Raw genomic sequence first — 226204 nt, forward strand, 5'->3', positions numbered from 1 at the left:
CCGACATTCAGATGCAGCTCGACGAGTGCATTGCGCTGCCCGCCGAACGCAAGGAAATCGAGCGCGCCATGGAAATGTCGCTGCGCTGGGCCGAGCGCTGCCGCGTCGCCTTTGGCGAGCAGCCTGGCAAGGCCATGTTCGGCATCGTGCAGGGCGGCGACCAGCCGGACCTGCGCATTCGTTCCGCAGAGGGACTGAAGCAGCTCGATCTCAAGGGGTATGCGGTGGGCGGCCTTGCCGTCGGCGAGCCGCAGGATGTGATGCTCGGCATGCTCGATATCACTCTGCCGGTGCTGCCCACCGAAAAGCCGCGTTACCTGATGGGTGTCGGCACGCCTGACGATATCCTGAAATCGGTGGCCCGCGGCATCGACATGTTCGACTGCGTGATGCCGACCCGCTCCGGCCGCCATGGTCTCGCCTTTACCCGCCGTGGCAGGGTTAACATCCGCAATGCCCGCCACGCCGAAGATATGCGCCCGCTGGACGAGCAGTCCAACTGCCCGGCCTCGCGCGACTATTCCCGCGCCTATCTGCATCACCTCACTCGCTCCAACGAGGCGCTGGGCGGCATGCTGCTCTCCTGGCATAATCTTGCCTATTATCAGGAGCTGATGCAGGGTATCCGCAAGTCTATCGAGGAAGGCCGTTTCGCCGATTTTTATGCGGAAACCATCGAAATGTGGGCGCGGGGCGACATAGACCCGGTTTAGGTTGCAGAGCCTCCCCGACACTCGACGTCATCCTCGGGCTTGATCCGGGGACCGAGGATGACGGAGGAGAGGTTTCTATTCGCCGCTTTAAACGCCCCAAACTTTCCTTCTACGGATTTTTTCCTTGGCACATGCGCCTTACGTTCTTTTCCGGGATGATACGACCGGCACGGTGACAGCCTTCACCGAGCCGGAAGAGATCATCGTCGCGGATGAACCGGCGGCGTTTTTTGCCGCGCTGGAGCGTATGGAGGCGTTGCGGCGCGGCGGGAAATACCTTGCCGGCTATATGTCCTACGAGGCTGGTTTGCTGTTCGAGCCGAAGCTTGCGCCTTTTGCCGCCGAGCCCCGCAACGTGCCGTTTCTGAACTTCGGCGTCTTCTCCGGCCCGCAGCCGGATGAAGGCCGCTTTGTGCGGCCCGACGCGGTGCCGGATGCGGACGCCTTTCTGACCGACCCGGTAGCGGCCTGGACGCTTCCCGAATATCGGCAGCGTTTCGAGAAGCTGCACGAGCATCTGCGCCGCGGTGATTGTTACCAGGGCAATCTGACCATGCCCGTGCATGCCCGCTGGAGCGGCGATCCGCTGACGGCCTTCTGGTCGTTGATCGAACGGCAGCCGGTGAAATACGGCGCGCTGGTCGATCTCGGCGGCCCGGTCATCCTGTCACGCTCGCCGGAACTGTTTTTCTCGGTGAATAGTGAGGGTTTCATCGAAACCCATCCGATGAAGGGAACGACGCCGCGCGGGGCGGATGCGGAAGCGGACCGGGTGATCATCGCGGCAATGCTTGGCGACGAAAAAACACTCGCCGAAAACCGCATGATCGTCGATCTCCTGCGCAACGACATTTCCCGCATCACCGAGGTTGGCAGCCTCGATGTGCCGCGGCTGTTCGATATCGAGACCTATCCGACCGTGCACCAGATGGTCAGCCATGTCAGGGCGAAACTTCTGCCCGAGGTGACCGTGGAGGAGATTTTTTCGGCCCTGTTTCCCTGCGGCTCCGTTACCGGCGCACCGAAAATGTGGGCGATGAAAATCCTGCGCGAGCTGGAGGCGACCCCGCGCGACGCCTATTGCGGCGCAATTGGCTTCATGTCTCCAGATGGTGAGATGCGGTTCTCCGTGGCGATCCGCACGCTCAGCCTGTTTGACGACGGCCGTGCGGTCTTCAATGTCGGCGGCGGCATCGTGTTCGATTCCGTCGGCGAAGCGGAGTATGACGAGTGTCTGCTGAAATCGAAATTCGCGGTGGGTGACAGGTTGCTGCGGGGGTGATTATCGCCCGATCACCTCAAACGTCCCATCCTCAACCAGCACTTCCTTCGCCGCCGGGTGGCTGAGAAAGCCCACGGGGCTGGCGCTGGCGCCATAGGCGCCCGATTGCAGGATGGCGATGAGGTCGCCGGCTTTCAGCTTCGGCAGGGCCGCATTGCGGGCAAGCGTATCGAGCGGCGTGCAGAGCGGGCCGACGATGGTTGCCGTTTCCTCATGCTCCGCCTGCATCATGGCAGGTGCGACAATGGGATAGTTGCGCTTGACGATCTGGCCGAGATTGCCGGAGGCGGCGAGGTGGTGGTGCATGCCGCCATCCACCACCACGAAGGTGGTGCCGCGCGAGGTCTTTACGGAATTGACTTCCGCCACATAGATGCCGCCGGGACCGGCGAGGAAGCGGCCGGGTTCGATGATGATATGGGCGTCGGCGATCAGCGGGTGCTCTTTAAGAAGCGCCTTGAGATCGGGAATGGCAGCGGCCACCTTCGCGAGATCAAGCGGTGTCTCCCCGGCGAAATAGGGGATGCCGAGACCGCCGCCGAGATCGATGGTTTCGAGCGGTTTGCCGAGCATGTCAGCCATGCGAGCTGCAAGAGCGATGGCGTGTCGCCATTGGGAGACAAGCATGTCGGCATCAAGGATCTGCGTGCCGCCGTAAATATGGATACCGACGAGATCGATGTGCTGAACGTTCGCAAAGAGCGGCAGGACATTTTCCAGCTCTTCCTCGTCGAAACCGAAGGCAGTGGCCTTGCCGCCCATGCGCATGGCGCCCGCCTGCGCATCCGGCACCGGGTTGATGCGGATCGACGCCTTGACCGGCCTGCCAATCGCCTCGATGCGGGCAATTTCTTCGGCGCTCTCGATGTGGATTTCGCCGATACCGCCCTCGATCACTTCGCGCAGTTCGGCCATGCCTTTGCCGGGGCCGGCGAAGATGATGTTTTCCGTTGCGACACCAGCCTTAATGGCGGCGCGATATTCACCGACAGAGGCGATTTCCGCACCCGCACCTTCCTGCCGGAAAAGCGAGACGATGGCGGGCAGGGGATTGGCCTTCACCGAATAATAGATATCGGCAAAACCGCCCAGCGCGGTTTCGAGATCGCGATAGGCGCGACGCATGGCGGCGGCGTCATAAAGGAAGCACGGCGTTCCGGTCCCGGCGACAATATCGTGCACGGAAAGTCCGCCGATCATCAGATCGTTCTCGCTTATGTCGAATGACGCGGCTGCAAAGGCCGGGCCGTGGGTCTGGGGTTTATCCGTGGGCGCCATTGTCCGTCCGTTCGCGCACCAGCGCGCGGTAATCCACCTTGCCATTGGCCGTGACCGGCAGTCGTTCCACCAGTTCGATGGCGCGCGGGATCATGAAGGGGGCGAGCATTTCGGCGGCCTTCTTCAGCGCTGCCGAAACGTCGATATTCTGGTTGGCGGCAGTCGCCACGGCATGGACCTTTTCGCCAGCGAAGGGGTCCGGCAGGCCGATGACGGCGACCTCAAGGAAAAGGCCTGTCGACATCAGGCTTTCCTCGACTTCGGTCGGGCTGATGCGATAGCCCGACGATTTGATCATCGCATCGTTGCGGGCGACGAAGCTGAAGAAACCGTCCTCGTCCTCCACCGCCAGATCGCCGGAATAACACACGGTCTCGCCGCCCAGCGCCGCCGGAATGAAGGGGTGAGGGCGCAGCACCTTTGCCGTATCCTCCGGCCGGTTCCAGTAACCCAGCGAGACGGTTGGGCCGCGATGCACGAGAATGCCGGGTTCACCCGGCTTCGCCCTCTGTCCCTTATCGGTGACGATGAAGATTTCACATTCGGGAATGGCCTTGCCGATGGAAGTTGGGCGGCGGTCGATTTCATCGGGCGGCAGGAAGGTGGAGCGGAAGGCTTCCGTGAGGCCATACATCAGGTAGATTTTCGTATCCGGCAACTTCTCGCGCAAGGCCTTGACGGTTTCCTGCGGCACGCGTCCGCCGGAATTGGTGATGTAGCGCAGATGCGGCAGAGGCGTCTTTGTCAGCGACGGGGCGGCTTTCGTCAGGATCGCCCAGATCGTCGGCACGCCGGCGAGACCCGTGATGGCATGGTCGCGCAGATCGCGGATAATCTCGTCGCCCAGCCGGAAGGTGGAGATGATCGTGGCCGCGCCCTGTTCCACCGCCGTGAGCAGCTGGTTCAGGCCATAATCGAAGCTGAAGGGCAGAAGGGACAAAATGCGGTCCTTGCCGGTGATTGCCAGATAGGTGCGCACGATGCGCGCGCCGGCCAGAAGATTGCGGTGAGACAGCATCACGCCCTTGGGCGAGCCGGTGGAGCCGGATGTATAAAGAATGGCGGCCAGGTCTTCGCCGATTGCCGCTGAGGGGCGGGCGAGTGTGTCGGCGCGTGCCTCAATTTCTTCCGCCAGCAGGACCGTGACCTCGGGAAGGTCTTCCAGTGCCGCTTTCAGCTCTTCCATCATCGCGGTGTCGCTGATGACGATTTTTGCGCCGCAATCCTTGACGATATGGCGAATCTGCTGCGCTTTCAGCAATGCGTTCACCGGCACGAAGACGCCGGACGCCATGCTCACACCGAAGATCGACCAGCATTCCGCGATGCCGCGCGGCAGATAGATAACGACGCGGTCACCGCGTTGCGCGCCGGCTTCCTGCAATGCCGCTGCGCAACGGGCCGCCGCTGTGGCAAAGTCGCGATAATTCAGCGATCGGTCCTTGTGGACTAGTGCCTGGTCGTCGCTTGCCGCGCGGGCGGTAAGCAGGTGGTGCAGCAGGAAATGGGGTGTCATCTCCTCCGTTCCCTGAGGACGAAGGCGACGAGATCGGCCGGCGTGCCGAGATTTTCGGGCTGGAAATGCTCGTCATCGAGAATGATGCCGAAACTCTCGCCGAGGAAGACCATCAACTCGAGAAAGCCGAGCGAATCGATCGCGCCGCCTTCGAGAAGCAGCGTATCGGCGGAAAAGGGGGCATAGGCGGGAAAACGGTCAGCCAGGTAGGAATAAATCGTGTCGGCAACGTCGATTTCATTTTCTTTCGCCGCGAGCATGCTTGTTCTCCAATTTCCCGTTTGAAACCATGGACCCGCCCCGGAACGACGCTTTGCCTGTAAAGGCCAGGATTCCATAAGGTCACGAAGGATTCACTAGAATACCTAAGGTGGCAATAACACCAACTCTGAGTATGTTTCGTTAATAAACTGTGGGTTCCATGCGCCTTTTACTTGTATTGGTGCAATTTTATGTGCGGCAAAGCCGGCCGCCTTTCGGTCCTCCTCGCAAGCCGCCATGGTGAGCGCGAACCGGCCTTTACCCAGCAGGTGGCGGGCAATGGCGGGCAGGTGGCTTTGCGCGATCTGCCGGTCCTCGCAATAGATCAGGCGGGCGGAGGGGAGTTTTTTGGTTATGGTTTTCAGGAAAACCAGAGGATAGGGACGGCCTTCCTCTTCCAGAATGGCCACGATGCAGCCCAGACGGGCGTGGTCTTCCAGCATGTCGCGTGTTTCTGAAGAGAGAGTTTTCGCCGTTGTCTGTGTGAACGGATGAAGCCGTCCGCCTGTCGGGCGAAAAGTCGTGAGCGGCAACGGATAAAACAATGTGCAATTTGTCACCGTGTGAAACCCCAGCCGCTCGTTCAGCTGGCGGGCTTCGGGCGAGGGGGTGAGATCGGTGAAGAGTTCGTTTTCGGCCGATGACGCCATCTGCAACATGCGCGGCGCGAACCAGCGGCAGGACGGCTCGACATACCAGCTTGAGAGATTGACGATAACTCTGTTGGTGTCGGGCAGACGGCTTCTGATTGTCAGCAGCACGCCTGCGGCATCGCCGCCCTTCATCAGCAATTGGCCGATGGGGCCGAGATGACGCCGCTCGTGATGTTCACCGATAAGCGACAGGCCTCGAGCCCAGAAGGCCTCGCTTTTTTCCGGAAAACCTTTCGCCAGAAGGCCAACGGCGGCGGCGCGGTTTCCGTTGTCGATCGGTACGATTTTCACGGGTGGCTCTCCGCTGTCTGGCCTTGCTCTGGCCGGGGAGAGGTTTTCAACTCCACCGCGCAGTATCGGCTTACGACGATAGATTTACCGTGCCGTTAATCGCCATGGCTGCAGCAGACTCTTGGCAATCACATTTGCACGAATGGCGGGCGCACCGTCAGGCGCGCCCGCCTTCGCCTGGAATCAATAAACCACGACGCCGCGGATCGATTCACCCTTGTGCATCAGGTCGAAACCCTTGTTGATGTCTTCGAGCGGCATGGTGTGGGTGATCATCGGGTCGATCTGGATCTTGCCTTCCATGTACCAGTCGACGATCTTCGGCACGTCCGTGCGGCCGCGCGCGCCGCCAAAGGCGGTGCCCATCCAGTTGCGGCCGGTGACGAGCTGGAACGGACGGGTGGATATTTCCTGGCCCGCACCCGCAACGCCGATGATGACGGATTTGCCCCAGCCGCGATGTGAGGCTTCCAGCGCCTGGCGCATGACCTTGGTGTTGCCCGTGCAGTCGAACGTATAGTCCGCGCCGCCGATCAGGTCGCCATTACGCTTCGTCATGTTGACCAGATAGGGCACGATGTCGTCGCCGACTTCCTTCGGGTTGACGAAGTGGGTCATGCCGAACTTCTCGCCCCAGGCCTTACGATCGTTGTTGATATCGACACCGATGATCATATCCGCGCCGGCAAGGCGCAGGCCCTGAAGCACGTTGAGGCCGATGCCGCCGAGACCGAAGACGATTGCGGTGGAGCCGATCTCGACCTTAGCGGTGTTGATGACGGCGCCGATGCCGGTCGTCACGCCGCAGCCGATGTAGCAGACCTTATCGAAGGGCGCGTCGGGATTGATCTTGGCCAGCGCGATCTCGGGCAGAACCGTATAGTTCGAGAAAGTCGAGCAGCCCATATAGTGATGGATCTTGTCCTTGCCGATGGAGAAGCGCGAGGTGCCGTCAGGCATCACGCCCTGGCCCTGCGTGGCGCGGATGGAGGTGCAGAGATTGGTCTTGCGCGATGTGCAGGAATAGCACTCGCGGCATTCCGGCGTGTAGAGCGGAATGACGTGATCGCCCTTCTTGACCGAAGTAACGCCGGGGCCGACATCAACGACGATACCGGCGCCTTCATGGCCGAGGATCGCCGGAAACAGGCCTTCCGGATCGGCGCCGGAGAGGGTGAAATCGTCGGTGTGGCAGATGCCGGTGGCCTTCACCTCGATCAGCACTTCGCCGGCGCGGGGACCTTCAAGCTGAACGGTCATGACCTCGAGCGGTTTTCCTGCCTGAATGGCAACGGCGGCGCGAACGTCCATATTCGATCTCCTCAGTCTTTTAATGTCGAAATAAAAAGGTTTTGCCCGAGCGCGACTGGCCGGGCAAGGCAAAATCCGGTGACCCGGAATGGAAAAGGGGCGTGTGCGGACACATGCCCCTTTATTCTGGCCGATAGATGCGGGGCAGGCCTATGGCGTTGCGTCGCTCTCTTGTTCCGTTGCGACGTGTTCCACGCCAAGCCAAGCGGCACAATGCTTCAGCGCCCGCGCTGCGATGAGCTGGCGCTTCATGATGGTCTTGTCCTTGCCGCGAAAACGTTTCACGCCATCAGGCTTGACGATGGAGCCCGGCTCCAGTTCCGGGAACAGGCCGAAATTGATGTTCATCGGCTGGAAGGAACGCTTGCCCGGCTCATCATCGGAAGAGAGATGGCCGCCGGTGATGTGGTTGAGCAGCGAGCCAAGCGCTGTGGTGGCCGGCGGCAGGCTCGGAGCCTCGCCCTTCCGCTCCGCAGCGGCGAAGCGGCCGGCGAGAAGCCCGACGGAGGCGCTTTCCACATACCCTTCGCAGCCGGTGATCTGGCCGGCGAAACGCAGGTCCGGCCGCGATTTCAGCCTTAGCGAGCGGTCCAGCAGGATGGGGGAATCGATATAGGTGTTGCGGTGCAGGCCGCCGAGGCGGGCGAATTCCGCATCTTCGAGACCGGGAATCATGCGGAACACATCCGCCTGCACGCCATATTTCAGCTTCGTCTGGAAACCGACCATATTATAAAGCGTGCCGAGCGCATTGTCCTGCCGCAGCTGGACAACGGCATAGGCCTTGACGGTCGGGTTATGGGCATTGGTCAGCCCCATCGGCTTCATCGGGCCGTGGCGCAGCGTCTGGCGGCCGCGTTCGGCCATGATCTCGATCGGCAGGCAGCCATCGAAATAGGGCGTTCCTTCCCATTCCTTGAAACCGACCGTATCACCGGCAATGAGCGCATCGATAAAGGCGTTATATTGCTCCTCATCCATCGGGCAGTTGATGTAATCCTTGCCCGTGCCGCCGGGGCCGACCTTGTCGTAACGTGACTGGTACCAGCAGATATCCATGTTGATGCTGTCGCGGTGCACGATGGGCGCGATGGCATCAAAGAATGCCAGCGCATCTTCGCCCGTCTCGGCCTGAACTGCTGCCGCCAGATCCGGCGAGGTGAGCGGGCCGGTGGCGATGATGGTGCTGCCCCATTCCTTTGGCGGCAGGCCTGTTACTTCTTCGCGGACAATTGTCACCAGCGGGTGATTTTCAAGCATATCCGTCACGGCCTGCGAAAACCCGTCGCGGTCGACGGCGAGCGCGCCGCCGGCCGGCACCTGATGTTTATCGGCGCAGGCCATGATGAGAGAGCCGGCAAGCCGCATTTCCGCATGGATGACACCGACCGCATTGGCCGTCGCGTCGTCGGAGCGGAAGGAGTTGGAACAGACCAGTTCCGCCAGCGTATCGCCCTTATGCGCATCTGTGCCGCGCACGCCGCGCATTTCGTGCAGGATGACAGGCACGCCGCTCTCAGCAATCTGCCATGCGGCTTCCGAGCCGGCCAGTCCGCCGCCCACGACGTGAATGGGAGAATGGGTCTTGTCTTGCATGCTGGCGTCCATGAACCGCGCGCGGGGCAAAGCTCCCGTCCGGCGGCTGTCATTCGAGTGATGGTTCCGCGCGGGTCCCTTGGGGACGCGGCATTGTTGCGGGATGCACTAGCATGCATGGCCTGGGCAGCCAAATGTTTTTGCGGGGAAGGGATATGAAGATGGTCAGGCTACCAATTTCGCTGCAGGGCTAAAAAGCAGGCAAGTGTTTTTTGGGGAGTGAGCGCGCGCCACTTGTTTCTTCTCCCCGTCGGGGAGAAGTCCGCGGCAGCGGGATGAGGGGGCGAGGGTAGAGGGATACGGCAACGTTGCCCCCTCATCCGACCCTTCGGGCCACCTTCTCCCCGGCGGGGAGAAGAAGTGTGCCGCGATGCCCGGCCTTCCTCGTGATTCTCAATGCTGGGCGATGTTGAAGGCCGAACTCAAGCCGAACACCCAGAATCAAAAACGGCGCCCGAGGCGCCGTTTTCTTAAAACCTGTCGCTCAATCGTCGCGCCCTGGAGGTCGGGCAGCGGGACGATCGTTTACGCCTTAGCGGAACGAACGGGAAGCAACGTTACGGATGTCGTAACGGGTCAGGCCGATGTCGCTCAGGGCCTGGTTGGACAGGCTGCCGAGTTCGTTGATCGTGCGGCGGTAGGAGATCCAGTTCTTTGCGATGCGGATAGGGTTCATGGTCGTTTCCTCAATCTATCTCTGTTGATTTCGTCGGCCGGCTCAGCGTTTCTCTGTGCTCTCGGCTGTTGAGGTTTATATATAGACATTGAGCCATGTTGTGCAGTGCAGATTTTAGGCTACTGCCATGCATTTGTGCACTATGTCGGCTAAATTTGCGGCTTTGAATATCATCTGAGCAAAATATGAGCGGAAATGCCTGTGTTTCAGGCGGTTTTGACGGGTTTGGCAGCCTTTGGCGGCGCAAAAGGGGCTTGCTGGTGTAAAAAGACGCATCGGGAGGGGCGCGCGCTATCCGGCCGTTGCGTAAATGGGGTCGGCCATCGATGCATTTTTCATCCGCCGACCCTGCGGGCGGCTGTGGCAATGCCGGTTCGCCCCGGAGAGCCGCCCAAAACGAAAAAAAGGCCGGAGGCGGGAGCCTCAGGCCTTTTGAGTAGGTCGTCTCGCATCCGCCGCAAGGAGCGGCGGGCGTATAATCAGAAGCCGACGGCGGTCTTGGCGACGCGGCGGATGTCCTGACGGCCGATGCCGAGGTCGCTCAGTTCGCGGTCGGTCATGCGGCCGAGTTCGGTTACGGTCTGACGATACTTGCGCCAGTTGGTGAGCGAGCGTGCAATGTTCATTTTCATCTTCCTCTTCGTGCTGTTCAGTCTCAACGGCCAGTCTTGGGAGGCTTTGGTCCGGGGCTGAACTCGATCTCTGTATGGCCATGAATATAATCGGTTTAATCAAAACAAAAACAGACAAAGCAAGATGTCACCTATGCGCTCATTGCAATGCAAGCCGGTAAATCAGGCCGATTGCGACGATTCGTGCATAATTTGTGACCATTTTATGAGCTTTGGGTGATCGTCTGGTGGGTGGTCGTGCGAGAGCGTGCGGTATGACCGGATAATGCCGGGGCAAGGGGGCAGAAACCCTCCATCGCTGATTTGGAGCAAGGGCCTGCAATCCGGCTGCGGCGGGCGCTATATATAATGTCAATGCAGCTGCATAAATATTGTCTGCTTTTTTCCGCCTGCCGGCATGCGATGCGCCGGGCGGCCCGGGTCGGGAAGGCGGGGGAGGATGGGGTGCGGCTTGCCGTTTTCCGCCCAAAGATTGCCTCTGCCCGGCTGTCGCGCGCTGTCCCCCGTCAGGGTGGCGAATAAGCGGCGCCCGCCGACGGTGCTGCGGGTGAGAAAAGTCCGGAGGAAACGAAAGGCGGCGATAAGGCGCGCTTGACCCTTTCAGAACATTGTGACATACCGCCGCCCAACGTGCGGGTATGGCGGAATTGGTAGACGCATTGGTTTTAGGTACCAACGCTTCGGCGTGGGAGTTCGAGTCTCTCTACCCGCACCACAAGCAAGGCATGGCTGCGCCACGCTTGCGCCAGAGTGCATCTTTATAAGATGCGAGGGCTTTTGGGGTGCCCCTCAAGCTGTCTCAGGCGCGGGCGCGAAGGTGTCCGGCAGGCGCTTGTGCAACGAAATAACAGAAGCCACGGCCGGGACGTTGTTCCAGTGCAGTGCTCGAAAGTAAACCAACGGCTGTCTGAGCACCGCCGCCATGATGTGAAGGTTTGAGAAAATGCAGGTTATCGAAACGCTCGCTGAAGGGCTGAAGCGCGAACTCAAGGTCGTTATTCCGGCCGCCGACATGAAGGCCCGTCTGGACGAGCGCCTGGTTGACGCCAAGGACAAGGTTCGCATCAACGGTTTCCGTCCCGGCAAGGTGCCGGTTGGCCACCTAAAGAAGATGTACGGCAAGTCCATCATGGCCGATCTCGTCAACGAGCTGGTTCGTGAAAAGCCGACCGAAATCCTCTCCAGCCGTGGCGAAAAGTCCGCAACGCAGCCGGCCATCTCCATGACCGAAGACGAGCAGGAAGCCGAAAAGATCCTGTCGGCCGAATCCGATTTCGAATTCACCGTTGCCTACGAAATCATTCCGGCCATCGAACTGAAGGCCAATGACGGCATCAAGGTTACCCGCGAAGTTGTTGAAGTCTCCGAAGACGAAATCAACGAGCAGATCCTCAAGATCGCTGAAAGCGCCCGCACTTTTGAAGCCAAGAAGGGCAAGGCCGCTGAAGGCGACCGCGTCACGATGAACTATCTCGGCAAGGTTGACGGCGAAGCCTTCGATGGCGGCGCTGCTGAAGATGCCGAACTGGTTCTCGGTTCGGGCCGCTTCATCCCCGGCTTCGAAGACCAGCTCGTTGGCGTCAAGGCCGGCGACGAAAAGACCATCACCGTGACGTTCCCGGCCGATTACCCGGCTGCGAACCTTGCCGGCAAGGAAGCTAACTTCGACATCACCGTCAAGGAAGTTGCTGCCGCTGCCGCCGTTGAAATCAACGACGAACTGGCCGAGAAGCTCGGTCTCGAATCGGCTGAAAAGCTGAAGGAAATCGTCAAGGGTCAGATCGAGAGCCAGTATGGCAACGTCACCCGCCAGAAGGTCAAGCGTCAGATCCTCGATCAGCTCGACGAAATGTACAAGTTCGACACGCCGGCTGGTCTGGTTGACGCCGAGTTCGACAACATCTGGCGCCAGATCAACACCGATCTTGCCCAGTCCGGCAAGACCTTTGCTGACGAAGACACCACGGAAGAAGAAGCCCGCGAAGAATATCGCAAGCTTGCTGAACGCCGCGTCCGTCTCGGCCTCGTTCTCTCCGAAATCGGCGAAAAGGCCGGCGTCGAAGTGACCGAAGAAGAAATGCAGCGCGCGCTGTTCCAGCAGCTTCAGCAGTTCCCGGGCCAGCAGAAGGAAATCCTCGATTTCTTCCGCAACACGCCAGGCGCTTCCGCTTCGCTGCGCGCTCCGATCTTCGAAGAAAAGGTCATCGACAAGCTGCTCACCGAAATCTCGGTAACGGACAAGACCGTTTCCAAGGAAGAGCTGCTGGCTGACGACGGCGAAGAAGCCACGGAAACCAAGAAGAAGGCGCCTGCCAAGAAAAAGGCTGCTGCCAAGGCTGACGACGCCGGTGAAGGCGAAGAAGCCGCTCCGAAGAAGAAGGCTCCTGCCAAGAAGAAGGCCGCTGAAGGCGACGCTGAATAATCTTGGTTGGCGAAAGCTGATTGAATGGAAGGGCCGCGGCGAAAGCTGCGGCCTTTTTGTTTGGGCGCCCCGCTTGTTCAGCTACGCAATCGCCCGTTTCTCAATCCTTCGACATCGTTGCGTCATTCCTGGTTATTATAGTCGAAACCCATAATGCTGGGTCAGGCTTCAAGGACCATAGTCGAGGAATGTCGAACGGCAGTGCCATGGGTGTGAGAAATTACTTGGTCGAGGGTGTCTCCGGGGTCGGCAAGACTTCGGTTGCGATAGAACTTCAGCGGCGTGGCCATCATGTGATCCACGGCGACCGGGAGCTTGCCTACAAGGGCGACCCTGAAACCGGCGAACCGCTCGATCCCGCGTTGTTGCGGGGCGATGCGACCGATATGCCTTTCCGGCATCGGCATCATATCTGGGATGTCGAAAAGGTTCGGCGGATCGCCGCCGACCGCAGCCACGCACTCACATTCTTTTGCGGTGGCTCGAGAAATTTTCAGCGTTTCATGGATGTGTTCGATGAGGTCTTCGTTCTCGATCTCGATAGCGAGACCTTGCGAAAACGGCTGATCGAGAGACCCGCGGACGAGTTCGGCGGAAACCCGCAGGAGCGCGAATTTGTCCTGCAACTCCATGCAACGAAGGAAGACATCCCCGTTGACGCAACGGTCCTCGATTCATCCAGACCTTTGACCGTGGTGGTGGATGATATTCTCGCCCGCTGCGCGCTTCCGGTCGAAAAAGGGTAGCGGCCGAACTTCCCGCGCCATTGTTCCGATCACAATGCAGTGCAGCATGATTTTTTGCTGCATCTGCTCTTGTTCATCTCCCGTTCATCTGGCACCCTGCGCAGCATGATTTGCTCAGGTCGTATTCAGCGGCCGTTCGGGCATGAAGCGCCGCTCGATGCGGCCTCGTCGATGCCAACCATTGGCCTTACGCTTTTACCGTGCCTGCCGGGTTCTCCCGGCGCGCCCTTAATTTGCCAGGGGACAAGATATGTCGCCAAGAATGGGTTTTACCCTCCTGTTGTCTCTTTTCACCGCCACTGGCACCGCGGCCCATGCTGATGAGGCCGGGCTGATCTGGAAGCCGGTCAAGAATTCAGACCGTTCCTATACGGCGCGCATCGGCGCGAAGCTGCCGGTCGATACGCCGATCCGGGCGGGCCTCGAAATGGGCATGAGCGCGTCTAAGGGTGGGCAGCTGGTCGATACGCCGGTGCGGCTATGGGGCAATGTCACGCTGCTCGCCGAACAGTTGCCTGGCGTTTCCCTCGCCCGTGATGTCGGCGTCATTTTCAATGCGCTGACGGGTTCGAGCAGTATCTCCATGACCTCGCGGCAGAAACGTGTCGTCACGCCGGAGCTGGATATCGAGGCGAACCGCAATTTCACGGTCCGTTATGACGGCACGGCGCAGCAATGGAACGGGCTGGATGTGTCGCAGTCGCTGCGCCTGTCCCGTTCGGAAACCGGCACTGCCTTCGTGCTGACGGGGGCGAGCCGAAACAGTTTCAATGAGTTCAGCAGCGGCGTGGCGGTGGAGCAGAAGATTGGCGATCACCTGACTGTGCGCGGCACGCTTGATCAGGGCTATGCGGATCATTTCCGGCCCGGCGTGAGTGCGCGGTATAGTATTCGGTGGTGAGGGTATGCGTGACCTGTCGTCTAAGCAATGCGTACGACCGGCATTCTCGCTCGATACGCGGCGTCATCCTTGGGCTTGTCCCAAGGATCTAATCACGTCTCATAAACCGAGACGTTGCAGATGCTCGGGACAGGCCCGAGCATGACGGCAGGAGATGTTTTCGAACATTGCAGATTATCTCCTTACCCGCGACAAAGCCTCAATCCTTCTTGATCTCACCCATCCGGTTCCAAGCATCCAGCCCGGCGATCTTGTAAGCTTCCGCAAGTGTGGGATAGTTGAAGGTATTCTCGACGAAATATTCCACCGTGCCCTTCAGGTTCAGCACCGCCTGGCCGATATGCACCAGTTCGGTCGCACCTTCGCCGACGATGTGGACGCCGAGCAGGCGGCGGGTTTTCAGAGAGAAGATCATCTTCAAGAGCCCGCTGTCGAGGCCCATGATGTGGCCGCGTGAGGTTTCGCGGAAATGGGCGATGCCGCATTCATAGGGAATGTTGCGTTCGATGACTTCCTCTTCCGTCAGGCCGCAGGTGGAGATCTCAGGCACGGCATAGATGCCATAGGGGAAGAATTGCGGCGGTTCGCCGGCAGGGGCGCCAACGGCGTGGCGGGCGGCGATGCGGCCCTGTTCCATGGAGGTGGAGGCAAGGCTCGGGAAACCGATGATATCGCCGGCGGCATAGATGTTCGGCACAGACGTCTGGAAGGTCTCGGGATCGACTTTCAGGCGGCCACGGCTATCGGCCTCCAGCCCGCAGGCGGAAAGATTGAGCGTATCGGTGGCGCCGACGCGACCGGCGGCGAAGAGGACGGTCTCGGCCTTCAGCACGCGACCGTTGCCGAGCGAGACGAGGCATTTGCCGCTCTCGTCGCGCTCCACCTTTTCCGCCTTCTGGCCGAAGATCAGTTTCATGTTGCGGTCGCGCAGCTGATAGGTGAAATCCTCGACGATTTCCTTGTCGATGAATTCCAGCATGGTCTCGCGCGGTTCCACCACAGTTACCTGCGTGTCGAGCGCGCTGAAGATGGTGGCATATTCGATGCCGATGACGCCAGCGCCAACGACGATCATGGAGCGCGGCAGTTCCTTGATTTCCAGAATCTCGTCCGAATCGAGCACCGCTTCGCCATCGAAGGGAATATGCGGCGGCCTGTAGGGGCGGGTGCCGATGGTCAGCAGGATGGAGGTGGCGGTGACAGTCATGATCTCGCCGTCGCTCTTCACCACCTTCATGGTGTTGGCGTCGATGAAGCTTGCCGTGCCGCGAATGTGCTGCACGCGGTTGCGGGCGAACTGGTGTTCCAGCACTTCCACCTCGTGATCCAGCGTGATGAGGAGGCGACGGCGCAGGTCTTCCGCATCGATCTCCTGCTTGACGCGATAGGCGCGGCCGTAAAATCCGCGCTCGCGCCAGCCGGTGAGGTTGAGCGCGGTTTCGCGCAGGGTTTTGGAAGGAATGGTGCCGGTGTGCACCGAAACGCCGCCAACGCGGCTGCCCTTCTCAATGACCAGAACCCTCTTTTCGAGCTTGGCGGCCTGAATGGCGGCCCGTCTACCCGCCGGACCGCTGCCGACAACAATCAGATCGAACTGGTACATGAAAAACCCCGGAACAGAATATTGCGATGACCGGATGTCGCATCCGGCGTGGCGTCGCCGCGAAATGGTCGTGATGCCATTTTGACGATGGGGAGTGATTCCCCGGTCAGCCTTGCCCGCAAGAGTGCAATGCAACAAACGCCTGCGTCAATCTGTAGCGTAAGAATCTGACGGATTCGTAACTGGGGGTGGATTTTCGGGAGATCGAGGGTGGGTGTGGCTTACCCCCCTCTGCCCTGCCGGGCATCTCCCCCTCAAGGGGGGAGATCAGCAGGAGGCCCTTTTGTCGCTTCATCCTCAAACGTTGAGAGGGGCGAAACCTAGCCGCAGATCGATCTCCCCCCTTGAGGGGGAGATGCCCGGCAGGGCAGAGGGGGGTAAAGCCCCGCGCACTTCCTGAAGACGCCCCAAAAAAACCAACACCTTCATCCCGCACGGCGCTGCCATGCGGGGTATGGATGGAGAGCACCGGGCGATCCCCGGCTGCGCTTCATGTGAGGTTGGTGTTTGTCGGATGCGTTGCGCAGCCGGGTCTTTCACTATGCCGTATCTCGCAAGGGCCGTGCACGGCGGCCTTGCGAAATGGTCCTTTCCACGAACGTTGCCAGCGTTCCACCACCAGAACCGTCCCTCGGTTTTCGCCACGTCTGGCGTCCACCCGGCGGGACTGCGTTTAATCTAACAGCGCGGCGCGGGGCGGGGAAAAGCGGGGATGAATTTTTTCGGCGTCAGTCTTCCTTGCGAGCGACATGGCGGTGAAGCGCTGCAAGGTCCTGCCGGAGTGCGGCCAGTTCGGCCAGCACCTTCACGTCGATCTTTTCATGCAGGGACAGAACCTCAAGCTCGGCCTTCAGGTTCACCTCGTAGTCCTTGGCGGCCTCGAAACGGTCGCGGGCGGCCTGGCGGTTCTGCGACATCATGATGATCGGCGCCTGGATGGCGGCCAGCATGGAGAGAAGCAGATTGAGGAAAATGAAGGGGTAGGGGTCGAAAGCGCGGGTGGTCAGCACGATTGTGTTGATGATGGCCCAGAAGATCAGGAAAAAACAGAAGCTGAGAATGAAACCCCATGAGCCGCCGACCTTGGCGATATTGTCCGCCAGCCTGTCACCGACACTGGCCCCGGCGGAAAATTCCGCATTGATGTCGCTCGAAACCAGCTTCTTCTGGTGCGACAGTTCCAGGATGCGCCGTTCCACCTCGCCGATTTCACGGGAGGAGCGCTTGAAATGCGAAATGATATAGTCGGAGATATCTGACACGGTGTGTCTCCGGTTCTGATGAGGCCTGAACGTTTTGCGAGATAAACCCGCATGGCGGTGGAATTCAAACGATTTCCACCGCCATGCGGTTCAGGCGTCCCTCGCCGAAAACCATCAGACCGATGGCGCCCCCTCGTGCAGCCAGTTGAAACCGGGGAAGAAGCGTTCGCGGCCATATTGCTGGCCGAACATCATGTCGAATTGCAGCATCCTGTAATCGCGCAACACCTCGGGAACGGCGTTCGCGGCAATCGACCAGTCGGGCTGGGCCTTGCCGTCGGCCGTCACCAGCATGTGCCGGTCGACGACGGAAAAGGCCTGCTGAACCTCGCCGAGCATGCCGGTATAGAAGGGATCGGAGAAGCCCGCCGTCTTCAGCACATGATAGGGCAAAAGCGCCGGGCTGATGGTGCCGATATTCTTGCGCACGCCCTTCTTTGAGGACCAGACGACGAGCGGTGTCTCGTGTTCCTTTTTCATCACCTCCAGCGGCGCGCGGCGGCTTGCCACCATGCCCGGCATGTAACCGCTTTCGACAAAGGTCTGGCCGAGCGGCGGCAGGTGATCGCCGAAGAGGACGATAATGGTTTCCCGGTCGCGCTTCTTCGCCCAGCGCATCAGTTTCAGCAGCGCTTCATCAGCTTCCGCCACCCCTTGAGAATAGGTGGCGAGCGCCTGCGAGGCCGAGGCGGAGAGGTCGCCTTCGACGCCAATCGTGTTTTTTGCGTAACGGGTCGCCTCATAGGGACCATGTCCCTGAAGGGTGACGGCGAAGAGGAAGAGCGGGTTCTGCGCCTTTTCGGCCGTCGCCATGATCTCGTCCATCAGCGCATCGTCGGAGGCAAAGTTGCCGCGTTTTTCCATGGCCGGCAGCGTCTCTTCGGAGCGGAATTCCTCGAAGCCGAAATTCGCATAGACCTGCTTGCGGTTCCAGAACCATTCCTGGAAGGGATGCATGGCGATGGCGGAATAACCTTCGCCACGGAAGAAGCTGGCGAGCGAGGGCACCGGGCGGCGGATATATTGCTGATAGGGAATGCTGCCATAGGGCAGGAAGGCGTTGGAGAAGCCGGTCAGCGCCTCGAATTCCACATTCGCCGTCATGCCGCCGAACTCCGGGGAAAAGACATTGCCGGACCGTTTGGCGCGGATCGTCGGCATGGGATCGTCGGAGAGCTTCACATTTTCAAGCCGCTTCGGATCCCACAGCGATTCGCTCATCAGCATGATGACATCGGGGTAATCGCCCTTGTTGGCGGCGAAGGCGGCGGGCTTGGATGTCAGGTCGGCGATGGCATTTTCGCCATACCCCTGCGGCGCTGCGACATTGGCCATCGGAATATTGAAGGCGAAGGCCATCAGGAAGCCGTTATGGCGGTAATTTTCCTGCTGATCCCACATCATGGGAATGATGTTGAGGCGATCGCGCACCCAGGAATAATGCGAATAGTCCATAAGCGAGGCAAGACCGGCGAGAAGCGGCAGCGCCAGCGCGAGACCAGCGGCGCGTTCGCGCCAGCTCAGGCCCGGTGAGTGGCGGCGCGCCAGCAGCCAGAGGCCCGTAAGTGCCGCAATCGTGGCAAAGATGCCGAGGGCGACGAGGGCTGCCGTCATCGGCTGAGCCCTCAGCATGGTCGGCAGAAGCTCGAGGATCTGGCGGCCGAATAAGAGGTCGGATGGATAAAGAGGATCGGAGAGATAGGTCTGCTTCTGCGCCGAAATCAGCCCCGTCAGCGCGCAGAGCGGCGCAAGCGCGATCAGCGACAGGTAACGCCTGCCAAGAAGTGCATCCAGTGCCACGAGGAGGGCGAGCACGGCGGCAATGGTGGTCATTCCGGGGCGGGCGGAGGAGGTGAGGAAAGCGCCGACATCGGTGAGCGAGCCCCGCGCGATCCACTCCAGCGCCACAACCAGCACGACGGACGCGACCGTCAGATTGGCAAGCGTATAGGCCGTGCCCGAAAGCTTGGAAAGGCTCCTTGTCCATGCAGGCGAAAAGACGAAACCAGCCTTTTCGGAAGCCGTTGTTTTTGGCGCCGAATGTTTCAAACCCATACTCCGGTATTGCAGGCGGCACGACCGATCCAGGGAGGTGAATCGGGTGTCGCAAAAGTGTCATGTAACTGTCACATAAGCGCGATGAACGCGACATGAACTTTGAAGAGTCTGGCCGGTGCGGCGATAACCTTAGCGTGAAGGCGCGCGGCCGAAGCGTAACGGGCGCCGCCATGCAATTGCCGCGTTGCGGAGCGGCCACGGGCGCGGTATTGAAAAGCCATGAGCGACAGACACGATATAGAGAACCATCTCCGGATTGCCGTCGGGCAGTTCAATCCCACCGTTGGCGACGTGGCGGGCAATCTCGCCAAGGCGCGCGAGGCAAGGGCCGATGCGGCGACGCAGGGCGCCGATCTTCTGCTCCTGACGGAGCTGTTCATATCCGGCTATCCGCCGGAAGACTTGGTGCTGAAGCCGGCTTTCCTGAAAGCCTGCCTGAAAGCGGTGGAAGAGCTGGCGGCGGAGACCGCCGATGGCGGGCCGGGCGTGGTCATCGGCTTTCCGCGACAGGGCGAGACGGGCCGGCACAATTCCGTGGCGCTGCTGGATGGCGGAAAGATCGTCGCGCTGCGCGACAAGATCGACCTGCCGAATTACGGCGAGTTCGACGAGAAGCGGGTTTTCTCTGAAGGGTCGATTTCCGGGCCTTATAATTTCCGTGGCGTGCGGATCGGCATTCCGATCTGCGAGGAAATCTGGAACGACATGGGTGTCTGTGAAACACTCGCCGAAAGCGGGGCGGAAATCCTGCTGGTGCCGAACGGTTCGCCCTATTATCGCGGCAAGCTGGATGTGCGCCATCAGGTGGCGCTGCGGCAGGTTATCGAAAGCGGTCTGCCTCTCGTCTTCGCCAACCAGTTGGGCGGGCAGGACGAACTGGTGTTCGACGGCGCGAGTTTCGCCTTTAATGCCGACAAGACGCTTGCCTTCCAGATGAGCCAGTTCGAGGCCACGCTTGCGGTCACCGACTGGAAGCGTACTGCTGACGGCTGGCGCTGCGAGAGCGGTCCATTCTCGAAAATCCCTGAAGGCGAGGAGGCGGATTACCGCGCCTGCATGCTGGGTTTCCGTGACTACGTCAACAAGAACGGCTTCAAGAGCGTGGTTCTCGGCCTTTCCGGCGGCATCGATTCGGCGATCTGCGCCGCCCTTGCCGTCGATGCGCTGGGCGAGGAGCGGGTGCGCTGCATCATGCTGCCTTACCGTTATACCTCAGAAGAATCGCTGAAGGACGCCGCCGATTGTGCGAAAGCGCTCGGCTGCCGTTATGATATCGTGCCGATCGTCGAGCCGGTTGAGGGTTTCCTGTCGGCGCTTTCCGAACTTTTTGAGGGTACGGAAGAGGGCATTACCGAAGAAAACCTGCAGAGCCGCACACGCGGCACCATTTTGATGGCCGTTTCGAACAAGTTCGGCTCGATGGTGGTAACGACCGGCAACAAGTCGGAAATGTCAGTGGGTTACGCCACGCTTTACGGCGACATGAATGGCGGTTTCAACCCCATCAAGGACCTCTACAAGATGCAGGTCTACGCCATTTCCAGCTGGCGCAATGCCCATGTGCCGCCGGGCGCTCTCGGCCCTTCCGGCGAGGTGATCCCCGCCAATATCCTTTCCAAGGCACCCTCGGCCGAATTGCGCCCCAACCAGACCGACCAGGATTCGCTGCCGCCCTATCCGGTGCTGGATGACATTCTGGAATGCCTTGTGGAGAAGGAAATGTCGGTCGAGGAAATTCTGGCGCGCGGGCATGATATTGCGACCGTGCACCGGGTGGAGCATCTGCTTTACCTCGCCGAATACAAGCGCCGGCAATCGGCCCCGGGTGTGAAGATTACCAAGAAGAATTTTGGGCGTGACCGGCGTTATCCGATTACCAACCGTTTCCGGGATCGGTAGTCGAAGGGGCGATGCGGGTAGGTTCTTCTCCCCGCGGGGGAGAAGGTGGCCCGAAGGGTCGGATGAGGGGGCAACCCCTCCGTATATATTGACGCTCGCCCCCTCATCCCGCTGCCGCGGACTTCTCCCCGGCGGGGAGAAGAAACAAGTGGCATGCGCTCGGTCCAGAATAAGCCTACGTATTTGAACAGACGGCGCGAGGAAAACCCCGCGCCGCCCGATCACTTCAAATAACCTGCCCCACATCGATGCGGTTGCCGTCAGGGTCTTCAAAGACAAAGGCCCGGAGCCCATAATCCTTGTCCTGCAGGCCCTTGATAATGCGCAAGCCCTGGCTCTTGCAGAGCGCATGCAGCGCGTCCACATCGCTCACCATCATATGCGCCACATTGAAGGGTGCCGCTTTGTGGGTGGGCTGCAATGTCAGATGCAGCTCGGCATTGCCCTGTTTGAGGATCATGAAGCCGACGGGGTTGCCGTTTTCGAAGGTCTTTTCGAAACCGAGCACGCCAACGTAAAAATCATGGGCCTTTTCGATGTTTTTGACAGGGAGCATTGCGGCGATCCGGCCGAAGCGGATGCCGTGATCGGCGATGGAATTCATCGCGGAACCTCGGATCTGGGAGAAACGGGGAGGGCCACGGACGGTGCCGGAGCGCTGGCGTTTTTTCCGGTTTGAATTTGCAGGACGGTGCCTGCCGCCCTAGGATCATAATCAAGGCCATGGTGGATGCAAACGGAATGTCTGCGTCACCAAGCGTTTTGAATGAGAACACGGACACGCCCGGGAGGCAGAATGCGCAGCTCCATCGAAATCTTCAACATCCGCACCCGCCAGATGCGGGTGGTGTGGCAGACGCCTGATCTCTTCGAAGCGCCGAACTGGTCGCCGGATGGACACTATCTCCTGCTGAACAGCGAAGGACTGCTGTATCGCCTGTCTCTTGCCGGTGATGTGTCGCCGGAAAAGGTCGATACCGGCTTTGCCACACTCTGCAACAACGACCACGGCATTTCGCCCGACGGTTCGCTCTACGCCATTTCCGACAAGGTGGAATTCGGCAAGAGCGCCATCTATCTGCTGCCTTCGGCGGGCGGCGCGCCGCGGCTGATGACGAAGAACCTGCCTTCCTACTGGCACGGCTGGTCGCCGGATGGGAAAGGTTTTGCCTATTGCGGCATTCGCGATCAGGTTTTCGATATCTATTCCATGGACATAGACAGCGGTGTCGAAACACGTCTCACCCATGGTGAGGGCCGCAATGACGGGCCGGATTATTCGCCCGACGGCGAATGGATTTATTTCAATTCCAGCCGTACCGGGCGCATGCAGATCTGGCGGGTGCGTGTGGACGGCTCCGCCGTCGAGCGCATCACCGACAGCGCTTATGGCGACTGGTTCCCGCATCCGTCTCCGAAGGGCGACAAGGTGGTGTTCGTTTCTTATGACGCCGATGTCTTCGACCATCCGCGCGATCTGGATGTGCGGGTGCGGCTGATGGATATGGATGGCGGCAATGTCGAAACGCTGTTCGACCTGTTCGGCGGGCAGGGCACGATGAACTCGCCCAATTGGTCACCTGATGGCGATGAGTTTGCGTATGTCAGGTATTTCCCGGTGGCATGATGACGGTAAGGTGCAGCAGGCCACATTGCCGCACCACCCGCAGGATACTTGCATTCGCAAGCTTTTTTGCCCATAGCTTCTCCCGTCAGGTGCCCGCCCTTGCGGCGGGAGAATCGGGAATCCGGTGAAAGACCGGAACGTGCCCAACGCTGTGAGGCGGATGCTCTTTTTCTCATGCCACTGAAGTTATTCGGGAAGGCGAAAGGGGCGGATGAAGCCTAGTCAGAAGACCGGCCTGACAGGATAGACCGAACCGCGCGGACGGCGGCAGGTTGCTGAAAAAGCGCGTCGTCGCGGCGGAACCGGTATGGTTTCTGCATCGGCGCGCCCGCATTGTTGGGGATAAACGATGCCGACCGAACCGCCTGGCACCACATCGTCCGAGGTCAATCCATTCGATCACGCGCTTTCGCCCGCCCGCCCGTTTTCCCGGGAGGAGCGCGAGGCGATCTACCGCGCCATCGAGACGCGCCGTGATGTGCGCGACCAGTTCCTGCCGGACCCGCTGCCGGATGATCTCGTCGAGCGCCTTTTGAAGGCGGCGCATTCCGCACCTTCGGTCGGTTTCATGCAGCCATGGAATTTCACCCTCGTCACCGATGGCGCCGTGCGCCAGGCGGCCTTTGTGGCCTTCAGCCGCGCCAATGAGGAGGCGGCGGCGATGTTTACGGGCGAAAAGCAGGCGCTTTATCGCAGCCTGAAGCTTGAGGGCATCCGCAAGGCCCCGCTCAGCATCTGCGTCACCTGCGATCCGACACGCGGCGGCAAGGTGGTGCTGGGCCGCACCCACAATCCGCGCACGGACGTTTATTCCACCGTCTGCGCCATCCAGAACCTCTGGCTTGCCGCCCGTGTCGAAGGCATCGGTGTCGGCTGGGTCAGCATTTTCCATGACAGCGATATTCGCGCCATTCTCGATATACCCGAGCATATCGAAATCGTCGCATGGCTGTGTCTCGGCCGGGTCGACACGCTCTATACCGAGCCGGAACTGGCGGTGAAGGGTTGGCGGCAGCGCGTGCCGCTGGAGGAGCTGGTGTTTCGCAATCGCTGGGGTGGGCGGTAAGGGATGAGATGCGCATAGCGTCGCCTATCGTTTCTTCTCCCCGGATGGGGAGAAGGTGGCCCGAAGGGTCGGATGAGGGGGCCAGCTCTCCGAATATCGCCGACGTCGCCCCCTCATCCCGCTGCCGCGGACTTCTCCCCGGCGGGGAGAAGAAACAAGGGTCGCGCGCTCGCCCCATTACGCGCGCGCAAGAGATTTCACTGCTGCGGCTGAATGCCCTTCAGCGCCGGGTTCTTCAGATCGATCCGGCCTGTCTGGTCCGGCAGGAATTTGGGGCCGATGACGCGCACCCTGGTGTCGTTCGGATCGTAGTCGCGTTCGGGAACGGGCTGCTCAGGCGGTTTTGCGGCCTGTTGCTGTTCGGTGGGGTTCTGCGACTTGTCACTTTGGGATGATGGGATGGTGGTGATGCCGGAATAGGGCTTTTCGGCTTGCGGCCGGGCGGCCTCTTCCTGTTTTTGCATCTCCTCGTGATAGGCGGCCATATTGCAGGCGCAGCCGGGTGCTTTCACTGACGAATTGCGGTAGGCGAAGGCCGTGGGCAAATCCTTGTAGGGTTTGCCGGTTTCAGCGGAAACCATGTCTGATGTTTCCTGATCCGTCATGGAGTGGAAATAGAGTTCGGTCTCCGTCCCCGGACACATTTTCTCGCACTGCTCCGCCTGGGTGCGGAAATCGAGCGGTGAGGCGTTGGAGGCGATGGGGAAAAACGAGCCGTCGCAGGTGCGCACGCAGAGGGTGCGAAGTCCGCCCTCGGCGGCGGCGTTGGGATAGGGCGAAAGCCCCGCTTGTCCCGGCTCGTCGCCATTGTGTCGGAAGGCGTCGGGATAACGCGTCACATCCCGAGGCGGCGGCAATTGCGTTTCCGTTTGCGGTACGGTGTTGCAGCCATTGGCATCGAGGGCGGCGAGGATGCGCTGACGCCTGATGTCGCCGTCGTTGTCACGCGCGGCCGCCATGGCGTCGTCGCGGTCGCGGATGATCGCATCACGCTCGGCTTCAGCTTCCGCCAGCGCATCGCCAATCTCGGCGCAGAGACCGGCATTGGGATTGCCATAGACAATGACGCTGCCGGATGAGCAGCCATAGCCGCGCAGGTCGTTCCTGATCTTGCGGATGACAATGTTCTGGCGGGCAAGCGCATTGGCGTAACGCCGCACCTCGGCCGTATTGCCGATGACGCGCGGCGGCTCGCGCAACTGGCCATAAAGCGTATCGCAGACCTGATCCGCAGAAGCGGCGGCAGGAGCCATGAGAACAAGGGGAAGCAGGAGGCCGATGATGCGGCTGCGGCGGGTCAATTGTTCGATCCGTTCGATGTCCCCGGCCGGTGGCAGGGGTGTTATGCTTCAGGAAATCCGTGTTTCAGGAAGATAACATAGGCTGTTGCCGCAATGCGGCAACAGCCTGTTCAAAATTGCGTTAATGCGGCCTCTATCACACCGAAGGGTGCGAGGCCTGCACCACGGCAAAGGCTGCCATGTTGACGACGCCGCGCGAGGTGACGCTGGGCGACAGGATATGGGCGGGCAGGGCCGTGCCGAGCAGGATCGGGCCGACATGCAGGCCTTCCGTCAAGGTGCGGGTGACGCCGAGCGTGATATTGGCGGCATCGAGGTTCGGGAAGACCAGCAGGTTTGCTTCGCCGGTCAGCACGCTGTTGGGCATGGCGCGTTTGCGCAGTGCTTCCGACAGCGCCGAGCCGCCCTGCATTTCGCCGTCCACTTCCAGTTCCGGTGCGGCTTCCTGCACGATCTTCAGGGCGCGGCGCATCTTGCGGGCGCTTTCGGAATCACGCGAGCCGAAATTGGAGTGGCTGGCGAGTGCTATTTTCGGCGTGATGCCGAAGCGGCGGATTTCCTTGGCCGCGAGAATGGCCATTTCCGCCACTTCCTCGGAGGTCGGGTCATAGTTCACGAAAGTATCGGTGAGGAAGAGCGCACCCTGCTGGGTGATGAGCAGGCTCAAGCCCGCGAAGGAACGCACGCCTTCCTGCTTGCCGATGATCTGGTTCACGTCGCGCAGATGGCGGTCGTAACGGCCTTCGAGGCCGCAGATCAGCGCATCGGCTTCGCCGCGCTTGACGGAAAGCGCACCAATGACGGTCGTGTTGGTGCGCACGATGGTGCGCGCCGCTTCCGGGTTGATGCCGACGCGGCCGACGAGGGCGAAATAATCATCCACGTATTCACGGTAGCGCGGATCGTCTTCCGGGTTGACCACGGCGAAATCCGTATGCGGGCGGATGCGCAAGCCGAAGCGCTTCAGGCGCGTTTCGATGATCTGCGGACGGCCGATGAGGATCGGGACGCCGGTGCCTTCTTCCAAAAGCACCTGGGCGGCGCGTAGCACGCGCTCGTCTTCACCTTCGGCAAAGATGATACGCTTTTTCTCGGCGGCTTTCGCGGCGTTGAAGACCGGCTTCATGATGAAGCCCGAGCGCCAGACGAAACGGTTCAGCTGGTCGAAATAGGCTTCGAAATCGGTGATCGGCCGGGTGGCGACGCCGCTTGCCGCTGCGGCGCGGGCAACGGCCGGCGCAATGCGCAGGATGAGGCGCGGATCGAACGGCGAGGGAATGAGATAGTTCGGGCCGAAGATCGGCGTTTCGCCGCTATAGGCTCTCGCGGCGACTTCCGAGACTTCCTCACGCGCCAGTTCCGCGATGGCCTGCACGGCGGCCATCTTCATTTCCTCGTTGATGGTCGTTGCGCCGCAATCCAGCGCGCCGCGGAAGATATAAGGGAAGCAGAGAACGTTGTTGACCTGGTTCGGGAAGTCGGAACGGCCGGTGCAGATCATCGCATCCGGGCGGGCGGCACGGGCCGCCTCCGGCATGATTTCCGGATTGGGGTTGGCAAGCGCCAGGATCAGCGGGTTTTCCGCCATGCGCTCCAAAAGTTCCGGCTTCAGCACGCCGGCGGCCGAAAGGCCGAGGAAGACGTCTGCGCCGTCGATCGAATCCGCCAGCACGCGCTTGTCGGTCTTCTGGGCGTAGACTTCTTTCCACTCGTCCATCAGCGTGTTGCGGCCGTCATAAACGAGGCCTTCGATATCGTGGACCCAGATGTTTTCTTTCTTCGCGCCCATGGCGACGAGCAGGTTGAGGCAGGCAAGGGCAGCTGCACCGGCGCCCGAGGCGACGATCTTGACGCTGGACAGAGATTTTCCGGCCAGTTCCAGCGCATTGGTCACGGCGGCGGCGACGATGATCGCAGTGCCGTGCTGATCGTCGTGGAAGACCGGAATGTTCATCTTCTCGCGCAGCTGGCGCTCCACTTCGAAACATTCCGGCGCCTTGATGTCCTCAAGGTTGATGCCGCCGAAGGTGGGCTCCAGCGCCGCGATGGTGGAGACCATGTCGTTGATGCCGGGTGCGTCGATCTCGATATCGAACACGTCGATGCCGGCGAATTTCTTGAAGAGAACGGCCTTGCCTTCCATCACAGGCTTGGAAGCGAGCGGGCCGATATTGCCAAGACCGAGCACCGCCGTGCCGTTGGAAATGACGGCAACGAGATTGGCGCGGGCCGTATAGTCCGCCGCCATTTCGGGGTTCTCGTGGATGGCGAGGCACGGGGCGGCCACACCCGGCGAATAGGCGAGCGCCAGATCGCGCTGGTTGCCGAGCGGCTTGGTGGCCTGGATTTCCAGCTTGCCGGGGCGCGGGTAGCGGTGGAAAAAGAGCGCCTGTTCCTCGATGTCGGCCTTTGCCGTGTTGGCGGGCGTGTTGTTCTTATCGTGAGAGGTCATTCTTCCACCGTCATGTCTGGTTCAATTCCGGCCCCCTGAATACAACAAACTTCCCCGTGGTACAGCCGTTATTTACCGCCTCCTTATGCAAATGCGGGCATGGCTTATTCGCGTTTTCGTGAAGCTATCCGTCATATTCCATACAAAAAACCGCCGCTGTCATGTTGCTGAAACACGAGTCTGGTTCTGAGAGGTAAGAAAGCCGCAGGGACGCAACCGAACAGGGGGATGAAATCCGTGGCCGGTCAAATCGAAACCAGACAGTTCAGAACGCTTTTCATTTCGGATGTTCATCTCGGCTCCAAGGCGGCCAAGACGGATTATCTGCTCGACTTCCTGAAATACCACGAAGCCGAAACGATCATTCTCGTCGGCGACATCGTCGACGGCTGGCGCCTGCGCCGCAGCTGGTACTGGCCGCAGGGCTGCAACGACGTGGTGCAGAAGCTTCTGCGCAAGGCCCGCAAGGGCACCCGCATCGTCTATATTCCGGGCAATCACGACGAATTCCTGCGGGAGTTCCCGGGCATGCATTTCGGCGGCATCGAAGTGGCCGAACGCATGATCCACGAGGCGGGCGACGGCAAGAAATACCTCGTCATCCATGGCGACGAGTTCGACGTGGTGGTGCGCAACGCCCGCCTGCTCGCTTATCTCGGCGACTGGGCCTATGACGCGGCAATTGCGCTCAACATCGCGATTGCCGCCGTGCGCCGCCGCATCGGCCTGCCTTACTGGTCGTTTTCGGCCTGGGCCAAGCTGCAGGTGAAACACGCCGTCAACTTCATCGGAGAATTCCAGCGCGTGGTCGCCGAAGAGGCGCGGCGCAACAATGTCGATGGCGTCATCTGTGGTCACATTCACCACGCTGTCATGGAAGACATGGACGGCATCCGCTACATCAACACCGGCGACTGGGTGGAAAGCTGCACGGCGATTGCCGAAAATGCCGATGGCAGCTTCGAGCTGATCACCTGGATGCAGACGAGCGACGTTACCGCCGAACAGGCATCGGACGAGATGGAGCCGGTGGATATTCCGGGTTTGATTGGCAAGCACGCGGCCTGATTGGGCCTGCGAGCTAAAGGGATACCTAGCCTTCGGTGTTTCCTTGCGATCAATGCGCGCTCGTGTGGGACGAGTGGATGCCGCTTGTTTCTTCTCCCCGCCGGGGAGAAGGTCGCGGCAGCGGGATGAGGGGGCACGCTCTCCGAAATTCGGCTACGTTTCCCCTCATCCGACCCTTCGGGCCACCTTCTCCCCGGCGGGGAGAAGAAATACGCGGTGGCGTCGCACCTCATCTGGTTTTAATTTTAGGGGCTCACCCCCACAATTCCGGCCGCGCCGGATAAACCAGCGAACCCTCATAAACCAACCCCGGATCACGATCGTGCGCCAACAATAGCGGCCCATCGAGATCGGCGAAGGCCGCACCCTGCGCCGCCAGCACAGCCGGCGCCATGCCGAGCGAGGTGCCGAGCATGCAGCCCACCATGATGGTGAAGCCGAGCCGTTCCGCTTCCGCTTTCATGACAAGCGCTTCAGTCAGGCCGCCGGTCTTGTCGAGCTTGATGTTGATTGCATCGTAACGGTCGCGAAGGCCGGCGAGGTCCCTGGTGGAATGCACGCTTTCATCGGCGCAGATCAGCACCGGATGGTCGATGCGGGCGAGGATGTCATCCTTGCCGGCGGGTAGCGGCTGCTCGATGAGCGATATCTTCAGCTCTTCCGCAAGCCGCAGATAATATTCGATATTATAGTCATTCCAGCCCTCATTGGCGTCGATGATGATGCGCGCTTCGGGTGCGGCGGCGCGCACGGCCCTTAGACGCGCCTCGTCATCTGCCGTGCCGGTCTTGATCTTCAGCAGCGGGCGGCCTGCGTTTTCCGCCGTTTTCGCGGCCATGGTCTCCGGGTCGGCAAGCGAGATGGTATAGGCGGTGACGAGCGGCTTTGCCGCCTGTCCAAGGATGCGCGCGGCAACAGTTTTGCCGCTGATCTTGGCCTCGAGGTCCCATAGCGCGCAATCGACCGCATTGCGGGCGGCGCCGGGTTGCATCGCCTGCTGTAGTTCCTGTCGTGTCACGCCGCCGGCGATCTGTTCCGCCATCGCCTCGATATCGGCGATGACGCCCTCGATGCTTTCGCCATAACGCGGATAGGGCACACATTCACCTCTGCCGGTAAAGGAACCATCGCGGATGGTACACGTTACGACATCCGCATGCGTGCGGGTGCCGCGTGAAATGGTGAAGCTGCCAGCCACGGGGAAACGTTCTGTTGTGGCTTGAAGGTAACGGGGCATGTTTTTTCACTTCCTAACAGGCGTCAAAAGACACATGACGCCAAATTTATCGCGAATTGTCGGCCGTCACTGTGGCTTGCCGAAGGTCAAACCGTTATGAAACCATTAAGAATCTCGTGACGACTGCATTCGCTCGGAGCATTATGCAAGAACAGGACACACGGCAACAGGCGAACCCGGCCGCAATCACCGAAGACGATAACGTCTCCGGCGGCGGTTCGCGTTTTGCCCTGAGCGGTTCCTGGCGCAACAGCAATCTCGCCGGTGTTTTCTCCAGTCTTGAAAAGATCGAAAAGAGCAAATCCACCGGCCCGGTGGAAATCGATCTTTCTTCCGTCGAGGCCATCGATACGACCGGCGCATGGATCATTCAGCGCCTGCGCAGGGACCTGGAGGCAAATGGCGCCACCGTCACCGTGACGGGCAATGACCGTATCGAAGAGGTCATTTCCCAATTGCCCGAAAAAGTGGAAATGGAGGGCGCGGCCGCTGCGAAGGCGGGGCTTGCCGAACGTATTTTTGCGCCTGTCGGCAAGGCCGTCGTGCAGAACGGCGCGGATTTTCTGGCGGGCATGTATATTCTCGGCTCCGCCGTGCGCGGCGCGCAGATGAAGCTCGGGCGCGGGCGCGGCGTTTCGCCGGCGGCCATCGTCAACCAGATCGACCATATGGGCGTGCGCGCCGTGCCGATCATCATGCTGATGTCGTTCCTGATCGGCGCGATCATCGCCCAGCAGGGCGCGTTCCAGCTTCGTTATTTCGGCGCGGAAGTCTTCGTTGTCGATCTCGTCGGCATTCTGCAATTGCGCGAAATCGGTGTGCTTCTGACCGCGATCATGATCGCTGGCCGTTCCGGCAGCGCGATCACGGCGGAAATCGGCTCGATGAAGATGCGCGAGGAAATCGACGCGCTGAAGGTGATCGGCCTCAACCCCGTGGGCGTTTTGGTGTTTCCGCGGCTGGTGGCGCTCACCATCGCGCTGCCGCTTTTGACCATTCTTGCCAATTTCGCCGCCCTGTTTGGCGCCGCCATCGTGGCCTTTGCTTATTCGGGCATTACGTTTGAGGTGTTCCTGTCTCGCCTGCATGGCGCGGTCGAGGAGTCGACCATTGCGGCCGGCATGATCAAGGCGCCGTTCATGGCGCTCATCATCGGCATCGTCGCGGCGGTGGAGGGCATGAAGGTGGGCGGTTCGGCGGAATCGCTTGGCAAGCACGTCACCTCGTCGGTGGTCAAATCGATCTTCGTCGTCATTCTGGTGGATGGTCTTTTCGCCATCTTCTACGCAGCCATCGATTTTTAAGGAGGGCGCGTTGGAAACACTGGACCAGAAACCGCAAGAGACAAAAACCGAAAAGGACGGCCGCGAGGCGGTGCTTTCCGTCGAGGGTGTGACTGTCGGGTTCAATGGCCGCAACGTGCTCGAAGATCTCAATCTCGATGTCTATCGCGGCGAAATCCTTGGCTTCATCGGGCCATCCGGCGCGGGCAAATCCGTCCTGATGCGCGCTATCCTGCGGCTTCTGCCCCGCCAGGCAGGTGCCATCCGCATTCTCGGCACCGATTACGACAAGGCGAGCGAAGACGACCGCATGATGCTCGATCAGCGGCTCGGCGTGCTGTTCCAGCAGGGGGCGCTGTTTTCCGGCCTGACGGTGAAGGAAAACATCCAGCTGCCGATGCGGGAATATCTCGATCTGCCGAAAAAGCTGATGGACGAGCTTGCCTATCTCAAGATCGAGATGGTGGGCCTGAAGCCCGATGCCGGCGACAAATACCCATCCGAACTATCAGGCGGCATGATCAAGCGCGCAGCCCTTGCCCGGGCGCTGTCGCTCGATCCCGACCTCGTTTTCCTCGATGAGCCGACATCCGGCCTCGATCCCATCGGGGCGGCGGAATTTGATATGCTGATTGCGCGCTTGCGCGATTCGCTTGGCCTGACCGTCTATATGGTGACGCACGACCTCGACAGCCTCTTCTCCGTCTGCGACCGCATTGCGGTGCTGGGACAGAAGAAAGTGCTGGTGGAAGGGACATTGCAGGACATGTTCGCCTGCGACGACCCGTGGGTGCAGTCCTATTTCCGCGGCAAACGGGCGCGCTCTGTCGTTCTTCCGGACGGCAGACACGAAAATCCGGTGGAGTAACAAGAAGCATGGAAACCAAGGCGAACTACACCATAGTCGGAATTTTCACGCTGATCGTGATCGCCGCCGCATTCGGCTTCGTTTACTGGATGGCCGAGTTTGGCCGCGGCGGCCCGACGGCGCAACTGATTGTGCGTATTCCCGGCTCCGCCAACGGCCTTTCGGTTGGCTCTCCGGTGCGGTTTAACGGTATTCCCGTTGGTACGGTGCGCGGGCTTGCGATTGACCGCGACGATCCGGCTTACTCCATCGCCTTCACCGAAGTGCAGGCGGATGCGCCGGTGTTTCCGTCCACACGCGCGGTGCTTGAAATTCAGGGCTTGACCGGTGCCGCCTATATCGAGCTTTCCGGCGGCAACAAGGATGGCGAGCGTATTCTGCAGAAAGCCGTTGAAAGCGGTGTTCCGGCCGAGTTGACGGCCGACCTTTCCAGCGTCACCAACCTGCTTGCCACGGCCGATAAAATCCTGAAACGCGCCGATGGCGCCATCGGCGAATTGCAGGGTTTCGTGCAGGATGCGCGCGGGCCGTTGACGCAGACCGTGCGCAATGCCGAGAAATTCTCCGATGCGCTGGCGGCCAATTCCGACGGGATCAAGAATTTCATTTCGAGCCTCAGTTCGCTGTCTACGACGGTGCAATCCGTTTCGGTGCGGCTCGACGGTACGCTCACCGCGGTCGAGGATCTGGTGAAGGCGGTCGACGCTGGCAAGATCGATTCCATCCTGTCGAATGTCGACAAGGTGACGAAGGATGTGGCGTCTGCTTCCAGCGATATTCAGGGCATCATGGAGACGGTGCAGAGCACGGCGAAAAACTTCGAGGCGGCAAGCACGGAAGTGCAGACGGTCGTGAAGCGCGCGGATGAGCTTCTGGCCTCCGTCGATCCCGCCAAGGTCAGCACCGTGGTGGGCGATGTTTCCGCAGCGACCGCCGATGCGCGTGACGCCGTGGCGAATTTCAAGCGGATCGCCGATGATGTCGGTGCACGTCGCGCCGACATCGACCAGGCGGTTTCCGATTTCACCGAGATGGGCCGCAAGCTGAACCTTGCCTCCAGCCGCGTCGATGGCATTCTCGCCAAGGTGGACGGCATGCTCGGCACGGATGACGCTAATTCGCTGTTTGCCAAGGCGCGCGAGACGCTAACCTCCTTCAAGGCGGTGGCCGACAATCTCAATGCCCGCATCGGGCCGATTGCAGACAACCTAACCCGTTTCTCCAGCTCCGGCCTGAAGGATTTCCAGGCGCTGATCGGCAGCACGCGACAGACGGTCGACAATCTCAACAATGCCATCACCAATATCGACCGCGATCCGCAGCGGTTGATCTTTGGCGGCGAAACCGTGAAACAATATGATGGCAGAACAAGGCGCTAAGAGGGGTATCGACCAATGAGACTATCGATGAACGGCCAAAAGCGCCGCGCCCTTCTTCTCGCTCCGCTGCTTGCCGCGATGATGGCGGGCTGTGCCGGTGCGCCGAAAAACGATACCTTCGACCTCTCCGTATCGCCAGCGGCGGTAACGCAGGGACCATCGCTGAAAAGCCGTCAGCTGCTGATCGCCGACCCGACCGCCTTGAAGGCGCTCGATAGCGAGAACATCGTGGTGCGGCTTTCCGGTTCCGAGGTGCAATATCTCGGCAATTCGCAATGGAGCGACCGCCTGCCGCGCATGGTGCAATCCAAGCTCGTGGAAGCCTTCGAAGATACCGGCAAGCTCGGCGGCGTTGGCCGGCCGGGGCAGGGGCTGGCAATCGACTATCAGGTCGTGAGCGATATTCGCGCCTTTGAAATCGATACGGCTCGCAACGTGGCGAATATCGAAATTTCGGTGAAGCTGCTCAATGATCGCAACGGTACGGTGAGGGCGCAGGAAGTATTCCGTTCCAGCGCCCGCGTCAGCGGTTCCGGCAATGCAAATTTCGTGAAGGCGCTGGATCAGGCCTTCGCTGCCGCCACGCGGGAGATCGTGGCCTGGACGCTGAGGTCGCTTTAAGCGTTCAGCGTGATTGCTGCCACAGGAAACCGCTTTATGTTCGCGTAGCGCAGGATGTTGCGAGACTGCGTGACGATCTGCCGGTGAAACCGGATTATCGGATGGTGGACGGGGCGGGGCACTTTTCCTTTATTGCCCCTTGCCCGGCGGAGATGGCAAAAGCCGCGCCCCAGATTTGCAGCGACGCGGCGGGCTTCGACCGGGTGGAGTTCCATCGCGGGTTCAATGCTGATCTCGTGAGCTTCTTCAAGGCGTCACTGCGCTGAACCGCCTATGTCGGCTGTGGCCGCCGCCTCTCAGGCGGCGTCCTGCTGCGACTTCCATTCCGGCAGGGGGAAAACCCGGTCGTAGCTCCAGTTGAAGACAAAAGCATAGACCACGTAAAACAGCGCAAAGGAGATATCCATCACCAGCGCGTGGGCAAGGCTGATATTCAGATACCAGGCGATGAAGGGCATCAGCACGATCAGCAGGCCGAGTTCGAAAAGCACCGCGTGGGCAACCCGAATGGCCGGCGTTTTCAGCGTCGTGCCCTTCAGGCGCTGCATGGCGTGGTCGAAGCCCAGATTATAGACATAGTTCCAGATCGTGGCGAGCGTGGCGCTGACGAGGCCGACGATGCCGATATCTTCCATGGGCATGCCGAAAAGCAGCGCGCCCAGGGGAATGACGAGCATGAGGCCGATGATTTCAAAGCTGAGCGCGTGGCGGATACGATCTTGCAGGGAGCGCATTTCATTCTCCGGTATATGACCGGGCCGTCCCGCATGCTGTCGCCGATATGGCCGAGGTCGTCCTCGCGCCTGACGATATAGAGCTTTTGGGTGGATTTTTCAAGCGCCGGGTGTTGCTGGCATCCAAGGCGGTGCTTTCATTCTCCTGCGCACCAACGGAACCGTGATCGGAACAAGATCGGCGTATTTTCGTTATCGCTGATGGAAGGAGGCGCGCCATGCAGCAGAAACCCTCTGAGGGAAGAACCATCAAGGCCGCCAATGCGGAGAAGGTTTCGACTTATACGCCCAGTCTCATTTCCCTGAAGGGAAGTTACGTGGCGATGATATTTCGAAGACCGCTTTGCCAAAATCCACTGGATGTGCGGGAAAAATAGGACGATGCAATCGCCCCCCGACTTGCCCGCACACCGAAAATGACGATTGCCGACATGATGATGAGCTTTAGATGTCTCTAAAGTGTGATTTTCAATCGGGCCTGTCTCCACATAGACTGGAGATTGCCACAAGAGCGAAGGGAGAATGACATGAAATCAGTTCTCATTATCGCCGCTGTCTTTGGTTTTTCGGCCAGTGCAGCGCTTGCGGAATGTGCAGGTCATCAACAGATCAACGCTTCCGTTCCTGCCGTAGATCGCGAATTCAAAACCGCAAGCATCGTTCCGCCGACAGATCCGGTGGAAAAGCCAGTCGTCATCCTGAAAAAGACCGACCGCCTTCCTGCAACGGTTGCGACGACCGGCGAACCGGAAGCCGCAATGCAGCGCATGCAATAGACAAAAATAATAACCTCTTCATCCTTAAAATCCCGTGCGTGAGGTGATGCGCACGGGATTTTTGCTTTTTGGACGAAGATGGGGCGCCGCTTTCACGGCGTTGCGCCTGCCGGTTATTTGCATCGGCGACTAGCTGTCGAGTTTCAGCGACAGCTGTTTCGGCCCTTCGTTCTTTTTGAGGACGTAGAGCGGTCGGGTGACGATGACTTCCGTTCGCCGTTGCAGCTCACGCCGCCGCTCGAGCGCGCGTTCGCGCATATCGCGGGAGCGGGCGACAACGGAGAGGGCATTTTCTATGGCTGCGTCTGCTGTGTTCATCGCTGACCTCCATAATGTTCACTTTATGTTCTCATTATTGGTGGCTTGTGTCAACACTATGGCAGGGTTGCCGGCGGCGGTTGGGCGCCTGGCATAACGAGCGGACAGGCGCGCGACAGGCAGTGTCGGGTGCGCGAGGCATCGGCTTTTGCCCCAAATGTCGACCTTCATAACACAAACCTTGTTCCGGCAGTGTCAACAGGGACACTCCGGACCTGCTGTGTTGATTTTTGCGATGATGTTTCGATGACGCCGGCGCTGATCCGCCCGGCTTCAGGCAGATCAGGAGAGGGGACGTTGATCCGGCGCGGGAATGTCGCCGGCGGACAATAAATCGGTGAGATGCTCGCTGGCGAGCGCGACGATGGCAAGGGCGGCCTGCTGGCGGTTCCAGCCGGCATGTTCGGCTTTTTCCATCAGCTTTTGAATGGACGGCTCCAGCGCGAACTGGCACTCGGCCTGATAGTCCATTGTGTCGATCGAAAGCGACGGGGAATTGATCGAGGCCCGCATCTTTTGGTCTCCCTGTTTTCCGTCATGCTCATCATACGCGAGACGCAAATCGGAACATGTACATTCAGAGGCCGGTGATATCGGGTCTGCTCATGAGCCCCGCACATCACTGGCAGCGAATCCCCCAGCGGCAGGACGTTAGCGGCAAGTCGTAAGCGCTGTCAACGCGTGCGCGGCGGCAATGACGTCGCCGTCTCGTTTTCAGAGCCTTCCGTTCCGGAAAGGCTTTCGCCGCCAGATCAGCAGCGCCATCACATACAGCGCAAAAAGCACGAACCATGTGACGGGCAGCACCATGAAAAGCGCCGCATAAGCGCAATTTCCCTCAAAACAGGAGCCGAGAAATCCAGAATCGGCGAGCGCTGCCGATAATAAAAGCGCACATATCCCGCTCCCGACCGCGCCGAGAATAAAAAGCAATATGTTGATGAGCAATCTCATGATCCCGATCATAAGGACGATTGAGACAGCTTTGGGGAAACGGGCGGTGCTGCAGCGCCAATAATCATCTTTTCGGCGGCCACACGGAAAGCCGGTTGCCGCAGTTGAGCCTGCGCCCTTTACGGGGAGAGTCGTGATTGCCAGGGCGGGGAGTGTATATGTCCAGACCGGCGATTCACCTCACGCGGAGAGCAGGCGGCATTATATATCTCTGTGTTTGTGGTGTCTTTTATTTGTGTATCTCTGCATTTTATGTTTCTAAATTCGGATTTGCTTGATGATTTTGATGTAAATCGTAATAATTTCTTTATTCTGTATTTTATTTTAATTTAAAGTTGTTTTACTTTTGGTTTTTATTGATATGTTTAGGCTTGCTGCGATCGTGGAACTTAAGAGCGGGCGAAGCCCGGCAATGCTGCGCTTAATTCTTATTGACGAAATTGATTTCAAGAAACGGTGACTGTCGGTCTGTCCAGGCAGGCGGATCTGGCTTCGGTAGAGGGTATTGATTTGATCCTGCATTGGTTTCCATTCGCCAGCGCGTTCAGGCTGTCAGGTCTCGCGGCGCTGGTTCTGTTGTCCGCCGGTTTTTCGACGCAGGCCTCAGGCCAGTCACGGGTCTGCAACGATCCCGCGCCGGCCGGCAATATCGATGAAATGTTCGATGCGATCTATGCCTGCTGGGTGCCGCCGGAAGACACTGCGGGGCTTGTCGTGACATTGCAGTTCATTCTGCACAAGGACGGACAGATAAGGGGCAAGGTGGTGGTCACCGCCGCGCGCCCACAGGAAGACAGCCCGAGGCGCAAAGCCTTTATCGATTCCGCCATCGAGGCGGTCAAGCGGGCGGCACCTGTACCTTTCACCGAGCAATTTGGAAGCCGTATTGCGGGGCGGCCGCTGGCGCCGCGTTTTGTCGGGGCAGACAGCAAGGCGCCGGAAACGGAATTATAAGCGCGTTTGACACCGGCCCGACTGTTGGCGCAGCCGCGCGTTGCAGGTGACGAGGGCGGCGCTATGCGCAACCACTATCGAAACACTATCGAAAAAGAAGGCCTTGGCGGAAGCCCGGCGCGCTTATGAGATGCTTTAATTTCGCACCGCAACCTCTTGTCATTTCAGGAGGAATTTGGTGGGTGATGTAGGGCTCGAACCTACGACCCGCTGATTAAGAGTCAGCTGCTCTACCAACTGAGCTAATCACCCGACCGGCACCGTGTGGCGGTGTGAGGGGGCGTATAAAGGGGAAGTTTGGGCTTGTCCAGCGCGGAAATGAAATTTCTTCGATTTTTGTGACGAAAAAATTTCAGTCGCGCTGGAAAGTCCTGGAAATCCGCGGTTTTACGGATTTTTTCTTTTCTTTACCCGCGTCTGAAAGCCCGGCCGACAAGGATGAGGATGCAGGCGCCGATGAAGCCGGCGATGAGATAACCGAGCCAACCTTGCAGAACGATTCCAAATACCGAAAGAATGGCGTTGGCGACGATCGCGCCGACGATTCCAAGAAGGATGTTCATGAAAACACCCATATTGCTTTTCATGAATTGTTCGGCGAGCCACCCGGCGACACCACCGATGATGATGGCTGCGATCCAGCCAATGCCAGCAGATTCCATGATTTCCTCCCATGTTGCTGCACCATCGAAGGTGATGATTTTCGTGGTGAAAAGCAAGGCAAACTCCTGAAAACCTCCCTCAATGCGGGTGGTTTTCCGCGCGGCAGGCGCTAAAAAGCCTGATGCGGTGCAAAAAAACGAAAGGCGTGGATGTGCGGTTGATGTTCGGCGGATTGATGGACGGCAGGGTTTTCGACGGCTTGGCGCCGGATCGGCGGCAGAGGAGCGCCATGGCGACGATACTGGCCGTGGTGCTTTTTCTTGCCGGCGGTCTCTTGTCGGCAATGCCGGCCGCAGCGCAAGGGGAAACAACATCGCCCGCGCCGGTGGCTATCCAGGCTTCGACCGTCGAACAGGCGAGGGCGGAGCTGGAGAAATGGAAGGGCGATGTCGCTGCTATCGCCCAACAGGTGGAAGCCGGCGGCCGCGACGATGCGCAGCTAGTGGACCTGAAGGGCCGCGCCGACACCATTGCCGCCGATGCCGCCGCCGCCAACACCAAGCTGCGCACCCGTCTTGACCAGATCAAGACCCGGCTGGATGCGCTGGGTGCGGCGCCTGCGGACGACCAGCCGCCGGAAGCCAGCATGGTGACGGAGGAGCGAAACCGGCTGACGGCGGAACGGGCAGAGGTGAATGCGATTGCCGGCGAGGTGGAGAGCACGGCCACCAATGCCGCACAGATCTCCAACAACATCACCGCCGTTCGCCGCGCGCTTTTCGCCGCCACGCTGTTCAAGCGCACGGAAGTTTCGGCGCAGACGCTGGGCGACGCGTCCTCTGCCTTTCTGACCGAATTGACCAACCTCAACAACGCCTTCAGCAGCTGGGCAGGCTTCGTCTGGAATTACAAGCGCCTGCCGATGTTCGGGGCGGTGATGCTGTCGATCATGGCGGGGCTGCTGTTTCTGGTGGTCGGTTACCGCTTTTTCGGCAGCCGTATGGACCGGCGGGCCTTTACGGGCGAGCCTTCCTATCTGAGACGGCTTTCGGTCGCCTTCTGGTCAACCATGGTGCAGTCGCTGTCGCTGTTCCTGTTTCTCGTCACCTCGGCCTTCTTCCTCGATAATTTCAACGTGCTGCGGTCGGACATCGCGCCTATCCTGTTCGGGGCGATGGCGATCACCGGTTTTGTTTATTTCGTCTCACGACTGAGCTATGCGATCTTTGCGCCGACACAGCCGGAATGGCGCCTTGTGAAGGTATCCAATAAGGGCGCGCATACGCTGTCCTCGGCGGTGTTGCTGATGGCGCTCGTCAATGGTCTCGATTACCTGTTCGGCACGATCAGCGAGACGCTTTATTCGCCGCTGATCGTGACCGTCGCCAAGAGCTTCGTCGCCTCGATCATCATCGGCCTCATCCTGCTCACCGTGTCGTTCCTGCGGCCGGTGATCGGCGAGGGGCAGGATTATGAGACCGGCAACCAGCGCCTGCCGCGCTGGCTCGTCATCCTGCTGCGAGTGGGCGGCCTCGTTCTCATCGGCGCCTGCCTCACCGGTTATGTCGGGCTTGCGCGCTTCCTTGCCACGCAGATCGTCGCCACCGGCGCGGTGCTGGCGACAATGTATATCGGCATTCTCTCGGGCAAGGCGATTTCGCGACAGGGCGCCTTCGCAGAATCTCTTGCCGGTCGTTATCTCGCGCGGCGTTTCGGTCTGGGCGTGGTCGCGCTCGATCAGGCCGGCCTTGCCGCCGGGCTCGGCATCTATATCGTGGCACTGGCCTTCGGCGTGCCGCTCATCCTGTTTTCCTGGGGCTTCCAGCCGGGCGATATCGAAAGCTGGGCTTATCGTCTGTTGACCGGCATCACCGTCGGCAATGCCTCTATTTCGCTGATCGGCATATTTGGCGGCATCCTCGTCTTCGCCATCGGTTACACCATTACCCGCTGGTTCCAGAGGTGGCTGGACAACAACGTCATGGCGCGCGGCCAGGTGGATGCCGGGGTGCGCAATTCCGTCAAGACCGGTATCGGCTATCTCGGTATCGCTGTGGCGGCGATCTTCGGCGTGTCTTCGGCGGGTCTCAATCTCTCCAGCCTGGCGCTGGTGGCTTCCGCCCTTTCTGTCGGTATCGGTTTCGGCCTGCAGAACATCGTCTCGAACTTCGTGTCCGGCCTTATCCTGCTGGTGGAGCGCCCCTTCAAGGTAGGGGACTGGGTGGTGACGGGAACCACGGAGGGCACCGTCAAGCGGCTCTCCGTGCGCGCCACCGAGATAGAAACCTTCCGTGGTCAGTCGATCATCGTGCCGAATTCGGAATTCATCAATTCCTCCGTCGGCAACTGGACACACCGCAACCGCATCATGCGCGCCGAAATACCGGTTTCCGTCTCTTATGATTCCGATCCGCAGCAGGTCATGGACATTTTGCTGGAACTGGTGCGCGCCCAGCCGCCGGTGCTGCGCAATCCCGAGCCACACGTGGAATTCGTCCGTTTCGGTGATTTTTCGCTGGATTTCGAACTGCGCTTCTATCTTGCCGATCTTTCGAACGGGCTCGGCGTGAGAAATGCGATGAGGATCGCCATCCTCAAGCGCTTCCGTGAGGAAGGGATCGATATTCCGTTCCCTCAGCGCAATCTGAATATTCACATGGAGGGCGAAGCCAACCCGCAGATGATGGCGGCGCTGCTTTCGGAAGAGGGCGAAAAAGCGCAGGCGGCCCATACCGGCGCGGCTTCTGCGCCGGAAAAGGAAACCTCGAAAGACGGCAAGGTGACCGAACCGAAGGAGAAGCCGGGCGCGTAAAAGCCTAGATTGCTGTTTGCCTCAGGCGTCGAAGCTATCGGGCATGGATTTGCGGCCTGTCGCCTTTTTTCCGGCGGGAGAAGAAACGAGCCGTGGAGCTATGCGATCTTCGTCCGGCATGCTCGGCATTTTCACGCCTGTCGCAGCACCCTATGGCCATGTCGCAATCAGGCGGCTGAACGGCCGCCAAGCGCTTCATATTCCTCCCATCCAATGTCGGCGGAATAAGGCAAGGCCGGCGCTTTTCAGGGGTTCTGTAAATGAAGACACATGCACGGGCGGTGGTGATCGGTGGCGGCGTCGTTGGCGTTTCGACGCTTTATCATCTTGCCAAGAAGGGCTGGAGCGACAGCGTTCTCATCGAGCGCAAGGAGCTGACCTCGGGTTCCACCTGGCATGCGGCCGGGCTTCTGCCGTTGTTCAACATGAGCTACTCGGTCGGTCAGATCCACAAATATTCCGTGAAGTTCTATGAGGAGCTTCAGGAAGAGACCGGCATGAATGTCGGCTTCTCCAAGGTCTCGAATATCCGTCTCGCCCGCACCAAGGATCGCTGGGACGAATATATGTATTATGCCGGCATCGCCGAGACCATCGGTGTGCGCGTCAACATGCTGACACCGGAGCAGGTGAAGGAAATCTGGCCGCTGTGTGAGACGGACGGCCTGCTGGGCGCCATCCAGCATCCTGACGATGGTTACATCCAGCCCGCCGATCTGACACAGGCGCTGGCCAAAGGCGCGCGTGACCGCGGGGCGACCATCTATCGCAACACCACAGTCACCGCCATCGAGCAGCTGGAAGACGGTCACTGGAAGGTGACAACGGACAAGGGCGAGATCATCGCCGAACATATCATCTCCTGCACGGGCTCCTTTGCCCGCAAGACCGGCGAGATGGTGGGCATCAATATCCCGGTCATTCCGGTCGAGCACCAATATATCGTCACGGAGCCGCATCCGGCCATTCAGGAACGTCGCCGCCAGGGCCTCCCTGAAATGGGCGTTCTGCGCGAATCCGATTCTGCCTGGTACATGCGCGAAGAGGCGGGTGGCCTGATCCTCGGTCCTTATGAAGTCGGCGCGCCGGTCTGTTATGTCGACGGTCCTTCCGATGACAGTGAATATGAGCTGTTCCAGGAGGAACTCGACCGCCTGATGCCGCATATCGAAACGGCCATGGTGCGTGTTCCGGCTTTCGGTGAAGTGGGCATCAAGAAGGTCTATAATGGCGCGATCGCCTATACGCCTGATGGTAACCCGATTGTCGGCCCCGCACCGGGCCTGAAGAATTTCTGGCTGAACGAAGGCCATTCCTTCGGCATCACCGCTGCCGGTGGTGCTGGCTGGCAGCTGGCCGAGTGGATCGTCGATGGTGAGCCGACGCTCGACCTGATGGGTGTCGATCCGCGCCGCTTCGGCCCCTACGCAACGGAAGGTTACCTCATCGCCAAGAACGAGGAAGCCTATGCCAACGTCTTCACCATGCATTACCCGGATGAAGAGCGCTCCGCCGCCCGTCCGCTGAAGACGACGCCGGTTTATGACCGTCTGAAGAAGCTCGGCGGCGTGTTCGGCTCCGTCTATGGCTGGGAGCGCGCCAACTGGTATGCGCCGGAGGGTTATGCTCTGCGCGAGGAAGACCTCGGCGTTGGCGCCGATGTCATCACCAGCCACAACCATGCGCCGGCTCTGGATGACGGTCGTATCGTTGAAAAGTGGTCGTTCCGCCGTTCGAACTATTTCGAACATGTCGGTAACGAGGTGAAGAATGTGCATCAGAATGTCGGCGTGCTCGATATGTCCGCCTTCGCCAAGATGGAAGTCTCCGGCCCTGGCGCACGGGCCTGGCTGGACAGCATTCTCGCCAATGCCATCCCGAAGAAGCGCGGCCGTATCGCGCTTACCCATCTCCTGACGCCGAATGGCGGCGTGAAAGCGGAATTCACGGTCTATGAATGGGCGCCGGGCCGCTTCTACATGGTTTCGGCCGGTGGTCTCGAAGCGCATGACCATGACGTTCTGCGCCGCCTTGCCCCGACCGACGGTTCTGTGGTGTTGCAGCCGATCACCCAGAAATACGGCGTGCTGGTTCTTGCCGGTCCGAAGTCGCGCGATCTGTTGAAGAAGCTGACACGCACGAGCCTTGAGAACAAGGATTTCCCCTGGCTTACCGGCAAGCAGATTTCCGTCGGCGTGGCGACGGCGCATGCGTTGCGCGTCAACTTCGTGGGCGAACTTGGCTGGGAACTGCACCATCCGATCGAGATGCAGAACTACATCTTCGACCGGCTGATGGAAGCGGGCGCCGAATTCGGGATCAAGCCATTCGGTATCCGCGCCATGGTTTCCATGTCGCTCGAAAAATCCTATCGCAACATGGGCCGCGAGCTGTCGGTGGAATACAACGCCTATGAATCCGGTCTTGATCGCTTCGTGCGCCCGGAAAAATCCTTCATCGGCCGCGATGCGCTAGTGGCTTACAAGGAAGCCGGTGCGAAGTGGGTGTTCTCGACGCTGACCGTGTCTGGCAATACAGACGTCGATGCGCGCGGTTCTGAAGCGATCTTCGATGAGAACGGTGTGCTTGCCGGGCGTGCGACGAGCGGCGGTTTCGGCTGGCGCATGGGCAAATCCATCGCACTCGCCATGCTCAAGCCGGAATATGCGGCCGTGGGCACCAAGCTCAAGATCCGCATTCTCGGCACGTCCTACGATGCTGAAGTGGTGGAAGAGAGCCCGTTCGACACCGATAACGCGCTTCTGCGCGTATAAGACAGAAATCCCCTCCCAAACTTGGAATACGGCCCCTCGCGGGCCGTATTTCCGTTTAAGTAAGCATGTGCTCAACTGATGCTTCAGAAATAGTGCTATTAATCATTCTGAAAAATGAGCCTGCTATCTTACGCTGACATTCGATGGGGGTCGGGACAGAATGAATTTCCTGGGCATAACGGGCATGCAGTATTCGGGCGTGCCTTTTACAAATAGCCGGATTTTGCTGGCTGAAGACAGCAACGTGTTCACCCAGATGGTGAGCAGGCGGCTCAATGAGATGCTGGGCGTTTCCGTGGAGGTATGCCGCTCCTTCGAAGAGTTGCAGGCCTGTTACGAACATTCGTCCGAACCGGTAACGCTCGCCATTTCCAACATCAACCTGCCGGGAGCGGAAAAGGGCGAGGCGCTGGAATATCTGATCGATCTTTCGATCCCGACCATCGTTTTCACCAGCACGTTTCATGAGGCGACGCGCGAAACGCTGATCGCCAAGGATGTGGTCGATTATATTCTGAAGGACAATATTTTCGCCGTGGACATGCTGACGGAATCCGTCTGTCGCTTTCTCACCAACCACCGCCATCATGTGCTGATTGTCGATGACAGCCCGACGGCGCGGGCGCTGCTTTCGAGCCGCCTCAAGCGTTATAATTTCCGTGTCAGTCTGGCGGATAGTGGGGCGAAGGCGCTCGATATCCTGAAGGCCAATCCCGATATCGGCCTTGTGGTCACCGACTATAACATGCCCGATATTGACGGCTTTGAGCTGACGCGGCGCATCCGCACCGTGCGCGGGTCGCATGAGCTGCGCATCATCGGGGTTTCGTCCTCCACCAACCGGCTGCTTTCCGCGCGGTTTTTGAAGGCAGGCGGCAATGATTTCATGCTGCGTCCCTTCATCGATGAGGAGTTTTATTGCCGGGTCAACCAGAACCTCGACACGCTGGTGCAGATACAGCTGGCGAAAGCGGGGGTGAGGCCGGCGGCCTGATCCAACGCTTTCCCCGTTAAAGCTGCGATTCCAGCGGCAGGAAGCGCATGACGCCGGCAACGATGCGGCGGCTGATGGCGGCGTCTGGTTCGCGCCGGTATGTTCTGGTTCGCCCCTGTTCTTCCGTCTTCCAGACGATATGCCTGCCCTTGTCGATTTCCAGCGCGAAGCTCATGCTGGGGCGGATTTCTTTGGCGAATATCTCGTCCATGCGGGCAACCAGCGGGGCTGAGTTGAAGACGACGCCCATCTCCGTATTGAGCGAGGCGGAGCGTGGGTCGAAATTGAGCGAGCCGATATAACCGGTCGCGCCATCGCGGGTGAAGGCCTTGGTATGCAGGCTTGCCTGGCCCGAGCCGCGCAGGGTGAAGCTCGCCTGATCCGCCTGCGCGCGCAATTCGTGCAGTCGCACCCCGGCGGCCAGAAGCGGCTTGCGATAGCGGGCATAACCAGCGTGCACGGCGGCCACATCCGTTGCGGCCAGCGAATTTGTGAGGATGGCGACCGAGACGCCGCTTTCGGCAAGTCCTGAAAATATCCCCACGCCCTGTTTGCCGGGAATGAAATAGGGAGAGGTGATGTGAAGGCTGTCGCCTGCCTCCTGCATCAGCGGCAGCAGGCTCTCCATCAGGAAGTTATGGCCCTTGCGGCGCTTTCCCGCCGCCTTCTCCGGTGGGTCGGCCAGCACATCTGCCGATTCGACCCAGTGCAGACGATCCGACATCAGGAAATGATCGCGCCCATGTTGGCTTTCGACCCGTTCGAGATAAGGTTTCGCCGCCTCGCTTTTCGGCAACGCGTCCAGTTCGCGCCGTAGCTTTGCAAGCTTGTTGGGCCTGCGTGCGAGCAGCGACCGCACCGGAACGGCAACGGCGCTGTTCCAGTAATCGTCAAAGATTTCGGTGGCATCGGCAACGATGTTGCCGAAACCGAGAATATCGAAATCGTGAAAATTCGCCCGCTCGGCGGCGTCGAAATAGGCGTCGCCAATATTGCGTCCGCCGACGATGACCGCGCGCCCATCGGCAATCCATGCCTTGTTGTGCATGCGCCGGTTGACGCTGCGGAAGCGCAGCACCAGCTCGATGCTTCGATGCAGGATGTTTTCCCGCGCCCGGGTGGGGTTGAACAGTTGCAACTCGATGTTCGGATGGCTGTCGATGGCGTGGAAGATGCGGTCGGAAATGGAAACGCCGAGATCGTCGAGCAGCAGGCGCACGCGCACGCCGCGATCGGCGGCGGCGATGACTTCGCGCATCATCAGCCGCCCGGTGAGATCGGCGTTCCACATGTAATACATGAGATCGAGGCTGCGCCCGGCGGCGCGCGCCGCCGCCACGCGCACCGCAAAGGCATCGAGGTTGGAATGCAGCAGGCAGAGCGCATTCTTCTCATTCCAGCCGTTTTTTATCGATTGCCAGTGCCGGTCCAGCGTTGTCGCGTCTTCGGCAAGGGGCAGGGCGGCGGAAGGGCGCTTGGGAATGGTCCTTTCCCGCTGTTTGCCGATGACGACAAACAGGCTCGGCCCTATGACCAAGAGAAGAATGATGATGAAGACCGTAAATGCCGTCACTTGTTTTGATCGCTCCCGGCCCGAAGAGTATCAGGCGGGATGAAAACGCGCGAGGGGATAAAGCGTTCATGGCACCTCGTGCCATCAGTGTGAAAAAGGCGTGTTTTCCACGCACCGAAAGGACTTGTGAATCACATAAGTGTGTGCTTATGTGTCGTTATGACAGAGAACGATATTTTCCGGGCGCTGGCCGATCCGACGCGCCGCGCCATTTTCGAAAAGCTGGCGGATGGCGCCATGAACGCTTCCGCCCTGCGTGAGGGGATCGAAATCAGCCAGCCGGCCATGTCGCAGCATCTTTCAGTGTTACGCGGGGCAGGGCTGGTGGTCGAGAAGCGGCAGGGCCGTTTCGTCAATTACGAAGTCGATCCGGACGGGCTGACGCGCATTGCGGCCTGGCTCGGCAAATATCGCGCCTACTGGCCGCAGCGCATTGAGGCTCTCAAACTCCTGCTGAAGGATATGGACCAATGAACAGGCAGACACCGGAAGCGCCTAAAAAGGGCATCGAGCTTGAATATGATCTGGACGAGCCGCCGCAGAAAGTGTGGCGCGCCATCAGCATTCCGGCGTTCCGCGCCATATGGTTGCCGGCGGAGGCGCTGGCGGAAGCGGAAGCAATCGATATCAAGCCCGGCGAGGAAGTACGCTACAGGTTGCGGGAGGACACGCCGCCATTTCTGGAAAGCACCGTCACCTTCAGGATCGCGGCGAATACCCAAGGCGGTACCAGCCTGCGCATCATTCATGATTTGCCAGTCAATACCGGCCGGATGATAAAGGCCGCCGCAAATCACAACGGTTCGCCAATCAAGCTCGCGGCCTGATCCCTCCCGTTCCCCGACATTTCTTAACGACAGGAGTTCGCCGATGCGCGAAGCGATGCAACTCGTCCCTATGGTAGTCGAACAATCCTCCAGGGGAGAAAGGTCTTTCGATATCTATTCCCGCCTGTTGCGGGAGAGGATCATCTTCCTCAACGGCGAGGTGAACGATACGGGTTCCGCGCTGGTCTGCGCGCAATTGCTGTTTCTCGAGGCGGAAAACCCGAAGAAGCCGATCCATCTCTATATCAATTCGCCGGGTGGCGTCGTGACCAGCGGTCTCGCCATGTATGACACCATGCATTATATCCGCGCACCGGTTCATACGCTCTGCATGGGAACGGCCCGCTCCATGGGATCGTTTCTGCTGATGGCGGGTGAACCGGGCGAGCGGAGCGCCCTTCCCAATGCCAGCATCCACATTCATCAACCTCTGGGCGGTTTCCAGGGGCAGGCGTCGGACATGCTGATCCATGCCGAAGAGATGCGGCAGACCAAGCACCGCATGACGCGGCTTTACGCCGAACATTGCAAACGCAGTTACGAGAAATTCGAAGCCGCCATGGATCGGGATTTTTTCATGACGGCGGAGCAAGCATTGGAATGGGGCCTGATCGACCGCGTTCTGGACGTGCGTGAGGATGTTGCGGCGTAGTGCCGGGTACTATCCGCAAGGTGTTGCTTCCATATCAAAGCAAAAGGCAGCGCCATACGCTGCCTTTCAAGGCTTGGTCCGGATGATCAGATATCCAGATTATCCGCAAAGGCCGCCCGTTCCTGAATGAATCGGAAACGGGCATCCGCCTTGGTGCCCATCAGATTGTCGACGGCATCGCGGGTTCCTTCGAAATCCACGTCGTCGATCTCGACGCGCAGCAGGGTGCGCTTTTCGGGATCCATGGTGGTTTCCTTAAGTTGCGCGGCCATCATTTCGCCGAGGCCTTTGAAGCGGCTGATTTCCACCTTCTTGCCCTTGAACATGGTTTCCATCAGCTCAGTGCGGTGGGCGTCGTCGCGGGCGTAGGCGGATTTCGCACCTTGCGCGATCTTGTAGAGCGGCGGCACGGCCAGATAGAGATGGTTGCCGCGAATGAGTTCCGGCATTTCCTGATAGAAGAAGGTGATGAGCAGCGAGGCGATATGGGCGCCGTCGACATCGGCATCGGTCATGATGATGATGCGCTCGTACCGCAAATCCTCTTCGCGGTACTTTGTGCGCGTGCCGCAGCCCAGCGCCTGGATGAGATCGGCGATCTGCTGGTTGGCGGAGAGCTTTTCGCGGCTGGCGCTGCCGACGTTGAGGATTTTACCGCGCAGCGGCAGGATGGCTTGGTTGGCGCGGTTGCGCGCCTGCTTGGCCGAGCCGCCGGCCGAGTCGCCCTCGACGATGAAAAGCTCAGCGCCTTCTGCGGTGTTCTGGGCGCAATCCGCCAGCTTGCCGGGCAGGCGCAGCTTGCGCACGGCGGTCTTGCGATTGACTTCCTTTTCCTTGCGGCGGCGCAGGCGTTCTTCGGCGCGCTCGATCACCCAGTCGAGCAGCTTTGCCGCTTCGCCCGGATTGCCGGCGAGATAATGGTCGAAGGGATCGCGTAGCGCGTTTTCGACGATGCGCTGGGCCTCGACGGTTGCGAGCTTGTCCTTGGTCTGGCCGACGAATTCAGGCTCGCGGATGAAGACGGAGAGCATGCCGGCAGCCGAGATCATCACGTCATCGGTGGTGATGTCCTTGGCGCGCTTGTTCTGCGTCAGGTCCGCATAATTCTTCAGGCCCTTGGTGAGCGCGATGCGGAAGCCCGCCTCATGCGTGCCGCCTTCAGGGGTCGGGATGGTGTTACAATAGGAATGGATCTGCGTGTCGCCGCCATACCAGGTGACTGCCCATTCCAGCGCACCGTGGCCGCCCGTCTTTTCCGTGCGGCCCGAGAAAATTTCGCGGGTGACGGTGAATTCCTTGCCGAGCGTGGCGGCGAGATAATCCTTCAGGCCACCCGGAAAATGGAACACGGCCTTTTCGGGGATTTCGCCGCCGGCGGGCACCATGCCGGGATCGCAGCTCCAGCGGATTTCGACGCCGCCAAAGAGATAGGCCTTGGAGCGGGCCATGCGGAAGATGCGGGCCGCCTCGAATTTCGCGTGATCGCCGAAAATTTGCGGATCGGGATGGAAACGCACGCGGGTGCCGCGACGGTTGTGCACGTCGCCCAGCTCTTCCAACGGACCGATCGGCAGACCGCGCGAGAAACGCTGGCGGTAAAGCTTGCGGTTACGCGCCACTTCCACTTCCAGAAGATCGGAGAGCGCATTGACCACGGAAACACCGACGCCGTGCAGGCCGCCCGATGTCTCATAGGCCTTGCCGTCGAACTTGCCGCCGGCATGCAGCTTGGTCATGATGACTTCGAGCGTCGACTTGCCCGGCACCTGCGGATGGTTTTCCACGGGGATACCACGGCCGTTATCGGTGACGGTCAGGAAACCTTCCGTATCGAGATGGACCTCGATGAAATTGGCGTGGCCGGCGACGGCCTCGTCCATGGAGTTGTCGATGACTTCGGCAAAAAGGTGGTGCAGCGCCTTTTCGTCCGTGCCGCCGATATACATGCCCGGGCGCATGCGCACGGGCTCAAGCCCCTCGAGCACGCGGATCGAGGACGCGCCGTAGTCGTCACCGGTCGGTGATACGGGGGCGGGCGGCGTCACGGCCGCAACGGCTGCGGGTTTCGGCTGCACATTCGCGTTGGCGGGCACGTTGGCGGCCGTGGTCACCGGCGTCTTTGCGGCATCCCCGTTCGTTTCCGTATCGCTGTTTCGTGCTGCCGGAAGACCGGAGAAGAGATCGTTGCTGTCGTCCATCATGTCCAAAGTTCAAAAGCGTGTGTCAGAATTTCGCCATGCGAATCATTATGCCAGTAGCGTCGATCATAACGCCAAACGCGGTTCCCGTCCGATTCAAGGGTCCGTCTGGCAAACGCGGCGCATCCTATGCCACGATTGTGTCAGGGTTTCGCAACAGGAGGATTGCGCTGCCGGCTTTGCGATGGCAAGTCTCGCAGCCACGAATGAACGGTTAGCCAAGGCATGTCCACAGCTCATTTCACGTTTTGTACTCTTTTTAGCCTGACTGTGGCGGCAATGCCGGTTGCGGCCTCTGCCGCTGATGGGCCGCTGCGTCCCTTCAAGGATGAGCTGTTTTCCGCCCATACGGTGCTTTCCAGCGGCGATGGCGGCGCGTCCGAGGTCATCGACTATCAGGAAATGCGCGATATCAATGGTCGCGACGAGGTGCCGGAACGCCGGGTGAAACGACAATATGTCGATATGACGCCGAAGAAGGCGCAGGCGCTCGAAACCGTTTCCGCCGGGGGCAGGGCGCTTGAGGTCGGTCGCGTCGGGCCGGCGAGCGGCCAGGCCTTCACCGTCATCTTCATCCACGGGCGCGGCGGTGACCGGCGGCTCGGCATGAACGACTACACCTTCGGCGGCAACTTCAACAGGCTGAAAAATCTGGCTGTCGCCAATGGAGGCACCTATTATGCGCCAAGCGTTCGTTCCTTCGATGAGAACGGCGTTGCCGATATCGCGGCGCTGATTGCGGATGCGGCGGGAAAGTCGGGCGGTAAGCCTGTTATTCTGACCTGCGCCTCCATGGGTAGTTTCATCTGCTATGGCATCAGCCGTGACAAGGCGGCCGTCGCCAATCTCAAGGGCATGGCGATCCTCGGCGGGGCGGTCGATCCGGATTTTCCGAAAAGCGCTTTTGCAAAGGCGAAGAAGCCGGTCTGGTTTACCCACGGCAGCGCCGACAAGGTTTATTCGGCCGATCAGCAAGCGACGATCTTCCGCACGTTGTTGAAGGCTGGCGAGCCGGCGCGGTTCACGCGTTACGAGACCGGCAGCCACGGAACGCCGGTGCGCATGACCGACTGGCGGGCGGTCTTGAACTGGATTTTGAGCCGTTAGGGGAGCATTCAGGGCGTCCTCACGACAAATTTTTCAAATTCGCCGCTGGTTTTAACCCTTGCACCGCTTTTTTGTACCAATTGTCGCTGCCTGCGGCTAAAGGAATATCCGGGAAAATTCCGGCAGAGCTTCTGTCGTGATCAAGGGCCTCTGGAGGCCGAGGGTTGGAGCGCCGCCAGCGGCGCTGCTAGACAAAGGGAATGGGATACGCATGACGCCGAATGTTCGACCGCTTGTAGCCGGAAACTGGAAGATGAACGGCACACGTGCCTCGCTCGATCAGATCAAGGCCATGGCAGAGGGCGTCAAGGGCGCGCTTTCCCAGAAGGTGGATGCGCTGATCTGCCCGCCTTCGACCTTGCTTTATGTCGCCACCGCGCTCTGCGATGACAGCCCGCTGATGATCGGCGCTCAGGATTGCCACCAGAACGCCTCCGGCGCGCACACCGGCGATATTTCCGCTGAGATGATCGCCGACTGCTTCGGCACCCATGTCATCGTTGGTCATTCGGAGCGCCGCACCGACCATGCCGAGACCGATCATCTGGTGCGCGCCAAGGCATCCGCCGCCCATCAGGCCGATCTCATCGCAATCGTCTGCATCGGCGAAACGGCGGATGAGCGCAAGGCGGGTCAGACGCTCGATATTCTCAAGCGCCAGCTCGCCGGCTCCCTGCCGGATGAGGCGACGGCGGAAAATACCGTCATCGCCTATGAGCCCGTGTGGGCGATCGGCACGGGTCTGACACCCACCGTGGACGATGTGCGCGAGGCCCATGCCTTCATGCGCGACGAACTCGTCAAGCGCTTCGGCGACGCCGGCAAGACCATGCGCATCCTCTATGGCGGCTCGGTGAAGCCCGCCAATGCGCTGGAGTTGATGGGTGTTGAAAACGTCGACGGCGCGCTGATCGGCGGTGCGAGCTTGAAAGCCTCCGACTTCCTGTCCATCTATGCGGCATACGAGCAACTGACGGCTTGATCGGAGCTTTCCTGCGAGTGGAGCGGGAAAGGGGCTTGGAATAAGCCTTCGCCTCATGTAAAGAGCCGCGAAACCTTCTTTGTAGTGCTCCGCGCGGGGCATGGAATGGATTGTCATGCAGACCGTTTTGATTGTTATTCACCTCATGATCGTGCTGGCGCTTGTCGGCGTGGTCCTGATCCAGCGTTCCGAAGGCGGCGGCCTCGGTATCGGCGGCGGTTCGGGCTTCATGTCCGCGCGCGGAACGGCCAATGCGCTGACGCGGACCACGGCGATCCTTGCCGCGCTGTTCTTCGCGACCTCGCTCGGCCTCGGTCTCCTGACGCGCTACGAATCGCGCCCGACCGACATTCTGAACCGTATTCCGGCCACGCAGGGCCAGGGTAACGGCATTCTCGATACGCTCGGCCCGTCAACGACGCCGTCGACGCCCGCTCCGGCTGAGAATGGCGTTCCGACCAATGGTGCAGCCGCACCGGCTCAGACGACCCCGGCTCCGGCCGCTTCCGGCACGGCCGCGCCGGCCCCGGCGCAGCCAGCCGATCCGAACGCAGTTCCGACCGGTCAATAAGCCCGGTTTTGATTTAACGCTCCGGCAGGCCAAAAGCCTGCCGGTTTTCTTTTGTTCGCATTCCGGCTCGCCCCATCGCAGATTCGTCAACAGCGAATTTTCGAAACAATGAAATTTTGGCTGGCGGAATCAGAGGTAAAAAGGTATCCGGTGAATCCCATGGCGCGATATGTATTCATCACAGGCGGCGTGGTCTCCTCTCTAGGCAAGGGCATCGCCGCGGCAGCACTCGGAGCTTTGTTGCAATCCCGTGGTTATCGGGTGCGGCTTCGTAAACTCGACCCCTATTTGAACGTCGATCCCGGCACCATGAGCCCGACACAGCACGGCGAAGTGTTCGTGACGGATGACGGTGCCGAGACGGACCTCGACCTTGGCCACTATGAGCGCTTTACCGGGCGTTCAGCCACCAAGACCGACAACATCACGACCGGCCGCATCTACAAGAACATCATCGACAAGGAACGGCGCGGCGATTATCTCGGCGCGACCGTTCAGGTCATTCCGCATGTCACCAACGAGATCAAGGATTTCGTCACCGAAGGTAATGACGATTACGACTTCGTCATCTGCGAAATCGGCGGCACGGTGGGTGATATCGAGGCGATGCCGTTCATGGAGGCGATCCGTCAGCTCGGCAACGACCTGCCGCGCGGCACGGCGATCTATCTTCACCTGACGCTGATGCCCTATATTCCGGCAGCCGGCGAGCTGAAGACCAAGCCGACCCAGCATTCCGTCAAGGAGCTGCAGGCGCTCGGTATTCATCCCGACATCCTCTTGGTGCGCGCCGACCGGGAAATCCCGGAAGCCGAACGCCGCAAGCTTTCGCTGTTCTGCAACGTGCGTCCTTCCGCCGTCATCCAGGCACTGGATGTGGCGAATATCTACGACGTTCCGATTGCCTACCACAAGGAAGGCCTCGATTCGGAAGTGCTGGCCGCTTTCGGCATCGAGCCGGCGCCGAAGCCGCGTCTGGAACAGTGGGAAGAGGTTTGCAACCGCATCCGCACGCCGGAAGGCGAAGTGACGATTGCGATTGTCGGCAAATATACCGGTCTCAAGGACGCGTATAAGTCGCTGATCGAGGCGCTGCATCACGGCGGCTTTGCGAACCGCGTCAAGGTCAAGCTGGAGTGGATCGAGTCGGAAGTCTTCGAAAAGGAAGATCCGACGCCCTATCTCGAAAAGGTCAACGGCATTCTGGTGCCGGGCGGTTTTGGCGAGCGCGGTTCGGAAGGCAAGATCATGGCGGCACAGTTCGCGCGTGAGCGCAACGTGCCCTATTTCGGCATCTGCTTTGGCATGCAGATGGCAGTCGTTGAAGCGGCCCGTCATTTGGCCGGCATCGAACATGCCTCCTCCACCGAATTCGGGCCGACGTCCGAGCCGGTCGTTGGTCTGATGACCGAATGGGTGAAGGGCAACGAGTTGGAAAAACGCTCCTCCAAGGGCGATCTCGGCGGCACGATGCGCCTCGGCGCCTACAAGGCGGCGCTGAAGAAAGACACCAAGATCGCCGAGATTTACGGCTCCACGGATATTTCCGAGCGCCACCGTCACCGCTATGAGGTGAATGTGGACTACAAGGACCGTCTGGAAGAATGCGGTCTCGTCTTCTCCGGCATGTCTCCTGACGGTGTCCTGCCGGAAACGGTGGAATATCCTGACCATCCGTGGTTCATCGGCGTTCAGTACCATCCGGAACTGAAGAGCCGCCCGCTTGACCCGCATCCGCTGTTTGCCAGCTTCGTTGAGGCGGCGGTGGAGCAGAGCCGGCTGGTTTGACGGTTTGAATGAGATGAAGAGGGCCGCGACAGCGGCCCTTTTTTGTTGGGTGATACCTTCCCTCCGTCATCCTCGGGTCAAGCCCGAGGATGACGTTGAGTATTGGCGGAAAGCTTGTCAGCTGTGCGAGGTAGTGTCATGGGCTTCCAGCAAACAAAAAACGGGCCCGAAGGCCCGTTCTGCATTCCATCAAAATCCAAACCGATTACTTCGGCCCGATCATGTTCTCCGGGCGCACATACTGGTCGAACTCCTCGTTGGTGAGGTATCCGCCGCCAACGGCCTCGTCGCGCAGCGTCGTGCCGTTCTTGTGCGCGGTCTTGGCGATCTTGGCGCAGATGTCGTAGCCGAGCTTGCCGTTCAGCGCCGTCACCAGCATCAGCGAGTTTTCGACGCCCTTTTTGATGTTGTCTTCGCGGGCCTCGATGCCGACGACGCAATTGTCGGTGAAGGAGACGGCGGCGTCGCCCAGAAGCTGGACCGACTGCAGGAAGTTGTAGGCCATCATCGGGTTATAGACGTTGAGCTCGAAGTGACCCTGCGAACCGGCGAAGGACAGTGCTGCATTGTTGCCGAAGATGTGGGCGCAAACCTGCGTCAGCGCTTCCGACTGGGTGGGGTTGACCTTGCCAGGCATGATCGACGAGCCGGGCTCGTTTTCTGGCAGCGAGAGTTCGCCGAGACCGGCGCGCGGGCCGGAGCCGAGGAAGCGGATGTCGTTGGCGATCTTGAAGAGCGCAGCCGCAGCCGCATTGATCGCGCCATGGGAGAAGACCATGGAATCATGCGAGGCGAGCGCTTCGAACTTGTTCGGCGCGGTGACGAAGGGCAGGCCGGTGATCTTGGAAATTTCCTCTGCGACCTTTTCGGCAAAACCAACCGGAGCATTGAGGCCCGTGCCGACGGCGGTGCCGCCCTGGGCGAGCTTGGAAAGCGCGGGCAGGGTGGTTTCGATGTTGGCGATGGCGGAGGCGACCTGCGCGGCGTAACCGGAGAATTCCTGGCCGAGCGTCAGCGGCGTTGCATCCTGCGTGTGGGTGCGGCCGATCTTGATGATCTTCTCAAACTGCTTGACCTTGGCTTCCAACGCCTTGTGCAGGTGCTTGAGGCTCGGCAGCAAGTGATGAACGATCTCTTCCACGCAGGCGATATGCATCGCAGTGGGGTAGGTGTCGTTCGAGGACTGGCTCATGTTGACGTGGTCGTTGGGGTGCACGGGCTTCTTGGTGCCCATTTCGCCGCCGAGCATTTCGATTGCGCGGTTGGAAATCACCTCATTGGCGTTCATGTTGGACTGGGTGCCGGAGCCGGTCTGCCAGACGACGAGCGGAAAATGCTCGGTCAGCTTGCCGTCGATCACTTCCTGCGCGGCGGCGATGATGGCGTCACCGATCTTCGGGTCGAGGCCGGCAAGCGCCATATTGGCGCGGGCTGCGGCCTGCTTGACGATGCCGAGCGCGCGAACGACAGAGGCGGGCTGCTTTTCCCAGCCGATCTTGAAGTTGCCGAGCGAGCGCTGCGCCTGGGCGCCCCAATAGCGATCGGCCTGAACTTCAATGGGTCCAAATGTATCGGTTTCCGTCCGTGTGGCTGTCATCAATCTTGCCTTTTTCCTCGTTTTCCTCCGCCAAAACGGCGCCTTCGCCCGCCTTGCGCGGCCGATATATAGAATCATCGCGCCGGCAATGAAAGCGCTGCAATGCGGCGCAAGCAGATATTTCCCGCCGCGCAAAAGCGATTTCGCCGTATGGCGCGGCGCGGGGCGAAAAAGGTGCCGGCGTGTCATTTTTACTACGACGCGAAATGGCCGGCGAACCGGGCTTTCCGGGGTGCCGTGATGAGCTGATGGGGCAGGGCAAAGTGAATGAAATAAATAGAAATTTAACCATTCTCGCCAATTCTGGAAATTACGTTTTTATGGCTTTGGCTGTATTATAAGGTTCATTTCGGCACGGTTGTGGGCTTTTTCGCGTTTTCTTTTCAACTGGCCGTCTATCGGCTAGACAGGCATGAAACTGATGCCCGCCTTTTGCTGGCGGTGCTGGGTGCTACGAGGATCAAATTGCAAGTCACATCTGGAAAAACATCGGCAGCACTGGTGCTGGCTCTCGGTCTTTCCGTTTCCACCGCTCTTCCCGGCAGTGCCGGGGCGGTAACGTTGATGGACCTCCTGCGCGGTGGCCCCGGTAAGATCGCGCGGGATCGCGGCGAGTTGCCGCCGGCCGGCATCGTCACCTCACCCTCCGGATCGAGTGCGGGCCAAAGCGCCGATGCTTCCGATCCCGAGCCATTGCCGCGTGTTTCAGGCCCGCGCTATTACAACTACAAGGCGGATTCGGCCCGTGCGGTAAACACGGCGAATTTCGGTGAAGGCCTTGCCAATCTGAAGTTCAGCGCCACCCCTGAGATCGCCAAGGCACTGGAGGCCTATTACGGCGCCGGCGGCAAGACGCTGTGGGTTTCGGAAGGCGAGCTGACCGCGCGCGCCAACGCTGTCATCGCCTTTCTCGAGACGGTCGATGAAAGCGGCCTCGATCCGGCCGATTACAGCATTTCGCCACCGGCAAAGGATGTGACGGCCAGCATCACCAATGCTTCCGGCGCGGCTGCAACCGCTACGACGGTGGAGATGGCCTCGGCGCCCGTGTCCGACGCCTATCAGCGGGCCCAGATGCAGTTCGAGCTGGCGCTTTCCGCCAAGGTTCTGGCCTATGTTCAGGATACGACCCGCGGCCGTGTCGATCCGAACCGGCTTTCCGGCTATCACGATTTCAAGCGCAAGACGGTGAACCTCGCACCGGTGCTGAAGCTTGCCGGCCTGAGCCCCGATGTTGCCGCGTATCTGCGCAGCCGTGAACCGTCGAGCGCCGAATATCTGGCGCTGAAGGCTGAACTTGCGCGCCTGCGCGACGAGGGCGATGCAGCGCATGTCGTCCGCGTTCCTGCCGATCTGTTGCTAAAGCCGGGCAATAGCAGCGCGGATATGGCCAATGTCGTCATGGCCATCGAACATCGCGCTTCGCCCGCCTTCAAGACCGAGCATGCGGCAATCATTTCCGCTTACCAGCAAACGCCGGACTATACGCCCGATCTCGTCGATCTGGTGAAGGCGTTCCAGAGCGAAAACGGCCTGAAGCCGGACGGCGTTATCGGCCGCGCGACCGTGCGCGCCATGGTCGGCGAAAGCAATGACGCGAAGATCGCCAAGGTACAGGTGGCCATGGAGCAGATCCGCTGGCTTCCGGCCGATCTCGGCCAGCGCTATGTCTTCATCAACCAGCCGGCGTTCATGGCCTACTACCACAATGACGGCGTGGAACAGTTCGGTATGAAGGTGGTCGTCGGCTCCAAGGCCAACCAGACCTATTTCTTTCAGGACCAGATCCAGACTGTCGAGTTCAACCCCTATTGGGGTGTGCCGCAGTCGATCATCGTCAACGAGATGCTGCCGAAGCTACGCCGCGATCCGTCCTATCTCGACCGGCTCGGTTACGAAGTGCAGGTGGGCGGCCGTGCGGTCTCTTCCACCAGCGTCAACTGGTATGGCTCCACCAACGCCGTTTCCGTGCGCCAGCCGCCGAGCAGCGACAATGCGTTGGGCGATCTGAAAATCCTGTTCCCCAATGCACATGCCATCTACATGCATGACACGCCTGCCAAGAGCTTCTTCAACCGCGACATGCGGGCGCTGAGCCACGGCTGTATCCGCCTCGTCGATCCGCGCCGCATGGCCGCCGCCGTTCTTGGCACCAGCGTCGACAAGGTCGGCGAGCAGATCGCGTCGGGCAAGAACCGCGCCGTTCAGGTGCCGGAGAAGATTCCGGTCTACGTGGCCTATTTCACCGCGTGGCCGGACAAGGACGGCAAGGTGCAGTTCTTTGACGATGTCTATGATCGTGACAGCTATGTGCAGAAGGCCTTTGCCGTGACGACCAAGGCGCGGGCTGCGTCGATCTGATCGGCATATCGTCAAGAGAAAAGCGCCGGAAACGGCGCTTTTTGTTTGATAAGGGCTGGATGAAGCGGCCCGGCCTCTCAGGCAGCCGCTTCGCCCTTCGCAACCAGTTCTTCGAACAGCGCCGGCGTCAATTCGGTGAAATCGTCGATCACCACATCCGGCTCCAGTTCAACCATCGGCACATCCGAATAACCGAAGGTGACGCCGATGGATGGCACGGCCGCGCGTCTGGCGGCGAGAATGTCGTTGATGCTGTCGCCGACCATGATCGAGCGCTGCGGGTCGCCGCCGGCCTTTTCGATGGTGCCGAGGATATGACGGGCATCGGGCTTGCGGAATTCAAACGTATCGCCGCAGGTGATGGCGGCGAAATATCGGCTGAGGCCCAGTTTTTCGAGCAGCGGTAACGCGAGGATTTCGGTCTTGTTGGTGCAGACGGCGAGCGTGATGCCCGCTTCGGAAAGTGCATCCAGCGCGCTGATAATGCCGGGATAGGGCTGGCTTTCGCCGGGCATTTCGCCGCGGTAATGCGTGATGAAGCGCTCATAAAGCGGATCGATCTCTGCTTCCGGCAGCTCCGTTTCGCGCAGCGCGAAGGCGCGCTTGATCATCACCCGCGCGCCCTGGCCGACGAGGTGGGTCAGATCGTCATAAGTGACGGGCGCAAGCCCGGCTGCGGCAATGGTGTGGTTGAGGCTTGAGACCAGATCGGCGGCGGTGTCGACCAGCGTGCCGTCGAGATCGAAAATGGCGAGCGGGGAGAGCGGGCGGGATGTCACGGGAACTGGCCTCTTGCAGAATGCGGGTGCTGAGCGATCGATGCTTTCATTCCCGCCAAGCCTAGGCAAACGGGCCTGTCTTTGCAACCGCGTCACAACGTTCTGTTCGTTGCCTTGAAAAAGGCTTTCGTTTGGCTTTCGACCCGTGTAAACAGCACGGCGACGATAAAGCTACCGGAGTTTCAGGCACATGGATGCCCGCCAGATGAAGATCAAGGCCGCCGAGGCCGCATTGTCCCATGTACAGGATGGGATGCGGCTCGGTATCGGTACGGGCTCGACGGCCGAGGAATTCGTCAGGCTTTTGGCCGAGAAGGTCGCGGCTGGGCTCAAGGTCGAGGGCGTGCCGACATCCGAGCGCACCGCGCGCCTGTGCGTCGAGCTTGGCGTGCCGCTGAAATCGCTGGATGAATTGCCGGAACTGGATTTGACCATCGACGGTGCGGATGAGGTCGATCATGCGCTGCGCCTCGTCAAGGGCGGCGGCGGCGCGCTTCTGCGCGAAAAGATCGTTGCGGCGGCATCCGCCCGCATGATTGTGATCGCCGACCAGAGCAAGGTGGTGGAGACGCTGGGCGCTTTTCCGCTTCCCATCGAAATCAACCCTTTCGGCCAGGTGGCGACGCGTATCGCCATCGAAAAACTGGCGTCGCGTTCCGGGCTTTCCGGCACGCTTGCGCTGCGCTCTTCCGGCGACGGCGCCTTCATGACCGATGGCGGGCACCTTATCCTCGACGCATCTTTTGGCCGTATTCCTGATGCAGAAGCGCTAGCACGCGAGCTGAACACGATTCCCGGTGTCGTCGAGCACGGACTTTTCATAAATTTGGCATCGCTTGCCATTATCGCGGGTCCTGAAGGCGCCCGCGTGATGCAGGCAGTATAACAGGAGCGAGATTTTCATGGTCAAACTAGCGGGACTGGGCAAAGCTGCCGCTGCTTCGATCCTCATTTCCGGCATCGCGTTCGGTACTGCCGCACGCGCCCAGGAAATTTCGGAAGCGCATATCGCCGCCGCACGGCAGGCGATCACTTCTCTTGGTGTTACCGACCGTTTCGATGACATTCTGCCGGGTCTGGCGGAGCGTCTGAAGGCCGAACTCATTCAGGCTTCGCCGAACGTTCAGGATGCGATCACCGAGACTGTTGACGCGAAGGCTCTCGAGCTTGCGCCGCGCCGCGCCGATCTGGAGCGCGAAGCAGCGCTCACCTATGCGCGCGCCTTCACCGTTGAAGAGCTGAACGCCATTTCCACCTTCTACAGCAGTGAAGCCGGCAAGAAGCTCCTGAAGGACGGCCCGATCGCCACGCGCGAACTGATGAAGGCCGCCGATATCTGGGCCGCCGGCATCAACCGCGACCTCAACGCTTCCAGCATGTCGGAACTGCAGAAGGTTGCCGGCGCCGATCTGAAGCCGCTTCCGGCCGATCAGAACGCCACGGGCGGCGCTCCGGCGGCTCCCAAGCCCTGATTGGGTGAACGGACAATTCAGAAATATTCAAAGCCCGGCCGCAAGACCGGGCTTTTCATTTGTGCGTCGCAGCACCTATATGTGGCGTGAATGCGCCGCCGCCCGTCTCGAGGCTGAGGACGGCGGTTTTGATCAGGGGTTTTGACTATGACAGCTTATGACTACGATCTTTTCGTCATCGGTGGCGGTTCCGGCGGCGTGCGCAGCGGCCGCGTGGCGGCCTCGCTCGGCAAGCGCGTGGCGATCGCCGAGGAATATCGCTATGGCGGAACCTGCGTCATCCGCGGCTGCGTGCCGAAGAAGCTGTTCGTTTATGCCTCGCAATTTCCGGAGCATTTCGAGGACTCGGAAGGATTTGGCTGGAGCGTCGGCGAGCGCAGCTTCGACTGGAAGAAGCTTATCGCTGCCAAGGACAAGGAAATCACCCGTCTCGAGGGGCTCTACCGCAAGGGTCTGGAAAACGCCAAGGCCGATATTTTCGACAGCCGTGCGGAATTGGTCGACGCCCATACCGTGAAGCTGACAAAAACCGGCGAGACCTTCACCGCCGAGCGTATCGTGATCGCTGTCGGCGGCACGCCGAACGAGCACAAGGCGCTGCCTGGCCATGAGCTGACGATCTCCTCCAACGAGGCCTTCGATCTGGAAGAACTGCCGAAATCGATCCTGATTGCCGGCGGCGGTTATATCGCTGTCGAGTTCGCCAATATCTTCCATGGGCTCGGCGTTGAAACGACACTGATTTACCGCGGCAAGGAAATCCTCTCGCGGTTCGATCACGACATGCGCAAGGGTCTGCATGAGGCGATGGAGGCCAAGGGCATCCGCATCATTCTCGAAGACATCATCGAGGAAGTCAGCAAGGATGGTGCGGGCGGTTTCGTGGCGCGCACCAAACAGGGTAGCTCGCTGCATGTCGGTCTGGTGATGCTGGCGCTCGGGCGAGATCCGAACACCAAGGGCCTCGGTCTCGAAAACGCCGGTGTGAAGCTGGATGCGCGGGGCGCGATCATCGTTGATGATTACTCGCGCACCAACGTGCCTGGTATCTTCGCGCTGGGCGACGTCACCGACCGGGTACAACTGACGCCGGTGGCGATCCACGAGGCCATGTGCTTCATCGAGACCGAATACAAGAACAACCCCACGAAGCCGGATCACGAGCTGATCGCAACGGCGGTGTTCTCGCAGCCGGAGATCGGCACCGTCGGTCTTTCGGAAGAGGAAGCGGGCAAGAAATATCCGGAACTGGAAGTTTATCGCGCACAGTTCCGGCCGATGAAGGCGACGTTGTCCGGCCGTCAGGAAAAGACGATCATGAAGCTGATCGTCAATGCTAGCGACCGTAAAGTCGTCGGCGCGCATATTCTCGGCCATGAGGCGGGAGAGATGGCGCAGCTTCTCGGCATCACGCTGAAAGCCGGCTGCACCAAGGATGATTTCGACCGCACCATGGCGGTTCATCCGACAGCGTCCGAGGAACTGGTGACGATGTATTCGCCGAGCTACCGCGTGGTGAATGGCGAGCGTGTTTAACGCCGGTACAGGCGTGATATAATCGCCGCCCCCATCAGCCTGCCGCCCTTTGAAAGCGAAGTTTTCGAATGGCGGCGGGGTTGTTAAATCGTTTGAATTGACTTTTGTGCGTCTGGAGCGCCCAAAACGGGCAGAATGAGCCTGTTAGCTCAGGGATCGGCTATGCAAAGCCGATGCTTGGAGCTATAAGCCGCTCAATTTTTCGAGGCGGCCGCGCGACGTCGCGCGGGCGAAAAAAGGGTTAAGAACATGGCACAGAATTGGACCCCCGGCAGCTGGCGGCAGAAACCGATCCAGCAGGTTCCCGAATATCCGGATGCGGCAGCGCTTGCGGCAACGGAAGCCACGCTTGCGACTTACCCGCCGTTGGTGTTTGCCGGCGAAGCCCGCCGCCTGAAGAAACAGCTCGCCAATGTGGCCGAAGGCAACGCTTTCCTGCTGCAGGGCGGCGATTGCGCTGAAAGCTTCCTCGAGCACGGTGCAGACAACATCCGCGACTTCTTCCGCGCGTTCCTGCAGATGGCCGTCGTGCTGACCTATGGCGCGCAGCTGCCCGTCGTGAAGGTCGGCCGCATTGCCGGTCAGTTCGCCAAGCCGCGCTCTTCCAATGTGGAAGTGCAGGATGGCGTTTCCCTGCCGTCCTACCGCGGTGACATCATCAACGGTATCGAATTCAACGAAGCCTCGCGCATTCCAAGCCCAGAGCGCCAGCTCGACGCCTATCGCCAGTCGGCGGCGACGCTGAACCTGTTGCGCGCTTTCGCGATGGGCGGTTATGCCAATCTCGAAAACGTTCACCAGTGGATGCTCGGCTTCATCAAGGACAGCCCGCAGGCGGATCGTTACCGCAAACTGGCCGACCGGATTTCCGAAACCATGGATTTCATGAAGGCGATCGGCATTAGCGCTGACAGCAATCCAAGCCTGCGCGAGACCGACTTCTTCACCAGCCATGAAGCGCTGCTTCTCGGTTACGAAGAGGCGCTTACCCGTGTCGATTCAACGTCCGGCGACTGGTACGCGACCTCTGGACACATGCTTTGGATCGGCGACCGCACACGTCAGCTCGACCATGCGCATGTGGAATATTTCCGCGGCATCAAGAACCCGATCGGTCTGAAATGCGGTCCGTCGCTGACGCCTGACAATCTGATCGAACTGATCGACGCGCTGAACCCGGCGAACGAGGCCGGCCGCCTGACGCTGATTTGCCGTTTCGGCCATGACAAGGTGGCGGACAGCCTGCCGAAGCTCATCCGTGCGGTGGAGAAGGAGGGCCGCAAGGTCGTGTGGTCCTGCGATCCGATGCATGGCAACACCATCACGCTCAATCACTACAAGACGCGTCCGTTCGAGCGGATCCTTTCGGAAGTCGAAAGCTTCTTCCAGATCCATCGCGCCGAAGGCACACATCCGGGCGGCATCCACATCGAGATGACCGGCAAGGACGTGACGGAATGCACCGGTGGTGCGCGCGCCGTGACGGCGGATTCGCTGTCCGACCGTTACCACACCCATTGCGACCCGCGCCTCAACGCCGATCAGGCGCTGGAACTGGCATTCCTGCTATCCGAGCGCATGAAGAGCGGCCGCGACGAGAAGCGTCTGGCGATTGCCAACGCCTGATCCAGGCAATGAGCGCATAAAACAAAAAAGCCGCCGGGAGACCATCCGGCGGCATTTTCGTGCGTGGTGCCAGATTACTGAACCAACGCGGGCTGCTGGCAGCGGACATCGGTCACCCGGACATCCGCTTCGCCGATCTTGACGCCGAGAACCAGAAGCACATTGTAGAGCAGTTGATCGACCGGCGCTGTGACCGTCGCCAGCGTGTTGGCCAGCGCCGACTGGATGACCGCGAGGCCCCCCAGATCAAGGTTGATGAAAAAAAGCCTGATATCGAGGTTTAGGTTCTTCAACAGCGAACTGACCAGCGTCGTGACGGTGTCTTTGGTCGACACGCTCTTGATCTTGGCCTGTGTAATATCCGACTGGGTGAAGGTTAGCTTCGTCTTTGTCATATTGGTGGCATTGATGAGGGCGCTGCCGTTAATGGCAAGCAGTGCCGAATCCACGATGGCTGCCTTGGTCACGCGCGGATCCCTGCCGAAATTGGCAAAGGCCGAGGTATCGACATTGCCGAGTGCGATTTCCGCAACGCCGGGAACGACTTCCACGTCCACCGTGCCCTGTCCGCCGCCGGTGCATCTGATATCGGCGAGCCGGGCTTCGGCATGGGCGACTTCCACATAAAGCGGGAGATTGACCTTGAGACCGGCAATGGCCTGCAGGCCATCGACCACGACATTGACCGCAAGCCGGGTCTGCGCGGTGCGCACGATGGTGCCCTGACCACCGACGGCGAGCGATGGCGTTTCGACGGGCGGTTCACCGATGGCAAGCGTTGCCTTGACCGAGGCGAGGCCGAGAAGATTGGCGTTGAGATTAAGGCCCAGCTGGTTGCCGCCATTGCCCGCTACGGCGGCGGCGTTGATGAGATCGAAGACGCCGGCGGTGACCTTGAGGTTTTCACCCGTGCCGATCAGCTTGTCGGAGAAGGGGCCGAGATTGAGGATTTCTTCGAGCTTGATCTTGACGTTGCTCTTGTTGACCGCTTTTTGCAGCGTATTCAAAATGTTGACGACCGCCGGCTGCAGGCCGGAGGTTTTCGTCAGCACGTCGAGGAATTTGCCGTAGCTGATTTCCGTCTGCAACACATCCTTATAGGTGCCGGCGGTGAGGTTGAGATCGATGGCCAGCGCCTCAACGATCTTCAGCGCATTGACATCGGCGGCGAGAAGCGCCTGGTAATCCATGACCTTCAACGACACCGTGGTGCCGAGCAGGCCGCCGAGCAGGCTGTTGAGAATTCCCTCATCAAGGCTCGCCAGCCGCGATCCCACTGAAAATGCCGCGATCTTCTGCGCTGAGGCCGTTCCAACCGCCGAAACCTTCGGGGGCGTGGTGAAGGCGGAAGCGAAGAATATCTGCCCCTGTTCGACGATGTTCACCTTGATCGCATTGGTGGGCAGGGCGTTATCGACGAAACGCTGGCCGACCGGGACTGTCGCATCCGGCTCGTAGTGCCCCTTGATGACTTCGGCATAACCCTTGCTGTTGGCGAATTCATTCTGGGGATCGAAGGGTTGCAGGCCCTTTTCGGTCAAAAGACCCTTGTCGGTCTTGACGCCGAGATCCATGCCGTTGAGGGCGAAATATTGCTGGACCGCCTTTTCGGCGTCCGTGGCGTTGGCTGCCGCCGATATGGCCGCGAGATCGGCGGTTTGCTGCAATTGCCGTTTCTGCAATGTCAGATAACCGTAATCGACACCGAGCGCCAATATGCCAATGAAAAGCGGTGCGGTGAGCCCCGCCGAAATGGCGATATTGCCCGTTCTATCTTTCAGGAAGCGCGGAAGCAGTGAATGAATATCTCGCATGTCATACTCCTCCGATCCGGATGGTGGAAAAACGCCGGATGACCGGTTCGGGCAGGGTGTAGCTGTAGAGGCTCCAGATCGGCAGATCGCGGGCGTCATATTCAACCTTCACCGTAAACTGGTTGGCATTGGCGGGATCGGTGGCGACATCGACGGTGAAGCGGCTCTTGTCCATGAAGGCGTAACTGAGGTCGCTTTTTGTGACGAAATCCCGGGCAAGCTGCTGGCGCTCGGTCGTATTGAGGCCGGCAACCGCCGTCCGCGCCGCGTCGGCGGCGATCTGCTGCACTGAATAGGCCGCCATAAGATAAATGCCATAGGCGATCATGGTGAGCAGGACGAGAAAGAATATCGGTGCGACGATGGCGAACTCGACAGCAGACGATCCGGATCTATCGCGAAAGAAACGCACTCCATTAAACATAAAGCACCCCCGTTCCTTTTGGCATCAAGGTTCGATGCCTTGATTTATTATTTTCGGAAATGCTAATTTATAGGTGTTAATTTTGTGTTGATGTCGCCTCTATGGGTTGCAGCTCGCGTTAAACTTTCGCGTTTTCTTCAGATCAACCGAAGGCCTTTGAAGCTGGCGTGGCCGTCCTTGCCGATGATGATGTGGTCGTGGACGGTGATGCCGAGCGGCTTTGCCGTATCGACGATGGTCTTGGTCATCTCGATATCCGCGCGCGAAGGGGTCGGGTCTCCGCTTGGGTGATTATGTATTAAAATCAAAGCAGTAGATGAAAGCTCAAGGGCGCGGCGCACCACTTCGCGCGGGTAGACCGGTGTGTGATCCACGGTTCCTTGACCCTGCACCTCATCGGCGATCAGGACGTTGCGCTTGTCGAGGAACAGGACGCGGAACTGTTCGCGCGTTTCATGGGCCATGGCGGCGTGGCAATAATCGATGACCGAGGACCAGGAGCTAAGCACCTGCTTGTTGCGGATCTCGCTTTTCAGCATACGCTGGGAAACGGAGGCGACGAGCTTCAGATCGAGCGCCACGGTTTCGCCCACGCCCTTCACCTCCTGCAACAACGGCAAGGGCGCGCCGAGCACGCCGCCAAGCGTTCCGAAACGGGCGATCAGGGCCTTGGCAATGGGTTTGGTATCGCGCCTCGGGATCAGCCGGAAGAGAAGAAGCTCCAGCAATTCGTAATCGGCAAGGGCTGTGTCACCGCCATCGCGATAACGCGCGCGCAGCCGCTCGCGATGTCCGTGATAGTGGGCGGCATCGGTTTCTTGTTCGACGATGGCTGCCGGCCTTTTCGCGCCGCTTCGCGGTTCGGCAAAAAAGCCGCGCTCATCCGTCTCGCCGAACAGATCGCCTTCGCCCGCCTGAAAGCCGGGAGTTTTGGAAAGATCGGCGGAAGGCGGGGCGGGGCGTTTTGCCATGGGCGGGTCTGGCCTTATGCGGGAGGAAGCGGCGGCAAGCCCGGACGATCAAAACCACCCGGTGACAGCGTGAAGATTTCGCAGCCGGTGGCCGTGACGCCGACAGCATGTTCATATTGCGCGGAGAGGGAACGGTCACGCGTCACCGCGGTCCAGCCGTCCGAAAGCACCTTCACATGCGGTTTGCCGAGATTGATCATTGGCTCGATGGTGAAGATCATGCCTTCGCGGATTTCCGGCCCTTCTTCCGGCTGGCCGTAATGCAGGATGTTGGGCGTATCGTGGAACAGGCGTCCGACGCCATGGCCGCAGAAATCACGCACGACAGAGCAGCGCTCCGCTTCCGCATAGGCCTGGATGGCCGCGCCGATGGCGCCGGTGCGCGCACCGGGCTTTACAGCCGCGATACCGCGCATCAGGCATTCATAGGTCACTTCCATCAGGCGTTCTGCCGCACGCTTGATCTGGCCGACCGGATACATGCGGCTCGAATCGCCATGCCAGCCATCAAGCACATAGGTCACGTCGATATTGACGATGTCGCCCTCACGCAGCGGCTTTTCATCCGGAATGCCGTGGCAGACGACGTGGTTGATCGAGGTGCAGACGGATTTCGTATAACCGCGATAATTCAGCGTCGCCGGCAGCGCACCGTGGTCGGCGCCGAATTCGAAGACGAAACGGTCGATGGCGTCGGTCGTCACACCCGGCTTGACGATGGCCGCCAGTTCATCGAGGCAGCGGGCCGTCAACTGGCACGCCTTGCGCATCCCGTCGAAATCCTCAGGCGTATAGAGGCGGATGACGCCGGTATTCTTGAGGGGGGCGGAGGCTGCGTCGATATAGGTGACCATCATAGTGCTTTCTGTGTCTTTACGTTCCTGTTCATAAAACAGCCGGACGCCATTCGTCCATCTTAACCGTTCCGCTGACCGAAATTTGTGAGGGCGAGACCGTGCATTTCACCGCATAGGCCTCCACGCCGCGCACTATTGCCCGCTGAAACGCCAGCGCATAAACGGGATCGAGATCGTCGCAGATGCGCATCCGGTCGCAATCGTCGCGCTGGATGAGATAGAGCATCACCGAACGGTAACCTGCTTCCGCTGCGTCACCCAGCTCGTCCAGGTGCTTGGCACCGCGTTTGGTGGCGGTATCGGGAAATTCGGCGAGGCCTTGCTCGCGCATGAAATGCACGTTCTTGACTTCCACATAGGCATCCGGACGGCCGGGTTCGGATAGGAGAAAATCGATGCGGGAATTGCGGCCGTATTTCTGTTCGCGCCGGATCGTCGAATAGCCGGCAAGTTCGGGGATTCGGCCGTTCAGGATCGCCTCTTCCGTCAGCCGGTTCGGCATGCCGGTATTGATGCCGACCGTAGTGCCATCGGCCTCGACCATTTCCAGCATGTGCCGGTACTTGCGCGTGGGGCTGTCATGTTCGGACAGCCATATGCGGGAGCCCGGTGTCGTCAGCCCGCGCATGGAGCCGGTATTGGGGCAGGAGCCGGTGATCGCCGTGCCGTCTTCCAGAACGGCATCGAAGAGGAAACGCTTGTAGCGGGAAATCAGTGTGGCGGGAATGAGCGGAGGCGTGAAGAACATGGGGCCTGAAAAATGAGAGTGGTGGTGAGATCAGGAAAGGACGTAGGTTCCCGGCGCATCGCCGAGCGCCGGGCGCTTGCCGTCTCCAGGCTTACGCGCCTTCACCTTCTCGGCGCTCTGGTTTTCGATCCAGTTCTGCCAGTGGACCCACCAGGAGCCCTTATGGGCGGTGGCGGCGGCCTGCCAGGCGTCGAAGTCTCCGGCCGGTGATGGGCCTGTCCAATATTGGTACTTTTCAAGCTGCGGCGGATTGATAACGCCTGCGATATGGCCGGATGCGCCGAGCACGAATTCGACCGGCCCGCCGAACAGCGCGGCCCCCGTGAAAACCGATTTCGCCGGCGCGATATGGTCGTCGCGGGTGGCGAGATCATAGACCGGGATTTTGATATCGCCGAGATTGATCCGCTTGCCGGCGACCCGCATCAGCCCACGGGCGAGATTGTTCTCGAGATAACAATTGCGCAGATAAAACGAGTGGCTGGCGGCGGTCACCCGGGTCGAATCGGAGTTCCAGTAGAGCAGATCGAAGGGCAGGGGCTCGGCGCCGCGCAGGTAGTTATCGACCACATAGGGCCAAATGAGATCGGAGGCGCGCAGCATGTTGAATACGGTCGCCATGATCGAGCCATCGAGATAACCGACCGCCTGCATGTGCTTGTCCAGCGCCGCCAGCTGGCCTTCATCGATGAAGACCTTGAGATCGCCGGCATGGGTGAAATCGGTCTGGGCGGCCAGTAGCGTGGCGCTGCGGATGCGCTCATCGCCTTGCTGCGCATGCAGCGCCAGCGCGGAGGATAAAAGCGTGCCGCCGACGCAATAACCGATGGCGTTGATGTCCTTTTCACCGGTCCGCTCCTCAATCGTGTCGAGCGCGAAATCGATACCTTCCCTGACGTAGTCGTCCCAGCCCTTGTCGGCGAGGCGCGCATCCGGGTTGATCCAGGAGACCATGAAGACGCTGTGGCCCTGTTCAAGGCACCAGCCGACGAAGGATTTCTGCGGGTTGAGATCGAGAATGTAGAATTTGTTGATCCAGGGCGGGACGATCAGCAGCGGCCGTTTGAAGACCTTTTCCGTCGTCGGGGCATAATGGATGATTTCGCAGAGCGGGCTTTTTGCCACCACCTTGCCTGGTGTGACGGCGATATTCTGGCCGATGACAAATTTGCTGTAGTCGGTCTGGCGCAGTTTCAGGTGACCGTTGCCGGCCGCGACATCCTCGGCCAGTTGCGCCATGCCCTTGACGAGGTTGGCACCGCTGGAGGCGACCGTTTCGCGGAAGACCTGCGGGTTGGTGAAGACGAAATTGGCCGGCGAAAGCGCCTCCGTCACCTGCCGCATGTAGAACAGCGCCTTGGTGCGGGTATGCTCATCCAGCCCATCGGCTTCCGTCACCATCCGGTCGGCGAAACCGACCGTGGTCTGGTAGGCTTTCAGCAGGAAATCGAAGAACGGATTGGTCTGCCAGTCGGCATCGGCAAAACGCTTGCTTCTGCGTTGTGCAGGCCCGCTTTCGGCCACATTTTCCGCGGGCGAATCGGCGTCGCCGGAAAATTGCGCCAGCGATTTCGTCCACAGATCGTAGTAGCTGGAGAGAAGATGGGTCTGCGCCTCGAGCGAGCGCTTCGGTTCGGCCATCCAATATTCGGCGACATCGGACAGCGTCTTGACCAGATCGGTCACAGGATCGGCGCTGGTTTGGGGGATGTCACCGCGTTCGCGCGGCGCCAGCCATTCTGAGGCGGCTTTGCCAAGATTTTCGAGCGCACGGGCGATGTTGATCGCGAAGGTTTCCGGGTCGCGGATCAGGTAGGCCTCGGCGGAACTGGCGTCGAAGCCGGGCGTTTTGCCGCCCTTTTTCTCACCGCCGCCGTCAACACCTGCCATGCGCCATCCTCCACCAAATTTGTGTTTGCACATTCTGCATGAAAACGAATACAAGTTCCACCAGCAAGGGGAGGCCGCAAAGGGCCGAACCGCAGTCGAATTCGATATCGGCGATATCCTTACAGGCGGAACATGACGATGGGCAAGCACATGGGGACATGGGGAACATATGCGGAAAATGCGGCAAGAATCGCTGTTCTTTCGCTCTCCGGCGTAATGCTCGCCGCCGCACTTGCCGCCTGCAAGGCTCCGGAGCCGATTGTCGCGCCCGCCCATATGCGCCGCCCGACGGCCGAAATCGTCGGCCCGCGCCCGGTCAGCGACACGGCGGTCAGCCAGAAGCGCAACACCGGCACCTATCCCACTTTCGCCCAGCCGCTGACGGCCGCCGGCACCCAGATGGGTGAGGATGAGGCTTCCACCATGGAAGCAAACCTCTCGCGTCTCGGCGCGGCGCGGAAAAACGGGCAGATTTCCGAAGCTGAATATAATCGCCGGGTTGCCGAATTGCGGGCGCTCGCCGAAAACCAGAAGCCGGTTGCGACACCTGCTGCTTCGCAGTGAGATTATGCCGGGCATTTGACGCGGTTCGCTAGACTGCGCTTTAACGTCTTCACATCCCCCCAATGGAACGAACGATTGCCGCTTGTTTCTTCTCCCCGCCGGGGAGAAGGTCGCGGCAGCGGGATGAAGGGGCGAGGGTAGTGATAACCCGCGAGCTTGCCCCCTCATCCGACCCTTCGGGCCACCTTCTCCCCGGCGGGGAGAAGAAACTTGTGGCGATGCCGAGCCTTCCGTAAAGACATTAGACGGCGCGCGCCGTCCGGCAATCATAACCCCTTCTTTACCCTGCCTTTGAACTATCCGCTTACCCAAGATCTTAAGCGGATGGATGCGGTTTGCCAGCTATGATGCGGCCATAACAAACAGGCCGCTTAAAAAAAGCGGGGCACGGGGTGAAATATCATGAAATGCATCGCCGCTTTGCTGGTTCTTGCCGGTTTTGCGCTTGCACCCGCTCAGGCGCGGGCGCCGGACATCAATTTCGGAACACCTGTGCTTCAGGGCCGGTGAGAGGACGAATTCCGTCAGTCGTTGCCCGCGGCTTCGCTCAGCGCGTTGAGATGAGGCACGGTGATATGCCGGTTGTTCTCGATACGGATAATGCCTTCCTTGCGCAGCTTGGTCATTTGGCGGCTAACTGTTTCGATGGTGAGGCCAAGGAAATCGGCGATATCGGCGCGTGAGAGCGGCAGGTCGAAGCAGGATTTGTCGTCGTTTTCCGGGTCGATATGGGTGGCGATCAAATAAAGGAAGCTGGCAACCTTTTCCTGCGCCGATTTGCGCCCGAGCGTCAGCATCCAGTCGCGCGCCTCGTCCAGTTCCTTCAGGGACTGGTTGTGAAGCTTGCGTTCCATATCGGGCACTTCGGAAACCATGCGGTCGACGACGCGGCGCGGGAAGAGACAAATCTCCACATCGGTTGCGGCTTCCGCCGTCATCTTGCTTTCCGCCATGAACGGGCGGCCGAGAAAGTCCGGTGCAAATTGCAGGCCGACGATCTGCTGGCGGCCATCCGACATCATTTTCGACAGCTTCACCACGCCGTTCAAAATATTGCCGTAGGAGGTGACGAGTTCGCCCTGACCGAGAAGCTCATTGCCCGCTTCAAGTTTCTTGCGGCTGGAATGGCGGTTCAGTTCGCAAAGCTGTTGCGGCGTCAGGCTGCTGCAAAGCCCGCCATGGCGCGCCTCGCAGGAGCGACAAACGACAGGTTCTTCCGAATTGTGGATGGTCTTCTGCAGCGTGTCCATAAGCCTTTTCCAATGCTGGCTTTTTCAGGACGATTGCGACCGTAGGTGTCAAATCCGGTCTCATGCAAGGCTTTCGCCACGTAGCCGTCGCCCCCGCGTCTACTTTAGCAAGAACTTACGGCGCAATTTGATTGAAGTCAAAGTTGCAAACTGTCGCAGCCGCTACTGAGAGAGAGGAAATCGACATTTTCTTGATAAAAGGCAAATCGGGCGATGAATACCGAACTTCTTCACAAATATTCGGGTGCAGTGCCACGTTACACGAGCTATCCGACCGCGCCGCATTTCCACGAGGGAATCGATAATTGCATCTATCGCCGCTGGCTCGGCGCGCTCGGTCACAGGAATCGCCTGTCGCTTTATCTGCATATTCCCTATTGCGACCGGCTGTGCTGGTTCTGCGCCTGCCACACCAAGCACACGCTGAAATACGAGCCGATTGCCGTTTATCTTGAAGCACTTAAACAGGAAATCGAAGCCGTCGGCGCGCTGGTTTCGCCGGATGCGGTGGTGAGTGCCGTGCATTTCGGCGGCGGCTCGCCCACCATGCTGAAACCGGAGGACATAAAGAGCCTGATGGACTGTCTGCGGCGTCATTTCACTTTCGGGCTCGCACCTGAAATCAGTGTCGAGATGGACCCCAACGATCTGGATGACAGCCGCTACGATGCGCTTGCCGCCATCGGCATGTCGCGGGCAAGCCTCGGGGTTCAGGACTTCGATGACAAAGTGCAAAAAACCATCAACCGCATCCAGTCTTTCGAACAGACGAAATCCGTCGTTGATGCGGTGCGGGCGAGGGGTGTTCACTCCGTCAATTGCGACATTCTTTATGGGTTGCCGTTCCAGACCTGCGAGACGCTGAAGAAGACCGTGGACCAGATCGTCTCGCTCGATCCCGACCGGGTGGCGCTTTTCGGTTATGCCCATGTGCCGTGGATGAAAAAACACCAGTCGCTGATCCCCGAACACGCGCTGCCCGACATTGCCGAGCGTTATCGCCAGATGACGATGGCGGGCGAAATGCTGAGGCAGGCCGGATACGGCGAAATCGGGATCGATCATTTCGCCAAGCCGGCGGACACCTTATGCCAGGCCGCCGAAGCGGGTGCGCTGCGCCGGAATTTCCAGGGCTATACGACCGACACGGCCGATGCGCTGATCGGGCTTGGTGCATCATCAATCGGTCGGTTGCCGCAGGGCTATGTGCAGAACATGGTGGCGACGGGCGAATATCAGCGCATGGTGGGCGAGGGCGGCCTTGCCGTCGTGAAGGGTATAGAGTTATCGCGGGATGATCATCTGCGCTCGCATGTCATTGAGCGGCTGATGTGCGATTTTTCTGTCGATCTTTCGGACTTGCAGCATCGTTTCGGGAAGGTGAGCCATTCCGTGAGAGCCCAGGCGCAACAGTTTGCCGCAGGCGACAGGGATGGCGTGGTGCGTCTGCATGCGGATGTTTTTGCCGTAACAGAGGTTGGAAAGCCGTTCGTGCGTAACATCGCGGCAATCTTCGACACCTATCTCGGTAACGGACGTGGCCGTCATTCGGTTGCTGTTTAGGCAACAGTTTTGGGGCAAATTTCAAAGTTACGTCACGAAACCATTGGCTTTTTTGTGTGACTTGCCTATGTGGTGCGTCAGAAAGAATAATTCATACGAACGACAATAAGGATTATGGGCGTGACAGCTACATTCGACAAGGTTGCCGACATTATCGCCGAAACCAGCGAAATCGACCGCGAAACCATTACGCCGGAGAGCCACACGATCGACGATCTGGGCATCGACAGCCTCGACTTTCTCGATATCGTTTTCGCTATCGACAAGGAATTCGGCATCAAGATTCCGCTCGAGCAGTGGACGCAGGAAGTCAACGAAGGCAAGGTTTCCACCGAAGAATATTTCGTGCTGAAGAACCTCTGCGCCAAGATCGACGAATTGCGCGCAGCCAAGGGCTGAGACGACAATGCCCGCGTCAAGCGGGCATTTCTTTTTTAAGCTCGCCGTCATGGCGGGTTAAACCGACCAGAGACGGGCCGGACGGATGCTGCTTGAATATTTTCAGATGATCGACAGGGTCGAAGCCGTGGACATGGCGACGCGCACATTGAAGGCGCGGTCCGTCGTTCCCGACAAGAGCCCTGTTTTCGAAGGCCACTTTCCCGGCATGCCGCTGGTTCCGGGTGTGCTCTTGATCGAGACGATGGCGCAGGCCTCCGGCATGATGGTTCTGGCATTTTCCGATTTCGCGTCCATGCCGTTCCTGATGTCGGTCGATGGCGCCAAGATGCGCACCTTCGTGGAGCCCGGCGCTGTTCTTGATATCGAAGCGGTGCTGGAGCATGACGGTTCGGGCTTTGCCGTTACCAAGGCGAAGATCACCTCTGCCGGCAAGAAGGTCTGTGATGCGCAGCTGAAACTGCGTACCATGCCGTTCAGCGAAACTCCGCTTGGGCCTGTCGTCAAGAAGCGGGCCGAAGAAGTCGGCCTGATGGCGGCGATTGCCGCGGATGCGCAGAAATAAGCGCTCCCGCCCGTTTCAAAAGGGGAGCGTTTTTCCCGTCGGCCCGGTTTTGACACATGAAAATCGTGAGCTCGCGACGGTGGATCGGGCCTTCACCATTGCCAATCCGCATCGCGCGCTTTATTCCGCAACGCATGAAGTGGTTGTTCGCAACCGCTGTGGATAGCCGTGACCGTTTCGGCGGGGCCGGCTGCAAAGGATGACAGACGATGAAATCTGACAATGATGTGGTGATAACAGGGGTCGGCATCGTGACCTGTCACGGCGTTGGCAGCCAGGCGCATGTGGCGCTTCTTTCTGGAGCCGCCGCGCCGGCGACGATTGTCGAGACCGAAAAATTCAAGCCCTATCCGGTCCATCCCATGCCGGAGATCGACTGGTCGGCGCAGATCGCCAAGCGCGGCGACCAGCGCCAGATGGAAAACTGGCAGCGTCTCGGCGTTTTCGCCGCCGGTCTCGCACTCGACGATGCCGGGCTGAAGGAAGATGCCGAAGCCTGCGCCACCATGGACATGATCGTTGCCGCCGGTGGCGGCGAGCGCGACATCAATGTCGATACGCTGATCGTCGACGAAGCGCTGAAGCGCAACGACCGTGAAAAGCTGCTGAATGAAAAGCTGACGACGGAACTGCGTCCGACGCTGTTTCTCGCCCAGCTTTCCAACCTGATGGCCGGCAATATCTCCATCGTGCACAAGGTTACCGGGTCTTCCCGCACCTTCATGGGCGAAGAGGCGGCCGGCATTTCCGCGGTTGAAACCGCGTTTCATCGCATCCGTTCCGGCGAATCGAGCCACGCCCTTGTCGGCGGCGCCTTCTCGGCCGAACGTCCCGACATGATCCTGCTGTTCGAAGCCATCGGCGCGCATGCGCAGGGTGGCTGGCAGCCGCTTTGGTCGCGTGGCGACCAGGACGGCGGCGGCATGATTTCCGGTTCGCTCGGCGCCTTCCTCGTGCTGGAATCGCGCAAGCATGCCAGCGAGCGTGGCGCGCGCATCTATGCCCGCATCGACGCCATTGAGGGCGACCGCGGCAGCCGCGATGACGGCAAGATGGAAAAGCGCATGGAGCGGCTGCTTGCTCCCGCCAAGGACAGTGCGGCGACCGTCGTATTTTCCGGCGCGAGCGGTTATGACGAGGTGACGGTCCGCGAGAAGGACATTCTCGACAAGGTGCTGCCAAATTCGGTCATTCGTGGTTTCGGCGGTGTCACCGGTCATGGACTTGAGGCGCAGTTTCCGCTCGGGCTCGCTCTGGCGGCGCTGACGCTTGAAAGCGGTGCGAAGGTTCCTACCTTCGATGCGGCTGCGGAAAAGCCAATGGGCGAGGTGGCCACCGAGGCCGTTGTCACCACCGTTGGCCATGTGCGCGGCGAAGGTGTCGCCGTTCTGTCCCGCGACGTTTGAGGAGAAAAGACCATGGCTTCCAACTTCAGGGATCATCTCGGTCGTCCCATCGTCGCTGTCACCGGCATGGGCATTATCACCTCGCTCGGGCAGGGGCTTTCCGATAACTGGGCGGCGTTGACATCGGGCAAATCGGGCATTCACAAGATCACCCGTTTCCCGACGGAGGGGCTTTCGACCCGCATCAGCGGCACGGTGGATTTCATCGATATCCCGGTTCCGAATTCCGTCGAGCGTTCTTATGCCTTTGCGCGCGAAACCACCATCGAGGCGCTGGCGCAGGCCGGCATCTCCGGTGATTTCGATGGGCCGCTGTTTCTCGCAGCGCCGCCGATCGAGCCGGAGTGGAGCGCCCGTTTCGAGCTTGCCGACCGGTCTCCGCCGGCCGCCCAGCCGGGTGACGCCTATGAACGGTTCCTGACGGCGTTCCGCCAGCGTCCCGACCCGGCATTCCAGGAAGCTGCCCTGTTCGGCGCGATTTCCGAGCGCCTCTCCGACCGCTTTGGCACGCGCGGCCTGCCGGTCACGCTTTCCACCGCCTGCGCATCCGGCGCGACCGCGATCCAGCTCGGCGTCGAGGCGATCCGCCAGGGCCGTACCGAACGGGCGCTGACGGTTGCGACTGACGGTTCTGTCAGCGCCGAGGCACTGATCCGCTTTTCGCTGCTGTCAGCACTTTCGACCCAGAACGACCCGCCGGAAAAGGCCTCCAAGCCATTCAGCAAGGACCGCGATGGTTTCGTGATCGCCGAAGGTGCGGCAACGCTGGTGCTGGAATCGCTCGAAGCCGCCGTCGCTCGCGGCGCGAAGGTTCTCGGCATCATCAAGGGAGCCGGCGAAAAAGCTGACAGCTTCCACCGCACACGCTCGTCGCCCGACGGCGGTCCGGCGATTGCGACGATCCGTGCGGCACTGGCCGATGCGGGCGTGGCCGAAAGCGATATCGGCTATATCAACGCCCACGGCACTTCGACGCCTGAGAACGACAAGATGGAATACGGTTCGATGCTGGCCGTCTTCGGTGAAGGCCTGAAGAACATTCCGCTGTCCTCCAACAAGTCGATGATCGGCCATACGCTCACCGCCGCAGGTGCTGTTGAAGCCGTGTTCTCACTGCAGACCATGCTGACCGGCACCCTGCCGCCGACGATCAACTACAACAATCCCGATCCAACCATCACGCTCGACGTGGTGCCGAATGTGAAGCGGGATGCTGAGGTGGGCGCGGTTCTGTCCAACTCCTTCGGGTTTGGCGGGCAGAACGCAAGCCTTGTCATGACGCGGGAACCGGCTTAACCGGTTCCGTTACAACAGGGTCGTTTCCGAATGACTTGCGGAATCGCGCCCGTTTCTTTGATTTCGCATTCCAGCCGCAAAACCGTTACAGAGTTTTGCTGGAATGATTTTAGGTAACGCCTTCGGGCGAAGGACTGATATATGCGCGCTCTTCAACTCGTCGACGACCGGAAGCTCGAAAAAGTAGACCTGCCCGAACCGGACGCTCCGGGCCCGGGCGAGGTGACGCTGCGCGTCAAGGCCGTGGCGCTCAATCATATCGACGTGTGGGGCTGGCGCGGCATGGCTTTCGCCAAGCGCAAGATGCCGCTCACCATCGGTGCGGAAGCCTCCGGCGTGGTCGAGGCCATCGGCCCCGGTGTTTCCAACGTGCTGCCGGGCCAGCTGGTCTCGGTCTATGGCGCGCGCACCTGCGGGCTCTGCAAACCCTGCCGCGAAGGCCGCGACAATCTGTGCGAACATGTTCAAGGCGTTCACGGTTTCCATCTCGATGGTTTCGCGCAGGAAAAGATGAATATTCCAGCCCGCCAGCTCGTGCCAGCACCGCACGGCATTGACGCCGTTGCTGCGGCGCTCGCGCCTGTCACTTTCGGCACCGTGGAGCACATGCTGTTCGACAATGCCAAGCTTGAGCCGGGCGAAACCATTCTCATCCATGCCGGCGGTTCCGGCATCGGCACGGCGGCCATTCAGCTTGCCAAGAAGATGGGCTGCACCGTCATCACCACAGTCGGTTCCGACGACAAGATCGAACGGGCGAAGGCGCTCGGGGCCGATCATGTCATCAACTACCGGACCGACCGTTTCGAAGGCGTCGTGCGCAAGCTGACGAAAAAGAAGGGTGTCGATGTTGTCTTCGAACATGTTGGCAAGGATACCTTTGTCGCCTCGATGTTCTCGCTGAAGCGTGGCGGCCGTCTCGTCACCTGCGGCTCTACCTCGGGCGTTTCCACCGAAATCAATCTGATGATGCTGTTCCAGCAGCAGCTGAAGCTGCTCGGCTCCTTCGGCTGCCGCATGGAAAACATGGCCAATGCCATGCAGAAGATGGCACGCGGCATCGTTCATCCCGTCATCGACACGGAAGTCACCTTCGACGATATCGACCGGGCACTGGAGCGCATGGAAACGCGCCAGGTATTCGGCAAGATCGTTCTGCGAATGGACTGAGCATCTTGAAGCTGTTCCTGACACGGATTGTCCTGAAACTGGACCACTTCCGGCAGTGGCTGATTGCGACGCTCGCCTTTGGCCTCCTCAACCTGCTGAAGCTTTTTCCCGCCGATGCCGGCATTCGCGCCGCCGACCGGCTGGCGCGCTTGATAGGGCCGAAAACCGGGCGCCACAAGCTGATGCTTTACAATCTGGCCCGCGCCTTCCCGGAGAAATCCGAGGAGGAGCGGCTTGAGATCGCCATGGATAGCTGGGCCAATATGGGCCGGCTTGCGGCGGAATATGTATTCCTAGACCGGCTGTTCGATTTCGATCCGGAAAAGAACAAGCCGGGCCGCATCGAGGTCGAGGGCATTCCGACCTTCCTCGAGCTGCGCGACAATCCTCGGCCCTTCATCGTCTTTACCGCCCATAGCGGCAATTTCGAGCTCTTGCCGGTTGCCGGCTCGGCTTTCGGTCTCGATGTAACGGTACTGTTCCGGCCGCCGAACAATCCTTTCGTGGCCGACAAGGTGTTCAATTTCCGCAAGGAACGCATGGGCAATCTTGTGCCCTCGCATGCCGGTTCCTCCTTCGCGCTTGCGCGGCAGCTGGAAAAGGGCGGTGGTGTCGGCGTGCTCGTCGACCAGAAATTCGGAAAGGGCCTGACGACGAAGTTCTTCGGCCTTGAAGTTCGCACCAATCCGCTGCTTGCCAAGCTGGTGCGGCAATTCAACTGCGATGTGTATCCGGCCCGTTGCGTGCGTCTTCCCGACAATCGCTACAGGCTGGAAATAGAGCCCAAGGTTGAAATTCCGCGCGATGAGAAGGGCAATGTCGATATTCAGGCGACGGCGCAGCTTCTGAACGACAAGGTGGAAAGCTGGGTGCGCGAATACCCCGGACAATGGCTGTGGTATCACGACCGGTGGGATGTGAAGCACCAGATTTGAGTTCATTGTGGTGCGGCCGGAGTTTGTACGATTTTTACGACATTCGGCCGGAGAATGATGCGTTTCGATGTTTTTCCGTATTAGCGGAACCTCATTTTTCGTTCATGGATTATCGAAATTGAAAAATTAGCGGCTGCTGTGATATTTTGGACAACAATCCCCGCGGCGTTCCCGCGTTTCGTTACGTCATTTTTAAGCGCAAAGACGCTATAATCGAGGGGCAAAGGGTTAATCCGTTCGCATAGGTAGCGGGGGTTATGCCCGTTCAGGGAGAGTTGGGTTGAAAGATTTGATTGAGTTGTTCTGGCTGCGTTATACGGAACTGCAATCTGCCGTTGGTAAAAACGAAGCCGACAAGATTGCCGTGCTGGAGCGTGAACTGGAACAGCTCCTCGAGCGGGTTGTCGGACGCAAGACAGAAAATTCCGAAGATATTCGCGAGCAGTTCCGTTTTGCCATCGATCTCCTCAACCACGAGGCGGAAGACCTTGGCTGCGTGCAGCGCAACTCCGAGCTTCTGCGGACGCTCGTTGATCGTTACGTCGGCATGCCTTCGAAGGCCAAAGTCGTTGGTGACGAGGACGAGGACACGCTGGAGTGGCACCATCGCCACCTGATCCTCGATGAAGACATGCTGAACGATCTGGATGATCCCGTCGTGATCGTTACGCCTGGTTATCGCGTCTCGTTCGCCAATTCTCTCGACGCATTTCAGCGCAATGCGCCGGAAGGTCTTGTGGGGTGCCATATTGCGGAACTGGTTGGCGTCCACCGTTTCCAGAACGACCTCAGAGACAAGCTGGATAATTGTTTCAAGGGCGATACGTCGAAGTATACCTACGCGGAAGACCAGAACGGCCGCACGATCGTGAAATCGTTGGAAATGTCGCCGTGTTACTCATCTGCCTACAAGCTTGTCGGCGCCATGGTCGTCATCCGCGAAATCGAGGACCGCAGACGCCGCGCCACAGCGTGACGTTATACGCCTGTCTCTGACGACAATCCCTTTTATTTCGGGAATATCGTTTCCCATATCGTCGCGATGGACCACGCGGATGAAGCGTCGACAAGAAGCTTCGTCGCCATGGCCAGGCAGGAAAGCACCAGCAGCGGGCGGATGATCTTCGCACCGTTTTTCATGGCGAAGCGGGAGCCGATCTGTGCGCCGATGAACTGGCCGACGCCCATGGCGAGACCGAGCTTCCACAAAACCGCACCACCCATTGCAAAGACGAGAAAACCGCCGAAATTCGAACCGAGGTTGAGAAGCTTCGTGTGGGCGGTCGCCTTCAGCATTCCGAAGCCGGCAAGGCTCACAAAGGCCAGCATGTAAAAAGACCCTGCGCCGGGGCCGAAAACGCCGTCGTAAAAACCGATCAGCGGTGCGACTGCAAGCCCGAACACGAAGGGCGTGATGCGGCGATGGCTGTCGATATCGCTGAGTTGCGGCTTGAAGGCGAAATATAGCGCGATCGCAATCAACAGGAACGGCATGACGGCGCGCATCAGATCGGCTGGCACGAAGGCGGCTGTCAGCGCACCGAGCATTCCGCCGGCCATGGCCATCAGCGCCATAGGCAGTTGCTCTTTGAGGTTCACGTGGCCTCGTCTCGCATAGGCCAGTGTCGCAGAGGCGGAACCGAACTGGGCCTGCAGCTTGTTGGTGCCGAGCGTATCGAGTGGGGCAATGCCCATGATCATCATTGCCGGAATGACGATGAGACCGCCGCCGCCGGCGATGGAATCGATAAAGCCGGCAAAGATGGCGACGCAGAAAAGGACGAGAAAAACGTTGAGGGCGATGTCTTGCACTGGGGATGTCCGGGCAGGCGGCGGGAGAGGGCTTCTTCTTTCACTGAAAAGACTGCCACGCAATATTTTTCTGCATGACATGCCGCTTGCGGGGGGATTGCGGTGTTGCCGCTTATCGTTATGTTTCCGTGGCGCGTCGCCGGAAGAAGCGGATGGCGCTTGAGACATATGGATGAGGACATTATGCATAAAGTGATATTCGATACGGATCCCGGTGTGGACGACGCCATGGCGCTTCTGTTCCTGCATCGTCACCCCGATATCGATCTGATCGGCGTCACCACGGTTTTCGGCAACGCCCCCATCGATATCACCACCCGCAATGCACTCTTTCTCAAACGGGAATGGCAGATGAATGCACCGGTGGCGAGAGGCGCCGGGGTGACCTTCGATCCTGCCCGCAAGGAAGGCCATTGGCCGACCTTCATCCACGGCGAAAACGGCCTCGGCGATATCGATATCCCTGAAACCATCGATCTGCCGCTCGATCCGCGCCCCGCCCATCGCTTTATCATTGAGACGGTGAAGGCCTATCCCGGTGAGGTGACGCTGATCGCGGTCGGCCGCATGACCAATCTGGCGCTGGCACTGCGTGAGGAACCGGATTTCGCCGCGCTGGTCAAGGACGTCATCGTCATGGGCGGCGCCTTCGACATGAACGGCAATGTCTCGCCGGCGGCCGAGGCGAATATTCATGGCGATCCGGAAGCGGCCGACCTTGTCTTTACCGCGCCCTGGCGCGTCACCGTCGTCGGTCTCGACGTGACGACAAAAACCGTGATGACAAGCGCCTTCATGGCTGACATGGCGGAGGCTGGCGGCAAGCCCGTGCAGTTGCTTTCCGACCTGTCGCAGTTCTATATCGATTTCTACAAGACCCGGACCGGCGACGGCATGGTGGTGCATGATAGCTGCGCCTGCGTTTATCTCGTTGCACCGGAACTGTTTACCACCCGCAGCGGCCCGGTGCGCGTCGTCTGCGGCGGACTTGCCGACGGCCAGACGATCCAGAAACCGGATGGCCGGGCTTTTCCGCCGGGCGACTGGGACGGGCATCCGAGCCAGCTTATCTGCACGGATATCGAGCCGGAACGCGTGCTTTCGGTCATCCGTGCGGCAATTGTGAAGGGTGAGCGCGGCTGAAGGGCCGTTCTTGAGCATGGCTTGCCTTGCATTTTCCAAGAATCTGGCGTTATGCAAGTTCCCTGATCATAGTGCGCGATCTGCCTTGCGGGAAGGGCTGCGACGGCCGAACCGGAAGGACGGGCGGATCACCGTTATGCAGCGTGGGCCGAGAAAAGCCTTGTAGGTTTTCCCGTTCTTTGCGCTACAATGAAAAAACGCCTGCCGGGTCGGTTCGTGTCGGCGGCGTTTAAAAACAAAAAACGAACCTTCGTTATGGGCCGGTGGAACCGGTCCATTCCCATGAGGAAAGTGATGGAAGAGTTTCACAAGGTCCGGCGTCTGCCGCAATACGTCTTCGAACAGGTCAACCGTTTGAAAGCGAGCGCGCGAGCGGCCGGGGCCGATATCATCGATCTCGGCATGGGCAATCCCGACCTTCCGACTCCGAAGGCCATTGTCGACAAGCTTTGCGAGGTCGTTCAGGATCCGCGCACCCATCGTTATTCCTCGTCCAAGGGCATTCCCGGCCTTCGCCGCGCGCAGGCCGCCTATTATGCTCGCCGTTTCGGCGTCAAGCTGAACCCCGATACGCAGGTCGTCGCGACCCTCGGCTCCAAGGAAGGCTTCGCCAATATGGCGCAGGCCATCACCGCGCCGGGTGACGTGATCCTGTGTCCGAACCCCACCTATCCGATCCATGCCTTCGGCTTCCTGATGGCGGGCGGCGTTATCCGTTCGATGAATGTCGAGCCGGATGACAGCTTCTTCGGACCGTTGGAGCGCGCGGTGCGCCACTCCATTCCCAAACCGCTGGCGCTGATCGTCAATTATCCGTCGAACCCGACGGCGCATGTGGCCTCGCTCGATTTCTACAAGGACGTCATCGCTTTTGCGAAGAAGCACGAGATCATCGTGCTGTCCGACCTTGCCTATTCGGAAATCTATTTCGACGACAACAATCCGCCGCCTTCGGTTCTCGAAGTTCCCGGCGCAATCGACGTTGCGGTGGAATTCACCTCCATGTCTAAGACCTTCTCCATGCCCGGCTGGCGCATGGGCTTTGCCGTCGGCAACGAGCGTCTGATCGCGGCGTTAACGCGGGTGAAATCCTATCTCGATTACGGCGCCTTCACGCCGATCCAGGTTGCGGCGACGCATGCGCTGAATGGCGACGGCTCCGACATCGCGGAAGTGCGCAGTGTTTATCGCCGCCGCCGCGACGTCATGGTCGACACGTTCGGCAAGGCCGGTTTCGAGGTTCCGCCGCCGGCGGCGACCATGTTCGCCTGGGCGAAAATCCCGGAAAAATTCCGCCATCTCGGCAGCCTGGAATTCTCCAAGCTTCTGGTCGAGAAGGCAGATATCGCCGTTGCTCCCGGCATCGGCTTTGGCGAAATGGGCGATGATTACGTCCGTCTCGCGCTCGTGGAAAACGAGCATCGAATTCGTCAGGCAGCGCGCAATCTGAAGCGTTTCCTGTCGAGCGCAGACGAAACGATGCACAATGTCGTTTCGCTGAACGCCCACAGATAAGGGCAACCGAAGGCGGCCGGGCCTCGGCCGCCACCATCACCAGCAATCAGGAACATACCCATGGCAGATTCATTGAGAATCGGCATAGCGGGGCTCGGCACTGTCGGCGCTTCGCTCGTGCGCATCCTCCAGCAGAGAAGCAACGAACTTGCGATTACCTGCGGACGCGCGATTGAGATTATTGCGGTGAGCGCGCGCGATCGTTCGCGCGATCGCGGCATTGATCTCAAGGGTATTACCTGGTTCGACACGCCGGAGCAGATGGCGAGCGAAGCCGATATCGACGTGTTCGTCGAACTGGTGGGCGGTGCTTCCGGCCAGGCGGAAAATGCGGTGCGCGCCGCACTCGCCCGCGGTCTCCATGTGGTGACAGCCAACAAGGCGCTGCTGGCCAAGCACGGCGTCGAACTGGCGACCCTTGCCGAAGACAAGGGCGCGCTGCTAAACTTCGAAGCGGCGGTGGCCGGCGGTATCCCCGTCATCAAGGCGCTGCGTGAGTCTCTCACCGGCAACCATGTGTCGCGCATCTACGGCATCATGAACGGCACCTGCAATTACATCCTGACCAAGATGGAGAAGGAAGGGCTGTCCTTTGAGGCGTGCTTGAAAGAAGCGCAGCGGCTGGGTTATGCCGAAGCCGATCCGGCTTTCGATATCGAGGGCAACGACACAGCCCACAAGCTTGCCATTCTGACAACGCTTGCCTTCGGCAACAAGATTTCGGCCGACGATATCTATCTGGAAGGCATCACCAATATTTCCAGCGAGGACATTCAGGCGGCCGCCGAACTCGGTTATCGCATCAAGCTTCTCGGCGTGGCGCAGGTGACCGAATCCGGTATCGAGCAGCGGGTGCATCCGACCATGGTGCCGCTCGATTCCGTTATTGCGCAGGTTGATGGCGTCACCAATGCGGTGGCGATCGAATCCGACATTCTCGGGGAATTGCTGATGGTTGGCCCGGGTGCGGGCGGCAACGCCACGGCGTCTGCCGTGCTGGGCGACATTGCCGATATCGCCAAGAGCCGTCCGGGTGCCCAGCAGGTGCCGGTTCTCGGCCGTCCGGCGAAATCGCTGACGGAATATCGTCGCGCCAAGATGAAGAGCCATGAGGGCGGTTACTTCATCCGTCTGACGGTGAAGGATCAGGCGGGCGTCTTCGCCTCCATCGCCACCCGCATGGCGGACAATAACATCTCGCTCGAATCCATCGTGCAACGCCAGCGCGTGCATGTGGAAGGCGCGCCGCAGACCATCATCCTCGTCACCCATGCGACGATGGAAGATGCGATCCGCAAGGCGGTGAAGGCGATCAAGAACGAGAAATATCTCGTCAGCGAACCGCAGGTCATCCGTATCGAGCGGACCTGAAACGCGTCGTTCTGTTCATGACATCGAGGGCCGCGCTTCCGGAAGGAGGCGCGGTTTTCTGTTGTGTGGCCCTCTGGATCGCGCCGGTTTTATCGAGGCCATAAAATTTGAGGGGAGGGCATCGGAAGCGCTGGAAAACAAGGCGATTCGGCACTATGGTTAATCCTGTTCACCAAGCGAGGGAGGCGTGGCCGTGACATCGATCATCCTGTTCAAGGACAATAAGCGCGCAGGTGTTGCAGCCGCCCATCACCGGGCGCGGCCTCACAATGCCAACGACAATATTCGCAGCATGGAATTCGACATGGGGGAGCATGAGCGCAATTGGTGTTCGCTCGCCGTCTTTTCGTTGCTGCTGCTGGTCGGCGCCGTCTCAATCGTCAGCCCGTTTTTCTCGATTTTTTCGGTGTGACTCCGTCAAGGCGCGTTTTTGCTTGAAAAACACGCCTTCGCCATTTAGCCCGTTCTAACCAAGGCGCGGAATGCGCATGAGAAGATGAAGGGACAGGATGGCAATGTTGGAGCCGGCCGATACCGTGGCCCGCGCGTTTTTAAGCGTGGAGCGGTCGGCGACAGAACAGCGCTGGGTGTCGCGGCTGGATCAGGCCGGGCAGAACCGCGCGCTGGCAATGTCTCAGGTCCATGGGATTCCCGAATTGATTGCGCGGGTGCTGGCCGGGCGCGGCGTGGGTGTCGATGACGCTTTGGCGTTCCTCGATCCGACCATTCGTTCGCTGATGCCCGATCCGCATATGCTGACCGATTGCGAAAAGGCCGCCGAAAGGCTGGTGCGTGCCATCGAGACCGGCGAGAAGGTGGCGATATTCGGCGATTACGATGTTGATGGCGCTGCCTCTTCGGCGCTGATGTATCGCTTTCTCGCGCATTTCGAGTTGATGCCGGAAATCTATATTCCCGACCGCATTTTTGAGGGGTACGGGCCGAACCCGGCGGCAATGCAGCAGCTGGCCGCCAATGGCGCGACGCTAATTGTGACCGTCGACTGCGGTTCCACCAGTCATGAGTCGCTTCAGGCCGCAAAGGACGCCGGAACGGATGTGGTGGTGATCGACCACCATCAGGTCGGCACGGAACTGCCGCCAGCGGTGGCGCTGGTCAATCCCAATCGCGAGGACGATCTGTCGGGGCAGGGGCATCTCTGTGCCGCCGGTGTGGTGTTTCTGGTGCTGGTGGCCACGTTGCGGCTGCTGAAGGACAGACGCAACCGGCAGGCCTTTACGCTCGACCTGCTGTCGCTGCTTGATATCGTCGCGCTTGCGACGGTCTGCGACGTGGTGCCGCTGAAGGGGCTGAACCGCGCTTATGTGGTGAAGGGGCTGATTGCCGCACGGCACATGAACAATGCGGGACTTGCGGCGCTGTTCAAGAAGGCGGGGCTCGGCGGGCCTGTGACCCCCTATCATTTCGGTTTCCTGATCGGGCCGCGCATCAATGCCGGCGGCCGCATTGGCGATGCCGCGCTTGGCAGTCGTTTGTTGACGATTGATGATTCCTCGCAGGCCGAGGTCATTGCCGAGCGGCTGGATGAGCTGAACCGCGAGCGGCAGGCCATGGAAGCGGCGATGCTGGCGGAGGCCGAAGCCGAGGCGCTGTTCGAATATGGTGACGGCTCTGGCGCCGGCGTCATCGTCACCGCTCGCGAGAACTGGCATCCGGGCATTGTCGGCCTGCTGGCCTCGCGTCTGAAGGATCGTTTCCGTCGTCCAGCCTTCGCCATTGCCTTCGATCCCTCCGGCAAGGGCACCGGCTCGGGTCGCTCGATCAACGGCTTCGATATGGGGCGCATGGTGCGCGCCGCCGTGGAGGCTGGGTTGCTGGTCAAGGGCGGCGGCCATGCCATGGCGGCCGGACTGACGGTGGAGCGCGCCAATCTCGGCAAGCTCAGGACATTCTTCGAGGAAGCGGCCGCAAAGACGGTGAACGAGCTGGTGCAAAGCAGCGTGCTGAAGATCGATGGCGCCATCGGCGCATCAGGCGCGACATTGCAGCTTGTCGACCAGCTGGAACAGGCCGGTCCTTATGGTTCGGGCCATTCGCAGCCGATATTCGCCGTACCGGCACACCGCCTGCGCGATGTGCGGCTTGTGGGGACAGCGCACGTCAAAATCACGCTGGAGGCCATGGATGGCTCGCGGCTGGACGGCATCGCGTTTCGCGCCGCAGAAGCGCCTCTGGGGCAGATGCTAATGAATGCACGCGGCAGGAACATTCACGTCGCAGGCACCGTGGGGGCCGATCTCTGGCAGGGCCAGAGGCGAGTGCAGCTGCGCGTACTGGACGCGGCTTTCGCACCCTGACGGGGCTGCGGATCAAACTTCCATTTTATGGGAAAAGCTTACTGACCGCCGGAAACGGTATGCGTCTTCATTCTCACGCATCGCGTGAAAATTCTAATGCAGATCACTGATTTTCAAGGAAAAGCAAGTGGCACGCCCTAGGGGAGTCGAACCCCTCTTTTCAGAATGAAAATCTGACGTCCTAACCGATAGACGAAGGGCGCGTGCGCTTGTGGTGTGGCGCCCTTATAGTCAGGCTCCCGTTGCTCCGCAAGCGGAAAAATCGATTTTTCTCGCTTCGTGACGAGTTTTTTTATGGACGCCGGAAAGGCTGTGGAAAACTGCGCTGGAACCGGCCAAGGCCTTGAAATATCGCCGCTATCGCGGCGCGTCGGCAATGCCTTTATGCCTCGTGGAAGGCCCGGGGAGCGTTTTTCCAACCCTTAGCTGGCATCTGCTGCCCGCCAGACAGAACCGCGCTGTGATTTGGCTGGAAGGGGAAAGGCAAGCGGGTCGATTTGCCTGTTGGCGTTTCGGCCAGCTTGCCTTCCATCGGGGGGACAGCATTCTAACGTGCTCGGCGGGAATCGGTTCCGCTGCATTGATCGCGCGTAGCGATTTTGCGAACTGACGCGGTGCATCTAGATTTTGAAGAGGAAAACACGAAGGCAAGTGGCACGCCCTAGGGGAGTCGAACCCCTCTTTTCAGAATGAAAATCTGACGTCCTAACCGATAGACGAAGGGCGCGTGCGCTTGTGGTGTGGCGCCCTTATAGTCAGGCTCCTGAAGGTCTGCAAGCGGAAAAATGCATGATTTGACAAAAAAATGACATGGGCCACCAGAACCCCTGGAAAACAAGGATTCTCGTTTCGTAACAATTGGTTAAACTGCGATGTCGAGCGCATTTTTGTGCTCTTGGCGCTTCGAGAGCGGTGGAATCACAAAATCGAAATCGTCGCGCTCGTGCATGGAGATAAAGATTTCAGCAGATCTCCAGAAACGAAAACGGGGCCGAAACGGCCCCGCTCGATATACGTGTCGATTGCAGTCTCAGTGCAAAATCTGGCTGAGGAACAGCCGGGTGCGCTCATGCTGCGGATTGTCGAAGAATTCGGCGGGCGAATTCTGTTCGACGATCTGGCCCTGGTCCATGAAGATGACGCGGTTTGCGACCTGACGGGCAAAGCCCATTTCGTGGGTTACGCATAGCATGGTCATACCGTCTTCGGCGAGGCTGACCATGGTGTCGAGCACTTCTTTCACCATTTCCGGGTCGAGCGCCGAGGTCGGCTCGTCAAACAGCATAATCTTCGGCTTCATGCAGAGCGAGCGGGCAATCGCCACGCGCTGCTGCTGGCCGCCGGACAGCTGGCCGGGATACTTATTCGCCTGCTCGGGGATCTTGACGCGCGTCAGATAGTGCATAGCCACTTCCTCGGCTTCCTTCTTGGGCATCTTGCGAACCCAGATCGGCGCCAGCGTGCAGTTTTCAAGGATCGTCAGATGCGGGAAGAGGTTGAAGTGCTGGAACACCATGCCGACTTCACGACGCACTTCATCGATCTTCTTGAGATCGTTGGTGAGTTCTATTCCGTCGACATTGATCGTACCTGACTGATGTTCTTCCAGCCGGTTGATGCAGCGGATCATGGTGGACTTGCCCGAGCCCGAAGGGCCGGCGATGACGATGCGCTCGCCTTTCATGACCTTCAGGTTGATATCGCGCAGCACGTGGAAGTCGCCATACCACTTGTTCATGCCGATGAGTTCTATCGCCACGTCCGTAGTCGAGACGGCCAGTTCTTTTGCTTGGGTTTCTGCCATTTGAGCGTCCCTTATCGTTTATGCCCGGTGTCGAGGTGCCGTTCCATGAACAGCGAATAACGCGACATGCCGAAGCAGAATATCCAGAATACGAAGCCTGCGAAAATATAGCCAGTCATGGCGGTGACGGGCGTGGCCCAGTTCGCATCCGATTGGTTGAGTGTGACAATACCGAGCAGGTCGAACATGCCGATGATCGAGACCAGCGACGTATCCTTGAACAGCCCGATGAAGGTGTTGACGATGCCCGGAATGACGAGCTTCAGCGCCTGCGGTAGCACGATCAGTCTCGTCTTCTGCCAATAGTTCAGGCCGAGTGAATCCGCACCTTCATATTGTCCCTTTGGAATGGCCTGCAGGCCGCCGCGGATCACCTCCGCCATATAGGCCGAGGAGAACAGCGACACGCCGACGAGCGCGCGCAGGAACTTGTCGAAGGTCCAGCCGTCGGGCAGGAACAAAGGCAGCATGATGCTGGCGAAGAACAGGACGGTGATCAACGGAATGCCTCTGATGACCTCAATGAAGAGTACGCAGAGCATCTTGATCACCGGCATGTTGCAGCGCCGGCCGAGCGCCAGAAGAATGCCGAAGGGCAGTGACACCGTGATCCCGAAGAATGACAGGATGAGCGTCACCATCAGGCCGCCCCAGAGCTGCGTTTCGACCACAGGCAGGCCGAAGACGCCGCCGATGAGCAGGAAAAATGCAATGAAGGGCAGGATGATGAAAAGCGCCAGCGCATTCAGTCGCTTGAACGGCGCTTTTGGAATCAGCATCGGTATCAGGAGGATAGCGAAGGTCACCATCACCAGGATGGGACGCCAGCGTTCGTCGATCGGATAGCGGCCGAAGACGAATTGTCCGAGCTTCGCCGAAACGAAAGCCCAGCACGCACCGGACTGGCCGTCCGGCAGCGCGCCGCCCTGCGAAGCGGTCAGGCAGGCGATACGATCGCTGCCGGTCCATACCGCGTCGATGAACAGCCAATCGATAATCGGTGGCACAATATAGGCCAGCAGAGCGATGGCAATGACGGTGAAAACCGTATCCTTGGGCGTGGCGAAGAGTTTGGTGCGCAGCCAATGCGTTACCCCGACCGCGCTGGATGGCGCGGGGCGGGCTTCTTCAATGGTCTGTCGCACGAAGGCTTGGTTGCTGATCGTCATCGTCATCTCTCCACCAGGGCCATTTTCGCGTTGAACCAGTTCATGACCACGGCCGTGAGCAGGGACAGCGAGAGATAGATGACCAGCCAGATTGCAACGATTTCAACCGCCTGACCCGTCTGGTTCAGGATCGTGCCGCCAACCGAGACGATGTCGGCGAAACCGACGGCGACTGCGAGTGACGAGTTCTTGGTCAGATTGAGATACTGGCTCGTCAGCGGCGGGATGATGATGCGCATCGCCTGCGGAACGACGATCAGGCGCGTCGTGGTGCTGGCGCGAAGTCCCAGTGCATCCGCAGCTTCCGTCTGCCCCTTCGCCACGGCCTTGATGCCGCCGCGAACGATTTCGGCGATAAAGGAGGCGGTATAGAAGGAGAGCGCCAGGAACAGCGACATGAATTCAGGTGCGACGACCGCGCCCCCGGTGAGATTGAACCGTCCGGCAATCGGATAGTCGAATGTCAGCGGTGCGCCAAGCGCCAGAAATGTGGCCAGCGGCAGGCCGATGATGAGAAGCGTCGCCGTTATTCCGGTACGGAACTGCTGCCCGGTTCTTTCCTGTCTGGCCTTCGCCCAGCGGTAAACGAAGAAGCTGAGGACAATGGCGACGAGAAAGGCCAGCGGCACGAGCCAGGTGCCTTCTCCCCACAACGGCTTGGGAAAGAAGAAGCCGCGATTGTTGAGGTAGGTTCCGAGTGGAAGTTCCAGCGATTCGCGCGCCTGCGGCAGAACCGAGATGACGCCCTTGTACCAGAAAAAGATGACGAGCAGCGGCGGGATGTTGCGGAAGATTTCCACATAGGCCTGCGCGAGTTTCGAAATCAGCCAGTTGTTGGACAGCCGGGCGATGCCGACGATGAAACCGATGATCGAGGCGGCGATGATGCCGAAAAACGCAACCTGGATCGTGTTGAGAATGCCAACGAGCAATGCCCGGCCATAGGTCGCATCGCTGGTATAAGCGATCAGCGACTGGCCGATATCGAAACCGGCTCTTCCATCGAGGAAGCCGAAGCCGGACGAGATGTTTGACCGTTGAAGATTGGTGATCGTATTCGTCACGATGATCCAGACGAAGGCGGCCAGGACGACGACTGTCAGGACCTGATAAAAAATGCCGCGTATGCGTGGATCGTAGATAAATGACGACGCGCTTTGCGCGCGCGATCGTTGCGAACTGACCGCGTTGCCTGCCATAGGCACCTTTCCCTTTTATATGCTCTTTGCGAGCTTATTTATATAATTTGAAGCGGAGGCCGGGCGTTGCCCAGCCTCCTTATATGATCTAGCCGGTAATAGGGCCGATCAACGGACCGGCGGTGCGTATTGCAGGCCGCCCTTGGTCCACAGCGCGTTCTGGCCACGCTCGATCTTCAGCGGAGAGCCTGCGCCGACGTTGCGGTCGAAGACTTCGCCGTAGTTGCCCACCAGCTTGATGATGTTGTAGGCCCAGTCGTTGGTCACGCCGAGATCAGTGCCGATCTTGGTGCCTTCTTCCGTGCCGAGCAGGCGCTTCACGTCCGGATTGGCGCTGTTCTTCTGCTCATCGACATTCTTGGAGGTGACGCCAAGCTCTTCGGCGTTGACCATCGCATAGTGAACCCAGGTCACGATGTCGAACCACTGGTCGTCACCCTGGCGAACGGCCGGGCCAAGCGGTTCCTTGGAGATGACTTCCGGCAGAACGATGTTTTCTTCCGGGTTCTTCAGCTTCAGACGGATGGCGTAAAGACCCGACTGGTCGGTGGTGTAGACGTCGCAACGACCGGAATCATAGGCAGACGTCGCGTCGGATTCCTTTTCGAAAACGACCGGGTTGTACTGCAGATTGTTGGTCTTGAAGTAGTCGGCCAGGTTGAGCTCGGTGGTCGTGCCGGTCTGAACGCAGACGGCGGCGCCGGAGAGTTCAAGAGCGGACTTCACGTTGAGGCCCTTCTTGGCGATGAAGCCTTGGCCGTCATAATAGTTGACGGTGCGGAAGTTGAAGCCCAGCGACGTATCGCGGCTGATCGTCCAGGTGGTGTTACGGGTCAGAACATCGACTTCACCGGACTGGAGAGCCGGGAAGCGGTCCTTGCTCGAAAGGGCGACAAACTTGGCTTTCGAAGGATCACCGAAAACCGCGGTGGCGATACCACGGCAATAGTCAACGTCGATACCGGACCATTCACCCTTGTCATCGGGATTGGAAAATCCCGGAATGCCAGCACTAACGCCGCACGTGACGAAACCTTTCGACTTGACATCCTGAAGCGTCGCAGCCGAAGCGACCGAGGCTCCTCCCAAAACTGCTGCGCCGATGGCGGCTGACAGAATTGCCTTTTTCATTTTTCCCAACCTTTGTTTGTTATCGTCACTTGGAAGAGGACCGGCATATTTATTTTCCCCAGCTCCCCCTTCAGCGAGATCTTTTTCGATCCGCTCTTTCTATCACAATCGCAATTGGCAGCGGGGTCAAGACGTGCGGGCAATAATTGTGCCTATAAAACGGAATTTTCCAAATTTTGGTCGGGAAGTGTGCAAAGGGTGAAAATATAAGCATATTTTTGCGGAAAATTGCACTTGCACAGTATTTGCATACTTCTTGTATTCTGGTCGGCGACGGGTCGCTCCGACCCGTTCTGGCGTCCCTGCCGGACTTGACCTTGCGTTGCACTCTTAGCATTGTCGAACGCGTCAATGTTCCTTCGAAAGTTGATCTGAAATGACCAAGACAAATGACCTGCTTTCCGCCGCAGGTGTGAATACGCGCCTGGCCCACGGCGGCAACGATCCCGCCGACTGTTTCGGTTTCGTCAATCCGCCCATCGTGCGTGGCTCGACTGTGCTTTTTCCCGACGCGGAGACGCTCTCGACCGAAAACCAGAAATACACCTATGGCACCCACGGCACGCCGACGACGGATGCCTTGTGCAATCTCGTCAACGAACTGGAAGGTTCGTTCGGAACTATCCTTGTGCCTTCGGGTCTTGCGGCCATTACCGTGCCATTCCTTGCCTATCTCGCCGCCGGTGACCATGCGCTGATCGTCGATTCCGTCTACTTCCCGACGCGCCGTTTCTGCAATACGATGCTGAAAAAGCTGGGTGTCGAGGTGGAATATTACGACCCGGCAATCGGGGAGGGCATAGAGGCTCTCATCCGGCCGAACACCAAGCTGGTGCATCTGGAAGCGCCGGGCTCCAACACCTTCGAGATTCAGGATGTCAGGCTGATCGCGGATATCGCTCACCGGCATGATTGTGTGGTGACGATGGACAATACCTGGGCGACGCCGCTTTATTTCAAGCCGCTCGATTTCGGCGTCGATGTATCCATTCACGCCGCCACCAAATATCCTTCTGGCCATTCGGATGTGCTGATGGGTTTCGTTTCGGCCAATGAAAAGCACTGGAAGGCGCTTGATCAGGCCAATGCCAATCTGGGCATCTGCGTTACCTCTGACGATGCCTACCAGATCCTGCGCGGCATGCGCACCATGGGAATCAGGCTGGCGCACCATCAGAAAAGCGCGCTCGATATCGCCACATGGCTGGAGAGCCGTGACGACGTCGTTCGTGTACTGCATCCGGCGCTGCCGAGTTTTGCAGGGCACGAACTCTGGAAGCGCGACTTCAAGGGCGCAAGCGGTGTTTTCTCCTTTGTGCTGAAGGCGGAGGAAGGCAAATATAAGCAGGCGGCGGCCGCTTTCCTCAATGCGCTGACCTTCTTCGGGCTGGGCTATTCCTGGGGCGGGTACGAATCGCTTGCCGTTTCGGTCTCGCTTGTCGACAGAACTATTGCCAAGGGCCCGTCGGAAGGGCCGGTCATCCGCCTGCAGATCGGGCTCGAGGATATCGCCGATCTCAAGAAGGACATCGAGGCCGGGTTTGCGGCTGCGGCCGGGATTTAACCTCAGCCTTTGGCGCGGTAGCCGTAGAGCCAGTCGAAATCCTTCAGGAAGGCGTCGGTGGGGCGCGTGGAAAACACGAAGTCCCGCGCAATACGCACCGGGCCTATGGCGTGATAGGCAAAACGATTGAGGGAGGCCCGCTTGCGGGCCTTTTCTATGCGCGGCAGGCGCAGGGCCTCAAAGCCAGCAAGGGCCTGCGACAAGGGCAGGGGCTTTTCGGCATTACCGCCTGCCGTCGCCCACGCAAGTTCAAACGCATCCTCTATCGCCATCGCGGCGCCCTGCGCGGCGAAGGGCATCATGGCATGCGCCGCATCGCCGATCAGCACCGTGTCACGGCCATTATGCCAGCGGCCGGGGCCGGCCTGATAGAGCGGCCAGAAGGTCGGATTTTCAGACGAATCGAGCAATCGGACGATATCCGGGCTGAAGCCGCGAAACTGTTCCAGCAGCATGGCTTTCTGTCGCCCGCCCGATTCCGCCCGCCAGGTTGCGCCCGGGTCGGCGCCGAGCGCGATGGCGACAATGTTGAAGCCGCCGACTTCCTTCAGCGGATAAGCGACGATATGGCCGCCGGAGCCGAGATAGGCGGTCACGGCGCTTTTGTTGATGGCTGACGGCACATCGTTTGCGGCGACCGTGAAGCGCCAGGCAATATTGCCGGAGAAGGTGGCTGCGGGGGCGGAAGGGACCGCGAAACGCGCCGCCGACCAGACGCCGTCCGCGCCGACGATCAGGTCATGGTCACGGAAGGTGGTTGCGGCAATCACGTCCACCGTCGCGTTTTCGATGCGCTTGCCGAGATGAAGGCGGCAGAGCGGGTTTCGTGTCACCGCCTGGAAAAGTGCATTCTGCAGCGTCGAGCGGTGCAGTACGCCGTAGGGTGCGCCCCAGCGGCTGCGGGCCACCGCGCCCATCGGCAGGGAGAGCAGCGTGGCCAGCGATTTTCCGGAGGCGAGTTCGACGCTGAGAGGTTCGGTCCAGCGCGCCTCGATATCAGGCAGTACCCCAAGCGTGTCGAGAATGCGGGCGGCATTGGGCGAGAGTTGCAGGCCGGCGCCCACTTCCGTTAGCTCACCGGCCTGCTCGATGATGTCACAGTCGATCCCGTAACGGGCAAAAGACAGGGCAGCGGTGAGACCGGCGATGCCGGCACCGACAATGGCTACGGATTTGATGGGCATTGGTGCGCCCCGATCAGGAAAAGTGGAAGGTCAGGCGGCCTTCACATGGAAGACGCAGCCCGGAGGATTGGTCTGCTCGGCCTTCAGCGACGGATTGTACCGGTAAAGGGTGGAGCAGTAGGAACAGACCTTCTCATTGTCGTCGCCCATATCGATGAAGATATGCGGGTGATCGTAAGGCACGGAAGCGCCGGTGCACATGAATTCCTTGACGCCGATCTCGATCACGCTGTGTCCGCCATCGTTCTGGAAGTGGGGAATGGAATGCCCGGCCATGTTCGTCTCCAAATGCAATATCGTTATCGAGCCGCAATCCGTCTTCTCGCATCGGCTCGTCGTTGCGGATATGTAGCCTCAAACGCATTGCATCTCCATAAAAATCGTCAGCAAAACATGTTCAATCTTGTGCTTTCCTGCCATATGGTCCGGCAAAAAGGATGTCCTTGATGAATCTCAACACGCCGCAATTTTCCGATTTTTCCCATGACGGTCTTCGCCTTGCCTATTTCGATGAGGGTGATCCGGCGGGCGATCCGGTCTTGTTGATCCATGGCTTTGCCTCCAGCGCTAATGTCAACTGGGTGCATCCCGGCTGGGTGAAGACGCTGGGCGAGGCGGGCTACCGCGTGATCGCCATCGATAATCGCGGCCATGGCGCAAGCGACAAGCCGCACGATTCCGAAGCCTATTATCCGCCCGTCATGGCCGGGGACGCGGTGGCGCTGCTCAATCATCTCGGTATCGCCGAGACGCATGTGATGGGCTATTCCATGGGCGCGCGCATTTCCGCATTTCTCGCCATGGCGCATCCGGAGCGCGTGCGGTCGCTGGTCTTCGGCGGGCTTGGCATCGGCATGGTCGAAGGCGTTGGCGACTGGGATCCGATTGCCGAGGCGCTTCTCGCACCTTCGCTCGATGTCGTCACCCATGAGCGCGGCCGCATGTTCCGAGCTTTTGCTGACCAGACGAAAAGCGACCGGCTTGCGCTTGCCGCCTGTATCGAGACGTCCCGGGTTCTCGTCACCCGCGAACAGGCGGCAAAGATCGATGCGCCAACGCTGATCGCGGTTGGAACGAAGGACGATATTGCCGGTTCCGGTACGGAGCTTGCCGCGATCATGCCGCATGCGCGGGCGATCGACATTCCCGGCCGCGACCACATGCTGGCCGTCGGCGACCGGGTGTTCAAGGCGGCGGTGCTGGAATTTTACCGCTCGCTTTGAGCGGGCGCGGCAAGAAACGTTTTTTCATGCTGCATGAAGAAAAACTGAAGCCTTGCCGCCTTTAAAGTCGTCATTCGAATCCCATTTCTAATGCACGTCTTTTTCTGTATAAAGAACGACCACTGCAAACGAGGAGACCATTCATGGTCGCACGTACCGAGGCCCGTCAGCCGGAACAGCTGGCGATCGTCGATCCCATCTGGGGCAGCCTGCTCAATGAAGCTCGAAGTGCTGCGGCACAGGATCCGCTGCTTTCGGCCTTTCTTTATTCGACCATCCTCAACCACCGGTCTCTCGAAGAATGTGTGATCTACCGCATCTGCGAACTGCTCGATCATCCCGACATGCAGGCCGTGCTGCTGCGCCAGACCTTCCAGGACATGCTGGATGACTGGCCGGAATGGGGAAGCGTGCTGCGCGTCGACATTCAGGCCGTTTACGACCGCGACCCCGCCTGCACGCGCTTCATGGAGCCGCTCCTCTATTTCAAGGGGTTCCAGGCCATCCAGACCCACAGGCTCGCCCATTGGCTGCTGCAAAAGGGCCGCAGGGATTTGGCGCTTTATCTGCAGAGCCGCTCATCGAGTATCTTCCAGACCGATATCAATCCGGCCGCGCGTATCGGCAAGGGCATTTTCCTCGACCATGCCACCGGGCTGGTGGTCGGCGAGACGGCGGTGATCGGTGACAACGTCTCCATCCTCCACGGCGTCACGCTCGGCGGCACCGGCAAGGAAGGTGCGGACCGCCACCCGAAGATCGCCAATGGCGTGATGATCGGTGCGGGGGCGAAAATCCTCGGCAATATCGAGATCGGCAGCTGCTCGCGCATTGCCGCCGGTTCGGTGGTGCTGAAACCCGTTCCGCCGAAGACCACGGTTGCCGGCGTGCCGGCGCGGGTGGTGGGAGAAGCAGGGTGTTCGGAACCCTCGCGTCTGATGGACCAGCTTATCGGGGCCGATATCTGACCGGCCCTGTCGCGCTCTGATGGGCCGGCATTTTCACGGTTGTGCGTGTGGAAGACGCGGATGACGTGCCGCTTTCACTTTACTTTGGCCTTTATCCCATGCCAAAAGCGGGCCAACGTGAACCGCACAGGAGAATAGTGGTGAAAGCCGACGAAATCAAAAAACTCGACGCCTATTTCAAGCGCACTTTCAATGAAAAAATGATTGTGAAGGCACGTCCGCGCAAGGACGATTCCGCCGAAGTGTATCTTGGCGAAGAGTTTCTCGGCGTCGTCTACATCGATGACGAAGACGGCGACCGTTCCTACAACTTCTCCATGGCGATCCTCGACGTCGATCTGTGATCGTCACCATCCGGTGACGGATGAGTTTCGCATTCAATAAAACAGTCGCCCGTGGTGGTTACACCGCGGGCGATTTGTTTTGACGATCTGTGATCTGCATCATCAGCCGCTCCTGCGGCCGCAATGTCACCCGCATCAGCGGTTCCGCCGACGCAGTGGTTTTGTTTTCAAGATGGTTCGTCTGAAGGATGACGGCAAGAATCGCCACGGCCTCCATCATCGCGAACGCATTGCCGATGCAGACACGCGGCCCGGCGCCGAATGGCATATAGGCGTATCGGTGGTGCGCCTTCACCTTCTCGGGTTCAAAACGTGACGGATCGAAGCGTTCGGGTTCGTCCCAAAGGGCCGTGTGCCGGTGTACGGCATAAATCGGTACGTACAACACGGTTCCGGCCGGAATGTCATGTTCGCCGAGCCTGAAGTCTTGAAGCGCGGTGCGCGTTATGACGGGGGCAGGCGGGTAAAGCCGCATCGCCTCCGAAAACACCTGTCTGATATAGGTGAGATTGGCGACATGTTCGGCTGCAACCGGCTTGCCGGCGGTGACGGCCTCGATTTCCTCAACCACCTTTCTTTCCATTTCCCGGTTCTGCGACAGAAGATGAAATGTCCAGGTAAGGCCGAGGGCAGTCGTTTCATGGCCGGCGGTTATGAAGGTCAGCAGATTGTCGATGATATCAGTGTCGTTCATCGTCCTGCCTGTTTCCGGGTCCCTGGCTTCAAGCAGCATGGAGACGAGATCGGCCCTGTCGGTGGGATTCTGCCGCCGGCCAGCGATCACCGTTGCAAGGCTGGTGCGCAGGTAATCGACCGCGGCGCGCGCTTTGCGCCGGCCGGGATGCGGCAGCCATTCCGGTGCGCCCAGCATGGCAAGTGCGAAGGTCCAGCCGGTCGGTTTCAGGTAATCGGTGATGCTTTGCTCCACGCGGCCGATATCGATGCCATATCCGCCCGACATCATGGTTTCGACGATGATGTCGAAGGTGGTCCGCATCATTTCATGGCCGATATCGATGTCGGCGGTGGAGGACGAGTGCCAGCGTGTTTGCGTGCGGCGGGCCGTTTCGATCATGACGGGCAGCAATTCCAGCAGCTTTTCATGGCGGAAGGCGGCGGCGACGGATTGCCTTTGCCACCTCCAGTGATCGCCGTCGGCCGTCAGAAGGCCTTGGCCAAGCGCGGGGCCGAGTGCCCGGCGGACATCTTCACCCTTGCCGAGCAGAGCGGCATTCTTCACTAGAGCCTCGTGGATGAGCACGGGATCGGCCAGATGAACCCGCATGATGCCGCCGAGGTGGCTAAAGACCGCGGGTTCGCTGAAAATCTCCGGCGGCAATGCCTTCAACGGATTGCGGATAAGGGAGAGAGCGAGACGCGCCGTGGCGAGTTTCGATACGGATTGCGGTCCGGTCGTATCGGTGGACGGGGTGCGAAGGCCGGTTTCGGTCATCTGCTGGTCCTTTATGCCCGTTGAACAATGACAACTTGCTGTTAAGGTGTGTACCTTATTTTGAATAATTTAAGGTGATCACCTTAATTTTCAATAGCGGGATGCGATTTCGATAATGAGCAATGATGCGAAACGACCGGCGCGTGCTCGATCCTCCACGCGCGACAGGATTCTGGATACCGCTCTCGACCTCTTCAACGGGCGGGGGCCAGACCGTGTAACGACGGCGGAAATTGCCGGTGCGGTGAAGATCAACGAGGGTAATCTCTATTACCATTTCCGTACAAAGGAATTGCTGGTTCTTGCGCTGTTTGCGCGCTTCGAGGCCGATGCGGTGGCATTGGTCGCGACCGTCGATGGGGCAGATGAGGGGGCGGCGGAAACCTATGCCGGTTTCCTGCGGCAATGGTTCTCGCTGGTGTGGAACTACCGCTTTCTGTTTCGCGATCTCGTCGGTCTGCTTGCGCTTGCGCCGGGACTGGTGGAGCCGGTGAGGACGATAAGTGCTGAGATGCGGCTTGCCGTTGGAGACATCGTCGGGCGCATGCAGAAAGCGCGGCTGGTGATTATTCCCGAAAATGAGCGCGATGCGGTTTTGACCAATCTGTGGATCGTTTCGACCTATTGGGCGGCCTATCTCACTCTGCAGGAAGGTGTCAGCGAATTTGGACCACAGCAACTGGAGTGGGGCTTGCGGCAGGTCTCAAGCCTGTTCAGGCCTTACCTCTCGGCGGACGCCATTGCCGCGCTCGAAGCGCTTGCCACAAACGAAGCGTAATATCTTCAGTCGGAGACATGGAGATAAAAAACGCCCGCGGCGACATTGCCGCGGGCGCTTCATTCCATGGAAGAATTGTCGGCTATATCAGGCTGCCTTCAGCAGATCGCCATGCGGATCAAGCACGAACTTGGTGGCCGCGCCCTGATCGAAGCTTTCATATCCCTGCACGGCATCGTCGAGCGCAATGATCTTGGCGTTGACGATATCGGCAATCGGCAGGCGGTCGTGCAGGATCGCCTGCATGAGCTGGCGGTTGTACTTCAGCACCGGCGTCTGGCCGGTGTGGAAGGATTGCGCCTTTGCCCAGCCGAGGCCGAAGCGCAGCGACAGGGCGCCCTGTTTTGCAGCGTTGTCAACCGCGCCGGGGTCTTCGGTGACGTAAAGCCCGGGAATGCCGATGGAGCCGGCGGCGCGGGTGATTTCCATCATCTGGTTGAGAACGATGGCTGGCTGTTCGCCGCCGGAATGGCCGCGGGCTTCGAAGCCGACGGCGTCGATGGCGCTATCCACCTCGTTGGTGCCGACGATTTCCGCGATCATGTCGCCCAGCCGGTCGCCCTTGGAAAGATCGACGGGTTCAAAACCGACTTTTGCCGCATGGGCGAGACGATCCTTGTTGAAATCGCCGACCATGACAACGGCCGCACCCAGAATGCGGGCGGAGGCGGCGGCAGCAAGGCCGACCGGGCCGGCACCCGCGACATAGACCGTGGAGCCGACGCCGACGCCTGCCTTGACCGCGCCATGGAAGCCGGTCGGCAAAATGTCGGACAGCATGGTGAGGTCGCGGATTTTCGACATCGCCTTGTCGCGGTCCGGGAACTTCAGCAGGTTGAAGTCGGCATAGGGGATGGTGACGTAACGGGCCTGTCCGCCGATCCAGCCGCCCATATCGACATAACCGTAGGCGCCGCCGGCGCGGGCAGGGTTCACGGTCAGGCAGACGCCGGTATCCTGCGACTTGCAGCAGCGGCAACGGCCGCAGGCGACGTTGAACGGCACGGAGACGATGTCGCCGACCTGCAGCATCTCGACGTCGATGCCTTTTTCGATGACTTCGCCGGTGATTTCATGGCCAAGAACGAGGCCCGGCATCGCGGTGGTGCGACCGCGCACCATATGCTGGTCGGAGCCGCAGATATTCGTGGAAATCACCTTGAGAATGACGCCGTGCTCGATGCGGCGGCCATCCGGCGCTTCAAGCTTGGGGTCGTCGATGTCGCGGACTTCGACCTGACCCGGCCGCATGTAAACGACGCCTCTATTCCTGCTCATATCCATCTCCTCCATGGTTCGAACACCGTACCTGTCCGCTCCTCTGCGGCAGGATGACTGGGTGGGTGTAGCAAACCACGGGAGGGGAGATGTGGCGTTCGGGAATACGACACGCGGTGTGGTCGTAACGACACCGTGTTTCGCCCGATGTCAGGGCGCGTTATCTTTCGAGTGGCTTTCTGAGGCGGCCGGCGGCGTCCTGAATATATTGCCAGGCCACACGGCCCGAGCGGCCGCCGCGCGTGGTCGCCCATTCCAGCGCCTCGTGATGCAGCGTTTCACGGTCCAGACCCAGATCGAAATGTGTCGCATAGCTGTCGATCATCGTCAGATAGTCTTCCTGGCCGCATTTATGGAAGCCGAGCCACAGGCCGAAACGGTCCGAAAGCGAGACTTTCTCCTCAACCGCTTCGGATGGATTGATGGCGGTGGACTGCTCGTTCTCCATCATGTGGCGGGGCAGAAGATGGCGGCGGTTGGACGTCGCATAAAAAAGCACATTGTCGGGTCGTCCTTCAATGCCGCCATCCAGCGCCGCCTTCAACGACTTGTAGGCCGTGTCGTCGTGATCGAAGGAAAGATCATCGCAGAAGACGATGACGCGATGACCTGACGTCTTCAGGATGTCGAGCAAAGCGGGCAGGGTGTGGATGTCCTCGCGGTGCACTTCCACCAGTTTGAGCGAAACGCCGCTCGCCGTGCGCACATCTTCGTGAACGGCCTTGACCAGCGAGGATTTACCCATGCCGCGTGCGCCCCATAAGAGCACGTTATTGGCGGCAAAACCTTCCGCGAAACGCAGCGTGTTTTCGTGAAGAATGTCGCGAACATGGTCGACGCCGCGAATGAGTTTCAGGGCGATGCGGTTGGGGCGGGGAACCGGCTGGATGAAGGAGTTGACTGGGACCCAGACGAAACAATCGGCCGCATTCCAGTCGTTTACGGCGGGCGCCGGCCCGGCCAGACGTTCCACGGCGATGGTGAGCCGGCGCAGTTCTGAAAGAAGCAGGGAGGCCGTTTCTTCTCGAATCATGGTGTTTCTTCCGCTTGTCTGGTGTTCAAAACTCTGTTTTGCGCCCGGCCTAGCATGGCGTTTCAGGCCCATAAAGGTTAAGAGGTCCGGAATCGGTACGGCGTGGGCCCTGCATCTGTTGCAATCCCGGCGTTCCCCACTATATTCCGGCGGCTTGAAAGCTGGGGCGGCATCCAAGGTCGTGCCGTAATTCTGAGGAGTTTTATATGTTCATTAGTCAAGCTTTTGCCCAGGACGCAGCAGGCGGCGCATCGGCCTTCGGTTCCGGCCTTGAAATGCTTTTCCTGTTTGCGCCGCTCATGGTGGTCTGGTACTTTTTCCTTATTCGCCCGCAGCGTGCGCAGATGAAGAAGCGCCAGGAAACGCTGACCAATATTCGCCGCGGCGATCAGGTCGTTCTCGGCGGAGGCATCGTCGGCAAGGTGACCAAGGTCATCGATGACAATGAGCTCGAAGTCGAAATCGCTGAAGGCGTGAAAATCCGTGCCGCCCGCGCCTACATTGCCGAAGTGCGTGTGAAGGGCGAAGTGGTCAAGACGGAAGCCGCTTCCTGATCCTGCCGGATTATCGAATGCCCGATTGCGAATTTTGACGGGTTGCGCGTAGCGCGACCCCAACCCTGACCGAGATCGAAATGCTTCATTTTTCCCGTTGGAAAACAGTCTTCATCTGGCTGCTTGTGCTGGCAAGCGTCGTCATCGCCTCTCCCAACCTGTTTACGGACAAGCAACTGGAAGGCATGCCTGCCTGGTACAAGGACAACAAGGTAACGCTCGGTCTCGACCTTCAGGGCGGTTCGCACATCATGCTCAAGATAGAGCGTTCCGACATCGTCAAGGAACGGCTTGAAACGATCGTGGGCGATGTGCGTACGCAGCTTCGCGACGCCAACATCCGCTATTCGGGGCTTACCGGCAACGGGCAGCAGATCCAGGTCCGCATCAGCGACCCCGCTCAGGTGGAAGCAGCAAAGAATGCACTTCGTGAACTGACGCAGCCGGTGTCCGCCGGCACGCTGGTTGGCGGCTCCATCACCGAAGTGACGATGAATGACGGTGGCGACAATCTGCTCAGGCTCAACCTGACGGATGAAGGCATCGACTACCGTCTGTCGTCCGCCGTGTCGCAGTCCATCGAGGTCGTGCGTCGCCGCGTTGACGAAGTCGGTACCACCGAGCCTCTCATCCAGCGTCAGGGTTCGGACCGCATCATCGTGCAGGTGCCCGGCCTTCAGGATCCGCAGCGCCTGAAATCGCTTTTGAACCAGACGGCAAAGCTGTCCTTCCGCATGGTAGATACCACCATGCCGGTACAGGAAGCGATGAATGGTCGTCCGCCCGCGACCTCCGAGGTTCTCTATTCGCAGGACGATCCCCCGGTTCCCTATCTGGTGGAACGCCGTGCGCTTGTTTCCGGCGACAATCTCGTCGACGCGCAGGCAAGCTTCAACCAGCAAACCAACGAGCCGGTCGTTACCTTCCGTTTCGACAGCCGCGGTGCGCAGCGCTTTGCGCAGGCGACGCAGCAGAATGTCGGCAAGCCTTTCGCCATCGTGCTCGATAATCAGGTCATCTCCGCGCCTGTCATCCGTGAGCCAATCATCGGCGGTTCGGGACAAATCTCCGGTAATTTCTCGGTGCAGGGCGCCAACGATCTCGCGGTTCTGCTCCGCGCCGGCGCGCTACCGGCCACGCTGACCGTGGTTGAAGAGCGCACCGTCGGTCCGAGCCTCGGTAGCGACTCCATCACCGCCGGCCTGACTGCCAGCGCGATCGGCGCGGTTGGCGTCCTCATCTTCATGTTCGTCTTCTACGGCTTCTTCGGCCTGCTGGCGAATATCGCCCTTATCGTCAACGTCGTGATGCTGATTGCGGTGCTGAGTGTGATCGGATCGACGCTGACGCTACCGGGTATTGCCGGTATCGTCTTGACCATCGGCATGGCCGTGGATTCCAACGTTCTGATCTATGAGCGAATACGCGAGGAAGTGAAAAGCGGCAAACCACTGATTCAGGCGCTGGATAACGGCTTCACCCGCGCCTTTGCGACCATTGTCGACGCCAACCTGACGACGCTGATCGTGGCTAGCGTGTTGTTCTACATGGGTACCGGTCCGGTCAAGGGCTTCGCGGTCACGCTGGCCGTCGGTATCATCACAACCGTGTTCACGGCCTATACGCTGACGGCGTGGATGTTCGGCTACTGGGTTCGCCGCAGTCGTCCGAAACACTTGCCGAAGGGTGTCCGCACCGCCATGTTCGACGGCCGCGATATCCCCTTCATGCGCTACCGTCGCGTGGTCTTCATGATCACCGGCGCCGTGATGCTCGCCTGTGTCGGCGGCTTCGTCGCCAAGGGGCTCAACCTCGGTATCGATTTCCAGGGCGGCTCGGTCATCGAAGTGCGCGCCAAGCAGGGCGATGCCGATATTGCCGATATTCGCGATCGTCTGAACCAGCTGAACCTCGGTGAAATCCAGGCGCAGAATTTCGGTACGCCGCAGGATGTTCTCATCCGCATCCAGGCGCAGGACGGCGGGGAAAATGCCGAACAGTCCGCCATCACCATGGTGCGCGGTGAGCTTGAGGACAAATATGACTTCCGCCGTGTAGAGGTTGTCGGCCCCGCCGTTTCCGGCGACCTGACCACGTCCTCCACGATCGGCGTAGTGCTCGCCATGGCGGCGATCATGGTCTATATCTGGGTTCGTTTCGAGTGGCAGTTCGCGCTCGGTGCGGTCATCTCCATGGTGCACGACGTGGTCTTCACGATAGGCTTGTTCGTGTTCCTCGGAATAGAATTCAACCTGACCAGTATCGCGGCGATTTTGACGATCATCGGTTATTCGTTGAACGACACCGTCGTCATCTATGACCGCATCCGCGAAAACCTCAGGCGCTATAAGAAGATGCCGTTGCCGATGATTATCGACGCGTCGCTAAACCAGACGCTGTCGCGTACCATCCTTACCGGTCTGACCGTGCTGCTGGCGCTGCTCGCGCTCTACCTCTTCGGCGGCGAGGTCATCCGCTCATTCACCTTCGCCATGCTGTTCGGCGTCGGTATCGGGGTGTTCTCCTCGGTCTATATCGCAGCTCCGGTGCTGATTGCGTTCAAGCTGCGCCCCGAAAGCAAGGATGCGGAAGACGAGAAGGACGACAAGTCCGGTAACGCCATCGGCGGCAAGCCTGCCGTCTGATGGCTGGCGGGATCGAAATACGCCCGGCCCATTTTCCCGGCCGGGCGCCCATCGATGCCTATGGCAACGGCGGGTTCCGCTTTGCCGACATGTCGCATCGCGGTTCGCTGCTGCTCCTGCCTTCGGGTATCTATGGGTGGGAGCCCATTGATGCGAAAGAATTGACTGTCGGACATTTCGAAAAGCTTCTGGCGGAAGCGCAGGATATCGAAGTGCTGTTGATCGGAACGGGTGATGGCATGCGGGTTCTGCCGAAGGAATTGCGCGCCGCCTTCAAGGAGGCGGGCATTGCCGTTGACCCGATGAGCACGGGCGCCGCCGTGCGCACCTATAATATCATGCTGTCGGAATCGCGCGCTGTGGCTGCGGCGCTGATTGCCGTCGAAGGCTGACAGGACGTTTCGCGCGGGGAACCATGGCACCCACAGAAAATCTCGACGTCTGCCTCGCGACGCTGCGCGATACCGATCGCGATCGCTATCTCGCGTCTCTTCTGTCGCCCGCAGACAGGCGCAATGCCCTTGCCGCATTATACGCCTTCAACGCCGAAATCGCCCGCATCCGCGATTCCGTGCGCGAAGCACTGCCCGGCGAGGTGCGCATGCAATGGTGGCGCGATCTTCTCGACGGCAATCCACACGGCGACAGCCAATCCCACCCGGTGGCTGCAGCGCTTTTGACGACGATCGAGCACTATCGCCTGCCGCGTCCGGTTCTGGCCAATATGATCGAGGCGCGTATCTTCGATCTCTATGACGACCTGTTCGAGGATCGCAATGCGCTGGAAGGCTATGCCGGAGAGACCGCATCCGCATTGATCCAGCTTGCAAGTCTCGTGCTTTCCACTGAAGACGCCGCATCCAGCGCGGAGGCGGCAGGGCACGCGGGCGTGGCGCAGGCCATGGCCGGCATGCTGCTGCTCATGCCGCTGCACCGGCGTCGCGGGCAGGTCTATATTCCCGCCGATATGCTGGCTGCGGCCGGGCTAGACCGCGAAACATTTCTCGAAGGGCGGGACAGGCAGCGCATCGGTATCGCCATTGAAATTTTTGCGGCCCATGCGCTGGATCATATCGAGAAGGCGAGGCGTGCGAAGATTTCGAAAAATGTCTTTGCCGCCTATCTTCCCGTCGCCCTGTCCGGTCCGGTCATCGCAGCCGCGAGAAGGGCGGGGAGCGGCGTATTTGACGGCGACCTGCAACTGTCGCAGCTTCGCCGGCAATGGCTGCTGGCAAAGGCTTCCTTCCTCAAGCGTTTCTAATGGCGCTGACTGAGCCAGGCTGCGAATCGAGGTCGATCCCGCTAAGCCACACTTCACACAAGCCTCGGTCTATATGAACCTGAATCGGTTCGCATCGTTTCGATTCGCGAATCTTGATGTTGTTATACTGAGGGAGCGCCCCGGATGAATATTGCGATCTGGATTATCGTTTTCGTGCTGCTTTCAGTCTTTGCCGTTTACGCCTGGCGCATGTCGCGGGCGACGGATGAGGATAACAGTCATGATGTGGGGCAGGCGATCATGGATTTCGCCCGCGCCTTTCCCAATGAGGCGATCAGAAGCCTGCATATGACGGCGGATGGTGGTGGTGCCTTCGTGCGGCTGCACGACAACAAGGCCGGCTTCATGCGCAATATGGGATCGCATTATGTGTGCGTGATGATCGATCCCGAGCGCATCCGGGTCGAAAGTCTTGAGAGCGGTGACGGTTTCGTCGTCACCTTCTTCGACATGCCGAAATATAGCGGCTCATACCGGTTCAAGTCGGCCGGAGAGGCGGCCGAGGTTTCCCTCTGGCTGCTTGGCAGTCTCGTGGAGGCGCAGGACCATCACGACGAAGGGCCGCTGCCCTCGAAGACTTGAGAAATAACTGTGCCGGCTGTCATTGTCCGTCAAGCGGCGGGTTTGCGCCGTCTTTCTGGCGCTCGCGCCAGATGATGAACAGGCCGGATGCGACGATAATGACGATGCCAAGCCATTTCGACGGCGTCGGGAAATCTGAAAACAGCGCATAACCGAGGATCGTCGCAGAGATGATCTCGAAATACTGGAACGGCGCCAGCAGAGAAAGCGGCGCCAGCCGGAAGGCCCTGACGATCAACAGGTGCATGTAGCCGGATATCGATCCCAATAATACGAGAAGGGCAAGGGCGAAGCCGGATTGCGGAAGCGAGACGGCGAAATCCTGGTCGCCTAGCGCATCACCGGCGAAGAGTGCGGCACCCATGAATACGGTCCCCGCGATGCCGGACATGGTCTGCATGACCAACGGGCTGTCGGCATCGCCGATGGCGCGGTTCAAAAAGAGGTAAAGCGTATAAAGAAAGGCGCAGGCAACCGGCAGAAGCGACGTCCAGCCGAAGATTTCGAAGCTGGGCTGGATGACGATCAGCGCGCCGCTGAAGCCCACCGCAATCGCGGTCCAGCGCTTCCAGCCCACTTTGTCGCCGAGGAAGAGGGCCGACATCATGGTCAGCATGAAGGGCTCGACGAAATAGATTGCGAAGACATCGGCGAGCGGCATGTATTTGACGGCGGCGAAGAACATCAGGCTGGCCGAGGCGTGCAGGACGCCACGCAGGCAGTTCATCCATGGCCGCTTGGCGCTGAACAGCGCCCTGGGCGACACCACGATCAGCAGCGGCAGGGTGCAGAGCAGCTGGAAAAAGAAGCGATAGAAGGTCACCTGCGCTGGCGACATGCCACCGCTTACCGCCATGTATTTGGCAATCGCATCCATGACCGGCAGCACCAGCATGCAACCCGCCATGATGGTCATGCCCCTGGCGATATCGTTGAAACCGGTCTGGCTGGTCATGGATCGGGAAGTCATGGGGCAGGCTGCGCTTTCGACCGAAAGGTCCAACGGGAAAGGGGCGCCCGCAAGGTCGCCCCCTTTCAGGGTCAGGCGGCCTTCTGGCGCGGCAGGCTCTTCATATCAATGACGAAGCGATAACGCACATCGCTTTTTATCATGCGTTCATAAGCGTCGTTGATCTGATCGATATCGATCATCTCGATTTCGGCGGCGATGCCTTTTTCGGCGCAAAAATCGAGCATTTCCTGCGTCTCGGGAATGCCGCCGATCATCGAGCCGGCAAAGGTCTTGCGGCCGGGAATGAGGCTGAAGGCCATCACCGAGAGCGGCTTCTCCGGCGCGCCCACCTGGACCAGCGCGCCGTCACGTTTCAGCAGCGCCAGATAGGCGTTGATGTCATGGTCGGCGGCCACGGCATCGATGATGAGATCGAGGCTCGAAGCGGCCTTCTTCATCTGCTCGGCGTCGCGTGAGACGATCACCTCGTGGGCGCCGAGCTTTTTTGCATCCTCCGCTTTGGCGGGCGAGGTGGTGATCATCACCACCTTTGCGCCCATGGCATTGGCGAGCTTGACGGCCATATGGCCGAGACCGCCAAGACCGACGACGCCGACATGCTTGCCGGGTCCGGCGTTCCAGTGACGCAGCGGCGAATAGGTGGTGATACCCGCGCAGAGCAGGGGTGCTGCTGCCGCCGGATCGAGGCCTTCGGGAATGTTGAGGACGTAACGGTCATCGACGACCACATGGGCGGAATAGCCGCCAAGCGTATGCGCGCCGCCGCCCATCGCCTTGTCGGGGGAATTATAGGTGCCGGTCATGCCGTTTTCGCAATATTGTTCCAGACCCTCGGCGCAGCTTGCGCATTCCCGGCAGCTATCGACAATACAGCCGACGCCGACGCGGTCGCCCGCCTTGAACCGGGTGACCTGCGAGCCGACACGGCCGACGCGGCCGATGATTTCGTGGCCGGGAACGCAAGGGTAGAGGGAGCCCGCCCATTCGCTGCGGGCCGTGTGGATATCGGAGTGGCAGACGCCACAGAATTCGATCTCGATTTCGACGTCGCGCGGGCCGGGATCGCGACGCTTGATGGTCGCAAGCTTCATCGGCGAAGAACCGTCATCGCAGGCATAAGCGGATGTTGTGAACATGATCGTTCCTCCTCTTGTGGTGATCGATGCTGGAAACACCGGCCTGCGGCAAAGGTTGCGGTGGGATCAGCCGCTTGCGCCGGCGTCGGGCGCTGCTTCGCCAAACACCTCCTCAAAGGCCTCGCGCAGCAGAACGTCGACGTCTCCGATCATAACCGGCAATCCAAGATCGACAAGGCTGGTGACGCCATAGGCGCTGATGCCACAGGGAACGATGCCGGAAAAATGCGATAGGTCGGGATCGACATTGATCGAGAGCCCGTGGAAGCTCACCCATTTGCGCAGCCTGATGCCAAGCGCCGCGATCTTATCCTCGGCCATGCCGCCATCGGGAAGCAGTGGTTTCTCCGGCCGCCTGACCCAGACGCCGACGCGGTCCTCGCGCCGCTCGCCACGGACATTCATCTTATCGAGCGTGCGGATGATGACATCCTCCAGCGCCGCCACATAGGCGCGGACATCCTGCCGCCGCCGTTTCAGATCGAGCATCACGTAGACAACCCGCTGGCCTGGCCCGTGATAGGTATATTCACCGCCGCGACCCGTGGCGAAGACGGGGAAACGCTCCGGCTCTATAAGGTCGGCGGCATCGGCGCTGGTGCCGGCGGTGTAGAGCGGCGGATGTTCCAGAAGCCAGACGAGTTCATCGGCCTCGCCGCTGGCGATGGCGGCGACTTCACGCTCCATTTCCTCAATCGCCTGCTCATAGGGCACGAGGCCTTCCGAGATTCGCCAGCGAACGGGCGGCGAACCGGGAGCGGGCAGCATGTTTGTCTCTATATCGGTGCGTGTGAGCATGAAAAAGTCCTTTCCACAGCCTTCTCGCAAAATGGCGAGACGGCCGCAACCCCAGCATTTCCGGGCTTCCTGCATATAGGATGGTGCGGTGCGATTTTTAATTTCAAAAAACTGTCACGACGCTCTTGTGCACCGAAAATCCTTTTGCTACATGCACCCCCGTCGGCGCAAGTCGACGCCTACCACGATGCGGTCGTGGCGGAATTGGTAGACGCGCAGCGTTGAGGTCGCTGTGGGGCAACCCGTGGAAGTTCGAGTCTTCTCGACCGCACCAAAGAAACCCGCTTCGGCGGGTTTTTTCTTTTTTAGCCAGTCGTTTAGATAGCTTTCTGTTTTCTGCTCGCGGTTTCGTTGGAACAGAGCTCGGGCGGCTTCGATGTGATTTTCGTCACTACCCGGGCTTTATAATTTGGTTCGGAGAACTCTCGACCTGCCGCTACTTCAGCATGCTCGTCGCGACCTAGCGTCGAATGATATTTGAGGCGGTACCATTTCCCTGATGGTTGCCATCTCCGACGCGATACGGGTCACCGTCCATCACTTGGTCCATGCGCCATTGAGACCCTCGATATGGGCTTTCCCACGTCTGGCACCCGGCAAGAGCGGCAGTTGCCGTCAGCACTCCGAAAGTGAGAGCGGTTCGCAGCATATTAGCCTCCTATGAAATTTCGTCGCACAGTTATGTAGGACGAGGTTGGCGGCTTTGCGATGTCCCCCAGGAATTTATCGCTCCTTTGAGACCGTACTCGATCTGACCGGCGTGAAATTTCGGTGGATATCAATGCACGCTCCGGTGGACATCGGCCTCACCCTAAAAAACGAGGGGTGGAATATCAGAGGTCTGATGTTAGCTTTCGTCAGGAAAAATGTCCGGGGGGTTTCGTGCTGGGGGACAAAACGGATTCAGACAATGCGCTTGGCTATTACATGTGGAGTATTTCCGACAACAGGCTGATCATGGATGCCGTCACCGCGGAGTGTCATGGCTTTTCGGAACCGGTTGCGTCACGCGGGGTGACGATCGAGGCTATACTCGAAAGAATAGATGTCGAAATGCGCGATCAGGTGGCGCAGGCCATTTTTGAGAGCATTACGACAGGTGTTTTTTTTGACCAGCGTTATAAGGTCAATCTGCCGGACGGATCGAAACGATGGATCGTGGCGAAGGGCAGGGCGATTTTTGATGCAGACAATACGCCGTTTCTGGGCATTGGCAGCGTTCGGGATATTACCCTGAAAAAAACCTATCAGTTCGAGCCTCGGCAATAGCAATCCGGGCTTTTGAAACCGCGCATAAAAAGAGGCGGCCTTCGCCGCCTTTTTTCGTCTGCACCGTGCTTGGACATCAGAAGACGGCAAGATATTTCAGCAGCGAAATAATGCCGATGATGATGACGATCACCTGCGCAATCTGTTTCGCACCGCCGCCGACCGGCAGGCGCGCGATAAGCCACAAGACGAGCACAATCACCAGGAAGGTGATCAGAATGCTGACGAGCGTAGATGTAACCATATGTCCCAGCTCCCTGTAAAATAAAGGCTTCAACGGTCGTTCACCGTTGTGTGAGTAAAAAGCGCCAGATAGATTTTTGTTCCATGCAGTTGATTGCGCGCGATTAAATTAGGACTTGCTGAATGGCAGATGGTGGGAAGGTGAAGTTGCGTCCCGTGGGGGCGAGGGCCGAGGTGGGGCGGCTCGGTCGCCCCGCCATTTCGACGGTGACAGGCGGTAAACTGGATCTCGTGACCGGCGTTGCAGAGCCGGGATTCAACCCGATTGATCTACTGTATTCGTCACTCGCCGCCTGTCTTGCACTCAGCGCCCGGATCGCCGCCAGTCGGCTAGGTTTGCTGGAGCGCTTCAATGGTGTGGTTGTCGAGGTCACGGGCGAAAAATCCGCCGAGGAGCCGTACAGCATTGTCCGTTTCGACATTGGCATCGCGGTGAGCGGCGATTTCGATGAGAATAGCCGCAACGCCATTGCCCATCTTGCCGAGGATATATGCACTGTCAGCAACACGCTGAAGGGCGATGCGGAATTCGCGATGTCTGTTACCGGCTGACGATCAAGGCTTCCGGGATTTTTCCCATTTTTTCACCAGCCGGTCGCGCTTGAGCTTCGAGAGGCGCTTCAGCCAGAAAACGCCATCCAGCTGGTCGATCTCGTGCTGGATGCAGACGGCGTGAAATCCCTCGGCGGTCTGCCGGTGTTCGCCGCCGGATATGTCCTGAAACCTCACCTCGACACTGCAAGGCCGCTCCACCTCGTCGGTAAAGCCCGGCATGGAGACGCTGCCCTCCATATGGCGCATGGTCTGCGTGGATTGGCTGATTATTTCGGGATTGATGTAGGTCAGGACGGTTCCCGGTGTCAGTTCCAACACGAAAACCCGCTGTTTTATGCCGATGTGGGCGGCGGTGATGCCGACGCCGGGTGCAGCGCGCATCGTGTCGATCAGGTCCGTTACCAGCTGTTGCAATTGCCCGTCGAAAGCCGTGACCGGCGCGCAGATTTCGGACAAACCGGGATGAGGGTAGGGCAGGATCGGCCTGATTGCCAAGGAATGCTCCGTTTGTTTCAAATCCGCAGGGACGCCGCCGCGAGGGCCTGTCCTTCTTCGGTTGCCTCCAGAAAGCTGCGCTGGGTGCGGGCATCGCGTTTTGTCACCCGCACGAAACGTGGCGACAGGGCAGTGATTTCGCGCAGAATGAGGGCGTGCGCAAGCCCCAGCCGACTGGCGATGCTGCGGCTGTCAGCGGCGATGTTGAGACGAAGCGAAAGAAGGATCGCCGCGCCCGTGGCTGTCAGCGCCCGTGAGGAGCTTTCCTGAACCCGGTCCAACGCCGCCATGAACGCGGCGGCGGACTGCGCCTCGTCCATCAGGAGGCGTCCGGGCGCAGGCGAACGGAGACGAGCACCGATTTCGATGTCGGCGTGAAACTGTCTTCGCCATAGCTCGATAGCGGCACCAGCACGTTCAGTTCCGGATAATAACCGCCGACGCTGCCCTGCGGGATATTATAGGGCACCAGCCGGAAATTCCGCGCAATGCGTTCCACGCCGTCGCCATATTCGCCGATGACATCGACACGCTGGCGGGAATGGGCGCCGAGCGTTTCCATGTCCTTCGGGTTCATGAAGATGACGTGGCGCTCGCCATAGACGCCGCGATAACGGTCGTCCATGCCGTAGATCGTGGTGTTGTATTGATCGTGGCTGCGGAAGGTCTGCAAGACAAACAGGTCATCGCGCGTGAGCGCCTGCTGGTGTTCGGTCTGTTCGGGTAGCGGACCGCTATAGAAGGTGGCCTTTTTCGCCGGCGTGTTCCATTCCCGTTCGGCTGCTGCGTTGCGCAGATGAAAACCGCGCGGCACGCGTACGCGCTCGTTGAAATTATCGAAACCGGGAATGACCCGCTCGATCATGTCGCGGATGAGGTCGTAATCATCGGCAAGCGCCTTCCAGTCGACATGGGCATTGCCAAGCGTCGCCTCGGCGATGCCAGCGACGATGGCCACTTCCGAGCGCAGCTCATCCGAGGCCGGTGGATTGATGCCGCCGGAACCGTGCACCATGCTCATGGAATCCTCCACCGTAACGATCTGCGAGCGCCCGGCCGAATTGCGGTCGATTTCCGTTCGGCCGAGGCAGGGCAGCACAAAGGAGGTTTCGCCCGGCACCAAGTGCGAATGGTTGAGCTTGGTTGCGATGTTGACGGTCAGCTTCTGCTTTTCGAAAGCCTTGACGATCAGCGGGCTGTCGGGCGTCGCCCGCATGAAATTGCCGCCGAGCGCGATGAAAGTCTGAGCCTTGCCGTCCAGCATCGCGGCGACGGCTTCGACGGTATTGTGGCCGGGCTTGCGCGGCATGGGGACGCCAAGTTCCTTTTCCAGCGCATCGAGAAGCGCGGGCGGGGCTTTTTCATCGATGCCGACGGTGCGGTCGCCTTGCACGTTGGAATGGCCGCGCACGGGGCAAAGGCCGGCGCCCGGATGGCCGATATTGCCACGCAGCAGCATAAAATTGGTGATCTCGCGAACGATAATGACCGAATGCCTGTGCTGCGTGACACCCATGGCCCAGGTGGCGATGACGGAACCGGCGTTCATGTAGATGCGGGCGGCTTCCTCGATCTCCGCGCGGGTGAGGCCGGACTGGTCGAGGATGCTCTCCCAGCTCGTCGCATCGACGGCGGCGCGATAGGCATCGAATTCGGCCGCATGTTCGGTGATGAAGTCGTAGTCGATGATGGCGGGCTCGCCCGCCGCCCTTGCTGCATCGTCGGCGGCGAAGACTGCCTTGCTCATGCCGCGAACGGCCGCCATATCGCCACCCTGACGCGGCTGGTAATAGTTGGTGGCGATTTTCGTGCTGCTGCCGGTGATCATTTCGATCTTGTCCTGGGGGTCGGCGAAACGCTCGAGACCCTTTTCCCGGATGGGATTAAAGACAGCGATGCGGGCGCCGCGAAGGGCGGCGCGGCGCAAGTCGCCAAGCATGCGTGGATGGTTGGTGCCGGGATTTTGCCCGATGACGAAAATGGCGTCCGTCTGCTCGAAATCCTCCAGCAGCACCGTGCCCTTGCCGACGCCGATCGATTCTTTCAGGCCGACGCCGCTCGCCTCGTGACACATGTTGGAGCAGTCGGGGAAATTATTGGTACCGTAAAGCCTGACCATCAACTGATAGAGGAAGGCCGCCTCGTTGGAGGCACGGCCGGAGGTATAGAACTCAGCCCGGTCGGGACTGTCGAGGCTGTTGAGGATACGGCCGATTTCGGCAAAGGCATCGTCCCAGGAGACAGGCAGATATCTGTCGCTCGCCCGGTCATAACGCATTGGATGGGTGAGGCGGCCCTGTTTTTCCAGATCGTAATCAGACCAGCTGCGCAGTTCGGATACGGTGCGGCTGGCGAAGAAATCCGGCGGCACCCGGGCTTCCGTTGCTTCCCATGACACCGCCTTGACGCCGTTTTCGCAGAACTCGAAAGAGGAGCCATGTTCCGGGTCTCCCCAGGCGCAGCCCGGGCAGTCGAATCCATCCGGCTGGTTGGTCTTCAAAAGCGTGCGGGCGCCGGAAATCGGGGCGCCGGATTCCAGGAGGCGTTTGCCGACGCTTTTGAGTGCGCCCCAGCCACCTGCGGCGGAGGATGCCTTGCCTATGAAATCCGTCTTGCTCATGATTGTGATTCCCGGGATGTGTCTTCTTGCGCGCGCCCGACGGCGCTTGCCGTTTGTCAAAAGCATCTTCAAAAGCGCTGATCCGCACCGCCTGTCAATGTCTTAATTGTGCATTGCGGCAAAACCTTTGTTCGCCCATTCGACATTTAAAACGGGAACGGCGTAAAGGGGGTGGACGTTGTCGTAAAACAAGCCGCGCAGATTGGCTAAACATGCTTTTGGCCGCTGGCTGAGACCCTGCCGGCCAATAGGAAGAGGAATGTCGAATGGATTTTTTGCCGCGGCCGGAGAGCTTGCGTATTTGCTGCTACCCGGTTGTTGACAATATACCTTTTAACGCCATTCTGCCTGCGCATCCGTGCACTGCCATATTTGAATACAAGGGGACGCCAGATGACAGACCGTGACGACGATCCTGTCGCGCCCGAGGACATGAAGCCGACGGAAGCGCCCTCCGATATCTACGCCGAAGACGGTTCGGTACGCTCCGATTTTCTGACGATGGTGGGTGCGGCGATCGCTGACCGCGATCTGCTTTTCCTGCGCAAGAATGTGGCGCGGCTGCACGAATCGGAACTTGGTGACTTGCTGGAATCCATCCTGCCGGAACAGCGCCATGCGCTGGTGCGGCTTCTCGGTTCCGATTTCGACATGACGGCGCTGACCGAGGTGGATGAGGGCATCCGTCTCGATATCGTTGACCAGATGTCGAATGAACAGATTGCCGCCGGCATTGGCGAGCTGGATTCGGACGACGCCGTCTATATTCTCGAGGACCTCGACGACGAAGACCGCGAGGATATTCTCTCGCAACTGCCGTTCACTGAACGCGTGCGGCTGATGCGGGCGCTGGATTATCCAGAAAGTTCGGCCGGTCGCCGCATGCAGACGGAATTCGTCGCCGTGCCGCCGTTCTGGACCGTGGGGCAGACCATCGACTACCTGCGCGAGGAGGAGGAGCTGCCGGAATCCTTCTCGCAGATTTTTGTCATCGATCCCACCTTCAAGCTGGTCGGCGCGCTCGATCTCGACAGGGTTCTGCGCGCCAAACGTCAGGTGAAGATCGAAACGATCATGCACGAGACCAACCACTCCATTCCGGCGGAGATGGACCAGGAAGAGGCCGCGCAGCTTTTCGAGCAATATGACCTTCTCTCCGCCGCCGTGGTCGATGATAACGGCCGACTGGTGGGCGTGCTGACCATCGATGATGTGGTGGACGTCATTCAGGAAGAGGCCGAGGAGGATTTGCTGCGCCTTGGCGGTGTCGGTGACGAAGAACTGTCGGACTCGATCGCCAGCACGTCCCGTTCGCGCGTGCCCTGGCTTGCGGTTAACCTTATCACCGCCTTTCTCTCCGCCTCTGTCATCAGCCTGTTCGATGCAACGATCCAGCAGATCGTCGCGCTGGCGATCCTGATGCCGGCGGTGGCCGGTATGGGCGGCAATGCCGGATCGCAGACCATGACGGTGTCGGTGCGGGCGCTCGCCACCAAAAGCCTCGATATTCACAACGCTGCGCGCATCATCCGGCGCGAGGCGGGCGTGGGTATTCTGAATGGCATGCTGTTCGGCTGCGCCATCGGCATCGTTGCCGGTATCTGGTTTCAGGATATCCATATCGGCGGCATCATCGCCACGGCCATGTGCCTCAACATGCTGGCGGCGGCGCTGGCGGGCATTCTCATTCCGCTGGTGCTCGACAAGTTCGGCGCGGACCCGGCGGTCTCGTCGGCAGTTTTCGTGACGGCGGTCACCGATATTGTCGGCTTCTTCGCCTTTCTGGGGATCGCGACCTGGTGGTACGGTATTTCCGGATAGGGCCAGACGGGCGAAAATTGACTTTTACGTGAAGGTCAAATAATATCTTCCGGTGATGAATCGGATAGGCCCTTGGACAAGTATTATAGCATAACCGAACTGACACGCGAATTCGGTGTTTCCACCCGCACCTTGAGGTTTTACGAGGACGAGGGACTGATTCACCCTGAACGTCGCGGGCGCACACGGCTTTTCAGGGCTGCAGACCGCCGCCTTATTCAGGAAATCCTGCGCGGCCGCCGTATCGGTTTCACGATCTCCGAAATTCGCGAGATCATTCACGTCTACAAGGAACCGCCGGGCGAATCGGGCCAATTGGTGCTTCTGATGAAGAAGGTCGATGAAAAGCGCGCCGAGCTTCGGCAAAAACGCAAGGACATCGAAGAGACGCTGGCGGAACTCGACAATGTCGAAGAAGCCTGTCTGACGCGGCTTGCCGAAATCGGCGTTGGGACGTGAAAGCAGCTCGTGCTGCTTGATTCGTCAGTGATTTAATGCCGAAAACAGGCCTTAAGCCTTCTATCTTTACCGCATTCCTTTGGGGGACGATCGCCAGAGTGGTGATGGGCCGCGTTGGAGCGAGTATGTGCCGCTTGTCGCCTTCTCCCCGCCGGGGAGAAGGTCGCGGCAGCGGGATGAGGGGGCTAGGGTAGAGATATTCGGCAACGTTGCCCCCTCATCCGACCCTTCGGGCCACCTTCTCCCCCTCAGGGAGAAGAAACAAGCGGCAAGCCCTGACGTCTCCCTACTGTGCCTCAACCGTGCACTGTTGCGCCACCTCACTGACCTTCGTCTGCTGATCGGCGTTGAGCTTGCCTTCCATCATCGTGTCGAACAGGTTTTCCGCCTGCAGCTTCTCCAGTGTGCAGCCGCAGAAACGCTGGCACAGTTCCAGCCCGTTGGCCTGCTCGACGCAGCTCTTTTCACAGCTCGATTTGTAAAGCTCGACCTGATCGACAGGCGAGGGTGGGGCTATGAGCGACAGGGTATAGACAAGGCCGATAAGCACCGGCTGGTGGATGAGGTAGAATGCCAGGCTGTGGCGGCCGGCGCCTGCGATCAGGTTACGAGGCGAACTCGGGCTTCGAAAGCGGTCGAGCCAGTCGCGCGGCGTGACGAATTGCGACACCGCAAGCCCGGCAAGGAAGGGCGCAAGCCAGGGCAGAAGCGGCACGTAGTCGTTCGAACGGGGCGGCGTGGTGGAAAAACCAATCCAGGCCAACCATTTTGCGTTGAACAGTTCGGACTGCAGATAGTGAGGCAGGGTGAAGGCGATCACGGCAAAAAGCAACGTCACGGCCGCGGGGGCTCGCACGAACAGCAACCCGACAAGGCTTGCCGCGGCGATATTGTGCAATATGCCGAAGAAGATGAAGCTGTCCGGAAAGGCGAAATAGGTGGCGATGGTAATGAGCAGTGCCGAGCCGGCCACCATCGCAAAACGTTTGCCGAAAGACGGCCAGTTGACGCCCTTACCATGGGCGAGAAACAGGCTGAAACCGGCCAGAAACAGGAACGAGCTGGCGATGCCGCGCGCATAGAGTTTCCACAGGCCGGTGGTTGCCGTGCCGGGTTCCAGATAGCCGAAATATTCCAGATTCCATGTGAAGTGGTAGGACGCCATGGCGATGAGGGCCAGCCCGCGCAGGGTGTCGAGACCGCCTATGCGGCCTTTGCGGCGGTTTTCGTTTGCGGCTGCGTTCGTGTTCATGGTTTCCGTTTTCGGCTTTCGGGGGGCGGTATCACGCTCGGCTTGGCCCCTGAAGTGCGGCTATTTCAAGGCCTGTTTTCTTCCATAATGGCGCGCCGTGCTTCGGAAAAGAACTGGCGGCGTAACAACGCCACGATGATGATGACCGTGCTGGCGATGAAGACATAGGGGCTGATGAACCAGCCGAGATAACCGATTGACAGAAAGATGGTCCGCAGGCCGTCATTGAAGTTCTTAGCAGCGATGATGTTCATCTTTATGACGTTTTCGGCTGCCCGCTCGGCCGCCCTGCGATCGGCGCCGACATCGTGGACCATGGGAATGGCGCCGAACAGGATGGTGCAATAGTTGAACAGGCGGTAGGACCAGCCGAACTTGAAGAAGGAATAACCGAAAAGACAGGTCAGCCCGATGACCTTCAGCTCGAAGGCCGTGCGCCCGGCATACTGCACGAACGGCATGTCGCGAAACACCGATTCGACCTGTTCTGTGGCGCCCAGCAGGGCGAAACATCCGCCGATGGCGAAGATGGAGGTGGAGGCGAAGAAGGCGGTGCCATTCTGAAGGCCGGCCATGATCTGCGTGTCGATCATCTTCAGGTCGCGCTTCAGCGAATTCATGATCCACTCGCGGCGGCGCTCGGCCATGGCCTGGTTGAGGCTGGCTCTCGAAAACAGCCTCGTGCCCGTCGTGACATGGGTATAAACGGCCCATAGCAGGATGAAAACCACGATCGAGATATAGTCCATCACGGTCATCACGGGCAGGCCACCTTGCTGTTTGCGAATCTTCGAAAGCATATTGATTTGAAGGCCATGGCAAGGCAATGGCGGCGGCTGCCGTTACTCCATATTCTCCTTGGGCGTTGCGGTTCGGTTTTTCGCTAACGTTCCGGTAACCAAGTCGCTTTATCAATCCAGTCGCGGACGATGTGTCTGCCGGTTCCGGGTTAAGGTTTTGCGTCCCGGTTCCGCCCGTTTTTTTGCCTGCGGCGAGGGCCGATTGACAGAATGGCCGTTCGCACCTAGCCTTTTATCTGGACCGGTGTTTCCGGTATCCGGAGCAGCCAAGGCTGATATGCCCCGCATCCTGCAGGCAGGTCTTGTTTTCTCCGGCCCGGTATCAGCGGCAGTCCGGCATGAGCAACCGGGGAACGCCTTTTTCTACGAATCGTTCCCTTCCTGTCTGTCTGCCCCTGGCTTGCGACACGGCGAAGATGCCGGTCCGTTTCATTCTCTTCCTTCAGGTTTCAGATGACAGATAAAAACCGCTCCGTTTTCATTCTTGGCGGCGCGCGCTCCGGCAAGTCCCGTTTTGCGGAGGAGCTTGCGGGCAAGTCGGGTGGAAGCCTGCATTATCTGGCCACTGGCCGAGCATGGGATGACGAGATGCGCGACCGCATCGTCCATCATCAGGCGCGGCGCGGCGGCGAATGGACAACGCATGAAGCGCCCGTCGATATTGCCGCCGTGCTGGACCAGCTCGGCGCGCCGGAAAATGTCGTTCTCATCGATTGCCTCACCCTGTGGCTCACCAATCTGATGATGGAGAACGCCGATATCGAGGCTGCTTTTGCGGCGCTCGAGACGGCGATTGCATCGGCTCGAGCTAAGCTGATTCTCGTCTCCAACGAAGTCGGTCTCGGCATCGTGCCGGAAAACCGCATGGCGCGGGAATTTCGCGATCACGCCGGCCGCCTGCATCAGCGAATCGCCGCCATTGCCGCAGAAGTCTATTTCGTCGCCGCCGGCCTGCCCCTGAAGATGAAGGGCTGAAGGGTACGCGCGCAAGCGGGGCCGGCATCGCTGCGCATTTTGCTCTTGTACAAATTTCTCTCGTAAAGCCGCGTCCCGTTTTGCCGGGGCTGCGACAGCTTTGCTTTCTTGACCTGGATCAAGGTGGCGCTCTCCCGCCGGTGGCAATGCTCCAACCGACGCATAGGCACGTTTCCGCTCTCTTGGGCGCGTGCCGTGCCTTTCGTCGGTCGGCTTGCACGTTGGGGGAAACCAACAATGAATTACACGTTAGAAACCGCGATCGTGGCGCTCGGCGCCTTTCTCGCGTTGCTTGGGGCAGCCTTTGCCCATGACAGTCTTTTCGCAGCCCATATGTGGGTACTGTTCTTTACGCTTCTGGTCAGCACGGTGCTTTTGCTGCGCCGTGTCTCCTTCGCGCCTGTCGGTTCTGCCACGCGTGCTCACTTGAAGTCGGAATATTTCGACGAGGTGGTGAAATACGGCGTCATCGCCACTGTGTTCTGGGGTGTCGTCGGCTTTCTGGTTGGCGTTGTCGTGGCGCTTCAGCTCGCCTTTCCCGATCTCAACATCGCGCCCTATTTCAATTTCGGCCGGATGCGGCCGCTGCACACATCGGCGGTTATCTTCGCTTTCGGGGGAAATGCGCTGATCGCCACCTCCTTTTACGTGGTGCAGAGAACCTGTCGGGCGCGGCTGTTCGGCGGCAATCTCGGCTGGTTCGTGTTCTGGGGCTACAACCTCTTCATCGTCATGGCCGCCACCGGCTATCTGCTCGGGATTACGCAGGGCCGCGAATATGCGGAACCGGAATGGTATGTGGATATCTGGCTGACCATTGTCTGGGTCGCCTATCTGCTGGTGTTCCTCGGTACGATCCTCACGCGCAAGGAGCCGCATATCTATGTGGCGAACTGGTTCTACCTCAGTTTCATCGTCACCATCGCCATGCTGCATATCGTCAACAATCTCGCCATTCCCGTCTCGTTCCTTGGCGTCAAGAGCTATTCGGCTTTTTCGGGCGTGCAGGACGCGCTGACGCAATGGTGGTACGGCCATAACGCTGTCGGGTTTTTCCTGACAGCCGGCTTCCTCGGCATGATGTATTATTTCATTCCCAAGCAGGTGAACCGCCCGGTCTATTCCTACCGCCTGTCGATCATCCACTTCTGGGCGCTGATCTTCATGTATATCTGGGCCGGCCCGCACCATCTGCACTATACGGCGCTGCCGGACTGGGCGCAGACGCTCGGCATGGTGTTCTCGATCATGCTGTGGATGCCGTCCTGGGGCGGCATGATCAACGGCCTGATGACGCTATCGGGCGCCTGGGACAAGATCCGTACAGACCCCATCGTGCGCATGATGGTGATGGCGGTGGCCTTTTACGGCATGGCGACCTTCGAAGGTCCGATGATGTCGATCAAGGCCGTCAACTCGCTCAGCCACTATACCGACTGGACCATCGGCCATGTGCATTCGGGTGCTCTCGGTTGGAACGGCATGATCACCTTCGGCGCGATCTATTACCTGACGCCGAAACTCTGGGGCAGGGAGCGTCTTTACAGCCTGCAACTCGTCAACTGGCACTTCTGGCTCGCCACGATCGGCATCGTCATCTACGCGGCCGTCATGTGGGTGGCCGGCATCCAGCAGGCCTTGATGTGGCGCGAATACGATACCCAGGGCTTCCTCGTCTATTCCTTCGCGGAGTCGGTCGCGGCGCTGTTCCCCTATTACGTGATGCGTGCATTGGGCGGCCTGATGTTCCTCAGTGGCGCGCTGATCATGGCCTACAACGTTACAATGACCATCCTCGGTCATCAACGCGAGGAGGGCGCCAGCGAAGGCGCGGTGCCCTCGCTGCAGCCTGCTGAATAAGGAGGGCTCCGATGTCCATTCTTGACAAACACGCCGTCGTCGAACGCAACGCCACGCTGCTTCTGGTCGGTTCTTTGCTGGTCGTCTCCATCGGCGGTATCGTGGAAATCGCACCGCTCTTTTATCTCGAAAACACCATCGAGAAGGTGGAGGGCATGCGGCCCTACACGCCGCTGGAACTGGCCGGGCGCAACATCTACATCCGCGAGGGATGTTATGTCTGCCACAGCCAGATGATCCGACCGTTCCGCGACGAGGTGGAGCGTTACGGGCATTACAGCCTGGCAGCGGAATCCATGTATGACCATCCGTTCCAGTGGGGTTCCAAGCGCACGGGGCCGGATCTTGCGCGTGTCGGCGATCGTTATTCGAACGAGTGGCACGTGCAGCATCTGGCCGATCCGCGTTCGGTCGTGCCGGAATCGATCATGCCCTCCTATGCTTTCCTGAAGACCACGACGCTGAAGGTCACCGAGGTTTCCATGGAGCTGAAGGCCAACCGCGCCGTCGGCGTACCCTATAGCGACGAGATGATCGAAAAGGCGAGCGCTGACATGAAGGCGCAGGCTGACCCGAATGCCGATACCAGCGAGCTGCTAGCGCGTTACCCGAAGGCCAAGGTCGGCGATTTCGACGGCGATCCGGCCAAGCTCACCGAAATGGATGCGCTTGTGGCCTATCTGCAAATGCTCGGCACGCTGGTCGATTTCTCGACCTATGACGATGCCGCCGGATACCGGTGAGGAGGTGTGAGCCATGGAAACCTACACGGCCATGCGCCACTTCGCCGATAGCTGGGGTCTGCTTGCCATGACCCTATTCTTTGCCAGCGTCGTTGTTTTCACCCTTCGCCCAGGCTCGAGAAAAGCCGCGGACGATGCCGCCAGCATTCCGCTCAAGGAGGACTAGGATATGTCCGAAAAACACATCGATAAAATCAGCGGCGTCGAAACCACTGGCCATGAATGGGACGGTATCCGCGAGCTGAACAACCCAATGCCGCGCTGGTGGGTCTGGACCTTCTATCTCACGATACTGTGGGCCATCGGCTATACCATCGCCTATCCGGCATGGCCGCTGATCAACGGGGCGACGCAAGGGTTGCTCGGCTGGAACAGCCGCGGCGATATTGCCGCCGATATTGCCGATGCAAAACAGTTGCAGAGCGTCTTTGTCGACAAAATCGCCAATGCGTCGCTTGCCGAAATTCAGACCGACCCGGCCCTGAGTCAATTTGCCCTTTCCGGCGGCGCGGCCGCTTTCAAGGTCAATTGCATCCAGTGTCACGGTTCGGGCGCGGAAGGCGGGCAGGGTTATCCCAACCTCAACGATGACGACTGGATGTGGGGCGGCAGCGTCGAGGACATCTATACAACGGTGAAGCACGGCATTCGTTTTGCCGACGATGCTGATACGCGTGCTTCGGAAATGCCGGCCTTCGTCGACATTCTGAAGTCTGACGAAATCCGCGAGGTTGCCGCCTATGTCGTCAGTCTGACCGGAAAGCCTTCCAATCCGGCGCTGGTGGAACCTGGCAAACAGGTTTTTGCGGATAATTGCGCTTCTTGCCACGGTGAGGATGCTAAGGGCAACCGCGAGTTCGGAGCACCCAATCTTGCCGATGCTATCTGGCTGAAGGCCCACGGCGAAGAAGGTATCGCTGCACAGATACGGTCACCGAAACATGGGGTGATGCCTGCCTGGGGAGAGCGTCTCGGTGATACGACCGTCAAGCAGCTTGCCATCTTCGTGCATTCGCTTGGTGGGGGTGAATGAGGTGAGCAGAATGTGGAGAGGGGGCGCCGGGGAGGCGCCCTTTTTATCATGGGCAGATCAGGCGTTGTCCGCCCGTCCATCCGGATATTCGGCTGGTCCCTTCAACTCGATCTTGTTGCCGAATGGATCACGGAAATAGTACGAATGTCCCATTCCTCTCGCGCCGCCGTGAAAGGCTTCCTGTTCTATCGTAACGTTAAATTTCGCCAGATGTGCGCGAAGCGCATCATGGTTCAGGGGACCGGTCGCTATGCAGATGTGATCGACATTCCGTCCTCCGGCGACGGGCGGAGCAGCCTTTGTGCCACCGGGATGTGTGACATCCCACAGCACGATCAAGGCATTTCCGCACCAGACCTGTTCCATGCCGAGAGCAGGATAAGAGTAACCATCAGTGCACCCCAGCACGTTCCGGTAGAAATCGAGCGCCCGCGCCATATCGTCGACGATGAAGACGATATGATCGATACCGACCAGCGAAAAAGGCGGCGTTGTCAAAGTCATTGCGGGTTCCTGCCGATCAGTTTTTCGACCAGACGGCCAGTTCGTATCCATCCGGATCGGTGAAATGGAAACGCCGGCCGCCGGGAAAGGCGAAGATCGCGACGCTGATCTGGCCGCCGGCGGCCTCGATACGCCGTTGCACATCCTCGATATCGGCGGCGTAGAGAATGACGAGCGGTCCGCCCTTGGAAGAAACCGGCGCGGTGGTGGTGAAGCCGCCCGTCAGGCGGCCGTCGGAGAATTCGCAATATTGCGGACCGTAATCCTTGAAAGTCCAACCGAACGCGCCGCCGTAAAATTCCTTGCTGCGCTCGATATCGGCGACGTTGAATTCGACATAGTCGATGCGTCGGTCGTTTGTATTCGTGATCATCTTTCCTCCATCAATCCTTTTCGAGCAGCGCCTTCAGCGTTTCGAGATCGGCCGTGACCGCTCTTGCATCCTGATCGAAATCCTCGTCCGTCATGCCCTGAAGGCGAAGCAGGGTGAAACTCACCTCCGTACCGTCGCCATTCGGTGTCACCCGTAGCGCGTTATAAACTTTGATACCATCCGGCAATGTCACGACGTGGTCGATGACGCCCAATTCGTTTGCGGGCGCAAAATTGACGCGTACCTCGCCAAGCGGCCCGCCCTCGGCGATCCAGTCTTGGCCATCGGCTTTAAGACCGCCCGCAAGGCCCGCGGCCCAGCGGGGCATATTCTGAGGGTCGGAGGCGAAGTTGTAGACCTCAGCCCACGGTTTTTCGATGGATAGATGAATGATTCTCGACTGCATGACAGGCATTTCATCCTCCCTGACGGCGCTTTCCCGCGACTGCGCCACTTTGTCGTCACTTGATGCAAGTCAAGGATGTTTCACTGCGGAGATGGGAGAAAGCAAGGAGATAAAAATGGACTCCTATCATGAACATCTATCGCGCCGGACAGGATCGCCCGCAACAGCCGGTTGAAAGACTGGAGGCGGAAGCCGTCAATTCCGCAAAAACGCGCAAACCGCTCTATGAAGCGCGCAAGAAGATTTTTCCCAAGCGCGCCGAGGGCCGGTTCCGGCGGTTCAAATGGCTGGTAATGCTGATCACGCTCGGCATTTATTATCTGACGCCATTCCTGCGCTGGGACCGTGGCCCCTATGCGCCAGATCAGGCGGTGTTGATCGATATCGCCAACCGGCGCTTTTATTTCTTCTTCATCGAAATCTGGCCGCAGGAGTTCTTTTTCGTCGCCGGATTGCTGGTCATGGCGGGGCTGGGGCTCTTTCTCGTCACCTCCGCCGTTGGGCGCGCATGGTGCGGTTATACCTGTCCGCAGACCGTCTGGGTCGATCTGTTTCTGGTGGTCGAGCGGGCGATAGAGGGCGACAGGAACGCTCGCATGAAACTGGATGCGGCGCCCTTCACGTTTGGCAAGTTACACAAGCGGGTGTTGAAACATGCGGTCTGGCTGGTCATCGGTGTTCTGACAGGTGGAGCCTGGATCTTCTATTTTGCCGATGCGCCGACGCTGGCGAGAGAGTTCCTGACCGGCGAAGCACCCATGATCGCTTACACCACCGTCGCGATCCTCACCGCTACTACCTATGTCTTCGGCGGGCTGATGCGGGAACAGGTCTGCACCTATATGTGCCCCTGGCCGCGCATTCAGGCAGCGATGCTGGACGAGAATTCGCTTGTCGTCACTTATAATGACTGGCGGGGTGAACCGCGCTCGCGGCACGCTAAAAAGGCTGCGGCGGCAGGGGAGAGCATCGGCGATTGCGTCGATTGCAATGCCTGCGTTGCGGTCTGTCCCATGGGCATCGACATCAGGGACGGGCAGCAGCTGGAATGCATCACCTGCGCGCTCTGTATCGATGCCTGTGACGGGGTGATGGACAAGATCGGCAAACCGCGCGGGCTGATCGCCTATGCGACGCTGTCCGAATACCAGTCCAATATGGCGCTGGCGACCGGCAACGGCGAATACGCCATCCGTCCCGCCAATGTGCGCGAAGAGGACGGCCGTTTCAGTAGGCGCGTGCGCCACTTCAACTGGCGCATCATCTTCCGGCCGCGCACGCTGCTTTATACGGCCATCTGGGCTGCTGTGGGCATCGGCATGCTGTTTGCGCTGGTGACGCGCGAGCGGCTGGCGCTCAACGTGCTGCACGACCGCAACCCGCAATATGTGCTGGAATCGAACGGGTCCATCCGCAACGGTTACACGGTCCGAATCCTCAACATGGTGCCACAGCCACGCATAATGAGCCTGACGATGGACGGCCTTCCGAATGCGGTGATGAAGATAAACGGCATGGCCGATACGGCTGCCCGGGCTTTCGAGGTGACCGTGGAGCCGGATGAGGCGACGACGCTGAAGGTCTTTGTCACCCTGCCGGGCGAGGATGTTGCGCGGGTAGCTGAAAATTTCGAATTCATCGTCAGCGATACGGCCGGCCACGAAACGGCCCGTTACGATGCGGTCTTCAATGCTCCGGGAGTGAAAAAATGACGGTGAACAATCAACGCGCCTCCGGTTTCACATTTACCGGCTGGCACATGCTCGGCGTCATGATGCTGTTCTTTGGTACCATCATTACCGTCAACATGATCATGGCCTGGAACGCGATCCATAGCTGGAGCGGGCTTGTGGTGCCCAATACCTATGTGGCCAGCCAGCAGTTCAACGCCAAGGCGGAGGCCGCCAAGGCAAGGGCTGCAACCGGCATCAAGGGCAGGCTGGCGGTGGATGAAAAGACCGTGCGTTACGAAGTTTTCCATCCGGATGCCGGGCCTGTCGACACGGATACGGTGACGGCGCATTTCCGCCGGCCCGTGGGTGAGAGCCAGAATTTCGACATGGAGCTGGCCCCGGTTTCGACAGGTGTTTTCACTGCTGCGCATGACATGTTGCCCGGCCAATGGATCGTCGAAGTGACAGCCGTCAAGGATGGCCGGATCATCGTGCATGAGGGCACGCGGATCGCCGTCATCAGGGGGCGCAAATGAGCTGCTGCGCACCGGGAACGGAAGGGTCGCTGCAACTCGGCGAACCGGTCAATCCGCCATCGTCGGAGGAATTGCTGCTGGCGAGCCGCGATCTGGGGCAGGGTCTTCGCCAGACCGATCTCAGCGTGCCGGGTGTTTATTGCGGCGCCTGCATCACCACCATCGAGACTGCGCTTCGCCGCGTGCCGCAAGTGGAGCGGGCGCGGGTGAACCTGTCGTCGAAACGGGTGGCGGTCGTCTGGAAGGAAGAGGTCGATGGCGTCAGGACCGATCCTGCCGATCTTGCCCGCGCGATCCTTTCAACCGGATACAGGACACATCTTTTCGCGAGCGGGCAGGATGCTTCAGACGCGTTGCGCTCGCAGCTTATCAGGGCGGTGGCACTTTGCGGCTTTGCGTCCGCCAACATCATGCTGCTGTCGGTATCCGTCTGGTCGGGCGCGGATGCGGCGACGCGTGACATGTTCCACTGGATTTCGGCGATGATCGCCGCGCCGGCGCTGATCTATGGCGGGCGTTTCTTTTATCGATCGGCCTGGAATGCGCTGAAACACGGCCGCACCAATATGGATGTGCCGATCGCGCTCGCCATCACGCTTTCCTACGCCGTTTCGCTGTGGGAGACGATCCATCACGGCGAACACGCGTGGTTCGACGCGACGGTATCGCTGCTGTTCTTCCTGCTGATCGGTCGCACGCTTGATCATGTCATGCGCGACAAGGCGCGCTCGGCGATTGCCGGATTGGCCCGCCTTTCGCCGCGCGGCGCTACCGTCATCGACGCGGACGGGGTGCGGGACTACCGGTCGCTTGCGGATATCGAACCCGGAATGTCGATTGCGATTGCGGCGGGTGACCGGGTAGCGGTGGATGCCGTGGTGGTCTCCGGCAGCAGCGATCTCGACATGTCCATCGTCAATGGTGAAAGCGCGCCGCGCCGCGTTGCGGCAGGCGACAGCCTGCAGGCCGGCACGCTCAACCTCACCGGTTCGCTCACCGCCCGGGTGACCGCCTCGGCAAGGGATTCCTTTCTGTCGGAAGTGATCGGGTTGATGGAGGCGGCCGAAGGCGGACGGGCGCGTTACCGCCGTATCGCCGACCGCGCCGCAAGCTATTATTCACCCGTGGTGCATCTTCTCGCGCTGGTCACGTTTATCGGCTGGGGCATTTTCGGCGGCGACTGGAAACAGGCGATGCTGATTGCCATCGCGGTTCTCATCATCACTTGTCCCTGCGCGCTCGGCCTTGCCGTTCCCGTCGTGCAGGTGGTGGCGGCTGGAAGGCTCTTCCGGCACGGCATTATGGTCAAGGAAGGTTCGGCGATGGAGCGGCTGGCCGAAATCGACACCGTGCTATTCGACAAAACCGGCACCCTCACTGTTGGTAAACCGAGACTGGTCAAGACAGGTGATGTGACGCCGGCCACCATGGCAATCGCGGCGGGACTTGCCGCCCATTCGCGTCATCCGTTGTCGAAAGCCCTACAGGCCGCCTATAACGGTGCCCTGCCGGCCTATGAGGTGGTCCGGGAAATTCCGGGCTCGGGTGTGGAGGCCGAGACGGCATCCGGCATCTACCGGCTCGGCAATCGCCGTTTCGCCTGCGCGGATGAGGCAAGGCTCGACAATGGCGATGCGCGGTCGGAAGTGGTGCTGTCGCTCGATGGCCATCAACTGGCAAGCTTCGGTTTCGAGGATAATCCGCGCGTTGGTGCGGTTGCGGCTTTGCGTCATCTCTCAGTGCGGGGTCTTGTGCAGGAAATCGTTTCGGGTGACCGGCCCGCCGCCGTCAGCGCGATGGCGCAGCGGCTGGGGATCGGCAACTGGCGTGCCGACCTGTCGCCGAAGGACAAGGCGGCTCGTTGCGCCGAGCTTGCCGACGAGGGGCGCAGGGTGCTGATGGTCGGGGACGGTATCAACGACGCGCCGGCGCTGGCCGCCGCGCATGTTTCGATGGCTCCGGCCACCGCCGCCGATATAGGCCGCCAGGCCGCCGACTTCGTGTTCATGCACGAAGATCTGGATGCGGTTCCTGTTGCAATAGAGACCTCGCGCCGGGCTGGGCGGCTTATCCGGCAGAATTTCGCGTTGGCCATCGGCTACAACATCATCGCGGTGCCGATTGCGATTGCCGGTTACGCGACGCCGATGATCGCGGCCATCGCCATGTCGACATCGTCGCTGATCGTTGTCGCCAACGCCCTGCGTCTTGCCGGAGCGGCGGAGGCCGTTTCTGCGCGAGAGATCGTGCCGACGGGCTTTACAGGCGAGGGGGCGCAACCCGCATGAATATGCTTATCTATCTTATTCCCGTCGCCCTGTTTCTCGGTGCGCTCGGGCTTTCCGCTTTTCTCTGGTCGGTGCGGTCAGGGCAATATGAGGATATGGACGGGGCAGCCTGGCGGGCACTGGACGATGGCGACGACCGGCCTCGACCTTCCTAGAGACAGGCCCATCGCTTCCATTGCGAGCGTCTTTCGACATGAGGCAAATATGCAAAGCTGACTTGCGTCATCAAAATTTAATCGTTTCAGTCGCGGCCAGCCTTGCCGTTTGGTGATTACAGTGCCACAACACGACCACCTAAAAGCAAGATGGAGGCACATCCGTGGAACAGGCAGAAATCGGTTTGATCGGTCTCGGCGTCATGGGCTCGAACCTGGCGTTGAACATCGCAGAAAAGGGCAACAAGATTGCCGTATTCAACCGAACCCCTGAAGCGACGAAGAAATTCTACGCCGAGGCTGGAGACCTGCAGGGGCAATTGATCCCTTGCGAAACCATCGAGGAATTCGTCGCCGCCATTCGTCCTCCGCGTCCGATCATCATCATGATCAAGGCTGGCGACCCCGTCGACCAGCAGATGGAAATCCTTAAACCCCATCTCGCCAACGGCGATATCATGATCGACGCCGGCAATGCCAATTTCCGCGATACGATCCGCCGTTTCGATAATCTGAAAGATAGCGGCCTGACCTTTATCGGCATGGGCGTTTCCGGCGGTGAAGAAGGCGCGCGTCATGGACCGTCGATCATGGTTGGCGGTACCGAAGACAGCTGGAAGCGCGTCGAGAAGGTTCTGACCTCCATCTCCGCCAAGTATAATGACGATCCGTGCGTGGCATGGCTCGGCAATGACGGCGCCGGCCACTTCGTCAAGACCATCCATAACGGCATCGAATATGCCGACATGCAGATGATCGCCGAAATCTACGGCATCCTGCGCGATGGCCTTGGCATGAGCGCCGTCGAAATCGCCGATGTGTTCGCCGAATGGAACAAGGGCCGCCTGAATTCCTACCTGATCGAGATCACCGAGAAGGTTCTGCGCGCCGCCGATCCAATTACCGGCAAGCCGATGGTCGATCTGATCCTCGACAAGGCCGGCCAGAAGGGCACAGGCAAGTGGTCGGTCATCGAAGCCCAGAACATGGGCGTCGCCGCAACCGCCATTGAGGCGGCCGTCGCTGCCCGTATCCTGTCTTCGCAGAAGGATGAGCGTGAAGCTGCCGAGAAGATTTTCGGTCTGCCGACGCTTGCAGCCGCACCCGCAGACAAAAAGGCGTTTATCGCCGATCTGGAAAGCGCGCTTCTGGCCGCCAAGGTCGGCGCCTATGCGCAGGGCTTCGCCATCATGTCGGCCGCGTCGAAGGAGTTCAACTGGAACCTGCCGATGCCGACGATCGCCCGTATCTGGCGCGCCGGCTGCATCATCCGCTCGGAATTCCTCGATGAGATCACTTCGGCCTTTACGAAGGATCCGCATGTGGCCAACCTCATCGTGACGCCGGCCTTCTCCGCCATCGTCAAGGATACCGACGCGCCGCTGCGTCGTGTGGTTTCCTATGCCGTGCTCTCCGGCCTGCCTGTTTCGGCGCTGGCTTCGGCACTCGGCTATTTCGATGCCTATCGCCGCGGTCGCGGCAGCGCCAACCTCATCCAGGCGCAGCGCGACTTCTTCGGCGCCCACGGCTTCGAACGCACCGACGGTGTGGACAAACCGCACGGCCCTTGGGGCAGCGGCGCGGATAGCTTCTGATAGGGTGAAACGACAAACGACAAAAGGCCCGCGCGAGCGGGCCTTTTTCATTTCATCTATGCCTCGATTAGCGGGCGGCGGCGAGACCGACGATCAGGCCGCTGACGGCGTTGATGAGCAGGAACTGGTTGTCGACGCGCACCCAGCGCTGGTCGCGGCGCGGTTCGGCAAGGCGATAGCGGCGGTAGTCACGGCGGTCCACCATGTTGCGGCGCTCACGGGCCGAGAGGCGCTGGCCGCGATCCCAGCGGTGCTTCTTGACGATGACTTTCTTGGTGGTGACCTGACGCTCGACGGTAACGCCGCGATGGCGGTCGTCGTGGCGGCTCTGGGCCTGAGCCATCGGGGCTGCAAGAACGGTGGCTGCCAGAAGAATGGTGACGAACTTTTTCATGGACGTTTCCTCTCGTGTTTCGATGAGGAGAACTTACGAATAAACGAATGAACGGAAACTGAATTTAAAATTACATTTATGTAATGGTTATTAACGGTTAGGTGCGGACATTAATTCTTCGGTTGCAGATTGCAATCCGGCTCTTGGAGTGAGACCGCCCGGTATCCGCCGGACGGCCTTGCTTCATATATCAGGCCCGTTCGGCGGATTTTGCCCAGAGGTTGATATCAGCGTCCTTGGCGTAACGGTCGATTTCGGCCAGTTCTTCGGCGGAGAAATCAGCATTGTCCAGCGCCTTTACGCAGTCCTCGACCTGTTCGACACGGCTTGCGCCGATCAGCGCCGAGGTGATGCGGCCGCCGCGCAGAACCCAGGCAATCGCCATCTGCGCCAGCGTCTGGCCGCGGCGTTCGGCAATACTGTTCAGCGCGCGGATGTTTTCGACATTGCGCTCGTTGAGGAACGCCGGGTTCAGCGACTTGCTCTGCGAGGCGCGGCTACCCTGCGGCACGCCACCGAGATATTTCGTCGTCAACATGCCCTGCGCCAACGGCGAGAAGACGATGGAGCCGATGCCCAGTTCTTCCAACGTGTCGACGAGACCATCTTCTTCGATCCAGCGATTGATCATCGAATAGCTCGGCTGATGGATGATGCAGGGTGTGCCGAGATCCTTCAGGATCGCGGCGGCCTCGCGGGTACGCTTCGAATTGTAGGACGAGATGCCGACATAAAGCGCCTTGCCCGAACGCACGATCTGGTCCAGCGCGCCGCAGGTCTCCTCAAGCGGTGTATTGGGGTCGAAACGGTGGGAATAGAAAATATCGACGTAGTCCAGCCCCATGCGCTTCAGGCTCTGGTCGCAGGAGGCGATTACATATTTGCGGCTGCCCCATTCGCCATAGGGACCTGGCCACATGTTGTAACCGGCCTTGGAGGAGATGATCATCTCGTCGCGATAACCTCTGAAATCCGTCTTCAGAATTTCACCGAAGGCGGTTTCGGCGCTGCCGGGTGGCGGGCCGTAATTGTTGGCGAGATCGAAATGGGTAATGCCGAGATCGAAGGCGCGGCGGCAAATGGCCTGTTTCGTCTGGTGCGGCGTGTCATTACCGAAATTGTGCCAGAGCCCCAGCGAAATCGCCGGCAGTTTCAGGCCGGTCTTGCCACAATGATTGTATTTCATGGATGTGTATCGGTTTTCGGCCGGTTGCCAAACCATGGGTATTCCTCCATTTGCTGATGACTGGCTGCCGCAGAACCCGGCAACCCTTTGAACTGTCGACGACAGGCGCATGTGCACCTGTCATTCCCGAGAGGGATGGTTATGCCTTTCTCCGCATCGTTTCAATGTCGGGATTGGGCGAGGATTGGCAGGTGTGAAGATCGAAGATGCGGAAATGCGGCTGGGGGCCGCCCGCCTTCGGGGTGAAGATGATGCGGCGCGTTTCACCGGCGGAAAGATCGAACAGATTGTCCGAATATCGACCCGGCTGGTCCGCCTCCAACATGACGAAGAGGGCGAGACCGGCGGCGGTGACATCGATTTCAAACTGGCCGTTTTTCAGCGGGCTGACGGAGAGATCCAACCCGGCGGGCTGAAGATCCAGCGCCTTGTAGCTATCGCGCACATGATGGCCTTCGCCGGTCATGCCGTTGGACGCGATGAAGCTCCACGCAAGGATAGCGCCATCCGGCAGGCTGTCCATGTCGATGTCTGTCAGCGTCGCGGCCTTATCCGTCGCGCATGTGCCGTTGGCGGATTTCAGCGGCACGCGGTTGCCGTCCATGGTCAGGGCAACGATGTTCATGTCAATTTCCACATCCTCCGCCGTGTCGTTGACCATCGAGAAGCTCACCCGGCGTCCATCTTCTGAAGGGATGGCCGAGACTGTAACCGGCTGGAAGAAACGGCGGGCGGCATAGTGCAGCGCCTTCCAGCCGCCGCCATAATCGAGGCTCGACCATGAGGCGACCGGCCAGGTGTCGTTGAGCTGCCAATAAAGCGTGCCCATGCAATGGGGCTTGAGCGAGCGCCAGTAATCGACAGCCGTGCGGATGGCCAGCGCCTGCTGCACCTGACTGAGATAAACGAAATTCTTGAAATCGTTGGGGAAGCGGAAATAGCGGAACATGGTGCCCGCAATCCGCTCATTGCCGCCGACATTCTTCTGGTGCAGTTCGATGACCGGGGAGGCGATGTTCATGTCCTTCTCTTCCGCATAGGTGCGGATGACAGGCATGGACGTATAGGATTGGAAACCGAATTCGGAGCAGAAGCGCGGCTTGACCGAGCGGTAATTGTCGAACGACTTGTTCTCGTGCCAGACGGACCAATAATGCATGTCGCCGGAGCCATCCGCGTGCCAGGCGTCGCCATAATCGAGATAACCGGAAGCGGGGCTTGACGGCCACCAAAGCGCTTCGGGAGCGGCTTTTTTCAGGGCTTTTTCGATAGTGCGGTTCAGGCGGTCGTAAGCCACGAGATAGCGGTCGCGATTGTTGCGGGATTCATCGAACCAGGTCAGCGCGCCCACCAGTTCGTTATCACCGCACCAGAGTGCGATGGACGGATGCGAGGAGAGGCGTTTGACCTGATAGTCGACCTCGTGTTCGACATTGTCGAGAAAGTCCTCGCTGCAGGGATAGAGATTGCAGGCGAACATAAAGTCCTGCCAGACCAGCAGGCCGAGACGGTCGCAGAGGTCGTAGAACCAGTCTTCCTCATAAAAGCCGCCGCCCCAGACTCGTATCATGTTCATATTGGCCTCGACCGCGGAGCAGAGGAGATCTTCGGTCTTTTCCCGGCTGGTCAACGAATAAAGCGCATCGGCGGGAATCCAGTTGGCGCCGCGGCAGAAGATTTCCCGGCCATTGATGCGGAGGGCGAAGCGGCTGCCGGCCTCATCCTTGTCGGTCAGAAGCTCGATGGTCCTGAAGCCGATCTGCCGGGTCACGGTCTCATCGGGCAATTCCACGGTCAGTCTGTAGAGCGTCTGCTCGCCACTGCCGACCGGCCACCAGAGTTCCGGATTTTCCACGAAGAAGACGTGGCGTATCACCGTTTCGCCGGCGCCGACGCCGCAATCGAGCCTGAGCCTATCGTCATTCAGCGACAGATAGACCGGCAGGCTTGCCGGTCCCTCGGCAAAAAGGGTGACGGCCACATGCAGTTCGACACCGCCTTCGACATGGTGCTGCGAGGTAACGACATGTTCGATGCGGGCCGTATCGAGCCGCTTCAGCAGGATTTTGCCGTAAAGTCCAAGCGGCGCAATTGCGATATTCCAATCCCAGCCGAAATGGCATTGCGGCTTGCGCAGCATGTTGCCATTGGCAATGGGTGAATTGCCGGGGTGATAGGGAATATAAAAAGGCTGCCGCGCCTGCCGCTCCGCACCGGCCACGATGTTGGAATGGAAATGGATTCGGATGATGTTTTCACCGGGCCGTATGGCCCGTGAGACGTCGGGGCGGTATCGGCGGAAGCAATTGTCGGCGCTCAGGACCGGTACGTCGTTGACGAAGACGATGGCGACCGTGTCGAGGTAATCGATATCGAGATACCAGCTGGCGTCCGCCTCATCGAGAATGAAAGTGCGCTCAAGGATCCAGTCTCGCTGCGCGACCCATTGCACCGCCTTTTCATTGGCGCCGTGATAGGGATCAGGAATGACGCCCGCATTTTTGAGCGCGGTGTGAATATCGCCCGGTACGGAAAGCTGGGTGGCGTGGTCTCCTTCCACCGAGCTCAGGCGCCAGGACCCGGCCAGATCGACGACGGTTTCGGGCGAGGAAGAAGAAAGCATAATCGGACCCTGCATAATATGAATTCAACGAAGACGGCCGGCATTATGATGCAGGCTTGTGTCAGAATATGGGGAGAATGGATCGACGCAAAGCGGCCGTGATACGTTTATGCGGCCTTGCGATTTCCTCCCTCCGGCAACGTTACCGTAAAACAATCCTCCCGTCATTCCTTTGAATGTCCTGTGGATGCCAGAAAAATACCGGGCGTTTATTGAGTGGGACGCAGAAGTTCTGGTGAGTTATAAATTTGTTATTTTATCAATTTATATCAGTAATTTATTCTATTTATTTAATTTAAATAATTAGGATGTTTGTCCGTCAATATCCACAATTTCCAGACCTTGAGGAGTGGCTGACGGCGGGGAGATATTTTCTCGATCTATATCGTTATAGCCGGATCGGCGGATATGCAGAAAAGGCCCGCTCTGTGGCCGAGACCTTTGCCTTTGCAACAGAGCAAAAGCTATCTATGATTATCGTTCGGTAAAGCGTGGCGAAATGACATGAACGATACTGGAAAATCCGGCAGGGACGACATATCCGCGACGACGGGCGAGCGTCCGACCTTGAAGACCATCGCCTATATGACGGGTCTCGGCATCACCACCGTCTCGCGCGCACTGAAGGATGCGCCCGATATCGGCGCTGAAACCAAGGAGCGCGTGCGGCTGATCGCCCGGCAGATCGGTTACCAGCCAAACCGCGCCGGGGTGCGCCTTCGCACCGGCAAGACCAATGTGATTGCCCTTGTGCTGAGCGTCGATGAAGAACTGATGGGTTTTACCAGCCAGATGGTATTCGGCATCACCGAGGTTCTTTCCACGACACAATATCATCTGGTTGTGACGCCCCACATCCATGCCAAGGATTCGATGGTGCCGATCCGCTATATTCTCGATACCGGTTCGGCGGATGGGGTCATTATTTCGAAAATCGAGCCCAACGATCCGCGCGTTCGTTTCATGACCGAGCGCAACATGCCCTTCGTCACCCATGGGCGGTCCGATATGGGCATCGACCATGCTTTTCACGATTTCGATAATGAGGCCTATGCCTATGAAGCCGTCGAGCGGCTGGCGCAATGCGGACGCAAAAGGATCGCCGTCATCGTGCCGCCATCGCGGTTTTCGTTCCACGATCACGCCCGCAAGGGGTTCAACCGGGCGATCAGGGATTTCGGCCTTAGCGAATTTCCGCTGGACGCCATCACCATCGAAACACCGCTTGAAAAAATCCGCGATTTCGGCCAGCGGTTAATGCAATCCGATGACCGTCCCGACGGCATCGTTTCAATCAGCGGCAGCAGCACCATCGCGCTGGTGGCGGGTTTCGAAGCGGCAGGTGTGAAAATCGGCGAAGATATCGATATCGTCTCGAAACAGTCCGCCGAGTTCCTGAACTGGATCAAACCGCAGATCCACACCGTCAATGAAGATATCAAGCTGGCGGGCAGGGAGCTTGCAAAGGCCCTTCTGGCGCGCATCAACGGCGCGCCGCCGGAAACCCTGCAGGGCATCAGCAGCCCTGTCTGGTCTTCGATGGCGCCGAAGCCGTAGCGAGCTGCTTTGCGATTGATGGCGCGACGTGCCTACCCAGCGATTGTCGCGCCTCGTTTCCTTATGCGGTACTTTATATTTCAATCGCAAGTAACTGTTTTGAAATATGAATTCTTCCGGTAATTCACGCTTCGGCCGTTTCCGGTTCAAAGCCGGAATGACGGCGCCGAACCGTTTGGGGCAGCAAATGCGCTTCAGGACAGGCAGTCCTTCAGCGAGCCGGCAATGCCGCGCATCAGCTTGAAATAGAGGTCCGGGCCGGGTTCCAGTGTTGCAGCCTCCGGATCGAGCGTCGCCGATTTCGCGGCGGTGCCTTCGGTGATGACCGAAATCAGCTTCGGCTCGAATTGCGGTTCAGCGAAGACGCAGGTTGCGCCGAGTTGGCGAACCTTTTCCTGCATCTGTTTGACGCGGTCCGCCCCCGGCAGGGTTTCGGGGCTTACGGTGATCGATCCCGCCGTCTTCACGCCGTAACGATGCTCGAAATATTGATAGGCATCGTGGAAGACGATGAAGGGCTTGTCCTTCAACGGCTTGACCGTTTCCCTGAGTTCGGCATCGAGCGCATCTAGGTCGTCTATCAGTTTTTTGGTATTGGCCTGATAGGTCGCGGCATTGCCGGCATCGGCGGCGATCAGAGCGGTTTCTATCGTCTGCGCCATGGCCTTGGCATTGGCGGGGTCGAGCCAGAGATGGGTGTCATAAGCGCCGTGGTCATGGTCCCCGTGGCCCTCCGCACGGTCGTGTCCATGATCGTGTGCGCCTTCCTCTTCGGCGTGGCCGTTATGTGCATGATGGCCTTCGTCGCCATGGTCGTGTGCTTCAAAGGGGCCGCCTTCACGGAAGGGCAGCTTCTCGAGCCCCTTGGCGTCTTCCAGTTCAACCACGGTCGCCTTGCTGGCAAGCGCCTCCAGGGGCTTTTCCAGGAATGCTTCCAGTCCCGGCCCGACCCAGAAGACCACATCCGCCTTTTCCAGCTTGCGCGCGTTGGAAGGTCTGAGATTATAGGTATGCGGTGAGGCAGCGCCGTCGACGATGAGCTGCGGGTCGCCGACGCCCTGCATGATGGCGGCGACGAGAGAATGGACGGGCTTGATCGAGACCACGACATCGGGCGCGGCGGTGGCGCCTGAAGCGGCCGCCGCTATTGCCACGGATGCCATGAGCGGGACCAGGAACGATTTCATGAAATGCACTCCACTTGAACAAGTATAGTTATGTTATTACATTTATTGCGTAACTCTATAACGTATGCAATAGCGGTAGGCAACATCGCCGAACGGACAATGCCATGCTTCATTCCGCCCGTAAGGGTAACGATACACTGGTTTCCCTTGCCAATGCCGGCGTGCAGCGCAACGGCCGATGGCTGGTGCGCGGCGTGGAGTTTTCCGTCAGCAAAGGCGAGATCGTCACGCTGATCGGCCCGAACGGTTCCGGCAAGTCAACGAGCGCGAAAATGGCAATCGGTGTGGTGAAGCCGACTGAGGGCGAGGTCTCGCGCATTGCCGGTCTGAGGGTCGGTTATGTGCCGCAGAAGCTTTCGGTTGATTGGACCATGCCGCTTTCGGTGCGCCGGCTGATGACGCTGACCGGGCCGCTGCCAGCCCGTGAAATCGACGCGGCGCTGAATGCGACTGGCATTGCGCATCTCGCCAATGCCGAGGTCCAGCACCTTTCCGGCGGCGAGTTCCAGCGCGCGCTTCTGGCTCGCGCCATCGCCCGCAAGCCCGATCTGCTGGTTCTTGACGAGCCCGTGCAGGGTGTTGATTTCGCCGGCGAGATAGCTCTCTATGATCTGATAAAAAATATCAGAAATTCAAATAATTGCGGAATTCTGTTAATCTCGCATGATCTGCATGTGGTGATGGCGGAGACCGATACCGTGATCTGCCTGAACGGCCATGTCTGCTGCCGGGGCACGCCGCAGGCTGTGAGCCAGAGCCCGGAATATATGCGGCTGTTCGGTGGCGCCGCGGCCAAGGCGCTTGCCGTCTACAGCCACCATCACGATCATACCCATTTGCCCGATGGCCGGGTGCAGCATGCGGATGGTTCGGTGACCGATCATTGCCACCCGGAGGATGGGCACCACCATATGCATGACCATGGCCACCATCACGACAACCATGACGAATGCGGCTGCGGCCATGAGCATGAACATGGGGGCCATACGCCTTCCAGTGAGCGGCAGGGAGACCGCCATGTTTGACGATTTCTTCGTTCGCGCCATGGTCGCAGGTATCGGTGTTGCGCTGACTGCCGGTCCTCTCGGCTGTTTCGTCGTCTGGCGTCGCATGGCCTATTTCGGCGATACGATGGCCCATTCGGCGCTGCTCGGCGTCGCGCTATCGCTGCTGTTGCAGCTCAACCTCATCGTCAGCGTCTTTATGGTGGCGTCGGCCGTATCGATCCTGCTTCTCTTCTTGCAACGGCGGCAGGCGCTTTCTTCCGACGCGCTGCTTGGCATCCTGTCCCATTCCGCGCTGGCGATCGGTCTCGTCATCGTCGCCTTCATGAGCTGGGTGCGCATCGATCTCGTCTCGTTCCTGTTCGGCGATATTCTCGCCGTCACCCGTAGCGATATCGCGCTGATCTGGGGCGGCGGGCTTGTGGTCGTCATCTCCATGGTGTTCCTGTGGCGGTCGCTGCTTGCCTCCACCGTCAATACCGAACTGGCGGAAGCCGAGGGGCTGAACCCGGAGCGGGCGAAGCTGATCTTTACGCTCCTGATGGCGCTGGTGATCGCCATTGCCATGAAGGTGGTCGGCATCATGCTCATCACCTCGCTGCTCATCATACCGGCGGCGACGGCGCGGCGTTTTTCCAGCACACCGGAGGTGATGGCGGTGGTGGCTTCACTGATCGGTGCGGTCGCCGTTGTCGGCGGCCTGTTCGGTTCGCTGACCTATGATACGCCGTCCGGCCCATCCATCGTGGTTGCCGCGGTGATCCTCTTCGTTATAAGCCTGTTGCCGGCGCCGGGTTTTTCCCGCGACGCGGATGAAGGAGGCAGATCATGAATGCTCAGACCCAGCAGAACCTCACCAAGAACCAGTCGCTGGTCATGAATGCCCTCTCAAACGCGCATCAGCCGCTGAGCGCCTATATGATCCTCGACAAGCTGCGCGACGAGGGGTTTCGTGCGCCGCTGCAGGTTTACCGGGCGCTGGAAAAGCTGGTGGAATTTGGTCTCGTGCACCGGCTCGAGAGCCTCAACGCCTTTGTCGCCTGCACCCATACGCAGGCGGAGTGCTGCTCGCAGCACCATGGCACGGTGGCTTTCGCCATCTGCGAGTCCTGCGGACAGGTGACGGAATTCCACGATCACGAAATCGACCACCGTCTCGAGCGCTGGGTGAAGGACAGCAAGTTCAAGGCGGAAAAGACCACCATTGAAATTCGCGGCCTCTGCGCCGCCTGCTCGGCTTAATCTCACGACGGGGCGGGCGTAGGCGCCCGCCGTTTCCTATCACTCGATGATCGTCAGATCCTTCGAAAAACGTTTCCAGTTTTCGATGTATTTCTCCGCCGAGCGGCGAAGCCCCGCGACGGTGTCATCATCCAGCGTCCGGATGGCGCGCGCCGGCGAGCCGACAATCAGGGAATTGTCCGGAAATTCCTTGCCCTCCGTCACCAGCGCATTGGCGCCGACGAGGCAGTTGCGGCCGATCTTCGCACCATTCAGGATCGTCGCGCCCATGCCGATGAGCGAATTGTCGCCAATGGTGCAGCCATGAACGATGGCATGGTGGCCGATGGTGCACATTTCGCCGATGACGGCGGGAAAACCGGGGTCGCTATGCACCATCACGCCTTCCTGAATATTGGTGCCGCGCCCGATGCTGATCGGCTCGTTATCGCCGCGCAGCGTCGCGCCGAACCAGATGCCGACATCGTCGCCGAGCGTGACCGAACCGATGACATTGGCATCTGGCGCGAGCCAGTAACGATCCGGGGCAGGGGTTTGTGGCACCCGGTCGGCGAGGCGATAAAGCGGCATGGCGGTGTCCTTCCCTTTTGTTTTTTTTGGCCTTTAGGCAACCGTCACGGCAAGCGTGCCGACACCCTCGACGCCGCATTCGATGCGGTCGCCGCGCACGATCGGGCCGACGCCGGCCGGCGTGCCGGTCATGATCACGTCACCGGCGGCAAGCGTGAACAGCTTGGAGAGCTCGGCAATCACTTCCGGCACCTTCCAGATCATCTGGGCAAGGTCGCCCGTCTGCTTGCGTTCGCCATTGACGTCGAGCCAGATCGCGCCAGTGGCGGGATGGCCGATCCTGTCTGCGGGAACGATGGGGGAGACCGGTGCGGAATATTCGAAGGCCTTCGCGCCTTCCCAGGAGCGGCCCATCTTCTTCAGGCCGTCCTGCAGGTCGCGGCGGGTCATGTCGATACCGACGGCGTAACCCCAGACATGGTCCAGTGCCGAGGACGCCGGGATATCGGCGCCGCCGCTTTTCAGAACCACGACACATTCGACTTCGTAATGTACGTTCGATGACAGCGGCGGGTAGGGGAAGTCCTCACCGGCTGGCAGCAGATTGTCCGGGTTCTTCTGGAAATAAAAGGGCGGCTCGCGCGAGGGATCGTGGCCCATCTCAATGGCGTGATCGGCATAATTGCGGCCGACGCAATAGACCCGCCGTACGGGAAACAGGTCGCCCGTGCCTTCAACGGGCAGGAGAACGGGTTTGGGAGCGGGGATGACGGTGGCGGCCATGTGGATTTCCTGTCGTCTTTTTTGAGTGCAATTCTTGTCCCGCGATTCCGGGGCGATTTCCAGTTCAAAATGACCCTGCCTGCAAAACTGGCTTTTTACGGTCCTTTGTTGTAGAAGCCGGCGCAAAGAGGTTAATCCATGTACAGACAAGCGCTTGCAAGCGGCGAAAAAATCTTCGCCGTGGCCCCCATGATCGACTGGACCGATACGAGGTGCAGATTTCTGCACCGGCAATTGTCGAAGCGCGCGCTGCTTTATACCGAAATGATCGTCGCCGACGCCATCATCCATGGTCAGCGTGAGAGGTTGCTCGGTTATCATCCTCAGGAGCATCCCGTTGCGCTGCAGCTTGGCGGGTCTGATCCGGCCAAGCTTGCCGAAGCGGTGCGGATCGCCGGCGATTACGGTTATGACGAAATCAACCTCAATGTCGGCTGTCCTTCGGACCGCGTGCAATCCGGCACCTTCGGCGCCTGCCTGATGCGTGAACCTGACGTCGTTGCGCAATGTATTTCTGCGATGAAGGCCGTTGCTGCTGTGCCCGTCACGGTCAAATGCCGGATCGGTGTTGATGACCAGGAGCCCGAAACCGTCTTGCCGGATTTTCTGGCGCGGGTGGTTGCTGCCGGTGCGGATGCGGTGTGGGTTCATGCGCGCAAAGCCTGGCTTCAGGGGCTTTCGCCGAAGGAAAACCGCGAGGTGCCGCCGCTTGATTATGATCTCGTCTATCGGATGAAGCGGGAAAATCCTGACGTCTTCATCGGCATCAATGGTGGTATTTCCGATCTCGATCAGGCGAGCGAGCACCTGAAACATATGGACGGCGTGATGCTCGGCCGCGCCGCCTATCACAACACCTCAATCCTTGCCGATGTCGATCATCGCATTCATGGCGAGGAAGCCCTCCAATATGACTGGATGGCTTTGCGGGACACGATGATGGACTACGCTGCCGATTATATTGCCACAGGTGGACGTCTCAATCACGTTACCCGACACATGGTCGGCCTGTTTCAGGGCATGCCGGGCGCGCGCCGTTTCCGGCAAATCCTCTCCAGCGATGCCACCCGGCCGGGCGCTGGGCCAGAGGTGATCGAGGCCGCTTTTGCCGCCATCGATTTCAACCCCATAAAAGAACTGGCGGGCTGAGGGGGCTCAGACCGCTTTTTGCAACTCCTGCGCACCCACGGGTGCATTGACCTTGCCGCCGGTGATGAAGAAGGCGAAGACGTCACGCGGGGTCTTTTCGACCGACCGCTCAGGCGCAATCAGCGGCAGATCGTCAGGCACGCCGCCCGCCGCATAGGTCTTGACCCGTTTGGCCCAGTCGCTGATCCCGGTCTGCGGATAACAGGTCTTGATATCGTCCTCGCCCTTCTGCAGGCGGCAATAGACGAAATCGGCGGTCACGTCCGGCAACATCGGATAATCATGATGATCGGCGCAGACGACCGCAACCTTGTGTTTGGCGATGAGATCGATGAATTCCGGGACCTGGAATGTTTCGTTGCGGACCTCCACCACATGCCGCAGGGAGATGCCGTCCTGTTTTTCCGGCAGCAGCGCCAGAAAGGCGCCGAAATCATCCGCATCGAATTTCTTTGTGGGCGCAAACTGCCAGAGGATCGGGCCGAGGTGGGCGCCGAGTTCCGTCAACCCTTGAGTCAAAAACTTCGTCATGGATTCACCGGCCTCGGCCAGAACCCTGCGATTGGTGACGAAGCGGCTTGCCTTCAGCGAGAAGACGAAATCCTCCGGCACTTCGGAAGCCCATTTGGCGAAGGTCTCCGGCTTCTGGCTGCTGTAATAGGTGCCGTTCACCTCAATGGCCGTAAGCTGCCGGCTGGCGTGCTCCAGCTGGCGCTTCTTCGGCAATTTTTCGGGATAAAACGTGCCTTCCCAGAGCTCGAAGGTCCAGCCGCCGATACCGGTGCGAATCGTGCCTGATGTCGACATGTGTTATTTCTCCTCCGGCCTTCGGCCTTTCGTACCCTTGCGACGAAAGCTGCGGATTACTCCGCAGCCTCCCGTTTTCCGGCTGGCCGGCGCTCCAGAAGCTCCTTCAGGAAATGACCGGTATAGGAACGCTCGACCTTCACAATGTCCTCCGGCGTACCGGTCGCCACCACTTCGCCGCCGCCCGTGCCGCCTTCAGGCCCGATATCGATGATCCAGTCCGCCGTCTTGATGACTTCGAGATTGTGCTCGATCACCACGACGGAATTGCCCTGTTCGACCAGCGCATGCAGCATTTCCAGCAGCTTGTTGACATCGTGGAAATGCAGGCCGGTCGTCGGCTCGTCGAGAATATAGAGCGTGCGGCCCGTCGAGCGCTTTGACAGTTCCTTGGCGAGCTTGACGCGCTGCGCCTCGCCGCCGGAGAGCGTATTGGCCTGCTGGCCGACCTTGATGTAACCGAGGCCGACATCGAAAAGCGATTGCAGCTTGTCGCGCACCGCTGGCACGGCGGCGAAGAATTCCACGCCTTCCTCGACCGTCATGTCCAGCACATCGGCGATGGACTTACCCTTGAAGGTGACATCCAGCGTTTCGCGATTGTAGCGCTTGCCGTGGCAGACATCGCAGGTGACGTAGACGTCGGGCAGGAAGTGCATCTCGATCTTGATGACGCCATCGCCCTGGCAGGCTTCGCATCGTCCGCCCTTGACGTTGAAGGAGAAGCGGCCGGGCGCATAACCGCGCGCTTTTGCTTCCGGCAGGCCGGCGAACCAGTCGCGGATCGGCGTGAAGGCGCCGGTATAGGTGGCCGGGTTGGAACGCGGCGTGCGGCCAATGGGCGACTGGTCGATATCGATCACCTTGTCGATGAATTCGAAACCGTCGATGCGGTCGTGTTCGGCCGGGATTTCGCGCGCACCCATCACCCGGCGCGCCGCCGATTTATAAAGCGTCTCGATCAGGAAGGTGGACTTGCCGCCGCCAGATACGCCGGTTACGGCGGTGAAGACGCCAAGCGGCACAGCTGCGGTGACATTCTTCAGATTGTTGCCGCGTGCACCGAACACCTTGATCTCGCGGCCCTTCTTGGGCTTGCGGCGCTCAGCCGGCACGGCAACGCCGAGTTCGCCGGACAGATATTTGCCGGTCAGCGATTTTGGATTGGCCATCACCTCCTGCGGCGAACCTTCGGCAATGACCTGGCCGCCGTGGATACCGGCCGCCGGGCCAATGTCGACCACATAATCCGCCGTCAGAATGGCATCTTCGTCGTGTTCGACCACGATGACGGTATTGCCGATATCGCGCAGATGTTTCAGCGTATCGAGCAGGCGGGCATTGTCGCGCTGATGCAGTCCGATCGAGGGTTCGTCGAGAACATAGAGAACGCCTGTCAGGCCCGAGCCGATCTGCGAGGCCAGACGGATACGCTGGCTTTCACCGCCGGAAAGCGTGCCTGAATTGCGCGATAGGCTGAGATAATCCAGCCCGACATCGTTGAGGAAGCGCAGCCGTTCGCGGATTTCCTTGAGGATACGCACCGCGATTTCGTTCTGCTTGGCGTTGAGGTTTTCCGGCAGCACCTCAAACCAGTCGCGCGCCGTACGGATCGACATTTCGGTAACTTCACCGATGTGCAGCTTGTTGATCTTGACGGCGAGCGCTTCCGGCTTCAGGCGATAACCGGCGCAGGCCGGGCAGGGGGCCGCCGACATGTAACGTTCGATTTCCTCGCGCGCCCAGGCGCTGTCCGTCTCTTTCCAGCGACGTTCCAGATTGGGCACGATGCCTTCGAAATTCTTCACCGTCTTGTAGGAGCGGGCGCCGTCCTGATAGTTGAATTCGATCTTGTCATCGGTGCCCTGCAGGATGGCGTGCTGCGCTTCTTTCGACAGGTCCGACCATTTGCTCGACAGCTTGAAGCCGAAAGTCTTGCCGAGCGCTTCCAGTGTCTGGTTGTAATAGGGTGAGGAGGATTTGGCCCAGGGCGCTATCGCGCCGTCGCGCAGCGTACGGGCCGGCTCCGGTACGATGAGGTTTTCATCGACCTTCTGCTGCGAGCCGAGACCGTCGCAGCTGGGACAAGCGCCGAAGGGATTGTTGAAGGAGAACAGCCGCGGCTCGATTTCCGGAATGGTGAAACCGGAAACAGGGCAGGCGAATTTTTCCGAAAACAGCACCCGTTCATGGGTCTCGTTAAGCGACTTGTTGGCGGAGCCACCAGCGGCGGTTTCTTCCGGCGGCAGAGGTTTGTCGGCGAATTCGGCGATTGCCAGCCCGTCGGCGAGCTTGAGGCAGGTCTCGAGACTGTCGGCAAGGCGTGCGGCCATATCCGGGCGAACAACGGCGCGGTCGACCACCACGTCGATATCGTGCTTGTATTTCTTGTCGAGGGCAGGAACGTCTGCGATCTCGTAGAACTGGCCATCCACCTTGACGCGCTGGAAGCCCTTTTTCATCAGCTCGGCGAGTTCTTTCTTGTACTCGCCTTTGCGGCCGCGCACGATCGGCGCAAGAATATAAAGACGCGTGCCTTCCTCGAAAGCGAGGATGCGGTCGACCATCTGGCTGACCGTCTGGCTCTCGATCGGCAGGCCGGTCGCCGGCGAATAGGGCACACCGACGCGGGCGAACAGCAGGCGCATATAGTCATAGATTTCGGTGACCGTGCCGACCGTGGAACGCGGATTGCGCGACGTTGTCTTTTGCTCGATGGAGATTGCCGGCGACAGGCCGTCGATCTGGTCGACATCCGGCTTCTGCATCATTTCCAGGAACTGGCGCGCATAGGCCGAAAGGCTTTCGACATAACGGCGCTGGCCCTCGGCATAGATCGTATCGAAGGCAAGCGACGACTTGCCCGAACCGGAAAGGCCGGTCATGACGATCAGCTTGTTGCGCGGCAGGTCCAGATCGATGCCCTTGAGGTTGTGCTCGCGGGCGCCACGGATGGAAATCGTCTTCAGTTCACTCATGACAAGGCTCGGACAAAAATAACAGGCTTGATGGCAGCGCGTCCTTATGTAGCGACGCAGCCGGATGTGTCGAGGTCTATTCCCAATCGGTCGCAGCTTTTCGGAATGCTTGACTCGAAATCTGCGATTTAATAGAACAAAAAAGGAACGAATTGCAAGCGCGAATGTCTGCTCCCGCAGCTTAAGATTATTCTTTGTGGATAGTTCCCCGGCTGCGGTGCCCTTTGCGGGCGGCGGCAGCTATTGTGTGGCGAATTTTTTGAAATGTAATTGCCGGTCATGATGGCCGGCGGATAGGATGACGAGATGGCTGGTAGCGTAAACAAGGTAATTCTGATCGGAAACGTGGGCGCCGATCCCGAAATCCGCCGGACGCAGGATGGCCGCCCCATCGCCAATCTGCGCATTGCCACTTCGGAGACCTGGCGGGACCGTAACAGCGGCGAGCGCCGCGAGAAGACCGAATGGCACACCGTCGTCGTCTTCAACGAAGGCCTTTGCAAGGTGGTCGAGCAATATGTCAAGAAGGGCGCCAAGCTCTATATTGAAGGCCAGTTGCAGACGCGCAAATGGCAGGACCAGACCGGTAACGACCGTTACTCCACCGAAATCGTGCTTCAGGGCTTCAATTCCACGCTGACGATGCTTGATGGTCGCGGCGAGGGCGGCGGCGGTGGCCGCAGCGGCGGCGGCGATTTCGGCGGCGGCAATGATTATGGCAGCGGCGGTGGTTCCGGTTACAGCGGCAGCGGCGGTTACGACCAGCAGTCGTCACCCCGCGGCGGCTCTTCCCGTGGCGGCAGCCAGCCTTCCGGTGGATTCTCCAACGATATGGATGACGATATCCCGTTCTGAGCGGAAGCTCGCAGATTGTGGAAGGCGGGCGTAGCAAGGCTGCTGCCCGCCTTTAATTTTAGATCGGCTCAGGCCGCCACCTTGTCCGCCAGCATCGCAACCATGACATCCGATTGCGACACGATGCCCACCATCTTTCCCTTGGCGTCGATAACCGGCAGGTAATGTAGACCTTCCTCCGCAAAACGGATGATGGCCTCCTCGATCGAGGTTTCAGGCTGCACGGTTTTTACCGGGGAGGTCATGATGTCCTTGACGGTATCGTTGGGGGCGCTTGCGCCTGATAGAATCCGGCGCAGCCGCTGCAGGAAGCCGATGGAGGGGCGACCGTTTCTCCAGCTTGCCTTCTTCAGGAAATCGGTCTGGGTAACGATGCCGAGGATTTCGGCCTTATCATTGGTGACGGGCAGTGCCTTGAAATGGTGGCTGCGCATCAACGTATGGGCGTGGCGCAGGCTGTCATCGGGGGCGACACCGATCACATCCCGCGACATGACACTGGCGCAATCGAGATGCAGCGCGCGGCGGCGGTAAGAGCGCAGTTCGGTCTTGCGCAGGATGGCTTCGAGCTCGTCCCGGTCAATATCGAGAAACTCGTCATATTCCTTCAGCACCTCATCGAGATCGCTGGAGGAAAAGCCGATTTTCTGGATAGGGGTGGGGTCGGTGGTGCCATGGGCGGCCTTTCCAGACTTCAGGCCGTGGGGATAAGTGCGGCCGGTGGCATTGTTATAGACGAGCGCGAGTGCCAGAAGGATCAGTGAGTTTCCGGCGACCGGCCAGAGCAGGAAGTCATAACCGAGGCTGTGTACGGCGGGGCCGCCGAGAACGGCCGTCAACGCGACGGCACCGCTTGGCGGATGCAGGCAGCGCAGCGCCATCATGGCGGCAATGGCAAGGCTGACGGCGAGCGCGCTGGCGAGGAATGGATCCGGCACCAGTAGCGCTGCGGTTACACCCACGAAAGCCGATACGAGATTGCCGCACAGGATCGACCAGGGTTGCGCCAGCGGGCTGGAGGGCACGGCGAATAAAAGCACGGCCGAGGCGCCCATCGGTGCGATCATGGCGGGCAGGGTGGGATCGAAACGCAGAGCCAAACTGCCGAGAAGCCCAGTCAGCAGAATGCCTAAAAAGGCGCCGCTTGCGGAGCGCAGCCTTTCCCTGTTGCTGACGGGGGCGGCATCCGGGATGAGGCGGCGCAGCGTGGAGCGCATGAGAACAACTTTCGAGACCGGAAAAGATGCGCGTCTTTTAGCCGAAATGCCGGCCGGATTTAAAGCGCGGATTTTCCGGAGTTATAACCGCATACGGGATCTTGTTGCGCGGACATGGGATCGCACCGAAGATCAGAAATCAAAGGCCGATTTTATGCCGTCGACCACGAATTGCACCGATAGTGCCGCCAGCAGCACGCCGAGCAGCCGGGTGAGGATCGCACGGCCGGTATTGCCGAGAAAGCGGTCCATGCGTTCCGAGACGATCAGGGCTGCATAAACGAGGGCCATGGCGAAAGCGAGGATCAGGATGAGCACCACCATCTCGACCGTGGTCTTCATCGATCCGGCTAGCAGCACGGTGGCTGAAATGGCGCCCGGCCCGGCGATCAGGGGCAGCGCCAGCGGAAAGACCGCCAGATTGTGAAGCTGGTCCCTGGTGATGGCGATTTCGGAAGTCTTTTCCTTGCGCTCCTGGCGTTTTTCGAAAATCATCTCGAAGGAAATCCAGAACAGCAGAAGGCCACCGGCGATGCGGAAGGCGCCGAGCGAGATGCCGAGAAGATTGAGGATCGCGAGGCCGAAAAGCGCGAAGACGGCGAGAATGCCGAAGGCGATGATGGAGCCGCGCAGCGCCACCTGGCTGCGCTGGTCGCGCGTCATGCCGACGGTGAGCGCCAGGAAAACGGGTGCGAGACCCGGTGGATCGAGTGTGACCAGAAGTGTGGTGAGCGCATTGATGAGCGTTTCGCTGCTGGCCATTCTTTCCCCGCTTATTGCCTTTTTGCATATGACCCTACGCAAGTCGTGGCTGCTTTGAAAGGGAACGGACCCACTTTTGCCGGGCTAAATCGTGAAAAGCGGCGTTCGTCTTGCAAATGACGCAAAAGCCTGTTCAAAACTCGCCGGGAAATTGGCTTAACGTTGCTGTTTCCGCTATAAAAATCCATCCGATTCTTAACAGAGAATGTGATCCGTTTTGACTGACCAGAGCCCCCCCGGCGGCGGAAAACTTCCGCCAGGCATTGAACCGATTTCCATCATGGAGGAAATGCAGCGGTCGTATCTCGATTACGCCATGAGCGTTATCGTGTCCCGCGCGCTTCCCGATGTGCGAGACGGCCTGAAGCCGGTCCATCGTCGTATCCTCTACGGCATGTCCGAACTCGGCATCGACTGGAACAAAAAATACGTCAAATGCGCCCGCGTTACCGGGGACGTGATGGGTAAATTCCATCCGCACGGCAATTCGGCGATCTACGACGCTTTGGCGCGCATGGCGCAGGACTGGTCGCTCCGCCTGCCGTTGATCGACGGGCAGGGCAATTTCGGCTCCATCGACGGCGATCCGCCGGCGGCAGAACGTTATACCGAATGCCGTCTGGACAAGGCCGCGCATTCGCTGCTCGACGATCTCGACAAGGAAACGGTCGATTTCCGCGATAACTATGACGGCACATTGCAAGAGCCGGTCGTCATTCCGGCCAAGTTCCCGAATCTGCTGGTCAACGGTGCAGGCGGCATCGCCGTTGGCATGGCCACCAATATTCCGCCGCACAATCTTTCTGAGGTCATCGACGGCTGTATCGCTCTCATCGAAAATCCGGCGATCGAGCTGCCGGAACTGATGCAGATCATTCCTGGCCCGGATTTCCCGACCGGCGCGCTGATCATGGGCCGGTCCGGCATCCGCTCGGCTTACGAGACGGGTCGCGGATCGGTCATCATGCGCGGCCGCGCCACCATCGAACCGATGCGCGGCGACCGCGAGCAGATCATCATCACCGAGGTTCCCTATCAGGTGAACAAGGCGTCGATGATCGAAAAGATGGCCGAACTGGTCAAGGAAAAGCGCATCGAGGGCATTTCCGACCTGCGCGACGAGTCCGACCGCCAGGGCTACCGCGTGGTCGTCGAGCTGAAGCGCGATGCCAATGCCGATGTCATCCTGAACCAGCTTTACCGTTACACGCCGCTGCAGACCTCCTTCGGCTGCAACATGGTGGCGCTGAACGGCGGCAAGCCGGAGCAGATGACACTGCTCGACATGCTGCGCGCTTTCGTTTCGTTCCGCGAGGATGTCGTCAGCCGCCGCACCAAATATCTGCTGCGCAAGGCGCGTGAGCGCGCGCATGTGTTGGTCGGTCTGGCGATTGCGGTCGCCAATATCGACGAGGTCATCCGCGTCATTCGCCATGCGCCCGATCCCGCTTCGGCCCGCGAAGAGCTGATGACGCGGCGCTGGCCGGCGCAGGATGTGGAAAGCCTGATCCGTCTGATCGACGATCCGCGCCACCGCATCAATGAAGACGGCACCTACAATCTCTCGGAAGAGCAGGCGCGCGCCATTCTCGAACTTCGCCTTGCCCGCCTCACAGCGCTCGGCCGCGATGAAATCGGCGACGAACTGAACAAGATCGGCGCTGAAATATCCGAATATCTGGAAATCCTGTCGTCGCGCCTGCGCATCCAGCAGATCGTCAAGGACGAGCTTGTCGCCGTCCGTGATGAGTTCGGCACGCCGCGCCGTTCCGAGATTGTCGAGGGCGGCCCAGATATGGACGATGAAGACCTCATCGCCCGCGAGGACATGGTCGTCACCGTTTCGCATCTCGGCTACATCAAGCGCGTGCCGCTGACCACGTATCGGGCGCAGCGTCGCGGCGGCAAGGGCCGTTCCGGCATGGCGACGCGCGACGAGGATTTCGTCAACCGTCTCTTCGTTGCCAATACCCATACGCCTGTCCTGTTCTTCTCCTCGCGTGGCATCGTCTACAAGGAAAAGGTCTGGCGTCTGCCGATCGGCACGCCGCAGTCCAAGGGCAAGGCCCTCATCAACATGCTGCCGCTGGAGCCCGGCGAGCGCATCACCACCATCATGCCGTTGCCCGAGGACGAAACGACCTGGGAAACGCTGGATGTAATGTTCTCGACGACGCGTGGCACGGTTCGCCGCAATAAGCTCGGCGATTTCGTGCAGGTCAACCGCAATGGCAAGATCGCCATGAAGCTGGACGAGGAGGGCGATGAAATCCTCTCCGTTGAAACCTGTACGGACCGCGACGACGTGTTGCTGACGACCGCGCTCGGCCAGTGCATCCGCTTCCCCGTGGACGATGTGCGCGTCTTTGCCGGCCGCAACTCCGTCGGTGTGCGCGGCATCAACATGGCCGAGGGCGACCGCATCATCTCCATGACCATTGTGGGCCATGTGGAAGCTGAACCGTGGGAGCGCGCGGCCTATCTGAAGCGTTCGGCTACCGAGCGGCGTGCCGCAGGCGTTGATGAGGACGATATTGCGCTCGTCGGCGAGGAAGTTACAGAAGAGGGTGAACTCAGCGAAGAGCGTTATCAGGAACTGAAGGCGCGTGAAGAATTCGTGCTGACGGTTTCCGTGAAGGGCTTCGGCAAGCGTTCCTCTTCTTACGACTTCCGCACCTCGGGTCGCGGCGGCAAGGGCATCCGCGCCACCGATACGGCAAAGACCAACGAGATCGGCGAACTCGTCGCTGCCTTCCCGGTGGAGGAGGGCGACCAGATCATGCTGGTTTCCGATGGCGGTCAGCTCATCCGCGTTCCGGTCAACGGAATCCGCATCGCCAGCCGCGCCACCAAGGGCGTGACTATTTTCTCGACCGCCAAGGATGAGAAGGTGGTTTCCGTGGAGCGTATCAACGAGCCGGAAGGCGACGACGAAGCGGAAAACGGCAATGGCGAAGACGCCGCCGCCGATCTGCCTGATACGCTGGAGGCGCCGGAAAGCGAGGCGTAAGCCGCCTCGTTATCTTCGGCTACCAATCAAGAAAAACCCCGCGGCGCTCAGGCTCCGCGGGGTTTTTTGCTTGCGTCTTATCGACTGCGTTTGATTTTCAGCGGATCCGAATATGCACCGGTGCGCGGCCCGAGCGGCTTGCGACATGAAGGTGGATGTTTGCTTCCGGCTGATTGGAGCGCCAGGCGCGGGCGCCATGCGACAGAAGCAGCGCCACGAGATCGCGCGTCTTCGCCTTGGAACGGTTAAGACCGAGATCGGCGATACGCATCGCCGCCTCGTGAATGGGATGCAGAACCGACAGGTTGCCATGCCCGTTGCCAGACGCAATGTCCGAATAATTCTCGTTGACTGCCATCTTGGAAAGCCTCGCTACACATTACAAATTTCGAGGAGACAGGCGATGTTTCGAGCGTGAACCACCGCCTGCGAAAACGTCTGTTACTGGAGTGACGCCCAGCAGCTGACGCCTTTCTTTTTCAATGCATTGCATGCATTCACCGCGGCGTTCTGGCCATCGAAGCCGCCGAAACGGGCGCGGTAGATCTGGGAGCCGTCCTTGTTGAAGGCAACCGTGAAGGGCTTTGCGGAGCGCAGCGCCGCACCGCCTTTTTCCTGCGCGTTGTGCAACAGGCCGCGCGCGGAGTTCTCGTCGGGAGATGCTCCGATCTGGATCACCCAGCTTCCCTGCGGAATTTCCGACCTGGCCGAAACTGAAGGCGCGGAGACGACAGGTGTCGTAGTGGACGCGGTGACGATATTATCCACCTTGGTCGAGTTGGTGATCAGCTTACGGTCCGGCGCGGAAGGCGCACGAGCAATCGGGTCCTTGCCCTTCTGCCAGGTTGCGGCTTCCATTGCCTTGACGGCCGCATTGGAAGAGGAGCCTGCAAAAGCGGTGACCGGCGCTTCCTCGTAACGGGCCTGCGGGACTGGACCGGAATTGGGCAGGCCGGCTGCCGTTGCAGCAACTGCCACGGAAGGAACGGCAGCGGAGACGGCGGCGGGCTCTTCGACCGGTGCGGAGCGGGTCTGCGCGATCAGGTTGCTGTTGCCGCCACGCGATGCCTGCGGCAGGTATGTTGCGACAAGCTTGCGCATGGTGGCGTCACGGGCAGCGCTGGAGCGACCACCGAGAACGACGGCGACGATGGAACGTCCGTCAAGCTGAGCCGATGTGGCAAGGTTGCTGCCGGCTGCACGGGTATAACCGGTCTTGATGCCATCCACACCCTTCACGGTTCCGACAAGACGGTTATGGTTGCCGATAACCTGCTTGCCGAAGTTGAAGGTACGGGTGGAGAAGTAGCCGTAATATTGCGGGAAATGCTGGCGAAGCGCGATACCGAGACGGGCTTGGTCGCGTGCCGTTGTCATCTGCGCCGTGTTGGGCAGGCCGTTGGCGTTGCGATACGTCGTGCGGGTCATGCCGAGCGCTCGGGCCTTGGCGGTCATCATTCTGGCAAAACGGTCTTCCGAGCCGCCGAGATATTCGCCGAGCGCGGTTGCCATGTCATTTGCGGACCGGGTGACGAGTGCAAGGATGGCCTGTTCCACGGTGATGCTGCCGCCGGCGCGTACGCCGAGCTTGGACGGCGGCTCCTTGGCGGCGTTGGCTGACACCGGCACCTTCGAATCGAGCGAGATACGTCCGGTATTGAGCGCCTCGAATGTCAGATAAAGCGTCATCATCTTTGTCAGCGACGCCGGATAACGCAGCCCGTCCGGATCCTCGCCATAAAGAACCTTGCCGGTCTTGGCATCGATGACGATGCCCGCATATTTCGGATCGGCCTTTGCGGTTTGAACGGATGTTGCGGTTATGAACGCCGCAGCAAGGGTTAACGCAATAAACCTCACAAAAGACGTCGCACCCGCTTTGCGCGAATGTGCCCCGGATAGACTTTTCAACACTGCTGAACTCTTCAATCGCATATTTCTGTTCCGCTCGGACACGCCCCGCCCGATGCTCCGAGACAAAACTTTATCGGGTTGGCGTTACCAAGTGGTTTATGAAAGGTATCCGCCTTCCATAAAATGCGACTTTTCACACCCAATCTGTGCCGTGCTGTTTCACCGATTTCCGTCTTTTACGAGGCGGCGCTCGATATAGTTTTTCACCTCCGCATCCAGCTTTTGCCATTGGGGCAGCAGGGCGGAGGAGAAACGGTAGAACAGGCTGAGGTCCTGTCCGGCGTGAATATCCCTCTGACAATCGCTGCCGGTGGCCGCCTGCGGCGTTTGCGGCAGCAGGCAGCGCACCACATAGACGCTTTCGCCATCGCGATCGCCGGTCAATATGACTTCCTTGCCATAGCCGGAATCGGTCCGCAGACGGTGCAGCAGCAGGCCGTGCTTCAACGGCATCGGCTCTCCCTCCGTCAGCCGCGAATAGATCGGCCCGAAACGACCGGACATGTCCTCGGACATGGTGCTTTGCGAAAGCTGGATGAAAATCAGACCTGCCGCCTGCGCCGGATCGTCGAAAACGGCGCGATTCGCTTCCTCATACCCCTTGAGATCAGGCCAGCTTAGATAAAGGTCGACGCGCTCCCGTTCTCCACCGAGGCGCTCGGAAGGCGCCCGCAGGGTGTTTTTGGCAAGCTTCAGCCGGTCGTTGCCGATGACGATCTCGACCTCTTCGGTGTCCGTCGTCTGGCCGGCCTGAAGAATCCGCTCGCCATACCATTTGATGCCGACATTTAGAACGCCGAGAAAGACGAGCAGAATTGCGGCGATAAGGACGGACCGCAGGACGAGCGATGATGACAGCAGAGGTTTCTGGTCGTTCATGGGCTTCCACATTCATTCCGGCCGCCGGATGCGTTTCCCGCCGGGAAATAGCCGTGCAAAGCTTTACCCCGAGGCGATCGGCATTGAAATGATGTTTTGCCGCTGCTACCTGATAACAACCAAGCAAAGGACGGCATATGGCAGCGCGCGACAGATATTCTCGGAAGCTCGAATGTTCCAAATGTGGTCATCAGGGTTTTGCCGAAGCGTCGGAATCGGATGACAAGAGCCGCCGGGACGTCGATTTTCGCATCGATGAAATGCCGCGCGGATTTCGCGCGGAGCGCGTCTCGGGCGATCCGACGGATTTCATGATCCGCTGCGCCCAGTGCGGCAATATATTCCGTTTCTTGCAGAAAACCGCCTACGCGCCCGGAGGCGAGCCGCGCGTGAAGGCCTGAAGGAAAGGTGCCGGCATGACCTTACCACAACAACCGAACGGAGCGCCGCAAAGGCGCAAGCCGATCTGGCCGTGGATCGTGCTGCTGGTGCTGACGCTCTCGGCCATCTATTCCTATAATCGCGCCAACGAAATCATCACTGAGTTGTCCGATAGCTTGCCGCCGGCGCTGCTAAATCTGTTCGAGGATATTCTCCGAGGTGACGGCCGGCACGGCAATGGCGGGCCGAGCATCGGCGTCTGAGACGATGGCGGTTATCGGCCGCTGGCCTTTCGGTCACGCTTCTTTTTTGTGGTCATAATAGAAAAAAAGCCCCGCAAAGAGGCGGGGCAGGTTGATCGCTCGGGGAAAGTTGGGCAATGCCCGGGAGCGATGGCCTGATATAAATGACAATAGTGCTGACGCGATAGGCCATTTCCGTCTCAAACAGTACGCCTATGCATAAATTTCACCCAATTTGCGGATTTTTGAACGATAAGTTCGCCGAATCTGTAAGACAACTTGACAGACTTTCACTTTGTTCTTTGCGTTGCCCAGAATTGCACATATTCGGCTTTAAGATAACGTGACATGAGCAAACGCATGGATAAATCGGGAATCCTCTTTGTGGCGCTTTTGCTGGCGCTTGTGGCAATCGTTTTAAGCCTGACGCTATTCGATACGGCTCAGCAGGCGCCGTCGATACCTTCAGGTGACGGATCCCTGTTGCCGCCGGCCACGACACCGGGGCAATGATCTGCCTACCACGAAAGAAGAGCGACGCCGCTCGACCGGTCGGGATTGACGACCTTTTTCAAACCGCTATAAAGCCTCACCACCGATGGATGGGTGTCCGAGTGGTTTAAGGAACCGGTCTTGAAAACCGGCGTGCGTGAGAGCGTACCGTGGGTTCGAATCCCACCCCATCTGCCATCAAGCTTTGTCCAGACCGGAGACATAGGTAACAGTTTGTACCTAAGACATAGGTGACAATCTCGTGCCGAACGGATTGTCGATTGTTTGCAGCGTTCTCTGTTCCAGGTCGATATATCCTAGATCGTAATGCATGAAGCTGACGAGCCAAATGCCGTCTTCCACCTCCTTTAATCCCAGTTTCTGTCCGGCCAGTACGGTCGATATATTGATCTTCTTGCGAAAGAGGCAGGCGCGTCCGCAATTGGTGACGATGATGTCTCGATCATGGAAGGGATAATCGATCTCCGGCAGGCCAAGGTAGGGGCGCAAAGAGGCGGTATAGAGATCAGCAGGCACTTTCATGCTGATCGCCTCATGCGGCCTCTCGCCATTGAATTCGCTGACGAATGCATCAAAGCGTACCTGTTGCTGGAGAAGGCTACGTTCGGGTGGGCGAGTTGCCTCCTTCTTCAATGTCAGATGCATACGCTCATGCCGGCCGTTCTGCTGTGGATGGCCCGGTTTGATGCGCTCGATCGCTATCCCAAGCCTCAACCAGAAAACCGACAGCTTCGACAGATTGTACAGCCCGTTTGGTGAGGCAAAAGGTAGCCCGTTGTCCGAGCGTATCGCCTGAGGCAGGCCATGTTCGGCAAACAGGCGGCGGAAGGCTTCGATCACGGCTTGCTCTCGTGTCGATTCGAAGGCTTCGCAAGCCAATAGATAGCGGGATGCCTGATCGGTTACGGTCAAAGGGTAACAATAACGGCCATCCCCAAGTTTGAACTCGCCCTTGAAGTCGGCGCACCACAGATCGTTGGCATTGACGGCTTGCGACAGCGTGGTGCCCATGGCCTTGTTTGCCCGGTTCCTCTTGCGGGCCTGGCGCACAAGGCCATGGCGGTCGAGCACCGCATGTACGGTGCTGCTCGCCGGAATACGGACGTCGCCAGCGAGCTTTTTCACCAGCAGTTCGCGGATCTTGCGCGCACCCCAATGAGGCTTCTCCTTTTTGAGGCGCACGATCATTGCCTCGACGGGATCGGGGAGTTGGTTGGCGTAGCGCACCGGACGCCGGGAGCGGTCCGTCAGAGCTTCAAGCCCGTCGTCCTTGTAGCGATAGAATATCTTGTAGCCGGTCTTGCGCGATATGCCGAAGTCCCGGCACACCTCGCTCATTCCTTCGCCCTCCAGCAAACGGGCGACAAAGCGTAGACGTTCTTCCATAACCGAAGTCTCTCTCCACGGCATCAACACCTCCCGCAAAGCGAAAAGTGTTACCCATGTCTCCGGTACAAAACGTCACCTATCTCTCAAGTCGGACACTTTAAAATCATTCGAACAATGCTGCGGTGAGGGATGCTTCGATCCCGCTTCCTGGCTTTGGAATGGCTGGAAAACACCGCGAACGGGAATCCCGCTGTGCAGCGGGTTCCATTTTGTCGATGCAATCATATTTCCGGGCAGCCCCGTTCATTGGCGAAGGTGATGCGATCCGGTCCCCGGCGCGTGAAGCCTTCTACGACGACACGACCCGGGGTGACGCGCACGACCTCGGGATCGCGCAGGCCGGCCTCACGGGCGGCGGCGCGGGCTTCGCGTTCGCTACAGCCGCGCATGCGGGGCGGGCCGCGGCGGTCTATGTCCCGGTCACGATCGCGGATGACGGGGCGAACGCCGTCGGGGCCGATTCTGAGTTCCATGTCCTGCGCACCTGCGGGGATCGGCGCGGCGAAGGATACCAAGGCGATGCCCATCGCAAGAACTGTGGTTCTCATAAGCTTGATCATGTTTCCTCCCTCAGCCGAAACCGGCGGAAAGCTCGTTTCTTTGCGGGGAGAGAACGCGGTTGCCCTCCGTTTGTTCCTTGCGGATGCGGTGAGCGTGAGATGTTGAGGCGGGTAAATCCGGCCCGATGGGTGGGCTCAAAAGATAGAAATCATTAACCACGTTCGTTACAATTTTATCGAATTTGCAGAAGTCGTTCGCATTTTCGCCACGTTATGCACAAGATTAAGCGACTGTTAGGTGCTTCGATGGCAGGGGCAAATAATCGAGGCAAGTGAGGGTGCGGTTCTCCGAGCCAATAGCAGCGTGGGGCAGACGATTTGAATTCTACGGTCAAGAAACTCGGCATCAACGCCAGGTCGGGCGTGAAGTGGCTTGCAATTTCCGTGCTTTGCGCCGCAACCGCATCGTGTTCCACGACATCCGAGACCAAGCCTAAGCCCAAGCGCAGCAAGGAATATTTTTCCGAATCCGAATATGGCGTCAAAGCCAGCCCGCGTGTGGCCGATGGCAAGGCCATTCCCAAGGGCGGCGGGCGCGAGCTGATCGGCAATGCCTATACCGTCAAGGGCCGCCGTTATTTCCCCAAGGAAGAACCGGGTTACAACAAGACCGGCCTTGCCTCCTGGTATGGTTCCGCCTTCCATGGTCGCCTGACCGCCAATGGCGAAGTCTACGACAAAGAACATCTTTCTGCCGCACATCCGACATTTCCCCTGCCGAGCTACGCGCGCGTCACCAATATGGACAATGGCGCGTCGGTTCTGGTGCGCGTCAACGATCGCGGACCGTTCCACGAAGGCCGCCTGATCGACGTTTCAAGCAAGACGGCCGATCTTCTCGACATGAAGACCACTGGCACGGCCAATGTGCGGGTACAATACGCCGGACGTGCGCCGCTCGATGGTCACGATATGCCTTATCTGATGGCATCTTATATTCCGAAGGGTTCTCGCTCACCGGGTGTGGCGCCGGAAGGGCAGATCGCGACAGGCGTGATGGTGGCTTCAGCCTCGCCGAATTTCGTTCCGGCTCCGGCGTCCAACCCGAATTATGGCGGCTCGACCCAGACAGCGCTTGTCGGCTCCAGGAAGAATGCAGCGTTGCAGGCCATGCCGCTGGTCAATGGTTCGGCACCGGCTTTCGAACAGTTCGCGATCCTGCCGGAAATCGGTCCTTTCCTGGCCGAACGTCCGGAAGGCAATTTCATGCGTGAACCGGCGGCGCCCGGCGGCAATTATCTGCGTGTGCCGACGCCTTCCTCCAAATTTGCGGCGGCCTATTCCGAAGAATCGGCTACGGTCTCCAGGACCGCGAGCGCCTTCGACAGCGTGCTCGTCGACCGTGGCGCGCTCAACGAGCAATCGATACTCGCCCATGTGAAACGTCAGCAGGCGAAGTCGCGCTGACGAATTGAAGGATACGGCCGGCCTTTTGCCTTTGTCGCGGGCAGCCGGTTACGGCAGGCAGGACTGGGCGGTTTCATGCGCAAGGCCATTCATCGCTCCTATTGTTCGCTCCTCGCAGCGGCAGCGTTTGCGCTTTTCAGTGCAAGCCCGGCACAATCGCAGACCGGCCCCTTCATCGCCAAGGCGGAACAGGCCTATATGATCGATGCCGAAACAGGCACGGTGCTTCTTTCGCAAAATGAGGATCAGCCTTTTCCGCCCGCATCGCTCGCCAAGCTGATGACGGTGGAAGTGGTGCTGGATGCGCTTTCAAAGGGGCAGGTGACGGCAGAGACGGCTTATCCCGTCTCGGAATATGCCTGGCGCACGGGCGGTGCGCCTTCACGCACCTCGACGATGTTCGCGGCGCTGAAATCCTCGGTCAGCATCAACGATCTCTTGACCGGGATCATCGTTCAGAACGCCAATGACGGCTGTATCGTCGTCGCCGAAGGCATGGCAGGTTCGGATGCCGCTTTCGCCAAACGCATGACGGTGAGGGCGGACGAACTGGGCATGAGCCGCAGCACCTTTACCAATTCGACCGGGCTTCCCGACCCCGGCAACCGGACGAGTGCGAGGGATATGGTGCGCCTTGCCCAGCATCTGCATGACACCTATCCCGACCGTTACGGGCTTTTTACCAAGCCGGATTTCGAATGGAACCGGATTTTCCAGCGCAACAAGAATACGCTCCTGATGCCCGGTAGCGGTATCGACGGTCTCGGTCTCGGTTTTGCGGAAGGCAGCGGTTTTGCGGCTGTCGTTTCGGCCGAGCGGGGAGGCCGCCGGGTCTATCTGGCGCTTGGCGGCATCGCGGACGACAAGACGCGGCAGGAAGAGGCCCGCCGGGTGGTGGACTGGGGCCTGACCGCCTTTGAAAAACGCCATCTCTTCAGCAGGGACGAAGCCGTCGGGTCTGTCAGCGTTTATGGCGGCGATGTTTCGCATATCGATCTTTCGCCGAAGGAAGATGTGAGCGTGCTTGTGCCGGTCAATAATCCGGACCGTATTTCTGGCCGGATCGTCTATCGCTGGCCCCTGAATGCGCCGCTGGACGTCGGTGCAAATGCCGGAACGCTTAAGATTTTCTCGGGCGAGCGCCTGTTGCGGGAAGTGCCGCTTTACACGAAGGCGGCGGTCGGCAAGGGGTCGCTCACCCAGAATGCGACAGGCGCGCTGAAGGAACTGCTGCTGTTCTGGCTCTGAAAGCCTGTTGCACGGGCGGCCTTGTTCCTATGCTTTTGTTCAGGCATCGGATTTTCTGAAAAGCGCTTCACACTTTTCCGTTCGATGCTGTAAACAGGCATTTCAACATTGACGTGAATTCCTCGCAGGACGTGACATTGGCCGAAAAGACCGGATTGTTCATCAGCTTCGAAGGCGGCGAAGGCGCCGGCAAGTCGACGCAGATTCGCACGCTTGCCGAGGCGCTTCGCGGCCGTGGTTTCGAGGTGGTCGTGACGCGTGAGCCGGGCGGCTCGCCGGGTGCGGAGGCCGTTCGGCATGTTCTGCTCTCGGGTGCGGCAGAGTCCTTCGGGGTGCGCATGGAAGCAATCCTGTTTGCGGCGGCGCGCAACGACCATGTCGAAGAGGTCATTCGTCCGGCGCTTGCGCGCGGCGAGATCGTGCTCTGCGACCGCTTTCTTGATTCCTCGCGTGTCTATCAGGGCACGACCGGCAATCTGGAGCCTGATTTCATCGAGACGCTGCAACGGATAGCCATCGATGGCGTCGTGCCGGAGTTGACGCTGATCTTCGATATCGCCGCCGAAAAGGGGCTCGCCCGCGCCAGAAAACGGGCGGATGAGGGTGCTACGCCGGATCGGTTCGAAAAAGAGGAAATCGAGACCCACGAGAAGCGTCGTGAGGCCTATCTGGATATTGCGCTCGCCGAGCCGCGTCGTTGCCGGATCGTGAACGCCGACCAGCCGCAGGAAAAGGTGACAGAGGATGTCATGTCCTTTGTCGAGCCGTTGCTCGAGCGTGCGGGAAAAGCTGCGGACGCCGCGCATGAGTGAGGTTCAGGGCGTTCTCGACGGCGCGATTGCGCCGCAGCAGAACACGAGGCTTTTCGGGCACGAGGAGGCGGAGGCCTTTCTTGCGCAATCCTATCGCTCCGGCAAAGGCCATCACGCCATTCTGATCGAGGGACCGGAGGGGATCGGCAAGGCGACGCTCGCCTTTCGTTTCGCCAATCATGTGTTGACCCATCCCGATCCCGCATCCGCGCCGGATTTCCTTGCCGATCCCGATCCGCAATCACTGGTCAGCCGGCAGATCACCGCCGGCGCCTCGCACAATCTGCTGCATCTGACCCGTCCTGTGGACGAAAAGACGGGCCGTGTGAAATCCGCCATTACGGTGGACGAGGTGCGGCGGGCAGGGCACTTCTTTTCGCAGACATCCGGCACGGGCAACTGGCGCATCGTCATCATCGATCCTGCCGACGATCTTAACCGGAACGCCGCCAATGCCATCCTGAAAATACTGGAGGAGCCACCGAAGCGGGCGATGTTCCTGGTGCTTTCGCATGCACCGGGAAAATTGCTGCCGACCATCCGTTCGCGCTGCATGCCGCTCCGGCTCGTGCCGCTTTCCGATGCGGCGATGGTGCAAGCGCTCGATCAACTCGACATCAGCCCCGAAGGTGAGAAACGCGACGCTCTGCTTGCCGCCGCCAAGGGCAGCGTGGCGCAGGCGCTGAAACTGATGAATTATGGCGGTTCCGACATTGTCGAGGTCTTTGCCGAAGTGATGACTGCCGAAGGGCCGGGCGCGCGCAAGCGCATGCACAAGCTTGCCGAGGTTCTGGCGCAGAAAGATGGCGACATCGTTCTCGGATTCTTCATGGAGCATGTGACGGAAGAGCTGATGGCGCGAGCGCGGGCGGCGGCAATGGCGGGTGACATTGCGGCGGCAGAAAAACATGCCCGGCTTTCCTCGACGCTTTCGGAGCGCATCACTGTGGCGCAGGCCTATAATCTCGACAAGAAGCAGATGGTGCTTTCCATTCTGGAAGATATTCGTTCGGTTTAGGCGCCGGGATATGAATCATACCCGAAATGGGGAAGTTGTTGTTTCGCTGCTGCGAACAATGGTTTAAGAGCGGTCTATCCAAAAAACAGCCTGTAAAGTCGATCGACCGTCATGACAGACAAGACACCGTTCTACATCACCACCGCGATCTCCTATCCCAACGGCAAGCCGCATATCGGCCATGCCTATGAGTTGATTGCGACGGACGCCATGGCACGCTTTCAGCGCCTGGACGGAATGGATGTTTTCTTCCTGACCGGCACCGACGAACATGGCCAGAAGATGCAGCAGACGGCGCGGGCGGAAGGTATTTCGCCGGAAGAGCTCGCCCAGCGCAACTCCGACCAGTTCCGCGCGATGGGCAAGATGCTCAACGCCTCGAACGACGATTTCATCCGCACCACGGAAGAGCGTCACCATGAGACCTCGCGCAATATCTGGAACCTGATGGCCGGTAGCGGTGACATCTACAAGGACAGCTATGCCGGCTGGTATTCCGTGCGCGACGAAGCCTATTACGCCGAGGACGAGACGGAAGTGCGCGCCGATGGCGTCCGTTACGGGCCACAGGGCACGCCGGTGGAATGGGTGGAAGAGGAAAGCTATTTCTTCAAGCTCTCCGAATATCAGGATAAACTCCTGAAACTCTACGAAGAGAACCCTGACTTCATCGGTCCGGCCGAGCGTCGCAACGAAATCATTTCGTTCGTGAAATCCGGTCTTAAGGACCTGTCGATTTCCCGTACCACCTTCGATTGGGGCATCAAGGTCCCCAACGATCCGAAGCACGTCATGTATGTCTGGGTCGATGCGCTGACCAACTACATCACCGCGACCGGTTACATCGAGGATAAAAACGGCCCGCGTGCGAAATATTGGCCCGCCGACGTGCATATCATAGGCAAGGACATCATCCGTTTCCACGCGGTCTATTGGCCGGCCTTCCTGATGAGCGCCAAGCTGCCGCTGCCCAAGCGGGTTTATGCGCATGGCTTCCTGCTCAACAAGGGCGAGAAGATGTCGAAGTCGCTCGGCAACGTCGTCGATCCAGCCAATCTGGTAAACCATTTCGGTCTCGATCAGGTCCGTTATTTCTTCCTGCGCGAAGTCTCCTTCGGCCAGGACGGCAGCTATAGCGAAGAGGGCATCGCCACCCGTATCAATGCCGATCTTGCCAATGGCATCGGCAATCTCGCCAGCCGTTCACTCTCGATGATCGTCAAGAATTGCGACGGCCAGATCCCGACGCCCGGTGAGTTCACCGAAGAAGACAAGGCGATGCTTGGCTCCGCCGATGGGCTGCTTGAGATTTGCCGCGAGGAGATGGGCAAGCAGCTCATCCACCGTGCGCTTGCGGCCATCATCGCCGTCGTCTCGGAAACCGACCGCTATTTCGCCTCGCAGGAGCCGTGGGCGCTGAAAAAGACCGACCCTGAGCGCATGGGCACCGTGCTTTACGTTACGGCGGAAGTGGTGCGCCAGATCGGCATTCTCCTGCAGCCCTTCATGCCGGAATCCTGCGAGAAGCTGCTCGATCTCGTCGCTGCGCCTGTCGATAAACGTGATTTCGCTGCTTTGGGCGCAGCTGGCCGTCTGGTTCCGGGCACGCCGCTGGAAGCACCGAAGCCGGTTTTCCCGCGTTATGTCGCGCCGGAAGCTTGAAGGCGACAACCATGCTGATCGATACCCATTGTCATCTGGATTTTCCCGATTTCGAGGCCGAGCGCGACGACATTATCGCCCGCGCCCATGCTTCTGGCGTCGCCCAAATGGTGACGATCTCGACCCGGGTGCGTCGGCTGCCGGAGCTTTTGAAGATCGCGGAAAAATATCCGTCGGTCTTCTGTTCGGTCGGTACGCATCCCAACAATGCCGACGAGGAACTGGATATTTCCGCCGACGAGCTTGTGCGGCTCGCGGAGAGCCATGACAAGATCGTGGCGATCGGTGAGGCGGGTCTGGATTATTTCTACGATATGCAGAAGCCGGAAGACCAGAAGACCGGCCTCATCCGCCACATCAAGGCGGCAAGACGAACGAAGCTGCCGCTCGTTATCCACAGCCGCAGCGCCGATGAGGACATGGCCGCTATTTTGCGCGAGGAAAGCGACAAGGGGGCGTTCCCCTTCATTTTGCACTGCTTCTCTGCCGGCCCTGAATTGGCGAGAACCGGCGTCGAACTTGGCGGTTATGTGTCCTTCTCCGGTATTCTGACCTTCCCGAAATCGCAGGATATCCGTGATATCGCCGCCACCGTGCCGCTGGACAGGCTGCTGGTGGAAACGGATGCGCCTTATCTCGCGCCAAAGCGCTGGCGCGGGAAGCGCAACGAACCCTCCTATGTGGTCAACACAGCAGAGGTTCTGGCCGAGGTGCATGGCGTTTCCTTCGAGCGCATGGCCGAAATCACCACCGAAAACGCCTTCCGCTGCTTTTCCAAGATGACAAGGGTGTAGACGTGGCAATCTACCGTCGTCGCTTCACGGTTCTCGGTTGCGCGTCGTCGCCTGGCGTGCCGCGCATCAACGGCGACTGGGGCGCCTGCGATCCCGAGAACCCGAAGAACCGGCGTACGCGAACGGCCTTTATGGTGGAGCAGATCGGCCCTGACGGTGGCAGGACGACCGTCGTTATCGACACCGGCCCGGATTTTCGCGAGCAGATGATCGCCGCAAAGGTGGAGGCGGTCGATGCGGTGCTTTACACCCACGCCCATGCCGACCATCTGCACGGCATAGATGATCTGCGCATCTATTTCGCTCTTCAGAAACACCGCATCCCCATCTATGCCGATCCCGTCACCATGGCGCGCATAAGGGACGGTTTCGCCTATTGCCTGGAGACCCCGCCGGGCAGCAACTATCCGCCCATCGTCGAACCGCGGATCATTGCCGATATCGACACGACCTTGATTATCGACGGGGCAGGCGGGCCGATCCCATTCAACGTGCATATGCAGCAGCATGGCGATGTGCATTCGCTGGGTTTCCGTATTGGTGACGTCGCCTATTGCACCGATGTCAGCGATTTTCCGGCAAAAAGCCTGCCGAAGCTTGCCGGTCTCGATGTCCTCGTCATCGATGCGCTGCAGCACCGTTATCACCCCAGCCATCTTTCGCTGGAACAGGCGCTCAGCTGGATCGAAAGATTCGCACCCAAAAGGGCGATCTTGACCCACATGCACATCCCGCTCGATTATGAAACGGTGATGCGTGAAACGCCTGATCATGTTGAACCGGCTTATGATCAGATGCGTTTCGAAATCGAGATCGAAGCAGCCTGACGCCGCCTGAGAAGGAATAACATGTCGACCAAGCCTTTCCGTGCACCCAGTATGGCGAGCTTTTTCGACAATCTGCGCGCCAGCCGCCTGCGGGCGATGTTTCGGCGCGGTGAAGTGGGGCTGGTGCTTCTTGCCGTCTTGATCGGCATTGCAGCGGGCCTTCTGGTGGCGTTGATCGGCGCCCTGAGCACGGCGCTGCATGTTATGGTTTTCGGCGTCGAGCGGCTGAGCAGCAGCGATCTCTCCGGCCGTATCGTGCTCGCCGGGCCGATCGTCGGCGGCATCGTGCTCGGCATGATCATCTTCATTCTTTCGAAGACACGCAAAAAACCCATGATCGACCCCATCGAGGCGAATGCGCTGCATGGCGGTCGCCTGTCGCTAACGGACAGCATCATCGTCTGCGTGCAGAATATCGTCTCCAATGGTTTTGGCGCTTCTGTCGGGCTTGAGGCCGGCTACACGCAGATCGCCAGCGGCGTTGCCTCGAAGATCGGCATCAAGCTGAAACTGCGGCGAGGGGACATGCGTATTCTTGTCGGCTGTGGTGCGGCGGGCGCTATTGCTGCGGCCTTCAACGCGCCTCTGACCGGGGCGTTCTACGCCATCGAACTCATTATCGGCACCTATACCGTGGTGACGCTTGCGCCGCTCATCGTCGCGGCGCTGGTGGCGACGACGGTCATCGGAATTATCGGTGGCCATGGCATCTCGATCGATATTGTCGATGCCAGCCGTGTGACGCCGGCCGATTATGTGCCCGCCATCTTTCTCGGCGTCGTGTGTGCGGCCATTGGCATCGTGCTGATGCAGGCAGTGTCCTTCATCGAAGAAACTGCGCGTAAAAGCGCCATTCCGGGCTGGCTGCGTCCCACGATAGGCGGCGTGGCGGTGGGTGCTCTTGCGCTGATTTCACCGCAGGTACTGTCGAGCGGCCATGGCGCACTGCATCTCAACATCGATGCCGAACTGACGATATATGGGGTGGCCGGGCTGTTTCTACTGAAGGCAGCGGCCAGCGCCATTTCCATTGGCTCGAACTTCCGCGGCGGCCTCTTTTTCGCGTCGCTGTTCATGGGCTCGCTGCTCGGCAAGATTTTCGCGCTTTGCGCACCCTATATCGGTTATGGATCGACCGCGCCCATCGTTTATGCCGTGATCGGCATGAGCGCCTTTGCCGCCGCCATCATCGGCGGCCCGCTGACGATGACGTTTCTGGCGCTGGAACTGACAGGCGACTTCCAGATCACGGCTCTGGTGCTTGCTGCCGTCATCACCACCTCGCTCGTGGTGCGCACCACCTTCGGTTATTCCTTCGCCACCTGGCGTTTTCACCTGCGGGGCGAGAGCATTCGCAGCGCCCACGATATCGGCTGGATCCGCGACCTGACGGTCGGCAAGATGATGCGCGCCGATATCCGCAAGGCCAATGTCAGCATGGGGCTTCCGGCCTTCAAGGAGAAATTCCCGCTCGGCTCGACGCAACGGGTGATCATGACCCATGATGACGGGCGTTATGCCGGCATCGTCCTTGTCCCGGAAATCTACGCCGACCCGATGGATCGCGACCCCAGCAAAATCAGCCTCGAAACCTATCTGCATTACAAGAACGACGTGTTGCTGCCAACCATGAATGCCCGGCAAGCGGCTGCGGCCTTCGATGCGGCGGAAAGTGAAGCCCTGGTCGTCGTCAACGACAAGATCGAAAATCGTCCCGTGGGATTGCTGACTGAAAGCCATACGCTGAGGCGCTATAGCGAAGAACTGGATTTAAGACGCCGGGAGGCATCGGGCGAACTATAAAGTAAATCAGGAACTTAAAACAACTTATTGATATAAAATGCTCTTTTTATTTAACTTTTCTGCCTCGGTTGATTCCTTGACAATCTAGTTATATCCATTATTCTGGATATATGGATAATTTAACCGCAATAACGGCGCTTGGCGCTTTGGCCCAAGCCACCCGTCTGGAAACATTCCGGCTGCTTGTTAGGCGCGAGCCGGACGGCGTTCCCGCAGGTGAGCTTGCGCGTCTTCTCGACGTTCCCCAGAACACGATGTCGGCGCATCTCGCCACGCTTTCCCGGGCCGGTCTGGTCAAGAGTGAGCGGCAGAGCCGGTCTATCCTCTATCGCGCCGATCTTGACGGGTTGCGCCTGCTGACCCTGTTTCTGCTGAAGGATTGCTGCGGTGGTTCGACCGAGCTTTGCGCGCCGTTGATTGCCGAGCTGACGCCCTGCTGCAGCTTGCAGGCGACGCCGTCATGAACGCCGCCTGGCTGGTGTCCATCATCTCTTCTGCTTCGATCGCGGGGCTTGCCAGGCCACCGATCTAACCACGGACCGAAACCATGACCGATAAGATCTATAACGTGCTCTTTTTGTGCACGGGCAATTCCGCTCGCTCCATTCTTGCCGAATCCATTCTCGCCAAGGAAGGTGAGGGGAGGTTCAATGCCTATTCGGCCGGTAGCCAGCCGAAGGGAGAGGTAAATCCTCACGCCCTGAGGGAACTGGCCGTGCTGGGTTATCCGACCAGCGGGTTCACCTCGAAAAGCTGGGACGTGTTTGCCGGACCTGATGCGCCACGGATGGATTTCATCTTCACGGTGTGCGACAGCGCCGCCGGCGAAGCCTGTCCGGTCTGGATCGGCCATCCGATGACTGCCCATTGGGGGATAGAGGATCCCGCCGCTACGGTCGGCTCTGAGATCGAGGTTCAGCGCGCCTTCGCGCAGGCCGCTCGTTTCCTCAAGAACAGGATCGCGGCTTTCGTCAGCCTGCCGCTGCAATCCATCGATCGTATGGCGCTGGAGACCCGGCTTCGACAGATCGGTGCACTGGATGGAACCACCAATCCTGAAGGAAAGTCGGCCTGATGTCCCTGTTCGAACGTTATCTGACCGTCTGGGTGTTTCTGTGCATTGTCGCCGGTGTGGCGCTCGGCCATCTGATGCCCGGTGTCTTTCAGCTCATCGCTGCGGCCGAGATCGCCAAAGTGAACATTCCGGTTGCGATCCTGATCTGGCTGATGATCATTCCGATGCTGCTGAAGATCGATTTCCGGTCTCTTTCGCAGGTCGGCATGTTCTGGCGCGGCATTGGCGTGACCTTGTTCATCAACTGGGCCGTCAAGCCGTTCTCGATGGCGCTGCTCGGCTGGTTTTTCATCGGCTGGCTGTTCCGCCCTTATCTTCCGGCCGGTGAGATCGATTCCTACATTGCCGGGTTGATCATCCTTGCCGCGGCTCCTTGCACGGCCATGGTCTTCGTCTGGAGCAACCTTACGCGGGGTGAGCCGCTGTTCACGTTGTCGCAGGTCGCGCTCAACGATGCGATTATGGTCGTGGCTTTTGCTCCGGTGGTCGGCCTGCTGCTCGGTCTTTCCGCCATTACAGTGCCGTGGGCTACGCTTCTTCTTTCCGTTGCGCTTTATATTGTCGTTCCGGTCATCCTCGCGCAACTGGTCAGGCGCCGGCTCATGGCTGACGGAACCTCACGGACGCTGGATTACGTTCTCGCGAAATTGCAGCCGATTTCGCTGGTGGCGCTGCTTGCGACACTGGTTCTTCTCTTCGCTTTTCAGGGCGAGCAGATCATTGCCCAGCCGGCCGTCATCGGCCTCCTCGCCATCCCCATCCTCATCCAGGTCTATCTGAATTCGGGGCTCGCCTACGTCCTGAACCGCATGACGGGTGAGCGCCATTGCGTCGCTGGGCCTTCCGCAATCATTGGCGCCAGCAACTTCTTCGAACTCGCGGTCGCGGCCGCCATCAGCCTGTTCGGGTTTCAGTCGGGTGCGGCGCTGGCAACCGTTGTCGGCGTCCTCATAGAAGTTCCGGTCATGCTTTCTGTCGTCTGGATCGTGAACCGCTCGAAGGACTGGTATGAGGCTGCACCCGCCGTTTCCCGAACGATAACGACCGAAAGGCAATGACCATGGACGCCACCATCTATCACAACCCGTCCTGCGGGACGTCGCGCAACACGCTGGCGCTGATCCGCGCGGCAGGGATCGAGCCGACCGTGATCGAATATCTGCGGGAACCGCCGACACGCGAGCAGCTTGCACGCATGATTGCGAATGCGGGGCTGACGGTGCGCGAAGCCATGCGCGAAAAAGGGACGCCTTATGCCGAGCTCGGTCTCGACAATCCGGACCTGACTGACGATCAGTTGCTCAATGCGATGATGGAAACGCCGATCCTCATCAATCGTCCCTTTGTCGTAACGCCACTCGGCACCAGGCTCGCCCGTCCTTCAGAGGTCGTGCTGGATATTCTGCCGGACACATTCAAAGGGCCGTTCTTCAAGGAGGATGGCGAGCAGGTCCTCGACAGTGAAGGAAAGCGCGTTGCCTGATAGTTTTCCCGCGTTGCAGGGGCATCACCTGCACAGCATCGACCCGGTGGCTCTGCGTCCGGCGTTTTCGACCCATAAACCACGCATCCTGATCCTTTACGGCTCGCTGCGCGAAGTCTCCTATAGCCGTCTGCTGGCATTCGAGGCCGGGCGGCTGCTCGAACGGCTCGGTTGCGAGGTTCGGATATTCGATCCGAAGGGCTTGCCTTTGCCCGATGAAGCGCCGGTCAGCCACGCCAAGGTGCAGGAATTGCGTGAACTTTCAGAATGGTCGGAAGGACAGGTCTGGGTAAGCCCCGAACGCCATGGCGCGATGACCGGCATCATGAAATCACAGATAGACTGGATTCCTCTTGCTATCGGTTCTGTACGGCCGACGCAGGGCAAGACACTCGCCGTCATGGAAGTGTCTGGCGGCAGCCAGTCCTTCAATGCCGTGAACCAGATGCGAATTCTCGGCCGATGGATGCGGATGATTACCATTCCAAACCAATCATCGGTGGCAAAGGCCTATCAGGAATTCGACGCGGAAGGCCGGATGAAGCCGTCATCTTATTATGATCGGGTCGTCGACGTCTGTGAGGAACTGGTGAAATTCACGCTGCTGACGCGTGACGCTTCCAGCTATCTCACAGACCGATATAGCGAACGCAAAGAGTTGCCAGATGAACTTGAGAAACGTGTTTCGCTAAAATCAATCTGACGGGCTGGGTTCGGTTCAACGTTTCGTGCTTTTCAATCGTGGTTGAACGCGGCTGAAATCCAGAGCCACAGCATCAAATAAGTTCCATAATCTATCTTATGCGATTAACAGCTTGGCTGAGGTGGGTTCAAGGATGAAGTGCGACTTGCGAATGATACCAATGGGTTGTCACTCGCAAGGAACCTGCAATGAAACGCACCTACTCCCATATCGACATGGATGAAAGACGCAAGATCGCCCGCTGGCGTACGGCTGGCCTGACTGTTGACATCATCGCCGAGAAGCTTGGACGCCATCGCTCGACAATTTTCCGCGAGATCCGGCGCAATATGTTCATCGATGACGCGATCTCCAATCTGAACGGCTATTATTGTGTCACGGCGCATGACATGGCTTGCGAACGGCGGACCAAACTGCGCAAGCTGATGCGCTTCTCGCATGTCCGGCAATCTGTCATCGACCGGATCATGCACGGCTGGTCGCCACAGCAGATCGCTGGCCGGATGCGCCTTGAGCGGCATCCAGTATCGGTTAGCCACGAAACCATCTACAAGTTTGCATACTCATCTGACGGCCAAGCGATCAAGCTGTGGCGGCACCTGCCGGAGCATCGAGCTCGGCGGCGACCGCGACATGCCAGACGCAAGCATGGCCAACGGTTTAGTCCGGAACTCAACATCCTGCGCCGCCCGGATGTGGTCGCCGATCGCAAGCAGTTCGGGCATTGGGAGTGTGACCTGATCCAGTTCCGAAAGAAGTTTGGAAAGGCCAACGTCACATCACTCGTTGAACGGGTCAGCCGCTTTGCAATCTTTCTGCGCAACAATGATCGGCAGTCTCGACCGGTCATGAACGGCCTTGTGCAAGCACTTCAGACCCTGCCCCACCTCGCCCGTCGTTCCATCACGTTCGACCGTGGCACGGAGTTCACCGACTGGCCTTACCTACAGGCGAGCATTGGCACCCAGACCTGGTTCTGCGACCCTCAATCGCCGTGGCAAAAAGGAACCGTCGAAAATACCAACAGGCGGGTACGGAAATGGCTTTCGAGAGAGGTCGATCCCTTATCCGTAACCGACGCGGATCTGATCGCGATCTGCAATCAGCTCAACGAGACGCCTCGTAAATGCCTCGGCTATCGGACACCAGCAGAGGTCTTCCGCAAGAAGCTGCTCGCACAACTAAGGCATACCGGATAGCTTCGCCCTGCCCGCAAGTCGCGCTTCAGCATGAACTCACATGATTTGAAGCCTGGCGATGGAGCGTTGAAACATCATCGTCCCATCCTTCGCCTCTTTTACGGCTTTATCATTCCGCCATGATAATCGAGCCGGTATGTCTCGACGTGTCCCCGGTAAATGCGCTCCAAGCCGGTGAAGGACTGGAACTCTCCGGCATTCGTGTCGACATAGACCAAATCCTCCACCGGGTGGGTGAAGCCGCCGAGAAAGCGGCCCTCACGATAGAGCGTGGAAAGCGACCTCTGGATGACCCTGCCGGCCGTGGCGCCATCGATCATGTCGGGCCGGAGGATGCGGCCGTAATAACTCATCGCCCACACCGCCGTTCCCTGATGCCAAACGACCTCCTGACCTATGAAATCGGTTCCCCCGAAATAGCTGTCGATATAGTGCCAGTCGCCGTTCCGATAACCGAGATCGTGCGATCCCTTGCGAGTGGGCGTCGCGGAGCTGTTGCCGCCGCCAACATACGTCGCGGACTTGGCCTGCACGATGAAATCTTCCAGCATGGGAAACCTTTGGGAGACAAGAACATAAAGTGAACATAGGTGATTTTTGGGATGTTCGCAAGTGCGCCCCTGCCCTGTGTCGAACCCGCATTTCAACAATGGCGGGCTTGGTAATCGCGGCGTTTGCGCTTAGAAGCATGGCAGGAATTATCCGAAAAGAGTGTCCATGCCGCAAAACCCGCAGATCTATGTCGATGCCGATGCCTGCCCCGTGAAGCCGGAGATTCTCAAGGTGGCGGAGCGGCATGGGCTGGAAGTGACCTTCGTTGCCAATTCCGGCCTGCGTCCGTCGCGCGATCCTATGGTAAAAAACGTCATCGTATCCGCCGGTTTCGACGCGGCGGACGACTGGATCGCCGATCATGCAGCCGAAAACGACATCGTCATCACCGCCGATGTGCCGCTGGCCGGCCGCTGTGTCGCCAAGGGTGCGCTGGTGACCGGGCCGACGGGCCGCGTTTTTGACCAGTCGAACATCGGGATGGCGACGGCGATGCGCGATTTTGGCGCGCATCTGCGCGAAACCGGTGAAAGCAAGGGATATAACGCGGCTTTTTCACCGCGCGACCGCTCGGCTTTTCTGGAGACGCTTGACCGTTTCTGCCGCCGTGTCAAAAAATGACGGCGACAACGGAGAGGCGCCACCCATGAACCCGGCCGCTATGAAAAGCAACAGCTATCGTCGCCATCAACCTTTCGTCATTGCTTTTTTGGTCGGCGCCGTGAGCCTTGGCCTGGCGCTGGTTTTTGCGCCGCCGCTGGCGATCGAGATCGCGGCCGTTCTGTTCTTCCTGACCTATCTCACCTTGATTGCATTTCGCCTGTCGGGGTTGACGGCGCAACATCTGAAGGCCCATGCCGATAGCGATGATCTGCCTGCGGTCGCCATCATCGCCGTCACGCTGCTTGCCGTTGCCGTCGCGGTGGTATCGCTGTTTCAGGCCCTCAATCATACCGGCGAAACGGTCTGGGCGCTGCTCATCGCCTTCGCCTCGGTGATCTTCGGCTGGCTGACCATACACACCATGACCGCCCTGCACTACGCTCATCTTTACTGGCGGCCGGCGATGGCCGACGGCAAGCCCCAGCATCGCGGCGGCATGGATTTTCCGGGGACGAAGGAACCCTGCGGCTACGACTTTCTCTATTTCGCCGTGGTGATCGGCATGACGGCGCAGACGTCGGATGTGGGCGTAACCACGACCGCCATGCGTAAGGTCACGTTGCTGCACTCCATCGTTTCTTTCTTTTTCAATACGGTTCTGGTAGCGGCGGCGGTGAATGCCGCCGTCTCGCTTGCGGGCTGAACCGATTTTCTTTTCAAGAGGACTGTCTTCATGAACATTATTTCGCAAAATACGGCCTTTGGCGGCATGCAGGGCGTATTTTCGCATACATCGGAAACCCTGAAATCTGAGATGACCTTTGCGGTTTATGTGCCGCCGAAGGCGATCCATGAGCCCTGCCCGGTTGTCTGGTATCTCTCGGGCCTCACCTGCACCCACGCCAATGTCATGGAGAAGGGCGAATATCGCCGCATGGCGTCTGAACTCGGACTTATCATCGTCTGCCCGGATACCAGCCCGCGCGGCAATGACGTGCCGGATGAGCTGACCAACTGGCAGATGGGCAAGGGCGCCGGTTTTTATCTCGACGCCACGGAGGAGCCGTGGTCGGAGCACTACCAGATGTACAGCTATGTGACGGAAGAGCTGCCTGCCCTAATCGGCCAGCATTTCCGCGCGGATATGAGCCGCCAGGCCATTTTCGGCCATTCGATGGGCGGTCATGGCGCGATGACCATTGCGCTGAAAAACCCCGAGCGTTTCAAGAGCTGCTCGGCTTTTGCACCCATCGTTGCACCCTCTTCCGCAGACTGGTCGGAACCGGCGCTGGAAAAATATCTCGGTGCTGACAGGACCGCATGGCGTCGCTATGACGCCTGCTCGCTGGTCGAGGATGGCGCACGGTTTCCTGAATTTCTGATCGATCAGGGTAAAGCCGATAGTTTCCTGGAAAAAGGCCTGCGCCCCTGGCTGTTCGAAGAGGCGATCAAGGGCACGGATATCGGCCTGACGCTGCGCATGCACGATCGTTACGACCACTCCTATTATTTCATCTCCACTTTCATGGATGACCATTTGAAGTGGCATGCGGAGCGGCTGGGGTAAGGATAGAAAGAAGGTTGGCGGCGCCCTTTAAGCGCCGCCGCTTCATATCTAACCTGGCATTACGGGATACGGGCAATGACCTTGATCTCGAAATCGAAGCCGGCAAGCCAGTTGACGCCGACGGCGGTCCAGTTCGGGTAAGGCTTTTGGCTGAAAATCTCCTGCTTGACGGTCATGATCGTTCCGAACTGGTTTTCCGGATCCGTGTGGAACGTCGTCACATCCACAATGTCGTCGAAGGTGCAGCCCGCCGCCTCAAGCGTTGCCTTGAGATTTTCGAAGGCCAGCCGGACCTGTCGCCCAAAATCAGGTTCAGGCGTTCCATCGGCACGGCTGCCGACCTGGCCGGAAACGAAAAGAAGGTCACCGGATCGGATAGCTGCGGAATAGCCATGCTCCTCGTAAAGCGCATTCCTGTTAGCGGGGAAAATTGCTTCGCGTGCGGTCATTGTGAATCTCTCTTTTGGCTGGAGTGGTCATGGACGCGAGAAGCGTTGCTCTTATTCAAAGAAGGCTTCGGACGTCCATTTACATACGTTACGTATGCCAGATAATTACATACGCGTCGCATGTCAATTATGTATACGCGGCGTATGTGAACTTAGAGGCACAGAAGATGCGCCCGATTGAAGCTTGAGATATTTCTGAAGCTGAGATGCGGACGAATAGCCGTCACGCCCTCGCCTTTTGTGTCCTGCTTATGGAAACAGAGCCGTCGCAAGCGTCGTCGGAGCGCGCCGGTTCAGCCTGAATTCGCGGATCACGCGTTCGGCGACGCCATAGGCAAGTTCCTGCTCTATTGACTGATCGTCGAAGCTGACGACGGTGGCGGTGAATTTGGCTTCTGCAATTACCTCTCCCGTCGCAACGGCGGCGGCGCGGACGATAACCTTGGCTGACGCCCTTTCCCCGAACAGGAAGGGACCGCGTGTAACGGATGCAAGTCGGATGGTCAGCACCACGCGCGGCCTTGTTTCTCCACGCGCCGTGGTTTTGATCGCATTTTGCACCTGCGCATGGATGGACTGCATCAGCGCCGGGGCGACATCCGGGCGTGCCGCGACGAACGCGCCGCGCACGTCATAAAGCAGCCGGTCGGTATTAGTCGCTTCCGGTTCCAGCCTGAAAGACATGAGCACGAAACACGCCAGCACAAGAATGCCAAGGCGTTTTAGCGTGGTAATCATGATCAGCGGCTCCCCTAACGTGAGGTAGCCACATGTTCGACGATCAGGGTTAGAAAAGCGTTAAGAGGCGCTCTTCAGCGACTCCAGAACATTGAGGGCCGCGCGCATGTCGACAAGCCTGACGGCGCGGCGCTCCAGCGCCTCCTCGTCCTCGCCCCATTGCTCGGCGGTCCAGTCCTCGTCCAGATGGGCGAGCGCCCATGTTTCTTCCAGCTTCAGCTGCCCTTCCGCCAGCGCCAGCGCCAAAATGGCTGAGCCGGTCAGAGACGTCATGGTGTGTAGAGCGGCAAGCGCAATCGGTGTGTCGTATTTCTTCAGAGTTACCGCAAAAGCGGCGATGGCTTCGCGCGGCTGGTCCTGATGCATCACGCCTTCTACGAGAAGGAAACGCGCGCCGAGCACATTGGCCGCCCAGTCCAGCACGGGATCCCAGTGGTCCGTCTGCCGCGCAACCAGCGCTTCCGGGTCGCCGGCCCTATAGCAGAGGAGATCGGAAGAAGAAAAACGAAGTACGTCCTCAAAAACCGCCTGCGTGTCGTTGGCGACGCCATCAATGGCCGTGTTCACATGCCGAGAGACGGGCATGACCACCGGATTGACCACGTCTTTCTGGGCGTCCCATTCATCGCGAAGCAGCTCCGCCAGCGCACGCGTCGGGACGGTCAGTGGCTTCTTGGCTGGAGTGCGCAGCGGCTTGCCATCGAGAAGGATGGTAAAACCGCCCTCCTCCGCCTCGCCGACGGTGACATCCTTGTAGAACCGCTTCGGCAGAGGCTTCTGCATCTGGATCTGCGCGCGCAGGATCGGGTCGGGATGGCTCAGGCCCTCCGAAAGGTCGTTCAGGAGATCACGCATGGCACGTCCTCGTCAGTCGGATAGAAAGGTTATTCAAGAATATCGGCCGGAACATAGGCCTGAATTTCGCGCGGGTGGTTGACGACCGCATCGGCGCCCGCCTTCCAGAGATCGTCGACCGAGGCATAGCCCCAGGCGACGCCGATTGCTTTTGCGCCCGCAGCCTTGGCCATCTGCATGTCGTAAATCGCATCGCCTATTACGACAGTATCGGCCGGAACCATGCCGGTTTCATGGCAGCATTCCATCACCATGGCCGGATGCGGTTTGGAGGGGCAATCATCCGCCGTACGCGAAACGATGAAGTGATCGGCAAGGCCGTGGGTCTGCAGTATATGGGTAAGACCGCGCCGGCCCTTGCCGGTCACCGCCCCGATCAGCACATCGTCACGTTTCGAAAGCGCATCGATCAGCGGGGCGATACCGTCGAAAAGCGGCACGGTCATTTCCGAGCGCTCCCGCAGGGGATGATAGATTTCCCTGTAGCGTTCTGTCATCGCCTGCGCCTCGTCATCCACATGTGTCTTGCCGAGCATGCGGGCGATGGCAATATCGAGCGTCAGTCCGATGATCGCCTTGGTTTCGGAGATATCGGGGCGCGGCTTGCCGAAATCAGCGAAAGTGTCTGCCATGACGGCATGGATCAGGCCGGCGCTATCCACCAGCGTTCCGTCGCAATCGAAAAGAACCAGTTTCATGGGCTGTCAGTCTTCCCTATCGCCATCGGCCACGTCGAGACCGAGCAGGTTCCAGGTTTGCACCATATGCGGCGGCAGGGGTGCGCTGACCCGAAGCCGGCCGCCATTCGGATGCGGAATATCGATATGGCGCGCATGCAGATGCAGGCGCTTCTGGATGCCGCCGGGAAAATCCCAGTTCGGATCGTCGATGTAATATTTGGGATCGCCGATGATCGGGTGGCCCATATGCAGCGCGTGCACGCGAAGCTGATGGGTGCGGCCGGTATAGGGTTCCATTTCCAGCCAGGCGAGGTTCTGCGCGGCGGTATCGATGACGCGGTAATAGGAGACGGCGTGATCGGCCCCCTCCTCGCCATGTTTGGCGATACGCATACGGTCGCCATCCATCGTCTGTTCCTTGACGAGCCAGGTGGATATCTTGTCCTGATGTTTGCGCGGCACGCCCTTGACCAGCGCCCAATAGGTCTTCTTGGTATCGCGTTCGCGGAAGGCGGCCGTCAGCTTCTGCGCAGCACCGCGTGTGCGGGCAACCACCAGCACGCCCGACGTATCGCGGTCCAGGCGGTGTACCAGACGCGGCTTTTCGCCCTTCTGGTTGGTCCAGGCTTCCAGCAGCCCGTCAATATGGCGGGTGACGCCGGAGCCGCCCTGCACGGCGATGCCGGCCGGCTTGTTGAAAACGAAGACCTTGTCGTCTTCATGCAGCAGCATGCGCGCGAGAAGCTCGCCATCTTCGGAATGTTTGAGATCCTTCGATCCGATCGGGCCGCTTTTGACCTTGAGATCGGAATCGACCGGCGGAACGCGCACCATCTGTCCCGGATGCACGCGTGCATCCGTCTTCACCCGGCCGCCGTCCACACGCACCTGGCCGGAGCGCAGAAGCTTCTGCAACTGCCCGAAACCAAGTCCCGGATAATGAATCTTGAACCAGCGATCGAGGCGCATACCGGCCTCGTCGGCCCCGACCTTGATGTGCTCGATACCTGCCATGAAATTTCCAGTCTTTCTGTCCTGATCGCGCGCTCTGTTCGCCAGCGCGCCGTTTGGACCAAGCCTTTAGAACAAACTGCGGCCCAAGGCCAGCCCGGCGAAAACCGCAGCGATGGAAACCACAAGGCTTGCAAGCACGTAAACGGCGGAAAGCCCGAGTGTGCCGCGTTCGAACAGCGAGACCGCATCGAGCGAAAACGACGAGAACGTCGTAAAGCCGCCGAGCACGCCGGTGACGAGAAACAGGCGCATTTCCATTGACGCGTTCAGCCGTCGCGCCACGAGCTCCACCAGAAAGCCGATCATGAAAGAACCCGCCACGTTGACAGCCAACGTTCCCCACGGGAAGTTCGCTCCCGCCAGCCGGACGCTCCAGACACCGACGAGATAACGGAAGACGGAACCGATTGCGCCGCCTGCTGCGACAAGAGCGATATTGATCATGGGATGATGTCTCCGGGAGTTGCCGGACCGGGCAGTCCGACGCATTTCTAGACCAAGGCAACCGCTGGCGAAACCCCCTCGTCAGCTGCTTTCATCGATTAAAATACGATTAAATTGCAGTGTCGCGATTTAGCCTTCCAACAAGATGCGAGTGCTAATATTCGGTTTTCAGGGTCGCCAAGATGGCCGGGGGTTGGATGACACAGGTTCTTTCTGTTTCTGCGAATACGGCAGCCTACGCGCTGGAAGCCGTGAAGCCGTCGCAGCGCGCTCCGCGCAAAACCGAAGTCGAAGACGCCATTCACGAATTGGCACGCAAGGCCGAACGTGGAGAGGACTTCCAGCTTCGCGGCATGATGACGGCAATCAAGCCGCCGGCCCTGGCACTCTATTTCCTGACGGTTGCCAGCCAGCGCCAGGAGCAACAGGCAACGCTGGAACAGGCCCAGCAGGCATATGAGGATAATGAAGGAAATAAATTTATTTAATATCATGTGTTTATAATAATTTCCGTATCCATTTTATGATATATGTCAGTTTGATTTCACGCGTTCAGGTTGCCGTCAGTTAGATTTCCTAATCCTCCGACATCCACTGGAGGAACATCATGACATCATTGATCCGTTACGCCACCGTCTTCGCAGCAGTGCTGACAGTCTCTGCGCCGGCTTTTGCTGCCACCACCATCAAGGTAACCGAAGGCGGTGAAGGCGGAGGCCCCATGACGCTCGTCTTGGACCAGACGACGGTCAAGGCCGGTGACGCGGTATTTCAGGTCCATAATGACGCAATGAGCGAACAGCACGAGATGATCCTCGTAAAGCTCAAGTCGGCCGATGAGAAAATCCCTCTCAATACGGCCAAACATCGCGTCGATGAAAAGCAGTTGAAGAGCCTTGGCGAGGTGGCAGACCTCAAGCCCGGTGGCGATGGGCAGTTGAAGGCGAAGCTGACGCCCGGAGCCTATCTTCTCTTCTGCAACATCAAGGGTCACTACGAAGCAGGCATGCAGGCCAGGCTAACCGTTACAAAATAAGAATGGCCGACTAACTGAGGCTGCCGGATGGGTATTGCGTTCCGGCAGCCTCTTTTTATCGTCAGTTGTGCTGGTGTTCGCCCTTGGCCTCACCGCCCTTGGCTGCGCCCGTCGAGAGGGTAATCTCGACTTTGCCGGCCTTCTCAAAGACCAGCGTCACCGGCACCTTGTCGCCTTCGGCAAAGGGTTTCTTCACATCGAAGAACATCATGTGCAGGCCGCCGGGCTTCAGTTCCACCGTCTGGCCGGCGGGAATGACGATACCCTCATCAAGCTTGCGCATTTTCATGACGTCGTTGACCATGGCCATCTCGTGGATTTCAGCGCGACCGGCGGAAGAGGATTCGACCCCAACCAGCTTGTCGTCGCTGTCGCCGGTGTTCTTGATGGTCACGTAACCGCCGCCGACCGGCTGGCCCGGCAGCATCGCCTTGGTGGCGCCATCGGAGATTTCGAGGTTGCCGGCCTTCACGACATCCATGGCCATATCCATCGCCATGGCGGAATGATCGTGCCCACCGGCATGTTCCGACTTCGCGGTTACCTTGATGGTCGGCGCCGGGCTTTTCAGCGAATGCGGATCGACACCGGCGGCTGCGACTTCATCCCAGGAGACCTTGCCCTTGTCGCCGCAGAGCTGCGTCACCTTGAACGGCAGATCCTGCCCAGCTTCAACGCCGGAGATTTTGCCCTGCACGGCGAAAGTGTCGTAGAACTCGTCCGGCAGGTTGCCACCTTTCCAGCGGATCTCGACCGGTCCGCTTTTAATCTCCTTGCCGTGGTTCTTGTAGGTCTTCTGGTAGTCGCCCTTGATGATTTCCAGTTCCCAGCCGGCCTTGGGCTGTGGCTTGGCGGAAATGAATCCTTCCGGCAGCTTGATCTGAACTTCGGTCGTGGCGAGCCCGCCGTCGCAGCCATGCGGCACCTGGAGGGCCGCGACGATGGTGCTTTCCTGTTCGGCCGAACCGTCAACGAAGGTGGCGTGGGCGAAAGCCTGCGCGGTCGATACCGAAGCGACGAAAAGGCTGCATGTGATGATCTTGGTAGTTTTCATTTGCTTGTCCCTGCGACTGCTCTCCCTCTGGGTCCGCGCAGCCGCTCCGTGCCGCCAAAGGCGGCGATGATACCGTAAAACGAATAATCAGTCGGACAGGGTTGGCGGGCCGCGCGCGGCGGGTTTCTGGATCGTCAGCACGGAGCGGAAGCTCCATTCCGAAGGCAGGCGATTGTCGAGCCAGGCAAATTCAGTTCTCAGCCAGCCAGCCGTATCGGGCGTCGGCAGAAGAATGGACGAGGCCAGGAGGCAGGCCTCGCAGAACAGGATGGCATCGCGGGAATGGGCGGGGCCTTCCTTGGTATGGGAAGCGTTGACGCCGTCGCCATGACCAAAACAGATTTCCGCAAAGGTGCCGTCCGGCAGCCGGTAACTCTCGTCAAGGACAACCTGAGAGCTGACGGCAAGCGCGGGCTTGTGGGCAAAACCGAGCGACAACATCAGGGCAGCGCAGAAAATGCGAAGCATCTTCTCCAATTCTGCCAGCCGTCTCTTTCGATCTGTATCCATACTCTACGCGATATCTCGCTTTCCTGCCGATTTCAAAGGGGAATTTTGCCGCAGGCTCGATAGTTGCGAGGGAACAATCAATGCAAGCCGGCATTTTTCTGCTGGAGCCATCGTTTCAAAGGAGGCAACCATGCCAGCCAAATCGAAAGCCCAGCAGAAAGCCGCGGGTGCAGCTCTCGCCGCCAAACGCGGCGAAGTGAAAAAATCAAGTTTACAAGGCGCTTCAAAAAGCATGGAGAAGTCTATGACAGAAAATGAACTTGTGGATTTTGCCTCGACGAAACGGAAGGGCTTGCCGGAGAAAAAATCCGATTAGCATTGCATCTTTACGCTGGCCGAATCCCGGTCGCTGAAACGCATCTGCAAACCTTTCGACGAGACGGCTGCTATGACGATGGCGCAGATGGAGCAAGAATCTGTTCAGATGCGTCATTTGGTCCTTGCCAATAGCGGGGCTTCGAAGATAATGAGCGCGCATCATCGTTGGGAGAAACCGTTTCAATGCGGTGCCGAAGGAGCAACCGCCCCGGAAACTCTCAGGCAAAAGGACCAGCGGTGACGACGGAACTCTGGAGAGAAGCCACCTTGATCTAAAGGACGGCTCGCCGAAGGGATAACAATCTCAGGCGACAAGGACAGAGGGGGCTCTTGAACCGGCGCATCGCGCCATGACCTGAGCCCGCGCGATATATCGCGCAACCCTGGAGGCGTCCTTGGACGATACCGCCGCGCTGAAAACCACGCCGCTGCATTCCCTGCACCTATCGCTTGGCGCCCGCATGGTGCCCTTTGCCGGTTACGACATGCCGGTGCAATATCCGGCCGGTGTGTTGAAGGAGCATCTTCAGACCCGCACCTCCGCCGGCCTGTTTGACGTGTCCCATATGGGCCAGGTAATCCTGAAGGCGAAGTCCGGCAGCAATGAAGATGCCGCACGTGCGCTCGAAAAGCTGGTGCCGGTGGATATTCTGGGCCTCAAGGAAGGCCGCCAGCGTTACGGTTTCTTCACCGATGAAAACGGCTGTATTCTGGATGATCTGATGATCACTAATCGCGGCGATCACCTGTTCGTCGTCGTCAACGCGGCCTGCAAGGATGCCGATGTCGTCCATATGAAGGCGCATCTTTCCGACATCTGCGACATTACCCTTCTCGACGATCGGGCGCTGATCGCACTTCAGGGACCACGTGCGGAAGCGGTTCTGGCCGAACTGTGGGCCGGCGTTTCCGACATGAAATTCATGGACGTGCTGGAAGTACCGCTGCATGATGTGCCCTGCATCGTTTCCCGTTCCGGCTACTCCGGAGAAGACGGCTTTGAAATTTCGGTGCCGGCAGACAAGGCTGAAGAGATCGCCAAGGCCCTGCTCGAACATCCCGATTGCGAAGCCATCGGGCTTGGCGCACGTGACAGCCTGCGTCTGGAAGCCGGCCTTTGTCTCTATGGCAACGATATCGATACTACGACCTCACCCATCGAAGCCTCGCTCGAATGGGCGATCCAGAAGGCGCGCCGCGCCGGCGGTGATCGCGAAGGCGGTTTTCCGGGGGCGGAACGCATTCTCGGCGAGCTCAAGGACGGCACCTCGCGTCGTCGTGTCGGTCTGAAGCCGGAAGGCAAGGCCCCGGTGCGCGGCCATTCGAAGCTTTTTGCGGATGCCGAAGGCGTGACGGAAATCGGCGAAGTGACCTCCGGCGGCTTCGGCCCGTCGGTCGAAGGTCCCGTCGCCATGGGTTACGTCCCTGCGGCCTATACTGCTCCCGGCACGGCGATCTTTGCGGAAGTGCGCGGCAAATATCTGCCCGTCACCGTCGCTGCCCTGCCCTTCATCAAGCCCACCTACAAACGCTAATCCTCATTCCATCTCCGGAGAGAATACGATGCTGAAATTTACCGCAGAACACGAATGGCTGAAGTTCGAAGGCGACGTCGCCACCGTTGGTATTACCAGCCACGCCGCTGAACAGCTCGGCGACCTCGTCTTCGTCGAATTGCCAGAAGTGGGCGCCACCTTCTCCAAGGATGGCGACGCGGCGACCGTCGAATCCGTCAAGGCGGCTTCCGATGTCTATTGTCCGCTGGATGGCGAAGTGGTCGAAATCAACCAGGCCATCGTTGATGATCCCTCGCTGGTCAATTCCGATCCGCAGGGCGCCGGCTGGTTCTTCAAGCTGAAACTCTCCAATCCGGCCGATGCCGAGACGCTGCTCGACGAAGCAGCCTACAAGGAGCTGATCGCGTAATGACGACGCCCACCGAATTCCATTTTACCGACTACCAGCCCTATGATTTCGCCAACCGGCGTCACATCGGGCCGTCGCCGTCGGAAATGGCGGAGATGCTTAAGGTCGTCGGCTATAAGAGTCTCGACGCACTGATCGACGCCACCGTCCCCTCCTCCATCCGCCAGAAGGTGCCGCTGACCTGGGGTGCCGCGCTGACCGAACGCGAGGCGCTCGACCGCCTGCGCGAAACGGCTAACAAGAACCAGGTACTGACCTCGCTGATCGGCCAGGGTTATTACGGCACGATCACGCCCCCGGTCATCCAGCGCAACATTCTGGAAAACCCGGCCTGGTACACGGCTTACACGCCCTACCAGCCGGAAATCAGCCAGGGCCGCCTTGAGGCGCTCTTGAACTACCAGACTATGGTCTGCGATCTGACCGGTCTCGATGTCGCCAATGCATCGTTGCTCGATGAAGCGACGGCGGCCGCCGAAGCCATGGCGATGTGCCAGCGCGTCGCCAAATCCAAGGCGACCGCCTTCTTCGTGGACGCCAATTGCCATCCGCAGACCATCGCGCTGATCGAGACCCGTGCGGCCCCGCTCGGCTGGAAGGTGATTATCGGCAATCCCTTCACCGATCTCGATCCCGTCGACGTGTTCGGCGCGATCTTCCAGTATCCCGGCACACACGGCCATGTCAGCGATTTCTCGGGCCTGATTTCCCGTCTGCACCAGACGGGCGCGATCGCCGCGGTTGCCGCCGATCTGCTGGCGCTGACGCTGCTGAAATCTCCCGGCGAAATGGGTGCTGACATCGCCATCGGCACCTCGCAGCGTTTCGGCGTTCCGGTCGGTTACGGTGGCCCGCATGCGGCTTACATGTCGGTCAAGGACGCACATAAGCGTTCCATGCCCGGCCGTCTGGTCGGCGTCTCCGTCGATGCGCGCGGCAATCGCGCCTACCGCCTGTCGCTGCAGACGCGCGAGCAGCATATCCGTCGCGAAAAGGCCACTTCCAACATCTGCACGGCGCAGGTGCTGCTGGCCGTCATGGCCTCCATGTACGGCGTCTTCCACGGCCCGCAGGGCATCAAGGCGATTGCCCAGCAGACCCACCAGAAGGCCGTTTTGATGGCCAAGGGCCTGGAGAAACTTGGCTACGTCATCGAGCCGGAAACCTTCTTCGACACCATCACCGTCGAAGTCGGCCATATGCAGGGCGTCATCCTGCGCTCGGCCGTTGCGGAAGGTGTGAACCTGCGCAAGGTCGGCGCGACCAAGATCGGCATGAGCCTCGACGAGCGCACGCGCCCTGCAACGCTTGAGGCCGTGTGGCGCGCATTCGGCGGCAATTTCTCGATCTCGGATTTCGAGCCGGAATATCGCCTGCCGAAGGAACTGCTGCGTACCAGCCAGTACATGACGCATCCGATCTTCCACATGAACCGTGCCGAAAGCGAGATGACCCGGTACATCCGCCGTCTTTCGGACCGCGATCTGGCGCTCGACCGCTCGATGATCCCGCTCGGTTCCTGCACCATGAAACTGAATGCGACAGCGGAAATGCTGCCGATCACCTGGCCGGAATTTTCCGACATCCATCCCTTCGTGCCGGCCAATCAGGCGCTCGGTTACAAGGAGATGATCGACGATCTCTCCGAGAAGCTTTGCTCGGTGACCGGTTACGACGCCTTCTCCATGCAGCCGAATTCCGGCGCGCAGGGGGAATATGCGGGGCTTCTGACCATCCGCAACTATCACTTGGCCAATGGCGACAGCCATCGCGATATATGCCTCATTCCAACGTCCGCCCATGGCACCAACCCGGCCTCGGCGCAGATGGCCGGTATGAAGGTGGTGCCGGTGAAGGCACGCGATAACGGCGACATCGATATCGATGATTTCCGTGCAAAAGCAGAGCAGTATGCAGAAAACCTCTCGTGCTGCATGATCACCTACCCGTCCACCCACGGCGTGTTTGAGGAGACTGTTCGCGAGATTTGCGATATCACCCACAAGCATGGTGGACAGGTCTATCTCGACGGGGCCAACATGAACGCCATGGTCGGCCTCGCCCGGCCCGGCGATATCGGCTCTGACGTTTCGCACCTCAACCTGCACAAGACCTTCTGCATTCCGCATGGCGGCGGCGGCCCGGGCATGGGACCTATCGGCGTCAAGGCGCATCTGGCGTCGCACCTGCCTGGCCATCCGGCGACGGACGGTCGTGAGGGTGCGGTGTCTGCCGCGCCGTTCGGCTCGCCGTCGATCCTGCCGATTTCCTGGAGCTATTGCCTGATGATGGGCGGCGAAGGGCTGACGCAGGCGACCAAGGTGGCGATCCTCAACGCCAACTACATCGCCGAACGGCTGAAGGGCGCTTACGACGTACTCTACAAGTCCGAAACCGGACGTGTGGCGCATGAGTGCATCATCGACACCCGGCCCTTAGCGGACAGCTGCGGCGTGACGGTGGACGATGTCGCAAAGCGCCTCATCGATTGCGGTTTCCATGCACCGACCATGAGCTGGCCGGTTGCCGGTACGCTGATGATCGAGCCGACCGAATCCGAGACCAAGGCGGAAATCGACCGTTTCTGCGATGCCATGCTGGCGATCCGTGAGGAAGCCCGCGACATCGAGGAAGGCCGTGCGGACAAGAGCAACAATCCGCTGAAGAACGCGCCGCACACGGTGGAAGACCTCGTCGGCGAATGGGATCGTCCCTATAGCCGAGAAAAGGGCTGCTTCCCGCCCGGCGCCTTCCGGATCGACAAATACTGGTCGCCGGTCAACCGCATCGACAACGTTTATGGCGACCGCAACCTCATCTGCACCTGCCCGCCAATGGAGGCCTACGCCGAAGCGGCGGAATAAGGCAACGGTGCAAGCCGACACGCGAAGGCCCGGAGCAATCCGGGCCTTTTTCGTCAAGGCGACATTTTCGCTATCTGGCTCACGCTTCCGCATGGTTGATCTCGGTATGTCCCGTGTTAAACAGATGACGCTGCGACATGGGGATGGAGTTGGAATGCGTCTGATTTGCCTGAACGGTTGGGGCGGAAAGCTCCACGATGAACTTGTCCCTTATATTGTCTCGTCCGACCCCGATATCTTATGTCTGCAGGAAGTGGTGCACACACCGGCCGCCACACAGGACTGGCTGAGTTACCGTGATCACGGCATCGAACTACCGCAGAGGGCGAATTTCCTGCGTGATGTCGCCGAGGCCTTGCCGGATCATGTGGCGATATTTTGCCCTGCGGCGCAGGGCGATCTCTGGCAGGGCGAGACTCGATATTCTTCCCAATGGGGACTGGCGACATTCGTACGCAAGTCCATAGCCATCGTTGCGCAGGCGCAGGGGTTTGTGCATGGAGCCTTCTCCGCGGATGGATATGGCGATCATCCACGTTCACGCACGGGTCATGCCATCAGGGTTTTTGACTTCACGACCGGTCAGCCCGCCGTTATCGCCCACATGCACGGCCTGCGAGATCCCAACAACGGCAAGCACGACACCTCCGACCGTCTGGCGCAGGCAAAACGTCTCGTCCAACTTGTAAAAAACATTGCGGAGGATGGCGACAGGATCGTCGTCTGCGGCGACTTTAATGTCCTGCCAGAGAGCCAAACCTTTGCCATACTCAAGGAGTTGGACCTCGTCGAGCTTGTCACCACACGCGGCTTTACCGATACTCGGACGTCACACTACCCCAAACAGAACCGCTATGCGGATTACGTGTTGGTCAATGAGGCCGTGAAAATCGACTACTTTGACGTGGTGAAAAGGCCGGAAGTATCGGACCACTGCCCCCTGCTCCTGGAATTCCACTGACAATTGGGTTGCCTTTCCCGACATCGTCATTTGCTCGATCAACGCACCAGCCTTATATCGCTCGTTACCACCGTCTTGCCTGTCTTCCCATCCTTGTCCGTGGTGCGCAGCCGCAGGCCGTTATCGCCGATTTTCTCTATGGTCATGGCGGCGGTACGGTCACCGTTGATGTCGCGTTGCCAGCGGACAGTGAGATTGATCGCATTTCCCCGGCGATTACCAGCGAGCGCGGAAGGGCGGCCGGAAGGTCCCGTGTAAGTGCCGCTGTAACGCGCACCGCTTGCTGCCAGATCGGCGGCGATGGAGCGTTTTACCACGAGGAGTCCGCGGCAGGTTCCGGACATGCGCAGCGCCGTTTGCCGAGCGTTGGAATTCAGCGTGCAATTTACGTTGATTGCCGGTCTGCCTATGCGGGTTATCACCGTCCCCTTCCCGGTCCACGTGCCCTGAAGCGACGACAGAAAGGTGCTTTCATCGGCGGCGGCTGGCCGCATGGCAAAAAAACCTGCCGTAACGGCAATGATCGTGGCCCTGATTGTTCCTGTTCTCATCATGGAGCGGTTACGTTGGTTTGGTTTCGTTCAAACGCTAACGCGCCATCGCGCTCGGATGTTCCATCGCGATGATGCCGCACAGGTCACCCAATCGGCTTTATAAACAAAAAAGGAGGCCCAAAGGCCCCCTGGTCTTTATTCAATTATATGGAAATCCGGCGTCAACCGACGAATGCCCGCTCGATCACGAATTCGGCCGGCTTGTTGTTGGCGCCTTCGTTAAGGCCTGCCTTTTCAAGCAATTCCTTGGTGTCCTTGAGCATCGCCGAAGAACCGCAGATCATGCCGCGATCGACGTCGGGATCGAGCGTCGGCACACCAAGATCAGCAAACAGCTTGCCGTTCTCGATCAGCGTGGTGATGCGGCCCTTGAAGGGGTAATCTTCGCGGGTGACGGTCGCATAATGCTTCAGCTTGTCGCCGACGATCTCGTTCAGGAATTCGTGGTTGCGGATTTCCTCAACCAGATCGAAGCCATATTTCAGCTCGGCCACGTCACGGCAGGTATGGGTGAGGATGACTTCCTCGAACTTCTCATAGGTCTCTGGGTCACGGATCAGGCTCGCAAAAGGCGCGATGCCGGTGCCGGTGGAGAACATGTAAAGCCGTCTGCCAGGCGTCAGCGCATCCAGAACCAGCGTGCCTGTCGGCTTCTTGCGCATCAGGACGGTATCGCCGGGCTTGATCGCCTGAAGATGCGATGTCAGCGGGCCATCCGGAACCTTGATCGAGAAGAATTCCAGTTCCTCGTCCCAGGCGGGGCTGGCGATGGAATAGGCGCGGTAGATCGGCTTGTCGCCGACCATCAAGCCGATCATGGCGAATTCGCCGGAACGGAAACGAAAACCCGCCGGACGCGTCATGCGGAAACGGAACAGGTGATCCGTATAATGCTCCACCGATAAAACCGTCTCGGCGTAAACACCGTCAGGTATCTTGATCGCGAAATCTTCCGTCTTGGCTGGCGCGTTCATTTCAGGTTCCGTCCATTCTTATTGGATGCGACATTCTCCGACCGGGCAATTATACCATTTTTGCTCCGGTTTGAAGGCATGAGAATGTCAATACTGCCATGTGCGTAGGAAATATGTATATAACACTCATATTTCCACGCAACGTGTCATAGAGACGCACGACGACGCCAGCTATAGGCCTCGCCGCCACTCGCCGGCTTGGCTGTCGGCTGATAATAAACCGGAATTTCCGGCAGGCGATTTTCGGACAAACGGCTGATGGCCGTGCCGTTCGTCACCGCAAAGCTGGTGAATCCGGTGCGTAGCATCAGCGGCACCTGATCGATCAGGACGTCGCCAACCGCCCTCACCTCGCCCGCAAAATTAAGACGGCTGCGCAGCAACGAGGCGTGGCTGAATCCGCGACCGTCATTGAAGGCCGGGAAGCTTACGGCGACAAGGTCGATACGGTCGAGATAGGGTCCGAGCCGCGTCACATCGTCGGCGGGCGTGATCAGAACACCGAGGCCGATATCGCTGCTTTCGGCGGCACGAACCAGAAAATCGGCAAGCGGCAGCACCGGCTTCTGCTCCGCTGTCGCTTTCACTTCTTCCGTTTCAATCACCCAGGGATCGTTTTCCACGAAGCCGTCGCGGTTCCAGATTTTTGTCATGGCATTCTCCTCAGGCGGCTTCTGCGGCGGAACCGTAAAGCGCGTGCTTGAACGGCTGCGGTCCAACGCGGCGATAGGCTTCAAGGAAGTTTTCTTCCTTCGAAAGGCGAAGCCCGAGATAGGTGTCAACGATGGTTTCGATGGCGTCGGTGACTTTTTCCGGCTCGAAGCCGCGTCCGATGATTTCACCGATCGAGGTGTTTTCATCACCCGATCCGCCAAGCGTGATCTGGTAGAGCTCCGCACCCTTCTTCTCAACACCCAGAAGGCCGATATGGCCGACATGGTGGTGACCGCAGGCATTGATGCATCCGGAAATCTTGATCTTCAGCTCACCGATTTCCGCCTGGCGCTCCGGCGAACCGAAACGGGTGGAAATTTCCTGCGCCACCGGAATGGAGCGCGCATTGGCGAGCGCGCAATAATCCAGCCCGGGACAGGCAATGATATCGGTGATGAGCCCGGCATTGGCGGTCGCAAGGCCAGCGCCTACCAGCGCGCGATAAACCGGCTCGAGATCGGCCAGCGCCACATGCGGCAGGATGATGTTCTGCTCATGGCTGATGCGGATTTCGTCGAAGGCATATTCCGCGGCGATATCGGCGACGAGTTCCATCTGCTCGTCGGTCGCATCCCCCGGAATCCCGCCGATCGGCTTCAGTGAGATCGTCACCATGCCGTAATCGGGATGCTTGTGCGGCGCGACGTTCTGCTCGACAAAACGGGCAAAGCCTTCATCTGCCCGCTTCCAGCGCGCCAGGCTCTCCCAGCCTTCCGGCCGGTCCTTCAGTGCCGGCGGCGCGAAATAAGCGGTGATTGCCGCGATATCAGCATCCGGAAGCTTCAACTCGGTGTTCTTGAGTTCGGCGAATTCGACCTCGACCTGGCGGGCCAATTCTTCAGCACCGGTCTCGTGCACGAGGATCTTGATGCGCGCCTTGTATTTGTTGTCGCGACGGCCATGCAGGTTATAAACGCGCATGATCGCCGTGGTGTAGGACAACAGGTCCTCTTCCGGCAGGAAGTCGCGGATTTTCTTGGCGATCATCGGCGTGCGACCCTGTCCGCCGCCGACATAGACGGCGAACCCGATCTCACCCTTGTCGTTCTTTTTGAGATGCAGGCCGATATCGTGAACCTGAATGGCCGCACGGTCGCGTTCGGCGCCGGTGACAGCGATCTTGAACTTGCGCGGCAGGAAGGAGAATTCCGGGTGCACGGAAGACCACTGACGCAGGATTTCCGCATAGGGGCGCGGATCGGCGACCTCATCGGCAGCCGCGCCAGCGAAATGATCGGCGGTGACGTTGCGAATGCAGTTGCCGGAGGTCTGGAGCGCATGCATCTCCACGCCCGCCAGTTCGGACAAGATGTCCGGCGTATCGGAAAGGCGCGGCCAGTTGTACTGGATGTTCTGACGGGTAGTGAAGTGGCCGTAACCCCGGTCATATTTGCGGGCGATATGGGCCAGCATCCGCATCTGCTTCGAATTCAGCGTGCCGTAGGGAATGGCGACGCGCAGCATATAGGCGTGCAGCTGAAGATAGACGCCGTTCATCAGGCGCAGCGGCTTGAACGCATCTTCGGCCAGTTCGCCGGACAACCGGCGTTCGACCTGGTCGCGAAACTGCGCCACGCGGCCTTCAACAAATGCGTGATCGAACTCGTCGTAACGGTACATATTCTTCCTCAGACTGCGATGAATGCTGCATCGGCCGGCTTGTAACCGGCGGCATAGTGCATGGTCGGGCCGGCGGCGCGGATGCGTTCGCGAAGACGCGTCGGCCAAAGCTTGCCATTCTCCTCGACGACGTCGATGATGGCCACATCAACGACCTTGTTGGCGGAAAAATCCCGCTTGCCGATTTCCTCGAGCGAGGCGACCGCCTCCGCATGGCGGGCAACGATTGCGCCCTGCAGGTTCTCCGTCCATTCGCCGTTGGCATCGAGCCAGACGGCGATGCCATCGCTCAGCCGGTTGGCGGTCAACACCTTATCAGCCATTTGCATACTCCCGTTTGAAATCCGCCGGCCGCACTGACGATGCAAGCGCCTCGGACCTGTCAAAATTAGCGCCCGCCACCGCATCGCCAATGATGACCATGACCGGGCCGGTCAGTTCATCGTGATGTTCGAGTTCGGGCAGATCGTTCAGAGTGCCATGCAGCAGGCGACGATCCGCGCGGCTGGCGTTTTCGATGACGGCGACGGTGGTTTCCACACCAAGCCCTGCATCGATCAGCCGCTTCGCGACCGAAGCAGCAACACTGCGGCCCATATAGACGGCGATGGTGGCGCCGGAAACCGCAAGCCGCGCCCAATCGGGCAGAACATCGCCCGCCAGATCGTGGCCGGTGGTGAAAATCAGAGATGAAGCGACACCGCGCAGAGTCAGCGGCAATTCGAAATCCGCAGCCGCGGCAAAGGCCGAGGTGATGCCGGGCACGATCTCATAGGCAATACCGGCCTCGCGCAGCGCCGCCATTTCTTCGCCCGCCCGGCCATAGACCAGCGGATCGCCGGATTTGAGGCGCACGACGCGCTTGCCATCTTTGCCGAGGCGCACCAGCAGGCGGTTGATCTCATCCTGCGATTTGCTGTGGCAGCCCTTGCGTTTGCCGACGGACAGCCGCTCGGCATCGCGGCGCCCCATATCGACAATCGCCCGCGGCACAAGCGCGTCGTAAACGATCACATCGGCTTCCATCAGTACGCGCTGTGCGCGCAGCGTCAGCAGATCTTCAGCGCCCGGCCCCGCGCCGACGAGCCAGATACGGCCTTCGCTGCGTTCGGGCGATTGCAGCAGGCGGCCGACGGCCTGACGAGCGGAGAACGTGTCGCCAACAGCGACGGCATCCGCCACCTCACCTGAAAAGAACCGTCGCCAAAAATTGCGCCGCAAGGCACCCTTCGGCACGTTCTCCTCGGCCGCATCACGATACTGCACGGCAAGGCGCGCAAGCTTGCCAAGCGACGGCGACAGCATCTGGTCAATGCGGGCGCGGATCATCTGGGCGAGAACAGGCCCTGCCCCTTCCGTGCCGATAGCCACGGCGACGGGCGCGCGGGCGACGAGCGCGGGGGTAAAGAAATCGCAGAATTCCGGCTGATCCACCGCATTGGCAGGGATTTTCGCGGCGCGCGCGACGGTGACGATCTCACGGTCCAGCGCCTCGTCGCCGGTAGCGGCGAAGACCAGCGTGGCGCCTTCGACCAATTCGCCGGCGAAAGCCAAAGCCCGATGATCAATGCCGTTTTCGCTGATATAACGGGCAAAATCGGCTTCCGGCTGGTCGGCATAGGCAATGATATGCGCGCTGGTATTGGCGAGAAGCCTTACCTTCGCGAAGGCTTCATCGCCATTTCCGAAAACAGCGACCTGCTGCCCCTCGACCCGGAAGAAAGCGGGGAAGGTTGAAAGGCGGTCGCCAGCAGCGGAAAAATCATGTTCGTTGTGCATTGGATATATATCCCGCATTGCGGTGCAAGATTGAAGAAACAGAAATTCAAGCCTTTCCGGCACCTGGATTTTTATTTCTCGAAGACCCCGGTTTTGGAGGAAAACAAACCGGCGATGCTTTTCCACACCCGCGCTAGCCCTGAGAATCCCCTCGCAATCCCTTGACAAAGCGGGTCCCCACGCCGAACAAGGAGCGACAATCGACTGTCGATTTCCCCATGCGAAGACCGCTTTTTCTTAAAGCGGCACGAAGGAACAGACCCTTGACCAACCCCACCCTCGCCGCCCGCCTTCTCGATGTCATCGAACACGATATTCTGCCCTTGACGTCGAGGGGCGTCAGCCTTGGCAACAAGGTTTTCGGTGCGGCGATCCTGCGAAAATCGGACCTGTCGCTGGTTATCGCCGAGACCAATAACGAGCTGGAAAATCCGCTCTGGCATGGTGAAGTGCACACGCTGAAGCGGTTTTACGAGCTGGGCGAAAAGCCGAACACGAAAGAACTGATTTTTCTCTCCACCCACGAACCCTGCACCATGTGCATGTCCGCCATCACCTGGGCCGGTTTCGACAATTTCTATTCCTTCTTCAGCCACGAGGATTCCCGCGACGCTTTCGCGATCCCGCATGACCTGAAAATCCTCAAGGAGGTCTTCGGACTGGAACCGGGCGGCTATCGCCGCAACAATGCGTTCTGGAATTCGTATTTCATCGCCGATCTGGTGGAGCGTGAAGAGGACCCGCTGAAAACCGCGTTGAAAACGCAGACGGCCCGTATCAAGACCGCCTATGACGATCTTTCCACCAGCTACCAGTCGTCCAAGAGCGGCAACGATATTCCATTGAACTAAAGCTTTTCCGGCGGACGTGCGTGGCGGTTTTCCGTCCGGGCGATGCGCGGAAACAAAGAACGAAGGTTTGAGACATTATGGAAGCCTCGAAGGATATTTCCCGCCTGATCGAGATCATGGAAGCGCTGCGTCAGCCGGAAACCGGCTGCCCCTGGGACGTCGTGCAGACCTTCGAGACAATCAAGCCCTATACGATCGAAGAGGCTTATGAAGTTGCCGACGCCATTGAGCGCAAGGATATGGACGATCTTTGCGAGGAGCTGGGCGACCTGCTGTTACAGGTGGTTTTCCATGCCCGTATTGCCGAAGAGCTGGGCGAATTCGCCTTCGGCGATGTGGTCCAGGCCGTCACCGCGAAGATGATCCGCCGTCATCCCCATGTCTTCGCCGTATCCGACGCCGACACGCCGGACGGCGTCAAACTGCAATGGGATCGCATCAAGGCGGAAGAGAAACGCGAGCGTGCAGAGCGACGCGCGCGACGGGGCATCACCGAGGATTTCAAGGCAGGCTTTCTGGGCGGTGTACAGCGTAGCCAGCCGGCGCTGACCGAGGCCCTAAAGCTACAGGAACAGGCAGCGCGTGCCGGTTTCGACTGGTCGAACCCCGCTCCCATTCTCGACAAGATCGAGGAGGAAATCGCGGAACTGCGTGAGGCGCTGGCGGAAGGAAAGCCGGAAAAGGTCTCGGACGAGCTCGGCGATCTCATTTTTGCTCTCGTCAATATCGGGCGGCATGTCCAAGCCGATCCGGAAGATGCGCTGCGCGGTACGAATACGAAATTCCGCAGACGTTTCAATCACATCGAAACGTCGCTCACCCAAAATGGCGAAACGCTGGAAGAAGCGAGTCTCGAGAGAATGGAAGATCTCTGGCAGGCGGCGAAACGCATCGAACGTTCGCTTGATACGGTTTCATCCTGATCGCAGGGATATGCGGTGGATCCGGTAAGGCACAGCTTTTCCACTATGACTGCCGAATGCATCTGGCAGCAGCGCAGCATCCGCAACCGTCACCCCGGATTTAGAGCGAGGTCCAGCGCGACCAGGTCTTTGATCGCAAAAGACTCTTCTCACAGCGCAGACGCGATAAGGCTGTATTCCGGCTCAAGGCCGGAATGACGGAGAGAGTTTGGCACAATGCAGGGAGCGCTCAGCGCTCCCAGTCTTCCCGCTCGCGAACCGTCGCTTTTCCAAGCTTCCGTTCCAGTTCGGCCGCTTGCGCTTCCGACAAGCGCACATCGAGCGCGACCGATCCGTCCTCGTGATCTTCACGATTGTCGACGATGGAATTGCTGTAGACCCAGGATATCAGCGGCAACTGCTCAACGGAAAGGACCACGGTGGTTTCCGTCAGAACACCGGAAAGACGCTTTGAAATCTCGTCCATCAGGGCATCGACGCCCTCACCCGTGATGGCCGAAACGGCGCGGATATCGGAACGACCTTCGGCGCGCTGCATGATGGCGTCATGCGCTTCCGGCTCCAGACGGTCGACCTTGTTCCAGACCTCGATGATGCGCTTTTCCGCTTCCTTCTCGTCAATGCCGAGGTCACCGAGAATACGCAACACATCCGCAGACTGGGCAGCATTGTCCGGATCGGACATATCGCGCACATGCAAAACGAGATCGGCTTCCAGCACCTCTTCCAGAGTGGCGCGGAAAGCGGCGACCAGATGCGTCGGGAGATCGGAAATGAAACCGACCGTATCGGACAGGATGACGGTGCGGCCATGCGGCAGCTTCATGCGGCGCAAGGTCGGGTCGAGCGTGGCGAACAGCATATCCTCCGCCAGAACGCCAGCGCCGGTGATGCGGTTGAACAGCGTGGATTTGCCGGCATTGGTGTAACCGACCAGCGCGACGATCGGATGCGGCACCTTGCGGCGCTTGGCGCGGTGTAGCTGCCGCGTACGCACCACCTGCTCCAGCTCGCGCTCCAGCTTGACGATGCGTTCCTGCAAAAGCCGGCGGTCGGCCTCGATCTGGGTTTCACCCGGACCGCCCATGAAGCCCGCACCGCCGCGCTGGCGCTCAAGGTGGGTCCAGCTTCGGACGAGGCGGCCCTTCTGGTAGTTCAGATGCGCAAGATCGACCTGCAGCGTGCCTTCCTTCGTGGAGGCGCGGCGGCCGAAGATTTCAAGGATCAGACCCGTGCGGTCGATGACCTTGCAATTCCACTGCTTTTCGAGATTGCGCTGCTGCACCGGGGTCAGCGGATGATCGACGATCACCAGGCCGGAATCGGTTTCATCGAGAAGATGACCGATTTCTTCGATCTTGCCGGTTCCGAACAGCGTGGCCGGGCGCGGCTGGTTCACCGGAACGATGAGGCCCTGCGTCACTTCCAGATCGATGGCGAGCGCCAGTCCCTTTGCTTCCTCAAGCTTGGCTTCGACCGAACGGCCGGGGGTAGCCGGGCCGGCAGCCGCATCGCGGGTTTCGCGCTGCTTGAGGACCGGCACGAGGACGACCGCACGCATGTCGTCGCGGCGCTTTTCCTGCTCCGGAATAATCGATTCGTTCGAGGTGTCGCGCGTTGAAATGGGTTCAGCCTTGTCCAGAAAGAGGATTGCGGCCGACCGCATCGGCGCGGGCGGCCTTGGGAATTAACCTGACGGCACGGGAAATGTTCCCGGTCCGGGTCAGTCTATGTCGAATATTCGTCGAGGGAGCCCGATCAGGCAGCGCCTTCTTCGCTTTCGAACATCTGCATCGGCTGGCCGGGCATGATGGTGGAGATCGCATGCTTGTAAACAAGCTGCGAATGACCGTCACGGCGCAGAAGCACGCAGAAATTGTCGAAGGAGGTGACAACGCCCGTCAGCTTGACGCCGTTGATCAGGAAAATCGTGAGCGAAATCTTTTGCTTACGAACGGTATTGAGGAAGAGATCCTGAAGGTTTTGAGAACGTTCCGCCATGGCGCCGCTTCTTTCTTTTTTGCCGGCAGGGATACCGGAAAATAATCAATCAATAATAAGCCGGCCGAGTCTTGTCCCCCGCTTGGCCGACCTCAAACTCTGGTATCAAATCGTGTTCCGTTCCGCAACGGTCAAAACAGCCGAATGAGTACGAGTATTGACCCACATTTTCAATTCGGGACAGTCAAAAATATTGTATCGACACACGGAAGAGTTGTTCAACGTCGCGCACCGCATCGGCGGATGCAAATAGCACGACGCGGTCCTTCGCCTTGATTTTCGTGCTGCCATCCGGGCGGATCACCACGCCGTCGCGATAGATCGCCCCGATGCGCACACCCTCCGGCATGTCGATGTCGCGGAAGGACTGGCCGACCAGCGGCGACGTTTCCAACGCTTCCGCTTCGATCACCTCTGCCGAGCCGCGCTGGACGGCATAGACTGAGCGGATGCGCCCCTTGCGCACGTGCTGAAGCACGCGGGAGATCGTAACGGCCCGCGGGTTGATATAGGCATCGAGGCCCAGAGAGCGGGAGACATCGTGGAACGACGTACTGTTCAACAGCGCCAGATTCGATTTGCAGCCGAGCTGTTTGGCGATCACCGCAGCCAGAATATTGGTCTGGTCGTTATTGGTGAGCGTCACGATAAGATCGGCATCCTGAATATCGGCCTGCATGAGGATTTTCTGGTCAAGCGCCGAGCCATGCATGACGATGGTGTGGCTTAAGTGTTCAGATGCGGCAACCGCCCTGTCGCGGTCCGCCTCGATAATCTTCACCCGCGTTTTCGGCTGCAGTTCCTCGATCTTGCGCGCGACGAAGTGTCCGATATTGCCGGCGCCCGCAATCACGATTCGCTGCGCTTCCTGCTCCTCATGGCCGAAAAGACTTAAGGTGCGGCGGGCGTGATGGCGCTGGCAAATGACATAGGCAAGGTCGCCCACACGCAATTGCTCGGAGGAATGCGCAACCTTGAGAACGCCGCCCCGGTAGACGCCCACTACCGTGGCGATGAGGTCAGGAAAGAGGCTGGAAAGCTGGTGCAGCGGCGTGTTGATGACCGGACAATCCTCCATGCACTCGATTGCCAGCATGGAGATCGTATCGTCTGCAAACCGAACCACATCGGTCGCGCCCGGAAAGGCGATGCGCCGCAGCACCATCTTGCCAACTTCGACTTCCGGGGAAATCGTCACATCGATGGACATGTTCTCGCGGCTGAAGAGATCGGCATATTCCGGCTTCAGATAGCTCTGGTCGCGGATGCGGGCGATTTTGGTCGGCACGCTGAACAGGGCATGCGCCACCTCGCAGGCGACGATGTTGATCTCGTCATGCAACGTCACGGCGATGATCATGTCGGCCTGATCGGCGCCGGCCTTGGCCAGCATGTCGGGATGGGCGCCATGACCGACGTAACCGCGCACATCCAGCGTCTCGGTAATGGCGGTGATGAGCGGCGCGGCGGTATCGATCACCGATACTTCGTTGTCCTCTCGAGACAATTGTTCGGCGATGCCGTAACCCACCTGCCCTGCGCCGCAAATGATAACTTTCATGCTGTCTCTCTGACGGAATAATCGGTTACGCCGAAGCGCCTTCTTCCCTTATACGCCGAGAGATTTCAGTTTGCGATGCAATGCAGACCGTTCCATGCCGACAAATTCCGCCGTTCGCGAAATATTGCCGCCGAAGCGGTTGATCTGCGCCATCAGATAGTCACGCTCGAACATCTCACGGGCCTCGCGCAGCGGCAGGGTCATGATGTGCTGATCGCCCTGCGCCGAAATCTTCGGCAGCATGTCGCCAATATCCGAGGGGAGCATGTCGGCCGAGATCGGCGCTTCGCCGCCTTCGGGGCGGGCAAGAATCATCAGCCGTTCGATATTGTTGCGCAACTGCCGGATGTTACCCGGCCAGTCATGTGTCTGGAGAACGGCCATGGCGTCGTCACCGATCTTGCGCGGGCGGATGCCGGCCTGCTCGGAAATCTGGCGCATGAACATGTCCACGAGGAAAGGAATATCCTCGCGTCGTTCGGAGAGCGCCGGGACCTTCACCGGCACGACAGCAAGTCGATGATAAAGGTCTTCGCGGAACTGGCCTTCGGCGATCAGGCTTTCGAGGTGATGGGCGGTTGAGGAAATGATGCGCACATCCACCTTCACCCGCTTGCCGCCGCCGACGCGCTCGAACTGTTGGTCGACCAGCACCCGCAGGATCTTGTTCTGCGTTTCGCGCGGCATTTCGCCGACTTCATCAAGATACAGCACGCCGCGATGGGCTTCTTCCAGAGCGCCGACCTTGCGCGGCTGCCCGGGAAGTCCTTCCGTGCCAAAAAGCGCGATTTCCATGCGGTCCGGCGTGATCGTCGCGGCGTTAAGGGCGACGAAGGGTCCGCTCGCACGCGAGGACTTCTTGTGCACCATGCGCGCCACGAGCTCTTTGCCGGAACCGGAAGGACCGAGGATCATTATGCGGCTGTTGGTGGGAGCAACCCGGTCGATAGTCTGGCGAAGCTGCGACACCGCAAGCGACGCCCCGACGAGTTCAACCGCGTCACCGGTGCGCTTCTTGAGTTCCTGAACCTCACGCTTGAGCTTGGAGTTTTCCAGCGCCCGCTCGGCGATCAGGATGAGGCGGTCGGCCTTGAAGGGCTTTTCGATGAAGTCGAAAGCGCCGCGCTTGATGGCGTTGACAGCGGTTTCAATATTGCCGTGACCGGAGATCATGACGACAGGAATTTCGGGGTGACGGCTCTTGATTTCGTCCAGCAGCGCCAGACCGTCGAGCTTCGAACCCTGCATCCAGATGTCGAGAAATATCAGGCGCGGCACCCGCTCCGAAATGGCGGCCAGCGCGCTGTCGCTGTCAAACGCCATGCGGGTCTCGTGGCCTTCGTCGGAAAGAATGCCTGCTACGATTTCGCGAATGTCCGCCTCGTCATCCACGACCAGAATATCAGACGCCATATGCTGCTTCCTTGTTATTTTCGCCGCCGACCGCCTCGATATAGGGCAGCAGCACTCTGATCATGGCGCCGTGGCCGTGATCGAACTCCGGCGGGGCATCGTGGAGTTCCAGATACCCGCCATGCTCTTCGATGATTTTCTTGACGATGGCCAGACCGAGGCCCGTGCCCTTGTCCCGCATCGTCATATAGGGTTCGAGAATGCGGTGACGGTTCTCGACGGGCAGACCACGGCCATTGTCGATGATATCCGCCACGAAACGCGAATTGGCCTCGTCGAAGGATGCGCGCACCAGGATTTTCCCCGGCCGTTTTTCGCCTTCCACCGCCTCAATCGCCTCCGTCGCATTCTTGATGAGATTGCCGAAGGCCTGACCCAGCATGCGGGCATCAAACATGCCCTCCAGCGGGACATCGCCGAGCTCGGTCGAGAACTTCGTATCGGCCGCGCTGATTTCGCGCAGGAATGCCGCATCCTTCAAAATCGCCCGCAGGTCCGATTTCTCCTTCGTCGGCTTTGGCATGCGCGCAAAGGCCGAGAATTCATCGACCATACGGCCGATATCGCCTACCTGCCTGACTATGGTGTCGGTACACTGATCGAAGATGGCGCGGTCGTTTTCATCTATCTGCTTGCCGAAACGGCGCTTAATCCGCTCTGCAGAAAGCTGAATCGGCGTCAGCGGGTTCTTGATCTCATGCGCGATGCGACGCGCCACATCCGACCATGCGGTCGAACGCTGGGCGATGACGAGATCGGTGATGTCATCAAGTGTGATGACGTAGCTGTCACGGCTGTCGCGAGCATCCTCACGGGTCACCTGCACATTCAGCGTCCGCTCCTTGCCGCGCCGCATGATATTGATCTGCTTGCGGAAGTTGCCGCGAGACCAGGTATTGGCCTCGTTGACGACCTGTTCGATTTCAGGCGCGATCTCCGACAGTTGCGCGCCGATAAGCTGTTCGGAGGTCTGCGCCAGAAACTCTTCGCCCGACGGATTGACGATGGTGATCCTGCGGCTCTCATCGACACCGATGACGGCGGCGGTGACGCCCGACAGCACGGCTTCGATGAAGCGGCGACGGTCGTCGATATCGTCCTTGGCCTCAATGATCTGTTCCTGCTGACTGCGCAGTTCAGAAACCATCTTGTTGAAGGTACGCGACAGACGCCCGACGTCGCCATCGACAGCGCGAACGGGAACCAGCACATGCATGTTGCCGGTAGCGACGCTGTCTGCAGCACTGATGAGGAGGCGGATGGGCCGCACGATACGGTCAGCCACCGCGATCGCCGTCCAGATGGCCGCCAGAAGAACGATCAGCGCAAAACCGAGATAGAGGATCGCAAAAGCGATCTGCAGCGGCGCACGGCCCGCCTCCATAGCCTTGTATTCGGCGCGGTTCTCCTCCATCAGCCGCATGGCGCCCATCACCTTGGGATCGACAGCGCGCACTGTGTAAAGGAAGGTGCCGCTGATACCTTCAAGCTTGATGATTGCGCCAACGAGGTTGGTGATACCGGGCGGGATCAGCGTCGGTTGGCCGGCGGCTGCTTTTTCAAGCGCGTCGTGCGGTATGGCGGGAAGCGGTTTTTCGGTCTTGATGTCGGCCTGGGCGACAGCATCACCGTCCTCCTGCACCAGAAACGCGCCAAGAAGACCGCGCCCCTTGGCCTGACGGGTCATCAGATCAACGAAGCCGGTGCGATCCAGATAAAAAAGCGCACGGTTGCGGTCGAGATCGGTCGCCATCGACAGGGTCTGCCCCTGAAGATAACCGGCATTCTCCATCATATAGGCTTGGGCGATATTGCTCGATGAATCGACAATCGACTGCGTGCGCAGCGAAAACCAGCGGTCGAGGCCCACATTCAACGTCAAGCTGGCGAAGATGGCGACGAGGACCGCGGGCGTAATCGCCACGATGGAGAAAAGCACGACGATGCGGACGTGCAGGCGCGCCGCCGCCCTGCCCTTTTTGCGCGCTTTCAGCAGCCGGTTGATTTCGCGCCCGATAAGGAACATCAGGCCGATCACGAAGATCGAATTGATGACGACAGAGGCGATGACGACGTTCGATGTCGGTGCGATTGGCGTGACGCCCAGAAGCACGAACAGGGTGATGATGGCGCAAACGAGAGCGACGCCGGCGAGCACCAAACCCGGCAGAGCGAAAGACATCCTGCGATCGGCAACCACCATGCCCGCTGCTTCGTCGGCAACGGCGTTTTCGGCGGCGGGTTTCCGCATGCACTACTCCCAATCGCTGGCCAGCCAGCACCACATTTCTGAAGTCAGGCGAGACGCGCCTCAGACCGGCGAATCTCTTCCTTTCCTAGTGTTTTTCAAGCAACACAATGTGGCGAAAGTGCAACGATAAAGGCGACCTTGTCAACATTCTCAGGTAGGACGGGAACTACGATAAACGGAAACGCCAAGCTCGCGGATTTTCTTGCGCAGTGTATTGCGGTTCAAGCCAAGAAGATCGGCGGCCTTGATCTGGTTGCCGCGCGTCGCAGTCAAGGCGGCGAGAATCAACGGATATTCGAGTTCCCGCAGAACGCGGTCATAAAGACCGGGCGGCGGCAGGCCATCGCCGAAACTGGCGAAATAATCCCGCATATTTTCCTCCACCGCCTGTGAAATGGTGAGAGAACCTGTGCGGACCGCCATCTTGTCGAGCGGGCTGTCCGGGACATCCGACTGCAATTCCTGCTCGATGATCTCGCGGGTGATGACTTCCTGCGGATAAAGCGCCATCAGGCGGCGGATCAGGTTTTCCAGCTCGCGCACGTTGCCTGGCCAGGCATAGGCCTTCATGACCTCCAGCGCCTCACTCTCGAAACGCTTTCCTTCCAGCCCTTCCTTCTCGCCATGCTGGATGAAATGGCGCACCAGATCGGGAATATCCTCGGCGCGGTCACGCAGCGGCGGCAGCCGCAGCGGCACGACGTTCAGGCGGTAATACAGGTCTTCGCGGAAAAGGCCTTGATTGATCGACTGCTTCAGGTCCTTGTTGGTGGCCGCGACGATGCGGACATCGGTGCGGATCGGCGTGCGACCGCCTACCGTCGTATATTCGCCCTGTTGCAACACGCGCAGCAGCCGCGTTTGGGCGTCCATCGGCATGTCGCCGATTTCGTCGAGGAACAGCGTGCCGCCCTCGGCCTGTTCGAAACGGCCGGTCGAGCGGTTCTGCGCGCCGGTGAAGGCGCCCTTCTCATGGCCGAAGAGTTCGGATTCAATGAGGTCGCGCGGGATGGCCGCCATGTTGATCGCGACGAAGGGTCCGTTGCGACGCTTGCCGTAATCATGCAGCGCGCGCGCCACCAGTTCCTTACCCGTGCCGGATTCGCCGGTGATCATCAGCGTCAAGTCCGTCTGCATCAGGCGCGCAAGAACGCGGTAGATTTCCTGCATCGCCGCCGAGCGGCCAACGAGCGGCATGCCGTCCTGCATGTCGTCATCGAGCTTCGCCGGCTTGCGCTTCGGCTCAGACAAAGCGCGGCCGATGATGGCGATCAGTTCCGTGAGGTCGAAGGGCTTCGGCAGGTAATCGTAAGCGCCTTTTTCAGAGGCCTTGATGGCTGTCATGAAGGTGTTCTGCGCACTCATGACCAGAACGGGCAGGTCCGGGCGGGCCTTCTTGATGCGCGGCAGCAGGTCAAAGGCATTTTCATCCGGCATCACGACATCGGTTACGACAAGATCACCCTCACCCGCCGACACCCAGCGCCAGAGCGTTGCAGCATTGGAGGTGATGCGCACGTCATAACCGGCGCGGCTCAGCGCCTGATTCAAAACGGTGCGGATTGCGGCATCATCATCGGCGACGAGGATCGTAGCTGTCATCTGTCATTTCCTGTCGAGTTCGGCAAAGAGCTGTCGTCGAGCGCCACTTCCGGCGAGACGGGCATCAATACGCGGAAGGTCGTGCGGTGGTTCTGGCTGTCGCATTCGACGATGCCACCATGGGCGCCGATCAACTTCGCGACCAGCGCCAGCCCGAGGCCGGAACCATTCGTCTTGGTGGTGATGAAAGGATCGAAGAGGTGCGGCAGAAGGTCGGCCGGGACGCCGGGGCCATTGTCATGTACGCAGAATTCGAGCGGCAGCGAGATGCGTTCGCGGCTGCCGGCAACCGAAAGACGGATGCCGGGGCGATAGGCGGTCGTCAGCACGATTTCGCCATCCGGCTGATTGCCCACGGCTTCCGCCGCATTCTTCACGAGATTGAGAAAGACTTGCACCAGCTGGTCGCGATTGGCATAAACCGGCGGCAGCGACGGGTCGTAGTTCTCGGAAATCTTGATATTGCGGGCAAAGCCGGCCTTGGCGATGGCCTTCACATGATCCAGCACGGAATGGATGTTAACCGGCACGCGATCCACCGGCCGCTCGTCGGAAAACACCTCCATGCGGTCAACCAGCGAGACGATGCGGTCGGTCTCATCGCAGATCAGCCGCGTCAGCGCCCGGTCCTCATCGGCAACCGAGGTCTCCAGCAACTGGGCAGCGCCGCGAATGCCGGAGAGCGGGTTCTTGATCTCATGCGCGAGCATGGAGGCAAGGCCGGTAACGGAGCGTGCCGCAGCGCGATGCGTCAGTTGCCGGTCGATCTTGTCGGCCATCGACCTTTCCTGGAAGACGACGACCACCGATCCCGGTTCGCTGACAACAGGCGCAACGTAAAGATCGACCAGCTTGTCCTGGCCGAGACGCGGCGAACTCAGATCGACGCGATATTCGTTGACCGGCGCGCGGCGCTCGCGCACCTGATCGATCAGCGCAAGCAGCGGGCTGCCGAAGGGAATGAAGGTGGAAACACGGTAGCGCGCGAGATGGGAGGCGCTTGCCCCGAAAAAGGCTTCGGCTTCCCAATTGGCGAAGGCGATGAAACCTTCGGCATCCACGAGGATGACGGGGTTCTGCACCGCGTTCAAAACCGCCATGGCAAGCGGGTTTCCATCTGCCGGGCTATGTTTGTCAGCGCTCATGCGGCCTTCCTTGCGGCGTTTTCGCCCGCATTTGCGCAAAGGGCGGTGCGCAGCAGATCCGCCACCTCTCCCGTGTCACGCGATGTCATGATTTGAGCCTTGTCGGAGGTGGCGAACTCAGGTGCAAAACGGTCGAGATACCAGCCCAGATGTTTGCGGGCGTGCCTAAGACCGGCTTCCCTTCCGTAGAATTCCAGCATCATCTCGTAATGTTCGATGGCGATGGCGGGAATATCGTCGCGGTGCGGGGCTGAATGTCCGGCGAGCACCGCCGGCAGCCATGGCTGCCCCTGCGCGCCGCGACCGACCATGACGGCATCCGCACCCGAACGGCGCAGGATTTCGCGTGCATCATCGGCCGTTTCCACATCGCCATTGGCGATCAGCGGCACGGAAATCACCTCACGCACGGCGCGGATGGCATCCCAGTCTGCCCGTCCCTCGTAAAACTGCATACGGGTGCGGCCGTGAATGGTGATGAGCTGAACGCCAGCGGCTTCGGCACGGCGGGCGATCTCCGGCGCATTGATGGTGTTCTCGTCCCAGCCGAGCCGCATCTTCAGCGTCACAGGCACGTCGACTGCTTCGACCGTTGCCTCGATGAGCGAGAGTGCATGATCGGGATCGCGCATCAAAGCCGAGCCGGAATAGCCACCCGTCACCTTCTTGGCAGGACAACCCATATTGATGTCGATGATTCCAGCGCCGTTATCGGCAGCGATCTTCGCCGCCTCAGCCATGAAATGCGCCTCGCGCCCAGCGAGCTGCACCATATGCGGAAACATGCCGGCGTTTTTCAGCCGCGCCCAGGATTCGCCTCTGTTAGCGACAAGCTCACGGCTTGCCACCATTTCCGTCACGACAAGGCCTGCGCCAAAACGCCAGGCAAGTTGCCGAAACGGCAGATCCGTCACGCCCGACATGGGCGCCAGCACGGCACGATTACGGATCGTGACTGAGCCGATACTGAACGGTTCTGACAACTCCGGAAGATGCAATTGATGATCTTTCATGCAGAAGGTTTATTTGCATTATTTTTAGACAGTGTTTGTGCGGTTGCCAAGCACTTTTAGAGGGTTGCACCTTTTATTTGCTGGGCGATTGCCTGCCTGTTTTGCTGTCGGCAGCAATTTGTGCAGTTTTGAACGCGCAATGGCTGCTGATCCTGCGGCATGCAGGGGCGAATGCGCGTCATATCGGGCTGGCCATCCGGGTTTTGAAACGCTAGAGCAAGACTGTCAACCGCTAAGGGTTGCGCGCAAAGCATAAGACCAATGCAGGAAAGTACTATGAAACTCGGCATCGTCATCGTCGCCGCCGGACGCGGAGAAAGAGCGGGCTCTCCCGAGGAAGGGCCGAAACAATATCGCCCGATCGGAGGCCGGGCCGTGATCGAGCATACATTGTCCACCTTCCTCGATTGGGATCATGCCTCCGCCATCGTGATCGTCAGTCATGCAGACGATGCAGCACTGCTGTCGCCAATCCTCCAGCGGCTTGATTCCGGCGGGCGGATCGTCACCGTCACAGGCGGCTCAACACGCCAGCAATCAGTGCTTGCCGGGCTGGAAGCGCTTGCCTCGGAAGAGCTGACGCATGTGATGATCCATGATGCCGTGCGGCCTTTCGTCCCCGTGGACATGCTGGAACGGATCGTCGCCCTGCACCGGGCCGGCGCCAGCAGCGTCCTGCCCGCCCTCCCCGTCACTGACACGCTGAAGCGCGGTGCGGGTAACGTTGTTGCAGAGACTGTTTCACGCCAAGGACTTTATGCTGCGCAGACGCCACAGAGTTTCACCTTCGGCGATATTCTTGGAGCACATCGCGCCGCTTCCGCATCTGGCAAAACCGATTTCACCGATGATGCATCGATTGCCGAGTGGGCAGGACTGACGGTGACGCTGACAGAAGGTTCGGTCGATAATGTAAAACTCACTCTCAAGCGGGATATCGCCATGGCCGATGAAAAGCTCTCCAACGGATTGCCGGACGTGCGCACCGGGAATGGTTACGACGTGCATCAGCTGGAGGCCGGCGATGGCGTGACGCTCTGCGGCATCTTCATCGAGCATGACCAGAGACTGAAAGGCCATTCGGATGCCGATGTGGCGCTGCATGCGCTGACGGACGCCCTGCTCGCCACCTGCGGTGCCGGCGATATCGGCGATCACTTCCCGCCTTCCGATCCACAATGGAAGGGTGCAGCCTCGCGCATCTTCCTGGAGCATGCGGCAAAGGTCGTACGCGACAATGGCGGCACGATCATGAATGCCGATGTCTCGCTGATCGCCGAAGCTCCGCGCATCGGTCCACACCGCCAGGCGATGCGGGAAGCACTTTCGGACATGCTCGGCATTGCGCTGGAGCGCTGCTCGGTGAAAGCGACAACCAATGAGACGATCGGTTTTGTGGGCCGCCGGGAAGGCATTGCTGCAATCGCCACAGCTACGGTCGTCTACAGGGGCAGACCGTTATGAGCCTTTTTCCCGCGGACATAGAAGAGTTGGCGCGGCGGATCATTGCCGATTTCACCGCGCATGGTTTCATGGTCTCGACCGCGGAAAGCTGCACGGGCGGCCTGATTGCCGGCGCGCTGACGGAGATTGCCGGCTCCTCTGCTGTCGTGGATCGCTGTTTTGTGACCTATACCAATGAAGCCAAGATGGACATGCTGGGCGTTGGCGCCGACACCCTGACAACATTTGGTGCGGTCTCCCGGCAGACGGCGCTGCAGATGGCGCAGGGCGCCCTCTTCCGCTCACGCGCGGATTGCGCCGTGGCGGTGACCGGGATCGCCGGCCCGGGTGGCGGCTCAGCCGAAAAACCGGTGGGGCTTGTGCACCTGGCCGCCAAAGCGCGCAACGGCAACCTCCTGCATCGCGAAATGCGCTACGGAGATATCGGCCGCACCGAAATCCGGCTTGCGACGGTGAGAACGGCGCTCGAAATGCTGATGGCCCTCAATCAGGCGGGGTCCGTATAGATTTTATCGGCACGCGTTTCGAAGGCTTCCGCGAACATGCGGAAGGCCCGGTCGAACATCGACCCCATGACCGCGCCGAGCAGGCGGTTCTTGAATTCATAATCGATGAAGAAATGAATCGTCGTGCCGCCATTTTCGGCAGCTTCGAAACGCCAGCGATTGTCGAGATACCTGAAGGGGCCGTCTATATATTTCACGTCGATGGCGCGCTCTGCCGGGTTCAACAGCACCTGCGTGGTGAAGGTCTCACGAATGGCCTTGTAACCCACTGTCATATCCGCCACCAGTAGCACCTTGCCATCGCGCTCCTTGCGCGAGCGGACGGTGAGCGCCTCGCAAAGGGGCAGAAACTGCGGATATTTCTCCACATCGGCGACGAGGTCGTACATGCGGTCGGGCGAGTGTTTGACGTGGCGATGCGTTTCGAACTGTGGCATGAGCGGCAGTTAATCCTCGATACGCAGAAGATCAAGAAGGCGGCGAAACTGTTTTCGGCTTTTCAGCTGGAATACCGGCACATCAGGACCATACAACGCGAAATTCCGCTCGAAGATCGGCGTATGGCGCCGCTCGAAATTCCAGATATAGCGCAGGAATTCGACGTCTATTCTTTCAGGGCACCCCTCCGCCATTTCCGGGCGGGCCTTGCCATAGCCCTTGATCGCCCGGCTGACGGCGCCCCACAGGCAGAGCCAGCGCGGCATGCGCACCCACAAAACGATATGGGATCGCGGCAGCCGCATATCGAAAGACGACGGATTGCTGCCGTCCATCAGCCAGCGCTCTTCGGTAATGATGGTGGCTATCCTTTCTCGCTGCTCTTCGCGCGGGCGCGCCCGCCAGCCGGGCAGCCAGAAAACATCCCGATCCATGGAGATGTAGCGAAGCCCGAAATTGTGCGCGAGCTTCTGCGAAAGCGTCGATTTGCCGCCGCCGGAACAGCCCACGACCATGATTCGCTGCGCCCCGGCGATGATCGCAGCAGCATCCTCCACCCTGTGAAGATAATTTGGCATTTCTGACACCTCATCTGACTGCCGGATATTTTCTGCCATCTCCTCGCAGCGATATCGTCACCGCGCATGACAGTTACGGAAAATTGACTATTGTAACCCCGTCGCAGGGATTGCTATTTATTTGCGACTAATATTACACCCATTGGATGTAACGACGCTGGAAGCTCCCGATTTCACCCAGCGTATTCATCCTTGGGTTCAGACCCGACATATAACCGCTTTGAGCCACTGAGTGAGCCGATGGACGATTTTTCCAACATCATCAACCTTCTCGAATCCGCCAAGCAACTCGCATCGATGAACGGCATGCCGGTGCTTGCCTATCTGATCGACGTCGCGAAATGCGAAGCGAGAGAGAACAAGCCGGTTCTGCGCAAGCGCAAACGCGGCGAATCGACCGCCAAGGAAGACTGTTAATTGCCGGCGCGCAGAGCCGACCGATAAAGCCGACTGGCCCATTCTTCAAGACGATGTCATAATCAAGTGATGAACTGGCCGCTTTTTCGAGGCGGCCATTTCTTTGCAAATGGAAACGACAGCGTCATGACAGCCGCATCCGCCGACATCAGAATCTACAGGGAAGAAAGACCGAAGGAACGTCATGGCTTCGTTCAGATCGTTCTTCCTGTCTCCGGGCGTCTGCTGATCGATGTGGCCGGACGGCAGGACGAATTGTCGACCGGACGCGGCGTGTTCATCCATCGCGATGCGCCGCATACGCAGGAAGCGACGGCAAGCAACCACTCGCTGGTGGTCGATATCGATGAAGGCGCCCTTCCCGAGCAAACGCTGGAGAAATTCGTCCGCTCGCCGTTCGTCGACATAGCGCAGGATACGCGGCAGTTGATCGCCTATATGCGCGGCGTCATCGGAAGAGAGGGGCGACGCGACGATATCGCCGGCCTGTGGACGCCACTTCTGGTCGACAGCCTTGCCAACGAGAAAGTCGACATCCGCCAACGCTTGCACAGGCTCGTTGCACTGGTCAGGGCTGAGCCGTTCTTCCCCTGGACTATCGAGATGCTCGCCTCCTGCGTGACGATCAGCGACAGTCGCCTGCATGCGCTGTTTCTCGAGGAATTCGGCCTCCCTCCTCACCGTTGGCTGGCCGGGCTGCGCATGGGCAAGGTCTGTGCATTGCTCACCAATTCCACCCTGCCTATTGCCGAGATCGCTTTGCGGGCCGGCTTTTCCGACCAGACTGCACTGACGCGGGCCATGCGCAACGCAGTGGGTGAAACGCCCGCAGCCTACCGTCGAACCTACGGGGTTCATTAAAACCGCCAGCGCATCACGTCAGGAGTTTTTGTCAAGACAGCCGCAGAGGGCTGTGGCACATCGCAGGAAAATACGAATGCGGATGTGACATGACATGAACAGAACAGGTCTCGGTGTTTTTTACGGCATGCTGGCGGGTGCGCTCTGGGGCGGTATATTCCTCGCGCCGAAACTCGTGCCGGACTTTTCCGCGCTGCAACTCTCGACGGCGCGTTACCTCACCTACGGGCTGATTTCCCTCATCATCATCGGGCCGCGACTGAAAAGGGTATCGGCCCATTTCGGTACGCGGGAATGGATCGCGCTCGGCTGGCTGAGCATGATTGGCAACATCGCCTATTATGTCTTCATATCGACCGCAGTGAAGCTGAGCGGTGTTGCCTTCACCTCCATCATCATCGGCTTCCTGCCGGTCGCCGTCACGATTATCGGCAGCCGTGATCACGGCGCGGTGTCGCTGAAGCGGCTATGGCCATCGCTCGTTTTCGGCGCAATCGGCATTGTCGGCATTTCCTGGCAGTCGCTGACGGAAAACGACGCTGGGCTGGACATGTCACGTATCATCGGCCTTGCCTGTGCGCTGGGTGCGCTGGCGTCGTGGACGGCTTTCGCGGTTGGCAATGCCCGCTGGCTCTCCCGCCTCCATGACGTCAGCGCCGACGACTGGAACATGATGACGGGTGTGGTGACCGGCGCTCTTGCGCTCGTGCTCGCCGTTCCCGCCTTTGGCTTTGGCGGCGAAAGCCATAATTCGGGCGACTGGCTGCATTTTGTGGCTGTTGCAGCCGGGCTGGGTTTCACCGCCTCCATTCTCGGCAATGCCCTATGGAACCGCATGAGCCGCCTTCTGCCGCTCACCATGGTCGGGCAGATGATCCTGTTCGAAACGCTGTTTGCGCTGCTTTACGGTTTTCTCTGGGAAGGGCGTGGCCCGACACTGATTGAGGTCGTGGCAATATGTTCGGTGGTGCTGAGTGTCGTGCTTTGCATGCGGGCGCATCGGCCGGAGAAGGTTGTGGTGTGATCGGTTGAAGGCCGGGAACAGGCGGCAGAGCCATTTCACAAGCCTCGCCTCCTACTCACGTCATCCTCGGGCCCGTCCCGAGGATCCAATCACGTATCGTACAATCGATAGGTTGCAGATGCTCGGGACAAGCCCGAGCCTGACGGTGGAGAGAGTGTATATCGCCCGATGCAGCAACCTATGTTGCCGAACCTTTGTCCCTTACTCCGCGGCAGCCAGCAGCTTTTTCTCGCGGGCCGCGCGCAGGCGTTCGAAATCGTCGCCGGCATGGTGGGAAGAGCGGGTCAGCGGGCTGGAAGAGACCATCAGGAAGCCCTTGGTATAAGCCACCGTCTCGTAGGACTTGAATTCCTCCGGCGTAACATATGCCTCGACCTTGTGGTGCTTGCGGGTCGGCTGCAGATATTGACCGATGGTCAGGAAATCCACGTCGGCGCTGCGCAGGTCGTCCATCAACTGCAGCACTTCGTTACGCTCTTCACCGAGGCCGACCATGATGCCGGACTTGGTGAACATGGTCGGGTCCAGTTCCTTGACCCGCTGCAAGAGACGCACGGAATGGAAATAACGCGCGCCGGGGCGAACAGTAAGGTAATTGCCCGGAACGGTTTCCATATTGTGGTTGAAGACGTCAGGCTTGGCGGCGACGACACGCTCCAGCGCACCGGGCTTCTTCAGGAAGTCGGGCGTGAGGATTTCGATGGTCGTCGTCGGAGACGCGGCGCGGATCGCCCAGATGACCTTTTCGAAATGTTCAGCACCGCCATCGGCGAGATCGTCACGGTCCACCGAGGTAATGACGACGTGGCTGAGCCCCATCTGTCTGACGGCCTTAGCGACGTTCTCGGGCTCGTCCATGTCAAGCGGATTGGGCTTGCCGGTGGCGACGTTGCAGAAGGCGCAGGCACGGGTGCAAATCTCACCCATGATCATGAAGGTCGCGTGTTTCTTGTCCCAGCATTCGCCGATATTCGGACAGCCGGCTTCCTCGCACACTGTTACCAGCTTGTGGCTACGCACCAGCTCGCGCGTCTCGTGATAGCCCTTGGAGGTCGGCGCCTTGACGCGAATCCATTCCGGCTTGCGCATGACCTCGGTATCGGGCTTGTGCGCCTTTTCCGGGTGGCGGATACGCTTTTCGTCGGACGACGTCCTGTCGAGAATAGTGACCATAAAAACCTGCTTCCATCGCCCTTGGCGATCCAGACATCTTTGGTGCGATGCTTTAGAACAATTCCAGAAAAAGCGTAAGCCCCTTCCGGTCACGAAGCCTTGTCAGCGCCGCACGAGCTTTGCCATGAACAGCAACAGGCTTGCACCAAGGAACGACGTCACGAAATAACCGAGCCTGCTATCCTGCACGAAAACATCGAAGGTTCGCAGCACGGCGACAGCGACGACCGAACCGACAATACCAAGCACGATGTTCATGAAAATGCCGAAACGCATGTCCATGAGCTTGCCCGCAAGCCAGCCGGCGAGGCCGCCGATGATGATTGCTGCAATCCAGCCTACACTTTCCATTCCCACGCTCCCTGAAACAACAGCCCGCCTTAAGGCTGCATCGAGACATATGGGACACCCGGCAAGGTTAGACAATGCCGGGCATCACGCGGCACTTATGCGTTGAGCACACGCCCATAGGCGTCGAGCACGCTTTCCTTCATCGACTCCGAAATGGTCGGATGCGGGAAGATGGTGTGCATCAAATCTTCTTCTGTCGTCTCCAGATTCATGGCGACGACGAAGCCCTGGATGAGTTCGGTGACTTCAGCGCCCACCATATGCGCGCCGAGCAGCTCGCCGGTCTTCTTGTCGAAGATGGTCTTGACCATGCCCTGATCTTCGCCGAGCGCGACAGCCTTGCCGTTCGCCGCGAAGGAGAAGCGGCCGACGCGGACATCGCGGCCCTGTTCCTTCGCCTTGGCTTCGGTGAGACCAACCGAGGCAACCTGCGGGTTGCAATAGGTGCAGCCGGGGATCTTCAGCTTGTCCATCGGGTGGACATTCGGCAGACCGGCGATCTTTTCGACGCAGATGACAGCCTCGTGCTCCGCCTTGTGGGCGAGCAGCGGCGGGCCGGCGACGTCGCCGATGGCGTAGATGCCGGGCACATTGGTCTTGCCGTAACCGTCAATGACGATGAAGCCGCGATCGGTCTTGACGCCGGCGGCCTCAAGGCCGATGCCTTCGATATTGGCGACGACGCCAACGGCGGAAATCATCCGGTCGGCGGTGATCTTCTCGGAAGAGCCGTCCTTCTTCTCGAGCGTCGCGGTGACAGAGTTCGCGCCCTTCTCGACTTTGGAAACCTTGGTTTCCAGATGAATTTTCATGCCCTGCTTTTCAAGCTGCTTCTTGGCGAAGGTGGAGATTTCCGCATCTTCAACCGGCATGACCTGACTCATGATTTCAACGACGGTCACGTCGACGCCCATGGTGCGGTAGAAGCTGGCGAACTCGATGCCGATGGCGCCCGAGCCCATGACGAGCAGCGACTTCGGCATTTCTTCCGGCTTCATCGCCTCGAAATAGGTCCAGATCAGCTTGCCATCGGGCTCGATGCCGGGCAGCGCGCGAGGGCGGGCACCTGTGGCGACGATGATGTGCTTGGCGGTATAGGTGCCCTCGCCCAGCGTGTTCTTCGGTACCGGCCCCTGCGGCTGAACCACCGGCTTGGTGGACTTGCCGACGACGATCTCGCCCGGCTTGGTGATCTTGGCTTCACCCCAGATGATATCGACCTTGTTCTTCTTGAACAGGAAACCGACGCCGTTGTTCATGCGAGCGGCAATGCCGCGCGAGCGGGCGACGATTGCCTTCACGTCAGGCTTGATCGAGCCCTCCAGCGTCAGGCCATAATCCTTGGCGTGGCTGGCGGTATGCATGACATCGGCGGTGCGCAGCAGCGCTTTGGTCGGTATGCAGCCCCAGTTGGAGCAGATGCCGGCCAGATGCTCGCGCTCCACGACGGCAACCTTCATGCCGAGCTGGGCTGCGCGGATCGCGGCAATGTAACCGCCCGGTCCCGAACCGATGATGATGACGTCATATGATTGAGCCATTGGAAATCCTGCCTTGTCCTATCGGGTCGGGAGCAGCGCCACGACCGGGAATTGTTCCTAAAGTCCGAGCATCATGCGGACGACGGGCTCCAGCCCTCGCCCGATGGCCCGCGTGTTTTCAGCATCGAGATGGACGCCATCCACCGGCGTCGTCCGGGCCACGGAACCCGCATCGAAGAAGCCGCAATCGAGCTCGTCGGCGAGATCGCGGTAAACGGACGCGAGCATTGCCGATTCATCGATCGCATCGCGAAAGATCGCGCCCATCAAGGGGTTGGCCGTTTCGCAAAGCTGCGGCGGGGCGACGACCAGCACATCAGGCGCCTCCCAATCGGCCACCTGCCAGATGTGGTTGCGCGTGAGTTTCACAAGCCGCTCCACACCCTTCATGGCAACAATCGCCGACCCATGGATCGCCGGCTTCATATCGTTTGTGCCAAGCATGATAATCACGAGATCCAGCGGCGCATGGCTGTGCAACAATGTCGGAAGAATCCGCGCGCCGTTGCGGTCGCAATCGGCCGTCAAATCGTCATAAGCGGTGGTGCGACCGCCTAGACCTTCGTGGATCACATGCACATCAGGACCGAGCGCCTTTTGCAGGACGCTCGGCCAAAGATCGTCATGGCTGTGCCGGCCACCCGTTTCCGCATTTGATCCCCAGGTAAGGGAATCGCCAAAGCAGAGGACCGATTTCACCATCTTACTCTCCGATCAAACCAGCATACCCATCGGGTTTTCGATGTAGCGCTTGAACGCACCGATCAGCTCGGCTCCGAGCGCGCCATCGACGCAGCGGTGGTCGGTGGAAAGCGTGACCGTCATGACATTGGCGATCTTGATCTCGCCGTTCTTCACGACTGCCCGCTGTTCGCCCGCGCCAACCGCCAGAATGGTGGCATGCGGCGGGTTGATGACGGCGGAGAAGCTCTTGACGCCCATCATGCCCATGTTGGACACGGCGGTCGTGCCGCCCTGATACTCCTCGGGCTTCAGCTTGCGCTCCTTGGCGCGCTTGCCGTAGTCCTTCATCTCGTTGGAGATGGTGGAGAGCGACTTCTCTTCCGCCTTGCGGATGATCGGCGTGATCAGGCCGCCCGGAATGGAAACGGCAACGCCGACATCCGAGTGCTTGTGCTTGACCATGGCGCTTTCGGTCCAGGAGACGTTGGCGTCAGGCACGTCACGCAGCGCCAAGGCGAGCGCCTTGATGACCATGTCGTTGACCGACAGCTTGTAGACCGGCTTGCCATCCTTTTCAGGAGCAGCGGCGTTGAGCTGGGCGCGCAGTGCCAGAAGCGTATCCAGTTCGCAATCGACCGAAACGTAGAAATGCGGAACCGTCTGCTTGGATTCGACCAGACGCTTGGCAATGACCTTGCGCATGCCGTCATGCGGCACGAGCTCGTAGGAGCCCTCTTCGAACAGCTTGAGCACCGCTTCGTCCGACTGGCCCTTGGCAAGTGCGGGAGCCGGTGCGCCCGCGGATGCGGCAGCCGCGCCCGGCGCAGCCTTTGCACCGCCGGAAGCGGCAGCCTTTTCCACGTCGGTCTTGACGATGCGGCCATGCGGGCCGGAACCGGAGACGGCCGAAAGGTCCAGACCCGCTTCCTTGGCGAGACGGCGTGCAAGCGGCGACGCGAAGATGCGCTCGCCGGACTTGGAAACCGGGGCCGGGGTGGAAGGTGCCGCTGCCTGATCGGCCGCCGGCTTTTCAGCCTTGGCCGGCGCAGCTTCTTCCTTCGGCGCTTCGGCCTTGGCAGCTTCCTGCTTCGGAACTTCCGCCTTGGCAGGCGCGGCATCGCCGCCCTTTGCCGCCTCGGCCACATCCTCGCCATCAGCGGCGAGGATTGCAATGAGGGCATTGACCTTGACGGCTTCGGTGCCGGCCGGAACGACCAGCTTGGCAACGGTGCCCTCGTCGACAGCTTCCACTTCCATGGTTGCCTTGTCGGTCTCGATCTCGGCGATCACGTCACCGGGTGCGACCTTGTCGCCTTCCTTGACCAGCCACTTGGCCAGATTGCCCTCTTCCATCGTCGGAGAAAGGGCAGGCATGGTGATGTTTATCGGCATCGAAACGCCTCCCCTTACTTGTAGCAGACGGTTTTGACGGCCTGAACGACTTCATCGACGTTCGGCAGAGCCAGCTTTTCGAGGTTTGCCGCGTAAGGCATCGGAACATCCTTGCCGGCGATCGTCAGGATCGGCGCATCGAGATAATCGAAAGCGGCGCGCATGACCTGGTTGGCGATGAAGTCACCGACCGATGACTGCGGGAAACCTTCCTCGACCGTGACCAGGCGACCGGTCTTCTTGACCGATTCGATGACGGTGGGCAGGTCCATCGGGCGGATGGTGCGCAGGTCGATCAGTTCGACATCGATGCCGAGCTTTTCGAGTTCCGCAACCGCCTTGATGGCATAGGTCATGCCGATGCCGAAGGAAACGATGGTCGCATCCTTGCCCTTGCGGTGAATACGCGCCTTGCCGATCGGCAGCACGAAATCATCGAGCTTCGGCACTTCGAAGCTCTGACCGTAGAGAATTTCATTCTCAAGGAAAATGACCGGGTTCGGATCTCGGATAGCTGCCTTCAGGAGACCCTTGGCGTCGGCTGCCGTGTAAGGCATGACGACCTTAAGACCCGGAATATGGCTGTACCATGCGGCGTAACATTGCGAGTGCTGCGCGCCAACGCGGGCAGCAGCACCGGACGGACCACGGAATACCATCGGCGCGCCCATCTGGCCGCCCGACATATAAAGCGTCTTCGCAGCCGAGTTGACGATCTGGTCGATCGCCTGCATGGCGAAGTTGAAGGTCATGAATTCGACGATGGGGCGCAGCCCTGTCATCGCAGCGCCGACACCGATACCGGCAAAACCGTGCTCGGTGATCGGGGTGTCGATGACGCGGCGCTCGCCGAATTCCTGCAACAAGCCTTGGGTAATCTTGTAGGCACCCTGATATTCGGCGACTTCTTCACCCATGACGAAGACTTTTTCGTCAGCGCGCATTTCTTCGGCCATGGCGTCGCGCAGCGCTTCGCGCACGGTCGTCATCACCATTTCCGTACCGGCAGGAATATCCGGATCGGCAGCGACCTCGATCTTCGGGGCTGCCGGAACCTTGGCGGCTTCCTTGGCAGCGCTCGGCTCTTCGGCCGCTTCGCGGGTCTTGCCGCCAGCGGCATCAGACCCGGAATTTGCAGCTTCAGCCTTCGGCTCTTCCTTCTTGGCAGAGGAAGAGATGTCGTCGGCGCTTTCGCCTTCCTGGATCAGAACGGCGATCGGCGTATTGACCTTGACGCCTTCGGTGCCGGCATCGATCAGCAGCTTGCCGATAACGCCTTCATCGACGGCTTCCACTTCCATGGTCGCCTTATCGGTCTCGATTTCGGCAATCACGTCGCCGGAGGTGACCTTGTCGCCTTCCTTTTTAAGCCACTTGGAAAGCGTGCCTTCCTCCATGGTCGGGGAAAGGGCAGGCATAAGAATTTCTACAGGCATGGGTTTCCCTTTCCCGATCAGAGCAGAATGTCGGTGTAGAGCTCGGATACATCCGGCTCGGGGTCGTTCTGGGCGAAGTCGGCGCTGTCGGCAACGATATCACGGACATCCTTGTCGATGGCCTTCAATTCGTCTTCGCTTGCCCAGCCCTGCTCCAGAAGCCGTGCCTTGACCTGCTCGATCGGGTCATGTTCGGAGCGCATCTTCTGCACTTCATCCTTGGAACGATATTTCGCCGGGTCGGACATGGAGTGACCACGGTAACGGTAGGTCAGCATTTCCAGAATGATCGGGCCCTTGCCGGAACGGCAATGTTCCAGCGCCTGATCGGCGGCGGCCTTGACGGCACGCACATCCATGCCATCCACCTGAACGCCGGGAATGCCGAAGGACTGGCCACGCAGCGAATAGTTCGACTGGGCGGTAGCGCGGGCGGTCGAGGTGCCCATGGCGTAACGGTTGTTCTCGACGATATAGATGATCGGCAGTTTCCAGAGGGCAGCCATGTTGAAGCTCTCGTAGACCTGACCCTGGTTGGCCGCACCGTCACCGAAATAGGTCACGGAGACGTTGTCGTTGCCGCGATATTTGTTGGCGAATGCGAGACCGGTTCCAAGCGAAACCTGCGCACCAACGATGCCATGGCCGCCGTAAAAATGCTTCTCCTTGGAGAACATGTGCATCGAGCCGCCCTTGCCCTTCGACAGGCCGCCGCGACGGCCGGTCAATTCGGCCATGACGCCACGTGCGCTCATGCCCAGAGCCAGCATGTGGCCGTGGTCACGATAAGCGGTGATGACCTGATCGCCTTCCTTCTGCGACATCTGCATGCCGACGACAACGGCTTCCTGGCCGATGTAGAGGTGACAGAAACCACCGATAAAGCCCATGCCGTAGAGCTGGCCGGCCTTTTCCTCGAAGCGGCGGATGAGCAGCATTTCACGGTAGGCGTGAAGTTCGTCTTCCTTGGAGAAGTCGGGGCTGTTCTTGCCGGTGAATTCGGTTGCAGCCTTTGCCGTGGTCTTGCGGCCGGATACGGTCGCTGGTTTTCGCGGCGCCATTCATCCCTCCCTGAGTTGCCATTTGAATGGATAGAGTGGCGCGTACCATATGCAAGAAAATGCCATGCAGCAATGCTTTAAACGCATGGCACATATTCACGCTAAGATGCTGTGAATAAATCACAAATGTTAAATTAACTCGATTTCGGTTAATCAGAAATATGCGTTCATGATGACGATTTCGTCCGTTCGGGACATATTCAGCTGGTAACGCGAAATCTCGTCGATCATATCCCGCTCCAGCGAACCGTCACTCAGCAATTCCACCTGCCGCTCCAGTGCCACACGCGCCTGCGTAAGCTTTTGAAGCTCGGCAGTACGAGTAATACGCTGCCGCTCCAGCCGCTCCGTCGCCTGCAGGCCGAAATCACCGTGGATGGAATGATATCCGAAGTAGGAAAGAAAAGCGATCGTGATGGCCGGAACGATCAAACGGCCGAATCGTCTCTTTTTATGATGTCTGGTCCACATGCCGGAGAGAAGCCTTAAAACGCATAACGTGAGTCTCAAGACTAAAGCGGATTGTTTAACTATCCGTTGACCTTAAATTCCAATCGGCGCATCGGCATGAAAAAGCCCGCCGGAAGGCAGGCTTAAGAGGGAGATGAGACCGTCAAACTCTCCTTCGTCATGCTCGGGCCTGTCCCGAGCATCTGCAACGTATCGAATTGACGAGACGTTGGCAGATCCTCGGCACAAGGCCGAGGATGACGCGGAATGTGTTGCTCTAGGCCTGATACCAATCCCGTCGCGGGCAGTAACCACCTCCCTCAAAATGAGGGCGAATTATCCGCGCAGGATCGAACGACCGGCGTAAGCAGCCTGCGGGCCCAGCATTTCCTCGATGCGGATCAGCTGGTTGTACTTTGCGAGCCGGTCGGAACGGGCAAGCGAGCCGGTCTTGATCTGACCGCAATTGGTGGCGACCGCGAGATCGGCGATGGTGGAATCTTCGGTTTCGCCCGAACGGTGCGACATGACGGCGGTGTAACCGGCTTTGTGTGCGGTTTCGACCGCATCCAGCGTCTCGGAGAGCGAACCGATCTGGTTGACCTTGACGAGGATGGAGTTTGCAACGCCCATCTTGATACCGTCACGAAGACGCGCAGAGTTGGTGACGAAGAGATCGTCGCCGACGAGCTGGCACTTGTTGCCGATGAGATCGGTCAGCGTCTTCCAGCCTTCCCAATCGTCTTCGGCCATGCCGTCTTCAATGGAAATGATCGGATATTTGGCGACGAGTTCCGCCAGATATTCCGCCATAGCGCCCGGCTCCAGAGTGCGGCCCTCACCTTCGAGAACGTATTTTCCGTCCTTGAAGAATTCGGTCGAGGCACAGTCAAGACCGACGAACATGTCGTCGCCCGGACGGTAACCGGCCTTTTCGATCGACTTCATGATGAAATCGAGTGCTGCCGGCGCGCTTTCGAGACCCGGTGCAAAACCGCCTTCGTCGCCGACATTGGTGTTGTGGCCCTGTGCGGACAATTCTTTTTTCAGCGTATGGAAGACTTCGGAGCCCATGCGCACGGCTTCGCGAATGTTTTCTGCGCCGACCGGCAGGATCATGAATTCCTGGAAGTCGATGGGGTTATCGGCATGCGCGCCGCCGTTGATGATGTTCATCATCGGAACCGGCAGCAGATGCGCGTTCGGGCCGCCGACATAACGGTAGAGCGGCAGGCCGGAAGCTTCAGCGGCAGCCTTGGCGACGGCGAGCGACACGCCGAGGATGGCGTTGGCGCCGATGCGCGACTTGTTCGGCGTGCCGTCAAGCGCGATCATCATCTGATCGATCTGGATCTGGTTCTCAGCATCGAAGCCGCCGATGGCGTCGAAGATTTCCGTGTTGACGGCTTCAACAGCCTTTTCCACGCCCTTGCCGAGATAACGCTTGCCGCCATCGCGCAGCTCAACCGCCTCATGCGCGCCGGTGGAGGCGCCGGAAGGAACGGCCGCACGGCCCATGGAGCCGTCTTCGAGGTAAACATCGACTTCGACGGTCGGGTTGCCGCGGCTGTCGAGAATTTCGCGCGCGATGATATCGGTAATGGCAGTCATGGTCTCTCCCTTGGGAATGGAACAGATATTTTCCGTCGCCTGTCTTAGACGATGACGAAGAAATTACAATGACGGCGGGCGGCAGAAACGGAGCGCCCGCCATTAAAATCGATTGGCACAAACCAAACGCACAATCTCAGGCTTTGGTGATGGCGTCGAAGGCGAGGAGCTTTTCAAGCAGTTTCGGCATGTCCTTCAGATGCACCATGTTGGGGCCGTCGGACGGCGCGTTGTCCGGGTCCTCATGGGTTTCGATGAAGAGGCCTGCTACGCCGACAGCAACCGCCGCCCGCGCCAAAGTCTCGACGAATTCGCGTTGGCCGCCCGTGGAGCCGCCCTGCCCGCCCGGCTGCTGCACCGAATGGGTTGCATCAAAGATGACAGGTGCACCGAGCGAAGCCATGATCGGCAGCGAGCGCATGTCGGAAACCAGCGTGTTGTAACCGAAGGACGCGCCGCGCTCGCACAACATCACATTCGGGTTGCCGCTTTCATTCAGCTTGGCCAGCACGTTCTTCATGTCCCAAGGGGCAAGGAACTGACCTTTCTTGACATTGATGACGCGGCCGGTCTTGGCGGCAGCGACGAGAAGATCGGTCTGGCGGCTGAGGAAGGCCGGGATCTGCAGCACATCCACCACTTCGGAAACGATGGCGCATTGCTCTTCCGTGTGGATATCGGTCAGAACGGGAAAACCGAACTCCTGCTTAAGATCGGCGAAAACCTGCATCGCGCTATCGAGGCCGATGCCGCGTTTGCCGGAGAGCGAGGTGCGGTTCGCCTTGTCGAAGGAGGACTTGTAGACAAGGCCTATACCCAGCTTATCGCAGAGTTCCTTGAGTACACCGGCGATCATGAAGGCATGGTCGCGGCTTTCCATCTGGCAGGGGCCGGCAATCAGCGAAAAACGCTCGCTGTTGCAGAAGGAGACCTTGCTGTCGCCGTCGCCGGCGGTGACTTTGAGATTGTTCGTAACGCTCATCATTTTTCCTCGAAGGCGAAGGCAACGCCCTGACCCGGTGCTACGGGCGCCACCAGACGACCGCCCGCTTCCATGCTGGAAACGCCATTAGCAGCAAGCACCGCCGCTGTCACGGCAAGATCGCGAACGGAAAAGACGATGCCCGCGGCGCGCAATCCGCCTGCGCTTTGGCTGGACGCATCTATGGATGCGTCGCCGAAGGCAGGTTTTTCCGTCAATCTTATTGCGGCATTTGCCGTCGCAAACGTTCTGTCGCCGCTGGAGGACAAGGTGGATGAAAAACCAAACACCGCCTCGGCCAGCGCCCCTGCCCTCGCATCCGCGCCTGGGATCAGGGTGATTTCTGAAAGCCCTGTGACGCCGTTGGCATGGCGCTCCAACGCTGACCGGTCACCCGGCAGGGCCTTGATCCGCTGGCAACTGAACATAAAAAAATCCGCAGCAGATCCGCTTGCCGCAAACGCCAATCGAAACGAGGCTTCGCTTTTCGATCCGTCGGGCATCTGCACGGGTCGCGAAAATTCGAAAATATCGCCGGCGGATAAGTTTGCGGAGATAAACCGCTGATGATCGGCAAAGGCGTCTTTCGTTCCAGCGACAAGGGCGGAGAAACCTTCTCCGTGGCTTGCCCTGAAGTCGCGATCCCGGCGGGTGAATACATCGCCATTCCTCACGGAATCACGATACTTAGCCGGATCATGAACAGCAAGCGGTTCAAGATAGGTACCGTCCGCGAAGAAGACGCACGCATTCATCGTGCCGAACGGATGGATCGCCTGAGGCGCAACTGTGAAACCGAGGTTTGCCAGGCGCGCCGTGGCGACATCAATGTGGGCAACGGGCAGGACAAGATGATCGACGGGATAAGGGTTCAACTGAACGGCCTCCGCAGGTGGGAAATCCATCGGGCCAGAAAAGCACGGCGAGGATGAAGAGGCAAATGGTCGGCTCGGAACAATAGACGTTATCTCGAACTCCTTCCATGTGTGCATCAGGCATAATTGTTGACTTGTAAACAATCTATATATAGATTTTATCGTCGACTTACTGGGTTTGAAGAGGCTTTATGTGGGGGATATGATGCGGGCGGCCGTGCTCCACTTGAGAGAAACGGTTTACCTCTGGCAAAGCATGAAACGGGAATAACATGGATCAACTCCCCCGCAGGGCGACTGACGTCAATATCGACCGGCTGGAGACGGCGCTTGGTTTCCTCATCCGCCTCGCCCAGCTCAAGACCTATGACGATTTCTTCACGGCGCTCGGGGATTCGGGCATGCGGCCGGGGGAATTCTCCGTGCTTTTCGTCATCATGCATAACCCCGGCATTCGTCAGACGGCGCTCGGCCAGCGACTGATGATCAAGCGCGCGCACATGACCAAACTGATCCGTGCTTTCGAAGACAGGGGCCTGGTAACCCGCCGTGTTCCCGATGACGATCGCCGGGCCATCGAACTGACGCTTTCGGCGGAAGGCGTGGCGCATGTGCGCAAGGAGAGCGAGTGGTTCTTTTCGCACGAGGCGACGCTCGGCGCGGGCCTGACCACGGCCGAGCGCGATCAGTTCATCGCCCTGCTACATAAATTTCTGGGCATGAACTTGGGAGAAACAGGCCGTGAATATTGATGAACTCGTCGCCATAGATGTGCATACTCATGCCGAGGAGCCGTGCTGCGGCCCCCGCGACGACGGTTATGATGAATTTCAGGCGGGTATGGCGAAATATTTCAAGAACCCCGCCGGCCACAAGGGCATGTTGCCGACCGTGCAGGAAACAGCCGCCTATTATCGCGAGCGTAAAATCGGCTGCGTGATTTTTCCGGTCGATGCGGAACGGGAAACAGGTTTTCGCCGATATGAAAATGAAGAGGTGGCGAAGATCGCTGCCGACAACAGCGACATCATGATCCCTTTCGCGTCGATCGACCCCGCCAAGGGAAAGGCCGGAGCGCGCGAAGCGAGGCGTCTGGTGCGTGACTTCGGGGTGAAAGGCTTCAAGTTTCACCCGACGATGCAGGGCTTTTACCCCAACGACCGCATGGCCTACCCGCTTTATGAAGCCATCGCCGAGGAAGGCGCAATCACGCTTTTCCATACCGGGCAGACGGGAGTCGGCGCGGGCTTACGCGGCGGCATGGCAATGCGGCTGAAGTTTTCAAATCCCATCCATCTCGATGACGTCGCGGTCGATTTCCCCGACATGCCGATCATTCTCGCACACCCCTCCTTCCCCTGGCAGGAAGAAGCGCTCTCCGTCGCCACCCATAAGCCGAATGTCTACATCGACATGTCGGGCTGGTCGCCAAAGTATTTCCCGCCGATCCTGGTGCAATAT

218 protein-coding genes, 6 tRNA genes, 1 pseudogene and 2 riboswitches (2 of these 227 only partly in view) are annotated in these 226204 nt (G+C 59.4%); of the genes and pseudogenes, 117 read left to right on the top strand and 108 right to left on the bottom strand.

What is annotated here, in order from left to right:
* Both tgt and O9X91_RS12270 read left to right on the top strand, forming a co-directional pair.
* Nucleotides 1–713, top strand: partial view of a tRNA guanosine(34) transglycosylase Tgt gene (gene tgt, locus O9X91_RS12265; RefSeq protein WP_269825616.1) — the 3' portion only. Its footprint begins 418 nt before the window's first position; only the last 713 of its 1131 coding nucleotides appear in the window; its start codon lies off the left edge, out of view; the stop codon is at nt 711–713.
* Nucleotides 714–837: 124 nt separating this feature from the next.
* Nucleotides 838–1995, top strand: coding sequence for an aminodeoxychorismate synthase component I (locus O9X91_RS12270; protein WP_269825617.1), 1158 nt, complete (start codon nt 838–840; stop codon nt 1993–1995).
* On the opposite strand, the gene O9X91_RS12275 is transcribed toward O9X91_RS12270, so the two are convergent.
* The 8 genes from O9X91_RS12275 to O9X91_RS12310 form a co-directional block, all read right to left on the bottom strand.
* Nucleotides 1996–3273, bottom strand: coding sequence for a type III PLP-dependent enzyme (locus O9X91_RS12275; RefSeq protein WP_162520385.1), 1278 nt, complete (start codon nt 3271–3273; stop codon nt 1996–1998).
* Nucleotides 3257–4789 carry an AMP-binding protein gene (locus tag O9X91_RS12280; protein ID WP_142912291.1) on the bottom strand — a complete coding sequence of 511 codons (1533 nt, stop codon included), beginning with the start codon at nt 4787–4789 and terminating at the stop codon, nt 3257–3259. The genes O9X91_RS12275 and O9X91_RS12280 overlap by 17 nt, the downstream gene beginning before the upstream one ends.
* A complete protein-coding gene (locus tag O9X91_RS12285; protein WP_077982183.1) occupies nt 4786–5049 on the bottom strand; it encodes an acyl carrier protein in 264 nt (87 codons plus the stop codon). Before O9X91_RS12285 ends, O9X91_RS12280 begins: the two co-directional genes overlap by 4 nt.
* A gap of 105 nt (nt 5050–5154) precedes the next feature.
* Nucleotides 5155–5895 (bottom strand): hypothetical protein, encoded by a 741-nt coding sequence (locus tag O9X91_RS12290; protein WP_332909288.1) that lies wholly within the window; start codon nt 5893–5895, stop codon nt 5155–5157.
* Between the two features lie 282 nt (nt 5896–6177).
* Nucleotides 6178–7305, bottom strand: coding sequence for an S-(hydroxymethyl)glutathione dehydrogenase/class III alcohol dehydrogenase (locus tag O9X91_RS12295; protein WP_137410461.1), 1128 nt, complete (start codon nt 7303–7305; stop codon nt 6178–6180).
* Nucleotides 7306–7455: 150 nt separating this feature from the next.
* Nucleotides 7456–8913 carry a methylenetetrahydrofolate--tRNA-(uracil(54)-C(5))-methyltransferase (FADH(2)-oxidizing) TrmFO gene (gene trmFO / locus O9X91_RS12300; protein ID WP_269833484.1) on the bottom strand — a complete coding sequence of 486 codons (1458 nt, stop codon included), beginning with the start codon at nt 8911–8913 and terminating at the stop codon, nt 7456–7458.
* 520 nt (nt 8914–9433) lie between these two features.
* A complete protein-coding gene (locus O9X91_RS12305; protein WP_003515516.1) occupies nt 9434–9577 on the bottom strand; it encodes a DUF1127 domain-containing protein in 144 nt (47 codons plus the stop codon).
* A gap of 479 nt (nt 9578–10056) precedes the next feature.
* Entirely contained in the window at nt 10057–10203 is a 147-nt protein-coding gene (locus tag O9X91_RS12310; RefSeq protein WP_004433052.1) for a DUF1127 domain-containing protein, read from the bottom strand.
* A 638-nt stretch (nt 10204–10841) separates the two neighbouring features.
* Between O9X91_RS12310 and O9X91_RS12315 the strand changes: the two genes are divergently transcribed.
* The 4 genes from O9X91_RS12315 (at nt 10842) to O9X91_RS12330 (ending at nt 14278) form a co-directional block, all read left to right on the top strand.
* A tRNA-Leu gene (locus O9X91_RS12315) sits at nt 10842–10924 on the top strand.
* Between the two features lie 228 nt (nt 10925–11152).
* Nucleotides 11153–12631, top strand: coding sequence for a trigger factor (gene tig, locus O9X91_RS12320; protein WP_142912287.1), 1479 nt, complete (start codon nt 11153–11155; stop codon nt 12629–12631).
* 206 nt (nt 12632–12837) lie between these two features.
* A complete protein-coding gene (locus O9X91_RS12325; protein WP_137411018.1) occupies nt 12838–13377 on the top strand; it encodes an AAA family ATPase in 540 nt (179 codons plus the stop codon).
* 250 nt (nt 13378–13627) lie between these two features.
* Nucleotides 13628–14278 carry a hypothetical protein gene (locus O9X91_RS12330; protein WP_077982188.1) on the top strand — a complete coding sequence of 217 codons (651 nt, stop codon included), beginning with the start codon at nt 13628–13630 and terminating at the stop codon, nt 14276–14278.
* Between the two features lie 199 nt (nt 14279–14477).
* Here O9X91_RS12330 and sthA read toward each other — a convergent pair whose 3' ends face one another.
* The 3 genes from sthA to O9X91_RS12345 all read right to left on the bottom strand — a co-directional run bounded on the left by sthA (nt 14478) and on the right by O9X91_RS12345 (nt 19198).
* A complete protein-coding gene (gene sthA, locus O9X91_RS12335) occupies nt 14478–15881 on the bottom strand; it encodes a Si-specific NAD(P)(+) transhydrogenase (RefSeq protein ID WP_269833483.1) in 1404 nt (467 codons plus the stop codon).
* Between the two features lie 728 nt (nt 15882–16609).
* Entirely contained in the window at nt 16610–17143 is a 534-nt protein-coding gene (locus O9X91_RS12340; protein WP_142912284.1) for a DUF1003 domain-containing protein, read from the bottom strand.
* A gap of 114 nt (nt 17144–17257) precedes the next feature.
* Nucleotides 17258–19198 carry an LTA synthase family protein gene (locus O9X91_RS12345; protein WP_162520383.1) on the bottom strand — a complete coding sequence of 647 codons (1941 nt, stop codon included), beginning with the start codon at nt 19196–19198 and terminating at the stop codon, nt 17258–17260.
* Nucleotides 19199–19420: 222 nt separating this feature from the next.
* Here O9X91_RS12345 and O9X91_RS12350 point away from each other — a divergent pair, with 222 nt between their 5' ends.
* The gene (locus O9X91_RS12350; RefSeq protein WP_077982191.1) at nt 19421–21100 is read left to right on the top strand and encodes an NAD+ synthase; all 1680 of its coding nucleotides are present in this window, start codon (nt 19421–19423) and stop codon (nt 21098–21100) included.
* Nucleotides 21101–21326: 226 nt separating this feature from the next.
* Here the strand turns inward: O9X91_RS12350 and O9X91_RS12355 are convergent, their stop codons facing one another.
* Complete coding sequence (locus tag O9X91_RS12355; protein ID WP_137410455.1) at nt 21327–21704, bottom strand: glyoxalase superfamily protein; 378 nt, start codon at nt 21702–21704, stop codon at nt 21327–21329.
* A gap of 192 nt (nt 21705–21896) precedes the next feature.
* Between O9X91_RS12355 and O9X91_RS12360 the strand changes: the two genes are divergently transcribed.
* Nucleotides 21897–22727, top strand: a complete 831-nt coding sequence (locus tag O9X91_RS12360) for a TolB family protein (protein ID WP_142912283.1) — start codon at nt 21897–21899, stop codon at nt 22725–22727.
* A gap of 70 nt (nt 22728–22797) precedes the next feature.
* Nucleotides 22798–22980, top strand: a riboswitch (cobalamin riboswitch).
* 96 nt (nt 22981–23076) lie between these two features.
* Nucleotides 23077–23793 (top strand): 5,6-dimethylbenzimidazole synthase, encoded by a 717-nt coding sequence (gene bluB / locus O9X91_RS12365; RefSeq protein WP_142912282.1) that lies wholly within the window; start codon nt 23077–23079, stop codon nt 23791–23793.
* A gap of 197 nt (nt 23794–23990) precedes the next feature.
* On the opposite strand, the gene O9X91_RS12370 is transcribed toward bluB, so the two are convergent.
* Both O9X91_RS12370 and O9X91_RS12375 read right to left on the bottom strand, forming a co-directional pair.
* Nucleotides 23991–25094: a DUF2865 domain-containing protein gene (locus tag O9X91_RS12370; RefSeq protein ID WP_162520382.1), complete on the bottom strand. Its 1104-nt coding sequence runs from the start codon at nt 25092–25094 to the stop codon at nt 23991–23993.
* A gap of 136 nt (nt 25095–25230) precedes the next feature.
* Entirely contained in the window at nt 25231–27546 is a 2316-nt protein-coding gene (locus O9X91_RS12375) for an NADP-dependent malic enzyme (protein ID WP_142912281.1), read from the bottom strand.
* A gap of 228 nt (nt 27547–27774) precedes the next feature.
* Between O9X91_RS12375 and O9X91_RS12380 the strand changes: the two genes are divergently transcribed.
* Nucleotides 27775–28614: a UDP-2,3-diacylglucosamine diphosphatase gene (locus tag O9X91_RS12380; RefSeq protein WP_162520381.1), complete on the top strand. Its 840-nt coding sequence runs from the start codon at nt 27775–27777 to the stop codon at nt 28612–28614.
* 253 nt (nt 28615–28867) lie between these two features.
* Here the strand turns inward: O9X91_RS12380 and dgcA are convergent, their stop codons facing one another.
* Entirely contained in the window at nt 28868–29851 is a 984-nt protein-coding gene (gene dgcA, locus O9X91_RS12385) for an N-acetyl-D-Glu racemase DgcA (protein WP_142912280.1), read from the bottom strand.
* Nucleotides 29852–29994: 143 nt separating this feature from the next.
* Here dgcA and O9X91_RS12390 point away from each other — a divergent pair, with 143 nt between their 5' ends.
* The 5 genes and pseudogenes from O9X91_RS12390 to O9X91_RS12410 form a co-directional block, all read left to right on the top strand.
* On the top strand, nt 29995–31155 hold the full coding sequence (locus O9X91_RS12390) for an ABC transporter permease (RefSeq protein ID WP_142912279.1): 1161 nt from the start codon (nt 29995–29997) through the stop codon (nt 31153–31155).
* Between the two features lie 10 nt (nt 31156–31165).
* A complete protein-coding gene (locus tag O9X91_RS12395) occupies nt 31166–32002 on the top strand; it encodes an ABC transporter ATP-binding protein (protein ID WP_077982199.1) in 837 nt (278 codons plus the stop codon).
* Between the two features lie 8 nt (nt 32003–32010).
* Nucleotides 32011–33381: an MlaD family protein gene (locus O9X91_RS12400; RefSeq protein ID WP_142912278.1), complete on the top strand. Its 1371-nt coding sequence runs from the start codon at nt 32011–32013 to the stop codon at nt 33379–33381.
* A 15-nt stretch (nt 33382–33396) separates the two neighbouring features.
* Nucleotides 33397–34002 carry an ABC-type transport auxiliary lipoprotein family protein gene (locus O9X91_RS12405; RefSeq protein WP_142912277.1) on the top strand — a complete coding sequence of 202 codons (606 nt, stop codon included), beginning with the start codon at nt 33397–33399 and terminating at the stop codon, nt 34000–34002.
* Nucleotides 34003–34052: 50 nt separating this feature from the next.
* Nucleotides 34053–34268 (top strand): annotated as a pseudogene (locus tag O9X91_RS12410) (dienelactone hydrolase); the annotation flags it as partial.
* Nucleotides 34269–34298: 30 nt separating this feature from the next.
* Here O9X91_RS12410 and O9X91_RS12415 read toward each other — a convergent pair.
* On the bottom strand, nt 34299–34736 hold the full coding sequence (locus O9X91_RS12415) for a PACE efflux transporter (RefSeq protein WP_137410448.1): 438 nt from the start codon (nt 34734–34736) through the stop codon (nt 34299–34301).
* Between the two features lie 218 nt (nt 34737–34954).
* Between O9X91_RS12415 and O9X91_RS12420 the strand changes: the two genes are divergently transcribed.
* Nucleotides 34955–35113: a hypothetical protein gene (locus O9X91_RS12420; protein ID WP_162854283.1), complete on the top strand. Its 159-nt coding sequence runs from the start codon at nt 34955–34957 to the stop codon at nt 35111–35113.
* Between the two features lie 150 nt (nt 35114–35263).
* Entirely contained in the window at nt 35264–35512 is a 249-nt protein-coding gene (locus O9X91_RS12425; RefSeq protein WP_003524756.1) for a hypothetical protein, read from the top strand.
* Between the two features lie 129 nt (nt 35513–35641).
* Here O9X91_RS12425 and O9X91_RS12430 read toward each other — a convergent pair whose 3' ends face one another.
* From O9X91_RS12430 to O9X91_RS23830, 3 genes are all read right to left on the bottom strand, one after another.
* Nucleotides 35642–35830 carry a hypothetical protein gene (locus O9X91_RS12430; RefSeq protein ID WP_077982204.1) on the bottom strand — a complete coding sequence of 63 codons (189 nt, stop codon included), beginning with the start codon at nt 35828–35830 and terminating at the stop codon, nt 35642–35644.
* Nucleotides 35831–36112: 282 nt separating this feature from the next.
* A complete protein-coding gene (locus O9X91_RS12435; RefSeq protein ID WP_077982205.1) occupies nt 36113–36343 on the bottom strand; it encodes a hypothetical protein in 231 nt (76 codons plus the stop codon).
* Nucleotides 36344–36544: 201 nt separating this feature from the next.
* Complete coding sequence (locus O9X91_RS23830) at nt 36545–36796, bottom strand: hypothetical protein (protein ID WP_077982906.1); 252 nt, start codon at nt 36794–36796, stop codon at nt 36545–36547.
* A 498-nt stretch (nt 36797–37294) separates the two neighbouring features.
* Between O9X91_RS23830 and O9X91_RS12440 the strand changes: the two genes are divergently transcribed.
* The gene (locus tag O9X91_RS12440; RefSeq protein WP_244614233.1) at nt 37295–37738 is read left to right on the top strand and encodes an energy transducer TonB; all 444 of its coding nucleotides are present in this window, start codon (nt 37295–37297) and stop codon (nt 37736–37738) included.
* Between the two features lie 176 nt (nt 37739–37914).
* Here O9X91_RS12440 and O9X91_RS12445 read toward each other — a convergent pair.
* A tRNA-Lys gene (locus O9X91_RS12445) sits at nt 37915–37990 on the bottom strand.
* A gap of 155 nt (nt 37991–38145) precedes the next feature.
* Complete coding sequence (locus O9X91_RS12450) at nt 38146–38400, bottom strand: GlsB/YeaQ/YmgE family stress response membrane protein (RefSeq protein ID WP_077982907.1); 255 nt, start codon at nt 38398–38400, stop codon at nt 38146–38148.
* Nucleotides 38401–38522: 122 nt separating this feature from the next.
* Between O9X91_RS12450 and O9X91_RS12455 the strand changes: the two genes are divergently transcribed.
* The 3 genes from O9X91_RS12455 to O9X91_RS12465 all read left to right on the top strand — a co-directional run bounded on the left by O9X91_RS12455 (nt 38523) and on the right by O9X91_RS12465 (nt 44921).
* Complete coding sequence (locus O9X91_RS12455) at nt 38523–41153, top strand: mechanosensitive ion channel family protein (protein WP_173989177.1); 2631 nt, start codon at nt 38523–38525, stop codon at nt 41151–41153.
* 260 nt (nt 41154–41413) lie between these two features.
* Nucleotides 41414–43927: a GcvT family protein gene (locus tag O9X91_RS12460; protein WP_077982206.1), complete on the top strand. Its 2514-nt coding sequence runs from the start codon at nt 41414–41416 to the stop codon at nt 43925–43927.
* A gap of 160 nt (nt 43928–44087) precedes the next feature.
* The gene (locus tag O9X91_RS12465) at nt 44088–44921 is read left to right on the top strand and encodes a response regulator (RefSeq protein ID WP_089153216.1); all 834 of its coding nucleotides are present in this window, start codon (nt 44088–44090) and stop codon (nt 44919–44921) included.
* A 16-nt stretch (nt 44922–44937) separates the two neighbouring features.
* Here O9X91_RS12465 and O9X91_RS12470 read toward each other — a convergent pair whose 3' ends face one another.
* On the bottom strand, nt 44938–46494 hold the full coding sequence (locus O9X91_RS12470) for a phospholipase D family protein (RefSeq protein ID WP_077982207.1): 1557 nt from the start codon (nt 46492–46494) through the stop codon (nt 44938–44940).
* A 159-nt stretch (nt 46495–46653) separates the two neighbouring features.
* On the opposite strand from O9X91_RS12470, the gene O9X91_RS12475 reads away from it, so the two are divergent.
* From O9X91_RS12475 to O9X91_RS12485, 3 genes are read left to right on the top strand one after another with little or no spacing between them, the layout of a single operon-like run.
* Nucleotides 46654–46968: an ArsR/SmtB family transcription factor gene (locus tag O9X91_RS12475; protein WP_003524773.1), complete on the top strand. Its 315-nt coding sequence runs from the start codon at nt 46654–46656 to the stop codon at nt 46966–46968.
* Nucleotides 46965–47321, top strand: a complete 357-nt coding sequence (locus O9X91_RS12480; protein WP_269833480.1) for an SRPBCC family protein — start codon at nt 46965–46967, stop codon at nt 47319–47321. The genes O9X91_RS12475 and O9X91_RS12480 overlap by 4 nt, the downstream gene beginning before the upstream one ends.
* 43 nt (nt 47322–47364) lie before the next feature.
* The gene (locus O9X91_RS12485; RefSeq protein WP_269833479.1) at nt 47365–47973 is read left to right on the top strand and encodes an ATP-dependent Clp protease proteolytic subunit; all 609 of its coding nucleotides are present in this window, start codon (nt 47365–47367) and stop codon (nt 47971–47973) included.
* Between the two features lie 86 nt (nt 47974–48059).
* On the opposite strand, the gene parE is transcribed toward O9X91_RS12485, so the two are convergent.
* A complete protein-coding gene (gene parE, locus O9X91_RS12490; RefSeq protein ID WP_269833478.1) occupies nt 48060–50174 on the bottom strand; it encodes a DNA topoisomerase IV subunit B in 2115 nt (704 codons plus the stop codon).
* Nucleotides 50175–50396: 222 nt separating this feature from the next.
* Between parE and O9X91_RS12495 the strand changes: the two genes are divergently transcribed.
* The 4 genes from O9X91_RS12495 (at nt 50397) to O9X91_RS12510 (ending at nt 54619) form a co-directional block, all read left to right on the top strand.
* Nucleotides 50397–51278, top strand: a complete 882-nt coding sequence (locus tag O9X91_RS12495) for an alpha/beta fold hydrolase (protein WP_137410438.1) — start codon at nt 50397–50399, stop codon at nt 51276–51278.
* Nucleotides 51279–51489: 211 nt separating this feature from the next.
* Nucleotides 51490–52260, top strand: a complete 771-nt coding sequence (gene tpiA, locus O9X91_RS12500) for a triose-phosphate isomerase (protein ID WP_077982212.1) — start codon at nt 51490–51492, stop codon at nt 52258–52260.
* Between the two features lie 115 nt (nt 52261–52375).
* Nucleotides 52376–52831 carry a preprotein translocase subunit SecG gene (gene secG / locus O9X91_RS12505; protein ID WP_137410437.1) on the top strand — a complete coding sequence of 152 codons (456 nt, stop codon included), beginning with the start codon at nt 52376–52378 and terminating at the stop codon, nt 52829–52831.
* A 150-nt stretch (nt 52832–52981) separates the two neighbouring features.
* Nucleotides 52982–54619 carry a CTP synthase gene (locus tag O9X91_RS12510; protein ID WP_162520379.1) on the top strand — a complete coding sequence of 546 codons (1638 nt, stop codon included), beginning with the start codon at nt 52982–52984 and terminating at the stop codon, nt 54617–54619.
* A gap of 205 nt (nt 54620–54824) precedes the next feature.
* On the opposite strand, the gene fumC is transcribed toward O9X91_RS12510, so the two are convergent.
* Entirely contained in the window at nt 54825–56216 is a 1392-nt protein-coding gene (gene fumC / locus O9X91_RS12515) for a class II fumarate hydratase (protein WP_142912271.1), read from the bottom strand.
* Nucleotides 56173–56508 (bottom strand): hypothetical protein, encoded by a 336-nt coding sequence (locus O9X91_RS12520; protein ID WP_142912270.1) that lies wholly within the window; start codon nt 56506–56508, stop codon nt 56173–56175. Before O9X91_RS12520 ends, fumC begins: the two co-directional genes overlap by 44 nt.
* A 173-nt stretch (nt 56509–56681) precedes the next feature.
* Between O9X91_RS12520 and O9X91_RS12525 the strand changes: the two genes are divergently transcribed.
* A complete protein-coding gene (locus O9X91_RS12525) occupies nt 56682–58577 on the top strand; it encodes a L,D-transpeptidase family protein (RefSeq protein WP_278002306.1) in 1896 nt (631 codons plus the stop codon).
* A 77-nt stretch (nt 58578–58654) separates the two neighbouring features.
* On the opposite strand, the gene O9X91_RS12530 is transcribed toward O9X91_RS12525, so the two are convergent.
* Nucleotides 58655–59356 carry an HAD family hydrolase gene (locus tag O9X91_RS12530; protein WP_142912269.1) on the bottom strand — a complete coding sequence of 234 codons (702 nt, stop codon included), beginning with the start codon at nt 59354–59356 and terminating at the stop codon, nt 58655–58657.
* 190 nt (nt 59357–59546) lie between these two features.
* Between O9X91_RS12530 and rpiA the strand changes: the two genes are divergently transcribed.
* The 4 genes from rpiA to O9X91_RS12550 all read left to right on the top strand — a co-directional run bounded on the left by rpiA (nt 59547) and on the right by O9X91_RS12550 (nt 63990).
* Nucleotides 59547–60242, top strand: coding sequence for a ribose-5-phosphate isomerase RpiA (gene rpiA, locus O9X91_RS12535; RefSeq protein WP_077982216.1), 696 nt, complete (start codon nt 59547–59549; stop codon nt 60240–60242).
* A 16-nt stretch (nt 60243–60258) separates the two neighbouring features.
* The gene (locus tag O9X91_RS12540) at nt 60259–60828 is read left to right on the top strand and encodes a DUF2059 domain-containing protein (protein WP_077982217.1); all 570 of its coding nucleotides are present in this window, start codon (nt 60259–60261) and stop codon (nt 60826–60828) included.
* A 147-nt stretch (nt 60829–60975) separates the two neighbouring features.
* Entirely contained in the window at nt 60976–62364 is a 1389-nt protein-coding gene (gor, locus tag O9X91_RS12545) for a glutathione-disulfide reductase (protein WP_077982218.1), read from the top strand.
* Between the two features lie 249 nt (nt 62365–62613).
* Complete coding sequence (locus O9X91_RS12550) at nt 62614–63990, top strand: class II 3-deoxy-7-phosphoheptulonate synthase (RefSeq protein WP_077982219.1); 1377 nt, start codon at nt 62614–62616, stop codon at nt 63988–63990.
* Nucleotides 63991–64064: 74 nt separating this feature from the next.
* Here O9X91_RS12550 and O9X91_RS12555 read toward each other — a convergent pair whose 3' ends face one another.
* From O9X91_RS12555 to O9X91_RS12580, 6 genes are all read right to left on the bottom strand, one after another.
* Nucleotides 64065–65804: a TadG family pilus assembly protein gene (locus tag O9X91_RS12555; RefSeq protein ID WP_077982220.1), complete on the bottom strand. Its 1740-nt coding sequence runs from the start codon at nt 65802–65804 to the stop codon at nt 64065–64067.
* Between the two features lies 1 nt (nt 65805).
* Nucleotides 65806–66228 (bottom strand): TadE/TadG family type IV pilus assembly protein, encoded by a 423-nt coding sequence (locus O9X91_RS12560; RefSeq protein WP_077982221.1) that lies wholly within the window; start codon nt 66226–66228, stop codon nt 65806–65808.
* A 137-nt stretch (nt 66229–66365) separates the two neighbouring features.
* Entirely contained in the window at nt 66366–67199 is an 834-nt protein-coding gene (gene radC, locus O9X91_RS12565; RefSeq protein WP_269824644.1) for a RadC family protein, read from the bottom strand.
* Nucleotides 67200–67213: 14 nt separating this feature from the next.
* On the bottom strand, nt 67214–68053 hold the full coding sequence (gene map, locus O9X91_RS12570; RefSeq protein ID WP_173989629.1) for a type I methionyl aminopeptidase: 840 nt from the start codon (nt 68051–68053) through the stop codon (nt 67214–67216).
* Between the two features lie 31 nt (nt 68054–68084).
* The gene (gene sfsA, locus O9X91_RS12575; RefSeq protein ID WP_077982224.1) at nt 68085–68804 is read right to left on the bottom strand and encodes a DNA/RNA nuclease SfsA; all 720 of its coding nucleotides are present in this window, start codon (nt 68802–68804) and stop codon (nt 68085–68087) included.
* A gap of 30 nt (nt 68805–68834) precedes the next feature.
* Nucleotides 68835–70694, bottom strand: coding sequence for a PHA/PHB synthase family protein (locus tag O9X91_RS12580; RefSeq protein ID WP_269833477.1), 1860 nt, complete (start codon nt 70692–70694; stop codon nt 68835–68837).
* A gap of 138 nt (nt 70695–70832) precedes the next feature.
* Here O9X91_RS12580 and O9X91_RS12585 point away from each other — a divergent pair, with 138 nt between their 5' ends.
* Nucleotides 70833–71258 carry a hypothetical protein gene (locus O9X91_RS12585; RefSeq protein ID WP_269825644.1) on the top strand — a complete coding sequence of 142 codons (426 nt, stop codon included), beginning with the start codon at nt 70833–70835 and terminating at the stop codon, nt 71256–71258.
* 524 nt (nt 71259–71782) lie between these two features.
* On the opposite strand, the gene fnrN is transcribed toward O9X91_RS12585, so the two are convergent.
* Nucleotides 71783–72508 carry a transcriptional regulator FnrN gene (gene fnrN, locus O9X91_RS12590; protein ID WP_077982228.1) on the bottom strand — a complete coding sequence of 242 codons (726 nt, stop codon included), beginning with the start codon at nt 72506–72508 and terminating at the stop codon, nt 71783–71785.
* Between the two features lie 213 nt (nt 72509–72721).
* On the opposite strand from fnrN, the gene hemN reads away from it, so the two are divergent.
* From hemN to O9X91_RS12630, 8 genes are all read left to right on the top strand, one after another.
* A complete protein-coding gene (gene hemN, locus O9X91_RS12595; protein ID WP_142912265.1) occupies nt 72722–74071 on the top strand; it encodes an oxygen-independent coproporphyrinogen III oxidase in 1350 nt (449 codons plus the stop codon).
* Nucleotides 74072–74185: 114 nt separating this feature from the next.
* The gene (locus O9X91_RS12600; protein WP_003495848.1) at nt 74186–74470 is read left to right on the top strand and encodes an acyl carrier protein; all 285 of its coding nucleotides are present in this window, start codon (nt 74186–74188) and stop codon (nt 74468–74470) included.
* Between the two features lie 85 nt (nt 74471–74555).
* On the top strand, nt 74556–75035 hold the full coding sequence (locus O9X91_RS12605; protein WP_269834311.1) for a 3-hydroxyacyl-ACP dehydratase FabZ family protein: 480 nt from the start codon (nt 74556–74558) through the stop codon (nt 75033–75035).
* A 209-nt stretch (nt 75036–75244) separates the two neighbouring features.
* Nucleotides 75245–76441 carry a beta-ketoacyl-ACP synthase gene (locus O9X91_RS12610; RefSeq protein ID WP_142912264.1) on the top strand — a complete coding sequence of 399 codons (1197 nt, stop codon included), beginning with the start codon at nt 75245–75247 and terminating at the stop codon, nt 76439–76441.
* A 12-nt stretch (nt 76442–76453) separates the two neighbouring features.
* On the top strand, nt 76454–77737 hold the full coding sequence (locus O9X91_RS12615) for a beta-ketoacyl-ACP synthase (RefSeq protein ID WP_142912263.1): 1284 nt from the start codon (nt 76454–76456) through the stop codon (nt 77735–77737).
* A gap of 141 nt (nt 77738–77878) precedes the next feature.
* Nucleotides 77879–78907 carry a zinc-binding dehydrogenase gene (locus tag O9X91_RS12620; protein ID WP_077982233.1) on the top strand — a complete coding sequence of 343 codons (1029 nt, stop codon included), beginning with the start codon at nt 77879–77881 and terminating at the stop codon, nt 78905–78907.
* Nucleotides 78908–78912: 5 nt separating this feature from the next.
* Nucleotides 78913–79842 carry a lipid A biosynthesis lauroyl acyltransferase gene (locus tag O9X91_RS12625; protein ID WP_162520378.1) on the top strand — a complete coding sequence of 310 codons (930 nt, stop codon included), beginning with the start codon at nt 78913–78915 and terminating at the stop codon, nt 79840–79842.
* A 280-nt stretch (nt 79843–80122) separates the two neighbouring features.
* A complete protein-coding gene (locus O9X91_RS12630; protein WP_035240634.1) occupies nt 80123–80818 on the top strand; it encodes a hypothetical protein in 696 nt (231 codons plus the stop codon).
* 32 nt (nt 80819–80850) lie between these two features.
* Here the strand turns inward: O9X91_RS12630 and O9X91_RS12635 are convergent, their stop codons facing one another.
* Entirely contained in the window at nt 80851–81654 is an 804-nt protein-coding gene (locus O9X91_RS12635) for a TSUP family transporter (RefSeq protein ID WP_142912261.1), read from the bottom strand.
* 183 nt (nt 81655–81837) lie between these two features.
* Between O9X91_RS12635 and O9X91_RS12640 the strand changes: the two genes are divergently transcribed.
* The 5 genes from O9X91_RS12640 (at nt 81838) to recJ (ending at nt 88001) form a co-directional block, all read left to right on the top strand.
* Nucleotides 81838–82797 carry a nucleoside hydrolase gene (locus O9X91_RS12640; protein WP_142912260.1) on the top strand — a complete coding sequence of 320 codons (960 nt, stop codon included), beginning with the start codon at nt 81838–81840 and terminating at the stop codon, nt 82795–82797.
* A gap of 294 nt (nt 82798–83091) precedes the next feature.
* Nucleotides 83092–84312 carry an LL-diaminopimelate aminotransferase gene (locus tag O9X91_RS12645; protein ID WP_077982236.1) on the top strand — a complete coding sequence of 407 codons (1221 nt, stop codon included), beginning with the start codon at nt 83092–83094 and terminating at the stop codon, nt 84310–84312.
* A gap of 60 nt (nt 84313–84372) precedes the next feature.
* Entirely contained in the window at nt 84373–85683 is a 1311-nt protein-coding gene (locus O9X91_RS12650; protein ID WP_077982237.1) for a homoserine dehydrogenase, read from the top strand.
* A gap of 187 nt (nt 85684–85870) precedes the next feature.
* The gene (locus O9X91_RS12655) at nt 85871–86095 is read left to right on the top strand and encodes a hypothetical protein (protein ID WP_003524853.1); all 225 of its coding nucleotides are present in this window, start codon (nt 85871–85873) and stop codon (nt 86093–86095) included.
* Between the two features lie 97 nt (nt 86096–86192).
* Entirely contained in the window at nt 86193–88001 is a 1809-nt protein-coding gene (gene recJ, locus O9X91_RS12660) for a single-stranded-DNA-specific exonuclease RecJ (RefSeq protein WP_416171977.1), read from the top strand.
* Nucleotides 88002–88129: 128 nt separating this feature from the next.
* On the opposite strand, the gene O9X91_RS12665 is transcribed toward recJ, so the two are convergent.
* From O9X91_RS12665 to O9X91_RS12690, 6 genes are all read right to left on the bottom strand, one after another.
* Nucleotides 88130–88204: transfer RNA gene (locus tag O9X91_RS12665), tRNA-Glu, on the bottom strand.
* Between the two features lie 449 nt (nt 88205–88653).
* A tRNA-Glu gene (locus O9X91_RS12670) sits at nt 88654–88728 on the bottom strand.
* A gap of 303 nt (nt 88729–89031) precedes the next feature.
* A complete protein-coding gene (locus tag O9X91_RS12675) occupies nt 89032–89805 on the bottom strand; it encodes an amino acid ABC transporter ATP-binding protein (protein ID WP_137410420.1) in 774 nt (257 codons plus the stop codon).
* 11 nt (nt 89806–89816) lie between these two features.
* Nucleotides 89817–90974 carry an amino acid ABC transporter permease gene (locus O9X91_RS12680; protein ID WP_080790695.1) on the bottom strand — a complete coding sequence of 386 codons (1158 nt, stop codon included), beginning with the start codon at nt 90972–90974 and terminating at the stop codon, nt 89817–89819.
* A 2-nt stretch (nt 90975–90976) separates the two neighbouring features.
* Nucleotides 90977–92173: an amino acid ABC transporter permease gene (locus O9X91_RS12685; RefSeq protein ID WP_080790696.1), complete on the bottom strand. Its 1197-nt coding sequence runs from the start codon at nt 92171–92173 to the stop codon at nt 90977–90979.
* 108 nt (nt 92174–92281) lie between these two features.
* Entirely contained in the window at nt 92282–93304 is a 1023-nt protein-coding gene (locus tag O9X91_RS12690; RefSeq protein ID WP_162520376.1) for an amino acid ABC transporter substrate-binding protein, read from the bottom strand.
* A gap of 376 nt (nt 93305–93680) precedes the next feature.
* On the opposite strand from O9X91_RS12690, the gene O9X91_RS12695 reads away from it, so the two are divergent.
* Nucleotides 93681–94868, top strand: coding sequence for a cystathionine beta-lyase (locus O9X91_RS12695; protein WP_142912258.1), 1188 nt, complete (start codon nt 93681–93683; stop codon nt 94866–94868).
* Nucleotides 94869–94870: 2 nt separating this feature from the next.
* Here the strand turns inward: O9X91_RS12695 and O9X91_RS12700 are convergent, their stop codons facing one another.
* Together O9X91_RS12700 and O9X91_RS12705 are read right to left on the bottom strand one after the other, a co-directional pair.
* Nucleotides 94871–96052: an FAD-dependent monooxygenase gene (locus O9X91_RS12700; protein WP_142912257.1), complete on the bottom strand. Its 1182-nt coding sequence runs from the start codon at nt 96050–96052 to the stop codon at nt 94871–94873.
* Nucleotides 96053–96082: 30 nt separating this feature from the next.
* Nucleotides 96083–96328 carry a zinc-finger domain-containing protein gene (locus tag O9X91_RS12705; protein ID WP_035223329.1) on the bottom strand — a complete coding sequence of 82 codons (246 nt, stop codon included), beginning with the start codon at nt 96326–96328 and terminating at the stop codon, nt 96083–96085.
* Nucleotides 96329–96498: 170 nt separating this feature from the next.
* Between O9X91_RS12705 and O9X91_RS12710 the strand changes: the two genes are divergently transcribed.
* From O9X91_RS12710 to O9X91_RS12720, 3 genes are all read left to right on the top strand, one after another.
* Nucleotides 96499–97275, top strand: a complete 777-nt coding sequence (locus O9X91_RS12710; RefSeq protein WP_142912256.1) for an alpha/beta fold hydrolase — start codon at nt 96499–96501, stop codon at nt 97273–97275.
* 143 nt (nt 97276–97418) lie between these two features.
* Nucleotides 97419–98243: a serine O-acetyltransferase gene (gene cysE, locus O9X91_RS12715; protein ID WP_077982243.1), complete on the top strand. Its 825-nt coding sequence runs from the start codon at nt 97419–97421 to the stop codon at nt 98241–98243.
* A 140-nt stretch (nt 98244–98383) separates the two neighbouring features.
* Nucleotides 98384–98587 (top strand): DUF3126 family protein, encoded by a 204-nt coding sequence (locus O9X91_RS12720; RefSeq protein WP_003502851.1) that lies wholly within the window; start codon nt 98384–98386, stop codon nt 98585–98587.
* Nucleotides 98588–98645: 58 nt separating this feature from the next.
* On the opposite strand, the gene O9X91_RS12725 is transcribed toward O9X91_RS12720, so the two are convergent.
* A complete protein-coding gene (locus O9X91_RS12725; protein WP_142912255.1) occupies nt 98646–100040 on the bottom strand; it encodes a cytochrome P450 in 1395 nt (464 codons plus the stop codon).
* A gap of 115 nt (nt 100041–100155) precedes the next feature.
* Here O9X91_RS12725 and O9X91_RS12730 point away from each other — a divergent pair, with 115 nt between their 5' ends.
* Nucleotides 100156–100818, top strand: coding sequence for a TetR/AcrR family transcriptional regulator (locus O9X91_RS12730; protein ID WP_142912254.1), 663 nt, complete (start codon nt 100156–100158; stop codon nt 100816–100818).
* An 87-nt stretch (nt 100819–100905) separates the two neighbouring features.
* Here O9X91_RS12730 and fdhA read toward each other — a convergent pair whose 3' ends face one another.
* Both fdhA and O9X91_RS12740 read right to left on the bottom strand, forming a co-directional pair.
* Nucleotides 100906–102096, bottom strand: a complete 1191-nt coding sequence (fdhA, locus tag O9X91_RS12735; RefSeq protein WP_077982915.1) for a formaldehyde dehydrogenase, glutathione-independent — start codon at nt 102094–102096, stop codon at nt 100906–100908.
* A gap of 160 nt (nt 102097–102256) precedes the next feature.
* Nucleotides 102257–103129, bottom strand: coding sequence for an ATP-binding protein (locus O9X91_RS12740; protein WP_077982246.1), 873 nt, complete (start codon nt 103127–103129; stop codon nt 102257–102259).
* A gap of 206 nt (nt 103130–103335) precedes the next feature.
* On the opposite strand from O9X91_RS12740, the gene yajC reads away from it, so the two are divergent.
* From yajC to O9X91_RS12765, 5 genes are all read left to right on the top strand, one after another.
* Complete coding sequence (yajC, locus tag O9X91_RS12745) at nt 103336–103683, top strand: preprotein translocase subunit YajC (protein WP_003524964.1); 348 nt, start codon at nt 103336–103338, stop codon at nt 103681–103683.
* 80 nt (nt 103684–103763) lie between these two features.
* A complete protein-coding gene (gene secDF, locus O9X91_RS12750) occupies nt 103764–106328 on the top strand; it encodes a protein translocase subunit SecDF (RefSeq protein WP_077982247.1) in 2565 nt (854 codons plus the stop codon).
* Nucleotides 106328–106720 (top strand): Mth938-like domain-containing protein, encoded by a 393-nt coding sequence (locus tag O9X91_RS12755; protein WP_269825653.1) that lies wholly within the window; start codon nt 106328–106330, stop codon nt 106718–106720. The genes secDF and O9X91_RS12755 overlap by 1 nt, the downstream gene beginning before the upstream one ends.
* Nucleotides 106721–106743: 23 nt before the next feature.
* The gene (locus O9X91_RS12760) at nt 106744–107589 is read left to right on the top strand and encodes a phytoene/squalene synthase family protein (RefSeq protein ID WP_269833476.1); all 846 of its coding nucleotides are present in this window, start codon (nt 106744–106746) and stop codon (nt 107587–107589) included.
* A gap of 144 nt (nt 107590–107733) precedes the next feature.
* A complete protein-coding gene (locus O9X91_RS12765) occupies nt 107734–108192 on the top strand; it encodes a hypothetical protein (protein WP_269833475.1) in 459 nt (152 codons plus the stop codon).
* Nucleotides 108193–108211: 19 nt separating this feature from the next.
* Here O9X91_RS12765 and O9X91_RS12770 read toward each other — a convergent pair whose 3' ends face one another.
* The 3 genes from O9X91_RS12770 to lipB all read right to left on the bottom strand — a co-directional run bounded on the left by O9X91_RS12770 (nt 108212) and on the right by lipB (nt 111099).
* Nucleotides 108212–109147 (bottom strand): DMT family transporter, encoded by a 936-nt coding sequence (locus O9X91_RS12770; RefSeq protein WP_269833570.1) that lies wholly within the window; start codon nt 109145–109147, stop codon nt 108212–108214.
* A gap of 86 nt (nt 109148–109233) precedes the next feature.
* On the bottom strand, nt 109234–110301 hold the full coding sequence (locus O9X91_RS12775) for an NAD(P)-dependent alcohol dehydrogenase (protein WP_137410410.1): 1068 nt from the start codon (nt 110299–110301) through the stop codon (nt 109234–109236).
* 66 nt (nt 110302–110367) lie between these two features.
* Nucleotides 110368–111099: a lipoyl(octanoyl) transferase LipB gene (lipB, locus tag O9X91_RS12780; protein ID WP_142912251.1), complete on the bottom strand. Its 732-nt coding sequence runs from the start codon at nt 111097–111099 to the stop codon at nt 110368–110370.
* A 189-nt stretch (nt 111100–111288) separates the two neighbouring features.
* Here lipB and O9X91_RS12785 point away from each other — a divergent pair.
* A tRNA-Leu gene (locus tag O9X91_RS12785) sits at nt 111289–111373 on the top strand.
* 497 nt (nt 111374–111870) lie between these two features.
* Nucleotides 111871–112368, top strand: coding sequence for a PAS domain-containing protein (locus O9X91_RS12790; protein WP_244614230.1), 498 nt, complete (start codon nt 111871–111873; stop codon nt 112366–112368).
* Between the two features lie 76 nt (nt 112369–112444).
* Here O9X91_RS12790 and O9X91_RS12795 read toward each other — a convergent pair whose 3' ends face one another.
* Nucleotides 112445–112612 (bottom strand): Thivi_2564 family membrane protein, encoded by a 168-nt coding sequence (locus O9X91_RS12795; RefSeq protein ID WP_003502827.1) that lies wholly within the window; start codon nt 112610–112612, stop codon nt 112445–112447.
* Between the two features lie 122 nt (nt 112613–112734).
* Between O9X91_RS12795 and O9X91_RS12800 the strand changes: the two genes are divergently transcribed.
* Nucleotides 112735–113163, top strand: coding sequence for an OsmC family protein (locus O9X91_RS12800; protein WP_077982254.1), 429 nt, complete (start codon nt 112735–112737; stop codon nt 113161–113163).
* Between the two features lie 3 nt (nt 113164–113166).
* Here the strand turns inward: O9X91_RS12800 and O9X91_RS12805 are convergent, their stop codons facing one another.
* Genes O9X91_RS12805 through O9X91_RS12815 form a run of 3 tightly spaced genes read right to left on the bottom strand, consistent with a single transcriptional unit; the run spans nt 113167 to nt 116281 of the window.
* Nucleotides 113167–113661 carry a peptide deformylase gene (locus O9X91_RS12805; RefSeq protein WP_269823908.1) on the bottom strand — a complete coding sequence of 165 codons (495 nt, stop codon included), beginning with the start codon at nt 113659–113661 and terminating at the stop codon, nt 113167–113169.
* Between the two features lie 17 nt (nt 113662–113678).
* Nucleotides 113679–113981 (bottom strand): hypothetical protein, encoded by a 303-nt coding sequence (locus O9X91_RS12810; RefSeq protein ID WP_269833474.1) that lies wholly within the window; start codon nt 113979–113981, stop codon nt 113679–113681.
* Complete coding sequence (locus O9X91_RS12815) at nt 113981–116281, bottom strand: FdhF/YdeP family oxidoreductase (RefSeq protein WP_269833473.1); 2301 nt, start codon at nt 116279–116281, stop codon at nt 113981–113983. The genes O9X91_RS12810 and O9X91_RS12815 overlap by 1 nt, the downstream gene beginning before the upstream one ends.
* 393 nt (nt 116282–116674) lie before the next feature.
* Here O9X91_RS12815 and mgtE point away from each other — a divergent pair, with 393 nt between their 5' ends.
* Together mgtE and O9X91_RS12825 are read left to right on the top strand one after the other, a co-directional pair.
* A complete protein-coding gene (gene mgtE / locus O9X91_RS12820) occupies nt 116675–118102 on the top strand; it encodes a magnesium transporter (RefSeq protein ID WP_077982258.1) in 1428 nt (475 codons plus the stop codon).
* Nucleotides 118103–118174: 72 nt separating this feature from the next.
* Nucleotides 118175–118561: a MerR family transcriptional regulator gene (locus O9X91_RS12825; RefSeq protein WP_003524989.1), complete on the top strand. Its 387-nt coding sequence runs from the start codon at nt 118175–118177 to the stop codon at nt 118559–118561.
* Nucleotides 118562–118847: 286 nt separating this feature from the next.
* Here the strand turns inward: O9X91_RS12825 and O9X91_RS12830 are convergent, their stop codons facing one another.
* Entirely contained in the window at nt 118848–119813 is a 966-nt protein-coding gene (locus tag O9X91_RS12830; protein ID WP_077982259.1) for a heparan-alpha-glucosaminide N-acetyltransferase, read from the bottom strand.
* Between the two features lie 65 nt (nt 119814–119878).
* Nucleotides 119879–120571 (bottom strand): DUF599 domain-containing protein, encoded by a 693-nt coding sequence (locus tag O9X91_RS12835; protein ID WP_137411010.1) that lies wholly within the window; start codon nt 120569–120571, stop codon nt 119879–119881.
* 495 nt (nt 120572–121066) lie between these two features.
* On the opposite strand from O9X91_RS12835, the gene cobU reads away from it, so the two are divergent.
* The 5 genes from cobU to ccoP all read left to right on the top strand — a co-directional run bounded on the left by cobU (nt 121067) and on the right by ccoP (nt 125224).
* Nucleotides 121067–121588 carry a bifunctional adenosylcobinamide kinase/adenosylcobinamide-phosphate guanylyltransferase gene (cobU, locus tag O9X91_RS12840; protein WP_137410405.1) on the top strand — a complete coding sequence of 174 codons (522 nt, stop codon included), beginning with the start codon at nt 121067–121069 and terminating at the stop codon, nt 121586–121588.
* A 237-nt stretch (nt 121589–121825) separates the two neighbouring features.
* Entirely contained in the window at nt 121826–123448 is a 1623-nt protein-coding gene (gene ccoN / locus O9X91_RS12845; protein WP_142912245.1) for a cytochrome-c oxidase, cbb3-type subunit I, read from the top strand.
* 11 nt (nt 123449–123459) lie between these two features.
* Nucleotides 123460–124191, top strand: coding sequence for a cytochrome-c oxidase, cbb3-type subunit II (gene ccoO, locus O9X91_RS12850; RefSeq protein ID WP_137410403.1), 732 nt, complete (start codon nt 123460–123462; stop codon nt 124189–124191).
* Between the two features lie 13 nt (nt 124192–124204).
* Nucleotides 124205–124357: a cbb3-type cytochrome c oxidase subunit 3 gene (locus O9X91_RS12855; protein WP_142912244.1), complete on the top strand. Its 153-nt coding sequence runs from the start codon at nt 124205–124207 to the stop codon at nt 124355–124357.
* Between the two features lie 3 nt (nt 124358–124360).
* Complete coding sequence (ccoP, locus tag O9X91_RS12860; RefSeq protein WP_142912243.1) at nt 124361–125224, top strand: cytochrome-c oxidase, cbb3-type subunit III; 864 nt, start codon at nt 124361–124363, stop codon at nt 125222–125224.
* A 57-nt stretch (nt 125225–125281) separates the two neighbouring features.
* Here ccoP and O9X91_RS12865 read toward each other — a convergent pair whose 3' ends face one another.
* From O9X91_RS12865 to O9X91_RS12875, 3 genes are read right to left on the bottom strand one after another with little or no spacing between them, the layout of a single operon-like run.
* Nucleotides 125282–125728: a VOC family protein gene (locus O9X91_RS12865; protein WP_142912242.1), complete on the bottom strand. Its 447-nt coding sequence runs from the start codon at nt 125726–125728 to the stop codon at nt 125282–125284.
* A 16-nt stretch (nt 125729–125744) separates the two neighbouring features.
* Nucleotides 125745–126101: a VOC family protein gene (locus O9X91_RS12870; RefSeq protein ID WP_137410399.1), complete on the bottom strand. Its 357-nt coding sequence runs from the start codon at nt 126099–126101 to the stop codon at nt 125745–125747.
* Nucleotides 126102–126111: 10 nt separating this feature from the next.
* Nucleotides 126112–126516, bottom strand: a complete 405-nt coding sequence (locus tag O9X91_RS12875) for an SRPBCC family protein (RefSeq protein ID WP_077982919.1) — start codon at nt 126514–126516, stop codon at nt 126112–126114.
* Between the two features lie 119 nt (nt 126517–126635).
* On the opposite strand from O9X91_RS12875, the gene ccoG reads away from it, so the two are divergent.
* The 5 genes from ccoG to gndA all read left to right on the top strand — a co-directional run bounded on the left by ccoG (nt 126636) and on the right by gndA (nt 132754).
* Nucleotides 126636–128219 (top strand): cytochrome c oxidase accessory protein CcoG, encoded by a 1584-nt coding sequence (gene ccoG, locus O9X91_RS12880; protein ID WP_269833472.1) that lies wholly within the window; start codon nt 126636–126638, stop codon nt 128217–128219.
* Nucleotides 128216–128716: a FixH family protein gene (locus tag O9X91_RS12885; RefSeq protein WP_269825656.1), complete on the top strand. Its 501-nt coding sequence runs from the start codon at nt 128216–128218 to the stop codon at nt 128714–128716. Before ccoG ends, O9X91_RS12885 begins: the two co-directional genes overlap by 4 nt.
* Nucleotides 128713–131004, top strand: a complete 2292-nt coding sequence (locus O9X91_RS12890; RefSeq protein WP_269833471.1) for a cation-translocating P-type ATPase — start codon at nt 128713–128715, stop codon at nt 131002–131004. The genes O9X91_RS12885 and O9X91_RS12890 overlap by 4 nt, the downstream gene beginning before the upstream one ends.
* The gene (gene ccoS / locus O9X91_RS12895) at nt 131001–131159 is read left to right on the top strand and encodes a cbb3-type cytochrome oxidase assembly protein CcoS (protein ID WP_269833470.1); all 159 of its coding nucleotides are present in this window, start codon (nt 131001–131003) and stop codon (nt 131157–131159) included. The genes O9X91_RS12890 and ccoS overlap by 4 nt, the downstream gene beginning before the upstream one ends.
* A gap of 164 nt (nt 131160–131323) precedes the next feature.
* The gene (gene gndA, locus O9X91_RS12900) at nt 131324–132754 is read left to right on the top strand and encodes an NADP-dependent phosphogluconate dehydrogenase (protein WP_269833469.1); all 1431 of its coding nucleotides are present in this window, start codon (nt 131324–131326) and stop codon (nt 132752–132754) included.
* A 67-nt stretch (nt 132755–132821) separates the two neighbouring features.
* On the opposite strand, the gene O9X91_RS12905 is transcribed toward gndA, so the two are convergent.
* From O9X91_RS12905 to O9X91_RS12915, 3 genes are all read right to left on the bottom strand, one after another.
* The gene (locus O9X91_RS12905; RefSeq protein ID WP_077982272.1) at nt 132822–133148 is read right to left on the bottom strand and encodes an RcnB family protein; all 327 of its coding nucleotides are present in this window, start codon (nt 133146–133148) and stop codon (nt 132822–132824) included.
* Between the two features lie 190 nt (nt 133149–133338).
* Nucleotides 133339–134370, bottom strand: a complete 1032-nt coding sequence (gene mgrA / locus O9X91_RS12910) for an L-glyceraldehyde 3-phosphate reductase (protein ID WP_173989109.1) — start codon at nt 134368–134370, stop codon at nt 133339–133341.
* Nucleotides 134371–134473: 103 nt separating this feature from the next.
* Nucleotides 134474–136972: a beta-mannosidase gene (locus O9X91_RS12915; protein ID WP_162520375.1), complete on the bottom strand. Its 2499-nt coding sequence runs from the start codon at nt 136970–136972 to the stop codon at nt 134474–134476.
* A gap of 489 nt (nt 136973–137461) precedes the next feature.
* Between O9X91_RS12915 and O9X91_RS12920 the strand changes: the two genes are divergently transcribed.
* Nucleotides 137462–138514, top strand: coding sequence for a LacI family transcriptional regulator (locus O9X91_RS12920; RefSeq protein WP_142912234.1), 1053 nt, complete (start codon nt 137462–137464; stop codon nt 138512–138514).
* A 194-nt stretch (nt 138515–138708) separates the two neighbouring features.
* Here the strand turns inward: O9X91_RS12920 and znuA are convergent, their stop codons facing one another.
* Nucleotides 138709–139701 (bottom strand): zinc ABC transporter substrate-binding protein ZnuA, encoded by a 993-nt coding sequence (gene znuA, locus O9X91_RS12925; protein ID WP_269833468.1) that lies wholly within the window; start codon nt 139699–139701, stop codon nt 138709–138711.
* Nucleotides 139702–139805: 104 nt separating this feature from the next.
* On the opposite strand from znuA, the gene znuC reads away from it, so the two are divergent.
* The 3 genes from znuC to zur are packed head-to-tail and all read left to right on the top strand — an operon-like array spanning nt 139806 to nt 141947.
* Complete coding sequence (gene znuC, locus O9X91_RS12930) at nt 139806–140726, top strand: zinc ABC transporter ATP-binding protein ZnuC (RefSeq protein WP_142912232.1); 921 nt, start codon at nt 139806–139808, stop codon at nt 140724–140726.
* Nucleotides 140719–141537 carry a zinc ABC transporter permease subunit ZnuB gene (gene znuB / locus O9X91_RS12935; protein ID WP_142912231.1) on the top strand — a complete coding sequence of 273 codons (819 nt, stop codon included), beginning with the start codon at nt 140719–140721 and terminating at the stop codon, nt 141535–141537. The genes znuC and znuB overlap by 8 nt, the downstream gene beginning before the upstream one ends.
* On the top strand, nt 141534–141947 hold the full coding sequence (zur, locus tag O9X91_RS12940; protein WP_077982278.1) for a zinc uptake transcriptional repressor Zur: 414 nt from the start codon (nt 141534–141536) through the stop codon (nt 141945–141947). The genes znuB and zur overlap by 4 nt, the downstream gene beginning before the upstream one ends.
* A 39-nt stretch (nt 141948–141986) precedes the next feature.
* On the opposite strand, the gene O9X91_RS12945 is transcribed toward zur, so the two are convergent.
* The gene (locus O9X91_RS12945; protein ID WP_142912230.1) at nt 141987–142517 is read right to left on the bottom strand and encodes a gamma carbonic anhydrase family protein; all 531 of its coding nucleotides are present in this window, start codon (nt 142515–142517) and stop codon (nt 141987–141989) included.
* A gap of 33 nt (nt 142518–142550) precedes the next feature.
* Nucleotides 142551–143240: a fumarylacetoacetate hydrolase family protein gene (locus tag O9X91_RS12950; protein WP_142912229.1), complete on the bottom strand. Its 690-nt coding sequence runs from the start codon at nt 143238–143240 to the stop codon at nt 142551–142553.
* A 138-nt stretch (nt 143241–143378) separates the two neighbouring features.
* Here O9X91_RS12950 and dusA point away from each other — a divergent pair, with 138 nt between their 5' ends.
* Nucleotides 143379–144389: a tRNA dihydrouridine(20/20a) synthase DusA gene (gene dusA, locus O9X91_RS12955; protein ID WP_142912228.1), complete on the top strand. Its 1011-nt coding sequence runs from the start codon at nt 143379–143381 to the stop codon at nt 144387–144389.
* 6 nt (nt 144390–144395) lie between these two features.
* On the opposite strand, the gene O9X91_RS12960 is transcribed toward dusA, so the two are convergent.
* Together O9X91_RS12960 and uvrA are read right to left on the bottom strand one after the other, a co-directional pair.
* Entirely contained in the window at nt 144396–145196 is an 801-nt protein-coding gene (locus tag O9X91_RS12960; protein WP_142912227.1) for a DUF72 domain-containing protein, read from the bottom strand.
* 56 nt (nt 145197–145252) lie between these two features.
* Nucleotides 145253–148174: an excinuclease ABC subunit UvrA gene (gene uvrA, locus O9X91_RS12965; protein WP_077982283.1), complete on the bottom strand. Its 2922-nt coding sequence runs from the start codon at nt 148172–148174 to the stop codon at nt 145253–145255.
* A 306-nt stretch (nt 148175–148480) separates the two neighbouring features.
* Here uvrA and O9X91_RS12970 point away from each other — a divergent pair, with 306 nt between their 5' ends.
* Nucleotides 148481–149029 (top strand): single-stranded DNA-binding protein, encoded by a 549-nt coding sequence (locus O9X91_RS12970; RefSeq protein WP_142912225.1) that lies wholly within the window; start codon nt 148481–148483, stop codon nt 149027–149029.
* Between the two features lie 68 nt (nt 149030–149097).
* On the opposite strand, the gene O9X91_RS12975 is transcribed toward O9X91_RS12970, so the two are convergent.
* Together O9X91_RS12975 and O9X91_RS12980 are read right to left on the bottom strand one after the other, a co-directional pair.
* On the bottom strand, nt 149098–150246 hold the full coding sequence (locus O9X91_RS12975; protein ID WP_269833466.1) for a CBS domain-containing protein: 1149 nt from the start codon (nt 150244–150246) through the stop codon (nt 149098–149100).
* Nucleotides 150247–150378: 132 nt separating this feature from the next.
* A complete protein-coding gene (locus O9X91_RS12980; protein ID WP_080790741.1) occupies nt 150379–151008 on the bottom strand; it encodes a MarC family protein in 630 nt (209 codons plus the stop codon).
* Between the two features lie 217 nt (nt 151009–151225).
* Between O9X91_RS12980 and gyrA the strand changes: the two genes are divergently transcribed.
* Nucleotides 151226–154018 (top strand): DNA gyrase subunit A, encoded by a 2793-nt coding sequence (gene gyrA / locus O9X91_RS12985; RefSeq protein WP_077982286.1) that lies wholly within the window; start codon nt 151226–151228, stop codon nt 154016–154018.
* 97 nt (nt 154019–154115) lie between these two features.
* Here the strand turns inward: gyrA and O9X91_RS12990 are convergent, their stop codons facing one another.
* From O9X91_RS12990 to O9X91_RS13000, 3 genes are all read right to left on the bottom strand, one after another.
* On the bottom strand, nt 154116–154376 hold the full coding sequence (locus O9X91_RS12990) for a hypothetical protein (RefSeq protein WP_077982287.1): 261 nt from the start codon (nt 154374–154376) through the stop codon (nt 154116–154118).
* 83 nt (nt 154377–154459) lie between these two features.
* The gene (locus tag O9X91_RS12995) at nt 154460–155953 is read right to left on the bottom strand and encodes a D-alanyl-D-alanine carboxypeptidase (protein ID WP_142912223.1); all 1494 of its coding nucleotides are present in this window, start codon (nt 155951–155953) and stop codon (nt 154460–154462) included.
* Nucleotides 155954–156091: 138 nt separating this feature from the next.
* Complete coding sequence (locus tag O9X91_RS13000; protein ID WP_142912222.1) at nt 156092–156811, bottom strand: hypothetical protein; 720 nt, start codon at nt 156809–156811, stop codon at nt 156092–156094.
* A 137-nt stretch (nt 156812–156948) separates the two neighbouring features.
* Here O9X91_RS13000 and O9X91_RS13005 point away from each other — a divergent pair, with 137 nt between their 5' ends.
* The 4 genes from O9X91_RS13005 (at nt 156949) to O9X91_RS13020 (ending at nt 158124) form a co-directional block, all read left to right on the top strand.
* Nucleotides 156949–157212, top strand: a complete 264-nt coding sequence (locus O9X91_RS13005) for a hypothetical protein (protein WP_003502742.1) — start codon at nt 156949–156951, stop codon at nt 157210–157212.
* Nucleotides 157213–157227: 15 nt separating this feature from the next.
* Entirely contained in the window at nt 157228–157455 is a 228-nt protein-coding gene (locus O9X91_RS13010) for a hypothetical protein (RefSeq protein ID WP_077982290.1), read from the top strand.
* A 327-nt stretch (nt 157456–157782) separates the two neighbouring features.
* On the top strand, nt 157783–157947 hold the full coding sequence (locus O9X91_RS13015) for a hypothetical protein (protein WP_077982291.1): 165 nt from the start codon (nt 157783–157785) through the stop codon (nt 157945–157947).
* An 87-nt stretch (nt 157948–158034) separates the two neighbouring features.
* Nucleotides 158035–158124 (top strand) — tRNA-Ser (locus O9X91_RS13020).
* A 42-nt stretch (nt 158125–158166) separates the two neighbouring features.
* On the opposite strand, the gene O9X91_RS13025 is transcribed toward O9X91_RS13020, so the two are convergent.
* Together O9X91_RS13025 and O9X91_RS13030 are read right to left on the bottom strand one after the other, a co-directional pair.
* Entirely contained in the window at nt 158167–159357 is a 1191-nt protein-coding gene (locus tag O9X91_RS13025; protein ID WP_269834263.1) for an IS481 family transposase, read from the bottom strand.
* Between the two features lie 200 nt (nt 159358–159557).
* The gene (locus tag O9X91_RS13030; RefSeq protein ID WP_269833256.1) at nt 159558–159896 is read right to left on the bottom strand and encodes a hypothetical protein; all 339 of its coding nucleotides are present in this window, start codon (nt 159894–159896) and stop codon (nt 159558–159560) included.
* 318 nt (nt 159897–160214) lie between these two features.
* Here O9X91_RS13030 and O9X91_RS13035 point away from each other — a divergent pair, with 318 nt between their 5' ends.
* From O9X91_RS13035 to O9X91_RS13100, 14 genes are all read left to right on the top strand, one after another.
* Nucleotides 160215–161303, top strand: coding sequence for a septal ring lytic transglycosylase RlpA family protein (locus O9X91_RS13035; RefSeq protein ID WP_137410306.1), 1089 nt, complete (start codon nt 160215–160217; stop codon nt 161301–161303).
* Between the two features lie 75 nt (nt 161304–161378).
* On the top strand, nt 161379–162551 hold the full coding sequence (locus tag O9X91_RS13040; RefSeq protein WP_077982293.1) for a D-alanyl-D-alanine carboxypeptidase family protein: 1173 nt from the start codon (nt 161379–161381) through the stop codon (nt 162549–162551).
* A 137-nt stretch (nt 162552–162688) separates the two neighbouring features.
* Nucleotides 162689–163363, top strand: coding sequence for a dTMP kinase (gene tmk / locus O9X91_RS13045; RefSeq protein WP_137410305.1), 675 nt, complete (start codon nt 162689–162691; stop codon nt 163361–163363).
* Nucleotides 163356–164381 (top strand): DNA polymerase III subunit delta', encoded by a 1026-nt coding sequence (locus tag O9X91_RS13050; protein WP_269823934.1) that lies wholly within the window; start codon nt 163356–163358, stop codon nt 164379–164381. Before tmk ends, O9X91_RS13050 begins: the two co-directional genes overlap by 8 nt.
* 111 nt (nt 164382–164492) lie before the next feature.
* Nucleotides 164493–166043 (top strand): methionine--tRNA ligase, encoded by a 1551-nt coding sequence (metG, locus tag O9X91_RS13055; RefSeq protein ID WP_142912216.1) that lies wholly within the window; start codon nt 164493–164495, stop codon nt 166041–166043.
* Nucleotides 166044–166054: 11 nt separating this feature from the next.
* Nucleotides 166055–166837 (top strand): TatD family hydrolase, encoded by a 783-nt coding sequence (locus O9X91_RS13060; protein WP_142912215.1) that lies wholly within the window; start codon nt 166055–166057, stop codon nt 166835–166837.
* Between the two features lie 2 nt (nt 166838–166839).
* Complete coding sequence (locus O9X91_RS13065; RefSeq protein ID WP_142912214.1) at nt 166840–167664, top strand: MBL fold metallo-hydrolase; 825 nt, start codon at nt 166840–166842, stop codon at nt 167662–167664.
* A 21-nt stretch (nt 167665–167685) separates the two neighbouring features.
* Nucleotides 167686–169467, top strand: a complete 1782-nt coding sequence (locus tag O9X91_RS13070; RefSeq protein ID WP_416172074.1) for a chloride channel protein — start codon at nt 167686–167688, stop codon at nt 169465–169467.
* A gap of 110 nt (nt 169468–169577) precedes the next feature.
* Nucleotides 169578–169931 (top strand): ArsR/SmtB family transcription factor, encoded by a 354-nt coding sequence (locus O9X91_RS13075; RefSeq protein WP_142912212.1) that lies wholly within the window; start codon nt 169578–169580, stop codon nt 169929–169931.
* An 83-nt stretch (nt 169932–170014) separates the two neighbouring features.
* A complete protein-coding gene (locus O9X91_RS13080; protein ID WP_077982309.1) occupies nt 170015–170542 on the top strand; it encodes an arsenate reductase ArsC in 528 nt (175 codons plus the stop codon).
* Entirely contained in the window at nt 170542–171600 is a 1059-nt protein-coding gene (gene arsB, locus O9X91_RS13085; protein ID WP_269834312.1) for an ACR3 family arsenite efflux transporter, read from the top strand. The genes O9X91_RS13080 and arsB overlap by 1 nt, the downstream gene beginning before the upstream one ends.
* A 2-nt stretch (nt 171601–171602) precedes the next feature.
* The gene (arsC, locus tag O9X91_RS13090) at nt 171603–172025 is read left to right on the top strand and encodes an arsenate reductase (glutaredoxin) (RefSeq protein WP_137410291.1); all 423 of its coding nucleotides are present in this window, start codon (nt 171603–171605) and stop codon (nt 172023–172025) included.
* Nucleotides 171982–172728: an arsenical resistance protein ArsH gene (gene arsH / locus O9X91_RS13095; protein ID WP_269833255.1), complete on the top strand. Its 747-nt coding sequence runs from the start codon at nt 171982–171984 to the stop codon at nt 172726–172728. Before arsC ends, arsH begins: the two co-directional genes overlap by 44 nt.
* A gap of 188 nt (nt 172729–172916) precedes the next feature.
* Nucleotides 172917–173927 carry an IS30 family transposase gene (locus tag O9X91_RS13100; protein WP_142912210.1) on the top strand — a complete coding sequence of 337 codons (1011 nt, stop codon included), beginning with the start codon at nt 172917–172919 and terminating at the stop codon, nt 173925–173927.
* 98 nt (nt 173928–174025) lie between these two features.
* On the opposite strand, the gene O9X91_RS13105 is transcribed toward O9X91_RS13100, so the two are convergent.
* Entirely contained in the window at nt 174026–174478 is a 453-nt protein-coding gene (locus tag O9X91_RS13105; protein WP_269825686.1) for a DUF5680 domain-containing protein, read from the bottom strand.
* A gap of 166 nt (nt 174479–174644) precedes the next feature.
* Between O9X91_RS13105 and O9X91_RS13110 the strand changes: the two genes are divergently transcribed.
* From O9X91_RS13110 to fghA, 3 genes are read left to right on the top strand one after another with little or no spacing between them, the layout of a single operon-like run.
* The gene (locus O9X91_RS13110) at nt 174645–175100 is read left to right on the top strand and encodes a YaiI/YqxD family protein (RefSeq protein ID WP_077982316.1); all 456 of its coding nucleotides are present in this window, start codon (nt 174645–174647) and stop codon (nt 175098–175100) included.
* Nucleotides 175101–175125: 25 nt separating this feature from the next.
* Complete coding sequence (locus O9X91_RS13115; protein ID WP_077982317.1) at nt 175126–175785, top strand: DUF1345 domain-containing protein; 660 nt, start codon at nt 175126–175128, stop codon at nt 175783–175785.
* A 30-nt stretch (nt 175786–175815) separates the two neighbouring features.
* A complete protein-coding gene (fghA, locus tag O9X91_RS13120; protein WP_173989061.1) occupies nt 175816–176649 on the top strand; it encodes an S-formylglutathione hydrolase in 834 nt (277 codons plus the stop codon).
* Between the two features lie 59 nt (nt 176650–176708).
* On the opposite strand, the gene O9X91_RS13125 is transcribed toward fghA, so the two are convergent.
* The 6 genes from O9X91_RS13125 to crcB form a co-directional block, all read right to left on the bottom strand.
* Nucleotides 176709–177098 carry a RidA family protein gene (locus O9X91_RS13125; RefSeq protein ID WP_269825687.1) on the bottom strand — a complete coding sequence of 130 codons (390 nt, stop codon included), beginning with the start codon at nt 177096–177098 and terminating at the stop codon, nt 176709–176711.
* Nucleotides 177099–177347: 249 nt separating this feature from the next.
* Nucleotides 177348–177836: a hypothetical protein gene (locus O9X91_RS13130; protein WP_142912206.1), complete on the bottom strand. Its 489-nt coding sequence runs from the start codon at nt 177834–177836 to the stop codon at nt 177348–177350.
* A 60-nt stretch (nt 177837–177896) separates the two neighbouring features.
* On the bottom strand, nt 177897–178691 hold the full coding sequence (locus O9X91_RS13135) for an ATP12 family chaperone protein (protein ID WP_269833254.1): 795 nt from the start codon (nt 178689–178691) through the stop codon (nt 177897–177899).
* 29 nt (nt 178692–178720) lie between these two features.
* Complete coding sequence (locus O9X91_RS13140; protein WP_077982321.1) at nt 178721–179389, bottom strand: HAD family hydrolase; 669 nt, start codon at nt 179387–179389, stop codon at nt 178721–178723.
* 6 nt (nt 179390–179395) lie between these two features.
* The gene (locus tag O9X91_RS13145) at nt 179396–180385 is read right to left on the bottom strand and encodes an RluA family pseudouridine synthase (protein WP_142912205.1); all 990 of its coding nucleotides are present in this window, start codon (nt 180383–180385) and stop codon (nt 179396–179398) included.
* 66 nt (nt 180386–180451) lie between these two features.
* Nucleotides 180452–180829 (bottom strand): fluoride efflux transporter CrcB, encoded by a 378-nt coding sequence (gene crcB, locus O9X91_RS13150; RefSeq protein ID WP_142912204.1) that lies wholly within the window; start codon nt 180827–180829, stop codon nt 180452–180454.
* A gap of 197 nt (nt 180830–181026) precedes the next feature.
* On the opposite strand from crcB, the gene O9X91_RS13155 reads away from it, so the two are divergent.
* The gene (locus O9X91_RS13155) at nt 181027–181317 is read left to right on the top strand and encodes a hypothetical protein (protein WP_142912203.1); all 291 of its coding nucleotides are present in this window, start codon (nt 181027–181029) and stop codon (nt 181315–181317) included.
* A gap of 119 nt (nt 181318–181436) precedes the next feature.
* Entirely contained in the window at nt 181437–181865 is a 429-nt protein-coding gene (locus tag O9X91_RS13160; protein WP_142912202.1) for a plastocyanin/azurin family copper-binding protein, read from the top strand.
* Nucleotides 181866–181926: 61 nt separating this feature from the next.
* Here O9X91_RS13160 and O9X91_RS13165 read toward each other — a convergent pair whose 3' ends face one another.
* Both O9X91_RS13165 and O9X91_RS13170 read right to left on the bottom strand, forming a co-directional pair.
* Entirely contained in the window at nt 181927–182919 is a 993-nt protein-coding gene (locus tag O9X91_RS13165) for a copper chaperone PCu(A)C domain-containing protein (protein ID WP_142912201.1), read from the bottom strand.
* 87 nt (nt 182920–183006) lie between these two features.
* Complete coding sequence (locus O9X91_RS13170) at nt 183007–183387, bottom strand: hypothetical protein (RefSeq protein WP_137410282.1); 381 nt, start codon at nt 183385–183387, stop codon at nt 183007–183009.
* 172 nt (nt 183388–183559) lie between these two features.
* Here O9X91_RS13170 and O9X91_RS13175 point away from each other — a divergent pair, with 172 nt between their 5' ends.
* The 5 genes from O9X91_RS13175 (at nt 183560) to O9X91_RS13195 (ending at nt 189498) form a co-directional block, all read left to right on the top strand.
* On the top strand, nt 183560–183745 hold the full coding sequence (locus O9X91_RS13175; protein WP_142912200.1) for a DUF3008 family protein: 186 nt from the start codon (nt 183560–183562) through the stop codon (nt 183743–183745).
* A gap of 158 nt (nt 183746–183903) precedes the next feature.
* A riboswitch (glycine riboswitch) is annotated at nt 183904–183991 on the top strand.
* Nucleotides 183992–184142: 151 nt separating this feature from the next.
* Nucleotides 184143–185282, top strand: a complete 1140-nt coding sequence (gcvT, locus tag O9X91_RS13180) for a glycine cleavage system aminomethyltransferase GcvT (RefSeq protein ID WP_142912199.1) — start codon at nt 184143–184145, stop codon at nt 185280–185282.
* Between the two features lie 28 nt (nt 185283–185310).
* Nucleotides 185311–185673 (top strand): glycine cleavage system protein GcvH, encoded by a 363-nt coding sequence (gcvH, locus tag O9X91_RS13185; RefSeq protein WP_137410279.1) that lies wholly within the window; start codon nt 185311–185313, stop codon nt 185671–185673.
* Nucleotides 185673–188537 (top strand): aminomethyl-transferring glycine dehydrogenase, encoded by a 2865-nt coding sequence (gcvP, locus tag O9X91_RS13190; protein ID WP_142912198.1) that lies wholly within the window; start codon nt 185673–185675, stop codon nt 188535–188537. Before gcvH ends, gcvP begins: the two co-directional genes overlap by 1 nt.
* A 154-nt stretch (nt 188538–188691) precedes the next feature.
* On the top strand, nt 188692–189498 hold the full coding sequence (locus O9X91_RS13195; RefSeq protein WP_269834313.1) for an endonuclease/exonuclease/phosphatase family protein: 807 nt from the start codon (nt 188692–188694) through the stop codon (nt 189496–189498).
* 38 nt (nt 189499–189536) lie between these two features.
* On the opposite strand, the gene O9X91_RS13200 is transcribed toward O9X91_RS13195, so the two are convergent.
* On the bottom strand, nt 189537–189992 hold the full coding sequence (locus tag O9X91_RS13200) for a hypothetical protein (RefSeq protein ID WP_089153230.1): 456 nt from the start codon (nt 189990–189992) through the stop codon (nt 189537–189539).
* Between O9X91_RS13200 and O9X91_RS13205 the strand changes: the two genes are divergently transcribed.
* Nucleotides 189991–190155: a hypothetical protein gene (locus tag O9X91_RS13205; protein WP_165691147.1), complete on the top strand. Its 165-nt coding sequence runs from the start codon at nt 189991–189993 to the stop codon at nt 190153–190155. The genes O9X91_RS13200 and O9X91_RS13205 overlap by 2 nt on opposite strands.
* A 58-nt stretch (nt 190156–190213) precedes the next feature.
* On the opposite strand, the gene O9X91_RS13210 is transcribed toward O9X91_RS13205, so the two are convergent.
* The 5 genes from O9X91_RS13210 to cysG all read right to left on the bottom strand — a co-directional run bounded on the left by O9X91_RS13210 (nt 190214) and on the right by cysG (nt 195139).
* Nucleotides 190214–191026 (bottom strand): ferredoxin--NADP reductase, encoded by an 813-nt coding sequence (locus O9X91_RS13210; protein ID WP_137410277.1) that lies wholly within the window; start codon nt 191024–191026, stop codon nt 190214–190216.
* Between the two features lie 146 nt (nt 191027–191172).
* Entirely contained in the window at nt 191173–191679 is a 507-nt protein-coding gene (locus tag O9X91_RS13215; RefSeq protein ID WP_269833252.1) for a DUF934 domain-containing protein, read from the bottom strand.
* Nucleotides 191680–191689: 10 nt separating this feature from the next.
* A complete protein-coding gene (locus O9X91_RS13220) occupies nt 191690–193360 on the bottom strand; it encodes a nitrite/sulfite reductase (protein ID WP_077982332.1) in 1671 nt (556 codons plus the stop codon).
* A gap of 8 nt (nt 193361–193368) precedes the next feature.
* Nucleotides 193369–193683, bottom strand: coding sequence for a DUF2849 domain-containing protein (locus O9X91_RS13225; protein WP_077982333.1), 315 nt, complete (start codon nt 193681–193683; stop codon nt 193369–193371).
* Nucleotides 193676–195139, bottom strand: a complete 1464-nt coding sequence (cysG, locus tag O9X91_RS13230) for a siroheme synthase CysG (RefSeq protein ID WP_269833251.1) — start codon at nt 195137–195139, stop codon at nt 193676–193678. The genes O9X91_RS13225 and cysG overlap by 8 nt, the downstream gene beginning before the upstream one ends.
* A 218-nt stretch (nt 195140–195357) precedes the next feature.
* Between cysG and O9X91_RS13235 the strand changes: the two genes are divergently transcribed.
* Both O9X91_RS13235 and mazG read left to right on the top strand, forming a co-directional pair.
* Complete coding sequence (locus O9X91_RS13235) at nt 195358–195990, top strand: deaminase (RefSeq protein ID WP_373692757.1); 633 nt, start codon at nt 195358–195360, stop codon at nt 195988–195990.
* A 77-nt stretch (nt 195991–196067) separates the two neighbouring features.
* A complete protein-coding gene (gene mazG, locus O9X91_RS13240; protein WP_269825697.1) occupies nt 196068–196913 on the top strand; it encodes a nucleoside triphosphate pyrophosphohydrolase in 846 nt (281 codons plus the stop codon).
* Between the two features lie 229 nt (nt 196914–197142).
* Here the strand turns inward: mazG and hflX are convergent, their stop codons facing one another.
* The 8 genes from hflX to dusB form a co-directional block, all read right to left on the bottom strand.
* Nucleotides 197143–198579: a GTPase HflX gene (gene hflX, locus O9X91_RS13245; protein WP_193600481.1), complete on the bottom strand. Its 1437-nt coding sequence runs from the start codon at nt 198577–198579 to the stop codon at nt 197143–197145.
* 92 nt (nt 198580–198671) lie between these two features.
* Nucleotides 198672–198914 (bottom strand): RNA chaperone Hfq, encoded by a 243-nt coding sequence (gene hfq / locus O9X91_RS13250; protein WP_003496145.1) that lies wholly within the window; start codon nt 198912–198914, stop codon nt 198672–198674.
* 184 nt (nt 198915–199098) lie between these two features.
* Nucleotides 199099–200475 carry a Trk system potassium transporter TrkA gene (trkA, locus tag O9X91_RS13255; protein WP_077982336.1) on the bottom strand — a complete coding sequence of 459 codons (1377 nt, stop codon included), beginning with the start codon at nt 200473–200475 and terminating at the stop codon, nt 199099–199101.
* Between the two features lie 48 nt (nt 200476–200523).
* A complete protein-coding gene (gene ntrX / locus O9X91_RS13260; RefSeq protein WP_003521348.1) occupies nt 200524–201888 on the bottom strand; it encodes a nitrogen assimilation response regulator NtrX in 1365 nt (454 codons plus the stop codon).
* Nucleotides 201878–204139 carry a sensor histidine kinase NtrY-like gene (locus O9X91_RS13265; protein WP_077982337.1) on the bottom strand — a complete coding sequence of 754 codons (2262 nt, stop codon included), beginning with the start codon at nt 204137–204139 and terminating at the stop codon, nt 201878–201880. The genes ntrX and O9X91_RS13265 overlap by 11 nt, the downstream gene beginning before the upstream one ends.
* Before the next feature lie 150 nt (nt 204140–204289).
* The gene (ntrC, locus tag O9X91_RS13270; protein WP_077982338.1) at nt 204290–205741 is read right to left on the bottom strand and encodes a nitrogen regulation protein NR(I); all 1452 of its coding nucleotides are present in this window, start codon (nt 205739–205741) and stop codon (nt 204290–204292) included.
* Nucleotides 205738–206886, bottom strand: coding sequence for a two-component system sensor histidine kinase NtrB (locus tag O9X91_RS13275; protein WP_077982339.1), 1149 nt, complete (start codon nt 206884–206886; stop codon nt 205738–205740). The genes ntrC and O9X91_RS13275 overlap by 4 nt, the downstream gene beginning before the upstream one ends.
* Nucleotides 206883–207899 (bottom strand): tRNA dihydrouridine synthase DusB, encoded by a 1017-nt coding sequence (dusB, locus tag O9X91_RS13280; protein WP_142912193.1) that lies wholly within the window; start codon nt 207897–207899, stop codon nt 206883–206885. Before dusB ends, O9X91_RS13275 begins: the two co-directional genes overlap by 4 nt.
* Nucleotides 207900–208175: 276 nt before the next feature.
* On the opposite strand from dusB, the gene O9X91_RS13285 reads away from it, so the two are divergent.
* Nucleotides 208176–209363 (top strand): bifunctional 2-C-methyl-D-erythritol 4-phosphate cytidylyltransferase/2-C-methyl-D-erythritol 2,4-cyclodiphosphate synthase, encoded by a 1188-nt coding sequence (locus O9X91_RS13285; protein ID WP_077982341.1) that lies wholly within the window; start codon nt 208176–208178, stop codon nt 209361–209363.
* Nucleotides 209360–209869 carry a CinA family protein gene (locus tag O9X91_RS13290; protein ID WP_142912192.1) on the top strand — a complete coding sequence of 170 codons (510 nt, stop codon included), beginning with the start codon at nt 209360–209362 and terminating at the stop codon, nt 209867–209869. Before O9X91_RS13285 ends, O9X91_RS13290 begins: the two co-directional genes overlap by 4 nt.
* Here O9X91_RS13290 and O9X91_RS13295 read toward each other — a convergent pair.
* Entirely contained in the window at nt 209851–210306 is a 456-nt protein-coding gene (locus tag O9X91_RS13295; protein WP_142912191.1) for a type II toxin-antitoxin system RatA family toxin, read from the bottom strand. The genes O9X91_RS13290 and O9X91_RS13295 overlap by 19 nt on opposite strands.
* A gap of 9 nt (nt 210307–210315) precedes the next feature.
* On the bottom strand, nt 210316–210885 hold the full coding sequence (locus O9X91_RS13300; protein WP_142912190.1) for a P-loop NTPase family protein: 570 nt from the start codon (nt 210883–210885) through the stop codon (nt 210316–210318).
* Nucleotides 210886–211125: 240 nt separating this feature from the next.
* On the opposite strand from O9X91_RS13300, the gene O9X91_RS13305 reads away from it, so the two are divergent.
* The 3 genes from O9X91_RS13305 to O9X91_RS13315 all read left to right on the top strand — a co-directional run bounded on the left by O9X91_RS13305 (nt 211126) and on the right by O9X91_RS13315 (nt 213187).
* Complete coding sequence (locus tag O9X91_RS13305) at nt 211126–211302, top strand: hypothetical protein (protein WP_003496171.1); 177 nt, start codon at nt 211126–211128, stop codon at nt 211300–211302.
* A 126-nt stretch (nt 211303–211428) separates the two neighbouring features.
* A complete protein-coding gene (locus O9X91_RS13310; protein WP_142912189.1) occupies nt 211429–212163 on the top strand; it encodes a helix-turn-helix transcriptional regulator in 735 nt (244 codons plus the stop codon).
* A gap of 94 nt (nt 212164–212257) precedes the next feature.
* Nucleotides 212258–213187, top strand: a complete 930-nt coding sequence (locus O9X91_RS13315; RefSeq protein WP_077982344.1) for a DMT family transporter — start codon at nt 212258–212260, stop codon at nt 213185–213187.
* A 201-nt stretch (nt 213188–213388) separates the two neighbouring features.
* Here the strand turns inward: O9X91_RS13315 and lipA are convergent, their stop codons facing one another.
* From lipA to O9X91_RS13370, 11 genes are all read right to left on the bottom strand, one after another.
* Complete coding sequence (gene lipA / locus O9X91_RS13320) at nt 213389–214360, bottom strand: lipoyl synthase (protein WP_142912188.1); 972 nt, start codon at nt 214358–214360, stop codon at nt 213389–213391.
* A gap of 102 nt (nt 214361–214462) precedes the next feature.
* Nucleotides 214463–214711 carry a GlsB/YeaQ/YmgE family stress response membrane protein gene (locus tag O9X91_RS13325; protein WP_063949028.1) on the bottom strand — a complete coding sequence of 83 codons (249 nt, stop codon included), beginning with the start codon at nt 214709–214711 and terminating at the stop codon, nt 214463–214465.
* 95 nt (nt 214712–214806) lie between these two features.
* Nucleotides 214807–216252: a dihydrolipoyl dehydrogenase gene (lpdA, locus tag O9X91_RS13330; RefSeq protein ID WP_269833250.1), complete on the bottom strand. Its 1446-nt coding sequence runs from the start codon at nt 216250–216252 to the stop codon at nt 214807–214809.
* 57 nt (nt 216253–216309) lie between these two features.
* On the bottom strand, nt 216310–216954 hold the full coding sequence (locus O9X91_RS13335) for an SGNH/GDSL hydrolase family protein (protein WP_269833249.1): 645 nt from the start codon (nt 216952–216954) through the stop codon (nt 216310–216312).
* A 12-nt stretch (nt 216955–216966) separates the two neighbouring features.
* Entirely contained in the window at nt 216967–218328 is a 1362-nt protein-coding gene (locus tag O9X91_RS13340; protein WP_269823973.1) for a pyruvate dehydrogenase complex dihydrolipoamide acetyltransferase, read from the bottom strand.
* Nucleotides 218329–218342: 14 nt separating this feature from the next.
* Nucleotides 218343–219764, bottom strand: coding sequence for a pyruvate dehydrogenase complex E1 component subunit beta (locus O9X91_RS13345; RefSeq protein WP_142912185.1), 1422 nt, complete (start codon nt 219762–219764; stop codon nt 218343–218345).
* A gap of 17 nt (nt 219765–219781) precedes the next feature.
* Complete coding sequence (gene pdhA, locus O9X91_RS13350; protein WP_077982350.1) at nt 219782–220825, bottom strand: pyruvate dehydrogenase (acetyl-transferring) E1 component subunit alpha; 1044 nt, start codon at nt 220823–220825, stop codon at nt 219782–219784.
* A 153-nt stretch (nt 220826–220978) separates the two neighbouring features.
* Nucleotides 220979–221296 (bottom strand): FtsB family cell division protein, encoded by a 318-nt coding sequence (locus O9X91_RS13355; protein WP_077982351.1) that lies wholly within the window; start codon nt 221294–221296, stop codon nt 220979–220981.
* A gap of 315 nt (nt 221297–221611) precedes the next feature.
* Nucleotides 221612–222886: a phosphopyruvate hydratase gene (eno, locus tag O9X91_RS13360; protein ID WP_142912184.1), complete on the bottom strand. Its 1275-nt coding sequence runs from the start codon at nt 222884–222886 to the stop codon at nt 221612–221614.
* Nucleotides 222887–223022: 136 nt separating this feature from the next.
* The gene (kdsA, locus tag O9X91_RS13365; RefSeq protein WP_142912183.1) at nt 223023–223868 is read right to left on the bottom strand and encodes a 3-deoxy-8-phosphooctulonate synthase; all 846 of its coding nucleotides are present in this window, start codon (nt 223866–223868) and stop codon (nt 223023–223025) included.
* Nucleotides 223868–224773: a VOC family protein gene (locus O9X91_RS13370; protein WP_269833248.1), complete on the bottom strand. Its 906-nt coding sequence runs from the start codon at nt 224771–224773 to the stop codon at nt 223868–223870. The genes kdsA and O9X91_RS13370 overlap by 1 nt, the downstream gene beginning before the upstream one ends.
* 242 nt (nt 224774–225015) lie before the next feature.
* Between O9X91_RS13370 and O9X91_RS13375 the strand changes: the two genes are divergently transcribed.
* Entirely contained in the window at nt 225016–225495 is a 480-nt protein-coding gene (locus O9X91_RS13375) for a MarR family winged helix-turn-helix transcriptional regulator (RefSeq protein WP_137410256.1), read from the top strand.
* Nucleotides 225485–226204, top strand: partial view of an amidohydrolase family protein gene (locus tag O9X91_RS13380; protein ID WP_077982354.1) — the 5' portion only. Its footprint extends 156 nt past the window's final position; only the first 720 of its 876 coding nucleotides appear in the window; it begins with the start codon at nt 225485–225487; its stop codon lies off the right edge, out of view. Before O9X91_RS13375 ends, O9X91_RS13380 begins: the two co-directional genes overlap by 11 nt.

Source organism: Agrobacterium salinitolerans (assembly GCF_027498475.1).
GTDB classification, from domain to species: Bacteria; Pseudomonadota; Alphaproteobacteria; order Rhizobiales; family Rhizobiaceae; genus Agrobacterium; species Agrobacterium salinitolerans.

What these genes read in the sequence shown, in the direction of transcription:
- O9X91_RS12275 (WP_162520385.1), bottom strand. Translation starts at nt 3,273, where the DNA reads ATGGCGCCCACGGATAAACCCCAGACCCACGGCCCGGCCTTTGCAGCC.
- O9X91_RS12280 (WP_142912291.1), bottom strand. Translation starts at nt 4,789, where the DNA reads ATGACACCCCATTTCCTGCTGCACCACCTGCTTACCGCCCGCGCGGCA.
- O9X91_RS12285 (WP_077982183.1), bottom strand. Translation starts at nt 5,049, where the DNA reads ATGCTCGCGGCGAAAGAAAATGAAATCGACGTTGCCGACACGATTTAT.
- O9X91_RS12295 (WP_137410461.1), bottom strand. Translation starts at nt 7,305, where the DNA reads ATGGACGTTCGCGCCGCCGTTGCCATTCAGGCAGGAAAACCGCTCGAG.
- trmFO (WP_269833484.1), bottom strand. Translation starts at nt 8,913, where the DNA reads ATGGACGCCAGCATGCAAGACAAGACCCATTCTCCCATTCACGTCGTG.
- O9X91_RS12305 (WP_003515516.1), bottom strand. Translation starts at nt 9,577, where the DNA reads ATGAACCCTATCCGCATCGCAAAGAACTGGATCTCCTACCGCCGCACG.
- O9X91_RS12310 (WP_004433052.1), bottom strand. Translation starts at nt 10,203, where the DNA reads ATGAACATTGCACGCTCGCTCACCAACTGGCGCAAGTATCGTCAGACC.
- tig (WP_142912287.1), top strand. Translation starts at nt 11,153, where the DNA reads ATGCAGGTTATCGAAACGCTCGCTGAAGGGCTGAAGCGCGAACTCAAG.
- O9X91_RS12325 (WP_137411018.1), top strand. Translation starts at nt 12,838, where the DNA reads ATGGGTGTGAGAAATTACTTGGTCGAGGGTGTCTCCGGGGTCGGCAAG.
- O9X91_RS12330 (WP_077982188.1), top strand. Translation starts at nt 13,628, where the DNA reads ATGTCGCCAAGAATGGGTTTTACCCTCCTGTTGTCTCTTTTCACCGCC.
- sthA (WP_269833483.1), bottom strand. Translation starts at nt 15,881, where the DNA reads ATGTACCAGTTCGATCTGATTGTTGTCGGCAGCGGTCCGGCGGGTAGA.
- O9X91_RS12345 (WP_162520383.1), bottom strand. Translation starts at nt 19,198, where the DNA reads ATGGGTTTGAAACATTCGGCGCCAAAAACAACGGCTTCCGAAAAGGCT.
- O9X91_RS12350 (WP_077982191.1), top strand. Translation starts at nt 19,421, where the DNA reads ATGAGCGACAGACACGATATAGAGAACCATCTCCGGATTGCCGTCGGG.
- O9X91_RS12355 (WP_137410455.1), bottom strand. Translation starts at nt 21,704, where the DNA reads ATGAATTCCATCGCCGATCACGGCATCCGCTTCGGCCGGATCGCCGCA.
- O9X91_RS12360 (WP_142912283.1), top strand. Translation starts at nt 21,897, where the DNA reads ATGCGCAGCTCCATCGAAATCTTCAACATCCGCACCCGCCAGATGCGG.
- bluB (WP_142912282.1), top strand. Translation starts at nt 23,077, where the DNA reads ATGCCGACCGAACCGCCTGGCACCACATCGTCCGAGGTCAATCCATTC.
- O9X91_RS12375 (WP_142912281.1), bottom strand. Translation starts at nt 27,546, where the DNA reads ATGACCTCTCACGATAAGAACAACACGCCCGCCAACACGGCAAAGGCC.
- O9X91_RS12380 (WP_162520381.1), top strand. Translation starts at nt 27,775, where the DNA reads ATGAAATCCGTGGCCGGTCAAATCGAAACCAGACAGTTCAGAACGCTT.
- dgcA (WP_142912280.1), bottom strand. Translation starts at nt 29,851, where the DNA reads ATGCCCCGTTACCTTCAAGCCACAACAGAACGTTTCCCCGTGGCTGGC.
- O9X91_RS12390 (WP_142912279.1), top strand. Translation starts at nt 29,995, where the DNA reads ATGCAAGAACAGGACACACGGCAACAGGCGAACCCGGCCGCAATCACC.
- O9X91_RS12400 (WP_142912278.1), top strand. Translation starts at nt 32,011, where the DNA reads ATGGAAACCAAGGCGAACTACACCATAGTCGGAATTTTCACGCTGATC.
- O9X91_RS12405 (WP_142912277.1), top strand. Translation starts at nt 33,397, where the DNA reads ATGAGACTATCGATGAACGGCCAAAAGCGCCGCGCCCTTCTTCTCGCT.
- O9X91_RS12415 (WP_137410448.1), bottom strand. Translation starts at nt 34,736, where the DNA reads ATGCGCTCCCTGCAAGATCGTATCCGCCACGCGCTCAGCTTTGAAATC.
- O9X91_RS12420 (WP_162854283.1), top strand. Translation starts at nt 34,955, where the DNA reads ATGCAGCAGAAACCCTCTGAGGGAAGAACCATCAAGGCCGCCAATGCG.
- O9X91_RS12425 (WP_003524756.1), top strand. Translation starts at nt 35,264, where the DNA reads ATGAAATCAGTTCTCATTATCGCCGCTGTCTTTGGTTTTTCGGCCAGT.
- O9X91_RS12430 (WP_077982204.1), bottom strand. Translation starts at nt 35,830, where the DNA reads ATGAACACAGCAGACGCAGCCATAGAAAATGCCCTCTCCGTTGTCGCC.
- O9X91_RS12435 (WP_077982205.1), bottom strand. Translation starts at nt 36,343, where the DNA reads ATGCGGGCCTCGATCAATTCCCCGTCGCTTTCGATCGACACAATGGAC.
- O9X91_RS23830 (WP_077982906.1), bottom strand. Translation starts at nt 36,796, where the DNA reads ATGATCGGGATCATGAGATTGCTCATCAACATATTGCTTTTTATTCTC.
- O9X91_RS12450 (WP_077982907.1), bottom strand. Translation starts at nt 38,400, where the DNA reads ATGGAATCTGCTGGCATTGGCTGGATCGCAGCCATCATCATCGGTGGT.
- O9X91_RS12455 (WP_173989177.1), top strand. Translation starts at nt 38,523, where the DNA reads ATGCGGTGCAAAAAAACGAAAGGCGTGGATGTGCGGTTGATGTTCGGC.
- O9X91_RS12460 (WP_077982206.1), top strand. Translation starts at nt 41,414, where the DNA reads ATGAAGACACATGCACGGGCGGTGGTGATCGGTGGCGGCGTCGTTGGC.
- O9X91_RS12465 (WP_089153216.1), top strand. Translation starts at nt 44,088, where the DNA reads ATGAATTTCCTGGGCATAACGGGCATGCAGTATTCGGGCGTGCCTTTT.
- O9X91_RS12475 (WP_003524773.1), top strand. Translation starts at nt 46,654, where the DNA reads ATGACAGAGAACGATATTTTCCGGGCGCTGGCCGATCCGACGCGCCGC.
- O9X91_RS12480 (WP_269833480.1), top strand. Translation starts at nt 46,965, where the DNA reads ATGAACAGGCAGACACCGGAAGCGCCTAAAAAGGGCATCGAGCTTGAA.
- O9X91_RS12485 (WP_269833479.1), top strand. Translation starts at nt 47,365, where the DNA reads ATGCGCGAAGCGATGCAACTCGTCCCTATGGTAGTCGAACAATCCTCC.
- parE (WP_269833478.1), bottom strand. Translation starts at nt 50,174, where the DNA reads ATGATGGACGACAGCAACGATCTCTTCTCCGGTCTTCCGGCAGCACGA.
- O9X91_RS12495 (WP_137410438.1), top strand. Translation starts at nt 50,397, where the DNA reads ATGTCCACAGCTCATTTCACGTTTTGTACTCTTTTTAGCCTGACTGTG.
- tpiA (WP_077982212.1), top strand. Translation starts at nt 51,490, where the DNA reads ATGACGCCGAATGTTCGACCGCTTGTAGCCGGAAACTGGAAGATGAAC.
- secG (WP_137410437.1), top strand. Translation starts at nt 52,376, where the DNA reads ATGCAGACCGTTTTGATTGTTATTCACCTCATGATCGTGCTGGCGCTT.
- fumC (WP_142912271.1), bottom strand. Translation starts at nt 56,216, where the DNA reads ATGACAGCCACACGGACGGAAACCGATACATTTGGACCCATTGAAGTT.
- O9X91_RS12520 (WP_142912270.1), bottom strand. Translation starts at nt 56,508, where the DNA reads ATGGTTAAATTTCTATTTATTTCATTCACTTTGCCCTGCCCCATCAGC.
- rpiA (WP_077982216.1), top strand. Translation starts at nt 59,547, where the DNA reads ATGGATGCCCGCCAGATGAAGATCAAGGCCGCCGAGGCCGCATTGTCC.
- O9X91_RS12540 (WP_077982217.1), top strand. Translation starts at nt 60,259, where the DNA reads ATGGTCAAACTAGCGGGACTGGGCAAAGCTGCCGCTGCTTCGATCCTC.
- gor (WP_077982218.1), top strand. Translation starts at nt 60,976, where the DNA reads ATGACAGCTTATGACTACGATCTTTTCGTCATCGGTGGCGGTTCCGGC.
- O9X91_RS12550 (WP_077982219.1), top strand. Translation starts at nt 62,614, where the DNA reads ATGGCACAGAATTGGACCCCCGGCAGCTGGCGGCAGAAACCGATCCAG.
- O9X91_RS12555 (WP_077982220.1), bottom strand. Translation starts at nt 65,804, where the DNA reads ATGCGAGATATTCATTCACTGCTTCCGCGCTTCCTGAAAGATAGAACG.
- O9X91_RS12560 (WP_077982221.1), bottom strand. Translation starts at nt 66,228, where the DNA reads ATGTTTAATGGAGTGCGTTTCTTTCGCGATAGATCCGGATCGTCTGCT.
- radC (WP_269824644.1), bottom strand. Translation starts at nt 67,199, where the DNA reads ATGGCAAAACGCCCCGCCCCGCCTTCCGCCGATCTTTCCAAAACTCCC.
- map (WP_173989629.1), bottom strand. Translation starts at nt 68,053, where the DNA reads ATGGTCACCTATATCGACGCAGCCTCCGCCCCCCTCAAGAATACCGGC.
- sfsA (WP_077982224.1), bottom strand. Translation starts at nt 68,804, where the DNA reads ATGTTCTTCACGCCTCCGCTCATTCCCGCCACACTGATTTCCCGCTAC.
- O9X91_RS12580 (WP_269833477.1), bottom strand. Translation starts at nt 70,694, where the DNA reads ATGGCAGGTGTTGACGGCGGCGGTGAGAAAAAGGGCGGCAAAACGCCC.
- O9X91_RS12585 (WP_269825644.1), top strand. Translation starts at nt 70,833, where the DNA reads ATGGGCAAGCACATGGGGACATGGGGAACATATGCGGAAAATGCGGCA.
- fnrN (WP_077982228.1), bottom strand. Translation starts at nt 72,508, where the DNA reads ATGGACACGCTGCAGAAGACCATCCACAATTCGGAAGAACCTGTCGTT.
- hemN (WP_142912265.1), top strand. Translation starts at nt 72,722, where the DNA reads ATGAATACCGAACTTCTTCACAAATATTCGGGTGCAGTGCCACGTTAC.
- O9X91_RS12600 (WP_003495848.1), top strand. Translation starts at nt 74,186, where the DNA reads ATGGGCGTGACAGCTACATTCGACAAGGTTGCCGACATTATCGCCGAA.
- O9X91_RS12605 (WP_269834311.1), top strand. Translation starts at nt 74,556, where the DNA reads ATGCTGCTTGAATATTTTCAGATGATCGACAGGGTCGAAGCCGTGGAC.
- O9X91_RS12610 (WP_142912264.1), top strand. Translation starts at nt 75,245, where the DNA reads ATGAAATCTGACAATGATGTGGTGATAACAGGGGTCGGCATCGTGACC.
- O9X91_RS12615 (WP_142912263.1), top strand. Translation starts at nt 76,454, where the DNA reads ATGGCTTCCAACTTCAGGGATCATCTCGGTCGTCCCATCGTCGCTGTC.
- O9X91_RS12620 (WP_077982233.1), top strand. Translation starts at nt 77,879, where the DNA reads ATGCGCGCTCTTCAACTCGTCGACGACCGGAAGCTCGAAAAAGTAGAC.
- O9X91_RS12640 (WP_142912260.1), top strand. Translation starts at nt 81,838, where the DNA reads ATGCATAAAGTGATATTCGATACGGATCCCGGTGTGGACGACGCCATG.
- O9X91_RS12645 (WP_077982236.1), top strand. Translation starts at nt 83,092, where the DNA reads ATGGAAGAGTTTCACAAGGTCCGGCGTCTGCCGCAATACGTCTTCGAA.
- O9X91_RS12650 (WP_077982237.1), top strand. Translation starts at nt 84,373, where the DNA reads ATGGCAGATTCATTGAGAATCGGCATAGCGGGGCTCGGCACTGTCGGC.
- recJ (WP_416171977.1), top strand. Translation starts at nt 86,193, where the DNA reads ATGGCAATGTTGGAGCCGGCCGATACCGTGGCCCGCGCGTTTTTAAGC.
- O9X91_RS12675 (WP_137410420.1), bottom strand. Translation starts at nt 89,805, where the DNA reads ATGGCAGAAACCCAAGCAAAAGAACTGGCCGTCTCGACTACGGACGTG.
- O9X91_RS12680 (WP_080790695.1), bottom strand. Translation starts at nt 90,974, where the DNA reads ATGACGATCAGCAACCAAGCCTTCGTGCGACAGACCATTGAAGAAGCC.
- O9X91_RS12685 (WP_080790696.1), bottom strand. Translation starts at nt 92,173, where the DNA reads ATGGCAGGCAACGCGGTCAGTTCGCAACGATCGCGCGCGCAAAGCGCG.
- O9X91_RS12690 (WP_162520376.1), bottom strand. Translation starts at nt 93,304, where the DNA reads ATGAAAAAGGCAATTCTGTCAGCCGCCATCGGCGCAGCAGTTTTGGGA.
- O9X91_RS12695 (WP_142912258.1), top strand. Translation starts at nt 93,681, where the DNA reads ATGACCAAGACAAATGACCTGCTTTCCGCCGCAGGTGTGAATACGCGC.
- O9X91_RS12700 (WP_142912257.1), bottom strand. Translation starts at nt 96,052, where the DNA reads ATGCCCATCAAATCCGTAGCCATTGTCGGTGCCGGCATCGCCGGTCTC.
- O9X91_RS12705 (WP_035223329.1), bottom strand. Translation starts at nt 96,328, where the DNA reads ATGGCCGGGCATTCCATTCCCCACTTCCAGAACGATGGCGGACACAGC.
- O9X91_RS12710 (WP_142912256.1), top strand. Translation starts at nt 96,499, where the DNA reads ATGAATCTCAACACGCCGCAATTTTCCGATTTTTCCCATGACGGTCTT.
- cysE (WP_077982243.1), top strand. Translation starts at nt 97,419, where the DNA reads ATGGTCGCACGTACCGAGGCCCGTCAGCCGGAACAGCTGGCGATCGTC.
- O9X91_RS12725 (WP_142912255.1), bottom strand. Translation starts at nt 100,040, where the DNA reads ATGACCGAAACCGGCCTTCGCACCCCGTCCACCGATACGACCGGACCG.
- O9X91_RS12730 (WP_142912254.1), top strand. Translation starts at nt 100,156, where the DNA reads ATGAGCAATGATGCGAAACGACCGGCGCGTGCTCGATCCTCCACGCGC.
- fdhA (WP_077982915.1), bottom strand. Translation starts at nt 102,096, where the DNA reads ATGAGCAGGAATAGAGGCGTCGTTTACATGCGGCCGGGTCAGGTCGAA.
- O9X91_RS12740 (WP_077982246.1), bottom strand. Translation starts at nt 103,129, where the DNA reads ATGATTCGAGAAGAAACGGCCTCCCTGCTTCTTTCAGAACTGCGCCGG.
- yajC (WP_003524964.1), top strand. Translation starts at nt 103,336, where the DNA reads ATGTTCATTAGTCAAGCTTTTGCCCAGGACGCAGCAGGCGGCGCATCG.
- secDF (WP_077982247.1), top strand. Translation starts at nt 103,764, where the DNA reads ATGCTTCATTTTTCCCGTTGGAAAACAGTCTTCATCTGGCTGCTTGTG.
- O9X91_RS12755 (WP_269825653.1), top strand. Translation starts at nt 106,328, where the DNA reads ATGGCTGGCGGGATCGAAATACGCCCGGCCCATTTTCCCGGCCGGGCG.
- O9X91_RS12760 (WP_269833476.1), top strand. Translation starts at nt 106,744, where the DNA reads ATGGCACCCACAGAAAATCTCGACGTCTGCCTCGCGACGCTGCGCGAT.
- O9X91_RS12765 (WP_269833475.1), top strand. Translation starts at nt 107,734, where the DNA reads ATGAATATTGCGATCTGGATTATCGTTTTCGTGCTGCTTTCAGTCTTT.
- O9X91_RS12770 (WP_269833570.1), bottom strand. Translation starts at nt 109,147, where the DNA reads ATGACCAGCCAGACCGGTTTCAACGATATCGCCAGGGGCATGACCATC.
- O9X91_RS12775 (WP_137410410.1), bottom strand. Translation starts at nt 110,301, where the DNA reads ATGTTCACAACATCCGCTTATGCCTGCGATGACGGTTCTTCGCCGATG.
- lipB (WP_142912251.1), bottom strand. Translation starts at nt 111,099, where the DNA reads ATGCTCACACGCACCGATATAGAGACAAACATGCTGCCCGCTCCCGGT.
- O9X91_RS12795 (WP_003502827.1), bottom strand. Translation starts at nt 112,612, where the DNA reads ATGGTTACATCTACGCTCGTCAGCATTCTGATCACCTTCCTGGTGATT.
- O9X91_RS12800 (WP_077982254.1), top strand. Translation starts at nt 112,735, where the DNA reads ATGGCAGATGGTGGGAAGGTGAAGTTGCGTCCCGTGGGGGCGAGGGCC.
- O9X91_RS12810 (WP_269833474.1), bottom strand. Translation starts at nt 113,981, where the DNA reads ATGGACGAGGCGCAGTCCGCCGCCGCGTTCATGGCGGCGTTGGACCGG.
- O9X91_RS12815 (WP_269833473.1), bottom strand. Translation starts at nt 116,281, where the DNA reads ATGAGCAAGACGGATTTCATAGGCAAGGCATCCTCCGCCGCAGGTGGC.
- mgtE (WP_077982258.1), top strand. Translation starts at nt 116,675, where the DNA reads ATGACAGACCGTGACGACGATCCTGTCGCGCCCGAGGACATGAAGCCG.
- O9X91_RS12830 (WP_077982259.1), bottom strand. Translation starts at nt 119,813, where the DNA reads ATGAACACGAACGCAGCCGCAAACGAAAACCGCCGCAAAGGCCGCATA.
- O9X91_RS12835 (WP_137411010.1), bottom strand. Translation starts at nt 120,571, where the DNA reads ATGACCGTGATGGACTATATCTCGATCGTGGTTTTCATCCTGCTATGG.
- cobU (WP_137410405.1), top strand. Translation starts at nt 121,067, where the DNA reads ATGACAGATAAAAACCGCTCCGTTTTCATTCTTGGCGGCGCGCGCTCC.
- ccoN (WP_142912245.1), top strand. Translation starts at nt 121,826, where the DNA reads ATGAATTACACGTTAGAAACCGCGATCGTGGCGCTCGGCGCCTTTCTC.
- ccoO (WP_137410403.1), top strand. Translation starts at nt 123,460, where the DNA reads ATGTCCATTCTTGACAAACACGCCGTCGTCGAACGCAACGCCACGCTG.
- O9X91_RS12855 (WP_142912244.1), top strand. Translation starts at nt 124,205, where the DNA reads ATGGAAACCTACACGGCCATGCGCCACTTCGCCGATAGCTGGGGTCTG.
- ccoP (WP_142912243.1), top strand. Translation starts at nt 124,361, where the DNA reads ATGTCCGAAAAACACATCGATAAAATCAGCGGCGTCGAAACCACTGGC.
- O9X91_RS12865 (WP_142912242.1), bottom strand. Translation starts at nt 125,728, where the DNA reads ATGACTTTGACAACGCCGCCTTTTTCGCTGGTCGGTATCGATCATATC.
- O9X91_RS12870 (WP_137410399.1), bottom strand. Translation starts at nt 126,101, where the DNA reads ATGATCACGAATACAAACGACCGACGCATCGACTATGTCGAATTCAAC.
- O9X91_RS12875 (WP_077982919.1), bottom strand. Translation starts at nt 126,516, where the DNA reads ATGCCTGTCATGCAGTCGAGAATCATTCATCTATCCATCGAAAAACCG.
- ccoG (WP_269833472.1), top strand. Translation starts at nt 126,636, where the DNA reads ATGAACATCTATCGCGCCGGACAGGATCGCCCGCAACAGCCGGTTGAA.
- O9X91_RS12885 (WP_269825656.1), top strand. Translation starts at nt 128,216, where the DNA reads ATGACGGTGAACAATCAACGCGCCTCCGGTTTCACATTTACCGGCTGG.
- O9X91_RS12890 (WP_269833471.1), top strand. Translation starts at nt 128,713, where the DNA reads ATGAGCTGCTGCGCACCGGGAACGGAAGGGTCGCTGCAACTCGGCGAA.
- ccoS (WP_269833470.1), top strand. Translation starts at nt 131,001, where the DNA reads ATGAATATGCTTATCTATCTTATTCCCGTCGCCCTGTTTCTCGGTGCG.
- O9X91_RS12905 (WP_077982272.1), bottom strand. Translation starts at nt 133,148, where the DNA reads ATGAAAAAGTTCGTCACCATTCTTCTGGCAGCCACCGTTCTTGCAGCC.
- mgrA (WP_173989109.1), bottom strand. Translation starts at nt 134,370, where the DNA reads ATGGTTTGGCAACCGGCCGAAAACCGATACACATCCATGAAATACAAT.
- O9X91_RS12915 (WP_162520375.1), bottom strand. Translation starts at nt 136,972, where the DNA reads ATGCAGGGTCCGATTATGCTTTCTTCTTCCTCGCCCGAAACCGTCGTC.
- O9X91_RS12920 (WP_142912234.1), top strand. Translation starts at nt 137,462, where the DNA reads ATGAACGATACTGGAAAATCCGGCAGGGACGACATATCCGCGACGACG.
- znuA (WP_269833468.1), bottom strand. Translation starts at nt 139,701, where the DNA reads ATGAAATCGTTCCTGGTCCCGCTCATGGCATCCGTGGCAATAGCGGCG.
- znuC (WP_142912232.1), top strand. Translation starts at nt 139,806, where the DNA reads ATGCTTCATTCCGCCCGTAAGGGTAACGATACACTGGTTTCCCTTGCC.
- znuB (WP_142912231.1), top strand. Translation starts at nt 140,719, where the DNA reads ATGTTTGACGATTTCTTCGTTCGCGCCATGGTCGCAGGTATCGGTGTT.
- zur (WP_077982278.1), top strand. Translation starts at nt 141,534, where the DNA reads ATGAATGCTCAGACCCAGCAGAACCTCACCAAGAACCAGTCGCTGGTC.
- O9X91_RS12945 (WP_142912230.1), bottom strand. Translation starts at nt 142,517, where the DNA reads ATGCCGCTTTATCGCCTCGCCGACCGGGTGCCACAAACCCCTGCCCCG.
- O9X91_RS12950 (WP_142912229.1), bottom strand. Translation starts at nt 143,240, where the DNA reads ATGGCCGCCACCGTCATCCCCGCTCCCAAACCCGTTCTCCTGCCCGTT.
- dusA (WP_142912228.1), top strand. Translation starts at nt 143,379, where the DNA reads ATGTACAGACAAGCGCTTGCAAGCGGCGAAAAAATCTTCGCCGTGGCC.
- O9X91_RS12960 (WP_142912227.1), bottom strand. Translation starts at nt 145,196, where the DNA reads ATGTCGACATCAGGCACGATTCGCACCGGTATCGGCGGCTGGACCTTC.
- uvrA (WP_077982283.1), bottom strand. Translation starts at nt 148,174, where the DNA reads ATGAGTGAACTGAAGACGATTTCCATCCGTGGCGCCCGCGAGCACAAC.
- O9X91_RS12970 (WP_142912225.1), top strand. Translation starts at nt 148,481, where the DNA reads ATGGCTGGTAGCGTAAACAAGGTAATTCTGATCGGAAACGTGGGCGCC.
- O9X91_RS12975 (WP_269833466.1), bottom strand. Translation starts at nt 150,246, where the DNA reads ATGCGCTCCACGCTGCGCCGCCTCATCCCGGATGCCGCCCCCGTCAGC.
- O9X91_RS12980 (WP_080790741.1), bottom strand. Translation starts at nt 151,008, where the DNA reads ATGGCCAGCAGCGAAACGCTCATCAATGCGCTCACCACACTTCTGGTC.
- O9X91_RS12990 (WP_077982287.1), bottom strand. Translation starts at nt 154,376, where the DNA reads ATGGCAGTCAACGAGAATTATTCGGACATTGCGTCTGGCAACGGGCAT.
- O9X91_RS12995 (WP_142912223.1), bottom strand. Translation starts at nt 155,953, where the DNA reads ATGCGATTGAAGAGTTCAGCAGTGTTGAAAAGTCTATCCGGGGCACAT.
- O9X91_RS13000 (WP_142912222.1), bottom strand. Translation starts at nt 156,811, where the DNA reads ATGAACGACCAGAAACCTCTGCTGTCATCATCGCTCGTCCTGCGGTCC.
- O9X91_RS13005 (WP_003502742.1), top strand. Translation starts at nt 156,949, where the DNA reads ATGGCAGCGCGCGACAGATATTCTCGGAAGCTCGAATGTTCCAAATGT.
- O9X91_RS13010 (WP_077982290.1), top strand. Translation starts at nt 157,228, where the DNA reads ATGACCTTACCACAACAACCGAACGGAGCGCCGCAAAGGCGCAAGCCG.
- O9X91_RS13015 (WP_077982291.1), top strand. Translation starts at nt 157,783, where the DNA reads ATGAGCAAACGCATGGATAAATCGGGAATCCTCTTTGTGGCGCTTTTG.
- O9X91_RS13025 (WP_269834263.1), bottom strand. Translation starts at nt 159,357, where the DNA reads ATGCCGTGGAGAGAGACTTCGGTTATGGAAGAACGTCTACGCTTTGTC.
- O9X91_RS13030 (WP_269833256.1), bottom strand. Translation starts at nt 159,896, where the DNA reads ATGATCAAGCTTATGAGAACCACAGTTCTTGCGATGGGCATCGCCTTG.
- O9X91_RS13040 (WP_077982293.1), top strand. Translation starts at nt 161,379, where the DNA reads ATGCGCAAGGCCATTCATCGCTCCTATTGTTCGCTCCTCGCAGCGGCA.
- O9X91_RS13050 (WP_269823934.1), top strand. Translation starts at nt 163,356, where the DNA reads ATGAGTGAGGTTCAGGGCGTTCTCGACGGCGCGATTGCGCCGCAGCAG.
- metG (WP_142912216.1), top strand. Translation starts at nt 164,493, where the DNA reads ATGACAGACAAGACACCGTTCTACATCACCACCGCGATCTCCTATCCC.
- O9X91_RS13060 (WP_142912215.1), top strand. Translation starts at nt 166,055, where the DNA reads ATGCTGATCGATACCCATTGTCATCTGGATTTTCCCGATTTCGAGGCC.
- O9X91_RS13070 (WP_416172074.1), top strand. Translation starts at nt 167,686, where the DNA reads ATGTCGACCAAGCCTTTCCGTGCACCCAGTATGGCGAGCTTTTTCGAC.
- O9X91_RS13075 (WP_142912212.1), top strand. Translation starts at nt 169,578, where the DNA reads ATGGATAATTTAACCGCAATAACGGCGCTTGGCGCTTTGGCCCAAGCC.
- O9X91_RS13080 (WP_077982309.1), top strand. Translation starts at nt 170,015, where the DNA reads ATGACCGATAAGATCTATAACGTGCTCTTTTTGTGCACGGGCAATTCC.
- arsB (WP_269834312.1), top strand. Translation starts at nt 170,542, where the DNA reads ATGTCCCTGTTCGAACGTTATCTGACCGTCTGGGTGTTTCTGTGCATT.
- arsC (WP_137410291.1), top strand. Translation starts at nt 171,603, where the DNA reads ATGGACGCCACCATCTATCACAACCCGTCCTGCGGGACGTCGCGCAAC.
- arsH (WP_269833255.1), top strand. Translation starts at nt 171,982, where the DNA reads ATGGCGAGCAGGTCCTCGACAGTGAAGGAAAGCGCGTTGCCTGATAGT.
- O9X91_RS13100 (WP_142912210.1), top strand. Translation starts at nt 172,917, where the DNA reads ATGAAACGCACCTACTCCCATATCGACATGGATGAAAGACGCAAGATC.
- O9X91_RS13105 (WP_269825686.1), bottom strand. Translation starts at nt 174,478, where the DNA reads ATGCTGGAAGATTTCATCGTGCAGGCCAAGTCCGCGACGTATGTTGGC.
- O9X91_RS13110 (WP_077982316.1), top strand. Translation starts at nt 174,645, where the DNA reads ATGCCGCAAAACCCGCAGATCTATGTCGATGCCGATGCCTGCCCCGTG.
- O9X91_RS13115 (WP_077982317.1), top strand. Translation starts at nt 175,126, where the DNA reads ATGAACCCGGCCGCTATGAAAAGCAACAGCTATCGTCGCCATCAACCT.
- fghA (WP_173989061.1), top strand. Translation starts at nt 175,816, where the DNA reads ATGAACATTATTTCGCAAAATACGGCCTTTGGCGGCATGCAGGGCGTA.
- O9X91_RS13125 (WP_269825687.1), bottom strand. Translation starts at nt 177,098, where the DNA reads ATGACCGCACGCGAAGCAATTTTCCCCGCTAACAGGAATGCGCTTTAC.
- O9X91_RS13130 (WP_142912206.1), bottom strand. Translation starts at nt 177,836, where the DNA reads ATGATTACCACGCTAAAACGCCTTGGCATTCTTGTGCTGGCGTGTTTC.
- O9X91_RS13135 (WP_269833254.1), bottom strand. Translation starts at nt 178,691, where the DNA reads ATGCGTGATCTCCTGAACGACCTTTCGGAGGGCCTGAGCCATCCCGAC.
- O9X91_RS13140 (WP_077982321.1), bottom strand. Translation starts at nt 179,389, where the DNA reads ATGAAACTGGTTCTTTTCGATTGCGACGGAACGCTGGTGGATAGCGCC.
- O9X91_RS13145 (WP_142912205.1), bottom strand. Translation starts at nt 180,385, where the DNA reads ATGGCAGGTATCGAGCACATCAAGGTCGGGGCCGACGAGGCCGGTATG.
- crcB (WP_142912204.1), bottom strand. Translation starts at nt 180,829, where the DNA reads ATGATCAATATCGCTCTTGTCGCAGCAGGCGGCGCAATCGGTTCCGTC.
- O9X91_RS13155 (WP_142912203.1), top strand. Translation starts at nt 181,027, where the DNA reads ATGACACAGGTTCTTTCTGTTTCTGCGAATACGGCAGCCTACGCGCTG.
- O9X91_RS13160 (WP_142912202.1), top strand. Translation starts at nt 181,437, where the DNA reads ATGACATCATTGATCCGTTACGCCACCGTCTTCGCAGCAGTGCTGACA.
- O9X91_RS13165 (WP_142912201.1), bottom strand. Translation starts at nt 182,919, where the DNA reads ATGAAAACTACCAAGATCATCACATGCAGCCTTTTCGTCGCTTCGGTA.
- O9X91_RS13170 (WP_137410282.1), bottom strand. Translation starts at nt 183,387, where the DNA reads ATGCTTCGCATTTTCTGCGCTGCCCTGATGTTGTCGCTCGGTTTTGCC.
- O9X91_RS13175 (WP_142912200.1), top strand. Translation starts at nt 183,560, where the DNA reads ATGCCAGCCAAATCGAAAGCCCAGCAGAAAGCCGCGGGTGCAGCTCTC.
- gcvH (WP_137410279.1), top strand. Translation starts at nt 185,311, where the DNA reads ATGCTGAAATTTACCGCAGAACACGAATGGCTGAAGTTCGAAGGCGAC.
- gcvP (WP_142912198.1), top strand. Translation starts at nt 185,673, where the DNA reads ATGACGACGCCCACCGAATTCCATTTTACCGACTACCAGCCCTATGAT.
- O9X91_RS13195 (WP_269834313.1), top strand. Translation starts at nt 188,692, where the DNA reads ATGCGTCTGATTTGCCTGAACGGTTGGGGCGGAAAGCTCCACGATGAA.
- O9X91_RS13205 (WP_165691147.1), top strand. Translation starts at nt 189,991, where the DNA reads ATGGCAAAAAAACCTGCCGTAACGGCAATGATCGTGGCCCTGATTGTT.
- O9X91_RS13200 (WP_089153230.1), bottom strand. Translation starts at nt 189,992, where the DNA reads ATGCGGCCAGCCGCCGCCGATGAAAGCACCTTTCTGTCGTCGCTTCAG.
- O9X91_RS13210 (WP_137410277.1), bottom strand. Translation starts at nt 191,026, where the DNA reads ATGAACGCGCCAGCCAAGACGGAAGATTTCGCGATCAAGATACCTGAC.
- O9X91_RS13215 (WP_269833252.1), bottom strand. Translation starts at nt 191,679, where the DNA reads ATGACAAAAATCTGGAACCGCGACGGCTTCGTGGAAAACGATCCCTGG.
- O9X91_RS13220 (WP_077982332.1), bottom strand. Translation starts at nt 193,360, where the DNA reads ATGTACCGTTACGACGAGTTCGATCACGCATTTGTTGAAGGCCGCGTG.
- O9X91_RS13225 (WP_077982333.1), bottom strand. Translation starts at nt 193,683, where the DNA reads ATGGCTGATAAGGTGTTGACCGCCAACCGGCTGAGCGATGGCATCGCC.
- cysG (WP_269833251.1), bottom strand. Translation starts at nt 195,139, where the DNA reads ATGCACAACGAACATGATTTTTCCGCTGCTGGCGACCGCCTTTCAACC.
- O9X91_RS13235 (WP_373692757.1), top strand. Translation starts at nt 195,358, where the DNA reads ATGCGAAGACCGCTTTTTCTTAAAGCGGCACGAAGGAACAGACCCTTG.
- mazG (WP_269825697.1), top strand. Translation starts at nt 196,068, where the DNA reads ATGGAAGCCTCGAAGGATATTTCCCGCCTGATCGAGATCATGGAAGCG.
- hflX (WP_193600481.1), bottom strand. Translation starts at nt 198,579, where the DNA reads ATGCGGTCGGCCGCAATCCTCTTTCTGGACAAGGCTGAACCCATTTCA.
- hfq (WP_003496145.1), bottom strand. Translation starts at nt 198,914, where the DNA reads ATGGCGGAACGTTCTCAAAACCTTCAGGATCTCTTCCTCAATACCGTT.
- trkA (WP_077982336.1), bottom strand. Translation starts at nt 200,475, where the DNA reads ATGAAAGTTATCATTTGCGGCGCAGGGCAGGTGGGTTACGGCATCGCC.
- ntrX (WP_003521348.1), bottom strand. Translation starts at nt 201,888, where the DNA reads ATGGCGTCTGATATTCTGGTCGTGGATGACGAGGCGGACATTCGCGAA.
- O9X91_RS13265 (WP_077982337.1), bottom strand. Translation starts at nt 204,139, where the DNA reads ATGCGGAAACCCGCCGCCGAAAACGCCGTTGCCGACGAAGCAGCGGGC.
- ntrC (WP_077982338.1), bottom strand. Translation starts at nt 205,741, where the DNA reads ATGACAGCTACGATCCTCGTCGCCGATGATGATGCCGCAATCCGCACC.
- O9X91_RS13275 (WP_077982339.1), bottom strand. Translation starts at nt 206,886, where the DNA reads ATGAGCGCTGACAAACATAGCCCGGCAGATGGAAACCCGCTTGCCATG.
- dusB (WP_142912193.1), bottom strand. Translation starts at nt 207,899, where the DNA reads ATGAAAGATCATCAATTGCATCTTCCGGAGTTGTCAGAACCGTTCAGT.
- O9X91_RS13285 (WP_077982341.1), top strand. Translation starts at nt 208,176, where the DNA reads ATGAAACTCGGCATCGTCATCGTCGCCGCCGGACGCGGAGAAAGAGCG.
- O9X91_RS13290 (WP_142912192.1), top strand. Translation starts at nt 209,360, where the DNA reads ATGAGCCTTTTTCCCGCGGACATAGAAGAGTTGGCGCGGCGGATCATT.
- O9X91_RS13295 (WP_142912191.1), bottom strand. Translation starts at nt 210,306, where the DNA reads ATGCCACAGTTCGAAACGCATCGCCACGTCAAACACTCGCCCGACCGC.
- O9X91_RS13300 (WP_142912190.1), bottom strand. Translation starts at nt 210,885, where the DNA reads ATGCCAAATTATCTTCACAGGGTGGAGGATGCTGCTGCGATCATCGCC.
- O9X91_RS13305 (WP_003496171.1), top strand. Translation starts at nt 211,126, where the DNA reads ATGGACGATTTTTCCAACATCATCAACCTTCTCGAATCCGCCAAGCAA.
- O9X91_RS13310 (WP_142912189.1), top strand. Translation starts at nt 211,429, where the DNA reads ATGACAGCCGCATCCGCCGACATCAGAATCTACAGGGAAGAAAGACCG.
- O9X91_RS13315 (WP_077982344.1), top strand. Translation starts at nt 212,258, where the DNA reads ATGAACAGAACAGGTCTCGGTGTTTTTTACGGCATGCTGGCGGGTGCG.
- lipA (WP_142912188.1), bottom strand. Translation starts at nt 214,360, where the DNA reads ATGGTCACTATTCTCGACAGGACGTCGTCCGACGAAAAGCGTATCCGC.
- O9X91_RS13325 (WP_063949028.1), bottom strand. Translation starts at nt 214,711, where the DNA reads ATGGAAAGTGTAGGCTGGATTGCAGCAATCATCATCGGCGGCCTCGCC.
- lpdA (WP_269833250.1), bottom strand. Translation starts at nt 216,252, where the DNA reads ATGGCTCAATCATATGACGTCATCATCATCGGTTCGGGACCGGGCGGT.
- O9X91_RS13335 (WP_269833249.1), bottom strand. Translation starts at nt 216,954, where the DNA reads ATGGTGAAATCGGTCCTCTGCTTTGGCGATTCCCTTACCTGGGGATCA.
- O9X91_RS13340 (WP_269823973.1), bottom strand. Translation starts at nt 218,328, where the DNA reads ATGCCGATAAACATCACCATGCCTGCCCTTTCTCCGACGATGGAAGAG.
- O9X91_RS13345 (WP_142912185.1), bottom strand. Translation starts at nt 219,764, where the DNA reads ATGCCTGTAGAAATTCTTATGCCTGCCCTTTCCCCGACCATGGAGGAA.
- pdhA (WP_077982350.1), bottom strand. Translation starts at nt 220,825, where the DNA reads ATGGCGCCGCGAAAACCAGCGACCGTATCCGGCCGCAAGACCACGGCA.
- O9X91_RS13355 (WP_077982351.1), bottom strand. Translation starts at nt 221,296, where the DNA reads ATGTGGACCAGACATCATAAAAAGAGACGATTCGGCCGTTTGATCGTT.
- eno (WP_142912184.1), bottom strand. Translation starts at nt 222,886, where the DNA reads ATGACTGCCATTACCGATATCATCGCGCGCGAAATTCTCGACAGCCGC.
- kdsA (WP_142912183.1), bottom strand. Translation starts at nt 223,868, where the DNA reads ATGAGCGTTACGAACAATCTCAAAGTCACCGCCGGCGACGGCGACAGC.
- O9X91_RS13370 (WP_269833248.1), bottom strand. Translation starts at nt 224,773, where the DNA reads ATGGATTTCCCACCTGCGGAGGCCGTTCAGTTGAACCCTTATCCCGTC.
- O9X91_RS13375 (WP_137410256.1), top strand. Translation starts at nt 225,016, where the DNA reads ATGGATCAACTCCCCCGCAGGGCGACTGACGTCAATATCGACCGGCTG.